This is a genomic window from Rhabdaerophilum sp. SD176, from assembly GCF_030143245.1.
GTDB lineage: Bacteria > Pseudomonadota > Alphaproteobacteria > Rhizobiales > Beijerinckiaceae > Rhabdaerophilum.
This window is the reverse complement of the sequence record NZ_JARJNS010000005.1, coordinates 223,192-452,325: the sequence shown is the minus strand read 5'-3', so window position 1 is coordinate 452,325 and position 229,134 is coordinate 223,192. Positions and strand designations below refer to the sequence as shown.

The window sequence follows — 229,134 nt, the reverse complement described above, 5'->3', positions numbered from 1 at the left end:
GAGGGCAATCTCGATCAGCTCGCACCGATGGTCGAGACCGGCGCAGTGGCATTCAAGCTCTATCTCGGCAGCGACAACCCGCTCGTGCCCTGCCCGAATGACGGCGCTGTCCTCGATGCGCTGGCCATCCTCGCCGAACGCGGCGTCCGTTGCACCGTTCATGCGGAAAACACACCGATTCTCGCCTGGCGTGGCGCCAAGCTGAAAGCGGCGGGGCGCCAAGACCTCGCCGCCCATCTCGAGCAGCATGCCGATATCGCGACGGTGGAGGCCGTATCACGGATCGCGCTGTTTTCTGAATGGACCGGTTGCCCGATTCATATCGCGCATGAAAATTGCCGGCATTCCCTGCCGCTGATCGCTGCGGCCAAGAAGCGAGGCGTGGACATCACCGCCGAGACCTGCCCGCATTACCTCTATCTCAGCATGGACGATGCCCCGCGTACCGGCGATCTCGCGCTGAGGGTCAAGCCGCCGGTGCGCGAGGCCGGGCATGCCGGCCCGCTCTGGGATGCGCTGGCGAGCGGGGTAATCGACATGATCTCGACCGACCATGCACCCCATGCCCCGGCGGAGAAGAGGCGAGCCTCGATCTGGGAGGTGGCGCCGGGCTTTCCAGGGGTCGAGACCTCGATGCGGCTGATGCTGACAGCGGTGAATGACGGCCGGATCACCCTGCCCGACTATGTGCGGATGGCTTGTGAGGCGCCGGCGCGCGCCTTCGGATTGGACCCGCAGAAGGGGGCGCTCCTGCCGGGAGCCGATGCCGATCTTGTCGTGATCGACATGAACCGGGACAGCGTGATCCGCGGCGAGGACCTGCACTCGCTCGGGAATGTGACGCCGTTCGAGGGGTTCCGGACACGCGGCCTGCCGGTCATGACCTTCCTGCGCGGGCAGCTCGTGGCAAAGGAAGGGCGGATCGTCGCACCACCGGGTATCGGACGACCGGTCAGGGCAAGGCGCCTCAGGGGCGGGTGAGCCCCGGGCAAGGTTCAAGATGAACGGGCCCTGCCGCGTTCTCGCCGAGAATCCGGCATTGGCCGGCCGAGCAGAGCCGCCAGCCCGATCCGGTCGCGCCAGAGGCGGCCAGTGCAACGCGGCTTTCGCTCCGCCCCGGCTGCCAGACATACCAGCCGTCCAGCAACCGCGCCTCCGGTGGCGGCTCCATGCCGGCGCCCGAGCCCTTCACGCGGGCCTGTTCGAGCACAAGGGTTGCGCCGGCAATACGCCAGGTTTCCTCCCATTCGACCTTCTCGACCGAATGGGTCCAACCCAGGGTGAAGAGCGGCGCCGCAAGGGCGAGGGCCTTCCCCGCAACGAGCAGGCAGGCCCCCATTCGCGTCAGGCCAGACGGGCACGATCTTGCCGCGCCCGCCAGAGATGATGGCCAATGACGAGGGCAGCCAGCCCGACGCCGAGTTCATCGGTAATCGGCAGCGCAACCACCAGCAAAGCGGCCGCGATCACGGCGAGGACGCGTTCCCAGGCCGCCATTTCGCGCTGGAGATAGCCGGTAAAGGCCGCCCCCCAGAGCATGATGGCCAATGTGGCCTTGAAGACAATCCATGCAACCGCAAAGAGATAGGCTGAACCGGCCAGCCCCTTGACCGGCTGGAGCATCAGGGCTGGATCATAGACTGCCATATAGGGGATGACGAACCCGGCAATGGCGATCTTGACCGCCTCGACCCCGATCCGCATCCCGCTTTCCCGGGCGATCGGCGCCGCGGCGAAGGCGGCAAGCGCCACGGGCGGGGTGAGATCGGCCATGATGCCGAAATAGAACACGAACATATGGCTGACGATCAGCGGGACACCGAGTTCGAGCAGGATCGGCGCAGCGATCGACGAGGTGATGATGTAGTTCGGGATGGTGGGAATGCCCATGCCGAGAATGAGGCTGACGATCATGGTCAGGACCAGCGCGGCGAAGAGGCTCTTCTGGCCGACGGAAACCACCGCCGTACCGAGGATGGTGCCCACGCCGGTCAGCGTCATCGTGCCGATCACGATGCCGACAACCGCACAGGCGACGCCGACCGGAATGGCCTGGCGGGCACCGTCGGCAAGGGAATCACGGCAGATCGCCAGCGCCTCGCGGCCACCATGGCTGACCAGGTTCCACAGGATCAACCCAACCACGAGGCCGACGATCACCATGATGCCGTACCAGAAGAAGGTGGCGCAGAGCAGGCCGAGGCCGACCCAGAACAGGATCCGCACCGTCGGCTGCGTGATGCCGAGCGTTGCGGAAGCGCCGAGGATCAGCAGCACGGTCAGGGCCAGGCCGATCGAGCCGGAGAAGAGCGGCGTGAAGCCGGCAAAGAGAAGATAGACCAGCACGACCAGCGGCAGGATGAGATACCATTTCGCCTTCAGGGCCTTTGCCGGGCTCGGCAATTCATCCCGCGCCATGCCGACGAGGCCGCGCTTGCCGGCTTCGAGATGAACGGCGAGGAAGGCCGCGAAATAGTAGAGCAAGGCCGGGACGATGGCGGCCTTGACGATCTCGGCATAGGGAACATCGATGGTTTCCGCCATGATGAACGCCACCGCGCCCATGACCGGTGGCATGATCTGCCCGCCCATCGAAGCCGTGGCCTCGACGCCGCCGGCAAAGGCCGCGCGGTAGCCGAAGCGTTTCATCAGCGGGATGGTGAACTGGCCGGTCGAGACCACATTGGCGACGCCCGAGCCGGAAATGGTGCCCATCAGCGCCGAGGAAAACACCGCAACCTTGGCCGGGCCGCCGCGCGCGGCGCCGAACAGGCCCATCGCGACATCGGTGAAGAGCTGGATCATGCCGGCGCGCTCGAGAAAGGCGCCGAACAGGATGAAGAGGAAGATGAACGTGGCCGAGACGCCGGTCGGCGTCGCATAGATGCCTTCCGTGCCATAGGCCATCTGGTCGATGACCTGTTCAAGGCTGTAGCCGCGGTGGTCAAGCGGTGCAGGCAGGTAACTGCCAAACAGGGCATAGGCGAGGAACAGGCCAGAGACGATCGGCAGCGCCGGACCCATGAACCGCCAGGCGAGCGCGAAGAGGGCGACCAGCACGATGATGCCCAAGGCGACATCGAGCCCGTTCAAGGCGCCGGTGCGCAGCAGCAGATCGGCATAGAAGAACCATTGATACAGCGCGACAACCGCACCGACCAGGATAATGCCGAGGCTGACCGCCTTCTGCACCGGCGTCACCGACCGATGAACGAGAAGCAGCCCTCCGGCGACGACCATCAGGAAGCCGACATGCAGCGCCCGCAGCACCTGGTTGGGAACGGAACCATCAAACCGCGCCAGCAATTCGATGACAATGGCGAGCGGCAGCCAGGCCAGCAGACCCTGCAAGGCCGCCTTCCCCCGCATCTTCCCGACAAGGATCCAGGCCAGCCAGCCCAGTATCAGGCCGCGAAGCAGCACGATATAGGAAAGGACCCCGCCAATCTTCCGGTCAAGAGGCAGGTTGAAAGCCGTGGCCAGCTGGAACACCGAGAAAGCAAAAGCCGTCCAGAACAGGAGATGGCCGATCCTGCCGGGGCCGAACCCGGCCGGGAGCCCGTGTTCAGGATCGACAACCGGCGCGGGAGCCGGCGGCGGGGCATCGGCAGCCTCGTGATTCTGGGGAAGAGCAGTCGACATGAACACACCTATCGAGCCGGTGAGGTTGTCCGGAACGACATGACCGGCCGGGAGCGGGCCCGGCCGGTCATGCAATACAAGTCAGGCAATGGCCTCAATTGGTGGCCGGCAGCTTGATCCCCTTTTCGGTGAAGTACTTGGCGGCACCGGGATGCAGCGGGATCGCCATGCCGTTCACGGCATTCTCGAGCCGGATGGCCCGGCCGGCGGCATGGGCAGCGGCCAGCGAAGGCAGGTTCTCGAAGATCGACTTGGTCATCTCGTAGACCAGCTTTTCCGAAACACCCTCATGCGTGACGAGATAGTTCATCACGGCCGCCGTGCTGACCGGGCTGGTCTGGCCGGTATAGGTATTCGGCGGAATGGCGCCCTGGACGAACGGCAGGCCAGCCTTGTCAACGATGGAGGGCGGGACTTCCACCATCACGATTGCGACCGAGGTCGAGAGGTCGCGGATCGAGGCCACGCCGAGGCCAGCCGATTGCAGCGTCGCATCGAGCTGGCGGTTCTTCATCAGCTCGACAGATTCGGCGAAGGGCAGGTATTCGACCTTGCCGAGATCCTTGTAGGCGAGGCCCGCCGCGGCCAGAATGGCGCGGGCGTTCAGTTCGGTGCCGGATTTCGGCGCGCCGACCGAGAGGCGCTTGCCCTTCAGGTCCGCCAGCGTCTTGATGCCGGATTCCTTGGAGGCAACGATCTGGATGTAGTTCGGATAGATCGCGGCGATGCCACGGAGCTTCTTCAGCGGTGCCGGGAAGCCGGCCTCGGCCTCGCCCTTCCAGGCGGAGATGACCGAATCACCCAGGGTGAACGCGATCTCGCCCTTGCCCTGCTGGAGCAGGTTGAGGTTCTCGACCGACGCCTTCGTCGCCTGAACGCTCGGGCGCGAGCCGGCGATCTTCTCGCCGAACAGCTTCGACATGCCCACGCCCATCGGGTAATAGACGCCGGACGTGCCCCCGGTCAGAACATTGATGAAGTCCGCCCGGGCGATACCCGGTGCCATCATGGCGGCTGCGGCCATGGCCGCGAGGATCGTCTTGCGCATCGGAAATGTCATGCCGTTTCTCCACCCATCGTTCTTGCGCCATTCTCATGCGGTAGCGCGTCTTTCCTGAATGCCACAGGCGGAACGCGGTTGCAATGGGGGGTTCTCCGGAGTTTTGTTGCAAACAATTGTTTTCGTTGGTTATTTTATAGGCTGAATGCTCCGGAACACCGCATGGACACCACTCGACGCCCCCTTCTCGGCCTGATGACCACGGGTTTTTTCGTGCCCCGGGTCCTTGCGCAGGAAAGGCTGCCGGCCTTGCGGAATGCGCGCGGGCAGGTGGTACGCTTCGCCGATCCGGCCCCGGTCGGCCGGCAGGTCCTGACCGGGCTCGACGGCCGGACCACGTTGCTCGAACGTTACCAGGGCGTTGTTCTGATTGTGAATTTCTTTGCAACCTGGTGCCCGCCCTGCCGGCAGGAACTGCCGGCACTCGATGCGTTGCTGCAGCGCGACCCGGGCTTGCGTGCGGTGGCGATCTCGGTCGATCGGGAGGGGGCACGCGTCGTCCGGCCCTATCTCGCCGGCCTCGGCCTGAAGCGACTGCCGGCGTTCATCGATCCTGAATTCCGGGTCGCGCGCCGCGCCGACGAGGCGACGCCGCAGGACCCGTTCCGGCTCTTCGGCCTGCCGCTGAGCTATGTGCTGACACCGGGCGGGCGGAATTTCGGCTATGTCGCCGGTGCGATGGACTGGTCGGGCCCGACGGCGCGGGCCCTTCTGGCGGAAGCCGCGGCGGCAGGATGAACAGGTGGCAAGGCCATTTATCGGGGGCCTAACCTTCTGTTCTTTCAGTGGATATGGCTGCCGCCATTGATATCGATCTCCGAGCCGGTGACATAGCTGGAGAGCGAGGAGGCGAGGAAAAGGCCGCAACCGGCCACCTCGTCGGCCGTGCCGATCCGGCCCATCGGGATCGATTTCTTGATCTCCTCGCGCCGTTCATCCGTCAGCATGCCGCCGGTGATATCGGTGTCGATCATCGAGGGGCAGATGGCGTTGACGCGGATATTGTCCGGGCCGAGTTCCCGTGCGCAAGCCTTTGTATATCCAAGGATTGCGCCCTTGGCAGCGGAGTAGTGCGAGCCGCCGAAGACGCCGCCGCCGCGCTGCGCGGAGACCGAGGACATGTTCACAATCGATCCTGAACGCTGTGCGCGCATCTGCGGCACGACGGCCTGCGTCATATGGAGGGTGCCGCGCATATTGATGTCGAAGATGCGGTCATACGTGGCATCATCAACCTGCATGACGCGCTGCGGTGAGGTGATGCCGGCGTAATTCAGCAGGATATCCAGACGGTTATACCGCCGGATCACGCGCTCGACCGCCCGTTCGCATGCCGCGCGCTTCGTCACATCGCAGCGGATCGCCAGGTGGCCGCGGCCCTTCAGGGTGGCAATGGCCTCCTTCGCGGCGTCCAGATCGAGGTCGAGAATGGCCACGCGGGCGCCGTGCTCGGCAAAAAGCCGCGCCGTCGCAAGGCCAAGCCCACGCTTCGACGCCCCGCCGGTAATAACCGCGACCTGCCCCTTGAGCAGCATGAAAACCTCCCCGAATGCCCTGTCTGTCCACTAATTTGCGCAGGATTTTGGACAAAGAAAATCAAATAATATATGTCGATTGACAAAATTTTTTTGACGGTCTTGCCCTCGCTTTCATCAGGAGCTACGCATGTCCGACCTGCCTCCCCTCCGGTCGCTCGAGGCCTTCCGCGCCGTCATGCGGCAAGGCAGTTTTACCCAGGCGGCTGAGTCGCTCGGGCTGACCACGGCAGCCGTCTCGCACCGGATCCGGGAACTGGAGCGGGTGCTCGGCGCGCCGCTTTTCGAACGCCGCAACCGGAGCGTGTTCGCGACCGACGCGGCGCATCGCTACCATGAGGCGTTGCAGGAGGGCTTCCAGCGGCTCGAGGCAGCGACGCGGATCGTCTCGCAACCGGCCAATGCGCAGATCCTGGCGCTGCATTGCTCGCCGAGTTTTGCGGCGCAATGGCTGATGCCGCGGCTGAAGCGGTTCATCGCCACGCATCCCGACATCGTGGTCCGGCTGTCCTCGACGCCGGATGCCGGGCCCTTCCGCGACGATGTCTATGATCTCGACCTGCAATATGCCCGGCCGGTGCCGGAGGGCTGCGATTCCCTGCTCGTCGCCGAGGAGAGCATCGTGCCGCTCTGCGCGCCGGATTACCTCAGGCCCGGCCCGTGGACCCCGCGGACGACCTCGTTCGAGACGATGACCCTGCTTCATTCGGTGCGCAATGTCGTGCAGTGGCAGAACTGGCTCGACGTGCATGCGCCGGGCAAGGCGGTGCCGGCGCGGCACATGCATTTCGACCGCTCGTTCATGGCGATCGCCGCCGCGACGGACGGGCTGGGCCTCTGCCTCGAATCAACGCTGATCGCCGAGGCCGAACTCGCATCCGGGCGGCTGGTCATGCCGTTCGGCCCGCGCGACATCAAGGCGAGCGGGCATCGCCTCGTCTGGCGGAAACGGGCGGTGATGCCGAAAAAGATCGCGGCTTTCCGCGACTGGCTGGTGGCCGAACTCGCGCGCGGCGTGGATCTCGCCCCAAGCTCGCCCGCGCAGGAAAAAGCCGGTTCCGGCCGGGCCCAACCCACCGAGCCAACCCCGCGTCAGGGCAAAGGGCCGCGAATTAGTATTATTAATTGAGGCAGCGCCTCACGTTGCCTGCGGAATTGGTCAGGCCAATTCGGTTGGATTGGCGGCCAGACCCCGCAGGGCAGCCAAAGTGGCGCGCAGCGCGTCGGCGACAAGAATCCGCGTGAGGGTTGCCGCGCCATCGGCATCGCGGCGCTCCAGCGCCTCGTAGAGCCGCCGGTGATCGGCGAGAGGCTGGTCGAAATCCTCGGGCTTGCGCGCGCTCTGGGTACGGAGCGACCAATGCAGCGTCGTCGAGACCACACCAACCAGCGCCTTGAGCGCCTCGTTGCCGGATGCGTGGAAAATCGCCTCGTGGAAGGCAAGGTCAAAGGCAAAATTCGCATCGGTATAGGGCGTCACGCGCTCCATGCCCTCGAGGGCGAGGCGGATCGCGGCGAGCTGTTCGGGGCGATGGCGCATCGCCGCCTGCCGCGCCGCGCCAGGCTCGATCATGAAGCGGAGCTCGAACAGATCGCGGATGAAGGCCTCGTCAGGCTTCACTGCCAGCGACCAGCGCAGCACGTCCGGATCGAGCATATGCCAGGATTCGCGCGGGGCGACCCGGGTGCCGGCGCGCTGTCGCGCCTCGATCAGCCCCTTGCCGGCAAGGAAGCGCATCGCCTCGCGATAGGCCGTGCGCGAGGCCGCGCCCTCGCCATCCGGGCCCTCCTCGTTCGGCACCAGTGCCCCGACGGGAAGCGCGCCGGAGAGGATCGCCACGGCGAGCCGCTCGGTCATCTGGGTGAAGGGACCTTCCATGCCCGGCCGCGCCACTACCCTGCCCGCAACCCGCTTCAGCATGACCGTCTCCTCCCCGGTTGGCCCGCTCCCTTGCGGCCCTTCTCCTCATGACACCGCAACTCTTCGTTCCGATTGGCCAGAGACCCGCTTGACAGCACGGAAAAACTAGTATGACTTTTTAGAACCGGCCGCAAGAGCCGGACAAGGCGCGACAGCATGCCAGGCACGCCGCGCTCAATCGAAGGCGCTCCGGAACGGGGCGATAGCGGGAGGAGTTGATGGCGTCTGTAACGATCCGCGACGTGCGGAAGGCGTTTGGCAACGTTCAGATCATCCACGGGGTCGATATCGACATCGCCGATGGCGAGTTTGTCGTGCTCGTCGGGCCTTCGGGCTGCGGCAAGTCGACCCTGCTCAGGATGCTGGCGGGGCTGGAGAACATTTCCGCGGGCGAGATCCTGATCGGGGACCGGGTGGTCAACCACGTGCCGCCGAAGGAACGCGACATCGCGATGGTGTTCCAGAACTATGCGCTCTACCCGCATATGACGGTGGCCGACAACATGGCCTTCTCGATGAGCCTGCGGAATGCCCCGAAGGCCGAGATCAAGGAGCGCGTCGACAAGGCCGCCAAGATCCTCGGCCTCGAGAAGCTGCTCGAGCGCTATCCCAAGCAGCTTTCCGGCGGCCAGCGCCAGCGCGTCGCCATGGGCCGCGCCATTGTGCGCGATCCGCAGGTCTTCCTGTTCGACGAGCCGCTCTCGAACCTCGATGCCAAGCTGCGCGTGCAGATGCGCACCGAGATCAAGGAGCTGCACCAGCGCCTGCGCACGACGACCGTCTATGTGACGCATGACCAGATCGAGGCCATGACCATGGCCGACAAGATCGTGGTGATGCATGACGGCATCGTCGAGCAGATGGGCGCGCCGCTGGAACTGTATGACCGGCCGGAAAACCTGTTCGTTGCGGGCTTTATCGGCTCGCCGGCGATGAATTTCATCCGCGGCAAGCTGGGTCCGGGTGGCTTCATGGCCGATGGCGGCTTCCACCTGCCTGTCGGCGCGGCGCCGGCCGGCTCGGATGGCAAGCCGGTGGTCTATGGCCTCCGGCCGGAACATATCCGCATCGATTCGGCCGGCGTGCCGGCGGAAGTGGTGGTGCTCGAACCGACCGGTTCGGAAACGCAGGTGGTGCTGCGGGCCGGCGGGCAGGACATCATCGCCGTGTTCCGCGAACGCCTCACGGCCAAGCCGGGCGAGATGATCCCGATCTCGCCCAGCCTGCCCATCGCGCATCTCTTCGACGCCGAGACCGGCAAAAGGCTCGTCGCCTGACGCTCTCCCCGCCGGCGGAGGCCGGCGGTCTGACTTTTCCTCGCTGGCGGGAGGCCGGTGGAGGACCGACCGGCCCGGATGGGCGCATCAAACGGACCCGGCGATCAACATCCGGGCCATACGGAGGAAACCGCATGACGATCAAGACCCCCTCACTCGACCGCCGCAGCTTCCTGTCCGGCACCGCCACGCTCGGCGCCGGCGCGATGCTGGCCGGCAGCGGCCTGACGGATTTCGCCCGCGCCTGGGCGCAGTCGGCCCCGTTCAAGCCGGAAGCCAATGCCTCGATCCAGATCCTGCGCTGGAAGCGCTTCATCCAGTCGGAAGAAGATGGCTTCATGGCCCTCGTCTCGGCCTTCACCAAGGCCACCGGCGTGAAGGTCAACGTCATCAACGAATCGCTCGATGACGTGCAGCCGAAGGCATCGGTCGCGGCCAACACGAACCAGGGCCCGGACATGTTCTGGGGTCTCTATTCCCTGCCACATCTCTTCCCGGCCAAGTGCACCGACGTGTCGGATGTCTGCAACTATCTCGGCAAGAAGTACGGCGGCTGGGCCCCGACCGCGGAAACCTATGGCAAGAGCCAGGGCAAGTGGATCGCGCTGCCGGTCGCCTATAATGCCAACGTCATCAATTACCGCCAGTCGATGATCGAGAAGGCCGGCTTCAAGTCGATCCCGAAGGACACGGCCGGCTTCCTCGAACTGATGAAGGCGCTCAAGGCCAAGTCGGTTCCGGGCGGTTTCGCGCTGGGCCGCGCCTCGGGCGATGGCAATGCCTGGGTGCATTGGGCGCTGTGGAGCCATGGTGGCAACACGGTCGACAAGAACGACAAGGTCATTCTGAATTCGCCGGAAACCGCCAAGGCTCTGGAATATGCCAAGGCGCTGTCGGATGTCTTCGTGCCGGGCTGTGCCTCCTGGAACGACGCGTTCAACAACAAGGCGTTCCTGGCCAGCGAAATCTCGCTGAGCAATAACGGCGTCTCGATCTATGCCGCGGCCAAGGCCGGTGCAGGCAAGGATCCGAAGATGAAGGAAATCATGGACGACATGAACCACTCGACGTGGCCTGTCGGCCCGGTCGGCAAGCCGACCGAATTCCACATCGCGTATCCGATGCTGATCATGAAGTATTCGAAGGTTCCGAATGCCTGCAAGGCCTTCATGGCGTTCATGATGGAAGCCGAGAACTACAACAAGTGGCTCGAAAGCGCCGTGGCCTATCTCTCGCATCCGCTCAAGGCCTATGATGCGAACCCGGTCTGGACCTCGGATCCGAAGCTCGGCGTCGCCAAGACAGCGGGCTGGGATACGCTGACCGCCGGCGGCCAGGGCTCGGTGGGCGAGCGTGCCGCCTCGGCCCTCGCCGACTTCGTGGTGCTCGACATGTTCGCCTCGGTCTGCACCGGGCGCGAAACCGTGCCGGGCGCGATCGCGGTCGCCGAGCGCCAGCTGAAGCGCATCTATCGCTGACGACAAGGTCGGTCCTCCCCGGTTCGCCGGGGAGGACTCCCTGCCTGTGACGCGCCCCGGCCAGCCCGGGCGTGCGAACCGGAATTTCCGCCGGAGGAACTGTGATGACCGACGCCGCCCTGCCTCTGCCCCGCCGCGCCCCGATTCGCGAGGCGACCGCCTGGGACCGCCTGAAGACCAACCGCAACTGGCTCGGCTTCTGGTTCATGGTGCCGGCCGCGGCCTTCCTGATCCTGTTCCTGGCCTATCCCCTCGGTCTCGGCGTCTGGCTGTCCTTCACGGATACGCGGATCGGCCGGCCGGGCGAGTTCATCGGCATCGAGAATTACGAATGGGTGCTCGGTGACAGCAAATTCCAGGACGCGGTGTTCAACACGCTGTTCTACACGACGATCGCCAGTATCGCGAAATTCGCGATCGGGCTGTATCTCGCCATCCTGCTGAACCACCACCTGCCGTTCAAGGCGATGATCCGCGCCATCGTGCTGATCCCCTTCATCGTGCCGACGGTGCTTTCCGCCATCGCCTTCTGGTGGATCTTCGACCCGACCTTCTCGATCGTCTCCTGGACGCTGAAGGAAATGGGCTGGCGCACGACCAACATCAACTTCCTCGGTGATACCTGGAATGCCCGCTGGAGCGTGATCTTCGCCAATGTCTGGCGCGGCGTGCCCTTCATCGCCATCACCCTGCTTGCCGGCCTGCAGACCGTACCGCCTTCCCTTTACGAAGCCGCGACTCTGGACGGTGCCACGCGCTGGCAGATGTTCCGCTACATCACCTATCCGCTGCTGACGCCGATCATCGCCGTGGTCATGACCTTCTCGGTGCTGTTCACCTTCACGGATTTCCAGCTCATCAAGGTGCTGACCAATGGCGGCCCGGCCGGGGCGACCGAACTCATGGCCACCATGAGCTACAACACGGCCATTCTCGGCGGGAAGATCGGCGAGGGCGCAGCAGTCTCCACCGCGATGATCCCCTTCCTGCTGGGGGCGATCATGATCTCGTGGTTCGGCCTCCAGCGCCGCAAGTGGCAGCAGGGAGAGGATTGATGGCGAACCACGATTTTTCCTTGCCGCGAATGGGGCAAGCCCCAAGCGCGGAGGTGTTCGGCCTCCAGCGCCGCAAGTGGCAGCAGGGAGAGGATTGATGGACTTTCTCTCTCATTCCAGCTCGACGCCCGCCCCCGCCTTTAACCTCCGGAGCCCGTCATGAGTGCCGCCGAAACCCGAGCCGACATCACCGACAACCGCGAGGGCATGTCCTATCTCGACACGCTGCCGCGGCGGGTCGTGACGGTCTATATCCCGCTCTTCCTGATCGTGTTCGTCCTGCTCTTCCCCTTCTACTGGATGGGGCTGACGGCCATCAAACCGAAGGAAGAGCTGGTCGATTTCGAGCGCGCCAACCCGTTCTGGACCTGGGCGCCGACGCTGGAGCACATCAAGGATCTCATCTTCAAGACCGAGTATCCGCGCTGGCTCTGGAACACGATGTTCATCTCGGTCGTCTCGACCGTGCTGGCGCTGATCGCATCCGTCTTCGCGGCCTATGCCATCGTGCGCATCCGCTACAAGGGCGCGAGCACGGTCGGCGGCCTGATCTTCCTGTCCTATCTGGTGCCGCCCTCGATCCTCTTCATCCCGCTCTCGACGGTGGTCTATCAGTACGGGCTTTTCGATACGCCCTTCGCGCTGATCCTGACCTACCCGACCATCCTCATTCCGTTCTCGACCTGGCTGCTGATGGGCTATTTCAAGACGATCCCGTTCGAGCTGGAGGAATGCGCGCTGATCGACGGCGCCAGCCGGTTCCAGATCCTGATGAAGATCGTGCTGCCGCTGGCGGTGCCAGGGCTGATCTCGGCCGGGATCTTCTGCCTGACCCTGTGCTGGAACGAGTTCATCTATGCGCTGACCTTCATCAACACGCATGCGAACAAGACCGTGCCGGTGGCGATCGTGACGGCCTTCACCGATGGCGACCAATATCGCTGGGGTTCGCTGATGGCGGGCGCGCTGGTCGGCTCGCTGCCGCTGGTGATCCTCTACTCGTTCTTCGTCGAGTATTACGTCTCGGCCATGACCGGCGCGGTGAAGGAATAACGCCGTGCCGGCTCCGCGCGATATCGCCTTTATCGGCCTCGGTGCCATGGGCCTGCCCATGGCCAGGCGGCTCGTGGAAAAGCAGTTCCGCGTCTGCGGCTTCGACCTGAACCCCGCCGCTTTGGCCGCGCATGAAAAGAATGGCGGCGTCGCCGCGGCTTCCGCGCGCGAAGCCGCACAGGGGGCAGGCGCGCTCGTCCTGATGGTGGTCAATGCCGCACAGGCCCGGGCGGCTTTGGTGGAAAGCGGCGGGCTCGATGCGCTGGCACCGGGCGCTGTGGTCATCCTGATGGCGACCTGCGCCCCCGGCGACGCGGTGGCCATCGGCCAGATGGCGGAAGCCGCGGGCAAGGCTTTCCTGGATTGTCCGGTTTCCGGCGGCGTGGTCGGGGCCGAGGCGGGCACCCTGACGCTGATGGCCAGCGGGCCGGATGCCGTGCTGGATCAGGCCCGGCCTGTCCTCGAGCCCATGGGCGACAAGCTCTACCATGTTGGCCAGAAGGCTGGTGACGGCGCGATGGTGAAGACCATCAACCAGCTGCTTTGCGGGGTGCATATCGCGGTCATCGCGGAAGCGTTTGCCATGGCCGAGAAGGCCGGGCTCGATACCGGGATGCTGCTGAAGATCCTCGGCCAGTCGGCGGCGAGCAGCTGGATGCTCAACAATCGCGGGCCGCGCATGGTGCAGGCCGAGCCCGACGTGACCAGCGCGGTCGATATCTTCGTCAAGGACCTCTCGCTGGTGCTCGATGCCGGCCGTGCGGGCAAGGTGGCCCTGCCACTGGCCGCGCAGGCCCACCAGATGTTCCTTGCCGCTTCCGGTGCCGGCCATGGCCGCGCGGATGACAGCCAGGTGATCCGCGCCTACCGGGCGCTCAACGGAACGATGCAGGAGTGACGGGAATGGGACAGGAACGGGTCGGGTTTATCGGCGTGGGGTTCATGGGCCATGGCATGGCCAAGAACATCGTCACCAAGGGCTATCCGCTGACCATTGTCGGCAACCGCAACCGGGCGCCGGTGGAAAGCCTCGTCGCCAAGGGCGCCGTCGAGGTCAAGACCGCCGCCGAGGTGGCGCGCAATTCCGACATCCTCCATCTCTGCCTCAGCGACTCGCCGTTGATCGAGAAGATCATGCGTGCGCCGGATGGCATCATGGCCGGCGCGCATAAGGGCCTCGTCATTGTCGATACGTCGACCGCGAACCCGGTCTCGACCGAGGCGCTGGCGGCCGAACTCAAGACAATGGGCGTCGATTTCGTCGATGCGCCGCTGGGCGGTACGCCGGTCCAGGCGGAAGCCGGCCAGCTCGTGGCGATGTGCGGCGGCGAAGAGGCCGTGTTCAACCGCGTGAAGCCGGTGATCGAGACCTGGGCAGCGAAGATCATCCATCTCGGCCCGGTCGGCGCCGGCCACAAGATGAAGCTGCTGAACAATTTCGTCTCGATGGGCTATGCCGCGATCTATGCCGAGGCGCTGGCGCTTGGCCAGAAGGTGGGCATCTCGATCGCCACGTTCGACAGCGTCATCCGCGGGGGGCGCATGTCCTGCGGCTTCTACGAGACCTTCATGGGCTATGCGCTGGAAGGGAACCCGGAATCGCACAAGTTCACGCTGGCCAATGCCTTCAAGGACCTGCGCTATGTTGATGCCATGGCGAATGCGGCGCAGGTGCCGAACCCGATCGGCAGCGCGGCGAAAAACCTGCTCGGCCAGGCGATCGGCGCCGGAATGGGCCAGAAATTCGTGCCCATGCTGGCCGATTTCGTCGCCGAGCAGAACGGCATCAAGAAGGGTTGAGGGGCCGGTTTCCGGCGGATCGCGAGCTCTGCCTCACTTGATGAGGCGGACTTCCTTCGCACCGACCGGGCCAAGGCCCGGCGGTACCGGCACGCGAGACCGGGCATAATTCGAGTTCAGGACCAGGTTTGGCCCCCGCGCCAGTTCGAGTCGGTTGATGACCAGCAGCGTGTAATCGCTGCGGTCAGCCACAACGACCGGGGCATCGATCCGCAGCTGGCCGGCCGGGAGGTAGATCGTTCCGGTCAGACGCCGGGCGCGGGCCGACGAGATGCGATGGTAATTCGCGCCCTCTGGCTCAAGGGCGCTATTGGAAAGATCGCTGACGGCGCCGTTGACGCCCTCCCAGATCAGGATGCCGGCCATGGCGCCTTTCTCCGGCGCGGTGAGATCGACAAGCGCATTGCCCGTGAAGCGGAAATAGGATGGGCGGAGATGGCCATCAATGCCGCCGTAGAAGTAGAGCGCGATGCCATCGCCCACGACTTCCGAATCCCCGCCGGCCAGGAACTTGCCCTGGATGGCATATTCCCCGGCATTCAGGCGGACCTTGGCAGTGCCGCCGATGACGATATCGCCGCAATAGCGCCCGGGCTGGAGCGTGTGGGTCCCCTCGCGGAATTCCCAGACCCGGTATTCCGCAAGGCCGCATTTCCGTTTGATCGATGTGGGATTGCGGGTCTCGAGGGGGTTGGGCAAACGCGGGCAGTCCGTGACGAGCTCTGCATCAAGGGACCCGCCGAGATTGCGGATCCCGCCAGCCGCGCAGAGCAGGTCCGCCGTGACTTTCGCCTGCGCCTCGATGATGAAGGCGTCACGTGTCTTGAAATTGGTATGAAGCGTGCAACCCGGTGCCGTGATGCGCGCGCCCTCGCCGAGATGCAGGCCGTTGGCATCCTTCGACAGGAACATTTTCGCACCGGCCCAGCGCGCGTCGGCCCGGGCCTCGTCGATTGAAAGCAGGCAGAGCTTGCTGGAACCGCCGGCCTTGGCGGTCGAGCTTGCAGAAACGCTGTCCACGCCCCCTATGCTGGCCAGAAAGCCGAACCCCTGGTTCAGGCGGAAGCTCGCCTGCACACGGACTGTTCCTGCTTCCGGCCCCGGCGCCGGCTGCAACGCGACCGGCCCATGCTGAGCCTCGAAAGGTCCTGCAAAGCCCCGCGCGATGGCCTGCATTTCGGCGAGCGAGGGATTGGCGACCGTCATCTGGCGGGCAATGGCGATCGCGGCAGAATCTGTCAGCCCCTGGAGGGCGACCTGCTTCTGCGTGGCCATCATGAATTCGGCCGTCCCGGCGCCAACAGCCAGCAGGGCCGGAAGCGAAAGCGCAAACATGGCCGCAGAGGTTCCCCCCCTGTGGCCTCCGAAAACCCTGATCCTGTTCAAGACGCCGCGCATCGACAAACCCGTCCGAAGGAATACGTCCGGAAAGCGTGGCCCAACTCGGTTAATTGTTACTGGATATATCCATTAGAGCCTGCGGGACTTGGCGTTGTCGTTAGCAAGGTCTTGCCTGCGGGGTGCGGCTTTTGCAATATTCCGGTGAGAAATCAGGGCTCTGAACCCTGATTTCGCCCGGGTGATACCCCGTTGAGGAGCCCGCCAGAGCCCGGCCTTCACCCCGCGAAGGTGTAGGCGGTCTTCACCGTGGTGTAGAATTCGCGCGCATAGGCGCCCTGCTCGCGCGGGCCGTAGGACGAGCCTTTCCGGCCGCCGAACGGGACGTGATAATCCACCCCCGCCGTCGGCAGGTTGACCATCACCATCCCCGCCTCGCTGTTGCGGCGGAAATGCGTCGAGTATTTCAGGCTTGACGTGCAGATGCCGGCGGAAAGGCCGAAATCGGTATCGTTCGCCACGGCCAGAGCCTCCTCGTAATCCTTCACGCGGATCACGCTGGCGACGGGGCCGAAAATCTCCTCGCGGGAAATGCGCATCTGGTTGGTGCATTCGGTGAAAAGCGCGGGCTGGAGATAAAAGCCGGGATTTTCGCGGTTCAGCCGCTCGCCGCCCCAATGGAGCTTCGCGCCTTCCGTGCGGCCGATGGCGATGTAGTTCTCGTCGGTCTCGAGCTGCTTCGCATCGACCACCGGGCCGATATGCGTACCGGCTTTCAGCGCGTCGTCGACGACAAGGCCCTGCAGGCGCTCGGTCAAGGCCGCGACGAACCGGTCATGGATGCCCTCGGTCACGATCAGGCGCGAGGAGGCTGTACAGCGCTGGCCGGTCGAGAAATAGGCGCCGTTGGCCGCGCATTCGACGGCGGTCTTCAGGTCGGCATCGTCGAGCACGACCAGCGGGTTCTTGCCGCCCATCTCGAGCTGGACCTTCTTCATCGGCGTCGCCGCCACGCAGGCCGCCGCAATGGCGCGGCCGGTGCCGACCGAGCCGGTGAAGGAGATTGCCGCGACATCCCGGTGCTCGATGATCGCCTGGCCCACCACGGAGCCGCGCCCCATGACGAGGTTGAGCACACCCTTGGGCAGGCCGGCACGCTGGAGGATATCCACCAGCGCCCAGGCCGAATGCGGGACGAGATCGGCCGGCTTGATCACCACCGTGTTGCCATAGGCCAGAGCGGGCGCGAGCTTCCAGGCGGGGATGGCGATCGGGAAATTCCACGGCGTGATCATGCCGATGACGCCTACCGGCTCGCGGGTGACCTCGATGCCGACACCGGGCCGGATGGAAGGAACCGCCTCGCCGTTCAGGCGGAGCGCTTCGCCGGCAAAGAAGGCGAGGATCTGCCCGGCGCGGGTGGCTTCGCCGATGCCTTCCGGCAGGGTCTTGCCTTCCTCGCGGCTGAGGATGCGGCCGAGTTCGTCCTTGCGGGCGAGGACTTCATCCGAGGCCTTCTTCAGCACCTCGTAGCGCTCCTGCGGGGTGGAGCGGCTCCAGGCCGGGAAGGCGGCCTTCGCCGCGGCCACGGCCTGATCGACATCGGCTTTCGTGCCGGCCGCGAATTCACCGATCACATCGCCGGTATTCGAGGGGTTGAGATTGGCCGAATAGGTCGAGGCCGACACGGCTTCGCCGCCGATCAGGTTCTTGAACTGCATGGTCATGGGAGATCCACCCTGGAGATAAGCGAAGGGCCGCACAGGGGCGGCCCCTCTGGTTCTGGCCGTGACGAGCGGCGTCAGGCAGCTTTCCGGGCCTTGGGCGCCCAATCGGCATACCAGCTCTTGAAGAGCCGGTGCTGGGCTTCGACATAATGCCGCTGGCTGTCGGAAAGGCTGTCGCTCTCGTTGAAGTGGAGAGCATATTCGGGATGCCCTTCGAGGACCATCAAATACTTGTAGTAGAGTACAAGATCGACGCCCTCGTCGAAGGAGGAGAGGACGGCGAGCGCCTGCTCGAGTTCCTGCGCCTCGCGCCGCGCGCCGGCATCGCCGCGCGCCGCCGCCTGGCAGAGCGAGACAAGATGCAGCACCTCGCGCGGGAGGGCATTGCCGATGCCGGTGATCGCGCCGGCGGCGCCGCAATTCACAAAGCCATGGAAGACCTGGGTATCGACGCCGACCATCAGAGTGAGGGCCGCATCGCGGCTGGTGATGTGCTCGGCCGCGTAACGCAGGGAAGCGCCGCCACCGAATTCCTTGAAGCCGACGAGATGGGGGTAGCGGGCCCGCAGGGCGAAGAAGAGATCCGCCTTGGTCTCGTAGCCATAATAGGGGCTGTTATAGATCACCGAGGGCAGGTCCACGGCCGCTTCGAGAATGCCGGCGAAATGCGCCTGCTGCGCCGCGACCGACGAGCCGCGCGAGAGCACGCGCGGGATGATCATCAGGCCATGCGCGCCGACGCGCTTGGCATGGGCCGCGAGCGCAGCGGCGCGGGCCGGGCTCTGCGCGCCGGTGCCGACAATCACCGGCACGCCGGCGGCGACGAGGCGCTCGACGCCTTCCATGCGCTGCTCGTCCGTCAACAGGGGCCAATCGCCCATCGAGCCGCAATAGACCACAGCCGACATACCGGCGGCGATCAGGCTCTTGCCGGTGCGCACGAGGGCGTCGAAATCAGGCTGGCGATCCGGGGTGCAGGGCGTCATCAGCGCCGGAATGGTTCCCTGGAAAATGTTGGTCGCGTGAACGTTATCGGTAGGCATGGGCCCGGCTCCTCTTTCAGGCAGGTCTCGCCGAGGAGACCGATCCACCTAACATTGTAGATTGTATAAAATTTTGGTCAAGTCTCCCTCTTGTCCTTGCTGCAGAGGCACGCGCCTGTTCGCTGCCATCCGGCCTGCAAGACACGCTCAGGCCAGGCTGCGCCACTCGCTGGGGCTGGGCGGCGAGAGCGGCGTATAGGCGCAGCGATCGGGCTTGAGGTCGATCAGCGGTGTGCCATCGAGGCAGTCGAGGCCGCGCACCCGGAGGCGGGCCCCGTCAATGCCCAGCAGGGTGACGAGGGAGGTGGCGATCGGGTTCGGCCGCACGGGTGACCGCAGGGCAAAGGTGCCGCGGGTTTCCCCGTCGGATTTCGGCGACTGGAGGAGAAGGTCCCGCCGGGCCTGATGCATCCAGTAGAGCACCTCGATCCGCTCGAACGCCTCCAGCCCCTTGAGGGCCGGCGCCCAGTGCGGATCCAGCTCGATCGTGCAGACGGGCCCATCCGCCTGGCCCTGCCTCGGGCATTGGTCGCGGCTGGCAAAGGGCGTGCGGATCACGCCAATGAAGTAGAGCCCGGCATCCGGGGCGGCCGGGAGTGTCGTCTCGATCTCACCCTTGCGGGTCGCGTCATGCGTCATGCCTTGCCCCCCGGACAGAGCGTCCGACCAAAGACTACCGCGATTCCAACCTCTTGCCACCCTGTTTCGCTGCACTGCAGATAGCGGCCCGATGCGGAATGGCCTACCCTTCCCGCAAGGAGATCGCCATGCCCGATGCCATCCCGCTGATCGCCCTGGAGGCTGTGGTTCTCGACACGGAAACGACCGGCCTCGACCCCGGCACGGTGCGGATCCTGCAGGTCGGGGCGGTGCATCTTGCGCGGGGGCGGATCAGCGAGAGTTTCGAGCGGAAGGTCAATCCGGGCGTGGCCATTCCGTCGGAAACGACGAAGGTGCACGGGCTGACGGCGGAGATGCTGGCGGATGCGCCCGCCTTCGGCGATGTCCATGCCGATCTCGCCGCCTTTGCCGGGGAGCGCGTGATGATCGGGCACAATATCGGCTTCGATCTCGCGGTTCTCGAACGGGAATGCGCCATGGCCGGCAAGCCGACTTTCTGGACGCATATCCTCGACACACGGCTCCTCGGCGAATTGTGTTTCCCGCGCCTCGGCGGCTTCACGCTCGACAAGTTTGCCAGCCATCTCGGGCTGGCCATCACCGACCGGCATGATGCGCTCGGCGATGCTAGGCTGACCGCGGCGATCTTCCTCGCGCTCGTGCCGATTCTGAAACAGCGCAACATCCGGACGCTCGGCGAGGCGGAAGCGGCCTGCCGGCGGCTGACCGACGCGCTGGACAGCTATCACCGCGCCGGCTGGGCAGAACCCGTCCGGCCCAAGGCCGCGCCGGACAGCGTGCTTTCGCGCATCGATGCCTTCCCCTTCCGCCATCGTGTCCGCGACATTGCCAGCCAGCCCCCGATCTGGGTCGGGCCGGAGGTGACGCTGGCCGATGCCATCCGGCTCATGGCGGAGAAGGGCATCTCCTCCGTCTTCGTCTCGACGGAAGCGGCGCGCCTCGCTGAACCCATCGGCATCCTGACCGAGCGTGACGTGATCCGGCTTGTCGGGCTTGACGGGCCGTCCTCGCTCGGGCGAACGGCGGGAACCCTGGCGAACCGGCCGCTGGAAACCGTGCCGGCGGAGGCGTTCATCTATCGCGCGATCGGGCGGATGGAACTCAAGAATATCCGGCATCTCGGTGTTGTGGACGAGGATGGCGCGATGATCGGCGCGATCTCCGCGCGCGACCTCCTGCGCCTGCGGTCCTCGGATGCGCTGGCCCTCGGCGATGCGATCGACCAGTCACAGAGCGTGGGCGACCTCGCCGCCGCCTGGGGGCGGCTGCCGCTGGTCGCGCGGCGGTTGAGCAGCGAGGGGGTGAATGCGCGCGAGATCGCCGCGATCATCAGCCGCGAGATCGGGGCGCTGACCCGCCGCGCCGCACGCGAGGCGGAGCGGGGTATGGTCGAGGCCGGGCTGGGCAAGGCGCCGGCGCCCTATGCCGTGCTGGTTCTGGGCTCGGGCGGGCGCGGCGAATCGCTGCTCATTCCCGATCAGGACAATGCTGTCGTCCATGCCGGTAGCGAGGCGGATACTGCGTGGTTCCTCGACCATGGCACCCGGATGAACACGATCCTCGATGATATCGGGATCCCGCTCTGCAAGGGTGGCGTGATGGCGGGCCGCCCGGACTGGAACGGCACGCTGGATGCGTGGCGGCAGCGCATCCGCGGCTGGACGGAGACGGTTGACCCGCAGGACCTGCTGGCCGTGGACATCTTCTTCGATTTCCGCTTCGTGGAAGGGGATGCGGGCCTGGCCGCGACGCTCCGGCGGGAAGCGCTGGCTGCCGCGCACGAGGCCCGGCCAATGATCAAGCTGCTGGCCAACCAGATCGGAAGCTGGTCGCCGCCGGTCGGGTTCCTCGGGCGGATCCAGGCCGAGGACGGACGCGTCGATCTCAAGCGCGGCGGGCTGTTCCCCGTTGTGGCGCTGGCGCGGTGCCTTGCACTCAGCCACGGGATCGCCCATCGCAACACGGCAGACCGGCTCCGGGCGCTTCGGGACATGAAGATCGGCGCCGATCACGACCTCGCCAAGCTGGAGGAGGCGCAGGCGGCTCTCGCCGGCTTCATCCTCCGCCAGCAGCTGACGGACATTGCCGAAGGGCTGCCGCCGAGCACCTCGGTGGAGTTGCGGCGTCTTTCCAAGGCGGAACAGGGTGAGTTGCGCGATCTGCTGGCCGGGCTGAAAATCGCCCCGGCCCTCGCGCATGACCTGCTCTTCTCCTGATCGCCGGCCTCAGAGGCCGAAACCGGGCCCGAGCACGGAAAAGGCCGTACCGGCGGGCGCAGGCCCGGCCGGGTTCTTGCCGACAACGCGGCAGGAAGGGCTGACGAGATGGCGAAACAACGTCTCGAACACCGCCCGGTGCCAGGGATCGCCCGGGGCCACGGCCAGCGGATTGGCCATCACCGCGAGATCGAGCCGCCCGTCCAGCCGGTAACGGAAGGCCCCCGTGCCGCAGAAGGTCCAGGCATGGCGGGCAATGGCCCGGACGAGAAGCCGCGCGGCAAGGCGGGCCGGCAGGCGGGGCAGCAACCAGCGCGCGAAGGCCGGGATGCGATAGGCGAGAATATAGGCACCTGTCCGGTAGCCGGCCTCTTCAAGCAGGCTAGCCGCCTGGCGGGCCGGCAGGGCGCGGACCACGGCGGCATGGACATCCCGCACGGCCGCTTCCGGCACCATGGCCGAAGGTGGCTCGTCCCACCATCCGGCCTGGCCGGCGGCCTCGAACAGCGCCCGGCCGCGCGCGGCTCCGATCGCCTCCGCGAGCACATCGCGGAGCTGGATCACGGCATTGGGGCCGATCCGGCCGGGATCAATGGTGCGGGCCATGGGGTGCCGATTCCTCCATCTGGCGCGTGCCGCCGCCACAGGCCAGAACCGGCTCGCGCTCGGCATCGAGCTGGGCCCTGACGGCCTTCTTGCGTTCCTGCGCGCGCTGGCGGCGATCCTGGACGGCGACCCAGTCTTCCATCTGTGCCGGCGCGATCTGCCGGCTGTCATCGAAGTGGAAATCCACCGTCTTCTTCGTCTGCGGCCCCCAATAGCCCACCTTGCCGAGATCATAGAAGGTGCGCTGCACGCCGGCGCGCAGGAAAGCCTTCAGGCAGCCGAGCAGGTATTTCCGCCGGAAGCCCGTGCCGCGCCAAGGGTAATGGAACAGGGCCTTCTTCATGTAGAAGCGGCGGTAATTCTTCATCACGCCGTCGAGCAATTCGCCGCGCTCCATCGCATCCGGCTTCATGATCGGCGTGACGAAATTGTATTTCGAGAAGTCGAAGACCTCGACCTTGTCGCCCAGTTCCTGGAAAAGCGGCGTGAAGGGCCAGGGCGTGTACATCGACCAGTTGGCTAGGTCGGGCTGCCAGTCCCAGGCCATCTGGTAGGTCTCTTCCAGCGTGTCCGCCGTCTCGTTGTCGAGCCCGACGATGAACTGCGCCTCGGTGAAGATATCGGCCTCGCGCAGGAGGCGGATCGCCTCCTTGTTCTGGTTGACCTTGGTTTCCTTGTTGAACCGGTCCAGCTTGAGCTGCGCCGCCGCCTCGGTGCCGAGGCTGACATGGACGAGACCCGCCTTGCGCCAGAGCGGCAGCAGATCCTTGTCGCGCATGATATCGGTGACGCGGGTATTGATGCCCCATTTCACCCGGTCGGGCAGGCCGCGCGCGATCAGCTCCTCGCAGAATTCGGTGAACTTCTTCTTGTTGATGGTGGGTTCCTCGTCGGCGAGGATGAAGAAGCCGACCTGATGGTCATTCACCAGCCGCTCGATCTCGTCGACCACGGCTTTCGGCTCCCGGATGCGGTAGTCGCGCCAGAATTTCCATTGCGAGCAGAAGGAACAGGTGAAGGGGCAGCCGCGCGCCATATTCGGGATCGCGACGCGGACGCCCAGCGGGACATAGATGTATTTCTCCCATTCCAGCAGCGACCAGTCCGGATTGATGCCCTCCAGATCCTTCACCGTCGGTGCGGCCGGGGTGGCGACAATGCTTTCTCCATCGTTGAAGGCGAGGCCGGCGATCTGCGCCCGGCTTTCCAGCCAGCGCCCCTCGGCCACGGCCTGCACGAGATTGCGGAAGATCTCCTCGCCCTCGCCCCGGACGATCACGTCGACCCAGGGTGCTTCCGACAGGACCTGCTTGTACATGAAAGTCGCATGGACACCGCCGAGCACGCGCAGCGCATCCGGGCAGACATCCCGGGCGATTTCCAGCACGCGTTCGGCCATGTAGATCGACGGGGTGATCGAGGTAACGCCGATCACATCGGGCCGGAACTCGCGCATCCGCGTCGCGAGGGTCTCGTCATCCAGATGATTGGTCATGGCATCGACGAACACGATGTCCTGAAAGCCTGCCGCTCGCAGGGAGCCGGCCAGATAGGCGACCCAGGCCGGCGGCCAGTTTCCGGCAATTTCCGCACCGCCGGAATGATAATTCGGATGGATGAGCATCACCCGCATGTGTCCAGCCTCCCTGACATTTAACGCTCAGGCTAGGAAGGTGAGTGTCAGGCGTCTTTGACACACATCAACCCGGTCAGGGCTGGATGCGGCCGATGATGCGGATCTCCCCGTTCTCGATGCGGAGGACAACGCCCTCGCCGGACCGGGGCACGATACCGGTCAGGGCCGTGATGTTGACCTGATGCGTCGCCACGACGAGCGCGCCCGGCCCCTGCCAGCGCTCGAGGATCCGGCGGGCGGCCGCCGTGGCGGCATCGCGGCGTTCGCGCGCCTCGAAGAACGAGTCGAAGGCCGGCTCGCCTTCCACCCGGCCGGGAAAGGCGAGCGCAGCCGTATCCTGCGCCCGGCACCAGCGGGAGGCAAGGACGCGGCCCACGGCAATGCCGCGGCTCCGGAAGGCTTCGCCGATCCGCCTCGCCTGCTCACGGCCAGCGTCATCGAGGTTGCGCTGGGTAGCACAATCGCCGAGTCGGAAGTCTCGCGGATCCCCCGTTCCCGGCGCATTGGAATGGCGGAAGAGCACGATGGCCCCGCCGGCCAGAGCCTGCCAGGCCGGGCTTTCCGCGGCGGGCGCAGGATGATGGCCAGCCAGGGCACCAGCAAAGATCAGAAGGAAAGCGAAGAGCCCCGCCCTAGCCGCCATAGGCGCACCGGAAGCCGATATAGAGCACGGTGAAGCTGGCCGCCTTCCATTGCGTGCCCTCGGCGCGGGATTGTTCCGGGCCATACCACCAGGAACCGCCGGCGGTGAGCGCCTCGTCGCCGCGTCTATCCGCCAGCCATTCCCAGACATTGGCGCCCATATCGTGAAGGCCATTGACGCCGCGCTTCGTGGTACCGACCACCACATGATGGCGGCGATTGTTGTTCATGCCCTCGGGAGAATCGCCCACGGCATAGCGATAGGTTCGGCCGGTCTCGAACCCGTCGGTCGGGGTGGACCGCGTTTCGGTGAAGGCGGCGCGGCGCCATTCGGCAAGCGTTGGCAGGCGGCCCCCGCGATCGGCGCAGAAGGCGCGGGCTTCGTCCCACGACACATGGGTGACAGGCTCGGCATCGGCGGCCGGCCGGCCTTGCGGATGCGACCAGATCCAGCCCGGGCGCTGCACCCAGCCCCCGGCATATTCGAAGCTGCCGCCTTCGCGTTCTGCCGCAGTCGGGACGCCTCGCCGCGCGAGATAAGCCCGGAACGCGCCGACCGTCACTTCCGTGCGGTCAATCTCGAATGCATCGATGCGGTTGCGCGTGGGTTCTTCGGCGGCAGCCGCGAGCGTGCCGAGCAGGATCAGCGCGGAGGCCAGAGCCGAACGGATCATGGCATCACGCCGCCATGCACGGCCCCGGCCAGCATGGCAAGGGCAGCGAGGAGGGAGAGGCGGAGCCGCAGGGCGCCGTACCATCCCGGCGCCCGCCCCTCGGCCACGAGGCGCCGGTCGATCCAGAGCACGCCGACAAGACCGGCCGCGACAGCGAGATGGCCCACGCGCCCCCCGGCAAGCAAAGCTCCCCAGCCAAGCAATTGGGGCAAGACGCCGAGGATGAAGAGGGGGGCATTGCGGCCGAGATCGGCCTCGTTGCGTGTATCGGCGATGGCGAAACCCCAGACGATGCCGCCGAGGAAGGAGAGGATCGTGGCGCCATAGGCCAGCAAGGCCAGTAGCGCAGGCGCCTGGCTCGCAGCCGGACCGAACCATGCGAGGGCCGCCAGCCCGAAAAAGGGGAGAAGTCCTGCAAGGCCCAGCCTTTCGGCCCAAAGCGGGGTGCGCATGCCCTGCGGATCCGCCGCGAAGAATGTCCTTTCCATCTCGATGGTTCTCCCCCGTTTTCCTGGCGGCCCTGTTTCCTGACCGCGACGTTCCGACCCGGCGAATGATCCTGATTCTGGGGCGCGCGCGCCGCTTGGCCAGAGGGCGTGACATCGTGGCGGGGGAGTCGACCGGAACCAGCCGCAGACATTGCGTTCTCCCGTTCCGGACATCCGCGAAGGTGGTCTTCTCTCCAGCGATCAGCCGGCGCGGGAATCTGTCTTTTTTGTCCGCGAGGGCTGACAAGGCGCGGCCATTCCGGGTATTGGCTGGCGTACGGATTTGATCCAGGTCGAAGTCAGGCGAGGCGGCCGATGCTAGATCCAGCCGTCATTTGCCAGTTCAAGGGCCCGAGACACCGATGAGTGCCTTCAACACCGAAACCGTGACCCATGTCCATCACTGGACCGACCGGCTCTTTTCCTTCCGCACCACGCGCAACCCGGCCTTCCGCTACGAGAACGGCCAGTTCGTGATGATCGGCCTGCCGGTGGACGGCAAGCCGCTGCTCCGGGCCTACAGCGTCGTCAGCCCGAATTACGAGGAAGAACTGGAATTCCTGTCAATCAAGGTGCCGGACGGCCCGCTGACCTCGCGGCTCCAGCATATCAAGGTCGGCGAGGAGATCATTGTCGGCCGGAAGGCGACGGGCACGCTGCTCGCCAACAACCTCCTTCCGGGGCGCAACCTCTACCTGATCGGCACCGGCACCGGGCTTGCCCCGTTCATGAGCCTGATCCGCGACCCGGATGTCTACGAGCGTTTCGCAAAGGTCGTGCTTGTCCATGGCGTGCGCGAAGTGGCCGAACTCGCCTATGCCGAGCAGATCGAACGCGAGATGCCGAACCACGAATTGCTGGGCGAGCAGATTGCCGGCCAGCTGATCTATTACCCCACCGTCACGCGGGAGCCCTTCCGCAACCGTGGCCGCATCACCGATCTGGTGGAAACCGGCCGAATCTTTTCCGATATCGGGCTGCCCGCCTGGGATCCGGCGCAGGACCGCGTGATGCTGTGCGGCAGCCCGCAGATGCTGGCTGACATGGTGGCCTTGCTCGAAAAAGGCGGCTTCAGCGAGGGCAACAGCTCGAAGCCCGGCTCCTACGTGATCGAAAAGGCCTTCGTCGAGAAATAGGCGCATCCCCCCCCCGCCGATCCGGTCGGGTTGGCCATGCGTAAACCCGGTATGGCTTCGTCTTCCGACATTACCCCGCAAGGGCCTGACCTGACCGTCTGGTATGATGGCGCCTGCCCGCTCTGCCGGCGCGAAATTGCGGCCATGCGCCGGCTGGACCGGCGGCAGGCCATCCACTTCGTCGATCTTGCCGATCCGGAGAGCGCATGCCCGCTCGACCGAGCGGTGCTGCTGGCGCGCTTCCACGCGCAGGAACGCGGGCGCGAACCGGTTTCCGGAGCGGCAGCCTTCGCGGCGATGTGGCGCAGCATCCCGCTTTTGCGGCCCCTCGGGCTACTGGCCCGGATTCCCGCCTTTCTCTGGCTGCTGGAAAAGGCCTATCTCGGCTTCCTCGGCTTCCGACCGCGCCTCCAGGCGTGGCTGCGCTGACGGGTTCTCGCCCAAGCCCGTCATTTCCCGAACATGGTGAACGCTTCGTAAAGAATCGTCTGGCAAGGTCGAACGCGGATTCGCGCTGTGACCAGCTGCGCGACCGGTGCCAAGTCGTGTCTCGAGGATCGGGTGGATGTTGCGGAAACTGGGAGCTGACGCGCGGAGGCCGAACGCCGCTCCAGCCCAGCCGGCGGGCGTTCCGGCCCGGCCAGCCCGCAGCGTGCGCCCGGGCTGGCTGAGCCGGCCTGCGGCCGCGCCGGCCCGGGCCGAAACAGGCGAGATCCCTGTCGGTATCGCGGAATTCGGCGCGATCCTGCGCCGCCGCTGGATGACAATTGCCGCTTCGACGGCGCTGATGACCGGCCTGGGTTTCGCCTATCTCATGGTGACGAAGCCGCAATTCACCGCCTCGACGATGATCTTCGTCGACCCCCGGAACCGGGCCAGCTTCCAGATCGAGGGCACGGGTGTCGGCGGGTCCTTCGACCCCAACCTCGTCGACAGCCAGATCGTCCTGATCGAATCCGATACGGTGCTGCAGCGTGTGATCAGCGCCGAGAAACTCAATGAGGATCCCGACTTTTCCCGCGGGCCTGGTGACGTGCAGTTCAACACCCTGCGCAACCTGAAAGAAGCGGTGAAGGTCAAACGGCCGGACCGCACCTATGTGGTGGAGGTTCAGGTCCGGGCCGGAAGCGGCGAGAAGGCGGCGCGGATCGCGAATGCCATTGCCAAAGCCTATGTGAATGATGGCCGGGATTCGAAGAACGAGACCGCGCAGCGCGAGGAGAGCTGGCTCGATACCCATCTCCTTGAGCTGCAGGGCCGGCTGAAGGAAGCCGAAGCCCGGGTCGAGGCCTACAAGGTCGAGAACCGGATCCTCGGCGTCGAGGGCCGCCTCGTGGGGGAACAGCAGCTCAGCGAGCTCAATCGCGGCATTGTCGATGCGCAGCGCAAGGCGGCGGAAGCCAAGGCCAGTCTCGACCAGGTGGAGGCGATCCGCCGCTCGGGCCGCCTGCCCGACACAACGAATGACGCGCTGCGTTCCGGTGTGATCGAGCGGCTGCGGGGCCAGCTCTCCGAGATCCTGCGGCTGGAAGCGAATGCCCGCTCGACCCTCGGGCCGCGGCACCCCGCCTTTGCGGAAATCCGCGAGCAGGTGGTCGAGACACGCCGGCAGATCAACGAGGAACTCGGGCGAATCGCCGATGGCGCGCGCTCGGCCTATACGGTGGCGCAGTCGAATGTGACTGCTCTCCAGCGCCAGCTCGATTCGTTGAAGAGCGATGCGACCAACACCAACAAGACGCTGCTGCGCCTTCGTGAACTCGAACGTGCGGTGGATGCCCAAAAGGCCGTCTACGAGAAATTCCTGCGCGACAAGGAACAGATCGCCCGGCTCTCGGTGGATACGCCGGCGGGCCGCATCATCGCGCCCGCTCTGGCCCCGCAACGTCCGTCGGCACCGAACAAGGCGCTGATTCTCGCCTTGGCCATGGTCGCCGGGCTCTTTGCCGGCATCGGCCTCGCGCTGGTGCTGGAAACCCTCTCCCAGGGCGGCCAGAGGCGGCGGTCTCCGTCAGTAGCGCCCGGATCGCGGGCCCAGGCAGCCAATCCCGTGCCGGACGACCCCGACGCGCCCTTGATGGCGATGCTGCCTCCGCGTGAGCCTACAGGCCAAGGCGGACGCAGCCTGCGGCACCCCGGCCGGGGGCAGGGCCAGTCGCCGATCGCCGCACCCGGATCGGCCTATGCCGAGGAAATGGGGCTCCTCGCCGAGGATATTCTGGCGCGCCTCGACCGGCAGCCTGTCACGACGCTCATGGTCTCCGGGATCGGGCGCGGCAACGCCTCGCCGGTCCTGGCCATCAACCTTGCAATTGCCCTCGCCGAGCGCGGGGAAGCGGTTCTGCTCGTCGACGGGCGGGGGAGCGCCGACGGGCTTGCCGTCCGGCTTCCCCTCGCGCGGCGAGGTGTACCAGCCCGGCTGCATGGGCAGATGCGCACCGCCTTCCCGATTGCCGGGCTGGACAATCTCCCCGTCCATGTCCTGCCTTTCGGCGAGTCCGGCGCCGCGCCGCCTTCGAAAAACGCTGTCGATGCGCATGGCATCGTCGTCATCGACGGACCGCCGGCAGGCTCGCGAGCGCTGTCGCAGATCGATCTCGCCCGCCATGTCGACGGCGTGATCGCGGTCCTGCCGGCCGGCCAGCAGCCGGATGCCGGCACGGCGGCAACCTGTGACCGGGCCTTCGGGCCGTCGCTGATCGGCGTGGTCGGGCAGGCGGCGTGATGCGCGCCTGGCCAGCCTCGCCGACGCCCCGGACCGACCGGCTGATCCATGGCCTGGGGATCGGGATCATCACGCTGCTGCTGATGCTCTCGCCGATGGCGCTGAACGGCCTTGGCTGGAACTATGACGGGCTCGGCGGCGCGGGGCCAACCCGGTTCCACCCGTCCATGTATCTGACGCTGATCACCTTCATCGTGATCGCGCTGCGCGACGGGAACCCGCTGGCCAGCGTGATCTCGGCCTTCGCGCACGATGCCCGGATCACCCTGTTCCTGCTGATCTGGCTCGTCGTCTTCTGGCATGGCGTCGCCAATCAGGGGCTACCCGCGGCAGGCCTGATCGACACCTATCTGATGCCGATGCTGCTCCTGCTGATCTTCCGCCGCCTGGAAATTGCCACCAAGGCCTGGATGGTGATGGTGATCCACGGCGTTTTCGCCGCCAATGCCGTTCTGGGTATCGGTGAAGTGGTGACGGGCCTCCGGCTGGCGCCTTTCGTTGCCGGCGGCATCGCCATCACCGATGACTGGCGCGCCACCGCCCTGCTCGGTCACCCGCTCAAGAATGCGCTGATGACCAGCTGCTATGTCATGTTCCTGGTGATGGGCGGCGGGCAGGAGGTGCAAGGGCGATGGCGGAAGGCGACCCTCGCCCTGCAATGCGCTGCAATGGTGGCCTTCGGCGGGCGTGTCTCGCTTGTCCTCCTGATTCTGTTCCTCCTTGCCGCGATGGGGCTGAGAATTGTGCGGTTTCTCGCCGGCGCCCGCGTCGATCTGCGCTTTCTGACGCTGCTGGCCGTCCTGCTGCCGGTCGGGATTGCTGCGCTGGGCATGGCTTTCGACATGGGTGTTTTCGACCGCCTGATCCTGCGATTTGTCGATGACAATGACAGCGCGAATGCCCGCGTGAAAATGTTCGAGCTGTTCCACGGCTTCACGCTGGAGGAGATCCTGTTCGGGCCGCAGCAGGACCAACTCGGATATCTCGTGCGGGTCTACCGGCTGGAATTCGGGATCGAGAGCGTCTGGGTCGCCTTTACGCTCTATTATGGGTTCCTGCCCATGGTGCTGTTCTTCTCCGGCTTCTTCCTGTTCATGACGTCGGTGATGAGCCATTGCCAGAAGCGGGGCTGGGTCGTGGTGGGGTATTTCTTCATTGTCAACACGACCTTCCTCGGCATTGCCGGCAAGTCGCTCGGGGTCTCGATCCTGTCCCTGATGCTGATGCTGCTGGTTCCGCGGCAGGGATCCTACGCGGAACGTCTCCCGAGGCAGGCCGCCTCCTACCCCCGCGAGGCACGCCCGGCATGCTGATCCGCCAGACCCTGGCCTATTTTCCCGCGCAGATCCTCAGCCCGCTGACGCAATTCGCGACGGCGATCATCCTGACGCATTACCTCGCGGCGGCCGATTACGGCCTGACGATGCTGATCTTTGCCAGCCAGGAACTGATCTTCCAGATCTGCCTGTCGTGGTGGACAACCTATTTCCTGCGTTATGCCGGCCAGTTCGGTGCCGACGGTGACCGGCGGGATCTTGCCGGTACGGAATCGGCGATCATCCTCGCCACGGCCGGCTTGCAGGTTGTCGCCACGCTGATCCTCGTGGCGGTGAGCGCAACGAAACCCTCGCCGGCCTTCATTGTTGGCGCCTGCCTCTATGTGGTCAGCCGGAGCTATCTCACCTTCCTCAGCGAGAAGACGCGCCGCGAGGCACGAATTCTCGACTATTCGCTGCTCCAGATCGGCGCCCCCCTGGCCAGCCTTCTGCTGACCCTGCTGCTGATGGGATGGCTCGGTGCCAATCCGGCCCGGGTGCTCCTCGATTTCGCGCTGATGCACGGCGTCATCGCGTTCCTCGTCGCCCTGAGGATGGGGGCGCTCGCACGGCCGGGGCGGATCGACCACGGCATTCTGAAGGCCGCCCTTTCCTTCGGCGTGCCGGTCGTCGTGTCGAACCTGTTCGGCTGGTTCGCGGCGCATGGGATCCGGTTCGTCGTGCAGTACGGGGCCGGATCAACCGCGCTTGGCCTGCTCTCGGTCGGATGGGGGCTGGCCATCCGGCTTGCGGCCATGGCGGCCATGGTTGTCACGGCCGCCGCCTATCCTCTTGCGGTCCGCGAGATGGATCGGGGCGACCCCGATGCAGCCCGCCGCCAGTTATCAACGAATTCCGCGCTGCTGCTCGGGCTCATCGCCCCCTCTACCGCCGGCGTCATCGCGATTGCCGATCCGTTCGTGACGCTCCTTGTTGCAACTGATTACCGGGCCGCAACGATCGACCTGCTCCCCTGGGCGCTGATCTGCGCAGCCATCCGCAACCTGCGCATGCATGGCTGGGACCAGATGTATCTTCTGTTCGAGGCCCCGCGGCCGATGGTGGTCCTTGAGGGCATCGAGGCGGTGCTGACCATCCTCGGTTCAGCCATCGGGCTGTTTTTCGGCGGTCTGACGGGCGCGGTCATCGGCGCCGCTCTCGCAGCCCTCGTTATCGCCCTGGCCGATTATGCCTATCTCAACCGGCGTTTTGGCCTGCATGCGCCGCTGGCCTTCTATGCGAAGATCGCCCTCGCCACGGCCATCATGTGGCTTGCGCTCAAGGCACTGCCGGGCGTCGGCCTGACAATGGCGGCGGATTGGTGGTCTATCCTCGCCGCCGTGGCCTTCGGCATGGCGGTCTACGGAGTGGCCATCCTCATCCTGTTCGGCGGGGATCTCGTCAGGGCCGTGCGTGCCTGGCGGCTGAGCCGAGCCTGAAGCTGCCCGCGTGCCGGGCAGGCTTCATTCCGCCGCAGCGGCCCAGAATGATCCTTCGCCCCGGGCATTGACCAGCGGGGCCTGGAACGTGCCGGCAGGCCGGATCACCTCGGACCTGCCGTTCTCGACCAGCACTTCCGCCGGCATCGGATGCGAGAGGAACCCGACCGGACTGGCGGAGAGGCCATAGGCGCCCGACTGGAGGACCGCCACGAGATCGCCCGCCGCAAGTTCCGGCAGGGCCGTCTGCCGGCCGAGCGTGTCCAGTGGCGTGCAGAGCGGCCCGACCAGTTGCGTGTCAGCCAGCAACGGCGCCGTCAGCCGGTCCGGCGCGACGATCGGATAATCCCGCTTGATCACCTGGCCGAGATTGCCGGATGCCGCGAGATGGTGATGCATGCCCCCATCGCTGATCAGGAAGCGCTGCCCGCGGGATTGTTTGACGGCCCGGAGGGCGCCGACATAGAGCCCTGCCGGACCGGCCAGCCATCGGCCGGGCTCCACCAGCAGCCGGGCTTCCCGAAGGCGCGGATCGGCCTCCAGAGCGGCGCGCAAAGCCGGCAGGCCGGACCGGATCGCGGCGAGATCCAGCGTGGCATCGCCCGCATGATAAGGAATGCCGAGGCCGCCGCCGAGGTCGATCGAGGTCAAGGCATGGCCGGCCAGCCCGGCGAGGCGCGCAGCCAGTTCAAGCCCGTAGCGCCACTGATCCAGCAGAACGCCGGCATCGAGGATCTGCGTTCCGGCGAAGAGATGGATGCCGGTGAGTTTCAGCGCTGGTTGTTGCTTCAGCGCGGCGACTGCCTCGGCCATCTGCTCCTCGTCAATCCCGAAGGCGGAGGGCTTGCCGCCCATGCGCATCGCCCCGCCCTGCGCCTGCGCGCCGGGATTGATGCGGAGCGAAACAGGCTGGATGCGCCCGAGCGCGGCGGCCCGAGTGCCGACAAGGGCAATATCGTCGAAGCCTTCGAGATGCACCTCGCCGATGCCGGCGGCGAGGACGAGATCGATCTCCTCGCGCCCCTTGCCCGGTCCGGCGAAGAGGACATGCTCCGGAGCGCAGCCGGCCTGACGCGCGAGAATGAACTCTGCGCCGGAGGCGATTTCAAGGCCAGCCCCTTCCTCGACAAGAACGCGGGCAATGCCGGGATTGGGGTTGGCCTTGATCGAGAAATAGACCGAGGCAAATCCTTCAAGCGTGGCGGCCAGCGCCCGGTAGCGGCGGCGGAGAATCGCCGCGTCATAGAGATAGAGGGGCGAGCCATAGCGCGAGACGAGGCTGCGGACCGGCAGCCCCCCGATCTCGAGCCCGTCGGTTCCCGCCCTGAAATTCTCGGCAATGAGAGCCGCCGCAAGAGGCGGAACCGTGAGAGAGAGATCGTTCATGCCGCCCGCTCCGCAACCAGCCGCTTGTAATCCACCTTGCCATTCGGCGTGACCGGCAATTCGGGGACAAGCTCGATCCTCGCCGGAACCATGTGCGGGGGCAGCCGTTCGGCGACCTGCTTCAGGACAGCGTCGGTATCGACCCCATCCTGCTGGCCGACGGCAACCGCATGGAGGCGCTGGCCGAGCCATTCATCCGGCACGCCGATCGCGGCGACCTGCCGGAACGCGCCCGAGAGCATCAGCGCATCCTCGACCTCGGTCGGGCTGATCCGGTAGCCGGCTGATTTGATCATCGCGTCCTGCCGGCCCACGAAATAGAGAAACCCGTCCTCGTCCTCATAAACAAGGTCGCCGGACCAGCAGACAATCTCGCCGCCTTCGACGGGCTCACGCAGCGGGTTCGGGCGGAGGACGCGCGCGGTCTCATCCGGGCGGCGCCAATAGCCGAGCGAGACGGTGGGACCGCGATGGACAAGGATTCCCGGTTCGCCGGGCCGGGCGCGACGGCCATCCGCCGTCAGCGGGAAAACCTCGCATTCAGGGATGGCCCGTCCGATCGAGGTCGGCCGGCGATCCACCTCGGAGGGCGGAAGAAAAGTCGAGCGGAAGGCCTCTGTCAGCCCGTACATCAGGAAGATGCGCGTTTCCGGGAGAATCTCCCGCAGCCGTCGCACCGTCGCTTCCGGAACGGCACCGCCGGAATTCGTGATGTAGCGCAGATGCGGCAGGCTGGTCCGGGCGAGGCTCGGCGCCGCCTTGGTCAGGATGGCCCAGATCGTGGGCACGCCCGCCAGGCCGGTAATCTCGTGCCGGGCCAGCTCCCGGACGATCTGGTCACCCATCTGGAAGGTGAACAGCACGATCGTGGCGCCCTGCTCCACCACCGTCAGCAGCTGGTTCAGGCCATAATCGAAGCTGAAGGGCAGGATCGAGAGGATCCGGTCCTCCCCGGTGATCGACAGGTACGTCCGGACGATCCGGGTGCCGGCGATCAGGTTGGAATGACTCAGCATGACGCCCTTGGGCGCGCCGGTCGAACCGGACGTGTAGAGAATGGCCGCGAGATCCTGACCGATATTGCGGGCGGCCGGCAGCGGCGCCTGCGCGGGCGCTTCGGCGGCGGGATCGAGAACGGCGAGATCCGGGATGTTCTCGAAGGCCTCGGCCAGCGTCTCGCGCTGCTTCGGCCCGGCGATCAGCACCCGTGCGCCGCTATCAACCAGGATATGCCGGATCTGCTGTGGCTTGAGCACGGGGTTGATCGGGACGAACACCGTATCGGCCCGGCTTGCGGCAAAGATGGCCGCGCATTCCTCCAGGCATTTGGGCAGCAGGATCGCAACGCGATCGCCACGTCCGGCGCCCGCGGCGCGGATCGCCGCGGCCAGCCGTTCGACCTCGGCGGCAAACTGCCGGAACGACCAGTGCCGATCGCCATCGATGATAGCCGGGCGTCCGGCATCGGGCTTCGGCAGATCCAGAAGCTGGTGCAGGAGGACTGCGCTCATGGCGGATCAGCCCTTTCGCCGGCGGATGAACGCCATGAGCGCGCCGACCGTCTCGAAATTGTCGAGGGTGAAATCGTCATCCGCGATCTCGATGCCCAGTTCCTCGCCGAGGAAGGACATCAGCTGCAGGATTCCGAGGGAATCGAGGATCCCCGAGGAAAGAAGGGGCGTGTCATCCTTCAGGTCCAGCGCCTTGGCGGCCGGAGACAATTGCCGGAGGAAGCCGCCCAGCAGGGCGCGATCGGCGTCGATGGACTCGGCCGGAACAACCGGTGTGTCAATCTGGGAAGCTGCAAGCATAAAATTGTCTCCCTAGAGATCAAGAAGGCACAATTCGGACCCGAGATGATCGGTCCGGTCGTCGAAGGTCTCTCCCTTGGCAAACCAGAGGCCACGCCGGCGGAGCGCAAGGGGATGAGGCACGCCTGCCCGGACATCGCACTGGACAACGAGAATCCCCCGGGCGAGCAGATGGCGGGCGAGGGCCGGCCAGGCGGCCGGCAGGGCAGCATGGCTGCCGATGAAGATCGAGAACGCTGCGGGCAGGGACCGGTAGCGGAACGGCCGGAAAACACAGAGATGGCGGGCCGCACCCTGTTCAATCACCAGGGAAATGAAGCCGCGATCCCGGTTGCGGGCGATGAGTTCCGGCGGCGGCACGGCCCCTTCGAGGCGGTCATCCGGCTGCCAGGCGCGCACCCGCACATCCCCGCCGGGCCGAAGGGCGAGCAGGGGCGTCAGCTGAAGGCCGATTCCCGGATTGACCGGGCGGAAGCCGAAGGCCGGAAGCATGGCCTGGACCTCCGGCGTCGGTGTCAGGTCCGTAAAGACCGGACCGGGATCACGGAACACGGCGCGCAACATGAGCGGCGCCTTCCAGCGGAAATCCGGGCGGAGATACCAGCTCGATACATTGACAACAATCCGTCCCTCCGGACCGCCGCGCGGCGAGGCCGGCGTGAGGAGGATGCCAACGGGCTGTTCCTTCTCGAGCCAGAAAAAGCCCGGCGGATAGCCGGCAAGCGCATTGCCCGGCCAATCGAGGATCTGCTGCAGGCTGCGCTGCCAGAAGGCCTGGCCCCGTTCGGGAAAGCCTTCATCGAGCAGGGAAACGGCTTCGGCGGCACGCGCGGGCGTGATCGGCGTCAGCATGACGCCTCCCCTCTGGCCGGCCGGCTGCCGATGGAGCTCCCCCCACCTGACCGTCGATCGGTCACCCTGCCCATCCCTCACCTCTCCTGCCGGCGGACGTTCCGCCATGCGACGATCTAGAGCGGGCAAGGAAAAGAAATCGTGGACAAGACCGCATATGCGGAAAATTGTCCGCATCAGCGTTGAAAATCCGTTTCCCCGATAACGGGAAATTTCGGCTTTCTACACCGCCAGCGAGTGGCCGCCGGGCCGCTGCGCGAGATAGGCATCGAATTCCGCGGCGAGCAGGCGGGTGAAGGGGCGTCCCTCCTCCGTGATCGCGAAGCCATCAGCCGTCGCCTCGACGAAGCCGTCGCGATCCTCCCGGACAATCCGGTCCGCCACGGCAATCAGCGCCTCGGCCTCCTGCGCGCCATCGCCGAGGCAATGCGCGGCCGAGAAGCGCAGGTCGCACATCAGCCTTTCGATGACGCGGGCGCGGCGCCGATCCTCGTCGGTGAGCGCGCGGCCGCGTATGGCGGCGAGATGCCCGGTTTCGACCTCGCGCTGGTAACGCGCCATGGCCGGTTCGTTCTGGACATAGCCCTGCGGCAGGGCCGAGATGGCCGAGGCGCCAAGCCCGATCAGCACATCGGCCGGATCATCCGTGTAGCCCTGGAAATTCCGGCGGAGACGGCCGGCACGCTGCGCCACGGCAAGGGAATCGCCCGGCAGGGCGAAATGGTCGATGCCGATCGCCTGGTAGCCTGCAGCCTGGATGCGCTGGCCGGCCGCGAGGGCATGGGCATGACGGTCAACCACGCCGGGCAGGTCGGATTCGAGGATCATCGCCTGATGGCGCTTGACCCAGGGCACATGGGCATAGCCGAACAGGGCCAGCCGGTCCGGGCGGAAATCCATCACCGAATCGAGCGTGGATTCGAGCTGGGCGAGACCCTGCTTCGGCAGGCCATAGACGGCATCGATATTGAGCGAACGGATGCCCCCGGCGCGGAAGCGGTCGATCACCGCCCGGGTTTCGTCGACAGACTGGAACCGGTTGATCGCTGCCTGCACGGCAGGATCAAAATCCTGCACGCCGATGCTGACCCGGCTGAGACCCCGTTCCAGCAGGGCCTTGATGCGCCCGTCATCCATGCCACGGGGGTCGACCTCGACCGCGAAATCACAATCCGCAGCCAGCGAGAACCGATCGGCTACATGGTCGGCCAGCCGGCGGATATCATCCGGTGCGAGGATGGTCGGCGAGCCGCCGCCCCAGTGGATATGCGTAACCCGCGTGCTGGCCGGCAGGATCTGGGTGACGAGATCGATCTCGCGGCGAAGCGCGACGAGATAGGTCTCGATCGGGGCATATTGCCGGGTGATCTTGGTGTGGCAGCCGCAGAACCAGCAGAGCGTGTCGCAATAGGGAATATGCAGGTAGAGCGAGAGCGTTGCGTTCTCCGGCACGTCCAGCAGCCAGCGCTGGTAGGTCCGCCCCGTCACATCAGGCGTGAAATGCGGCGCGGTGGGGTAGCTGGTGTAGCGTGGCACCGCCCGGGAGGCATGACGCATCACGGTATCGGGGGAGAGGGTCATCGGCCATCCTCCGAACGCGGGCGGGGTGTGGTGTCGTCATCCATCAGCGCGCGCCAGGCGGCACCGTCGAGATCTTCGTATTGGCGGTTCGAGAGCGACCAGAGAAAGGCCGCGAGGCCAAGGCCCCCGAGTGCCAGGGCCAGGGGAATGAGGATCAGCAGGATGTTCATGGGCGTTCTCCCGGGCCGTCTCCGGAGATGCGCCCGGCGCGGAGCGCGTTCAGCGTGACGATGATCGACGAACCCGACATGGCCAAGGCGGCCACCAGCGGCGTGGCGTAGCCAAGAATGGCCACTGGCACCGCGATGAGGTTGTAGAGCACCGAGATCCATAGATTTTCGAGCATCAGCCAGCGCGCCTTGCGGGCGATGCGGATGGCCGGGACAATCGCGCCGAGACGCTGCCCGACCAGCAGGAAATCCGCCTGGGTCTGGGCAAGCTGGCTCGCGGAGGCCGGCGCGATCGAGGCATGGCCTGCCGCCAATGCAGGCGCATCATTGAGCCCGTCGCCGACCATGAGCGGCCGGGCGCCGAAGCGCTTCATCTGCTCGAGCCAGGTGACCTTGTCGCCCGGGAGGGCACCGCCGCGCCAATTGGCGATGCCGAGATCGCGCGCTGCCTCGGCAACGGCGCGGGGCCGGTCACCGGAGATGATCTCCGCCGGCAGCTTCATGGCACCGAGGGCGGCGACGGTGGTCTCGGCATCCTCGCGGTAGGGCTGGCGGATGGCAAAGAGCGCAAGGCGTTCGCCATGGCGGAAGGCGACAATGGAAGCGCCGGGGAACCTGGCGGCCAGTGCCTCGGCTTCCGGCATGGCCTCGCAGAAGGCCGGGCTGCCAAGCCGGACGACCTGGCCAGCATGGCAGGCCTTGACGCCTTCGCCCGGGACTTCCCGCGCGGTGGAGAGCGGCTTCGCACTCGGGTCCTGCACGGCAATGGCCGCGGCCAGCGGGTGGCGGCTCGTCAGCGCGAGCCTCGCGGCCAGCATGACATCCTCGGCGGGGATTTCCGCCCGGTTCGCGATATCCGCAGCCGGAAGGGTGAGCGTGCCGGTCTTGTCGAATACGACACGGTCGATTTCGGCCAGCCGTTCGATTGCATCGCCGGACTGGATGAGAATGCCGTTGCGGAACATCGCGCCCGCCGCGACAACCTGCACAGCCGGGACGGCAAGGCCGAGCGCGCAGGGGCAGGTGATGATCAGCACGGTGATGGCGATCATCAGCGCATCATGCCAGCCGATCCCCATCATCATCCAGCCGAGGAAGGTGAGCAGGGCCACCGAATGGACGAGGGGCGGGTAGAGACGGGCCGCGCGATCGGCAAGCCGGATATAGGCGCCCTTGGTCTGGGCGGCCTGCGCGAGGAGCCGCTCGACGCCGGCCAGCAACGTGCCTTCCTGCGACTTGAGCACGCGGACAACGAGGGCACCGCCGAGATTCTGCGTCCCGGCATAGACTTCATCGCCGGGCTGGACGGCCCGGTGCGCGGTCTCGCCCGTCACGAGGCTCTGGTCGATATCGGAGCGGCCATCCTCGATCCGGCCATCGGCCGCCACGCGGTCACCAATCCGGACAAGGATGACGTCACCCGGTTCGATCATATCGATCGGGACATCACGCCAGGTGCCGTCCGGCAGGCGCTTGGTGGCATGCTCGGCCCGGAGCGCCGCAAGATTGGCCGCCACAAGCTGCGTGCGGCGCTGCATGACCTGATCCAGTGTCCGGCCGATCAGCAGGAAGAAAAGCAGCATGACCACGCCGTCGAAATAGGCATGCTCGCCATGACGCAGCACCTCGAAGACCGACATGGCCAGAGCAAGGCAGATCCCGAGCGTGATCGGCACGTCCATGTTGACGCGGCGGCGCTTGAGCGCGCCGATGGCGCTCTCGTAGAAGGGGCGGCCGGAATAGGCGGCGGTCGGCAGGGCGATCAGCGCCGAGAGCCAGTGGAACAGATCGCGCGTGGTCGGATCGAGCCCGGTCTCGTGGCCCGACCAGACAGCCACCGAAAGCAGCATCACATTCATCGAGGCGAAGGCTGCCACCCCAAGGCAGCGGAGCAGGCGGCGCATTTCCTGCGCCTTGCTGTCTTCCGAATGCCGGGGCGAGAAGGGATAGGCCTTGAAGCCCAGTTCGTCGAGCCGACGCAGGATCCGGGCGGGATCAGCCTCGCGCCGCTCGAATGTCACATGGAGGCGCTTGGCGCCGAGATTGACGCGTGCGCCGACAACGCCGGGCTCGCGGGAGATGGCTCGCTCGATCGTCGCCATGCAGGCCGCACACTTGATCCCCTCGACGGCGAGATCGAGACTGGCGAAGGCCTCATCCGGCGAGAGACGGAGAAACTGGCGCAGGTCGGCGGCAGGCGTGGCGAGATCGGTGGCCATGTCAGGAGCCCAGCTCGACACGGTTGCGCGAAGTGTAGAGCGGGAGATTGTCGGCCGGGTCCTCGATGGTCAGGATCAGCGACCATTGGCCCGCAGCGATGCCGGGCAGCGCGCCGGAATAGCGGCCACGGCCGGTCTCGCTGAGCGTCGTTTCGCGATCGAGCTGGCGGCTGGCCGGATGGGCGAAGCGCACCTTGACGCGCTGGCCGGAAACGGGTCGGAGGTCGCGGTCGATGAGCGAGAGAGCGAGTTCGAGGGCATTGCCCTTGCGGTCGAGCCGGATCTCGGTCTTCCAGCCGCGGCGATCCTGCTCGGCGGCCGCAGCCAGCTCGGCATTGTAGCGCTGGCTGACATCATAGCCGTTGCGGGCATCCAGACCCGGCATGGTCTGCAGCGCCTGCCGCATCATGTAGCCGTTGACGCCAGCCACAATGCCGAAAAAGGCGATGAAAATCACCAGAACATGACGACCCGTCAGCCGGAAGGGCTCACGGGCCGGAACTAGAGCGGGATCGGGCAGTTCAACGGGCATCGCCATACAACCGCAGCAGCACATGCGGCCTCCCTGTCATGGAGCGAAGAAGTTGTCCTTCACACTTGCACTCTCCCCGAAAGAGAGATCCGCCGCCTTGATCTGGATCATCTGCGAGGGCCCCTTGGCCTGTGGCTGCGGCATGGTGACGAACAGCCTGACATCGAGGGTCGAATCCGGCGGGATGACGACGATCGGGCGCCAGTCTGCCGTCTGCTGCGCGCCAACGACCTCCCAGGTCGTGCCCATCGGCGCGTCGAGGGTGATGGCAATCGGCCGTTCCTCCGAGCGCTTGTTGGCAATGCGGAGCGTATAGGCGTTGCGGATCGAGCCGTCCTTGAGGGTCGTGAAGAGCGGCGTGCGCTCATGCACCACCGACATGCCAAGAAAGGCGCGCGTGGCGAGCTGATACAGCATGGCACCGCCAACAAAGGCGATGATCGCCGCATAGAGCATCGTGCGCGGGCGGATGAGGCGAAGCGCGGGCGGAGTGGTGCCGCAGGCGCGGGCCTCGACGGCCTTGAGCGTGTCATAGCCGATCAGGCCGGTCGGCCGGCCGAGCTTGCCCATGACATCGTCGCAGGCATCGATGCAGAGGCCGCACTGGATGCAGCCAAGCTGCGTGCCCTCGCGGATATCGATCCCCGTCGGGCAGACGGCAATGCATTGCTTGCACTCGACGCAATCGCCCGCCGGCTGCCCGGCCGCCTTGAGCTGGGCGGCCTGCTTCACCGAGGCACGCGGTTCGCCGCGATCGAACTTGTAGGTGACATTCAGCGCGTCGGAATCGGTCAGGGCGGCCTGGATGCGCGGCCACGGGCACATGTAGAGGCAGACCTGCTCACGCATGTGACCGGCAAAGACATAGGTGGTTGCGGTCAGGATGCCGATCCAGAGATAGGCCGAGAAGGGTGCCTCGAAGGTCGCGAGGTCCTTCACGAGCGTCGGCGCATCGGAGAAATACAGCACCCAGGCGCCCCCGGTCCACCAGGCGATCATCAGCCAGATGAAATGCTTGGCGGCCTTGAGCCCGACCTTCGACGCGCTCCAGCTTTCGCCATCGAGCTTGATCCGGTCACGGCGATCACCCTCGATCAGGCGCTCGACCGCGAGGAAGAGATCGGTCCAGACCGTCTGCGGGCAGAGATAGCCGCACCAGATCCGTCCGGCGATCGCGTTCATCAGGAAGAGCACGATCGCCGCGAGGATGAGCAGGCCGGTGAGGTAATAAACCTCCTGCGGCCAGAGCTCGATGAAGAAGAAATAGAAGCGGCGCCGCTCGAAATCGACCAGAACGGCCTGATCCGGCAGCGCCGGGCCACGATCCCAGCGCACGAAGGGCAGGAAGTAGTAGACGCCCAGGCAGAAGGCGAGAAGGGCCCATTTGATCCGGCGGAACCGGCCCTTCACGCTCTGAGGATAGACCTTCTTCGCCGCAGCGTAGAGGGGGCCATCCTCATCGGGGATCGTGACATGCGAAGTCATTGGCCACCACCGAGCGAGTGGACATAGACCGTGAGCGCCTTGATCGTGACGGGATCGAGGCGGCTCGACCAGGCCGGCATGATGCCGGCACGGCCGTTATGGACCGACTCGATCATCGCTTCCCGGCTGGAACCGTAGAGCCAGATGGCATCCGTCAGATCGGGGGCGCCAACCTCGCGGTTGCCCTTGCCCGCCTCGCCATGGCAGGCGGCGCAGTTCGCGTCATAGACGGCCTTGCCGGCGGCCAGATCGGCGCCCTTGGCCGGCTCGAGCTTGGCCAGCGAGCGGACGAAATCCACGACCTGCTCGATCTCGTCCTTCTTCAGCATGCCCTGCCGGCCGAAGGCGAGCATCTCGCCCACGCGGGTATCGGCATTCTGCGTCCAGCGGATTCCATGCTGGATCGTGGTCTGGATATCCTTGAGCGCGCCGCCCCAGACCCAGTCATCGTCGGTCAGGTTCGGATAGCTCGGCGCGCCGGTTCCGCCCTGGCCATGGCACCCCACGCAATTCTCGGCGAAGGAAGCCTTGCCGCGGGCCAAGGCCACGCGGAGCAGGTCCGGGCTGGCCTTGATCTCTTCCAGGCTGGCGGTCTTGAGGCCGGCGGCCTGCTGGTCTCGGCGCTGCTCGAGCGCCTGAACTTCCACGGTGACGGCCGCGCGGCTGGAATAGCCGAAGAACCCTGTGGTGTGGCTGGAGATCAGCGGCCAGGCCGGATAGACCAGCCAGTAGCCGATCGACCAGAGGATCGTGACGTAGAACGTCCAGAGCCACCAGCGCGGCAGGGGGGTGTTGAGCTCGCGGATACCATCCCAGCTGTGGCCGGTCGTTGACTGGCCGGTCACGGCATCGAAATCGGGCTCGTGGGAAATGGGGGTCGGGTTGGTCATGGCTCACTCGTCTTTCAGAGGAATGGAAGCCGCGCGATCGAAGGTCTCGCGGTTGCGGGGCCACAGGGCGTAGGCGACAACCGCCAGAAACATCCCCATGAAATACAGGACCCCTACGGATTGGGCGATCGAGGCGAGGAGATGATACATCTGGGCCATATCATCCTCCTCAGCGCAGGTTGGCTTTGTTGTCGTACTGCTTGAAGTCGACGAGCGTGCCGAGCATCTGCAGGTAGGCAATCATCGCGTCCGCCTCGGTGATCCGCTGCGGATTGCCGTCAAAATCGCGGCTGGCCGCCTTCGGATAGCGCTTCTGGAAAGCATCGGCCTGGGGATGATCCGGGTCGACCTGCGCGCGGAGATCGGTCACCGCATTGGCGATCATCTCGTCCGAGTAGGGCACGCCGCTCATGCGGTTGACCCGCATCTCCTGGGCAATCCGGTTCACGTCGAGTTCCGTGGTCGCGAGGAACGGATAGCCCGGCATGATCGATTGCGGCACGAGGCTGCGGGGCGCGTTCAGGTGCTGGAGCTGCCAGGCATCGGAATACTTGCCGCCGACGCGGGCAAGGTCCGGCCCGGTGCGCTTGGAACCCCACTGGAACGGCTTGTCGTACATGCTCTCGGCCGCCAGCGAGAAATGGCCGTAGCGCTCGATCTCGTCCCGCAGCGGGCGGATCATCTGGCTATGGCAATTGTAGCAGCCCTCGCGGACATAGATGGCGCGCCCGGCGAGCTCGAGCGGGGTGTAGGGCCGCATGCCCTCCACCTTCTCGATCGTCGAACGCAGGTAGAAGAGCGGGGCGATCTCGACGAGTCCGCCGATCGAGACCACGATCAGGATGCCCAGGATGAGCAGGATCGAGTTGGTCTCGAAGATCTTGTGGCGTGCCCAGAGCGAGGGCTTGCCGGTGTGAGCTTGGGGAGATGTCGTCATGATTCACTCCGCAGGAACATGCTGGAGATTGGTCGGAGCGGCTTCCGCCCGGGGGGCGACTGCGCGGACCGTCATCCAGAGATTGTAGGCCATGAGCAGGGCACCGAGCAGGAACAGCCCGCCACCGAAGGCCCGGATCACGTAGTAGGGATGCATCGCGGCGACGGTCTCGACGAAGGAATATTCAAGGAAGCCGAGGCTCGTATAGGCGCGCCACATCAGGCCCTGCATGATGCCGGAAACCCACATCGCGCTGATGTAGAAGACGATGCCGATGGTGGAGATCCAGAAGTGCCATTCGACCAGCCGGTTCGAATAGAGCCGCTCGCGCTTCCAGAGCCACGGCACAAGGCAGTAGATGGCACCGAAAGACACATAGCCGACCCAGCCCAGCGCACCGGAATGCACATGGCCGATGGTCCAGTCGGTGTAGTGGCTGAGCGAGTTGACCGCCTTGATCGACATGAGCGGGCCTTCGAAGGTGCTCATCCCGTAGAAGGCCACCGAGACGACCATCATGCGCAGGACAGGGTCGGTGCGGAGTTTGTCCCATGCACCGGACAGGGTCATGAGGCCGTTGATCATGCCGCCCCAGGAGGGCATCCAGAGCATGATCGAGAAGGTCATGCCAAGGGTCTGGGCCCAATCCGGCAGCGCCGTATAGTGCAGGTGATGCGGGCCGGCCCAGATATAGAGGAAGATCAGCGCCCAGAAATGGATGATGGAGAGCCGGTAGGAATAGACCGGCCGCTCGGCGCGCTTCGGGATGAAGTAGTACATGATGGCGAGGAAGCCGGCGGTCAGGAAGAAACCGACCGCGTTATGGCCGTACCACCACTGGAACATGGCATCCTGGATGCCGGACCAGAGGATGTAGCTCTTCGGGCTGGTCAGCGAGACCGGGATCGTCGCGTTGTTGCCGAGATGGAGCACGGCGATGGTCACGATGAAGCCGAGATAGAACCAGTTCGCCACATAGATATGCGGCTCCTTCCGACGCCAGATCGTGGCGAGGAACACGAGCAGATAGACCACCCACACCACGGTCAGGAAGAGGTCGGCATACCATTCGGGCTCGGCATATTCCTTGCCCTGGGTGATCCCCAGCAGGTAGCCCGTCCCAGCGACAACGATGAAGAGATTGTAGCCGAGCACAACAAACCAGGGCGAGAGCACCCCGGCGAGCCGGGCATGGCAGGTGCGCTGGACGACATAGAAGGACGTGCCGAGCAGGACGTTGCCGCCGAAGGCGAAGATCACCGCGGAGGTATGGAGTGGCCGCAGACGCCCGAAATTCGTCCAGGGCAGGTCGAAATTCAGCGCCGGGAAGGCCAGCTGCAGGGCGATGACCAGCCCCACCGTGAAGCCGGCAATCCCCCAGAACATGGCGGCGATGGTCGCGAAGCGGACGGGACCGTCGTTGTAGTTCGGCCGGCCGTTGATCTCGAGCGGCTCATGCCGGGTTTCCCCTCGCGCGGCCCAGTTGACGATAGCGTAGAAGCCCAGCCCGCAGGCCAGGGCCATCACCACCATATGAAAGGCATAGCCTGAATGGTCGGTCAGACCGGCGATGATGAGGAACAGGACCCCGAAGGCGGCGCAGAGGCCGGCCCCGATCGTCTCGTTCCCCCGCATCGAGAAATGCTGTGCGGCTGCCATGACGGATTACCCCCAGTAACGACAATAAGGGTCCGGATGCCATGCCTGTCCGGCGCCCGCATTGATCTTTGTCAAGCCGGGGCAGAAAGGGATGTCGGGGTCCTGGAGGAGGATTCGAAGAAATCCCGGACAGCATCAAGGATCCGGGCCGGATCGGCGAGAAGAGCCGGGGGGCGCAGCACGAAGGCCATACCCGCGGCGGAATGCCGCACGACGGCGATGGCGCAATTGGCGCGGTTATAGACCGCCACCAACCGCGCACCGGCTTCCTTGTCGAGCACCGTCCGCACCGACTTTCGCCATTCCGCGAGGGAAAGACCGGGATTATGCATAAGCGCAAGCGAATATGTGTCGCGCAGTTCACGGGTGCCGAGGCGACGACAGGAATAGGCGGGAAGGTGAGTCATGGTACCCTTCCCGCGTTAATGGTTTCATACGCAACGAATGGCTGAGCACCTGCACATTGACGATGCAGGTCCCAGTGAATAGACAGGATGAGGTGCGGAAACTGACCGGTTCGAGGAGCGTGATGGAAGCCCATCTGCCCACAAATCCCGGGCCCATTGCCAGCCTGACGCCGTGTGGCGGTGGTCAATGTGCCTCGGTCTGCGCGGAATGCCGGGTCAGGCTCTATGCCGTCTGTGCTGCGCTTGACCGTGACGAGATCAACGAACTCGAGCGCATTACCCAGCACATCGCGCTGCCGGCCAAGACCGCCCTGTTCCATGCGGGCGATGCCGCGACGTCGGTCTACACGGTTACGTCCGGTACGCTGCGCCTGCAGCGCGACCTCGCCGATGGCCGGCGCCAGGTGATCGGCTTTGCCATTCCCGGTGACTTTATCGGCCTTGCGATGGACGATCATTTCGGCTTCTCGGCCGATAGCCTGACCCAGGTAAATCTGTGCCGGTTCGACCGGCAGGCCTTCGCGCGGCTGGCGCATGAGAAGCATGGCCTGATGGGCCGCCTGCATGATTTCGCCTCGCATGAACTCGGCCTCGCGCAGGAACACATGGTGGTGCTCGGCCGCCGCCGCGCCGAGGAGCGCGTTGCGGCGTTCCTGCTGCGCTGGCGGGAGCGCATGGCGCGCCTGACGGGCGCCTCGGCCACGCTGGCGCTGCCGATGGGGCGGCAGGATATTGCGGACCATCTCGGCCTGACCATCGAGACGGTCAGCCGCACGCTGGCACGCTGGATGCGCGAGAAGGTCATCCTCGACGTGCCGGACGGGATCCGCATCCTCGATCAGGCCCGGCTTGAGGAAACGCTGGCCGGCTGAAGGCCGGCTTTCCGGGGGAAACTCCGCCGCGTCCGGCGTCTGTGGTCTGAACCGATCCATACCGACGCCTCCCTGCTTTGGGTCCACGAGCGCCTTTACCCTGCTTGCCGCGGCCCGATCTCACCATGATCTGGATCAAAGGGCCAACCGCCCGGGAAATCCCCGGGCTTCGCCGTGCCCGACATTGCCGGCGGCGGCCAGCACGTGACATCATCGCTGCCGGCAGGTCGGGAGGGCAGGATGAGCCAGGATGTTTCGCTTTTCGGGCAGGTTGACGGCCGGGCGGTGCAGCAAATCACGCTGAGGAACGGCGCCGGTGCCGAAGCGAAAATCCTGAGCTGGGGCGCTGTCGTCCGCGATCTCGTCGTGCCGCATGCCGGCAAGAGGCAGCGCGTGGTGCTGGGGCTGAACTCGCTCGAGGATTACATCGCCCATTCACCCCATTTCGGCGCGATTGCCGGGCGCTATGCCAACCGCATCGCGCGCGGACAGTTCACGCTGGATGGGGTCACCTACCAGTTGCCGCTCAACCAGGAGGGGAAGCATTCGCTCCATGGCGGCGGGCAGGGCTTCGGAAAGCAGCCCTGGACCCTGCTCCATGCCGATGCGGCGAGCTGCACGCTGGGCCTTGTCTCACCCGATGGTGAGGCCGGCTATCCCGGCACGGTGCAGGTTTCCTGCCGCTACACGCTCACCGAGGGCAACGCCCTGCGGGTGGAGCTCTCGGCCTTCACCGACAGCCCGACCATCCTCAATCTCTGCCATCACAGCTATTTCAACCTTGATGGCGGGGCGGATATCCTCGATCACAGCCTCGCCGTTCGGGCCAATGTGATGACCCCGGTCGATGAGGACCTGATCCCCGATGGCTCGCTGGCGCCGGTTTCCGGCACGCCGTTCGATTTCCGGACACCGCGACCGATCCGCTTCGCGGGGGCCGATGGCGCCCGGTTCTGGTACGACCACAATTTCGTGCTGAGGCGGGAACGGCGCATGAAGGATGCCTCCGGCCTCGAGATCGCCCATGCCGCGACGCTGGCCAGCGCAACATCCGGCCTTTCCATGGAGGTCTGGACCTCGGAGCCCTGCCTGCAGGTCTATGACGGGTTCAAGGTGAATGTGCCGGTTCCGGGGCTCGATGGCGCGCGCTATGGCGCCAGTGCCGGGATCTGCCTCGAGCCACAGCACGCGCCAGACAGCCCCAACCTGCCGCATCTGCCCGGCACGGTGCTCAGGCCCGGGGAGCTTTACCGGCAGGTGACGGAGTATCGGTTCGGGAGTGGGAGATGAGCGGTAACCCTTGGCTCAACATCGACAGAGACGCGCAAACGCTGGGGTCGAAGACGGGACCACTGACGGATGGCCAGTATTTTGGAGCGACTTGGCCGAATTGGTTTTCCATCAAGGAGGCCAGCGCTGCCGGGTTACTCGCCCTCATGCAAGGAATCAGCGAAGAATTTTATTGTGCCGGCTGGGATGCATCGACGGAGTTCGAACTGTGGAATGCCCAGACGGGCCATAGGTTTGGCAGGGGCCAGCTCTCGGAACGCGAAGCTCTTCTGCTTCGAGAACTCTCTCTTGCTTGCGATGGCTGGTGGATGTGGGATGATGAGGAGCGCTTTGTTTTCGTGAAGCGAGCCAAATTTCAGAAACTTTACGATGCGTGGAAGGCTGGACGGACGCGGTAACTGGAGAGTGGACTGGATCGTTTTGTCGGCGTACCAGCCGCCTCTCCATAATGGAACCTACCCCTTCACGCCGCCGCTCGTCAGCCCGCTGACCACGCGCTCCTGGAAGATCGCGATGACGATGCAGATCGGCACGATGGCGACGATCAGCGCCGCCGAGATGATCGGCCAGGGGAACGAGAATTCGCCCTGATAGAGCGTGATGCCGACCGGCAGGGTGCGGCTCGCCACGCGGGGCGAGAGCGTCAGCGCGAGCAGGAATTCGTCCCAGGAATTGACGAAGGCGAGGATGCCGGCGGTGAAGACGCCGGGCGCGGTGAGCGGGATCACAACATGCCAGAGTGCGCCGAGCCGCGTGCAGCCATCGATCATCGCCGCGTTTTCGAGATCGCGCGGGATATCCTGGAAGAACGAGATCAGCACCAGCGTGCAGACCGGCATGGAGAGCACAGCATGCGGGAAGATCAGCGCCCACCAGGTGTTGAGAAGGCCGAGATCGCGCATCACCTGGAAGAGCGGCACCATCATCGAGATGAGCGGGAACATCGCGATTGCGAGCAGCACCGAGAGGATGACGCCCGCGCCCGGCAGGCGCAGCCGGACAAGCGCATAGGCCGCGAGGGCCGAGCAGGTCACGCAAAGCAGGGTCGAGAGCACCGCCACGACCACCGAGTTGAACAGGAAGCGCAGGATCGGCTGGTCGACGAAGACGCGGATATAGTTCTCGATGGTCGGCGCCTGCGGAATGATGGTGATCGGCACGCGCATCAGCTCCACCTCGGTCTTGAACGAGGTAAAGAGGATCCAGAGCGCGGGAAAGAAGCCGTTCGCCGCCACGATCAGGCCGGCAAGGATGATCATCGCCCGACGGTTCTTGAGGACTTGCAAGTTAGTGCCTCCCCGGATCGCATGGCCGGACGCAAAACCGGAAACCACTTTTGCTGGCCATGCTCAGTGCCTCCCCGGATCGCATGGCCGGACGCAAAACCGGAACCCACTTTTGCTGGCCATGCTCAGTGCCTCCCCGGATCGCGGCGGGTATGCCGGAGATAGACCGAGGTGATCACAGCCGAGACGATGAACATCAGCACGGCCAAAGCGGAGCCATAGCCGAGATCGAGGAAATCGACGGTGGTCTTGTGGATATACATGGCCAGCGTCTCGGTGGAATTGCCCGGCCCGCCATTGGTCATCGCATAGGGGATATCGAAGGTCTGGATGGCCGTGATGGTGCGGAAGATCAGCGCCACGAAAATCGCTGGGCGCAGCATGGGCAGGGTTATCTCGCGGAATTGCTGCCATTTCGTCGCGCCGTCGACTTCCGCCGCTTCGTAGAAGCTCTTCGGGATGGTCTGCAGCCCCGCGAGCAGCACGAGCGCGACGAAGCTCGAGGATTTCCAGATGATCGCGAGGCAGATCGCAAAGAAGGCAAGGCCTGGCGAGGTCAGCCAATTCAGCGGCTCGAGGCCGAGACCGCGCAGCATCGCATTGGCGATGCCCTGATTGTACTCGAAGAACCAGCGGAAGATCAGGCCGGCAAAGACCAGCGGCAGCGCCCAGGGCAGGAGCAAGCCGAGGCGCACCGGCCATTTCACGCTGAAGGGCTGGTTGGCCAGCAGGGCGAGGCCCAGCCCGATCACAACAGCGCCGGGCACGGTGACGAGAACGTAAAGCACGGTGTGGAGCACCGCCTCGTGGAAACGGTCATCGCCGAGGGCCTTCACGTAGTTCTCGAACCCCACGAAGGGCGTGCCCATCCAGGGCTGGGCGAGATGGTTGAAATGGAACGAGTTCCGGATGAGCTCGACGATCGGGTAGAGCACCACTGCCGCCAGCAGCAGGAAAGCGGGGGCCAGCATGGCAAAGCCAAGCCGGCGCTCCGATTTTTCCAGCGGCGTCAGGCGGTGGCGGATCGTGTCGCTCATCTGCACCTTACCGGAAGATCGCGCCGAGGCGATTCGTCATGTCGCCCAGCGCCTGATCGGCGGTCTTGGTGCCAGCCAGGAAGGCATTCATGTTGGTCCGCATGATTTCGGAGACTTCTGTGTAACGCGGCGTCACCGGGCGCGAGCGGGCCGACTGGACCACCGGCAGGGCCTGCTCGAACCAGGGATTGGCCTTCAGTACGTCGGCATCGGTATAGACGCCCGGGAAGACCGGGAGATGCGAGGCAAGGATGGCCTGCTGCTTCGCCACTTCCGGCGAGGACAGATAGCGCGCGAGCTTCGCCGCCTCGGCCTTGTTCTTCGAAAAGGCCGAGACCGCGACCTGCCAGCCGCCGATGCAGGTGGCCTGCCTGTCGGCCGTGAAGCCGGGCAGCGGCACGACACCGATCTTGCCCTTCACGGTCGAGTCCGCGTCGTTCTGCAGGCGGTTCCAGACGTAGCCCCAGCTCATGCCGAAGATCAGGTTGCCGGCCTGCATGTTCTGGCGGATGCGGTCTGTCGGGATTTCCGCGAGGTTGGGCGGCGTGACGTTCGCCGCCTTGAGATCGGCCCAGAGCTCGAAGGGCTTCTTCGCGGCGGCCCCGGCGAGATTGAGCTTGCCACCCTTCAGCATGTCTTCGCCCGAACCCCAGAGCGGAACGAGATAGGTGCAGACGGTGCCCTCGATCGGGGCGCCGGCCGTCTCGAAGCCGCGGAGATTGGCATTGCCCTCGGCCGCCATGATCTTCCGGGCGGCAGCCTTCAGCTCATCCCAGGTTTTCGGCGGCTGGAGGCCATGCTTTTCCAGCAGGTCCTTGCGGTAATAGAGGAACTGGGCATCGGCGAAATAGGGCAGCGCGATGACCTTGCCATTGACGATATTCGCCGCCCGGTAAGCCGGGAGATAGCGCGCCATGATCGCGTCCTTCTCGGCACCGAGATAGGCATCGAGCGGTTCGGCCCATTGCGCGGCCGCCCATTGCGCCGGGCGGATGACATCGATGAGGATCAGGTCGAGCGCGGAATCCTTCGAGGCCAGCACGGTATTGAGATATTGCTGCTGCTGTTCGGAGGTGGCACCGCCGACCTCGACCTCGACCTTCACGTTCGGATTGGCCTTCATGTAGCCGTCAACGATCTGGCGCATCACATCGGGGCGCTGCTGGCCGCCGGTGAAGATGCGCAGCGTCGTCTGGGCCTGGGCATAGGCGGCGCCGGCCAAAGCGAGGCCGGCAGCCAGGCCCAGCCGTGCGGCCATGCGGCGGGTGAAGCGTGATGTCATGGTTTCCTCCCGTTTGTTGTTGTCAGACGATCGCCAGTCCGGTTTCCGGATCGAAGAGATGTGCCTGGTCGAGATCGAGCCCGAGTGCCACCTCGCCACCGGCCCGGAGGGGCGCGGAAGGCGGGAAACGTCCGGTCATTTCCACGGCCCCGACCTGCATCAGCGCAAGGGTATCGGAGCCGAGCGGCTCGACGATGACAGTCCGGGCCGGCACGCCTTCCGCCCCGGCAAGGCGCAGATGTTCGGCCCGCAGACCGAGCAGCACGTCGCGGCCGCGCGCCCGGGCGAAAGAGGCTGGCGCTGCAACGGACGCTCCGCCTGCCAGCGTGATCGTGGTGGCATCCGGGACGATCTTCGCCGGCACGATATTCATCGCCGGCGACCCGATGAAGCGCGCAACGAAGGTCGATCGTGGCTGGCGGTAGACCTCGTCCGGCGTGGCGAATTGCTCGACATGGCCAGCCTTGAGAATGGCGATCCGGTCTGCAAGCGTCATTGCCTCGACCTGGTCATGCGTGACGTAGATGATCGTCGTGCCGAAACGCTGGTGCAGTTTCTTGATCTCGACCCGCATCTCGGCCCGGAGCTGGGCATCGAGATTGGACAGGGGCTCGTCGAACAGGAAGACCTTGGGATCGCGCACGATCGCCCGGCCCATCGCCACGCGCTGGCGCTGGCCGCCGGAGAGCTGGCCGGGCTTGCGATCGAGCAGATGGGTGATCTGCAGGATCTCGGCCGCTTCGTTGACCTTCCTCGCGATAGTCGCGGCATCGACGCCGCGCATGCGAAGGCCGAATCCAACATTCTCCGCCACTGTGCGATGCGGATAGAGCGCGTAATCCTGGAAAACCATGGCAATGTCACGGTCGCGCGGGGGCAGGTCATTCACCACCCTGTCGCCGATGCGGATCGTGCCGCCGGTCACGCTTTCGAGACCGGCAATCATGCGAAGAAGCGTGGATTTGCCACAGCCCGACGGGCCAACCAGCACGACGAACTCGCCATCGCGGACCGAGAGGTCAATGCCATGGATGACCGGCACCGATCCATAGGCCTTCACAACCTGGGCGATCTCGATCCCGGCCACGGCGTGTCCCCTCCCGCTTCCTTGAGCGTGTGGGTGAACCCGGAGGCCAATCGCGGGCAGTCCCAACCGCCTGGGTGGAAGCTCTCTCTTGTCTTATAACTTATATAAGACTAATCGTTCTTGGCAATCCAGCTTTCGCGTCGCCAGCCCGAAAGGCGGGCCTGAAGGCGCGAAACCCCGATCTGTCCGGAGGAATCGGCCTGATGAAAGCGCTCAGTGCAGGGAAATTGCGCGGTCTTCGCCGCATGGCGGATGCCACCGGCCGGTTCAAGATGACCGCCGTCGACCAGCGCCCGCCGATCGTCAATCCGATCGCTACAGCGCATGGCGGAACCGCGCCTTGGGAGGCAGTGGCGCGGTTCAAGACGCTGCTGGTCGAGCGCCTGCAGATCGAATCGACCGCGATGCTGCTCGACCCGAACTATGCCTATCCGATGGCCGAGACGGTGCTCGATCCGCGGAAGGGCCTGATCATGACGCTGGAGGATTCCGCCTTCCGCGAGACGGCGGAGGGGCGGCTCTCGTCAGAGATCAACGGCTGGTCTGTCACCAAGATCCGCCGGATGGGCGCGGATGCCGTCAAGGTGCTGGCCTGGTACCGGCCCGACGCGCCGGCGGCGGTCAATGACCATCAGAAGGCCTTTACACGCCGCGTCGGCGAGGCCTGCAAGCAGCACGATATTCCCTTCCTGTTCGAACTTCTGGTCTATCCGCTGCCGGGCGAGAAGAACCAGACCACGCAATATATCGAGATGGCCGACAAGAAGAGCGCGCTGGTTCTCGAAAGCGTGGCGGAATTCGCCAAGCCCGAATACGGCGTCGATGTCTTCAAGCTCGAAAGCCCGGTGCCGGCACGCGATTGCGACGGTTCCGCATCGGTCCAGGCCCTGTTCGACGAGATGGGCCGGCTGTGCGGCCGCCCCTGGGTGATGCTCTCCGCCGGGGCCGGGATGACCGAGTTCACAGCCGTTCTGGACCATGCCTATCGTGCCGGCGCATCCGGCTATCTTGCCGGCAGGGCCATCTGGTCGGAGGCCTTCAAGGCCTATCCGGACTGGGCGGCGATCGAGGCGGGTCTTGCAGGGCGCGCGGTGGACTATATGCGCGAGATCAACGCGTTGACCGATGCCCGGGCCGCGCCATGGTGGACCGGCTGGGGCGGAGCCTGTCTTGCCGATGCCACCGAGAATTTCCGCCACGCCTATCCGGAATCCTGACCCGATGAAGCCCGTTCTGGTTCTTCCGCTTGCACGACCGACCTTCGACGTTCCCTTCGCCGAAAGCTACGCCGCCGCTGCTTTCGCCAGGCTTGATGCCGCCGGCTTCCCGACTTGCGGGCCCCGCTCGCTGCTGTTCGATGCGGCGGCCGCGCGCGCGGCGATGGCCGGCATCGACCCGGCCGCTCTGGGCGGCATCCTGCTGCTGCAGATCACCTTCACCGATGCCTCGATGACGGTGGAAATCGCGCGGGCCTTCCCGGGGCTCCCCCTCGCCCTCTGGGCCTTCCCGGAACCGCGGGCGGGCGGGCGGCTGCGGCTCAATTCCTATTGCGGCCTGAACCTTGCCGCCCATGCTCTGGGACGGGCGGAGATCCCGCATGGCTGGCTGTTCGCCGCACCGGAAGCCCCCGATCTCGCGGAAACAATCCGGGTCGCGCTGACTGCAACCGCCCTCCCGGCCTTGCCCCTGCGGCCGGCGCACGCCGATGCTGCCCCGGATGCCGCTGTCGTGGCGATCGACGCTGCCCTCCGCAACCGGCGGATCGGGCTGGTCGGCGAACATCCCGCCGGGTTCGATACCTGCCGCTACGATGCGGACCGTGTGGCGGGCCTGCTGGTCGGTGGCGGCGTGACGCCGCTTCCGCTGGGCGACCTGTTCGAACGGGCCCGCGCCGCCGATGCCGATACAACGGCGCATGATCTTGCCGAGGCCCGGCAGGCCTATGCCGGCACCGAGTCGGTGGATCAGGGCCAGCTCGAGAAATCGCTGCGCCTGCTCGAGGGCCTGCGGGGGCTGAAGGCGGAGCACACTCTCGATGCCTTAGCCGTCCGCTGCTGGCCGGAGACCTTCACCGAATATGGCTGCGCCATTTGCGGGCCGATGGGTATCCTGACCGAGGCCGGGACGCCCTGCGCCTGCGAAGCCGACGTGATGGGCGCGGTGACAACGCTGCTGGTCAATGCCGCGTCAGGGCAGACCGGCTGGCTGGTCGATATCGTGGATATGGACGAAGCCAGCGATACCGGCGTGTTCTGGCATTGTGGCTCGGCGCCGCTTTCCATGCGTGATCCGGAATGCCCGGCCCGGGCGCAGATCCATTCCAACCGGAAGATGCCGCTGCTGGCGGAATTCACGCTTAAGCCGGGCCGGATCACGATGGCGCGGCTCACCCAGGCGCGAAACGGGCTGGCTCTGGCGCTCGGCACCGGCGAGGTGATCCGGGCGCCGATGAGTTTCACCGGCACGAGCGCGGTGGTGCGCTTCGATGGCGGGGCGAAGCAGGCCGGCTCGCGCCTGATCGGCGCTATGCTGGAGCACCATGTCGCTTTCGCCTATGGCGATTTTCGCGGGGCGCTCGAAGCCTGGGCGGCGACACGCGGCCTTCCCGTGATCGACCTCACCCCCGAGAGGGCAGCGCCATGAGCGCGCAGCCTCTGCGCTATGGCCTGATCGGCGCGGGCATGATGGGCCGGGAGCATATCCGAAATCTCGGCCTGATCCCCGGATCCGAGCTTGTCGCCATCGCCGATCCGAGCGCCGAACAGGTCGCGCTGTCGATTGCAGAGGCCGGGCGGCATCTGGGGCAGAGCCCGCGCGGCCATGCCACACCTGAAGCGATGCTTGCGGCTGATCCCCTCGATTGCGTGGTCATTGCAAGCCCGAACGATACCCATATCGCCGTGCTGGAAACGGTTCTGCGGCACCGCCCGGGGCTGGGCATCCTTGTCGAGAAACCGGTCGTGACGCGGCTGGCGGATTGCGGACGGCTTGAGGCGATGGCGACAGGCCATCCGCGCCCGATCTGGGTGGCGATGGAATATCGCTACATGCCGCCGGTTGCGGAATTGCGCCGTGCCGTCTCGGCCGGCGAGATCGGCACCTTGCGGATGTTCGCCATCCGCGAGCATCGTTTTCCCTTCCTCGAGAAGGTCGGCGACTGGAACCGCTTTTCCGAACGGACCGGCGGGACCCTGGTCGAGAAATGCTGCCATTTCTTCGACCTGATGCGGCTGGTGGTCGGGTCGGAGCCGGTGCGGGTCTATGCTTCCGGGGCCGCCGATGTGAACCATCGCGACGAACGCTATGACGGCCGGGTGCCCGACATTCTCGACAATGCCTTCGTCATCGTCGATTTCGCCAATGGCTGCCGGGCGAGCCTCGATCTCTGCATGTTTGCGGAGGGCAGCTGGTTCCAGGAAGAAATCGCCGCCACCGGCGACGCCGCGAAGATCGAGGTGTTCATTCCCGGGCCGGCGCGGTTCTGGCCCGGCGGAGCCGAGCGGGACAGCGAGGTAGTGGTCTCGCCACGGGTGCCGAAGGGCCCTGTCCGGCGGAAGGTGCACGTGGACGAGGCGATCCTGAAGGCGGGTGACCATCACGGCTCGACCTATTTCCAGCATCTCGGCTTCCGAGCGGCGATGCTGGAAAACGGCCCGGTCGACGTGACCCTCGCCGACGGGCTGCAGGCGGTGCGGATCGGGCTTGCGGCCGAGGAAAGCGCCCGGACAGGCCAGAGCATCCGGCTCGACGCGTTCGGTTGAGCTCTCAGGTCGCGAGGCAGTCGAGCACAACCTTGGGCGCGCGCACCGTGCCCTCGTCAATGCCCCGGAAGGCGGCGGCGCCCTCGGCCAGCGGGCGCAGCTCGAACCAGTGCAAGGCGCCCAGCTGCCCGGAGGCCAGTGCTGCAACGGTCTGCACGAAATCGACAGGCGTGTAGCAATAGGTGCCGGTCAGGGTGACTTCCTGCAGCGTGATCTTGCGGATATCCAGCCCCTCGGTGCCGGGCAGCAGCCCGGCATGGACGATCACCCCGCCCGGGCGGATCATGGCGCTGGCGGCCTGCCGTGTGGCCACCGCGCCGACGGCATCGATGACAAGATCGACCGAATCCGCCGCCGGAGCCCCGGCGCTGCCGGGCGCATGGACCGTGAAGCCTTCCTCGTCGCGGATCAGGCCAGCCCGCAAGGGGTTTGACTCGGCGATCCGGATGTCCTTCGCGCCGAAATGCCGCGCGACAATCGCCGAGGCCAGACCGATGGCGCCGCCACCCAGGACGACGACCCGACAGGATGCCAGAGGCTGGTGGAGCTTCTCCATGCCGAGCCGTACGGCATGCCAGGCGACGGCAACCGGCTCCGCCAGGGCGGCATGGGCAATGGGCATCGAGTCCGGGATCGCCACGACATTGCGCTCGGGGATGCGGACGAATTCGGCAAAGGCGCCCGGGCGCGGCGGCATCGAGATGATCTGACGCGTTGGCGAGAGATGCCAGCGCCCCTCGATTGCATAGGGGCAGGCGGGATCGACGACGAGCGGGTTGATGGTCACGCGTTCGCCATCCCTTGGGCCGCCGGTGATCCGGCCCGCTGCCTCATGCCCGAGGATGAGCGGCGGCGGCCGTCGGCTGTCATGGCCGTGATAGGCATGCATGTCCGAACCGCAAATGCCGACGGCCTCGACCCGGACCAGCACCTCGCCCGGCAGCGGCACCGGATCGGGCTCGTCGCGGTAGGTGACGCTGTTCGGGCCGAGATAGACAAGCGCTTTCATCACCCTGTCCTATTTTGCGGTGAACCCGCCATCCACGGCAAGCGTCTGGCCCGTCACATAGGCGGAGGCGTCCGAGGCGAGGAAGACGGTCACGCCGTGCAGATCTTCCAGCTGGCCGTTGCGGCCGATGGCTGTCTGCGCAGCGTTGCGGGCCGAACGCTCGGGATCGGCAAAGACCGGAGCCGTCAGGGGCGTCGGGAAGAAGCCGGGTGCAATGGCATTGCAGGTCACGCCATGGCGCGACCATTCCTCCGCGATGGCGCGGGTGAGCTGGACCACGCCGCCTTTCCCGGCGCCATAGGGCGCGGAATTCGGGAAGGCGCGGTAGCTCTGCAGCGAGGCAATGTTGAGGATCCTCCCCCAGCCTTTCGCCGCCATGGCCGGAGCGAGGGCCTGCGTCAGCAGGAAGGGCGCGCGCAGATGCAGCGCCATGTGGAGGTCGAAGGCTTCCGCCGTCACCTCCGGAAAGGGCTGCCGCAGATTCACGCCGGCTGCATTGACGAGAATGTCAGGCTCGCAATCGAAGAGCTTCAGCTGATCGAGGACGATGGACGCACAGTCGGGCGCGGCAAGATCGACCAGAATGCCCCGGGCGAAAATGCCCTCCCGGGTCAGATCCGCAATCGCGCTGGCAGTTTCCTCCTGCCGGCGCGCGGCCAGCACGATTTCGGCCCCGGCCAGGCCGAGCGCGCGCGCCATGGCGAGGCCGATGCCGCTGTTGCCACCCGTAACCAGCGCCGTCCGGCCGGTCAGATCGAACAGGGCGCCAAGGCGAAACGCCATTCAGGCCTCCACCGGCCGGCCGAGATCGGCATTGTTGCCGGGCGCATATTTCGCCATCCGGACATCGCTCGTCCGGGCATGGGCCTCCATGCCCTCCAGTCGCGAGATCCGGGCCGAGACCGGGGCCAGGGCCTGGCAGGCTTCCCGGTTCATCCGTTGCCAGGTCAGCGGCTTGAGGAATTTATGGACCGACAGGCCGGCGGAATACCGCGCGGCAAATTTGGTCGGTAGAATGTGGTTCGGGCCGGAAACCTTGTCCCCGAAGGCGACATTGGTTTCCTCGCCGAGGAACAGCGAGCCGTAATTGGTCAGGCTGGCATGCCACCAGTCGAGATCGGTGCAATGCACTTCCAGATGCTCGCAGGCATAGGCATCCGAGATGGCGACCATCTCCTCCCGCGTATCGCAGAGGACCACCTCGCCGTAATCGCGCCAGGCCGCGCCGGCGGCATCGCGCGCGGTGGGCGGCAGGGCCTCGATCAGCTCCGGCATCAGCGCCATGACCGCATCCGCCACGCGGCGGGAACTGGTGATCAGCCAGGCCGGGCTTTCGTGGCCATGCTCGGCCTGGCCGACGAGATCGGTCGCGACGATCAGCGGATCGGCGCTGTCATCGGCGATCACCGCCACTTCCGAGGGGCCGGCGAAGACATCGATCCCGACCTTGCCGAAGAGCATGCGCTTGGCTTCGGCCACGAACTTGTTGCCAGGGCCGACGATGATATCCGCCGGTTTGCCGGTGAAGAGGCCGAAGGTCATGGCCGCGATGGCCTGCACGCCGCCGAGGCACATGATCACGTCGGCACCGGCCACCGTCATCGCATAGAGGACATAGGGGTGGATGCCCGTGCCCTTGTAGGGTGCGGAACAGGCAACCACCGTCTTCACACCCGCCGCCTTCGCCGTGGCGACCGACATGTAGGCCGAGGCGATATGCGCGTAGCGCCCGGTCGGCACATAGCAGCCGGCCGTATTTACCGGCACGAGCTTCTGTCCGAGTGTAAGGCCGGGTGACAGCTCGACCGAGAAATCGCGGCAGGAATCCCGCTGGGCTTCGGCGAAGCGCCGGACCTGCCCGGCAGCGAGGCGGATATCCTCCTTCACGCCATCCGGGACATCGCGGATGCGCTCGGCGATCATCGCCTGGTCCATGACGACGGGGCCGTCCCATTTGTCGAGCGAGAGCGCATAGTCGCGCACGGCCTGCTCGCCGCCCGCCTGGATGCGGGCCAGCATCTCGGTAACGACCGTGCGAGCGGAATCCGTCTCGGTCTCGGGGGTCTTGGTGGCCTTCTTCAGGTAGGTGATCGCCATGGGGGTCGGATCTCTCGCGCGAGGGAGACGAGGCGCGAGCCGTAAAGGCCCGCGCCCGGTTCGGATTATTTCTTGTCGAATTCGGTCGCGAAGGCGCGGAGCTTCGGATCCGCCGCAACGCGCTTCATGAAGTCATCGGTGATGTAGCCCTTCGGTTCCGGATTGGCCGGAATCGTGCCGACATCGGTGATGAACTTGCCGATCTCACCGAACCAGCCATCGACCGTCGAGGCGCCGGCACCCCGGGCAAGGATCTTGAGCTGCTCGTCGAGGCCGAAAACAGGACGCAGGGCAAATTCCTGGTCCATCGCGCGCGGGGTCACTTCAAGCCCGCCCTGCTTGTAGAAGTCGAGCGCGAGAGCGCGGGCCTCGGCCGGGTTCGCCTTGGCCCAGGACCAGCCGCGCAGGAAGACCGCGAGGAACTTTGCGACATCATCCGGACGTTCCTTGGCGAAATCCGCCCGGACGATCAGCGCACCCGGGACGATCGCGCCGGCATCGGCACCCGAGCAGAGATATTTCGCATTGGCGCGGTCTTCGAGCGTGTAGGTGTTGGGCGCCCAGACGCCGGCAAAATCGCCGTTGTTGGACGTCAGCGCCGTGATGATCTGGGCCTGGCCGAGATTGACGAACTGCATGTCATTCGCAGCCAGCCCCATCTTCACGAGGCATTTGCGGGCGGCGTAATCCACCGTCGAGTTGGTGGTCAGCAGCAGGCGCTGGCCCTTCAGCGAGGCTGGGTTGGCTTTCACAGCATCGAACTTGTCGCCGCGGACCATCATCGCATTGGTCTTGGATTCGTCGTTGGTGATGCCGATGGTCAGGATGTTGAAACGCACGGCGCCAAGAACCGCCGGCACCGAACCGGTGCCGCCGACATCCCAGGATTTCGACGGTGCAGCCGCGATCTGCGGGGCGCCGGCCGGGAAAGTGGTGAAGTTCGGGGTGAGACCGACATCTTTCCACCAACCCTTCACATTGGCGTAGTGGAAGGGCAGCGCCCAGTAGAGCGAGGGCTGGTAGCTGACGCCGATCGGCGTCTGCGCCGATACAGAAAGCGGGGTGGTCGCCGAAAGGGCCGTGGCGAGGGCGAGGCTGGCCAGAATGCGTTTCATATCGTTTCTCCCTTGTGGACTCTTTGGTGTCAGGCCGGCTGGCGCGGCTTCGCGCCAGACGTTGGTGTTGCCCCGTCCCGGGCGACGGTTTCGATCGATTCCCGGACGATGGCGGCAATCAGGTCACATTCGTCATCGGTCAGACTCAGCGGCGTGCGAATGTCGCAGAGCCCTGCGAGGACATCATGGGTGCGCGAGAGGGCGCCCTGGTCTCCGGCATAGCGCCAATGACGCGGCGCGCTGGTGAAGCCGACCTGGCTCCCGGCGCCGAACCATTTGACGGGAACGCCGCGGGCCTTGGCGAGGGAGAGGAAGGTCTCGACGCGTTCCGGCGGCAGGCCGAGGACGGAGAATTGTACCGAGGTGGCCGAGAAATCCTGCGGCCCGCCCCGCTCCGGCACCTTGAGATGCTGGCTGCGGCGCAAGCCTGCAGCAATGCGGTCATGGATGGCGTTCCAGCGGGCAGCGCGTGCGGGAAGCTCCGCCAGTTGCGGACGCAGCATGGCCGCGGCCAGCGCGCTCATCCGCAGGCTGAAATTCGGGATATCCTCGGCAACAGCCTCGAGCGCGGCTGGTCCGGGCGAACTGAGATGCTGGCCATGCAGCATGTAACTGCCGGAATGGAGGATCGCCTTTGCCGCCATATCCTCGTCGTCGAGCACGAGGAAACCGCCCTCGCCGGCATTAAGATGCTTGTAGGTCTGGGCACTGAAGGCCGCCGCCGCGCCAAAGGTGCCGATGGTCCGGCCCTTCCAGCGGGCACAGAGCGAATGGGCACAATCCTCGACGACCTGCAGGCCACATTCCGCGGCCGCCGCCATGACAGCGTCCATATCCGCGAGATGGCCGCGCATATGCGAGAGCAGCAGAACCCGCGCGCCGGACGAAGCGGCCTTCCGGCGGAGATCCTCGGGATCGATCACGTAATCGGGCCCGATCTCGACGATGACCGGCCGCGCCGCGGCATGGAGGATCGCGCCCGGCACCGGGGCCAAAGTGAAGCCGTTGACGAGAACCGGGTCGCCCGGCTGGACGCCCAGCACCTTGAGGGCGAGAAACAGCGCCCCGCCACCGGAATTCACCGCCACGCAGAAGCGGCGGCCCAGGAACGCGGCAAATTCGCGTTCGAGCAGCGAGACATCGAGCTGGTCGGCGCCCATCTCGCCATAGCGGAAGAGCCGGCCGGAGCGCATGAGTTCCACTGCACGGGCAATGCCGGCCTCGGGGATCGGCGTCGGCTCGGTCAGGTCTCGCGTGAGGCGGGCAGGCTCAGACATCCTTGAACCCCTTTTCCTCGCGCAGCGATTTCCAGATATGCGTGCGCAGATGGACGAAGGATTCGAGATCCATCACATCCTCGATCCGGGCATGGCTGTCCCAGTTCTCGCGCTCGCGGACGGCCTTTATGTCGAGCACTTCCTTGATGCGGCCCGGTCGGCGCGTCATGATCGCCACACGGTCCGCCAGATAGACGGCCTCCTCGACGGCATGGGTGATGAAGAGCACCGTGCGTGGATTGTGCCGGGCCAGCCGGACGAGTTCCTCCTGCATCACCACCCGCGTCTGGGCATCGAGCGCACCGAAGGGCTCGTCCATCAGCAGCACTTCCGGATCCAGCACATAGGCACGGGCAATCGCCACGCGCTGTTGCATCCCTCCGGAGAGCTGATGCGGGAAGGCCTCGACATGGGTCTCGAGGTTCATCAGCTTCAGCGCACTGGCGACGAGATCGTTGCGCTCGCCGACGGGCAGGTTCTTGTTGCGGAGGCCGAGCTCGATGTTCTCGCGCACGGTCTTCCAGGGAAACAGCGCGAATTGCTGGAACACCACCGCACGGTCCGGCCCGGGCGCAGTAACCGGCCGGCCATTGACCAGCACCGAACCGGCGCTGGCCGCCTCGAACCCGGCGACCATGCGCAGGCAGGTCGTCTTGCCGCAGCCGGACGGGCCGACAATGGCGACGAATTCCTTGTCGGCAATGTCAAGATTGATGTCGTCAAGCGCCTTCACCCCGCCCGTGCCCTGGCCGAAGACCTTGTCGACATTCCGGAAGCTGATCGAGCCCATGGCCGTTCCCTTACGATTCCAGTCCGCGCCTGCGGCGCAGCCAGCCTTCGCCCTGACGCAGCAGGACATCGATCAGCATGCCGACCAACCCGATGGCGATCATCCCGGCCATGACCGTGGGCGTCTGGACCGAGCCCTGCGCCTGAACCATCATGAAGCCCACGCCAGCGGCGGCGACGATGAGTTCGGCGCCGACCAGGCTCTGCCATCCGAGGCCCGCCGAGACACGGAGGCCGGCAATGATTGACGGAACGGCTGCCGGCAGCAGGACTTCGAGGATCATCCGCGTGGAGGGTGTCCCGAGCATGCGTGCCGCCTCGATCAGGCGGGGCTCGACGAAGCGCGCGCCGCGATAGGCATTGATCAGGCAGGGCGGGAAGGCGCCGGCGAAGATGATCATGATCGGCCCGCCGATCCCCGTGCCGAACCAGAGCGCCGCGAACGGCACCCAGGCAATCGGCGCGATGAAGCGAAGCCCGTCGAAGAGCGGAGTCACAATGTCATCCAGCAGGCGGAAGAAGCCCATCAGCAGGCCGAGCGGCACCCCGATCGCCGCCGCAAGCAGCACGCCATAGGCATAACGCTGGAAACTCGAGGCGAGATGGGCCGGCAGGGTCGCTCCGGCGAAGGGCGCGGTCAGCAGGTCGAAGAACCGCGACGCGACATCGAGCGGGCCGGGCAGGAACTGCGCGGGAACGATGCCGGAGACCGAGAGGAAACTCCAGAGGCCGATGAAGCTGGCAAGGCCTGCAAGGCCCAGCAGCATGGTTTCGCGAAAGCCGAGAGAGGGGGATGTCATGGTCAATCCCTCGCTGCCACGTTCCAGGCAAGGGCCCGCCGCTCGACCCGCGCGAGGAGCAGCGTCGTCACCCAACCGAGAATGCCGACTGTGACCATCCCAACGAGGATCATGCCGGGATAGATGTCCTGCTGCGCCATGTTCAGCACGAAGCCGACGCCGACCAGTGCGCCGACGAGTTCCGCCGCCACCAGCGTGGTCCAGCTCGCCTGAAGCGAAAGGCGCAGACCGGTGAAGATCATCGGCAGGGAGGCCGGGAGGATCACCTCGCGCACCATGCGCCAGCGCGGCGTGCCGAGCATGCGGGCGGCCTCGAGGATCGGCTTGTCGATATTGCGCACCCCGGTGAAGGCATTGATCACCGAGGGCACGAAGGCGGAGAACCAGATCACGAGGATCTTCGCCGCATCGCCGAGGCCAAGCCACAGGATGGCGAGCGGGATCCAGGCCAGCGGCGGGATCGGCCGGATAATCAGGAAGACCGGATTGACGAAAGCCTCGACGCGGCGACTCCAGCCCATCCAGAGGCCGAGCGGCACGCCCGTCAGCACCGCGACGGCGAAGCCCATCAGCACGAGTTTCAGGCTGTGGAATGCGTGGCTAACGAGGGTCGAGCCGGCATAGCCACGCCCGTTGATCTGCTTGAGCGAGAGCCAGAATTCAGCCGGAGAGGGAAAGCGCGCGCTGGTGACAAGCCCGGTCAAGGTGGTCAGCCCGAACCACAGCATCACAAGACCGATCACGGTCATGCCGCCGATAAGTGTCTTGCGACTGGCCACGGGTGCCATGCAGCGCGACCTCCCCGATTGTTCTGCGCTCTTCTTTTGAAAGCGCTTTCATCCAGAGTGATCGGACCGGCATTGCGAGTCAACGGGTGTTGAGGATGAAAGTTTTTTCAGCCGCCATTGCCTCGACTGGCGCGACGGGATATCGCACGCCTGCTGAAAGTTCTTTCATGGGGTGCGATGGCCAGGAACCGGATCCGACTGAGCGAGGTCGCGCGCGAAGCTGGTGTTTCGCCGGCCACGGTCTCGCGTGCGATCAGCCAGCCGGACCTCCTCTCGCCGGAGACACTGGCGCGCGTGCGTCGGGCGGCCGATCATCTCGGCTATCGCCCCGATGCCGCCGCGCGGGCTCTGGCTTCCGGGCGCTCGATGACGATCGGCGCGGTGATGCCGACCCTGGACAATGCCATCTTCTCCAAGGCCCTGCAGGCCATGCAGGCCCAGCTGGCCGAGGATGGCTACCAGTTGCTGGTCGCCTCGCATGATTACAGCAAGGCCGCCGAGGCCGAATGCATCCGTACGCTTCTGGCGCGCGGTGTCGACGGGCTGATCCTGGTCGGCGCGGAGCGGATTGCCGAAGCCGCACAGCTGCTTGCGCAATCCGGCCTTCCGGTGGTGATGACCTGGTGCGCGCCGGACGGGGCGCCTTCGGTGCTGGTCGACAACGAATATGCCGGCCTGCTGGCGACCCGCCATCTGATCGCGCTCGGCCATCGCCGGATCGGCGTGATCACCGGCGCCACGCGCTTCAATGACCGCCAGCGCGGGCGCTATCGCGGCGTCCGCCGCGCGCTGGAGGAAGCCGGCCTGACCCTGCCGCCGGCGCTGGCCTGCGAGCAGGCGACCACATTGGCCGGCGGGCGGATGGGCTGCGCCCAACTGCTCGACCTCGCCGAGCCCCCGACGGCGATTGTCGGCGGGATCGATCTCATCGCCATCGGCTGCATGGTCGAGGCGCAGGCCCGGGGCCTTGCGATTCCGGCGGATCTATCGGTGGCCGGCATCGACGATCTCGACATGTCCGCGCATGTCTCGCCCTCGCTGACGACCGTGCATGTCCCGACAGCGCGGATCGGCACCGAAGCAGCACGGATGATGGTCGCCATCCTGCGGGACGAGCCCGGCCCGACCACGCTGACCCTGCCGGTCGACCTGATCGTCCGGCGTTCCACGGGGCCTGCGCTGACCCGGGGATAAGGGCGCGAGTGAAAGGGCCGCAAGCAGCCTCTGATGATCACTCGTACGAAAGAATGAAATGGCGCACCCGGCAGGATTCGAACCTGCGACCTTTGGATTCGGAATCCAACACTCTATCCAGCTGAGCTACGGGTGCGTGCAGACCCCGTTTAGCGGATGATTCCGGGCTCTGCAACGGAGCTTTCCGCACCGAGGCGATTTTCCCTGCCATGCGCATCGCCGCTGCCGGAGAAGGCCTCCGGAAGCGGCGGCAGACGGAGCTTACAGCCCTTCAAAGAGCAGGCTGGAAATGTAGCGCTCGGCGAAAGACGGCACGATGAAGACGATGTTCTTGCCGGCATTTTCCGGCCGGCGGGCGAGTTCAAGCGCTGCAGCCGTGGCTGCGCCGGAGGAAATGCCGCCGGGAATCGCCTCGATCCGCGCGAGCTGGCGGGCAGTGGCGATGGCGGTGGCACTGTCGATACGGACGATTTCGTCGATCACCGCGCGGTCGAGGATCTCGGGGACGAAGCCAGCCCCGATGCCCTGGATCTTGTGCGATCCGGGTTCGCCGCCCGACAGGACCGGGCTCTCGACCGGCTCGACCGCCACCACCCTGAGGCCGGGGCGGCGCGGCTTGAGAACCTGGCCAACGCCGGTGATCGTGCCGCCGGTGCCGACACCGGCAACGAAGAAATCGATCTCGCCGCCCATGTCGTTCCAGATTTCCTCGGCCGTGGTGTTGCGATGGACGAGCGGGTTGGCGGGGTTGCGGAATTGCTGCGGGATGACCGCGTTCGGCGTTTCCGCGACGATTTCCTCGGCCTTGGCTATCGCGCCCTTCATGCCCTTGCCTGGCTCGGTCACCACGAGTTCGGCGCCGAGATAGGCGAGCATCTTGCGGCGCTCGATCGACATGGATTCCGGCATCGTCAGGATCAGGCGGTAGCCCTTGGCGGCTGCGACGAAAGCGAGCGCGATGCCGGTATTGCCGGAGGTCGGCTCGACCAGGACGGTCTTGCCGGGGGCGATGCGGCCTTCCGCCTCGGCGACCTCGATCATCGAGAGGCCGATCCTGTCCTTGACCGAGGCGAGCGGATTGAAGAATTCGAGCTTGGCGAAGAGATTGGCCTTCACGCCTTCCGCGCGGGCGAGACGATCAAGCCGGACGACGGGTGTATCGCCGATCGTCTCGGTAATCGACGAATAGACGCGGCCGCGACCCGGCTTGCGGGCCTTGCCGGTTTCGGGTTTCGACTGGACACTCATGGAGGCGCCTTCAGGGTTGGTGCGTTTCACCTGAAGCTAGGCCCTGCCTGAGGGGGAAACAAGTTCTTCCGCCTTGCCATTTCAAGGGCGAATAAAGAAAATTCATCTCTTTTGCTCAGAATTTCAGGAGGAAATTCCGGTCGAGCCAAAACCGCCGTGCCCTCGCGCGGTCGCCTCCACCTCGCCCGTCGTCGCGAGGCGGGCCTGCAGGACCGGCGCGACCACGCATTGGGCAACGCGCTCGCCTCGCGTGAAGGACCAGGGCTCCTGACCGAGATTGATGAGCAGCACCTTCACTTCGCCGCGGTAATCGGAATCAATCGTGCCCGGCGCATTCGCCACGGTCACACCGTGCTTGAAAGCGAGGCCGGAGCGCGGGCGGATCTGGGCCTCGAACCCCTCCGGCAGGGCGAAGATGAGCCCGGTGGGCACGAGCAGGCGCTGACCCGGCGCGAGCCGCCAGACCTCGTTCTCGGGAATGGCCGCCGCAAGGTCGAAGCCGGCCGCCCCGGCCGTCTGGTAGGCCGGAACCGGCAGACCTTCGGCATGCGGAAGGCGCTGGATCGGAAGGGTGACGCTCATGTTTCGCCCCCCAAAAGGGCTGCGAAGCGCTGCATCAGCACGGCTGCGACTTCGGCCTTCGCCATCTCGGGCAATGTGGTAACGCCGGCAGCGTCGATGATGTGGACGATGTTGCGATCGCCACCCATGACGCCGCTGGCCGGCGAGACATCATTGGCGACGATAATATCGCAGCCTTTCCGGAGGCGCTTGGCCGTGGCATGGCCGATGACATTCTCGGTTTCCGCGGCAAAACCGATCACCAGCCCGGGGCGCCGGGTCAAATGGCGGGCGATCCGGGCGAGGATATCGGGGTTTTCCATCAGGCGGAGCGGCGGAATGGCGTTGCCGTCCTTCTTGAGCTTCTGCCCGGCCTCGTCCTCGACACGCCAATCGGCGACGGCAGCGGCGAAAATAGCGAGATCAGCAGGCAGGGCCTGCTCGACGGCGCGGTCCATTTCGCGCGCGGTCTCGACGCGGATGACGGTGATGCCGGGCGGATCAGGCAGCGTCACGGGCCCGGAGACGAGCGTCACCCGGGCGCCAAGGGCCCGCGCGGCCTCGGCCAGCGCATAACCCTGCTTGCCAGAGGAACGGTTGGCGATGTAGCGCACCGGGTCGATCGGCTCATGCGTCGGCCCGGCGGTAACCAGCACATGGCGCCCCGAAAGCGGCCCGGAGGCGGGCGCCGGGGCCTGCCATTCCGGCATGGGAATCACGGTCGGCCCGGCAAGCGCCGCCACGATGGCCTCGAGGATCGCAGCCGGTTCGGCCATCCTTCCCGGGCCGAACTCGCCGCAGGCCATCTCGCCGGCATCCGGGCCGACAAGGCGCACGCCATCCTGCTTCAGGGCGGCAAGGTTGCGCTGCGTTGCCGGATGCAGCCACATCCGGACATTCATGGCGGGCGCCATCAGGATCCGTTTGTCTGTTGCGAGCAGGGCCGTCGAGGCAAGGTCATTGGCAAGGCCATTGGCAGCCTTGGCCATCAGATCCGCCGTTGCCGGGGCCACCACGACGAGATCGGCCGAGCGGGACAGCTCGATGTGTCCCATCTCGACCTCGTCGGTCAGGGAGAAGAGATCTTCCTGAACCTTGTTGCCCGTCAGGCTCGCCAGTGTGAGCGGCGTGACGAACTGGCTGCCCGCCCGGGTGAGGATGACCCGGACATCGCCGCCAGCCTTCCGGATCAGCCGGACAAGCTCCGCACTCTTGTAGGCGGCGATGCCCCCCCCGATCACCAGCAGGATCGAACGTCCTTGAAGCACGGGTTGAGCCATGGTTCGCCCCCTCAGGTCTTCACTGCCAGGATGGCCAGCGCGAGGGCGATGGCCCAGAGCGCCAAGGTGATTGCGGAAAGACTACCAGCCCGCTGGCCGGCCGGCGCGACTTCCGGTCGATGGCCTTTCTCGAAGGCCGCAAGCGCGGCATCCGTCCGGGTGACCAGATCAGGAAGGCGACCGGCCGCCCGCACGAGATCCCTCGCATCCCGACCGATATCCTCGATCCTGCCGATTGGCCCGAGATTGCGCTCGATCCATTCCCGGATTACCGGCTCGGCAACCTTCCACATATCGAATTGCGGGTCGAGATTGCGCGCGACCCCCTCGACCACCACCATGGTCTTCTGGAGCAGGACAAGTTCCGTCCGGGTCGCCATGTCGAACAGGGCGGTAATCTCGAAAAGCAGGCCGAGAAGCTGGGCCATCGAGATCTCGGCGGCGTTGCGGCCATGGATCTTCTCGCCGACCGCGCGCAGGGCCTGGGCGAAATCCTCGACGGAATGGCGCTTGGGCACATAGCCGGCCTCGAAATGCACCTCGGCGATCCGGCGATAGTCGCGGGTGATGAAGCCGAACAGGATCTCGGCGAGAAAGCGCCGTTCGGGCGGGCCGAGGCGACTCATGATGCCGAGATCGACCGCCACGAGCTGGCCGGACGGCATGACGAAGAGGTTGCCGGGATGCATGTCCGCATGGAAGAAGCCATCGCGCAGGGCATGGCGGAGGAAGCTTTGCAGGGCCGTGCGGGCCAGGGCCACCCGGTCGATCCCGGCCGCTTCGATGCTGGCAAGATCGTTGAGCTTGATGCCCTCGATCCATTCCATCGTCAGGCATTCGCGGGCGGTGCGTTCCCAATCGACCACAGGCACGCGGAAATCCGGATCCATGGCGACATTCTCGCCCATTTCCGACAGGGCCGCGGCCTCGAAACGGAGATCCATTTCCAGCAGGACCGTGCGTTCAAGGGTCTCCACCACTTCGACCGGTTTGAGGCGGCGCGCGGAGACCACGAAATACTCGATCAGTCCGGCCACGAATTTCTGCGCAGCGATATCGCGGTTGAAGACCCTGTCGATGCCCGGCCGGCGCACCTTGACCGCGAAAGGCCGGCGCGCGCCATCCATCTCGACAATGGCCTTGTGGACCTGCGCGATCGAAGCGGCCGCGACAACCGGCCCGAATTCAACGAACTGGCTATCAAGAGGCTTGCCGAGGGCCATTGCGACGCGGCGTTCAGCCACATCCTGCGGGAAAGCGGGCATCCGGTCCTGCAAGGCCTCGAGATCCCGCGCCAGCGCAAAACCGACAAGGTCCGGCCTGGTCGCCAGGAACTGGCCGAGCTTCACATAGGACGGGCCGAGCCGCGTCAGCGCGGCGACAATGCGGGTGCCGCGATCGCCGGCATCCCGCCGGGCCAGTGCCCCGAGAAGCCAGAGCAGGGGATGGAGGACCGCCGGCACCTGCCGCTTGGGCACAAGCGCGAAGACGCCTTCGCGCATCAGCACATAGCCGACATGGATCAGGTGCAGGGAATGGCGCAGGGCGGCGAACAAGGGCGCCTCAGATCTTCCAGCCGGAATGAATATTGGCGATGCCGCCAGTCAGCGTCCGGCAGGTCACGCGGGAAAAGCCCGCCTCACGGATCATTTCGGAGAAGAGATCCGGCGGCGGGAACTTGCGGATCGATTCCACAAGGTAACGGTAGGGCTCGCCATCGCCGGTGACCATCTTGCCGAGCGGCGGAATGACGTTGAACGAATAGGCGTCATAGATGCGATCGAGAACGGGCGTTTCCACCGGCGCGAATTCCAGCACGAGGAAGCGGCCGCCGCGCTTGAGCACGCGGAAGGCTTCGGACAGGGCCAGCGGAATCCGCGGCACATTCCGGATGCCGAAGGCGATCGTGTAGCCATCATAGGTCCGGTCCTCGAAAGCGAGGGCCTCGGCGTTGCACTCGATGAACCTCACCTGCCCGTCGAGCCCCCGGGCGCGGGCCCGGTCCTCGCCCACGCCGAGCATGGACGCATTGATATCGACCACATCGACCCGCGTCTGCGGGCTGCCGGCCTCGACGATGCGGAAGGCGACATCACCGGTCCCGCCCGCAACATCGATATGGCGGAACGGCCCCTGCCGGGGCGGGCGCAGCATGGTGACGAGAATGTCCTTCCAGAGCCGGTGCAGGCCCATGCTCATCAGGTCGTTCATCAGGTCATAGCGCGAGGCGACCTTGTGAAAGACATCATCCACCCGGGCCTGCTTTTCCGCGAGCGGAACATCCTCGAACCCGAAATGTGTTGTCTCGGCCATTACCATCCTGCCCCGAACAAGGCGGGCCGGGATGCCCGCGTCATTTCCATAGCGAAGCTTTCCGCGTCGCGCTATGGCGAGACCGTCGCAATTCGTCCTGGCCATCGTCGAGGTCCGCCGTGCCCGAGCTTCCCGAGGTCGAAACCGTCCGGCGCGGGCTGGCCCCGCATCTCGACGGGGCCCTGATCGAAACCCTGGTCCTGAACCGCGCCGACCTGCGCTTTCCCTTCCCGTCCGATCTCGTGCAACGGGTCAGCGGGCGCCGTGTGCTGACCTTGGGGCGGCGCGCCAAATACCTGCTGATCCCGCTCAATTCCGGCGAGACTCTGATCCTCCATCTTGGGATGAGCGGGCGGATGATCGTGGAGCGTGGCGGCGAAGCCGATGCGACGGCAGAATTCCATCATGATGTGCCCCGCCTGAAGCAACATGACCATGTGATCTTCCGGCTGGAAGGCGGGACACAGGTTGTCTTCAACGATCCGCGGCGCTTCGGCAGCCTCGATCTCCAGCCCAACGACCGGTTGGAGGAAACGCCTTCGCTGGCGGCGCTCGGGCTCGAGCCGCTCGGCAATGCGCTCAACCGCGATGCGCTTGCTGGCCTTCTCGCGGGGCGGCGCACACCGATGAAGGCCGCCCTGCTCGACCAGCGGCTGATTGCAGGGCTGGGCAATATCTATGTGTGCGAGGCGCTTCACCGGTCACGGATCGCACCGACCCGCCCGGCCGGAAGCCTGGCGGGCCGCGAAGTCGATGCGCTTGTGATCGCGATCCGCGACGTTCTCGCGGAGGCGATCGAAGCCGGCGGCTCCACCTTGCGGGATTTCCGCCACGAGGACGGCTCGCTCGGCTATTTCCAGCATGCGTTCCGCGTCTATGACCGCGAGGGCGAACCCTGCCCGACACCGGGCTGCCGGGGCCTTGTGCGGCGGTTGGTGCAATCCGGCCGGTCCACTTTCCATTGCCTCGAATGCCAACGATAACGGAACCAGGGCGGCAGAAAGTTGCGGCCGGGGCTGGACCCTCGCGTCGCCCATGTGACAGACAAGGCTGGGCTGCGCCGTCACGGTGCCGGCCTCCAGGATATCAGACCTCCCGCATGTGAGGGGAAGACCCATGACCGAACTTCCGACCTATGAAACCCTTCTCGTCGAACGCCATGGCCGCGTGGGCCTCATCCGGTTCAACCGTCCGCAGGCGCTGAACGCCCTGAACCGGCAGGTCATGATGGACCTGCTCGATATCCTGGCGCGCTTCGATGCGGATGCCGGAATTGGCTGCATGGTACTGACCGGCTCGGAAAAGGCCTTCGCCGCCGGCGCCGATATCAAGGAGATGGCGGATCTCACCTATCCCGACAGCTACCTGCAGGATTTCGGCAGCGGCTGGGATGCGATCACGCGGATCCGCAAGCCGATCATCGCGGCGGTTTCCGGCTTCGCCCTGGGCGGAGGCTGCGAGATCGCGATGCTCTGTGACATGATCATCGCGGCCGAGAATGCCAAATTCGGCCAGCCCGAGATCAAGCTCGGCGTCATGCCGGGCTGGGGCGGGAGCCAGCGCCTGACACGCGCCGTCGGCAAGGCCAAGGCCATGGACCTGTGCCTGACCGGCCGCATGATGGACGTGCACGAGGCGGAGCGTTCCGGCATGATCGCGCGGATCGTGCCTGTCGACAAACTTGTCGAGGAGGCCCTCGCGGCAGCCACCACCATCGCCGATTTTGCCCCCGAGGTGACCATGATCACCAAGGAATCGATCAACCGCGCCTTCGAGACCACGCTGAGCGAGGGCGTCCGCTTCGAACGCAGGACCTTCCAGGCCCTGTTTGCCACCAAGGCCCAGAAGGAAGGCATGGCGGCCTTCATCGAGAAGCGGAAGCCGAATTTTCACGGCTGAGGCAGGCGCAGCGGGATGCCAGGCACGTTCATGGGGTTTGATCTCGGCGTCTCGGCCCTTGCGGCACTTGGCCTTGTGCTCGCTGCCTTCGTCGCCGGCTTCGTCGATGCGATCGCCGGCGGCGGCGGGCTGATTACGGTCCCGGCGCTGCTTCTGGCCGGCGTGCCACCGGTGGGTGCTATTGCCACGAACAAGCTCCAGGGCACATTCGGCGTCGCCTCCTCTGCCCTGTCCTTCTACCGGGCCGGGCGGATCGACCGGGCGCTTGTCCTGCCGCTGTTTGGCGCAGCCTTCGGCGGGGGCATTGTCGGGGCGTTGATCGCCCATCTGGCGCCGACCGGCTTCCTGCGGCTCGTCATCCCCTTCCTGCTGGTCGCAATCGCCCTCTATGTGGCGATGTCGCCGAAGCTCGGGGATGCCGAGGCGCGGCCCCGGCTGAGCCTCGCCACCTTCACCGGCACGGTCGGGGTGGGGATCGGCATCTATGACGGGGTGTTCGGCCCGGGTGCGGGGACTTTCTACCTGATCGGCCTGATCCTCCTCTGTGGCTTCGGCATGATGCGGGCTGTTGCCCATACCAAGATGATGAACCTCGCCTCCAATCTCGGCGCGCTTATCTTCTTCCTGCTGGCCGGCCATATCCTGATCGCGGTCGGACTGATGATGGGCGCCGCCTCGGCGACGGGCGCATGGCTTGGCGTGCGGGCCAGCCTGCGCTTCGGGCCGCGTCTTGTCCGCCCGCTGGTGGTGATTGTCGCCTTGGCCATGGCGCTGCGGCTGATGCTCGACACCAGCCACCCGGTCGGCGCGTGGCTTCGGGGTCTTGGCAGCTAGGACGCGTCCTCATCAGCCTGAGCGTCAGGGAATCGTTTTTTCGTTGACCCCGCGCGCGGAAGATGGCATGGAGCCGCTCTCGCGCCGAGTTTCCGGCGCGCTTTCATTTCAACATGCCGGCCGGCTGACGGAATGTCGTCATCCTTCCGGTATGAAACAGGATCGGGTGGTCCGGCACATACAGATGTGTCCAGGCCAGCCTGGAACGGGTCAACGGGTCGGAGTCCTTTAAGTCGATGGCGAATACCAAATCAGCCAAGAAGGCCGCGCGGCAAACCCTGCGCCGGACGGAAGTCAACAAGGCGCGCCGCAGCCGCATGCGGACCTCGATCCGCTATGTCGAGGAAGCGATTGCGAAGGGCGACGTGACCGCCGCGCTCGCCGCCATGAAAAAGGCCGAGCCCGAGCTCGCCAAGGCCGCCCAGAACGGGATCGTTCACAAGAACATGGCGGCCCGCAAGGTGTCGCGCCTGGTCCGCCAGATCCGGTCGCTGCCGGCCTGACGCCAACCCCTTTCGAGAGCTTCTGGACGCGCCGGATTCCGGCGCGTTTTTTTATGCCCCGAACGGACGTCCCGTTCCGATAAATGTTCCCGGAATGCCACAAAGGGGCTTGACTCCTGATTTATCAAGGATGCGTGGAGCGCGCATCTGGGCACTCAGGGGCGCGCAGAATTTCATTATAATTTTCATAAACTTAACTCATAAGACCCCGATTTGGTGGTTTTTATCACGCTGGCTATGGGCCCGTGAAAACACCATCTGTGAAACATTCCACGGGCGTAACGTTTTTATCTGGAAATCATCCACAACTCGATTCAAACGCCCGAATCAACGACTTACTTTTGGCCACCCGAGAGCGCCCTTCCCCGATGCGAATCGACCGGCCACCCCCCTGCCGGCAGCGCCCGGAAATGCGCTATTGCACGGCGCCCGGAAGGCAGATTAAGACTTTGTTTACCGACTGACGGGGCGGGCAATAAAGGGGCTGCCTTTTCGGGGCAATCACGGCGCAAAGGGGGGCAAAGTGATTTCCAATTATGTTGTAATCGAAAACGTTACTCGCCATGCGTGTTTAATGGGTTTCACCTGACCCATCCGGATTTGTTCTGAATCCGTCAGACATACGACATTCAAACACTACGAATGACTTTGCTGAAACATACCGTTTCGGCAGGGCGTCTTCGTATTCCAAGTACAGACTTTGAGAGCGATCATGCTGAAGACACCTGAAACCCAGGCCACCGAGAACCGACTCGATCATGAGATCACGGGCTTGGCTGCGGCAGACATGGCCGGAGCCGCCCTTGTCTGGGACCGTGTACAGCGCCGGCTGCGGGCGGAGCTCGGAGAGGATGTGTATACGAGCTGGTTCAAGTGCCTCGAGCTTGTCCAGGTCCAGAACGACACCGTTATCCTGTCGGTTCCGACGAAGTTCCTCAGGAACTGGATCCAGCAGCATTTCATCGAGAAGATCATGGCGCATTTCCAGAAGGAGGATGCGCGGCTTTCCAGGGTCTCGATCGTGATGCGGTCGGCCAGCCTGCGCACCGCGCCGAGGCCGGAAGCGCCCAAGGCGGCGGAGCAGGCCCGCAAGTTCTCGTCCCAGGAGGCTCCGGCTGCCCTGCGCCCGATGGGCGAAGGTGCGATCAAGCCGATCGAGACAAGGGTTCAGGAAGGCCATGAGGGCGATCTCCAGGTCGGATCGCCGCTCGACAAGCGGCTTGTGCTGGGCGCGTTCCAGGTCGGGCGTTCGAATGTGATGGCCCATGCCGCTGCCATGCAGATCGTGCAGGCCAAGACAGGCGAGATGCCGGTCTTCAACCCGCTCTACGTCCATGCCAGCGTGGGCCTCGGCAAGACGCACCTGCTCCAGGGTGCCGCCCAGGCCATCGAAAGCTCCGGCCGGCGCGTGCTGTATCTGACGGCCGAGCGCTTCATGTACGGTTTCGTGGCCTCGCTGAAGGCGCAGACGGCCATTGCCTTCAAGGACACCTTGCGTGGAATTGACGTGCTTATCATCGACGATGCCCAGTTCCTGCAGGGCCCCAAGAGCCAGCAGGAATTCTGCCACACGCTCAATGCACTGATCGATGCCGGGAAGCAGGTCGTCGTGGCGGCAGACCGGGCGCCCTCCGACCTCGAAGGTATCGAGGAGCGCGTGCAATCGCGTCTCGCCGGCGGGCTCGTGGTCGAGATCGGCGCGCTGGACGACGCCTTGCGGGTGAAAATCCTCGAAAGCCGGATCCAGATCGCCAAGGCGCATCTGCCAGGCTTCGACGTGCCGCCGGATGTCATCCAGCATGTGGCGCGGGCGATCACGACCAATGGCCGTGACCTTGAAGGAGCCGTGAACCGCCTGCTCGCCCATTCGACACTCACCGGGGGTTCCCTCGACATCGCCGCCGCCGACGAGGCGATCCGGGATCTCGTGCGGCACCGGGAGCCGCGGCGCGTCAAGATCGAAGACATCCAGCGGCTGGTGGCGAACCATTACAATGTCAGCCGGGCCGACATTCTCTCGTCGCGCCGCACAGCCACGGTGGTCCGGCCACGGCAGATCGCAATGTATCTCGCCAAGTCGCTGACATTGCGTTCGCTGCCGGAAATCGGCCGGCGCTTCGGCGGCCGGGATCACACCACCGTGCTCCATGCTGTCCGCAAGATCGAGGGTATGGTGACGACCGACCAGGAACTGGCCGGCGAGATCGATCATCTCAAGCGCATGCTGCAGGAATGACGCTCGGCCCTCCACGGCGCTGAAAATCCTGTCGATCATCCCGCGGCCATTGCGCAAAATCACGCGGGCACCCTTGCGCTTTGGCGGGTGACGCGCCATCGTTTCCGGAACCTGTCTTGGAAGGATGCGCGTCAACCGTCTCGTTCCGAGGCGGTTTTTAGTCGGTAACGGGACGGAAGCGATACGATGAAGGTCACGGTGGAACAGGCCGCGCTGCTCAAGGCCCTCGGCCATGTGCATCGCGTTGTCGAGCGGCGGAATACCATTCCGATCCTCGCCAACGTTCTTTTGCGGGCCGAACAGCGGGAACTGCACCTCAAGGCGACCGATCTCGACATCGATATTGTCGAGACCATCCCGGCCGACGTGGAGCGCGCGGGAACGACAAGCGTTCCGGCGCATGTGCTCTATGATATCGTGCGCAAGCTTTCGGACGGGTCGCAGGTTTCGCTCGAGCAGGACGGGCAGTCGGGCCAGGTCGCGCTGCGCTCCGGCCGGTCGCGCTTCTCGCTGCAGACCTTGCCGGAAACCGATTTCCCGGATCTTGCGGCGGGCGAGATGAGCCACCGCTTCGACATGGCAGCGGGCGAGCTGCGCAAGCTGATCGAGAAGACGCAATTCGCGATCTCGACCGAGGAAACCCGCTATTATCTCAACGGGATCTATCTGCATGCCACGGAGGTGGGCGGGCAATCGATCCTGCGCGCTGTGGCCACGGATGGGCATCGCCTCGCCCTCTGCGATACGGCCGCGCCTGCGGGCTCACAGGGCATGCCGGGCGTGATCGTTCCGCGCAAGACCGTTAGCGAGCTGCAGAAGCTGCTCAGCGATGGCGAGGCGCAGATCGGGTTCGAGCTGTCGAGCGTGAAGATGCGCGTCACGGTCGGGCCGATCGTGCTGACCTCGAAGCTGATCGACGGCACCTTTCCGGATTATGCCCGCGTCATCCCGCAGCGGAACGATAAGTTCCTGACGGTCGAGCGCGATGAATTCGCCCGTTCGGTCGACCGTGTCTCGACCATCTCGTCCGAACGCGGGCGGGCGGTGAAGTTCTCGCTGGGCGACAGCAAACTCACGCTGTCGGTACACAACCCCGATGCCGGGCAGGCGATCGAGGAACTTTCCGTCGACTACGAGGCCTCGCCGCTCGAGATCGGGTTCAATGCCCGATACCTGCTGGATATTGTCGGCCAGCTCGAAGGCGATACGGCGCTGCTCAAACTGGCCGATCCAGGCTCGCCGACGCTGATCCAGGATCGTGAAGGCGCGGCCAGCCTCTATGTGCTGATGCCGATGCGCGTCTGACCATGGCGCCGTCCCTGCCGGAGCCGCGGATCCAGCGGCTGCGGCTGCAGGATTTCCGGTCCTATACCCGTCTCGATCTGCCGCTCGGCGCCTCCCTGACGGCTTTCTGCGGACCGAACGGGGCTGGCAAGACCAACCTGCTCGAGGCCATTTCGCTGCTTTCGCCCGGTCGCGGCCTTCGTCGCGCCACGCTGACCGCCCTCGCCCGGCGGAACGGTCCGGGCACCTTTTCCATTCTCGCCGATCTTGAAACCGGGACCGGTCCTCTCACGCTGGCGACCGGGCTCCTGCCCGGCGAGGCCGGACGCGAATGCCGGATCGACCGCGAGCCGGTCAGCTCAGCCATGCGCTTTCTCGACCATCTCAGCCTGCTCTGGCTCACCCCGGATCAGGACGGGTTGTTCCGCGGCCCGGCGGGGGATCGCCGTCGCTTTCTCGACAGGCTGGTCCTTGCGGTCGATTCTGCTCATGGCAGCCGCGTTTCCGCCTTCGAGAATGCCCTGCGCCACCGCAACCGGCTGCTCGAGGAGAGCGGCGGGCCGCGATGGCTGGACGCGATCGAACAGGAGATCGTCGAACTCGGTACCGCCGTTGCCGCGGCCCGCGCCGAGACGGTGGCCCGGCTCGGTGGGCTGGCCGAGCGCGATGCAGCGCTGATGGCGCCCTTTCCCTTCGCCCGCCTCTCGCTTGAGGGCGAACTGGAGCAACGCCTCGGGACCATGCCGGCCGGCACCGTCGAGGATTGGTATCGCGCGGCGCTCCGGGACGGGCGCGCCCGGGATCGTGCGGCCGGGCGAACGCTGATCGGCCCGCAGGCTTCCGATCTCGGCGTCCTGCACGGGCCCAAGGGCGAGCCGGCAGCAACCTGTTCGACGGGCGAACAGAAGGCGCTGCTGCTGGGGCTGGTTCTCGCACAGGCCCGCCTCATCGGACAGATGCGCGGGCACCCGCCGATGCTGCTCGTCGACGAGGTTGCCGCCCATCTCGATGCGGAGCGTCGCGCCGCCTTGTACCGGATCCTGCAGATGCTTGGCGGACAGGTTTTCCTGACCGGGACAGACCCTTTGCTGTTCGAGGCGCTTGGCGAAGGTGCAAGCCTGATGATGGTCGGAGACGGGCAGGTTGACATTGGCTGAAAGCGGGGAAGCTGCCCGAACGCGGATCGAACGGCGCCTTTCCGGCTGGGCGCACCGGCATTTGCCGGCGCCGGCCTATGAATTCCTGGCTTTCGGGCTGAAAATGGCCTGGGCGAGCCTCTATGCGGCGATCATGCTGGTGCTGATCCTCGCGACGAAGCTCCTCTGGCAGCCCGGCTGGAGCCTCGCCCGCTACGATTTCCTGACGCTGGCGGCTGTGACCACCCAGATGCTGCTTCTCGCCTTCCGGCTGGAAACGCCGCGCGAGGCGCTGGTGATCCTGATCTATCACCTTGTCGGGACAATCATGGAGATCTTCAAGCTGAAGATGGGCTCCTGGGCCTACCCGGAGCCGGGCGTGCTGAAACTGGGCGGGGTCCCGCTCTTCACCGGCTTCATGTATGCCTGCGTCGGCAGCTTCATGGTTCGGGCGATCCGCCTGTTCGACATGCGGTTCGAGCCGTATCCGCCCTTCTGGATGCCGGCGTTGCTGGCTGGCGCGATCTACGCGAATTTCTTCACGCATCACTATGTCGCCGATCTGCGTTACCTCCTGATGGCGGCGACGCTGGTCTTGTTCTGGCGGACGCGGATCCTTTACCGCCCCGGCCATATGGTGCTCTGGATGCCGTTGCCGCTGGCGGCCTTCCTGACCTCGCTGTTCCTCTGGGTCGCGGAGAATGTCGGCACGCTGACCGGCACCTGGCTCTATCCCGGCCAGAAAGGCTTCCAGCTCGTCAGCCTCGGCAAGCTGGGCTCGTGGTATCTTTTGCTGTATCTCAGCTTCGTGCTGGTGACGCTGGTCCACAGACCGCGCCCGCGTGACCCCATGCCGGAGCCCACCCCATGACCTTGTCCGCCTTCCTGCTCTTTGTCCCCGTCTATGCCCTTGCCGTGGCATCACCGGGCCCGGCGGTGGCCGCGATCGTGGCGCGGACGCTGGCCATGGGCTCTCGCGGGGCGCTGGCCTTCACGATGGGCCTTGTGGCAGGGGATCTCACCTGGTTCGCCGCCGCCACATTGGGCCTCGGGCTGCTGGCCCAGACCTACCAGCCTCTCTTCACTGCCGTGAAATATGCCGGCGCGCTCTATCTGATCTATGTGGCGATCAGCATCTGGCGGATGCCGGCGAAGCCGATGACCGATGCAGAACCGGCCGCAACCGGGAACAGCGGGTTCCGGGCCTTTCTCGGGGCCTTCCTGCTGACCCTCGGCAATCCGAAGACGATGGTATTCTTCCTCTCGATCATGCCGCTGGTCGTCTCGCCGGAGCAGATCACGCTGGTTACGGCGCTCGAGATCGCAGCAATCATTTTCGTGGTGCTGACAGCAATCTTCATGGGCTATGTGATCCTGGCGGCACGGGCACGGCGCCTGTTGCGCTCGACCGAGGCAATCCGCCGGATCAACCGGACGACCGCAGGCATCATGGCGGGAACGGCTATGGTGGTTGCCGCCCGCTGAGGTTCAGTTATGCACCTTATTCCGCCCTCATTTGCCGTCTATTTCGGCTTCTGCGCGTGTGCGCGCGCGTAGGACACGCTACATTCCGCCATTGATTCGACCACAATCTGGGATTTCCATGGACGATACGCCGAACGAGCAAAATGCCGGTGCCGAATACGGCGCGGATTCGATCAAGGTGCTCAAGGGCCTTGATGCCGTGCGCAAGCGGCCGGGCATGTATATCGGCGACACGGATGACGGCTCCGGCCTGCACCACATGGTGTACGAGGTGGTCGATAACGCGATCGACGAGGCTTTGGCTGGGCATGCCGATCTCGTGACCGTCACGCTGAATGCCGATGGCTCCTGCACCGTGCGCGACAATGGCCGCGGCATCCCCACGGATATCCACAAGGAGGAAGGCGTTTCGGCCGCCGAGGTCATCATGACCCAGCTCCATGCCGGCGGGAAATTCGACCAGAATTCCTACAAGGTCTCCGGCGGCCTGCACGGCGTCGGCGTCTCCGTCGTCAACGCGCTGTCGAAATGGCTGAGGCTGCGCGTCCACCGCGATGGCAAGATTCACGAGATGAGCTTCACCCATGGCGATGCCGATGCGCCGCTTGCGGTTGTGGGCAGCTACACGCCGGACCGGCAGCCCGGTCGCTTTGAAGGCCGCTCGGGGTCGGAAATCACATTCCTGCCTTCGACCGGGACCTTCACGATGGTCGAGTTCGACTATGCGACGCTCGAACACCGGTTGCGCGAACTCGCCTTCCTGAATTCGGGTGTGCGCATCATCTTCTCGGACAATCGCCATGCCGAGCCGAAAACGGTCGAGCTCTATTACGAGGGCGGCCTCGAGGCCTTCGCGCGGTATCTCGACAGGGCGAAAGCGCCGCTGCTCGCCCGCCCGATCCTCGTGAAGAAGGAACAGGATGGCATCACGGTGGAAGTGGCGCTGTGGTGGAACGACAGTTACCACGAAACAGTGCTCTGCTTCACGAACAACATCCCGCAGCGTGATGGCGGCACCCATCTCGCGGGTTTCCGGGGCGCGCTGACGCGCCAGATCACCAGCTATGCCGAATCCAGCGGGATCTCGAAGAAGGAAAAGGTGAGCCTGACCGGCGATGATTGCCGCGAAGGGCTGACCTGCGTCCTCTCGGTCAAGGTGCCCGATCCGAAATTCTCGTCGCAGACCAAGGACAAGCTGGTCTCCTCCGAGGTGCGGCCGGTGGTCGAGGGCGTGCTGAACCAGGCGCTGCAGCAATGGCTGGAGGAGAACCCCTCCGAAGCAAAGACCGTTGTTGGCAAGGTGGTCGAGGCGGCGGCGGCTCGCGAGGCGGCCCGAAAGGCGCGCGAATTGACCCGGCGCAAAGGCGCGCTCGACATTGCCTCGCTCCCCGGCAAGCTGGCGGATTGCCAGGAGCGGGACCCCTCGAAATGCGAATTGCTGCTGGTCGAGGGTGATTCGGCGGGCGGATCAGCGAAACAGGGGCGTGACCGGCTGTTCCAGGCGGTGCTGCCGCTGCGCGGCAAGATCCTGAACGTCGAGCGCGCGCGCTTCGACAAGATGCTCTCGAGCCAGGAAATCGGCACGCTGATCACTGCACTCGGTACCGGTATCGGGCGCGAGGAATTCAACGCAGACAAGCTGCGTTACCACAAGATCATCATCATGACCGACGCGGACGTGGACGGCTCCCATATCCGCACATTGCTGCTGACCTTCTTCTTCCGGCAGATGCCGGAACTGATCGAACGCGGCTATGTTTATATCGCGCAGCCACCGCTCTACAAGGCGACCCGGCAGAAGAGCGAGACCTACCTGAAGGACGAGCGCGCGCTCGAGGATTATCTGATCGGGGTCGGGCTGGACGGTTCGGTGCTGAAGCTCGGCAGCGGTGCCGAGATTGCCGGCGAGGATCTCCGCCGTGTGATCGACGAAGCCCGCCTCGTGCGGCAGGTCATGGGGGCGCTGCATTCGCGCTATGACCGCAAGGTGGTGGAACAGGCAGCGATTGCCGGTGCGTTGAACAGTGCCATCCTCGCCAATGCCGAGGCGGCGGAAACGGCTGCGGCCTATGTGGCCCGGCGGCTTGACGCGATTTCGGACGAGCTGGAACGCGGCTGGTCGGGCGCGGTAGAGAATGGCGGCTTCGTCTTCCGCCGGACCCTGCGCGGCGTGACCGAGGCGGCCGTGCTTGACGGTGGCCTGCTGGCTTCCGCCGAGGCGCGCAAGCTCGACGAGCGGGCCGCCTCGCTGCAGGAACATTATTCGAAACCGGCACGCTTTGTCCGCCGCAATGACGAGATGGCCGTCAGTGGCCCGCTGGCCCTGTTCGATGCCGTGGCGGGCCTTGCCCGGAAGGGGCTGTCGCTGCAGCGCTACAAGGGCCTTGGCGAGATGACGGCGCAGCAGCTCTGGGAAACGACGCTCGACCGGAATGTCCGCTCGCTCCTGCAGGTGAAGCTGAGGGACCTCGCGGAAGCCGAGGATATTTTCGTCCGCCTGATGGGCGATGTGGTGGAACCGCGCCGCGCCTTCATCCAGGACAACGCACTCAGCGTCACCAATCTCGACATTTGAGCCCGTTCCGGCGGGTCGGCCTCAATCCGGATTGACCCGCCCGCGCCCGGCCTTGATCTGGCTGCGGCCGGTTTTCGCGGCAAGGCGCCGCTCCTTCGAGGCGCGGGTCGGTTTGGTGGCGATCCGGTCACGCGGGGCCAGAACCGTACTCTCGACCAGTTCGGCGAGGCGCTTGAGCGCGTCGGTCCGGTTCATATCCTGCGTACGGAACCGCTCCGCCCGGAGAATCAGGATGCCCTCCTGCGTCATCCGGTCGCCCGCTTTCTGGCTCAGCCTGGCCTTGTGGTTGGCATGCAGGGCGCTGGCGGCAAGGTCGAAACGCAGCTCGACGGCTGTCGATACCTTGTTGACGTTCTGCCCGCCGGGACCGCCCGACCGGATGAAGCGCAGCTCGACGAGGCGTTCCGGAATGCGCCAGCCCGTTCCGTGCAGCAGGAATGGCCCGCCATCGGCTGTCATCCACGCCTCCATTAACCGAATTGCGACGTCCTCGCGCTAGAGAGGAGGAGGTGTGTATAGGCGAAGTCGTGGTCGGGGCGAAACCCCATGGCCCCGATCAGGAGTATGGCGTATGTCGATGGACCTGTTGGTGCTGCTGTTTCCGGCCGTGATGGCCTTCGCAGCCTTCAGTGACCTTTTCACCATGACCATCCCCAACCGGGTCTCGCTGCTGCTCATAGCGGCCTTTGTGGCTCTCGCCATCCTGACGGGCATGCCCCTCAAGACCTTCGGCCTTCATCTGGCGGCGGGCCTTGTCGTCCTGGCAATCACCTTCACCATGTTCGCCTTCGGCTGGATCGGCGGCGGCGACGCCAAGCTGGCCGCCGCGACCGGCATCTGGTGCGGGTTCGGCGTGCTGCTCGAATACCTTCTGATCGCCTCTGTTCTCGGCGGATTGTTGACGCTCGCCATCCTGTACTGGCGCGCCTATCACCTGCCGGGCTTCGCGCTCAGGGTGCACTGGATCTTCCGGCTGCATCACCACAAGACCGGCATTCCCTACGGCATCGCCCTCGCGGTGGCGGGGCTCATCGTCTATCCGCAAATGGCGATCTGGCAGCGGATTGCGGGCATCTGAGCCGCGTTAACGGACCGGAAAGCACGATTTTCAAGGTGCGATTAACCATACCTTGATGTTTCCCTGATGGAATGAGTCCCGAGGCGCGTGCTGCGCCGTGTGTAATGGGGACTCGAGTCATGAAACCCGCCCGCCTGATGATTGCCGGGGTTGCCGGTGTCGCCGGCCTCCTGGCGTTGCTGCTGTCCGGCCGCCAGCCGGCCACTGTCGACGTGACGGTGCCGACGGCACCGCCCGAGGAAAAGGCATTCACCGAGGTTCTCGTGGCCAAGCAGGACCTCCCGATGGGCACGGCACTCTCCGAGGAGCAGCTTGCCTGGGTGAAATGGCCGCAGGATCTGGCGGCGTCTGCCATGATCCAGCGTTCGGCCCGCCCGAAGGCGATGGAAGAGTTCAAGGGCGCGATCACGCGGGCTGCCTTCTTCTCCAACGAGCCGATCCGCGAGGAAAAAGTCATCAAGGGTAACGGCTCGGGCTTCCTCTCGGCCATCCTGCCCTCCGGCAAGCGCGCCGTGGCCATCTCGATCGACAGCCGGGGTGCCTCGAGCGCCGGCGGCTTCATCCTGCCCAATGACTTTGTCGACGTGATCGTCACCCGACGTGACCTTGACGCCTCGACCCGCGCCGGCACGGACATCTACCAGAGCGTGACCGTGCTTGGCGGGATCCGCGTCCTCGCGATCGGCCAGAATATCCAGGAAAAGAACGGCGAGCGCGTGGTGGTCGGCGAGACGGCAACGCTGGAACTCGAGCCGTCACAGGCCGAGCAGATCCAGCTGCACCAGCGCTCCGGCACACTGGCTCTGGCCCTGCGCAGCCTCGCCGATGCCAACAAGGAAGACGGTCCGCGCGCCAAGGGGCCGAGCAACTCGGTCACTGTCGTGCGCTTCGGCATTCCGCAGGAGGTATCCAACCGATGAACCGCCCCGCTTCCGAACCCGTCCGCCCTCCTACCGGTGCCTCGCCCATGATTTCCCGTCTGCGTTCCCTCCTGCTCGGTGCCTGCGCCGCGATGGCCGCCACCACGGCATTCGCCTCCCCGCCACCCAAGCATTTCGGCGGTGTGCCGTTTGAATCCATCCCGGTGCCGAGGATCCAGCCGAACGATCATGATCAGGTCATGGCGCGCCGGATCGACCTCTCGGTCGGCAAGTCGATCGTGATCGACCTGCCGCGCGATGCCGCGGAGGTCTTTGTGTCCGAGCCGAAAGTTGCCAATGCTGTTGTCCGGACGGCGCGGAAGGTCTTCATCATCGGGACCGGCCAGGGCACAACGAGTGTGTTCGTGACCGACAAGAACGGGGCGCAGATCGCCGCGCTCGATATCGGCGTGGCCAAGGAACTGGCCCGCGAATTGGCGATCCTGCGCGAAGTCATCAAGAAGGCGCTGCCGAAGGCCGATATCAAGGTCACCAGTGTCGGTGACAATTTTGTCCTTTCGGGCACGGTGGATTCCGCGCTCGAGGTGCAGAGCGCCATCGACATTGCCAACAACCTTGTCGGCCAGTCCGGCGGCTTCCTCGGCATTGGCGCGACCAGCGGCAAGGTCGTCAATGCGCTGCAGGTCCGCGGACGCGACCAGGTCATGCTCAAGGTGACGATTGCCGAAGTGCAGCGCTCGGTACTCAAGCAGCTGGGTATCAATCTTGATGGACAATGGAGTGTTGCCGACTCGTCCCTCAGGTTACTGACCGACAATCCGTTCAATATCCAGCGCGAGGGTCTGTTATCCGACACCGCTATCCAGGGCAACCTGAGTGGAAAAACCGGGACGCTGCGTGCTCTTGAACGCCAAGGCGTCCTTAGAACACTTGCAGAGCCAACGCTGACCGCCATTTCCGGGGAGTCAGCTAAGTTTCTTGCGGGAGGCGAGATGCCGGTGCCGCAAGCGGAAACCTGCACGGATGCCGATGTGCTTGGCCGTCGCTCCTGCACAATCACTCTTGTTTACAAGCCTGTAGGTGTAACGCTGAACTTTACCCCCGTCGTGATGAGCGAGAACCGGATATCGGTCCGGCTTGCCACGGAAGTGACGGAGGTTGACCCTGATAACTCCTACAAGCTGTCCAACTCTACGGTTCCGGGGTTCCGGACCCGCAAGGCTGAAACCACTGTTGAACTTCCCTCAGGTGGGGTTCTCGGCACTGCTGGGCTCATCCAGCAGGTCTCGCGGCAAGCAATCAACGGCCTGCCCGGACTGATGAACTTGCCGATCCTTGGCACGATGTTCCGCAGCCGCGACTACCAGCGCTTCGAGACCGAATTGCTGATCCTCGTGCAGCCGTTCATCGCCAAACCCAGCACGCCGGGGCAGATCGCCCGACCGGATGATGGCTTCGCCGAGGCGACGGACCCGTCGACTATCTTCATGGGCCGTCTGAACCGCACCTATGGCGCCACGGCCAAGACCCCGGCCGTCATCAGCAAATCCGGCCGCGTGGGCTTCATCCATGACTGAGCCCGCCCTGCCCCCGTCTGTTCCAGGAGTTCCCCCCATGCGCAGCCCCCGCCAAGCCCTCAATCTTGCGGTCCTCGGCGCCGCCGGACTGGTCCTCGCCGGTTGCTCGACCCTGCGCCCGACGCAGAAGGCTTTCGCGCCGGACGAGTATTCCGTGCGGCACCCGATCAAGATCGCGACCAGCCAGACCCATCTCGATGTCTTTGATACCGGCCGCCAGCTTGACCGGCGCCAGATCCAGGACCTGCAGGAATTCGGCCGCGATTATGCCCGGCATGGCCGGGGCCCGATCATCGCCGCCATTCCGAGCGGCGCAGGCGGGCATGCCATGATGGGAGCGATCCGTTCGGCGCTGTCGAGCGCCGGCGCGCATGCTCCGCTCCAGGTCACACCCTACCAGGCCGATGGCCGGCTTGGCGCCGCGCCGATCCGGCTGAGCTTCGCCAAGCTCCAGGCGCAGGTGGCGAGCCAGTGTGGCATGTGGCCGGACGACCTAGCCGGCGGCCGCGACCTCGATACCTGGCAGAACCGCCCCTATTACAATCTCGGCTGCTCCTATCAGTCGATGCTTGCCGCGCAGGTGTCGGATCCGATCGATCTCGTCCGGCCGCGGGCGGAGGGGCAGGTCGATACCGTCAAACGCACCAAGGACATCGAGGCCCTGCGCAAGGATCAGGACCCTTCCACGAACTGGCGGAAGGACGATGCCAAGGTCAAGGAAGCGCAGCAGTAAGCCGCGAAGCGAGTATGGAGACGTGACAATGGCCGACATCACCGTAGCGCCGCTGCCCCATATCGCCATCCAGGTCTTCTCGGAGACCGGGCAGGTGGCGGCTGTGGTGGAAGAATCGCGGCATGACCGCCGCATGGCGAAGGCGCAGGTGCGCATCCAGGCGGGCGGCGTTGCCGCCGCCGCGGAAGCCTATCGCGACGCGCCGACCCCGAATGTGATCGTGATCGAGACCGTGACGGACAGCAACACGCTGCTCGACAGCCTCGACGAGCTCGCCGGCTATTGCGACGAAGGCACCCGCGTAATGGTGATCGGCCACGTCAACGACGTGCCGCTCTACCGCGAGTTGATGCGACGCGGGGTCAGCGAATATCTGGTCGCGCCGATCAATGTGCTGGGCTTCGTCACCGCCCTGTCCGAGATCTTCACGACGCCCGGCGCCAAGCCGATCGGGCGGACCATCGCCATCGTCGGGGCCAAGGGCGGCATCGGTGCCTCCACCATCGCCCATAACCTCGCCTACACGATCGCCACCGATCTCGAGGTCGAATCGGTGATTGTCGACCTCGACCTGCCCTTCGGGACTGCCGGCCTCGACTTCAACCAGGACCCGCCGCAGGGCGTGATGGAAGCGGCGTTCGACCCGAGCCGCGTCGATCCGAACATGATCGAGCGCCTGCTCTCCCGCGTGGTGCCCAATCTCAGCCTGATGGCGGCGCCCTCCAATCTCGAACGGATTTATGATTTCGGCCCGGATACGTTCGATCCGCTGGCGGATGCCCTGCGCCAGACGGTTCCGGCCATCGTGTTCGACGTGCCGCATGTCTGGACGGGCTGGAGCCGGACGGTGCTTGCGCGGGCAGACGAGATCGTCGTCGTTGCGGCACCGGACCTTGCCAACCTGCGCAACGCCAAGAACCTGATCGACACACTGACGCTGGCGCGCCCGCAGGATCCCAAGCCGAAGCTGGTGCTCAACCAGGTCGGCATGCCGAAAAAGCCCGAAATCGCCGCGGCGGAATTCGCCAAAGCGCTGGACTGCCCACCCTTGGCAATGATCGGGTTCGATACCGCCCTGTTCGGCTTGGCCAACAATAACGGCCAGATGATCGCCGAGCTGCAGCCGAAATCGAAGGCGCGCGATGCCTTGCTGGACATGGCCAAGGCCTTGATGGGCCGTCAGGAAGCGGTGCGGAACAAGAAGTCGCTCCTTTCCGGCCTGCGCGAAAGGCTCAACGGCCTTTCGGGCAAGACGAAAGCGGCCTGACGGGCAGCAAGCGAGGTCGGAATGTTCGGAAAACGGACAAATATCACGCCAGGAACGCCGGCTGCGGCTCCAAAGCCGGCAGCGAGCATTGCAGCACCTGCGCCGGAAATCCGACGCGAGGAACCGCGGCCGACCGCTTCGGCCGCGCCGCTCGCTGCCATCCGCAAGCCCACCCCTCCGCCGGTCCAGGCCGCGCCGCAGCGCTCCGATCAGTATTACCAGACCAAGAGCATGATCTTCGGCGCAATGATCGAATCGATCGATCTGTCGCAGCTGGCCAAGCTCGATTCGGCCAGCGCCCGGGACGAGCTGCGGGACGTCATCACCGAGATCCTGGCGCTGAAGAACGTCGCGATGTCCATCGCCGAGCAGGAGGATATGCTCGATGACATCTGCAACGACGTGCTCGGCTTCGGCCCGCTTGAACCGTTGCTCGCCCGGGACGATATCGCCGATATCATGGTCAACGGGGCCGACCGCACCTTCATTGAAGTCAGCGGCAAGATCCAGCTGACGAATATCCGCTTCCGCGACAATGCCCAGCTGATGAATATCTGCCAGCGCATCGTCAGCCAGGTCGGCCGCCGTGTCGATGAATCCTCGCCGATCTGCGACGCGCGCCTGCTCGACGGTTCCCGCGTCAACGTAATCGCCCCGCCGCTGGCGATCGACGGCGCTGCGCTGACCATCCGCAAGTTCAAGAAGGACAAGCTGACGCTCGAGCAGCTGACGAAATTCGGCTCGATCTCGCCCGAAGGCGCCGAGGTGCTGAAAATCATCGGCCGGGTCCGCTGCAACACCGTGATTTCCGGCGGCACCGGCTCCGGCAAGACGACCCTTCTGAACTGCCTGACCCGCTATATCGACGAGGACGAGCGCATCATCACCTGCGAGGACGCGGCAGAACTCCAGCTCCAGCAGCCGCATGTCGTGCGCCTTGAGACGCGCCCGCCCAACCTCGAGGGCCAGGGCGCTGTCACGATGCGCGACCTCGTCAAGAACTGCCTCCGCATGCGGCCGGAACGGATCATCGTCGGCGAAGTGCGCGGGCCGGAAGTGTTCGACCTGCTTCAGGCCATGAATACCGGCCATGACGGTTCGATGGGCACGATCCACGCCAACAGCCCGCGCGAATGCCTCGCCCGCATGGAAGCGATGATCGCGATGGGCGGCTATTCCCTGCCGCCGAAAACTGTCCGCGAGATGATCACCTCGTCGGTGGACATCATTGTGCAGGCGCAGCGCCTGCGCGACGGCTCGCGCCGCATCACGCACATTACCGAGGTGATGGGGATGGAAGGCGACGTGATTGTCACGCAGGATCTGTTCATCTTCGACATCGAAGGCGAAGATGCGAATGGCCGGGTGCTCGGCAAGCACAAATCGACCGGGATCGGCCGGCCGCGCATGTGGGAACGCGCGCGGTATTACGGCGATGACAAGCGCCTCGCCGCGGCACTGGATGCTGCCGAGGTCAAGGACGAGCGGGTGGCCTGAGCATGGATATCAACCAGCTCCTCGTGGCCATTCTCGCCTTCGTTGCTGTCGGCGGGCTGGGCGTTGCCTTCCTCGAACCCCTGCTCTCGGGCGCGAACCGCGCCGAGAAGCGGCAGGCAGCGCTTGTTGATCCGCGGGCTCGGCGCAAGGCCGTGGAGGAAGCCGGCAACCGCCGCAAGCAGATCGCCGATACGCTGAAGGAACTCGAACAGCGCCAAAAGGCCCAGAAGCTGACCTTCGAACAGCGCTGCGAGCAGGCCGGAGTCGAGTGGACCAAGAAAACCTTCATCCTGATCTCGATCGGCTGCGCCATCGGGCTCGGGCTGGTTGTGCTTCTGATCACCAAGCAGCCGATCCTTGCCGCGGGGGCCATGTTCGTCGGCGGATTCGGTCTGCCGCGCTGGATGCTGACGCGCATGGCGAAGAAGCGGCAGAAGCTCTTCATGGAGGAGTTTCCGAATGCCATCGACGCGATCGTTCGCGGGATCCGGTCAGGCCTGCCGCTGAATGATTGCCTTCGCCTGATCGCACTCGAGGCGAAGGAACCTCTCAAGGGCGAGTTCCGCGGCGTCGTCGAGGCGCAGGCCATGGGCGTTTCCATCGCCGACGGGATCATGAAGATCTTCGAGCGGATTCCGCTGGCCGAAGTCAATTTCTTCGGCATCGTCATCCAGATCCAGGCCAAGTCGGGCGGCAATCTTGGCGAGATCCTGTCCAACCTGTCCCGCGTCATCCGGGACCGGAAGAAGCTGCGCGAAAAGGTCGATGCGATGAGCACGGAGGCCAAGGCCTCGGCCTCGATCATCGGCGCGCTGCCGTTCCTCGTCGGGTTCCTCGTCTATATGGGCAACCCCGCCTATATCGAACTTCTCTGGACCACCAAGGCCGGGCAGATCGGCCTGGGCGCCTGCTTCGTCATCATGGGCTTCGGGATCATGGTGATGAAAAAAATGATCAATTTCGACATCTAGGGATCAGGTGACATGCTCGACACGCTCACCAACCCGTCCTTCATCGCCTCGGTCCTGACGGCCATTGCCGTCTCGGCGACCGTGATCACCCTCGGCCTGCCGCTTCTCGAGCGCAACGAGATGCGGGACAAGATGAATGCCGTCGCCCTCGAGCGCGACCGGATTCGCGCGCGCGAGCGCGAGCGCCTCAACCAGCAGCAGAAGGCGGGTCCGAAGCCGACGCTCCGGTCGAGCCCCGGGGCCCGCGCCAAGCAGATCGTTGACAAGTTCAACCTCCAGAAATGGCTGAGTTCGGAAACCGCCAGCGAGAAGCTGCTCCGCGCAGGCCTGCGCGGCCCCAAGGCGGAGACGACCTTCCTTGTGGCCCGGCTCTTCGCCCCGATCGGGCTGATCCTGTTCGCGATCTTCTATCTCCTGATCAACAAGGGCTTCGGGCTGCCCGTCGGCGGGCAGATCGGTGCTGTCATTGCGGCGGCCTATCTCGGGATCAAGGCGCCGGAAATCTACCTGTCGAACCTCACCTCGAAACGGCAGGCCTCGATGCGGCGGGCCTTTCCGGATGCGCTCGACCTTCTGCTGATCTGCGTGGAATCCGGCATGTCGATTGAACATGCGTTCCGGAAGGTCTCGACCGAAATCGGCACGGCCTCGGTGCCGATGGCCGAGGAACTGGCGCTGACCACGGCCGAGCTGTCCTACCTGCCTGAGCGCCGGCAGGCCTACGAGAACCTTGCCAAGCGGACAGGGCTCGACAATGTGAAATCGGTCACGACGGTGCTGATCCAGGCCGAACGCTACGGCACGCCGCTCGGGCAGGCGCTACGCGTCCTGGCACAGGAAAGCCGCGACCAGCGCATGACCGCAGCCGAGAAGAAGGCGGCAGCGTTGCCGCCGAAACTGACCGTGCCGATGATCGTGTTCTTCATGCCCGCGCTGTTCATCGTCATCCTCACGCCGGCGCTCATCCAGATCTTCAAGTGGAAGTAAGGCACCCGATCGAAGCGGCAGCGCGGCGTTCCATACAAAAGGCCCGGATTGAAGATCCGGGCCTTTTTGTTTCGGGTGCACCAGTGAACCGGTTCCGCGGCCCCGGTTTGAAAACCTAGCTGCGCGGTTCGTTCTCGGCGGCAGCCGGATCCTGCCCGCGGATCTTGCCACTCAGGCCGAACAGGCCGCCTGCCTTCGGGCGGATCGCTCCCTGGGCGGGCGGTGCCGTCAGCGCAGGATTGATGGCCGGAACATTCTGCGCGACCGGCGGAGCCGGCCGGGCCGGCGCTGCATTGGCTTGCGGAGCCGGATTGGTGAGAGCGACCGGCATGGCGGCTGCCGGAGCGGCGGCTTGCGGCTGACCCGCTTTCGGGCGGGCAGGCGCCGGCGCGGCGGGCCGTGCAGCAGCCGGCGTGCCGGTGCGCAATTGCTGCGCCAGCGCCAGATTCGCCTGGATGCGCGGATCCGGATTGGGCCGGTTGACAGCGCGGCGGAGAACCTCTTCCGCCTGGTCCAGCTCGCGCGTGAGCACATAGGACAGGCCGAGATTGTTGAGGATGGACGGTTCGTCCGGTGCGATCTTCAGCGCGCGCTGGTAGAAGTCACGGGCCCGCTGATGCTGGCCCTGCTGGTCGGCGATTGACCCCATGGTGGAGAGCACGCGCCAGTTCGGGCGGTCCTCGGTATGCGCCTGCGCGAGAACCCCGCTGGCCTCGTCCAGCCGCCCGATATCGGCCAAAGCCTTCCCATAGGCCGCCGCAACCTCCTGGTCGCCGACATTGGTGACGGATGCCCGCTGCAACACCGCAACCGCCTGCTGATGCTGGCCGTTGGCGCGCAGGGCGCCGGCATATTCAAGCGATGTCTTCTTGTCGCCGGGCCGGGAATCATAGCGGCGGGCCAGGCTGGCCAGCGCCGAGGGAGAAAGTGCAGCGTTCGCCCCCGCTGGCGAACCGGTATCGTTCAGGGAGCCGGTGAAGGAATCAAGGCGCGCGGAACATCCGCCAAGCAGCAGGGCGGCCAGCACGAAAGGCGCGAGGCGGGTGCCCGCACGCGGATCCGGCACCGCAGGGAAGGGCAACGGGAGCTTCATCATCGGCAATCCTGACCTCGCATCTGCGGCCGGTTTCGGACACGGGCCGTTCTCCGGATCCGGCAATCGGCGGCCCTTGTTGTGAAAAAGGAATAACTCGTTAACCCTAATCAGATGTTAACTTCGCCCCGTCTCGTCTGATTCAAGGGTCCGCCATGCCTGCCAAAGCCTCGAAAGCCACCCCGATCCTGCTTGTTGCCGAGGAGGCGTGGAAAGAGATCGCCGCCGGGCTATCCGCGCCCGCGCGGCGCTTCGCCGAGACCCACGGCTTCGAGGGCAGGAGCGGAAAGGTGCTTCCCGTGCCCGATGCCGAAGGGCGGATCGAGGCGGTGCTTTTCGGAACCGGCAAGGATTCCGGCCTTTCCGAGAACCCCTTCCTGGCCGGCAAGTTGCCGGCCGAGCTGCCAGGCGGCCGGTATCGCCTCGAAGGCGTGCTCGCCCGCCCCGATCTCGTGGCGCTCGCCTTCCGGCTCGGTGGCTACCGGTTCGACCGCTTCAAGGAAATCGAACGCCCTGCGGCAAGCCTCGAGCTGCCGAAAGGAGTCGAGGCGGGGATGCTGGATGCTCTCGCGGACGGGGTGATCCTCGGCCGGGACCTGATCAACCGGCCGGCCAACGATCTCGGCACCGGCGAGTTGGCAGAAGCCGCGAAAGCCCTGGCGGCACGGCACGGGGCCAAGCTGCGCGAGATTACCGGCGATGCGCTCCTGAAAAAGGGCTTCCCGCTGATTCACGCCGTCGGGCGTGCCGCCGCCAACCCGCCACGCCTCGTCGATATCCGCTGGGGCGATCCTGCGGATCCGGCCGTGACGCTGGTGGGCAAGGGTGTGATCTTCGATACCGGGGGGCTCAACCTCAAGCCCGACAATTCCATGCTTCTGATGAAGAAGGATATGGGCGGCGCGGCCACGGCACTCGCGGCGGCCTCGATCCTGATGGCATTGAAGGCGAAGATCCGGCTGCGCGTGCTGCTGCCCATGGTCGAGAACGCAGTGGCCGGCAATGCTTTCCGCCCGGGCGACATCCTGCGGTCGCGCAAGGGACTGACGGTCGAAATCGGCAATACCGATGCCGAGGGGCGCTTGATCCTCGCCGATGCCCTGGCGCTGGCCGACGAGGACAAGCCAGACCTGCTGATCGACTATGCGACGCTGACCGGCGCGGCCCGGGTCGCGCTGGGGCCAGACCTGCCACCCTTCTATACCGATGACGAAGCCCTCGCCGGGCAGATCGCCGCAGCCGGCACACGCTCGAGTGACCCTGTCTGGCGGCTGCCGCTCTGGAAGCCTTATTCCTCGATGATCGAGTCGAAATCGGCCGATATCAACAATGCCGGGGTCGGCGGCTTCGCCGGCTCCGTGACGGCCGCGCTGTTCCTCAAGCGCTTCGTCACCGAGACGAAATCCTACGCCCATTTCGACATCTATGGCTGGGTCCCCAGTGCGAAGCCCGGACGCCCCGAAGGCGGTGAACCGCAGGCCGCACGGCTGACTGCAGACCTGGTCCTGTCCCGGTTCGGGCGCCGCTGAGGAGCAGGACTCAACTTTGCCCAGGAAAGATGATACGGATGTGAAACGATCGGGAATGGCGGAGCAGATCCGTCTTGCGCAGGGGAACGGCCGGGATGAGCGTCAGGTTGCGGCCGATCCAGGCGCTTCGCCTCTGGCAGGAGGTCGGGCTCAGCATGGTCCGGCGCAATGCCGTCGACCTGACCCAGCGCCAGATGGTCATCCTGCTGACAATCTATCTCGAGCCGCCGCCCCATACCGTGCGCGGACTGGCCGCCAAGCTGGGTGTGACCAAGCCAGTGATCACGCGGGCGCTGGATGCGATGGGCGAACTCGATCTTGTCTCCCGCCGGCGCGACCCGGCCGACCGCCGGAATGTGATCATCCAGCGCACGGTCCGCGGTTCGCTGTTCCTCGACGAATTCAGCGATCGGGTGGTCGAAGCCGCCGTCGCGCTTGCCCCGTGATGCCGTGATGACCCTGCCAAGCCCCCCCGTTCCATTCGATCCGCGCATGACACCGCTCCGCGATGGCGTCGCTGCCCTGCACCTCGAAGGGCAGGTGGAGGCCGGGCGCTTTGTGGCATCCGAGCCCTGCCGGATCCGGGCCTTCACGGTGCCGCTGCGCCGGATGCCTGACCCATCCGGGCCTTATGACACCGAATTGCTGCATGGCGAGGCATTCGACCTTTACGGGCAGACCGGCGAATGGGGCTGGGGCCAGGCGCGGCGTGACGGATATGTCGGCTACCTGCCCCTTGCGGCGATTGCCCCGGCCGGGCCAGAACCGACGCATCGCGTCCGGGATCTCCGGGCCTTCGTCTATCCCGGGCCGAGCATCAAGGCCACGCCTTCGGGGCATCTGCCCCTCGGCGCGGAATGTACCGTGCTGGATTTGGATGGACGCTTCGCCCGGATCGAGACCGGCTATATCTTCGCGGACCATCTCGGTCCGCTCGATGCCCTCGAAACGGATCCCGTCAGCGTTGCCGAGCGCCTGATCGGCATCCCCTATCTCTGGGGCGGCAAGTCAAGCCTCGGGCTGGACTGCTCCGCCCTTGTGCAGACGGCCTGCCAGGCCTGTGGCATTCCGGCCCTGCGCGACAGCGACATGCAGGAACAAAGCCTTGGCCAGGCGATCAACATCCCGGATGAGCCGGGTCTTTACGAACGCGGCGACCTGCTGTTCTGGCCCGGCCACGTCGCCTTTGCGCAGGGCGAAGGGCGGCTGTTGCATGCGACCGGCGCGTTCATGAAAGTCGTCAGCGAGCCGCTCGACACAGCCCTCGCGCGCATCGCCGGGCAGGGCCATCTGCTCCGGACGGTTCGCCGACTCTCCAAACCGTGATCGGACAACACCAACGCGCTCTTTACCCCGGCCGGATTCGTGCCCACACTGTGTTCCTACAGGATGGAGGTGCGCATGCGGGCTGGTTTCGCGTCGTGGATCCCGGCACTCGGCTGGCCGGGGAAACTCCTTCCGGTGCTTCTGTTGCTCGGCTGGACCAGCCTCTCCAGCGCCCAGAGCCAGGACCGGATCGAATGGCCGGTCACCGGCACCGAGGTGGATGTCGCCCTCGTCCTCGCGGTTGATATTTCCTACTCGATGGATCTCGAGGAGCTGGCTTTGCAGCGTGAAGGCTATATCGCCGCGCTGACCTCGCCCGTCGTCCTCGAGGCGATCCGGAAGGGGATGATCGGGCGAATCGGCGTGACCTATATCGAATGGGCAGGTCTCGCGACCCGCAACGTCATTGTCGACTGGAAGATCATCGATTCCGAAGTCAGCGCACGGGTCGTTGCGGCGGAGATCGCCGCAGCGCCGGTTCGTCGGGCGCGGCGGACCTCGATCACCGGGGCGATCGATTTCTCGATGGACCGGCTGCAGGAAGCCCCTTTGCGCCCGCTGCGCCGGGTCATCGATATTTCGGGCGATGGACCGAATAACGAAGGTGGCCTCGTATCCCGCTCACGGGACCGGGCGGTGGCGAATGGCGTGGTCATCAACGGGCTGCCGATCCAGATCAAGCGGGCCAGCAACTCGAATTTCGACATCGAGGGCCTCGACGTATACTACGCGGATTGTGTGATCGGCGGCCCGGGCTCCTTCCTCGTGACCATCGAGGACAAGGACCAGTTCCGCGATGCGATCCGGACCAAGATCCTGCGCGAAGTGGCGCAGAGCACCCTGTCCGATGCCGGCCCGGCCCGGCCGGGCCGGGCGGATTGCACCGTGGGCGAGCGGCAATGGCGCCAGTACTGGGAGCGGAACTGAGCCTTCAGGTCCCGCGCGGTTTGGCGCGGGTGGTCGGCGCAGCGCTGGCCGGATCCTCTGGCCAGACATGGCGCGGATAGCGCCCGCGCATCTCGGTGCGGACATCGGCCCATGAGCCTTTCCAGAAGCCCGGCAGGTCACGCGTGATCTGGATCGGCCGATGGGCCGGCGAGAGCAATTCCAAGGTCAGAGGCAGCTTGCCATTGGCGATGGAGGGATGCGCGGCAAGGCCGAACAGCTCCTGCACCCGGATGGAGAGACTCGGGGCGAGGTCGCCATCATACCGGATCGGATGGGCCTGCCCGGTCGGCGCCACGAAATGCGTGGGCGCCGAAGCATCCAGAGCCTGCCGGCGGCCATAGGGCAGCAGGGCGTCGAGCGCCTCGCCCAGAAGGGCGGCATCAATATCGCCAAGGCTGCGGGCACGGCCGAGGAAGGGTTCAAGCCATTCCGCAATCGTGGCTCCGAGACCGGCATCGGAGAGATCAGGCCAGAGATCCGGTTCGGCCTGCCGAAGAAAGCCGACCCGGTCGCGCAGCTGGTCCTGCGCCTTGCTCCAGCCCAGCCGGTCGATGCCCCGCCGGGCGGCCGCTGCCGCCAGAGCCGCTGCCGCTTCGGGGCCCGGCTCGACAGGGAGCACACGCGATTCGAGCGCGAGGCCGAACAGGCGTGTTACCGCCCGGCGGCGCAGCGCCCCGCTCGCCTCATCCAGCGTGACCTGATCGACCGTCTCGATCCTTGCGCCAAAAAGGGTTCCGATCTTCGCCCGCGTGATCGCGGCTGCCGCCGTGATCCGCGCCTGTGCCGCACGCCCAGTGAGATCGGCCACCACGAGATAGTCGGCGCGGGCCATCGGATCGGCCGGATCGACGCTCGCCTGCCGGCCATTGGCGAGGCCGAACAGGCCGTTGCCACGGGCCTTGGCGATACGGTCCGGGAAGGCCAGAGCGAGCAGCATGCCCGGCGTGAGGGGCAATTCGCCCCCGATTGGCGCTGCATTTTCGGGCAGGTGGCGAAGCCAGCGCTCGGCCATCTCCATCACGGCGCGGGCGCGGGGAGATCGATCCGCTGGCAGGCGGCGCAGCCGCTCGGCGAGGTCAATGCCGGCACCCCCGACGCCACGCTCGCCGAGCAGGGCGGCCATCCGCGCCGCTTCCTGCCCTGCGCCACGGGCGGCACCCTCGATCACCAGGCTGGCCAGCCGGGGCGAGAGAGGCAGCTGCCGCAGCAAGCGCCCCTGCGGCGTAATCGCGCCCGAACCATCCAACGCGCCAAGGGCCTGCAATTGCCGCTCGGCCTCGGTCCGCGCGCCTTTGGGCGGTGGATCGAGCCAGCGCAGGGAATCCGGTTCAGCGCCCCAATCGGCCACGGCCAGCCGCAGACCGGAGAGATCGGCGTCGAGAATCTCCGGCCGGTCAAAGGGCAGCAGGCCTTGGTCCTGCGCGGCATCCCAGAGCCGGATGGCGATGCCCGGCTCGGTTCGCCCCGCGCGGCCCCGGCGCTGATCGGCGGCGGCGCGGCTGATGCGGATCGTCTCCAGGCGCGCGATGCCAAGATCGGGCTCGTAGCGCGGGGCCCGGCGGAGCCCGCTATCGACCACCACGCGCACGCCCTCGATGGTGATCGAGGTTTCGGCAATCGAGGTGGCGAGCACCACCTTGCGACGCCCGGCAGCGGCCGGCTTGATGGCGGCATCCTGCTGCGCCGGCTCCAGCGTGCCATGCAACGGGCAGAGATCGACATCTGCCGGCAGGGCCGCCTCGGCGAGGCGCTGGCGAACGCCCTCGATCTCGCCCTGCCCCGGAAGGAAGGCGAGTATCGAGCCCCGCTCGGTGGCGAGCGCCACCCGGATCGCTGCGGCTACCTGGTCTTCGATGCGCCGGTCCGCCTCGCGGCCGCGATAGATTGTCTCGACCGGATAGGCCCGGCCGTCGGAGCTGATGACCGGCGCGCCGTCAAGGAAAAGCCGGATGCGCTGGTCATCCAGCGTGGCGGACATGACGAGCAGGCGCAGATCCGGGCGCAAGGCGGCCTGGGCATCGAGTGCGAAAGCGAGGCCAAGGTCGGAATCGAGCGAGCGCTCGTGGAACTCGTCGAAAAGGACAGCGGCAATACCCTCCAGAGAGGGATCGTCGAGGATCATCCGCGTGAAAACGCCCTCGGTCACCACGAGAATGCGCGTCTCGCGGGAGGACCGGCTTTCCAGCCTTGTGCGCAGGCCGACCCGCTTGCCCAGCGGCTCGCCCAGTTGCTGAGCCATGCGGGTGGCAGCACCACGGGCGGCGATCCGACGAGGTTCGAGGACGAGGATGGTGCCGCCGGCGGTCCAGGCCTCGTCCATCAGGGCGAGCGGGACGCGCGTCGTCTTGCCGGCGCCCGGCGGGGCAACGAGGATCGCGCAGGATGCCCCGGAAAGGGCAGCCCGGATCTCCGGCAGCACCTCGTCAATGGGAAGTGCGTGGTCAACCGGCAGGGCCGATCCGGGCTGGCTCACCCGCGGCCCACCGAGACATAGTCGAAGCCCTTGGCCCGCATCTCGTCCGGCCGGTAGATGTTGCGCAGGTCGACGATCAGCGGTGCCTTCATCGCAGCGCGGATGCGGCCGAGATCGAGCGCGCGGAACTGGTCCCACTCGGTCACGATCACGAGGATGTCGGCCCCCTCGGCGCAGTCATAGGCATTCTCGGCATAGTCGATGCCGGCCAGGACCTGACGGGCCTGTTCCATGCTCTCGGGATCATAGGCGCGGATCGCAGCACCGGCCGCCTGCAGCTTGCCGACGATCTCGATCGACGGCGCGTCGCGCATGTCGTCGGTGTTGGGCTTGAAGGCGAGGCCCAGCATCGCCACGCGCTTGCCCTTCACATCGCCGCCCGCCGCCGCGATGACCTTGTCGGCCATGGCGCGCTTGCGCTCGTCATTGACGCGGGCCACCGTCTCGACGATCCGGGTCGGCGCGCCAGCCTCCTGCGCGGTGCGGATCAGCGCCAGCGTGTCCTTCGGGAAGCAGGAGCCGCCATAGCCCGGGCCGGCATGCAGGAATTTCGAGCCGATGCGGTTATCGAGCCCGATGCCGCGCGCGACTTCCTGCACATTCGCCCCGACCTTCTCGCAGAGATCCGCCATCTCGTTGATGAAGGTGATCTTGGTGGCGAGGAAGGCATTGGCGGCGTATTTGATCAGCTCGGAGGTGCGCCTGCCGGTGAAGAGGATCGGCGACTGGTTGAGATAGAGCGGGCGGTAGACCTCGTTCATCACCGCCTTGGCGCGCTCGTCCTCCAGCCCGATCACGATGCGGTCAGGACGCTTGAAATCGCCGATCGCCGCGCCTTCGCGCAGGAATTCCGGGTTCGAGACCACCGTGATATCGGCATCGGGCCGGCGCTCGCGGATGATGCGCTCGACCTCGTCGCCCGTCCCGACCGGCACGGTCGACTTGGTGACGATCACGGTGAAGCCGGCCAGCGCATCCGCGATCTCGCGGGCGGCATCGAAGACATAGGTCAGGTCGGCATGGCCATCCCCGCGCCGCGAGGGCGTGCCCACCGCGATGAACACCGCCTCGGCCTCCTGGACCGCTCGGGTCAGGTCAGTCGCGAAGAAGAGATGCCCGTCACGGACATTCTTCGCCACGAGCTGCTCCAGCCCGGGCTCGAAGATCGGCATGATGCCGTCCTTCAAGGCCGCGATCTTGCCGGCATCCTTGTCGATGCAGGTCACGACATGGCCGAAATCCGCGAGGCATGCGCCCGAGACAAGCCCGACATAGCCCGAGCCGATCATGGCAATCTTCATGGGAGAGGTCCCCGTGCGCCGAAAGAGTGCCTTTCCCTAGAGCATGGCACGCCCGGTTGGAAACCGGTTTTTGGCCGGCCCCGCAAAAACCCACATGTCCTGCGTGGCCGGGGGGCTAGCCCCCGACGCCGAATGCCGCCAGCGTCGCCATATTGACGAGATCGGAATCCTTGGCGTTGATCGGTACGATCTGCACCGCCCGGTCGAACCCGACCAGAAGTGGGCCGATCACGGTCGATCCGCCGAGTTCCTGCAGCATCTTCGTGGCGATGGCCGCCGAGTGGAAAGCCGGCATGACCAGCACATTGGCCGGACCCGACAGGCGGCAGAACGGATAGGCCGACATGATCTCGGGATTGAGCGCGACATCGGCCCCCATCTCGCCGTCATATTCGAAATCGACCCGCTGTTTGTCGAGGAGCTTCACCGCCTCGCGCACCCGTTCCGACCGCTCGGCGCCGGGATTGCCGAAGGTCGAGAAGGCGAGCAGGGCAACGCGCGGCTGGTAGCCGAGGCGCCGGGCGGCGCCGGCCGCCTCGATGGCGATGCCAGCCAGTTCCTCTGCCGTCGGCATCTCATGGACAGCCGTATCCGCCACGACAACCGTGCGGCCGCGCGCAAGGACCAGGCTCATCCCGATGGCGGTATGGCCAGGCTTGACGTCGATCACCTTGCGGATATCCGCGAGGGCGGCGGAATAGTTCCGGGTCACGCCGGTGATCATCGCGTCGGCATCGCCGAGCGCGACCATCGAAGCCGCAAAATGGTTGCGGTCATTGTTGATCAGGCGCTGGCAATCCCGGAAGAGATAGCCTTCGCGCTGCAGGCGTTCGTAGAGGAACTGCGCGTAGCTCGAATTGCGCGTCGAAACGCGGGCATTGTGGATCTCGATGCCGGGCTTCAACTCGATGCCGGCGCTTTCCGCCGCCGCCTTCACGCGCTCCTCGCGCCCAACGAGGACGGCCGTACCCAGCCCCTGCGTGACGAAGCTGACCGCCGCGCGGATGACCGGCTCCTCTTCACCTTCGGCAAAGACCACGCGCTTCTGGCGTCGCCGAACCTGTTCGAACACACGCGAGAGGACGCCGGCAACGGGGTCTCGCCGGGCGGACAGGGAGAGCTCGTAGGCTTCGAGGCTCTTGAGCGGCTTGCGCGCCACGCCGGTTTCCATTGCGGCCTGAGCGACGGCACCGGAGACGCGGGCCATCAGCCGGGGATCGAATGGGACGGGAATGATGTATTCGCGCCCGAAACGAGGCCGGGAGCCGGCATAGGCAGCGGCCACCTCGTCCGGCACGTCCTCGCGCGCGAGAACCGCGAGGGCGCGGGCGGCGGCGATCTTCATTTCCATGTTGATCGTGGTGGCCTGAACATCGAGCGCGCCCCGGAAGAGATAGGGGAAGCCCAGCACGTTGTTGACCTGGTTCGGATAATCCGAACGGCCTGTCGCCATGATCGCGTCATCGCGGATCTCGGCCACTTCCTCCGGCGTGATTTCCGGATCGGGATTGGCCATGGCGAAGATGATCGGGTTCGGGGCCATCGAGGCCACCATGTCTCGCGTCAATGCGCCCTTCTGCGACAGGCCGAAAAAGGCATCCGCGCCGGCCAACGCATCGGCCAGGCTCCGCCGGTCCGTCTTGACGGCATGGGCGGATTTCCACTGGTTCATGCCTTCCTTGCGGCCCTGGTAGATCACGCCCTTGGTATCGCAGAGCATGACATTGTCCGGCCTGAACCCCATGGCCTTCAGCAACTCGACGCAGGCAATGCCGGCCGCGCCCGCTCCATTGACCACGAGCCGCGTGGAATGGATGTCCCGCTCCGTCAGTTCCAGCGCATTGAGCAGGCCGGCCGCGGCGATGATCGCGGTGCCATGCTGGTCATCGTGAAAGACGGGAATGTCCATCAGTTCCTTGAGCCGTTGCTCGATGATGAAGCATTCGGGCGCCTTGATATCCTCGAGATTGATGCCCCCGAAGGACGGGCCGAGATAGCGCACGGCATTGATGAAGGCGTCCGGATCCTCGGTATCGACCTCGAGATCGATCGAATCGATATCGGCGAAGCGCTTGAAGAGGACGGCCTTGCCTTCCATAACCGGCTTGGAGGCCAGCGCACCAAGATTGCCGAGGCCGAGAATCGCCGTGCCGTTCGAGATCACGGCGACCATGTTGCCGCGCGCGGTATAATCGAAGGCCGTGGCCGGGTTCTCCGCGATCGCCTTGACCGGAACCGCCACGCCCGGGGAATAGGCCAGCGAAAGATCACGCTGGGTTGCCATCGGCTTGGTGGGGACAACCTCCAGTTTTCCCGGCTTGCCGCGGGAATGGAAGTCCAACGCTTCCTGGTCGGTAAAGGTGGGACGCGAACGGCTTTTCTTGTCTTTTTGGGTCGGCATCGGAACAATCTTGCAAATTTTGCGGCGCGGTGAGACGAAAATTGCTCCATCGAGCAAGGCGCAGACGACCCTAGGTGTGTTGTCCCCAATGCTCAACCCGCATTCTGACCAAAAGCGAGCGTCAACCGTCGAAATCTGCCGGACCCCGTGCTAGGTCACATGGCCCCTCGCCGTGAGTGCCGTGACCCGTCATGCGTGATCCCGCCTTCGACCCTCCCCAGGAGCCATTCCGGGGCCCGACGCCCGATGAGCTGGCGCGGGCGACGCCCTCCATGGCGCAATATCTCGAGATCAAGGCGCAGCACCCGGATTGCCTGCTCTTCTACCGGATGGGCGATTTCTACGAGCTGTTCTTCCAGGATGCCGAACAGGCCTCGCGCACGCTCGGCATCGTGCTGACCAAGCGTGGCAAGCATGGCGGCATGGATATTCCCATGTGCGGCGTGCCGGTGGTGCGGTCGGACGAATATCTCCAGCGCCTGATCGCCGCCGGGCACCGCGTCGCGGTCTGCGAACAGATGGAAGATCCGGCCGAGGCGCGGAAGCGTGGCTCCAAGGCAGTGGTGCATCGCGATGTTGTACGGATCGTCACGCCGGGCACCATTACCGAGGATGGCCTTCTGGACGCCCGGCGGGCCAACATTCTTGCGGCACTATCACGGCAGAAGCGGTCGACGGGCGGGCATGATTATGCAATCGCAGCGGTCGACATCTCCACCGGCGAATGCCACATCGCCCCGGTTCCGCTGGCCGACCTTGCGGGCGAACTTGCGCGGCTTGACCCCTCCGAATTGCTGGTTCCCGATGCGATCCGCGATGACGAGGCCTGCGCGCCGCTGTTCCAGTCGATCCGGGCGGCCGTGACGCGGCTTGCGCGGGAAGGGTTCGACCCGGCCTCGGCTGAAAAGCGGATCGAGAGCCATTTCGGCGTGGCGACGCTTGATGCGTTCGGGGATTTCTCGCCGGCGGAACTGTCAGCCTTTGCGGCGATCCTTGCCTATCTCGACCGGACGCAGCGCGGCCAGACGGTTCCGCTACAGCCGCCACGCCGCAGCCTTGCCGGGCAATCGATGCTGATCGATGCCGCCACCCGCGCCAATCTCGAGTTGATGCGCACCCTGGGCGGCCGGCGAGAGGGCAGCCTGCTGGCCACGATCGACCGAACCGTCTCGGCCGGCGGCGGGCGGCTGCTGGCGCAATGGCTGGCCGCGCCGCTGACCGAACTCGAGACGATCCGCCAGCGCCATGCTGCCGTGGGCGACCTTGTGGAGCGCTCGGCCTTGCGGGACAGCCTGCGGGACAGGCTGCGTGGCCTGCCGGATATGCCGCGCGCCCTGACGCGCCTCGCACTGGACCGGGCCGGCCCGCGTGATCTCGCCGCCATGGCACAGGGCATACGCCTTGCCGGGGAGATCGGCACCCTGCTCCTGACCGATCTCGACGGGGCTGGCCTGATCGGCCAGTGCCGGAACCAGCTGCTGGCGACGCCGGTCGAGGTGGGCGACCATCTCGCTTTCGCGCTGAAGGACGAGCTGCCGCTGCAGAAGCGCGATGGCGGTTTCATTCGCCCTGGCTACGATGCCGTGCTCGACGAATTCCATGCCCTCAGGGACAATTCGCGCGAGGTGGTTGCCGGCTTGCAGGGCCGCTACATCGAGGAGACCGGCTGTCGGCAGCTCAAGATCAAGCATAACTCGATGCTGGGCTATTTCGTCGAGGTGCCGCAGGCCGCGGGCGAACGGATGCTTCAGGCGCCGTTCAACGCGGTCTTCGTCCATCGCCAGACCATGGCGGGCGCGATGCGTTTTGCCACGGCCGAACTCTCGACGCTGGAGCACCGGATCGGCGAAGCCTCCGGCAAGGCGCTGCAGCGCGAACTCGATCATTTCGCGAATTTCGCCGAGGAACTGGGCGGCGTGGCCGTGCGGATCCTCGCAGCGGCGGAGGCGCTGGCCCGGCTCGACGTGCTGGCGGGCCTCGCCGAACTTGCCAGCGGCGAGGGCTGGACCCGCCCGCAGATGAGCGAGGATTGCGCCTTCGAGATCGTCGGCGGGCGCCATCCCGTGGTCGAGCAGGCCGTCCGGCAGGAAGGCGGCACTTTCATCGCCAATCATTGCCGACTCAGCCCGGATCCGGGCAGCTCTTCCGGGCGGATCCTGCTGGTGACCGGTGCGAACATGGCCGGCAAGTCGACCTATCTCCGCCAGAATGCGTTGATCGCCGTGCTGGCGCAGGCCGGCAGCTTCGTGCCGGCGGACGAGGCCCGGATCGGGATTGTCGACCGGCTCTTCAGCCGGGTGGGTGCGGCGGATGACCTGGCGCGCGGGCGCTCGACCTTCATGGTCGAGATGGTCGAGACCGCTGCCATCCTCAACCAGGCCGGGCCGCGCGCGCTCGTCATCCTCGACGAGATCGGACGGGGCACGGCGACCTATGACGGGCTCTCCATCGCCTGGGCGGCGATCGAGCACCTGCACGACCAGAATCGCTGCCGGGCCCTGTTCGCGACGCATTTCCACGAATTGACCGGCCTTGGCAGCAAGTTGCCGCGCCTGCACCCCGTCACGATGAAGGTGGCCGCCTATCGCGGCGACGTGGTGTTCCTGCATGAGGTGATCCCCGGCGCGGCCGACCGCTCCTATGGCATCCAGGTGGCCAAGCTGGCCGGGCTGCCGGCGCCGGTGGTGCGCCGCGCCGCCGCCCTGCTGGCGGAGCTGGAACGCGCCGACCGGGCGAGCCCGATGGCGAAGCTGATCGATGACCTGCCGCTATTCCAGCGCCCCTCAGCGGAGGCCGAGCCGGAGGAGGATGCCGTCCGCACACTGCTGGCGGAAATCCGCCCGGACGAGCTGAGCCCGCGCGAGGCGCTGGACTGGATTTACCGGCTGATCGAGGCCAGCCGCAAACCGGACTGACGGAAGGCTTGCGGCTACCGGGCGCGCAGGACCAGCGCTCCGTTCCAGGCAAGGCAGGCGGCGAGCCCGATTACCAGTGCGGGGAAGGAGCCGAGCGGCGCGACAAGCCACCCTGCAAGGGCCAGTGCGAGGGCGAAGCCCATCAGGCCCGGCAGGCCGCTGGCGATGACCGCCACAGTCTGCGCGCCGCCGATGCGCGGCTGCAGGATGGCGACGAGGCTCGACAGGACAATCGGGAAGACGGTGAGCAGACCGGAAAGCGAGGGGCCGAGGGTCCAGGACAGGCCGGTGACTGCGGCGACAAGACTGCCCACGGCCAGAGCCCGGAGCGGAATGGCGAACCAGGGCCGCGGCGGCGCGGCGATCCGCTCATTCGAGAGAAAGGGCCGGACGAGGCGGATCAAGACCGGGTAGACGACAAGGCTGGCAGCAAGTGCGGTGGCGAAGGCCCAGGGCACGCGCTGGAGAACCAGCGCGACCAGCGCCCATCCCGCGAGGCTGAGCAGAAGGCTGGGCAGGGTGGAAAAACGCTGCGCGGCATGAGCGTAGATGACACAGTAGATGCCGGTGGCAATATTGGTCACCAGCGCGCTCAGCAGCGCCTTCTCCATGAAGGCCGGCGGATGCTCGGCGGCGAGGAAGGCCAGAGCCGGGCCCGCCGAGATGGGCAGGGTGGCCAGCATGGCCGCGAGGAAAGGCCGCGAACGCTCCGCGAGCACTGACGTCGACACGACGATCAGGGCTGCTGTGCCCATCTTGGCAGCCAACAGAAGGAAGGAAGGGAGAATCATCGGAACTGCCTGGTTGACCCTTCCTAGGACGGATCCCTCCGGACAGGAAGGCGAGGCGGAAGCCCCTCCTGCGAAAAGATCGCGCTCTCTTCCCGGGCCTGATAGCACGTGCTTGCGTCCTCGGCGCTTGCATACCCTGCACGAAGCATTATTTTAGAATCATTCCAAACAAGGATGTTCCCATGCTCGCCTTCGGCAAGAAACCGCTGTCCGACCTCACCGAGCGGGAGGTTCTCGCCCTCGCCATCGCGAACGAGGAGGAAGACAGCCGGATCTACCAGGAATTCGCCGATGTCGCGGCTGAAGGCTTCCCGGCCTCGGCCGAGATGTTCCGGGCGATGGCCGAGGAAGAACGCGAGCATCGCGCCCGGCTGTTCGAGCTGTTCCGCTCGCGCTTCGGGGAGAACCTGCCGCCGATCCGGCGCGAGGATGTGCGCGGCTTCATGAGCCGCCGCCCGGTCTGGCTGACGCGCAATCTCAGCCCCGAGGCGATGCGCGAGGAAGCGGCGCTGATGGAGATCCAGGCCGCCAATTTCTACGACAAGGCGGCAAGCCAGGCGCTCGATACACGCGTCCGGGAATTATTCCTCCACCTCGCGGAGGTCGAGCGCGGGCATCGGAAAAAGGCCGATGCGCTCGAGGGCGAGCATCTGACGCCCGAGCATCTCGCCGACGAAGCCGCGACGCGCCATCGGCAATTCGTGCTGACCTATGTTCAGCCGGGCCTTGCCGGGCTGATCGACGGCTCCGTCTCGACGCTGGCACCGCTCTTTGCGGCCGCCTTCGCCACGCAGAGCAACTGGGAGACGTTCCTGGTCGGGCTCGCGGCATCGGTCGGGGCTGGCATCTCGATGGGCATTACCGAGGCCATGTCGGATGACGGGATCATTTCGGGCCGCGGCCCGCCCGTGGTGCGCGGCATCGTCTGCGGGCTGATGACCTGCCTCGGCGGGCTCGGCCATACCCTGCCCTATCTCGTTCCCTCGAGCTGGCCGAACGGCTTCTGGATCGCGACCACGCTTGCGGGGATCATCGTGGCGATCGAGCTGGTCGCCATTTCGTGGATCCGCACGAAATACATGGATACGCCGTTCCTCCGCTCGGTGTTCCAGGTGGTGGTGGGCGGCGTGCTGGTGCTGCTCGCCGGCATCGTGATCGGTGGTTCATAGGAATAATAGCCTTTTCACGGACGATAATCCGGTCTATCCCTGCCGTTTTCAGGCAGGGAGAACAGGATGGTTTCCCGCGTGGCGACCGTGGCCTTCGAGGGAATCGAGGCCCGCCCCGTCGATGTGCAGGTGCAGGTGGCGTCCGGTACCGTGAAGCTCAACCTTGTCGGCCTGCCGGACAAGGCCGTGGCCGAAAGCCGCGAGCGCATCCGCGCCGCCCTCACCGCCTCCGGGCTGGCCCTGCCGGCGAAACGCATCATCATCAACCTCGCCCCCGCCGATCTGCCCAAGGAGGGCAGCCATTATGACCTGCCAATCGCGCTCGGCATCATGGCAGCCATAGGCGCCATCCCGGGCGATGCGCTGGACGGCTATACCGTGCTCGGCGAGCTGGCGCTGGATGGCTCGATCTCGCCGGTGGCCGGCGTGCTGCCGGCGGCGATCGGCGCGAACCAGCGCGGGCACGGGCTGATCTGCCCGGCCCGGTGCGGGCCCGAGGCGGCCTGGGCCGGCAGCGAGATCGACGTGCTGGCACCCCAATCGCTGATCCAGCTGGCCAACCATTTCCGTGGCAGCCAGGTTCTGCGCCGGCCGGAACCGGCGATCCGAGTCGACACGAGCCCCCTGCCGGACCTGCGCGATATCCGCGGGCAGGAAAGCGCGAAACGGGCGCTCGAAATCGCAGCGGCCGGCGGGCATCACCTCCTCCTCAACGGGCCGCCGGGCGCCGGCAAGTCGATGCTGGCAGCGCGGCTGCCTTCGATCCTGCCGCCGCTGAGCCCGGCCGAATTGCTCGACGTCTCGATGATCCATTCGGTAGCCGGCCTGCTGACCGATGGCGCCCTGACCGACCGCCGGCCCTTCCGGTCGCCGCATCATTCCGCCAGCATGGCGGCGCTGACGGGTGGCGGCATCCATGCCCGGCCGGGCGAGATCTCGCTCGCGCATGGCGGCGTGCTGTTCCTCGACGAGTTGCCAGAATTCTCCTCGCAGGCGCTCGATGCGCTGCGCCAGCCGATCGAAACGGGGCTGGTCTCGGTTTCGCGCGCCAATCACCGCGCCACCTATCCCGCCCGGTTCCAGCTGGTTGCGGCCATGAATCCCTGCCGGTGCGGGCAGGCTTTCGATCCCGGCTTCACCTGCCGGCGGGCGCCGAACGAAAAATGCGTAGCCGCCTATGCCGGCCGGCTGTCCGGCCCGCTGATCGACCGCTTCGACCTTGTGATCGATGTGCCTGCTGTCGCGCTGGGCGATCTCTTCGTGCCGCCGCCGAAAGAAGGGTCGGCCCAAGTGCTCGAACGGGTTGTCGAAGCCCGGGCGCGGCAGGCCCGGCGCTATGGCGCCCTCGGCCTCGAGGGCATCCGGCTGAATGCTCAGGCTCCGGCCGGCGTGCTGGAGACGGTGGCGCCCCTCGACGGGGAAAGCGAAGCCCTGCTGCGCAAGGCCGCGGAACATCTCCGCCTCACCGCGCGCAGCTTCCATCGTGTGGTCAAGGTCGCCCGCACCCTGGCCGATCTCGACGGCACCGAGGCGGTGTCCCGCCCGCATTTTGCCGAGGCGCTCTCGCTCCGAAGCCGCTCGCTGGCGGGGCTCTGAGAGCAGCCGGCTTCAAGCATCCCTTAACGACATCCGCGAATCGGCGGGTGCGGGAAATGCCTTTGTAAACCTCGCGCCGCGATGATGCCGGAAACAACAAGACGGGCGTCACGGTGGATATCTCGCTGCTGGGGTTGCACCCCATCACCTATATGGCCACGGCTGCAGCGCTGGCTTTCGCGCTGGTGGCCATGGCCCTGCTGCGTGACCTGCACCGGCTGCGCGAGCAGCACGGACGGGCTGAGGCCGACCGCGCCCGGCTTGACAGCGAGCTCGACCGTCTCGGCCGGACCAGTGCACGGGTCGAGGCGAGCAACGAGGCCAAGTCCCGCTTTCTTGCCACGGTCAGCCACGAGATCCGCACCCCGCTCAATGGTGTGCTCGGCATGGCCGACCTGATGATGGATACGCCGCTGACGCCGGAACAGGCGAGCTATGCCCGAGCGATCAAGACTTCCGGCGAAGCTTTGCTCTCGCTGATCGAGGAGATCCTCGATTTCTCCCGCATCGAGGCCGGGAAGCTCGAGGTCCAGGATCAGCCGGTCAATCTCGCCAGCGTGGTCGAGGGTGTGGTCGAGTTGCTGGCCCCGCGTGCACAGGGGAAAAATCTCGAGATCGCGGCCATGCTCGATCCGGACCTGCCCGAAGCGATCCTCACCGATGGCGCACGGTTGCGCCAGATCCTGACCAATCTCGCCGGCAATGCGGTGAAATTCACTGAAACAGGTGGTGTCGGCGTCCGCGTCGACCGGTTCGATGACATGCTGCGCTTCACCGTGTCAGATACCGGGCCGGGCATTCCGGAAAACCGGCTCGATACGATCTTCGAGGAGTTCGAGCAGGTCGAGATGCAGGCCAGCAAGCATGGCGGCACCGGGCTTGGCCTTGCCATTTCCCGCCGGCTTGCGCGCCTGATGGGGGGCGACATCCACGCACGGTCAACGCTGGGCCACGGCGCGGAATTCGTCCTGCTTATGCCGCTCCGCCAGGCCGGCACGCCACGTGAGCGCGCTGCAGCGCTTCAGGCGGAGGGGCTCGAGGTTCTCATCCTCGCCGCAGGGCCTTTCGAAGGCGCATTCCTGGCCGGGCAGATCCGGCAGGCCGGCGGCCGATGCCGGATAGTCCGGCAGCCGGAAGATGCGCTCGCCGCCCTCGATGCGATGCCGGTCGATCTGCTGATGGTCGATGCGGCCTTCGGCGTCGAAGCTGCGCGGCAGGTCGTCCGTGCCAGCCTTGCGGCGGGCTGCAAACGCCATATCGTGCTGCTCTCCCCGTATGAACGGCGCAGCTTCGGCCCGCCATCGGCGGCGGGGTTCGACCGCTACCTCGTCAAGCCGGTCCGCAACCGATCGCTCGCCGCCCAGCTGGGTGACTGGGACGGGCCGGAAGCGGCGATTGTGGCGGAAGCGCAAGCAGCCAGCCTCGGCGAACCTTTGGCCAGGCGGCGGATTTTGATCGTCGAGGATAATGACATCAATGCCTTGCTGGCCGGAAGGCTGATCGAACGGCTGGGGGGGCGGCCGGTCCGTGCCTCGACCGGGCGCGAGGCGTTGACCTGGCTTGAAGCCTCGATCCTGCCGGGCGGCCAGCCTTTCGATGCCATGCTCTGCGATGTCCGAATGCCCGATCTCGACGGTCTCGCCGTCATCCGGGCCTGGCGGCGCCTCGAGGCGAGCCATGCACTCCGGCCGTTGCCGGCGCTGGCTTTGACGGCCAATGCCTTCGCCGAGGATCGCGAGGCCTGCCTCAATGCGGGCTTCGATGACTTCCTGCCCAAGCCGCTCGATCGCGACCGGTTCGTCTCGATCCTCGCGCGGCTGATGCCGCAGGCCAGACAGGTCGCCTGAGGCGCAGCCTTTCCATGGCTTTGAATTTGTCATTGAATTGTCATAAGCAAGGGGCAGAAGCATCCGGCAATCTGGGTTTAACCGGATATGCCAAGGGAGAATGCCCATGCTCCGGCCGAATGTGCCTGGTGCCCAACCGAGCCCCGCCAAGCGGCTCCGATCCCCCTTCCTCGATCCTCGCGCGCTCGTCGGCAGGCTGAACCCCACCAACCGGATCGTCCGGGATGGCGGCGGACTGCCCGATTCGCTCGGCCGGATTGGCTCGCTCGAAGTCCGGCTCGCACGGACAACGAAGGATATTCGCCGCGCCCAGCGGTTGCGCTACAATGTCTTCTTCGAGGAGATGAGCGCGACGCCGAATGCGCGCAACCTCATTTCCCGACGCGATGTCGACCCGTTCGACCGGATCTGCGACCACCTGCTTGTCATTGACCACGAGGGCAAGACGAGCCGTTTCGGCAAACCCAAACCGAAGGTGATCGGGACCTACCGTCTGCTGCGCTCCGAAGTGGCCGCTGCACAGGGCACCGATTTCTATACCGCCGGCGAATATGATCTCGGCCCGCTCCTTGCGGCGAATCGCGGGGCGCGAATGCTCGAGCTCGGCCGTTCCTGCGTTCTGAAGCCGTGGCGCACCAAGCGGACGGTTGAGCTGCTCTGGCATGGCATCTGGCGCTATGTTCTCCACCACAAAATCGAGCTCATGTTCGGCTGCGCCAGCCTTGAAGGCACCGATCCGGATGCGCTGGCGCTGCCGCTGGCCTTCCTGCATCACCATGCCCGGGCGCCCGAAGGCCTCTCGGCGCGCGCCCTGCCATGGCGCCACACGCCGATGGACCGGATGGAGAAGGATGCCATCGATCTCAAGGCCGCGATGAAGACGCTGCCGCCGCTGATCAAGGGCTATCTCCGCCTCGGCGCGCTGTTCGGCGAAGGCGCGGTGATCGACCGCCAGTTCGGCACCACCGATGTGTTCGTGGTCGTCAAGGTCAGTGCGATCGATCCGCGCTACATCGCCTATTACGGCGCGGATGCGAGCCGTCACACAGCCTGACCGGCAGCCTCGAGGCAGGCGCGCAGCCCTTCGCGATAGGTCGGGAATCGGAAGGCATAGCCCAGCCGCGCCTTGATGCGCGCATTCGAGACACGCTTGTTCTCGCCATAGAAACTTCGCGCCATCGGCGAGAGTTCGGCTGTCTCGAAGGGCTGCTCCGGCGGCGGCTCGATTCCGAGCAGGCCGGCCGCGTGAGCCACGACATCCTGCGGCGGGCAAGGTTCGTCATCTGTCAGGTTGAGGATGCCGAGCGGCCCGCTGCCGAGCAGGCCTACCGTGACAGCGCCGGCAATATCGCCGACATGGATGCGGTTGAAAACCTGGCCCGGCTTGACCAGCCGCCGCGCCGTACCGGCACGAAGGTTCTCGATCGCCGAGCGCCCGGGGCCATAGATCCCGGAGAGGCGGAAAATCCCTAGTTCCGCGTTCTGGCAGGCCGCAAAATCCTGCCAGGCCTGCTCGGCGTCAAGGCGCTGCAGGGAACGCGGCGAAACCGGTCTCGGGGGCGTGTCCTCATTCACCCAGCCGCCCTGATAATCGCCATAGACCCCGACCGTGGAGAGATAGGCGATCCGGGCGAGCGCCGGCATGGCAAGACGGGAAAGACCGGCCCGCAGCAGCGGATCGCCGCCCTCGTCCGGCGGGGCGGAAACGAGCAGATGGGTCGTATCGGAAAGCGCGGCCGCAAGCCGGGGCGGAATGACGCTCCCGTCAAAAACCTGTGCATCCCAGCCCGCTGCGCGCAAGGCGACCGCCTTCGCCTCGCTCCGGACCGTGACGATGATCCCTCCGGCCTGCGGCCGGATTTCGCGTGCAATCGCAGCGGCGGAATAGCCAAACCCGATGATCGCCAGTTGCATCATGCCTGCTCCATGACCGCGAGGGCGGCCTCCCATTCGTCCCGAACCTCCGGATCCGGCTCGCGCGGCAGGCGGTGCTGCGCGGCTTGCCTCACCTGCTCCGGCGGGGCGAGGCGAGCCAGCGCCCAGATGGCCATGCCGCGGACCAGAGTCGACTCGTCATCCAGCCGGGCCTCGACCATCGGCACGAAACGCGACAGGCCGGAATTGCCGATCGCGATCAGGACGTTGCGGACGAAGCGGTCGCGCCCCGTTCGCTTGATCGGCGTGCCGGCATAGAGCGCGCGGAAGGCGGCATCGTCGAGCCGGACGAGATCGGCCAGATCGGCGCCGGCCAGATCGCCCCGCAGGGCGAGCTTCTGGTCGCGGCTGGCGGCGGCGAACTTGTTCCATGGGCAGACGGCAAGGCAATCATCACAGCCGAAAACCCGGTTGCCGAAGGCGGGGCGGAGTTCGCGCGGGATGACCCCTTTGTGTTCGATCGTGAGATAGGCGATGCAACGCCGCGAATCGAGCTGGTAGGGTCCGGGAAAGGCGTCGGTCGGGCACGAATCGAGGCAGCGGCGGCAGCGGCCGCAATGATCCTCGCCCGACGGTTCCGGCGCGATATCCAGTGTGGTGTACACCGCACCGAGAAAGAGCCAGTTGCCGAAATCACGGCTCACCAGAACCGTGTGCTTGCCCTGCCAGCCGAGGCCCGCCTGCATGGCCAGCGGCTTTTCCATGACCGGGGCGGTATCGACGAAAACCTTCACCTCGCCGCCATGATGATCGACCAGTTCGCGCGCGAAGGCCTTGAGCCTCGCCTTGATCACGTCATGGTAATCACGCCTGAGCGCATAGAGCGCGAGGGAGGCCTTGTCCGGATGGGCGAGGCCGGCCAGGACATCGCCCTCGACACCGTAATTCGTGCCGAGCACCAGCACGGAACGGACGTCGGGCCAGAGCTGCCTCGGCGAAGCCCGACGCTCGGGTTCGCGGGCCATCCACCCCATCTCGCCTTCGAAACCGTTCGCCAGCCAATCGGACAGGCCGGCTGCGCGCGCGGCATCATTCTCGGGCGCCGCAACACCGAGGGCATCGAAACCATGCTTCTCCGCTAGCGGGCGGAGATTGGCGGCGCTCAGAAGTCCAGATCGGTGTAATGGCCCGCCGGCAACAGGCCGCGGATCCGGTCGCCCAGCAGGGTCCGGAAGGCCGGACGCGATTTCAGCTTCGCGTACCAGAGCTTCGCGGTCTCGTCGGCTGACCAATCCACTTCCCCCAGATAATCGATGGCCGAAAGCTGTGCGGCCGCCGCGAGATCGGCATAGGTCAGCCGGTCGCCCGCGATCCAGTTATGCTGATGCAGGATATGGCCGAGATAGTGAAGGTGGTAGCGCAAATTGCTCCGGGCCGCGCGGAGGATGCCGGGGTCCGGCGCGGTCGCGGCGCCGTTGGTCGCATGGCGCTTGAACAGCTTCTCGTTGAGCAGCGGCTCGCCGACCTCCATGTAGAACTTGACATGGAACCAGTTGAGCAGGCGACGGACCTCGACGCGGCCGGACGGATCCTCCGGCAGCAGGCGCCTGTCCGCGAGGGCAAGGCCGCGGGTCTCGTCCAGATATTCGGCAATGACATTGGCCCCGGGCACGACCTGCCCGTCCAGCTCAACAAGGACAGGGATCGTGCCGGCCGGGTTGAGCGCCAGGAATTCGCGTCGGCGCTCGAAGACATTCTCCTCGACGAGCTCGCCTTCCATCTGCAATTCGCCCATGATCAGGCGGACGAAACGGGAATGCGGATCGAGCGGGTGATGGTAAAGGGTGGCCATAAACTCTTGAGGGTTGTGCCGGAACCGCCGCGTGAAGCGAAGGCGGTAAGGTGGCTTTCATCAAGTTCCCGCTATAGAGGACAGCCACCGGGGCCTCAACCATGTTGACGGGATCCGGTGCCACGGCCCCCGACATGGTTATCGAAGAATGAATACCGCGCTTGCGCTCAAGGCCGCCCTCCTGGGCTTCATCGAGGGGCTCACCGAGTTCCTGCCGGTCTCCTCGACCGGCCACCTGATCCTGTTCGGGCATTACCTGAATTTCCATTCGCCCGGCCATAGTTTCGAGGTGCTGATCCAGCTCGGCGCGATCCTTGCCATCCTCTCGGTCTATTCGATGAAGCTGCTGGCTCTCGCGAAGGGCGCCTTCACGGACCGCCGGTCGCAGATGTTCATCCTGGCCATCCTCGTTGCGTTCCTTCCGGCCATGGTGATCGGCTATTTCGCGCGTGATTTCATCAAGGGCGTGCTGTTCAACCCGTTTATCGTCTGCATCAGCCTGATCTCCGGCGGGCTCATCCTGCTCGTGGTCGATGAAACCCGGTTCGAGCGCAAGGTCGAGGATGTGATGGACATCCCGCTGCCCATGGCGTTGAAGATCGGCGCCTTCCAGTGCCTCGCCATGATTCCCGGCGTCTCGCGCTCCGGTGCGACGATTGTCGGTGCGATGCTGATGGGCGCGGAGAAACGCGTGGCAGCGGAATTCTCGTTCTTCCTCGCCATGCCGACCATGGCCGGCGCCTTCGCCTTCGACCTGCTCAAGAGCTACAAGACGCTCGCCTTCGATGATGTGATGGCGGTGGTGATCGGGTTCGTCTTCGCGTTCATCACCGGGCTCATTGTGGTGCGCGGCTTCCTCGGCTTCGTTTCCAAGCACGGCTTCACGCCCTTCGCCTGGTGGCGGATCATTGTCGGCTGCTTCGGCCTCGCGGCCTGGTTCGTCTATCGCTGATTGTCAGGCTGCCTGGCTCCTGGATACTGGCGTTTTGGGCGCTGGTGTTTTGGGCTCGTGACGGCAGAGATCGGCAAGCGGGCAGCGCCAGCATTCGGGCTTGCGCGCCTTGCACAGGTAGCGCCCGTGCAGGATCAGCCAGTGATGGGCGTGCAGGCGGTAGGGCTCGGGGATGAGGCGGTCCAGCCCGGCTTCCACGGCTTCCGGCGTTTTGCCCGGAGCGATGGGCAGCAGGTTCGAGACCCTGAAGACATGGGTATCCACCGCGAAGGTCGCCTCGCCGAACGCCATGTTGAGCACGACATTCGCCGTCTTCCTTCCCACGCCTGGTAACGTGACCAGCGCATCGCGGTCGGCCGGCACCTCGCCGCCGAACCGCTCGATCAGTGCCTGGCTCAGCAGGATGACGTTCTTCGCCTTGTTCCGGAACAGGCCGATCGTCTTGATCAGGTCGCGCACACGATCCTCGCCAAGCGCAAGCATTTTTTGCGGCGTATCTGCTTCTGCAAAGAGTTTGCGCGTGGCCTTGTTGACGCCGGCATCGGTTGCCTGGGCCGAGAGCACCACCGCAACCAGCAGGGTGAAGGCATTGGAATGCTCGAGTTCGCCCTTCGGTTCCGGCTCGATCGCATGGAGCCGGCGGAACATCTCGGCGATTTCGGCGACGGGCCGACCCGTCGGGCGGGCCGGCTTGCGCTTCCCGGGGGCTGCGGATGCGGGCTTTTGTCTCACGGCGCTCATGACGGGTTGATTTTCCTCGGGAATGACCTGCTTTTCTAGAGCAGGCCCGGGAGGAAACCTAGCGTGTCCACGCCTCCGAACGACCCGATTTCACCGCTGGAGACGCCGCTCTTCGAGGCGACGCTGCATCCGCATCGTTCGCTGTCGCGGAACGGGCTCGCCTGGGTGATGGGCTTTGTCGGGTTGGTCGGCCTCGCGGTGTCGATTCCGTTCCTCATTCTCGGCGCATGGCCCATCGCCGGCTTCATGGGGCTCGATGTCGCGCTGATCTATGCGGCCTTCCGCTACCATAACGCCACGGCGCGGGCCTACGAGCAGATCGTCCTGTCACAGATCGAATTGCTGTTCCGTTCAGTAAGCTGGCGCGGCGTGGTCCGCGAGGTGCGGTTCAACCCGCTCTGGACGCGGCTCGAGAAGCAGGAGCATCCGGAATTCGGGATCGAGCGGCTGTCGCTTGTCCAGGGCCGCTCACGGGTGGAGATCGCCAGCATGCTCGGCCCAGACGAGCGGGCGGAATTCGCGGCCGATTTCCAGGAAGCCCTCGCCCGGTCGCGTCGCTGGTCGGCATGAAATCGGGTGGTGGCGGGAAGGTTCCGCGCCTAGATTGACGAGCATGGAGGTTTGCCATGCTCGATCGTCTTGCCGGACTGCCCGGCTCCCAGGCCGCGACGGATTACGCTCTCGTGCAGCGGGCGCTGCGTTTCATCACCGAGACCAGCCGGCACCAGCCCGGCATCGAGGAAATTGCCGCGTCAATCGGCCTTTCCCCGGGTGATCTGACCGCCCTGTTCCGGCGCTGGTGCGGGCTCACGCCCAAGGCCTTCCTGCAGGCGGTGACACTCGACAACGCCAAGCGCCTTCTCGATGACGGCATGCCGCTGCTCGACTGCGCCCTTGAGGTCGGCATGTCCGGCCCGTCTCGGCTGCATGATCTTTTCGTCACGCATGAAGCCATGTCTCCGGGCGAGTACAAGAATGGCGGCGCGGGCCTGCGGATCACCTACGATTTCGTGCCCTCGCCCTTCGGCATTGCACTGCCGATGATCAATGACCGCGGCCTGTGCGGCCTTGCCTTCTGCGACGAGGGCGGCGAGGCAGCGGCCTTCGAGGACATGCGCCGGCGCTGGCCGAATGCCGCCTACGAGCGGGATACCGCGAGGATCGCGCCCTTTGCTCGCCGGATTTTCGCCGAGGAAGCCTGGCAGCCGGACCAGCCGCTCAACGTATTCCTGATCGGCACGGATTTCGAAATCCGGGTCTGGCAGACGTTGCTGCGCATTCCGATGGGCCGGGCGACGACCTATTCCTCGATCGCGGCGGAACTGGACAATCCGAAGGCGGCGCGGGCTGTCGGCGCGGCGGTGGGCCGCAACCCGATCTCCTTCGTCGTGCCGTGCCACCGCGTTGTCGGCAAATCGGGTGCGCTAACCGGCTATCACTGGGGCCTGACGCGCAAGCGGGCGATGCTCGGCTGGGAAGCGGCGCAGGCGATCCGGCAGGGCGGCTGAACCCTGCGGGGCATTTGTCAGACCCGCTCCGGCATGCCAAAAGGCAGGATGATCCTCGACATCCTGACCCTGATCGGCTGGATCGGCGTCGTCGTCTTTGCGATTTCAGGCGCGCTCGTCGCCTCGCGCAAGGAGATGGACATCGTCGCCTTCATCTTCTTCGGCACTGTCACCGGGATCGGCGGCGGCACGGTCCGGGATCTCGTGCTCGGGGCGGTGCCGGTTTTCTGGGTGAAGGAACCGGCCTATCTGCTCGTCTGCGCGATCGCTTCGGCGGCGACGTTCTTTCTCGCCCATCTTCCCGAATCCCGTCTTCGGCTCCTGCTCTGGCTCGATGCAGCGGGCATGGCCGTGTTCTGCGTGCTCGGGGCCGAGGCAGCGCTGGGGCATGGTTTCCTCGTCGCCGTGACCTGCGGCGTAATGACCGCTGTGGTCGGCGGCTTCATCCGCGACATGATGGGCGCGGAAAGCCCGGTCATCATGCGCGGGGAGATCTACGCGACGGCGGCTTTCCTCGGCGCGGCGGGCTATCTTCTCGGGCTGGAATTCCTGCCGCGGGATCATGCCATCCTTTTCGGCGTGGCTCTGGCCTTCGTGCTGCGGGGCCTCGCCATCCGGTTCCGCTGGCGGCTTCCCGTGTACCGGAGGCGGCCGGGGCGGAGCCCGGAGGAAATCGGATTGTGACATTTTGGCGTCACCCACCCTTGTGGGGGCAAAAGGCGGTTCCTATATCGCTGCATGAGGCCGCGAGCGGGCAGGGAAAACCGCTCCCAGTCACGAAACGTTAACCGCAATTGGCAAGGTTCGCGCATCGCTCCGGGATGCGATGAACCGAACGCTCGCTCGAGAGGGGCTCGTCATGGGTAAAGTTATTGGGATCGATCTGGGCACGACCAATTCGTGCGTCGCGGTGATGGAAGGCTCCACGCCGAAGGTTATCGAGAATGCCGAGGGCGCGCGGACCACGCCGTCCATCGTCGCGTTCACGCCGGATGGCGAGCGCCTTGTCGGCCAGCCTGCCAAGCGGCAGGCCGTCACCAACCCCGAAAAGACCTTCTTCGCGATCAAGCGCCTGATCGGCCGTACCTATGCCGATCCGCTGACGCAGAAGGACAAGGGCCTCGTGCCCTATTCGATCGTCAAGGCCGATAATGGCGATGCCTGGGTCGAATCCGACGGCAAGAAGTATTCGCCCTCGCAAATCTCCGCCTTCACGCTGATGAAGATGAAGGAAACCGCCGAAGCCTATCTCGGCCAGCCGGTCGATCAGGCGGTCATCACGGTCCCGGCCTATTTCAATGACGCCCAGCGCCAGGCGACCAAGGATGCCGGCAAGATCGCCGGCCTCGAGGTTTTGCGCATCATCAACGAGCCGACAGCAGCGGCGCTTGCCTATGGCCTCGACAAGAAGTCAACCGGCACGATCGCGGTGTATGACCTTGGCGGCGGCACGTTCGACATCTCGATCCTCGAGATCGGCGATGGCGTGTTCGAAGTGAAATCGACCAATGGCGACACCTTCCTCGGCGGCGAGGATTTCGACATGCGCCTCGTCGAGTATCTCGCGGACGAGTTCAAGAAGGAGCAGGGCATTGACCTCAAGAAGGACAAGCTCGCGCTGCAGCGCCTGAAGGAAGCGGCGGAAAAGGCCAAGATCGAGCTGTCCTCGACGGCCCAGACCGAAATCAACCTGCCCTATATCACCGCCGACGCGACCGGTCCGAAGCATCTCACGCTCAAGCTCACCCGGGCCAAGTTCGAGGCGCTGGTCGATGATCTCGTCCAGCGGACGATCGAGCCGTGCAAGAAGGCCCTCAAGGATGCCGGCATCCAGGCAGGCCAGATCGACGAGGTTGTGCTTGTCGGCGGCATGACCCGCATGCCGCGGATCCAGGAAGTCGTGAAGCAGTTCTTCGGCAAGGAGCCGCACAAGGGCGTCAACCCGGATGAAGTCGTCGCCATCGGCGCCGCCGTCCAGGCGGGCGTGCTTCAGGGCGACGTCAAGGACGTGCTGCTGCTGGACGTCACGCCGCTCAGCCTCGGCATCGAGACGCTCGGCGGCGTGTTCACCCGCCTGATCGACCGCAACACCACGATCCCGACCAAGAAGAGCCAGGTTTTCTCGACCGCCGAGGACAACCAGAACGCGGTGACGATCCGGGTCTTCCAGGGCGAGCGCGAAATGGCAGCGGATAACAAGATCCTCGGCCAGTTCGACCTTGTCGGGATTCCTCCGGCTCCGCGCGGCATGCCGCAGATCGAGGTCACTTTCGATATCGACGCCAACGGCATCGTCAATGTGACGGCCAAGGACAAGGCCACCGGCAAGGAACACCAGATCCGCATCCAGGCTTCGGGTGGCCTCTCGGATGCCGACATCCAGAAGATGGTGAAGGAAGCCGAGGAGAACGCCGCCGAGGACAAGAAGCGGCGCGAGCTGGTCGAGGCGCGGAACGGCGCCGAGAAGCTGATCTTCGACACCGAGAAGTCGGTGAAGGAGCATGAGGCCAAGCTGGGCGCTGCCGAGAAGGACGCGGTGGAGAAAGCCGTGGCTGCCCTGCGCGATGTGCTCCAGGCTGAGGATGCCGAGGTGATCACCACCCGGACGAATGAACTCGTCCAGGCGGCCATGAAGATCGGCGAGACGATCTACAAGGCCGAGCAGGAAGCTGCCGCCAAGGCGGATGCCGAGAAGGATGGCGTGAAGACGGATGACGTGATCGACGCCGAGTTCAAGGATGTCTCGGGCGACGACAAGGGCAAGAAGTCGGCCTGATGTCGAGGAGGGGCTGCCCCTGCGGCCGCCCTGCCTTCCGGATCGCCCGGCGTGCCGCCGGGCTCCTTCCCGCCTGATCTGGAGCCATGCGCATGGCCAAGCGTGACTATTACGAGGTTCTGGGCGTTCCGAAGAATGCGGATGAAGCCGCGCTGAAAAGCGCCTTCCGCAAGCTGGCGATGCAGTTCCACCCGGACAAGAACCCGGGCGATGCGGAAGCCGAACGCAAGTTCAAGGAACTCAACGAGGCCTATCAGGTTCTCTCGGACCCGCAAAAGCGCGGCGCCTATGACCGGTTCGGCCATCAGGCCTTCGAAGGCGGTGGCGGCCCGGGCGGGCCCGGCGGGTTCGGGCCGGATTTCGCTTCGTCGATGAGCGACATCTTCGAGGATATTTTCGGCGATGTGTTCGGCGGTGGCGGACGGCGCAGTGGCGGGCGTGGCCGCGAACGCGGTGCCGACCTGCGCTACAATCTCGAGATCACGCTGGAAGAGGCCTACAAGGGCAAGAACGCGACGGTGAAGGTGCCGACCGCGATCACCTGCGAGGCCTGCTCCGGCACCGGCGCCAAACCGGGCTCCAAACCGAAGACCTGCGGCACCTGTGGCGGTGCAGGGCGCGTCCGGGCGACGCAGGGTTTCTTCTCGATCGAGCGGACCTGCCCGACCTGTGGCGGCCGCGGCGAGGTGATCGAGGATCCCTGCCGCAGCTGCGGCGGTGCGGGCCGCGTCACACGGGAGCGGACGCTCTCGGTCAATGTGCCGGCCGGCGTGGAAGACGGCACGCGGATCCGCCTGGCCGGCGAGGGCGAGGCCGGCATGCGCGGTGCGCCATCGGGGGATCTTTATATTTTCCTGTCGGTGAAGCCGCATGGTTTTTACAGCCGCGACGGCGCCGACCTTTTCTGCCGGGTGCCGATTTCCATGGTGGCGGCAGCCCTGGGCACAGAAGTGGCCGTGCCGACACTGGATGGCAGCGAGGCGAGGATCCGCGTTCCGGAGGGCACGCAGTCCGGCAAGCAGTTCCGCCTTCGAAACAAGGGGATGCCGATCCTGCGTTCGAAGGAAATGGGCGATCTCTATGTCCAGGCTGTCGTGGAAACCCCGCAGAACCTCACGAAGCGGCAGCGTGAATTGCTGGCCGAGTTCGAGAGCGCTTCGTCGAAGGAGACGAGCCCCGAATCCGCCGGGTTCTTCGCCCGCGTGAAGGATTTCTTCGGCGGCGCTCCGAACTGAATGACCAGGCCGGGCCGGCCTTAAGCCGGTTAGACTTGAAACCGACATGAATGGTGCTCATATAGCCGACCACCTTTTTGATCGCTCATCGCACAGGAAAAGACATTGTCGGGACACAACAGCCCCCTGGCCCCCTTCGGCGGGTTTCGTCGTCCAAGCCAGAAGACGGCAAAGCGGATCGCCCTCGACGTTCAACTCCAGGATGAGGCGAGGTTTCTGAAATCATGGCTTGACCGCCCTCTCATCACCGGCGCGGTTTCCCCTTCTGGCAAGCAGCTGGCCCGAACCATGGCGCGCTATGTCGACGTGACGGTCCCCGGTCCGGTGATCGAGCTCGGTCCGGGCACGGGCCCTGTGACGGAAGCGCTGATCCGCCATGGCGTGGCGGAAGAGCGACTGATCCTCATCGAGTTCAACCCGGATTTCTGCAGGCTGCTGCAGAAGCGCTTCCCGAAAGCGACCGTCATCGAGGGCGATGCCTACCGCCTGCAGGCGGCCCTTGGCCCGATGGTCGAGCGTGCGGCCGCGCTGGTTTCATCCCTGCCGCTCTTCACACGGCCGGAAAGCCAGCGTCTCGCCTTGCTGCATGGCAGCTTTGACCTGATGCATCCGGGAGCACCCTTCATCCAGTTCACCTATGCGACGGTCTCGCCGATCCCGCTGCGCAACCGGGACTTCGATGCCGAGGTCAGCCCGCGCGTCTGGCTGAACCTGCCGCCAGCCCGGGTCTGGGTCTATCGCAAGGGCGAGAACGCCTGAGCCTCGGCGGTCAGGGCGTTTCGAGCGGCGCCGTGATGCTCACTCCACGCTCCAGCCAACCCGGCACCGGCAGGTTCTTGCTGCGCAGGAAGTCCGGGTTGAAGAGTCGCGACGCATAGCGCGTTCCGTAATCGCAGAGAATCGTCACGATCGTGTGGCCGGGGCCCATCTCCCGCGCCAAGCGGATCGCGCCGGCAACGTTGATGCCGGAGGACGAGCCAAGCACGAGGCCTTCCTCCTCGATCAGCTGGTAGACGATACGCAGCGCTTCCTCATCCGGCACGCGGCAGGCGAAATCCGGCGTGAACCCCTCGAGGTTCTTCGTGATCCGCCCCTGCCCGATCCCTTCCGAGATCGAGGATCCCTCGGCCTTGAGCACACCCTCGCTGTAGTAGCTGTAAAGCGCGGCGCCGTGGGGATCGACAAGGCCGATCCGGACATCCGGGCGCGCGGCGCGCAGGGCCATCGCGGTGCCGACCAGAGTGCCGCCGGAACCGACCGCGCAGATGAAGCCGTCGATCTTGCCGTCAAGGTCACGCAGGATTTCGGGCCCGGTCGTCTCGATATGGGCCTGCCGGTTGGCGACATTGTCGAACTGGTTGGCCCAGACCGCGCCGTTCGGCTCGGTCTTCGCCAGCTGCTCGGCCAGCCGGCCCGAGACACGGACGAAATTGTTCGGGTTCGAATAGGGCGCTGGCGGCACCTCGATCAGGGTGGCACCGCCGGCCTTGAGCGCGAGTTTCTTCTCCTCGCTCTGGCTGTCGGGGATGACGATCACCGTGCGCAGGCCGAGCGTGTTGCCGACCAGCGTCAGCCCGATCCCGGTATTGCCGGCCGTGCCTTCCACCACCACGCCGCCGCGGCGGACGAGGCCTTTGGCAAGGGCATCCTTCAGGATGAAGAGCGCGGCCCTGTCCTTCACTGACTGGCCGGGATTGAGGAATTCCGCCTTGCCGAGGATCGTACAGCCGGTCTCCTCCGAGGCACGCTTCAGCCGAATCAGCGGCGTGTTGCCGATCGCAGGAACCAATCCATCAAAAATCATTCGACGTCTCCGGGCGGGGCTTGCAAGTCCTGCCCCTTCCTCTAAAGCCAGCAGCGTGCGGCAACAAGGCTGAGGTCAGGCATGACATCCATTCTCGTCTTTTCCGGCTCCACACGTCCGGCGTCGCTGAACCAGCGACTGGCCGATGTCGCCGCGCAGAAGCTGGAAGGGCTCGGCGTTACAGTGACGGCGCTGTCGCTTGCCGATCACGCGCTGCCTTTCGCCGATGATGACGGCCGGGCCGATCCCCCCTTCGCCGCGCGGGCATTGACGACGCAGGTGCTGGAGCATGACGGGCTCTTCATCGCCTGCCCCGAATACAATTCCGGCTATCCGGCCCTGCTCAAGAATGCGCTCGACTGGGTCAGCATGGTGCGCAAGGACGGGCCGGGCCTTGCCGGCAAGGTGGTGGCGCTCGGTGCGGCCTCGCCCGGCGCGCGCGGCGGCTATCGCGCGCTGACGCAGTTCCGCACGATGCTCGAACTGGGCTTCGGCGCCTTGGTCATTCCGGACATGGCCTCGGTGCCCTTTGCCAACAAGGTCCTGCCGGCCGAAGGCGGGCTGACCGATGAGGGCGCCAGCAAGTTCCTCGACGCCACGCTGAAGCGGCTGGTGCTGGAATGCCGCCGCAGCGCCGCCGTTCCGCGGCTGGAGAGCCCGTGATGCATCCCGGCGAACGCGTGATCATCGCCCTCGACCTGCCCGATACGCGGGCGGCCTCGGCCATGGTCGAAACGCTCGGCGATGCCGGCCGCTTCTACAAGATCGGCTACGAGCTGGCCTTTGTCGGCGGGATCGAGCTGGCCAAGACCCTGATCGCGGCAGGCAAGCATGTCTTTCTCGATCTCAAGCTGCATGACATTCCCAACACGATCGAAAAGGGCGTGAGCCAGATTGCCGGCCTCGGCGCGCGGTTCCTGACGGTCCATGCCTATCCGCAGACCATGCGGGCCGCCGCCAGGGGTGCTGCCGGCAGCTCGCTTTCGGTGCTGGGCGTCTCGGTGCTCACCTCGATGGATGATGCCGATCTCGTCGAAGCCGGCTATGCCCGTCCCGTCGCGGAGATGGTGCCGCTCCGGGCACGGCAGGTGATGGAGGCCGGGATCGGCGGGCTGGTCTGCTCCGCCACCGATATCGGCGTTGTCCGCGCCGCGGTCGGGCCCGACCTGCTGCTCGTCACGCCGGGGATCCGCCCCGCCGGCGATGCGGTGGGCGACCAGAAGCGCATCATGACGCCGCAGGATGCTGTCCGCGCCGGCGCCGACCATCTGGTCATCGGGCGGCCGATCACGGCCGCCCCGGACCCAGCCCTTGCGCTGGCCCGCATCCTCGACGACCTCGCCAAGACAGCCTGAAAGGAAACGCCATGCCCAAAGCCTATATTGTCGGCCGTGTCTCCGTGCATGACCCCGAGGCCTACAAGGCCTATGCCGCCAAGGCGAGCGAGGCGATCAAGAAATACGGCGGCACATTCCTGGCGCGTGGCGGCCGGTTCGAGATTGTCGAGGGCGAGGGCCGGACGCGCAATGTCGTGATCGAGTTCGAGAGTTTCGACGCCGCGAAGGCCTATTTCTTCTCGCCCGAATATACCGAGGCCCGCCGCCTCCGCTGGCCGGTCAGCGTCGGTGATTTCGTCATCGTCGAAGGCGTGTAAGGGAGGCCGGGATGAGCACCGCAACCAAGGCCTATTGGGTCGCCCGGGTGGATGTCAGCAATGATGACGCCTACCAGAAGTACCGCTCGCTGAACGTGATCGCCTTCGAGAAATACGGTGGCCGGTTCATCGTCCGCGGGCCGGCGGGCCTTGTCGCCAAGGGGCAGCCGCGCAAGCACAATGTGGTGGTCGAATTCCCGGATTACGACACGGCGGTCGCCTGCTACCACTCGCCCGAATACCAGGCGGCGAAGGTCCATCTCGACCAGGTCGGCGAAATCGATCTCGTGATCTGCCCGGGCTATGCGGGCTGAGCCGATGACGGATCCGATGCGCCTTGTGGTGGTGGGAGCGGGCGGCCGGATGGGCCGGGCTCTCGTGCGGGCCGTGACCGAAAACCCGGATACCGTGCTGCATGCGGCGGTCGAGCATGAGGCTTCGCCGCTGCTGGGGCAGGATTCCGGCGGGCTGGCCGGACTGACGCCGAATGGCATCCCGGTGACAAGCGATGCACTCGCGGCTTTCGTACGCGCGCATGGCGTGCTTGACTTCACCGCGCCGGCCGCGACATCCGGCTTTGCCGAACTGAGCGCGCAGGCCCGGCTGGTGCATGTCGTGGGCACGACGGGCCTCGGCGATGCCGATCTCGACCGGCTTGATGCCGCCGCGCGGCATGCCGTGATCATCCGCTCGGGGAATTTCAGCCTCGGCGTCAACATGCTGGCCGCGCTCGTCCGCCGCGCTGCGGCCTCGCTGGCGGCTGATTGGGATATCGAGATCGTGGAAATGCATCACCGGATGAAGGTGGATGCGCCATCCGGCACGGCCCTGCTGCTCGGCGAGGCAGCAGCGGCGGGCCGGCAAGTCGATCTTCGCAGCCAGTCTGTCCGGGCGCGGGACGGGCATACCGGGATGCGGGAGCCGGGAACGATCGGGTTCCAGGCCCTGCGCGGCGGCACTGTGGTGGGTGACCATACGGTCATCTTCGCCGGCAATGGCGAGCGGCTCGAACTCCGCCATATCGCCGAGGACCGCGGCCTGTTCGCACAGGGTGCCGTGAAGGCGGCCCTGTGGGGAAGAGGCCGGAAACCCGGCCATTTTTCGATGGACGATGTGCTCGGCCTGACCGGCTGAGCCCGGCGCCCGCCGGAAGCAGGGGTTGAAAGCCGGCCGCTTTCGCGCCAAGAGCTTTTGCCCCAAGAACCGGGCGCCCGCCTGCTTGCGGCTCCTGCACCGGAACATGGAATCACCGGGACTTTCTTGCCGAAGGATTTGTCGATGTCTGACCGCCTGCTCGTGCTCTGCCGCCATGGCCAGAGCGAATGGAACCTGAAGAACCTCTTCACCGGCTGGAAGGACCCTGCCCTGACGGCGCAGGGTGTCGAGGAAGCCAAGGCCGCCGCGGTACGGCTCAAGGGCGAGGGAATCGGCTTCGATATCGCCTTCACCTCCGATCTCAGCCGTGCGCAGCATACTTGCCGCCTGATCCTCGAAGGGCTGGGCCAGCCGGGGCTCGAGACGATCCGCGATGTGGCACTGAACGAACGGGATTACGGCGATCTGGCCGGCCTCAACAAGGACGATGCCCGTGCGAAATGGGGCGAGGAGCAGGTGCATATCTGGCGCCGCTCCTACGACATCCCGCCGCCCGGTGGCGAGAGCCTGAAGGACACTGCGGCGCGCGTGCTGCCCTATTACATCCACCGCATCCTGCCGCAGGTGCTCGGCGGCAAGCGCGTGCTGGTCGCGGCGCATGGCAATTCGCTGCGGGCCCTGATCATGGCGATGGAAGGCCTGTCAGGCGAGGCGATCATCGCCCGTGAACTCGCCACTGGCGTTCCGATTGTTTATCGGCTCAATCCGGATTCGACGATCGCCTCGTGCAAGGAACTTGCCTGAAGGGCCCGCTGAGCGGCGGGCCTCCTCATTCAGGCCCGTTTGTCGAAGCGCGGCTTGGCCGGATCACCCTGCGGGCGCGGCGCCTCGGCGGCGGGAGAAGACGCCGGTTCGGCCGAAGCTTCTGCCTCGACCGGCGGGCGGGCCGGGCCGCCCTTTGACACACCGACCATCGCGGGGCGCAGGGTGCGCTCGCCGATCGTGTAGCCGGGCTGGACGACCTGCATCACGGTGCCGTTCGGCTGGGTCTCGTCCGGGATTTCGAACATGGCCTGATCGCGATGCGGATCGAACCGCTCGCCCACCGGCACACGCTTCTTCACGCCATGGCGCTCGAGCGCCTTGATCAATTCGCGCTCGGTCAACTCGACTCCATCGATCAACGCCTGGACTGCCGGCTCGCGTTCGACCGTCTCGCCTTCCTCGGGCTTGGGCAGCGCATCGAGCGCGCGGCGGAGATTGTCCGCCGTGCTGATCATGTCACCGGCGAATTTGGTGATCGCATAGGCGCGCTGGTCCTGCAATTCACGCTCGGTCCGGCGGCGGAGATTCTCCATTTCGGCCAGGGCGCGCAACAGCCGGTCCTTCAGGTCAGCATTTTCCCGCTCCAATGTCGCCAGACGTTCGGCATCCGGCACCGTCGACGGGGCATCGGCCGCGTTGGCCGCGGGCTTGTTGTCCTGATCGCTGCTCATCGATCATCCTTCCACATCTTGCAAGGGATTGAGAATCTGAACCCGATATCAGGATTCCCTGCCGCAAAATCAAGCGGCGTTCGGGGAATTCGCCGGCTGGGCCGGATCGGGCTGGGAGAGGACGTCCAGCAGGGCCTTGCGCAGGCGTTGCTGGCGGGCTGCCTGCGAAATCTTTCCCCCGGTCAGATCGGTCACGTAGAAGACGTCCACCGCCTTCTCGCCATAGGTGACGATGCGCGCGGAATTGATGTTGAGGTTCTGCTTGCCGAACTCGGTCGTCAGCTCATAGAGCAAGCCGGGCCGGTCGAGGCCGGTCACCTCGACCACGGTCGATTTCGAGGAGAGCTCGTTGTCGATCGTGACATCCGGCGCAACGCGGAAGGCCTGCGAAACCGTGGTCTGGGCGCGGCGCGACGCCACGATTTCCGGCAGGCGGACCTCGCCTTTCAGTGTCGCGACGATGTGCCTCGCCACCCGCTCGGCCCGGCGCATCTCGTCGGCATCCTGATTGAAGGCCCGCGAAATGGTGATCGTATCGAGGGCGAACCCGTCCTGCGTTGTTGAGATCTGGGCTTCCACGATATTCGCGCCGGCGGCGGCGCAGGCGCCGGTGAGGATCGAGAGCAACCTCGGATGGTCGATGGCGAGCACCGCCAGTTCCGTCACGCCGCGGAAGGCATCCGTTGCAGTCTCGACCTGGAATCTGTCTCCGAGTTTCTCGGCCTTCTCGACCAGCCGGGCATGCTGGATCTGGTGGGCGAGATCGACCTTCATCCAGTAGGCCGGGTTATGGCGCTGGGCAAAGGCGCGGAAGCGCTCGTCGCTCCAGTCCGGCAGTTTCTCGCGCAGGGCGCGCTGCGCAAGCTGGATGCGTTCGCCCCGTTCGGCGCCGCCGTAATCGCCGGAGAGCATCATCTCGGTCTCGCGATAGAGCGAGCGCAAAAGCTGGCCCTTCCAGCCGTTCCAGACGCCGGGCCCGACGCCGCGGATATCGCAGACTGTCAGCACGAGCAGCAGGCGCAGCCGCTCCATCGTATGGATGTTCTCGGTGAAGGTCGCGATGGTGCGAGGGTCGGAAATATCGCGGCTCTGCGCGGACTGCGACATGATCAGGTGGTTCTCGACCAGCCAGACGACCGTGTCTGTTTCCTGCGGCGTCAGGCCAAGACGCGGGCAGAGCTGGCGGGCGATGCGCGCGCCAACCGCCTCGTGCGATTCCCTGCGGCCCTTGCCAATATCGTGCAGGAACAGCGCGACATGGAGCAGCCGGCGGTTCTGGATCAGAGGAAGGATGTGGTTGGAAAGCGGCAGCTCCTCGCGCAATTCGCCGCGTTCCAGCTGCGCCAGAACGCCGAGGCACCGGAGGGTGTGCTCATCCACCGTGTAATGATGATACATCGAGAATTGCATCATCGCGGAAATGCGGGCGAAATCCGGGATGAAGCGGCCGAGGACACCGGATTCGTGCATCAGGCGCAGCACCGTATCCGGCTGCCGGCGTGAGGTCAGGATCTCGAGGAAAAGACGGTTGGCCTCCACATCCTGCCGGAGCGATTCGTCGATCAGCCGCAGCGACAGCGTCACCAGCCGGGTGGCATGCGGGTGGATGGGCAACTGGTCGCGATCAGCATACCAGTAGAGGCGGATCAGGTTGACCGGATCCTCGCGGAACACATCCGGCCCCGATGTCGAGATGCGGTTGTTCTGGAGCACGAAACTGCGCGTGCCGGAAAGCGGCTTCGCGCGGCCGCGCAGACGCCCGACGACGCGGGAAAGCAGCGCCCTGGGCTTTTCGTCGCGTGCTTCCAGCGCAGCGGAGACGATGGCCGAGAGATCGCCGACTTCCTTGGCGATCAGGAAGTAGTGCTTCATGAACCGCTCGACCGCGCTGGTCGGGCCACGATCCCGGTAGCCCATGCGTTCTGCAATCAGGCGCTGCACATCGAAGGTCAGCCGCTCCTCGGCCCGACCGGTCGCGAAATGCATATGGCAGCGGACGCGCCAGAGGAATTCCTCGCAGCGGCGGAACAGGCCAAGTTCGCGCGCGGTAAAGACGCCGACGCGGACAAGCTCGCGCGGATCCTTGATGCGATAGGCGTATTTCACGATCCAGTAGAGGGTCTGCAGGTCGCGGAAGCCGCCCTTGCCTTCCTTTACATTCGGCTCGACAAGATAGCGCGACTGGCCGGCCCTGAGGATCCGCTCGTCGCGCTCGGCCAGTTTCGCCTGAACGAATTCCGTGGTGCGCCCCTGGACGACCTGCCGGTCGAAACGCTGCTGGAAATCCTCGAAAACCGTGCCGTCCCCCACAACCAGCCGCGATTCGAGCAGGGCGGTGCGGACCGTGAGATCCTCGCGGCCGACGCGGATGCATTCCTCGATGGTGCGGGTCGCATGCCCGACCTTCAGCCCGATATCCCACAGGGCATAGAGCATGGCCTCGGCGATGCTCTCGCCCCACGGCGTGGAGACCGGCAGCAGGAAGAGGATGTCGGTATCCGAGCCGGGCGCCAGCGTACCGCGGCCGTAGCCGCCGACGGCAACCACGGCGATCTTCTCGCCCGACGTGGGATTGTGCGCCCGGTAAAGCCGCTCGCGGGCAAGGTCGAACAGCGCCTCGATCACCATGTCCTGCGCCGTGGAAAGGATTCGCGCGCAGGCGAATCCGCCCTCGCGGCCCAGAACAGCCTCGGCTTCGATCCGCGCCTTGGCGAGGAAAGTCTTGGCGCGCTGGACGAAGACGCCGCGCGCCTGTTCTCCGGGCAGGTCGACCGGCATCGGCTCGGTCAGGCTCCCGGCCGCATGGCGCAGGAATTCCTCGCCCGCCCTCACCCGAGCCGCCTCTCGATCGCATCCCAGACCGGCACCGCCAGATCCGGGCCACCGAGCCGCTTGATCGCGCGGATGCCGGTCGGCGAGGTGACGTTGATCTCGGTCAGATTGCCGTCGATCACATCGATTCCGACGAAGATCAGCCCGCGCTCGCGCAAGAGCGGGCCAATGCGCTCGCAGATCTCGCGTTCCCTCGGGGTGAAGTCGGTCGATTCGGCAGCACCGCCGCGGACGAGGTTCGACCGGATGTCGCCCGCCGCCGGGACCCGGTTGACGCCGCCCATGGCGACGCCATCGACGAGGATGATGCGCTTGTCGCCGGCATGGACGGCCGGCAGGAAGCGCTGGATCATCCAGGGTTCGCGGGCAATGCCGGCGAAATGATCCATGAAGCCGTTGAAATTGAGGTCGTCGCGGGCGACCTTGAACACGCCCGCACCGCCATTTCCGTAGAGCGGCTTCATGACGAGATCGCCATGTTCGGCGCGGAAGGCCTCGATCTCGGCGCGATCGCGCGAGATCAGCGTCGGCGGCATCAGATCCGGGAATTCGGTGACGAGGATCTTTTCCGGCGCATTGCGCACATGGGCCGGGTCATTCACCACCAGCGTCCGGGGATGAACGCGTTCGAGCAGGTGGCTGGCCGTGATATAGGCGAGGTCAAAAGGCGGGTCCTGCCGCATCAGCACGACATCGAAGGCCGAAACGTCGAAGCGCTCGGACCCGCCGAGGGTGACGTGGTCGCCCACGACATCGCGGACATGGGCCGAGCGCATCCTGGCGGTCAGGTGGTTGTCGCACAGGGTCAGGTCTTCCGCGCCGTAGACATGGAGCGAATGGCCGCGCGCCTGCGCTTCCAGCATCAGCGCGAAGGTTGAATCCCCGGCAATCTTGATCTTCTCGATCGGGTCCATCTGGACGGCGATTTTGAGCGCCATAGTGCCTCCGGCTGCAGGTACCATCCCGATGGAGCCCTCTCCATCCGTCAGGCACGGTATTCCTGATTCCCCGCTTTTCCCAAAGGCGAACCGAGCCGGAAGCGCGGGAAAACACGGCTAGTCGAGCGGCAGGTCGCCGACCGCCTCGATATGGCGCGGCCAGCGGCCGGGCGCAACCAGGATCGCATCGCAGCGGATCACCTTCGGTTGTACCAGCCGACTGGCGAGGAAGGCGCGGGCTGGCCGGGCCATGCGGGCAAGCTTGGCTTCGGAAACCGCAGCGAGCGCCTCCTCGAGGCTCGGCCGGGCCTTCACCTCGACGAAGGCGAGTGTTCCGAAACGCTGGGCGATCAGGTCGATCTCGCCGCCGGCCCGGAGATAGCGGCGGGCGAGGATGCGGTAGCCCTTGGCCCGCAACAGCAGGCCGGCCCAGAACTCGGCATCGTGGCCGAGCAGGAAGGCCTGCCGGCGATCAACCTTCGTCATCCGGCGCCCCCTCGCCGAGCCGGAGCGCGCGCGCATAGACGCGCTTGCGCGGCAGGCCCAGTTCGGCGGCCACGAGATGGACGGCATCCCGCTGCGTATGGCCTTCCAGCGCCGCGCGGAGGGCGGAATCGATGGCTTCGTCGGTGAGGCCGGCCCCGGCTCCTGGCGGGCCGACCATCAGCACGACTTCCCCCCGGGGCGGGCCTTCCGTCGCGAAGGCAGCAGCGAGATCCGGCAGGAGGCCGCGACGGACGGTCTCGAATTTCTTGGTCAGCTCACGCGCGAGGGCCGCCGGCCTTTCGCCGAGGATATCGGCCATGTCGGCAAGCGATTCGGGCGTGCGGTGTGGCGCTTCGAAGAAGACAAGGGTGGCGGGAATGGCGGCCAGCTCGCCAAGCCGCCGTCGCCTTTCGGTGCTGCGCGAGGGCAGGAAACCCTCGAAGAAAAAGCGGTCACTCGGCAGGCCGGAGAGGACAAGGCCCGTCAGGACGGCGGAGGCACCCGGCAGGGCGGTCACGGGATGGCCGGCAGCAACAGCCGCCTCGACCAGCTTGTAGCCGGGATCGGAGACGAGGGGGGTGCCGGCATCGGAGACCAGCGCGAGGGCCTGCCCGGCGGCAAGCCGCTCCAGCACGACAGGACGCATCTCGCCGGCATTGTGCTCATGATAGGCCAGGATCGGGGTCGTGATGCCGTAATGGGCGAGAAGGACCTTCGTCACCCGCTTGTCCTCGGCGAGGATGGCATCGGCAGCGGCCAAAGTGGACAGGGCACGCAGGGTGATGTCGCCGAGATTGCCGATCGGGGTGGCCACGATATGCAGGCCCGGCTGAAGCCGATCGGCCTCGGCCGCCAGCCCCAGAACCGTGAATTGTGACGCCATGATGCGATCCAGCCTGTGCGACAAGCCCGCCAAGGCACGATTCGGGGCGGGATTCTCGCCTTGCTGCCACAGCGGAAGGCGGTTTGCAAAACAGCGATCCCGCATGAAGTGCCGTGGCACAGACAACATGGTTTGCAAATATCGTTAACGCTCTTTTCAAGTGATCCTTGAACTTGCCCCAATTTCTGGCTTTCGTGACTCTGGAAATGTGCCGGATTCCGCCTCGGGAAACCCGCACATGCGAGGGTGGAGTATCGCGATGACGGGTCGCAAGACTGTGGGCAACACATGGGAGCCGGCTCATCCGAAGCTGATCGGGGTGTCTTCCCCGTCGCGGCGGCGGCTCCTGGCAACGATCGGTCTGGCCAGTCTCATGGCTGGGTGCGCCGGGGGTCTTGATGGTCTGGTCGGCCCCGGGAGCGACGCGCCACCGCCCAATACGCCAACCGGCGATGTGATTGGCAACGGATCGGTCAAGGTCGGACTCATCCTGCCGCTCTCCTCGGCCAACGGCCAGGCGGCGGCACTCAGCCTGCGGAATGCCGCACAGATGGCGATCAGCGACTTCTCCGGCGGGCAATCGAGCATCCAGCTGCTGGTCCGGGACGACAAGGGCACGCCCGATGGTGCACGCCAGGCTGCGCAGGAACTGCTCGGCGAAGGCGTCGAACTGATCATCGGCCCGCTTTTCGCGCCTTCCGTGCAGGCCGTCGCTGCCGTGGCCCGGCCAGCCGGGAAGCCGGTCATCGCGTTCTCGTCGGATGCAGGCGCAGCGCAACGCGGGGTCTATCTGCTCAGCTTCCTGCCGCAATCGGATGTCCAGCGCGTCGTCACCTTTGCCGGCAGCCGTGGCAAGCGGTCCTTCTCGGCGCTCATTCCGCAGACGCCGTATGGCAATGTCGTCGAGGCCGAATTCCAGCAGGTCGCCAACCAGGGTGGCCGCCGCGTCGCGACCGTGGCCCGTTACCAGCCGGGCAACAAGGCGTCGATCGATGCAGCTGTCGCGCAAGTCAAGCAGGCGCAATCCTCGGCCGATACCCTGTTCATCGGCGAGGGCGCCGACGGAATCGGCGCCGTGACCCAGAGCATGGCCGCCGCCGGGCTGACGGGCCGCGACCTGCAGATCATCTCGACCGGGATCTGGAACGATCCGCGCGTGCATGGCATGGGCACGCTGGACGGCGCATGGTTCGCCGCGCCGGACAATGCCCGGTTCAACGCGCTGGCCGGGCGTTACCAGAGCCAGTTCGGCTCGGCCCCGACCCGCATCGCCACGCTTGGCTATGATGCGGTGACCCTCGCCAGCGCCCTGACGCAGAATTTCGGCACCCAGCGCTTCAGCGAGGCCACGCTGACCAATGGCAATGGCTTTTCCGGGCAGGACGGCGTCTTCCGGTTCCGGCAGAACGGCCTGAATGATCGCGGGCTCGTGGTCTACGAGATCCGTTCGGGCTCGGCCCGGGCCATCGCGCAGGCGCCGGGCAGCTTTGTCGGGGTGAACTGAAGCTCAGGCCGCGAGATCGGCCACGATCGCGTCGAGGACCGGAAACCCCTCGCGCGAAACACGAAGCCTGCCGTCGTTGCAAGGCTCGATCAAACCCTCCTCGGAGAGAGCGGCAATACGCCTCGCGTCGAACGCCTTGCCCTTGAGCAGGGCGAAGCGCTTCGGATCGATCCCTTCGCGCAGACGCAGGCCCATCAGCAGAAACTCATCGGCCTCGTTTTCATTGGAGAGCGTCTCGTCACCGACGATGCCGTGACCATCGCGCTCGACATAATCGAGCCAGGCTTCGGGCGAGCGCTCGGTCACCAGGGCGCGGCGCCCGCGCTCGGTGAAGAGGCGGCCATGGGCCCCGGGGCCAATGCCGGCATATTCGCCGTAGCGCCAGTAGAGCAGGTTGTGGCGGCATTCGTCGCCCGGTCGGGCATGGTTCGAGACCTCGTAGGCCGGCATGCCGTATTTGTCGCAGATCTCCTGCGTGGCCTCATAGAGGTCGCGGGCGAGATCATGATCGGGGATGACCAGCTTCCCCGCCTCGTGCAGCGCCTTGAACGGCGTGTCGGGCTCGATGGTCAGCTGGTACAGCGAGAGATGGGTGGGCGCGTGGGCCAACGCCTCGATCAATTCCTCGCGCCAGTCTGCCACCGTCTGCCCGGGCCGGGCATAGATCAGGTCGAACGAGAAACGCTGGAAGTGCTTGGCGGCGATGGACACCGCAACCAGCGCCTCGCCGACACTGTGCAGACGGCCGAGGGCCTTGAGGTCCGGCTCGACGAGCGATTGCACGCCGAGCGAGACGCGGTTGATCCCGGCGGCGCGATACCCGGCGAAACGACCGGCCTCGACGCTGGTCGGGTTGGCTTCCAGCGTGATCTCGCAATCGGGCGTCACCGACCAGTGGGCGCCGATAGCCTCGAGAATGGCGCCGACGGTTTCCGGCTTCATCAGCGACGGCGTGCCACCCCCGAAGAAGATCGAGCTGACCTGCCGTGCCGGTGCAAGGCTGGCCATATGGTCGATCTCACGGGCGAAAGCGGCGACGAAGCGCGCCTCGTCGATGCCGCCGCGCCGGACATGCGAGTTGAAATCGCAATAGGGGCATTTGGCCTGACAGAAGGGCCAATGAACGTAGACGCCGAATCCGGCGTCGAAAGGCGGTTGTGCGGGCTTCATCAGCGCTTTTCCGTCAATCCGGCTTTCGCCACCAGGCGAATGAAGGCCCGCGCGCGATGCGACAAGCCTTCAAGGCGGCCATCGATCTTGCGGATACCATGTTTTTCCTCGGCGGACATCTCGCCAAACGTCCTGTCATGGCCATCAGGCCGGAAGATCGGATCGTACCCGAAACCGGCGCTGCCCCTTGGCGGGAAGGTGAGCGCGCCGAATACGCGCCCCTCGGCGAGGAGTGTCTCCCCGTCAGGCCAGGCGACCATGAGCGCGGAGACGAAATGCGCGCGTGCGCCTTCCGGCTCGACCTCCCGCAGGCGCAATTCGTCAGCGACGCGGGCCATGGCCCGGCCGAAATCGCGCGGCTTGCCGGCCCAGTCCGCCGTGAAGAGACCGGGTGCGCCGTCGAGCGCATCGACCGCAAGGCCGGAATCATCCGCAAGCGCCGGCAGATTGGCCGCCCGCGCCGCCGCCAGCGCCTTGATGGCGGCGTTTTCGGCATACATCATCCCGTCTTCCTCGGGCTCGGGCAGGCCGAGTTCGCCCGCTGAAACGGTGGCGATGCCATAGGGGGCGAGAAGCTCGGTCATCTCGACAAGCTTGCCGGCATTATGCGTGGCGATGACGAGTCGCCCGGTGATCGGACGGGCCATGATTACCCCGCTATCGCGGTCTTCTGCAGCGCGACGAGTTCCTGGATGCCCTTGCGCGCAAGACCCAGCAGGGCGAGGAGGTTTTCCTCGGAGAAGGGCGCACCCTCGGCCGTGCCCTGCACCTCGACAATGCCGCCGCGGCCGGTCATCACGAAATTCGCATCCGTCTCGGCGTTGGAATCCTCGACATAATCAAGGTCGAGCACCGGATTGTTGCGGTAGATGCCGCAGGAAATCGCCGCGACATGATCCCGCAAAGGCATGGTGGTGACCATGTTGCGGGACTGCATCCACGCGAAGCAATCATGCAGCGCCACCCAGGCGCCGGTAATCGCCGCGGTGCGCGTTCCGCCATCGGCCTGCAGCACATCGCAATCGATGGTGATCTGCTTCTCGCCGAGGGCAGGAAGATCGACAACGGCCCGCAGCGCGCGGCCGATCAGCCGCTGGATCTCCTGCGTACGGCCGGAGGGCTTGCCCGCGGTAACCTCGCGGCGCGTCCGCTCCAGCGTGGCGCGGGGCAGCATCGAATATTCCGCCGTGACCCAGCCCTTGCCGGTGCCACGCAGCCAGGACGGTCCGCGCTCTTCGAGCGAGGCGGTGCAGAGCACATGCGTCTCGCCGAATTTCACGAGGCAGGAGCCTTCGGCATAGCGCGCGACATTCCGCGTGAGCGAGACCGCCCGCATTTCGTCGAGCGCGCGTTTCGAGGGACGCATGATGGCTTCTCCTGCGGCCCCGGGGAGCGGGAGCCGGCCGCGGCTTCTACGCGTGATTGCGCTGGCATTCAAGCCATACGAATGACAAGAGTGGTATTCCCCTTGCGAATGCCCTTGCGCATAGTGGCGGGGTGGGTCGACTTTCGGAGTGACCAGGAAAGGCCATGAAAAAAGACGGTGACATGACGCCACCGCCCGCGCTGGCCGAACTTGACCAGCGTTCGCGGGATATTTTCCGCCGGGTTGTGGAAGGCTATCTCGAAGCCGGCGAGCCGATGGGCTCGCGCAATATCTCGAAGTCCCTGCCGGTTTCCCTCTCGGCTGCCACCGTGCGCAACGTGATGCAGGATCTCGAGGATCTCGGCCTGATCTATGCGCCGCATATCTCGGCCGGCCGGCTGCCGACAGAGAAGGGCCTGCGGCTCTTCGTCGATTCCATCCTCGAGATCGGCGATGTCTCGGCCGAGGACCGTGACCGGATCGAAGCGCAGATCCGCGCCGGCGGGGCCGGGCGCAGCTTCGACGATGCCCTCGCCGAGGCGACGACCTTGCTTTCGGGCGTCAGCCGCGGGGCGGGCGTCGTCGTGACCTCGAAGTCGAACAAGCGGCTCAAGCATCTCGAATTCGTCCGGCTCGACCCGGAACAGGCGCTGGTCGTGCTCGTTTCCGATGACGGGTCGATCGAGAACCGCCTCGTGAACCTGCCGGCCGGCCTGCCGGCCTCGGCGCTGGTCGAGGCGTCAAACTACCTCAACCATCGACTGCGCGGGCGGACGCTCGGCGAGGTCAAGGCTGACATTGCCCGCAACCGGGCGGCCATGGAGGCGGAGATCAGCGAGCTTTCGGCCCGGCTGGTCGATAGCGGCCTGGCCAGCACCACCAGCGATGCCGGCGATATGCGCCTCATCGTGCGCGGGCAGGCCAACCTGCTCGAGGACCTGACGGCGATGACCGATCTCGAGCGGATGCGGCGGCTTTTCGCCGATCTCGAGCGCGAGAAGGATGTGATCGACCTGCTCAACCGGGCAGAGGAAGGCGATGGGGTGCGCATCTTCATCGGCTCGGAGAACAAGCTGTTCTCGCTCTCCGGCTCGTCGATGATCGCGGCGCCGTTCCGCGACAGCGAGCAGAAGATCGTCGGGATTGTCGGCGTGATCGGCCCGACGAGGCTCAATTATGCGCGCATCGTGCCGATGGTGGATTACACCGCGCGGGTGATGGGGAAGCTGCTCGAGCGGGGGTGAGCGAAACGCTCCTACGCCGCGATCAGGGCGGATTCGACCCGGTTGCGGCCGCCTTCCTTGGCGCGATAGAGCGCCTGGTCCGCCAGGCGCAGCAGGTCGGGCAGGTTGGCGCTGTCATGCGTGTCGATGGCCAGGCCGATACTGATCGTCACCGGGATCGTCCTGCCATCAAACAGCACCGGCGCGCCGGAGGTCACCGCCCGGATCGACTCGGCGAAGGCGGCAAGCTCGCGCTGGGTCAACCCGCTGACGAAAATGGCAAATTCCTCTCCGCCCTGTCGGCCCACCACGGAATGGGCCTGCATGCCCGCCGCAGCGGCGAGATGGCCCGCCACCTGGCGAATGGCCTCATCGCCCGCGTCATGGCCAAGGGTGTCGTTGATGCGCTTGAAATGATCGATGTCACAGATCAGCGCGCCGACCGGACGAACGGACAGCCGAGCCTCGGCCAGCAGGGCCTTCGCGGCCGCATCGAAGCCGCGCCGGTTCAGCAGGCCGGTCAGGGCATCGGTGCGGGCCATCCGGTCCAGTTCGGCCCGGGCGAGGTTGAGATCCCGCACGGTGATCAGCGCACGATGGACGACCAGCGGACAGATGATGGCCGGCAGGAGCGTCGAGACGACCAGCGTGTCGCGCAAGACCTTGCTTGCCGGCAGCGAGGTGGAAAGGTCAAAGCCGATATTGGCCAGCACCACCAGAGCGCTCACCAGAACCGAGATGACCACGGAGATGCAGGTCAGGACGAGGATCGCCCGCCGGATATCGGCATCGGTCAGGATCAGTCTCTTGGTCAAGCGCATCCGATCAGCCCCCCGCCGGGGTAACAATCGGGCTCGCAACCCTAAGGAAGCGTTGAATTCGGCAATCTCCGCCGCTCGATGCGTCGATCGAACGACGGGATGGTTAGGAAAGCAAAAAGCCGCCGGACGTGCGACCGGAAACCCGGTGCCTTCGCTTGCGGCCTGCCCGGAAAGACGGCGAGCGGTGGTTACGCCGCCATCTGGTTCTTCGGGGCGGCGCTCTTCACATCCTGGTCGACATGCGCCTCGAAGCGCTTGAAGTTTTCCTGGAACATCGCGACGAGCTTCTTCGCGGTCTCGGCGAAGGCTGCCTTGTCCTGCCAGGTCTTGACCGGATAGAGAATGTGCGGCTCGACGCCCGGCACCGAAGCCGGGACGGCGAAGCCGAAATACGGGTCGCGGCGGAAATCAGCCTTGGCGAGCGAACCGTCCAGAGCGGCCGAGAGCAGCCGGCGCGTCACGCGGATCGGCATGCGGCGGCCGACGCCGTGCTTGCCGCCGGTCCAGCCGGTATTGACCAGCCAGCAATCGACATGGTGCTTGGCGATGAGATCGCGCAGGAGATTGCCGTACACCGCCGGGTGGCGCGGCATGAACGGGGCGCCGAAGCAGGTCGAGAACACGGCTTCCGGCTCGGTCACGCCCTTTTCGGTGCCGGCCACCTTGGCGGTGTAGCCCGAGAGGAAGTGATACATGGCTTCCGCCGGCGTGAGCTTGGCGATGGGCGGCAGCACGCCGAACGCATCGCAGGTGAGCATCACGATGTTCTTCGGGTGGCCGGCGCGGCCGGTTTCCGAGGCGTTCGGGATGAAATGCAGCGGATAGGCACAGCGGGTATTCTCGGTTTTCGACCCGTCATCGAAATCCGGGATGCGGGTTTCGGGGTCGATCACCACATTTTCGAGCACCGTGCCGAAGCGCTGGGTGGTGGCGTAGATTTCCGGCTCGGCCTCGGCCGAGAGGCGGATCGTCTTGGCGTAGCAGCCGCCCTCGAAATTGAAGATGCCGCTTTTCGACCAGCCATGCTCGTCATCGCCGATCAGCGTGCGCGACGGATCGGCCGAAAGCGTGGTCTTGCCGGTGCCCGAAAGGCCGAAGAAGACGGCGGAATCACCCGCCGGGCCGACATTGGCCGAGCAATGCATCGGCATCACACCGGCTTCCGGCAGGGCGTAGTTGAGATAGGTGAAGACGCTCTTCTTCATCTCGCCGGCATAGGAGGTGCCGCCGATCAGCACGGTCTTCGAGGCGAAATCGACCGCGATCACGGTGCCGGTCCGGCAGCCATGGCGGGCGGGATCGGCCTTGAAGGACGGCAGGTCGACGATCGTCATTTCCGGCGTGAAGGCGGCGAGTTCGTGCAGTTCCGGCCGGATCAGCAGGTTGCGGATGAAGAGCGAGTGCCAGGCATATTCGGTGAAGACGCGCACCTTGACCCGGTTGGCGCCATCGGCACCGCCATAGAGATCCTGCGCGAACAGCTCCTTGCCCTTCGCATGGGCGCGGAAATCGGCGAGCAACGTCGCGAAATGCGCCGGGCTCATCGCGTTGTTGTTGTCCCACCAGACCGCATTCTCGGTACCGGCATCGCGGACAACGAACTTGTCCTTCGGCGAACGGCCGGTATGGATGCCGGTTTCCGCAAGCAGCGCCCCGCCAGCGGTGATCATCGCCTCGTTGCGGCGGATGGATTCCTCGTAGAGCGCGGGCGCCTCGAGGTTGAGAAGGAACCGGGCCGGAGCCTCGAAGCCGAACGTGTTCGGTCCCAAGGCCTTGTTGAAGACGCCTCTGGTTTCCATAGGTGCGGTCCTTCCCTGGTGCAGCCCGAAAGGGGGCAAAGGTGATGGCGGGCCCGAAGGCACCGCCATCGGCTGTCGCTTCGGGTCTCCCCTCCCGCGCGACAGCGATTGGCGGAGGCGAATAGCAGGAATCTGCCCTCAGGCAATGGGCTATTCGGCTAAATGTTCCAAAGATTTCCGGAAAAGGTTTACGGGGATTGCTACCATACCAGTGTCGGCCAGAATTGGCTGGCACAGTCAGCCGGATTGCCCCGCCGCGCGCGCCTTTTCGGCCAGTTCCCGGAGCACCCTGCGCAAGGATGCGCCGTCTGTGACGGGACTGTCGAAAGGCAGCCGGGCAAGCCGATCGCCCGCCATCATGTCGAGCCCGTCCGGGTCGAGCCCGACCGCCTGCCAGGGGCCCTCCGGCATGCCGCAGAGCCGGGTAGCATAAAGCCGGACGGCATCGGCATGATCCTCGTTCATGTGGGCGACGGCCGAATGCTCCAGTGCCTCGAAATCCGCCCAGTCCGATGCCGACGCGAGGATCGGGGCGGCATCGCCGGAATAGGCCCGGGCGAAGCCGCCATTCAGATGCATCGCCTGGGGAACCAGCCGGAAGAACAGAAAATCCGGAAAGTCGACATAGACCCGCGCCTTGGGGTTTCGGGCCAGGAACCGGCTGCGCACGCGCGGCTCCCCGGCCGGTTCGGCGACCACCCGCAGGCTGAGCCGCGGATGCGCCAGCGGATCACCCTTGCCGGGCCGGGACAGCAGAAGCGAGCCCCGCGGATCGGCGAGCAGGTTCTGCGTGTGGTGCGACAGGCGGGAGGTGAGAATCAGCGGGCTGCCGTCGTAGTCCGTCGCCACACTGGCCAGCGTCACCATCGGAAAGCCGCTTGCTGCCTCGACCGTGCCGAGCGAGCCCGTCCGCGCTGCCCGCAACAGGTCTCGCGCGAGCGCCAGGGGCTCGAAATCGGCGGGCTGGCGCGGATCGCGTTCAGGCTCCGCGGCGCGGCCGGCCCCGGCGGCTTCGAGAGTTTTTGGCGTTTCCGACATGACGACCTCCTGATCCGACCTTCGCCGCGCTCCGCGAGATGTCTCCTCCCCGGCACCGGAATTCAAGCGTCTGGCGCAATCGCGGGCGGCCAATTTGCATCGTCCCGGCTTCGATGCCACAATTCGGCCTGTCTTTGTTCTAGAGATGCGGCCCATGATGCCGGGAAACGGGGCGCCTGACCCCGCGATGACAAGGAATTTCCATGCCCACGATCGCGCTGGTCGATGATGACCGCAACATTCTGACCTCCGTCTCGATCGCGCTCGAGAACGAGGGCTTCCGCATCCAGAGCTACACGGACGGTGCCTCGGCTCTGGACGGGCTGCGACAGAATCCGCCGGATCTCGCGATCTTCGACATCAAGATGCCGCGCATGGACGGCATGGAATTGCTGCGCCGCCTGCGCCAGAAGTCCGACATGCCCGTGATCTTCCTCACTTCGAAAGACGAGGAGATCGACGAATTGTTCGGGCTGAAGATGGGCGCCGATGATTTCATCCGGAAACCGTTCTCGCAACGCCTTCTGGTGGAGCGGGTGAAGGCCATCCTGCGCCGGGCCGGCGCGAAGGACCTGCCGGCCAGCAAGGAAGCGGATGCCAAGGTTCTGGAGCGTGGCAACCTCAAGATGGATCCGGAACGCCATACCTGCACCTGGAAGGGCGAGCAGGTCGTGCTGACAGTGACCGAATTCCTCATCCTGCAATCGCTGGCGCAAAGGCCCGGCGTGGTCCGCAGCCGGAATGCGCTGATGGATGCCGCCTATGATGACCAGGTCTATGTGGATGACCGCACGATCGACAGCCACATCAAGCGCCTGCGCAAGAAATTCAAGCAGGTCGACGATGATTTCGAAATGATCGAAACCCTGTATGGTGTGGGCTATCGCTTCAAGGAAGGCTGAGGGCGCATCGCGCGCCCACAAGTCCCCGGGAGGATTGCGTGCTCGACCGAAACCCAGCCAGCCGGATTGCCGGGCCGGATCCGGCTGAACCGGCGGCGCCAGTGCGCCGCGGGCTCCGCTCGAGCTTGCTTCGGTTCACCGCGCGGTTTCGCATGGGTTTGGTGCGGCGGCTCTCCTCAAGCCTGACGCGGCGGATTGCCTTCCTCAACATTGCCGGTCTGCTGGCGCTGTTTCTCGGGTTCCTGTGGCTGAACCAGACGCGGGTAGGCGTGATCGATGCCCGGTCGCAATCGCTCTCGCTCCAGGCAGAGATCATCTCGGCGGCGATCGCGAGCGCGGCCTCCACCAGCGACAACACGATCCAGCTCGATCCGGAAAAGCTGCTGCAACAGCAATTGAGCGAAACACCTCAACGCGAGGAGCAGGCGCTCGACTGGTTCGAATTCTCCATCAATCCCGCCCGCGTCGCGCCGATCCTCAAGCGACTGGTGACGCCGACACGGACGCGGGCCCGCATCTTCGACCAGGACGGCTTGCTGCTTCTCGACACGAAGGCCTTCTACACACCCGGCGCCTTCTCCGATCCGCGGCCGCCGACCCATGATGAATCGGACTGGACGCTGTTCACGCGAAGCTGGAACGCGGTGAAGCAGCGGTTCGGGCGGGTGGACCTGTCGCAGCAGGATTCACCGACGACGCAGCGCCTGCCGGAGGTCCAGCGGGCGCTCAAGGGCACATCGGGCAATGTCGTCCGGGTAGCGGCCGACGGGCAGACGATCGTCTATGCCGCTAGTCCGATCCAGCGGAGCAGCCGGATCAAGGGCGCGTTGCTGCTCTCGACGCAGGAAGGCGACGTCGACCGGATCATCGCCGAGGAACGCTGGGGTTTCGTACTGGTCTTCCTGATCGCCTCCGGGGTGATGCTCGTGCTCTCGGTGCTGCTGGCAGGCACGATCGCCGAACCGGTGCGGCGCCTTTCCGAAGCGGCCGACCGCGTGCGGCGCGGCACCCGGGCCCGCGAGGAGATCCCCGATTTTTCGGATCGATCCGACGAGATCGGCCAGCTTTCCGTGTCCCTGCGCGACATGACCGGCTCGCTCTACAGCCGGATCGAGGCCATCGAGCGCTTCGCCGCCGATGTCGCGCATGAGTTGAAGAACCCGCTGACCTCGCTGCGCAGTGCCGTGGAGACATTGCCGCTCGCCCGCAATCCGGACAGCAGGGACCGGCTGCTGGCCGTGATCGTGCATGACGTGAAGCGGCTGGACCGGCTGATCACCGATATTTCCGATGCCTCCCGGCTCGATGCCGAATTGCAGCGCGCGCAGGCGAATGTGTTCGATCTTGGCGCGCTGCTGGGCACGGTGGCCGGCATGAAGAACGATGTGCTGAAGCCCGGCGAGGCGCGCGTCGAGGTCATCCTGCCCGCTTCCGGCCCGAAAATCCGCCCGATGCTGATCCGCGGCCATGACAGCCGGATCGTGCAGGTGTTCAATAACCTGATCGACAATGCGCAATCCTTCTCGCCCGAAGGCGGGACTGTCCGGGTCACGGCGGCCTCGGCCGGGCCGCGTGTCGAGATCCGGATCGAAGATGACGGGCCGGGTATCCCCGACCACGCGCTGGAGCGGATCTTCGAGCGATTTTACACCGACCGGCCGGATCATGGCTTCGGGCAGAATTCCGGCCTCGGTCTGGCCATTTCCAAACAGATCGTCGAGGCGCATGGCGGCACGATCCGGGCGGAGAACATTCTCTCGGCGGACGGGCAGAGGGCCGGCGCACGCTTTGTCGTGTCGCTCCCGCTGGCAGGGGCGAGCGGATGACCCCCTTGCGGGAGGCCCTGCATGCTACTCTCGTGGTCCTCGGCGAGAGCGGCGTGCTGATCCGGGGACGGTCCGGTGCAGGAAAATCGGCGCTCGCCCTCGCCCTGCTGGCCCGCGCGGGTGCTGCAGGATGGCATGCGCGCCTTGTCGGTGATGACCGGGTGCTGGTCGAGGTCGCCGGCGGGCGGCTGGTCGGTCGTGGCCATCCGGCCGTGCACGGGCAGATCGAGGCACGCGGCACCGGCATTCTCACGCGGGAGGCCGTCGAGGATGTTGTCATCTCTGCCGTCGTGACGCTGGAGGCGAGCCCCGATCGCCTGCCAGCCGATAGCGCGGGCTCCACCGAGATCCTCGGGCTTGCCCAGAGGCAGTTGATCCTGCCCGATGACCGCGATCTTGCAGCCAAGGCGGATCTTGTTTTTGCCTGGCTGGAGCCCTAATCTCGCATTTGCGAAAAACTCAAGGCAAAATGCTGGTTTCGCTTGCCAAAGGCGCGCGGCTGGACAAAATGCGCGACCTGCCCTTCCGGGCGGAAAGAGGACCGTATCTCTTCATGATTGGCCTGGTACTCGTCAGCCACGGGCAGCTCGCGACAGAATTCCGATCCGCCATGGAGCATGTTGTCGGCCGCCAGCAGCAGCTTGCCGTGGTCTGCATCGGACCCGAGGACGACATGGATGCCCGCCGTGGCGAGATTGTGGCGGCCATCCATGATGTCGACAGCGGCGACGGCGTTGTCGTCCTGACGGACATGTTCGGCGGCACGCCCTCCAACCTTGCCATCTCGGCCATGAACGGCACGCATGTCGAGGTCATCGCGGGGATCAACCTGCCGATGCTGGTGAAGCTGGCGAAGGTCCGAGAGAGCAGCCCGCTGGCCGAGGCCGTGGTTCAGGCGCAGGATGCCGGGCGGAAATATATCAATGTGGCCAGCCACATTCTGGCCGGCCGGTGAGACGCGATGATGGAACAGCCCTGCCCTCCGCCCCCGGTTCTTGAAGGCGCGCTGGTGCGGGAATTCCCGATCATCAACCGCAAGGGCCTGCATGCCCGCGCCTCCGCCAAATTCGTGCAATGCTGCGAGGCTTTCGATGCCGAAGTGCAGGTGACCCGCTGCGGCGAGACGGTCGGCGGTACGTCGATCATGGGCCTGCTGACACTGGCTGCCGCGCAGGGCACCACAGTGTCTGTCGCGGCGCGCGGAAGCCAGGCCTGCGAGGCGCTGGATGCGCTTCAGGCCTTGCTTGCCAACCGCTTCGGCGAAGACGAGTGATCAGGGACGCCGATTGAAATCTTCCCGTGCGCGCTCGATGGCGGGCCGGTTGGTTTTCGCCCATTCTGCCAAGCGCTGCAGATGCGCGATCAGGGAACACCCCAGTTCGGTCAACCCATAGGTTACGGTCGCCGGCACCGTCGGCAGGACATCCCGCCAGACCAGCCCATCCCGCTCGAGTTTGCGCAGTGTTGCCGTCAGCATACGCTGCGAGACATCGGGCACGAGACGCTTCAGCCCGGAAAATCGCTGGTTGCCATGGGAGAGATGCAGCAAGAGCAGCACACTCCATTTGTCACCGATGCCGTCGATCACCCCGCGGACCGGGCAGTCTTCGATCTTTCCCATACCATCCATGGTGCATGTTCCCGGGCATAAGTTACAAAAAAGTGCCTACTTCCTTAAAGAGAGTGACCATGCCTATCTCCTGTTGCCAGGGTCGGCAAGGCCCTGCCACAAGGAGAACCCAAGATGATTTCACGCCGTATTGCTGCACTTTCTACCCTCGTTGCCGGCCTCATGCTGTCACAGCCCGTCTCTGCAAATGACCGGGCCATCGTCGAAGCCTTCTACACACGGTTGCTCTCCGCCCAGGGCGCCAAGGACAAGCCGGCAGAAGCAACCCGGCTGCTTGCGCCAGGCTTCCAGAGCATCGGCGATTATTCCGGCAAGACCAAATCGCGCGAAGAGCTCGGCAAGCAGCTCACCGGTTTCACGCAACTGATCCCGGATCTGGAATGGAAGATTGAGGAGATCATCGAGGCGGGCAATCGCTTCGTCGTGCGCGGCCGCGCCAGCGGGACGCCGAAAGGGCCCTTCTTTGGCGTGGATGGCAAAGGCAAGTCCTTCACCATCATGTCGATCGATATCCATGAGGTCAGCAACGGACAGATTGTGAAGTCCTATCATGTCGAGGATTGGTCGACCGCCCTCCGCCAGCTCTCGGCTCCCTGATGGTTACCGCGTGGCCGGTATTCCGGCCACGCCATTCGACATAAAGAAATCTTTATATCTTTATTGCGGCTCGTTGCGGCTTCTGCTATAGCGCCGTCATGCCTGCCGAGCGGTTCGCTTCCGGGCAAGACATTGTCCGCGCTGCAGGGACAGCGCGACCATCATCGAGGGTTCCATGGATTACATCGTGAAGGATATCGGCCTTGCCGCCTGGGGTCGCAAGGAAATCGACATGGCCGAGACCGAAATGCCGGGCCTCATGGCTGTCCGGGATGAATACCGGGGTCAGCAGCCGCTGAAAGGCGCCCGCGTTGCCGGCTGCCTCCACATGACGATCCAGACGGCCGTGCTGATCGAGACGCTGAAGCATCTCGGCGCCGATGTGCGCTGGTCGTCCTGCAACATCTATTCGACGCAGGACCATGCCGCGGCGGCCATCGCTGCCGGCGGCACGCCGGTCTTCGCGATCAAGGGCGAGACGCTCGAGGAATACTGGGACTATGTCTACCTCACCGCCCAGTGGGGTGATGGCGGCACGCCGAACATGATCCTCGACGATGGCGGCGACCTGACCATGCTGATCATCCTCGGCGCCGAGGCGGAAGCGGGCAAGACCGCCTTCCTCGACAAGCCGGGCAATGAGGAAGAAACGATCTTCTTCGCGCTGATCAAGCGGATCCTGAAGGAAAATCCAGGCTGGTTCACGCGCGTCCGCGATGCGATCAAGGGCGTCTCGGAAGAGACCACCACGGGCGTGCATCGCCTCTATGAGCTGGCCAAGGCCGGCCGCCTGCCCTTCCCGGCGATCAACGTCAATGACTCGGTGACCAAGTCGAAATTCGACAACCTCTATGGTTGCCGGGAGAGCCTTGTCGACGCGCTGCGCCGCGGCACGGACGTGATGATGGCCGGCAAGGTGGCGATGGTCGCCGGCTATGGCGACGTGGGCAAGGGTTCGGCCGCCTCGCTGCGCCAGGCCGGCTGCCGCGTGCTGGTGTCGGAAATCGATCCGATCTGCGCCTTGCAGGCCGCCATGGAAGGCTATGAAGTGACCACGATGGAAGATGCCGCGCCCCGCGCCGACATCTTCGTGACCGCGACCGGCAATGTCGATGTCATCACCGTCGACCATATGCGGTCGATGAAGCATCGCGCCATCGTCTGCAACATCGGCCATTTCGACTCGGAAATCCAGGTTTCCGCGCTGAAGAACTTCAAGTGGGACAATGTGAAGCCGCAGGTGGACGAGATCGAGTTCCCCGATGGCAAGCGCATCATCCTGCTCTCGGAAGGTCGCCTCGTGAATCTCGGCAACGCCACCGGCCATCCGAGCTTCGTGATGTCCTGCTCGTTCTCGAACCAGACGCTGGCCCAGATCGAACTCTGGAACCATCACAAGAAGTACGAGAACAAGGTCTACACGCTGCCGAAGCATCTCGACGAGAAGGTTGCGGCGCTGCATCTCGACAAGGTCGGCGCCAAGCTGACCAAGCTGTCGGACAAGCAGGCCAGCTATATCGGCGTGCCGGAAGCCGGCCCGTTCAAGCCGGAAACCTACCGCTACTGAGCGCAGGTTGCGGCGCCCGTGCCGCATTCGCGTTTCGTTCCGAACACCCAAGATGCGCCCGGGAAACCGGGCGCATCAATTGTTTGCTAACCACTTCCTGACGGAGTCTCGGGCTGGTTAAAGTGCGCGCGATGGCGATTCAGAAGTGATTCGCGGTGCGTGGTGGCAACGGCGATCGTGCTTCCTCGGCGGGGAGCGCGCGGAGGCCAGGGGATGGGGTTCGAGGCATCGGGCGAGAAGACAGTGAGGCGCGGCCCTGCCCGGGCGCGGCGTTGGCTGCGGCTGGCCGCCGGGTTGAGAGCCTCGACCTTTCTCGGCGCCCTCCTGCCCGTCCAGGCTTTCGCGCAGGACAATGCCGAGGCCTTCCAGCTCCGCCTGCCCGGCATGGGCCAGCAGGCCTACGGGCTGATGCACAGCGCGCTTCCGTTCGGCATCGCGCTGCTGGTCGTGACGGTCTATGCGACGGCGATCTCGATGCTCCATGTGCGGGCCCGGCGGCTCTGGAACGAGCATTTCGAGGAGCAGAACCGCACGATCCGCGATGCACAGGCGCGGATGGAGCGCTCCGCCCTGTTTCTCACCACAGACAAGAGGCTGCTCGTGGCCTGGAACGGCCCGAAAGGCGAGCCGGAATTCGAGGGTGATCCCGGCATCGTGGTCGAAACCACCAATCCCCACCGGGTGCTGGCCTTTTCCGAATGGCTGCCCGAGGCCGAGGCGCGGCAACTGGACACTCACCTCCTGCAACTGCGCTCGGAGGGGACGTCCTTCAGCATGAATGCCCGGTCAATCCGCGGCGATTTCCTCGAGATCGAAGGGCGTCCGATTGCCGGCCGGGCCGTGATGGCGCTCAAGGTCGCGACCGGGGAGCGGCTGGCCCTCGCCCGGATGATGGACGAGAAATCGGCACTGGAGGCCGCACAGGGGCAACTCCGGACAGTGCTGGAGGCCATTCCGCAGCCGGTCTGGCTGCGGGACCGGGCCGGGAAGCTGGGCTGGGTGAATTCGGCCTATGCGCAAGCCGTTGATCTCCCGGGCGCGGATGCCGTGCTCTCGCGGCAGACGGAAATCCTCGACAGCGACGACCGCGCCGCCATCCGCCAGACGCAGGTCCGGCAGGGGCGCTACCATGGCTCAGTTACGGCGATCCTGTCCGGGCAGCGGCGGAAAGTCGATGTCGTCGAGGTGAGCGGGCCGGAGGGCGGTGGTGGTTTCGCGCTCGATATCAGTGAACTCGAGGCCACGAGGCTCGCCCTCGAACGGCAGATGGAGGCGCATGTCCGGACGCTGGACGAGCTGCCGACCGCCGTGGCGATCTTCAACCAGCAGCAGGTGCTGACCTATTTCAACCGGGCCTTCGTCGATCTCTTCGCGCTGGACCGGAATTTCCTGCAGGGGCAGCCGACCAACGGCGCCGTGCTCGACCAGCTCCGCGCCCGGGGTCGCCTGCCCGAAGCCAGCGACTTCCGTGAATGGAAGGCCTCGCTCCTCGCGCAATATGCCTCCGCCGAGACAACCGAACATGGCTGGCGGCTGCCGAATGGCCGTTCGCTCCGCGTGGTTATCTCTCCCAACCCGCAGGGCGGACTGACCTATCTGTTCGAGGACGAGACCGAGCGATTCACGCTCGCCACCTCCTACGAGGAGCTCAAGAACACCCAATGGGAAACGCTGATGGCGCTTTCCGAAGGTGTCGGCGTGTTCGGCTCCGACGGCTGCCTGCAACTGTCAAACCCGGCCTTTGCCCAGATCTGGGGGCTGGAGCCCGAGGCCCTGCAGGGCCGCCCGCATGTCGAGAGCATCGGCGCTTCCGTCAGGAAGCTGCCGCCCGGCGGCTGGCGGCGTATCTCCGAGATCGTGTGCAGCCTGATGGAGGCGCGCGATGACGAGCAGTTCAACCTCGCCACCCTCGATGGCCGGACGCTGACCGTTGCGATCGCGCCGCTGCCGGACCGCGCGACGCTCGTCACCGTGACCGACGTGACCGACACAGTGCAGGCCGAAAACCGCCTCCGCGAGCATAACGAGGCCCTTCGCCAGGCCGCGCGCCTGCGGACCGATTTCATCAAGTCGGTCTCGTTCGAGCTGCGCTCGCCGCTGACCAGCGTGGTCGGGCTGGCCCAGGCGCTTGCGGGCGGGGTTGCGGGTGAACTGACACCAAAGCAGCTGGCCTATGCGCAGGACCTTTCGCGCGCGGCCGATGCGGTTCTCGCCCTGACCTCGGACATTCTCGACCTTGCGGGCGTGGAATCCGGCGGGGTGGAGATCGTCAAGGCACCGGTCGATCTCGGTACCGCCATCGCCGAGGCGACGGAAGGGCTGAAGGACCGGCTGGGCGATGCCAAAATTCGGCTGTCGCTCAACCTCCAGGCCGGGCTGCCGCCTGTCATGGCCGATCCGAAACGGTTCCGGCATATCGTGTTCAACCTCCTTGCCAATGCCGTCGCGTTCGCCCAGCCGGGCGAGACCGTGCGGCTGGCGGTGCGCAAGGCCGAGGGCGGAATCATTCTCGAGGTCACCGACAGCGGCAACCATCCGGGCGTCAGCGCGGTGCCCGGCAAATCGTCGATTCTGCCGGGGATCGAGCGTGAACAAGGGCTGCGCTTCTCGCTGGCCAAGGCCTTGGTGCTGCTGCATGGCGGGCGCATCGACATCCATGACAATCCCTCCGGCGGACACCAGACCGTCGTGTTCCTCCCCGAGGCGTGATGAAGAGCCCCGGCCCGGCCTGGCAATGGCACCATTTCCTGCCCGACGAGGCCGCCACCTTGCGGCTGGCACAGAAACTCGCGGCGGAATTCCGCCCCGGCGATCTGGTGACACTCAGCGGCGATCTCGGCGCCGGGAAGACCACCTTCGCCCGGGCGCTGATCCGCGCGCTGACGCGCCAGCCCGCGCTTGAGGTGCCGAGCCCGACCTACACCCTGATCCAGACCTATGACGGCGACGGTTTCCGGATCGTCCATGCCGATCTCTACCGTGTCGCGGACATCTCGGAACTGGTCGAGCTGGGCTGGGAAGATGCGGCGGAGAACGCCGTCGTGCTGTGCGAATGGGCCGAGAAGGCTGGCGAGGTCCTGGCGGCGGACAGGCTCGACATTGCCTTTGCCATTCCGCCCGACGGGCGGGGCCGGCATGTGACCCTGACTGCACAGGGCCGGTTTGCGGGCCGGCTGGACCGGTGGCGGGCCATCGAAGCCCTGTTCGCCAAAGCCGGCTTTGTCGATCCGGCGCGAGACTACATGCTCGGGGATGCCTCGGTCCGCGCCTATGAGCGGATCTCCGATCCTGCCAGCGGGCGGAAGGCCATCCTGATGATCGCGCCGCGCCGCCCGGACGGGCCGGCGATCCGGCTGGGCAAGAGCTACTCGACGCTGGTGCATCTGGCCGAGAGCGTCCATGCCTTCGTCGCCATGGCACGCGGCCTGCGCGACCAGGGCTTTTCGGCGCCGGAAATCTTCGCCAGCGATCTCGAGGCGGGGTTGCTGCTGATCGAGGATCTTGGCCCCGAGGGCGTGATCGGGCCGGACGGGCCGATCCCGGAGCGCTACCAGCTGGCGGTCGATGTGCTGGCGGAACTGCATGCGCGAACCTTGCCGCAGGAATTGCCCGTCGAGGGCATCCTCACGCACAAGCTGCACCGCTATGATCTCGAGGCGCTGACGATCGAGACCGAGCTGCTTCTGGACTGGTTCTTCGCCTATCGCACGATGCGGACGCCGAACGCCGCGATGCGCCTCGCCTATGTCGACCAATGGGTGTCCGTCCTCGAACCGGTGACCTCCGGCGAGAAGACCTGGACCCTGCGCGATTATCATTCGCCCAACCTCATCTGGATGCCGCAACGCGACGGCCTGAAACGGATGGGGCTGATCGACTTCCAGGATTGCGTGATCGGGCATCCGGCCTATGACGTCGTCTCGCTGCTGCAGGACGCGCGCGTCACCGTGCCCGAGGAGCTGGAATTGCAGCTTCTCGCCCGCTATGCCCGGATGCGGCGGGCGCGGGATCCGGATTTCGACATGCAGGCCTTCGCCCAGGCCTATGCCATCCTGGGTGCGCAGCGGGCTTCGAAGATTCTCGGCATCTTCGTGCGCCTCGACCGGCGCGACGGAAAGCCGGCCTATCTCAAGCATATCCCGCGGATCGAGGCCTATCTCAGGCGTTGCCTTGCCCATCCGGCCTTGGCAAAGCTGAAGACGTGGTACGCGACTCACCTGCCGGGATTCGCCGAACCAAGGGAACTGGGCGTTGAGCACGGAGGCCAGAAGGGTGCAGCGGATCAGCAAGGCGATGGTTCTGGCCGCGGGGCTGGGAACGCGGATGCGGCCGCTGACGGAAGCCCGTCCCAAGCCGCTGATTGAAGCCGGCCGGAAGACGCTGCTCGACCATAATCTCGATCAGCTCGCGGAATCGGGGATCACCGAGGCGGTGATCAATGTGCATTACCTGCCCGACCAGATCATCCGGCACGTGGCCAGCCGTCGCCTTCCGGCCGTGACGATCTCCGACGAACGCGACCGCCTCCTCGATTCCGGTGGCGGAATCCGTAAGGTGCTGCCCTTCTTCGGCGATGCGCCGTTCTTCACGCTCAATGCCGATACGATCTGGCTCGACGGACCACGCCGGAACCTCGTGCGGATGCAGGAGACGTTCGACCCCGCCACGATGGACGTCCTGCTTCTGGTCGCCCCTGTTGTGACCACGATCGGCTGGGGCAGCCGTGGTGATTTCCTGATGGACGGGGCCGGCCGCCTGCGGCGCCCGGACCGGCACGACGTGGCGCCCTTCGCCTATACCGGTGTCGGGATCCTCAAGCCGGAAAGCTTCGCGGGCAAGCCGGAGATCTTTTCCCTGAACCGCATTTTCGACGAAGCCGCAGAAAATGGCCGATTGCTCGGGCTCCGGCTCGACGGCGTCTTCATGCATGTCGGGACGCCGCAAGCGCTGGCCGAAGCCGAGCACGCGCTCGACCTCTACGACCGGTAGCGGGATGGTGCGCGCGGTCCCGCAGGTCCTCACGATCGGCCCGGGCACGGATTTCGTGACCTGTCTCGTCGACGCCCTGCTGGGCGGGCGGCTCCTGCCGGTGCACTATGGATCCCAGCCGGATGCCCTGGCCGATCTGACGATCTTCGTGCCGACCCAGCGCGTGCGGGCTGCGCTTCGTGACCGGCTTCTGGCCGCGACGGCACCGAGGCCTGTCCTTCTGCCGCAGATCCGCGCGCTGGGCGAGCCGTGGGACCCGCTGGAGGAGACCCTCGACAGTATCGCGGATCCTGATGAAGCCGGGCCCCTCCGGCCGCTGGATACGTTGCGCCGGCGATTCCTTCTCCTGCCGCTGGTCTCGGCCTGGCATCAGGCGTTGACGCGGCTGGGTGACCGCGAGATTCATGCGGCGCAAGGGCCGCATGCCATGCGCGAGCGGCTGGCGCTCGCCGATGCCTTGGGCAGCCTGATCGACGAGACCATCATCGCCGATCTGCCGCTCGACCTGCTCGCCCGGGCCGCTCCGCCGGGCTACGACGCCTCTCGACATGATGTCTACTGGGAGCAGACGCGGCGCTTCCTGCAGATCGCCGCCGAAGCCTGGCCGGGCCTGCTTGGCGAGCAGGGCTTCGCGGATTCCAAGGGCCTCCGCAGGGCGGCACTGGATGCCGAGGCGCGGCGGATCCAAGAGGGAGCGCCCGGGGCGTTCCTGCTTGCCGGATCGACCGGTTCGGTGCCGGCGACCGCCCGCCTCATGCGCGCCATCGCGCGGCACGACGCGGGCGCGGTGATCCTGCCGGGACTGGACCTCGATCTTGTGCCGGAGAACTGGAACCTGATCGGGCATGAGCAGGCCTCGCTGGCGACCCGTTTCGCGCATGCCCAGTCGCATCTCAAGGCCACGCTGGCGACAATCGGCCTCCCCCGTGAGGCCGTGACATCCCTCGACCGGCCTTCGCCGGCCCTCCGGGCGAGGAACCGGCTGATTTCCGAAGCACTCGGCCCGGCGGAGACCGTCCATCTCTGGCGCGAGAAGCGCGACACGCGCGATCTTGCAGCCGCCACCGAGGGGATGATCGTGCTGGAAGCGCCTGATCCCCGGCGGGAAGCGCTGGCCATTGCCGTCCTGATCCGCGAGACACTCGAGACGCCTGGCCGCAACGTGGCGCTGGTCACTGCCGACCGGGCTCTGGCCTTGCGTGTCCAGTCGGAACTGAAGCGCTGGGGGCTGGCGATCGAGGATTCCGCCGGGCTGCGGCTGCGCGACCTGCAGGCCGGCCAGCTGGCCATCCTGCTGCTTCGCGCTGTGGAAGAGCCGAGCGGCGCCCATCTGCTGGCGCTGTTACGCCATCCCGATCTCCGGCTCGGCTTGCCCGAGCCTGAACTGACCCGGACGGTCACAGCGCTGGAACTGGCGGTCTTCCGCCAGCGCCGGGCGGGGGAACGAACGACCCTGCAAAGGCAGGTCGAGCAGGCCTTCGAGCAGGCGGAGGTGGCCGGGCACGCTGCCAGCCTGCCCGAGCGGGCGGAACTGATGGCCCTTGCCGGGCAGCTGGAGGGCATCCTGGCCCCGCTGCGGCAGGAGGAGCGGGGATCCTTGCCCGCCTTGCTGGAGCGGTTCGTGGAAGCGCTGGACGCCCTGACCCGCCCTATGGAGGGCGCACCGCTCTGGCGGAACCATCCCAGCGGCGTCCAGCTGACAGGGGTGCTGGATTCCCTGCTCGAGGCAGCGGCCGAGCAGGCCGGCTCGGGCGCCGAACTGCGCGAGATTCTCCGGTCGACGCTGGCCGAGGCGGTCCTGCCGGCCACGGGGGGCCATCGCCGGGCAGCGATCCTCGGCCCGCTGGAAGCCCGCCTGGTCTCGACCGACCGGCTGATCCTCGGCGGGCTGAACGAAGGCCAGTTCCCGCCGGCAGCGCGGGAGGACCCGTTCCTCACCCGGACGATGCGGCTGCACCTCGGCCTGACGCCACCGGAGCGGCGGATCGGCCAGAGCGCACATGATTTCCAGATGCTCGCCGGACATATCGATCTCGTCCTGTCCCGCGCACGCCATGGCGGCGAGGGGCCGGCCCAGCCTTCGCGTTTCTGGCGCCGGCTCGAGGCTTTGTGCGGTGCGGAGGCCTGGAAGGGCCTGAAGGCGCGGGGAGATGCCGTTCTTGACCTGTCCGGGCGGCTTGATGAAACCGGTGTCATGCCACAGCCGGCGAGCCGGCCTGCCCCGATCCCCGCTGCGCCGCGTGTGCCCGCCCGGCTGGCAATCACCGATATCGAGCCATTGCGGCGCGATCCGTTCGTTCTCTATGCGCGCCTGATCCTCGGGCTGAAGGCACTCAATCCGGTCGACCCGCCGATCGATGCGCGGGACCGTGGCACGTTGGTGCATCGATGCCTCGAACTCTATGCCGCCGAGGAGCCGCCGCAGGAGCCGGACGCGGCGCAGGCCCGCCTCCGGGCGATCGGCGAGGAGATTTTCGGCGGGATCCGCTCGGATCCGGCCCGGCACGCCTTCTGGTGGCGTCCGTTTGAACGGCTCATCCCGGCCTTTGTTGCCTTTGACCGGGAGCGGCGGGACAAGGGCTACACGGTGCTGCCGGAGCAGCGGGCCCGGTTTCCGCTGGTCCTGCCCACGGGCGACAGCGTGCTGTTGGTCGGCAAGGCGGATCGCCTCGAATACTCGCCGGCGGGCGACATCGCGATCTTCGACTACAAGACCGGCGGGTCGATGCCGCGTAAAGCCGACCTTGCGAAGGGACTCGCCCCGCAATTGCCGATGACCGGGGCTCTTGCCCTGCGCGGCGCCTTCCCGAAACTGCCGCCCGCCCGGACTGTGTCCGAGCTGGCCTATTTCGCCCTGGGTGACCGTGCGAAAGGCCAGGCCGAGCCGATCCTTTCCGGTGAGGAGACCGGAGAGAGCGAGGCGATCTGGCAATTCGTGGTCGACGAACTCAGCGCACTGGCATCGGGCGAGAAAGGTTATGCGTCCCGGGTCAACCCGGTGCGTCGGCAGGGACCTGGCGATTTCGACCATCTCGCCCGGGTCCGCGAATGGGATGCGCTGGGCGGCGCCGAGGCGGACGATGAAGGAGATGGCGATGGCGAGAACGCCTGATCTCCTGCCGCTCGCCGAAAAGCAGCAACGGCTGCGCGCCACCGATCCGGCCTTGCATGCCTGGGTGGCCGCGAATGCCGGCTCGGGCAAGACCAGCATTCTGCGGAACCGCGTGATCCGGCTGCTGCTTTCGGGCGCCGCGCCCGACCGGATCCTCTGCCTGACCTACACGAAGGCCGCCGCCGCCGAGATGCAGAACCGCATCTTCGAGGAGCTGGCGCGCTGGGTCGGCCTCGATGATGCGGCGCTGGACGAGGCGATCGGCGCGATGCTCAGGCCGGAACCCGGCCCGGCCGGCTTCACGCCGCCACAGCTCGAACAGGCGCGGACGCTCTTTGCCCGGGCGATCGAAACGCCGGGCGGGCTAAAGATCCAGACCATCCATGCCTTTGCCGAGCGCATCCTGCGGCTGTTCCCGCTCGAATCAGGCGTTCCGCTGAATTTCGAGATCCTGGACGAGGCCAGCGCGCAAGGCCTGCTGGAAGAAGCCCGGCAAGCCATTCTCGCGCGGTCGATCCGCGACAGCGGCAGCCCGCTTGGCCAGGCGTTCCAGGTCCTGCTGGACAGTTCCGGGCTCGGCGCCTTCGAAAAGACGCTCACGGCAGCAACGGGACTGCTCGCCGGCCTCGCGATCCGGGGCGAGACCCTGCCGCCCCCGGAAGGCCGGGAGGCCAGCCTGCGCCGGGTGCTGGGGCTGCTGCCGGGCGAAGGGCCCGACGAGGCCGTACAACGTGCCTGGGATACTCTGCCTTCGGACCAGGTTCTGGCGGATTGGCAAGCCATGGCGCGGGGTCTCAACCAGACCAAGGGCCGGGACAGCATCATCGCTGCCATCGACGAGATCCTCGCCGGAGGGGCGCCGGAGCCCGAACGCCGTTTCGAAACCCTGCTGGACACGATCAGGACAGATAAAGACCTCCTCAGCAAGCAGACGCTGAGCGATGCGCAGCGCCGGAAGGCCCCGGCGCTGGCAGCAGGCCTCGAGGCGCTGATCGGAACGTTCCGGACCGCACGCCAGTTGAACGATGCCTTCCCGGCCATCGAGCGCTCGCTCGCGCTGATGACCTTCGCCGAAAGCGTGCATGGCCGCTACGAAGCTCTCAAGCAGGCGCGGAATGCGCTCGACTTCAACGATCTGATCGGCTCGCTCCGGCGGCTGGTCCGGTCCGGCCATGCCGGCTGGATCATGATGAAGCTCGATGCCTCGATCGACCATATCCTTGTCGACGAGGCGCAGGATACGACCCCGGACATGTGGGAGATCCTCAAGGCGCTGACCGAGGAATTCTTCGCCGGCGAGGGGGGTGTCACGCGGCCGCGGAGCCTGTTTGTCGTCGGGGACGAGAAACAGTCGATCTTCTCGTTCCAGGGGGCCAACCCGGCCGAGTTCGAAGCGGCGCGGCAGCATTTCGGAGATCTCGCCCGCGCGAAGGACCCGATCCGCAGCCCCGTCCCGCTGAATTACTCGTTCCGGACCAGCCCGGACCTGCTCGAGCTGGTTGACCGGATCTTCGCCCATCCGGAATTCCGATCCGGCGTCGCGCTTTCGGGCGAGGCGGTGGCGCATCAGGCCGCCTGGCCGGACTTCCCCGGCGAGGCCGAGATCTGGCCGATTATCCGGCCGCCCATCCCCGATCTTGCGCCGGCGGGGCCCCGGCAGCCGCCGGAGCAAATGCTGGCGGAGAAGGTCGCGGGGACGATCCGCGGCTGGATCGACAGCGGCCAGTGCCACCAGCGTGACGGCAAGCCCATCGAGCCGGGCGATGTGCTGATCCTCGTTCGCGAGCGCGGCCCCTTCTTCGAAGCGATGCTGCGCGCCCTGAAACGGCGCGGACTTCCGGTCGCCGGGGCCGACCGGTTGACATTGCAGGACCATATTGCGGTGCAGGACCTGCTGGTCGTGGCCGAGGCGGTTCTGAGCCCGGGCCATGACCTTGCGCTGGCGACGGCGCTGCGCAGCCCGCTTTTCGGGGTCGACGAGCCGGTGCTGGAAGCCGTCGCCCGGGGCCGGCCCGGCCTGCTCTGGGATGCCGTTCAGGCCCATCCAGCGCTCGGCGAGGTAGCCGGCATGCTCGGGCGCCTTGCGCGGCAGGCGCGGCGGATCGGGCCTTATGCCTTCCTTGCCGGGTTGCTCGGCGGGGCGGTACCGGACGGATCGGGGCGAACGGGGCGCCAGGCGCTTGAAGCGCGGCTGGGTTCGGACATGCACGAGCCGGTCGATGCGCTGCTGCAGGAGGCACAGGCCTTCGAGAGCCGCGAGACTGCCTCGCTGATGCTGTTCCTGCTCGACCAGCGGAAACGCAGCACCCAGATCAAGCGCGACATGGATTCGCGTAGCGATCTGATCCGCGTGATGACGGTCCATGGCTCGAAGGGCCTTGAAGGGCGGGTCGTCTTTCTGTGTGACACGATGCGGCCTCCGAAAACCGCGCGGAAGAGCGAGCCGATCCTCCTGCGGGACGCCACCGGGCCGCTGCTCGGCTGGCTGGGCTCCGATCTCGAGAAACAGCCCGGTTTCGATATCGTGACGAAGGAGATCGACCGGAAGCAGAGAGAAGAGGCCCGGCGGCTGTTCTATGTGGCGATGACGCGGGCTTCCGACCGGCTCATCCTCGGCGGGTTCAACAGAAGGCCCCCGCCTGCCCGGGAAATCAAGGCCGGGCAGGAACACCCGATGGACGATGCCGACCGTGCGACATGGTACCAGATGGCGCGGGAGGGGTTCACCCGGCATCCACGCGTGGTTGTCACGCCCGATCCGGACGCCAAGGCGATGGGCCTGGACGGGCTGGGCCGCAGCGTGATGCGGATCCCGCCTGCGCACCTGCCCTCCGGAGGGGAAATGGTGCGCCCGGCTTCACGGGGCCCCGGTATCGCCGCCCCGGCAACGTTGCCCGGTTGGCTGCTCGTCGCGCCACCTGCCGAGGAACCACCGCCGGGACGGCTGGTTCCGTCCGGGCTGGCCGGGCCCGAACAAGCCGGGCCGGAACGCGAGGCCGGCCCGCTTTCGCCGCGGGAGCGCGGCATCCTGCTCCATCGTCTTTTCGAGATGCTGGCAACGATGCCGGAGCCGCAGCGGGCAGATGCCGGCCGACGCTGGGTCGAGCGGGCAATGCCGCAGCTGGACGCAGCGGCTGTGGAACCGCTTCTCAACCCGGTCCTCGCCATGCTGGCGCAACCGGACATGGCTTTCTGGTTCGCCCCCGGCTCACGGGCGGAAGCGGCAATTGCCGGACTCGTCCGGCTTGCCGATGGTGAAACCTATCCGGTCGAGGCGCGGCTCGACCGGCTGAGAGTGACAGAGGGGCAGGTCGCCTTCCTCGACATCAAGAGCGGCTGGCGCGGCGAGCGGATTGGTGCAGGCATTCTCCGGCAGATGGCCGTCTATGCCAACCTGCTGGAACAGCTCTATCCGCAAAAGGCGGTGACGGGCGCAATCCTCTGGATGCGGACCATGACGCTCGAACCGCTCGATCCCGCCCTTTTGCGGAAGGCGCTTGCGGAGATCCCGCCCCCGACGCAACGGGATGACAACCTGCCTTGATTCAGCCCCGGGCAATGCCTACCTTTCCCTGAATGCATCGCCTGCCGAAAGGAAATTCCCATGGGCGCGAATACCCACACCGTGACCGACAAAAGCTTTGCGGCGGACGTGCTGCAATCGGCAGAGCCGGTCGTTGTCGATTTCTGGGCGCCCTGGTGCGGCCCGTGCCGGATGATCGCTCCGGCGCTTGAGGAAATTGCCACCGAGATGGCCGGCAAGGTCAAGATCGCCAAGGTCAATGTGGACGAGAACCAGGAAATCGCCGCCCAGTACGGCATCCGGTCGATCCCGACGCTGATGATCTTCAAGGATGGCAAGCTGGCCGCGACCAAGGTCGGCGCCGGCTCGAAATCCGATCTCTCGAAATGGATCCAGACCTCGGCCTGACCGGTTAATTCCCGCGTCGCCCGTGTCTCTGAAACCCGGCTTCGCGCCGGGTTTCCTTTTGCCAGCAGGTTCAGGCCGGAAGTGACCCGTCGGCCTGCAGGACCTCGCCTGCAAGATAGAGCGAACCGATGATCAGGATGCGCGGCGCCACCGGCCAGGCGCGGGCGGCAAGGTAACGCAGCCCGTCGCGCACCGAGGCAGTCGAGACCGCGGGAAGCCCGGTCTCGCGCGCGATCGCCGCCAGTTCCTCGGGCGGACGGGCGAGCGAATGCACGACCGGCACAGCGAGCAATTCCTGCGCGAGACCGACAAAAGGCTTGAGGATGGCGCGGGCATCCTTGCGTGCCATTGTGCCCATCAGCAGGACAACCGGGCGCGGCTGGCGCTCCTCGAGGCTCACAAGCGTCTCCGCCAGAACCCGTGCGCCATCCTCGTTATGCCCGCCATCGAGCCAGAGTTCGGCGCCTGCCGGCGCGAGGCGGGAGAGATGGCCCTGCAGGCGCTGGAAACGGGCCGGCCATTCGACCTGGAGCAGCCCCTGCTCGATCGCGGCGGGCGTTGTCCATTGCGGCACGGCCCGTGAAAGCGCGGCAATGGCCGTGGCGGCATTGCCGATCTGGTGCCGGCCAAGCAGGCGGGGCAGCGGCAGATCCAGCAGCCGGTCCTCGGCCTGGTAGACCATCCGGCCACGTTCCTCATGGGCGTGGAAATCCTGCCCGCCGATCATCGCCTCGGAGCCGCGGCGCGCGGCCTGTTCGAGACAGACCGCCATAGCCTCCGGGTCCTGATCGGCGACAATCACGGGCGAACCGGCCTTAATGATACCGGCCTTCTCGAAAGCGATCTTGCCGATCGTGTCGCCGAGATGCTCGCGATGATCCATCGAGATCGGCGTGATCACGCTCGCCGCAGGGCCATGGACGACATTTGTTGAATCAAACCTGCCGCCGAGGCCCACCTCCATCAGCACCACATCGGCGGGGTGGCGGTGGAACAGATCGAACGCCATGGCGGTCGTGATCTCGAAGAAGGTGATCGGATCGCCGGCATTGATCGCCTCGATCCGGGCGCAGGCCTCGGCAAGCTGCTCGTCGGTGATCAGCCGGCCGCCGCCAGGCTGGCCGAGGCGGATCCGCTCATGGAAGCGCACGAGATGCGGCGAGGTGAAGACATGGACGCGGGCGCCGGCCGCCTCGAGCATCGCGCGCATGAAGGCGATGGTCGAACCCTTGCCGTTCGTGCCGGCGACATGGATCAGCGGCGGCAGCTTGCGTTCGGGATTGCCGAGCTTCGCCAGCAGACGTTCGGTGCGCCCGAGCGTTAGATCGATCTTCTTCGGATGAAGCGATTCAAACCGCGCCAGGAAGGCATCTGCATGCTGCATGGCGCGACCCCGTCAGGCCGCCGCTTCGCGCTTGCTCAGGAGCCGGCAGAGCCGGGACACAGTGGGCCGGATTTCCTTGCGGTGGAGGACCATGTCGACCATGCCGTGATCACGCAGGTATTCCGCCCGCTGGAAACCCTCGGGCAGCTTCTCGCGGATGGTCTGCTCGATGACGCGCGGACCGGCAAAGCCGATCATCGCGCCCGGCTCGGCGATATGGATGTCGCCCAGCATGGCATAGGAGGCGGTGACGCCGCCGGTGGTCGGGTTGGTCAGCACCGCGATATAGGGCAGGCCGGCCCGGCGCAGGCGCTGGATCGCCACCGTGGTGCGCGGCAATTGCATCAGCGAGAGGATGCCTTCCTGCATGCGCGCGCCGCCGGAGGCGATGAAGAGCACGAGCGGTGACCTTCGTTCGAAGGCCGTATTGGCCGCGACGATGATGGACTCACCTGCCGCCATGCCCAGCGAACCGCCCATGAAGGCAAAATCCTGCACGGCCATCGTCACCGGCAGCGCATCGAGCGTGCCGAAGCCGATCAGGACGGAATCATTCAGCCCGGTCTTGGCGCGGGCATCCTTGAGGCGGTCAGTGTAGCGCTTCTCGTCCTTGAATTTCAGCGGATCGACCGGGACATCCGGCACCTTGATCGTCTCGTACTGGCCGCCATCGAACATATGCGCCAGCCGGGCCTTCGCCCCCATGCGCAGGTGATGTTCGGAGCCGGGGATGACCCAGAGATTGTCCTCGACTTCCTTCTGGAACACCATCTGCCCGGTATCCGGGCATTTGATCCAGAGGTTCTCGGGCGTCTCGCGCTTGAGCAGCGACCGGATCTTCGGCCGGACGAGATTGGTGATCCAGTTCATCGTGCTTTCGGTGGACATTCTGCTTTCAATCCCTCGCATAAGCTCGGCGTCGCTTCGCTCCTCGCCCGGGCATGTCCGGTCCGGATTGTGTTCCGGCGAGGCCGAGGCTGTTACTTCTTCACGCCGCGCACAGCAGCCGCGAGCGACGAGACCAGATCGGTGACAGCGGAAACGGTCTTTTCCGTGGCCTTGCCCTCGCCATCGAGCGAGGTGCGGATCAACTCGACCAAAGCCGACCCGACCACCACGCCATCGGCGCCCCGGGCGATCGCCGCCGCATGGTCCGGCGCCTTGACGCCGAAACCGACCGCCACAGGCAAGCCGGTATGGCGCTTGATCCGGGCAACCGCGTCGGCAACTTTCGAGAAATCCGGCGTCGCTGTGCCGGTGATCCCGGTGATCGAGACGTAGTAGACAAAGCCCGATGTATTCGCCAGCACCGCCGGCAGGCGCTTGTCATCCGTGGTGGGCGTCGCGAGCCGGATGAAGTTGAGGCCAGCCTGCATGGCGGGCACGCAGAGCTCCGAATCCTCTTCCGGCGGCAGATCCACCACGATCAGGCCATCGACGCCCGCCGCGCCGGCATCGGCGAGGAACCGCTCGACGCCATAGACATAGATCGGGTTGTAATAGCCCATCAGGACGATGGGCGTGTCCTGGTTGCTGGCCCGGAACTGCTGCACGAGGTCGAGCGTGCCCTTCAGGCTCATCCCTGCCTTCAGCGCGCGCATCGAGGACCATTGGATCGCCGGTCCATCGGCCATCGGATCCGAGAAGGGCATGCCGAGTTCGATCACGTCGGCGCCGGCACCGGGCAACGCCTTGACCAGAGCGAGGCTGGTGACGGGGTCCGGATCGCCGGCCGTCACGAAGGTGACCAGGCTGGCGCGGCCAGCGGCAGCATTGTCAGCGAAGCAGGTGGCAATACGCGTCGACATTCGTCACATTCCCCCGAGATGCTCGGCCACGGTGAAGATGTCCTTGTCGCCGCGCCCGCAGAGATTCATGACCATCAGGTGGTCCTTGGGCAGTTTCGGCGCGAGTTCGATCACCTTGGCGAGGGCGTGGGCCGGTTCGAGCGCCGGGATGATGCCCTCGAGCTTCGAGCAGAGCTGGAAGGCGGCGAGCGCCTCGTCATCTGTGGCGGAGAGATAGGTCACGCGCCCAGTATCGTGCAGATAGGCATGTTCCGGGCCGATGCCGGGGTAATCGAGGCCGGCGGAGATCGAATGGGCATCCTTGATCTGCCCGTCCTCGTCCATCAGCAGGTAGGTACGGTTGCCGTGCAGCACGCCGGGGCGGCCGCCCGTCAACGAAGCGGCGTGGAGGCCCGAGGAGAGGCCATGGCCGGCCGCCTCGACACCGAAGATCTGGACCGACGTGTCGTCGAGGAAGGGATGGAAGAGGCCGATGGCATTGGAGCCACCGCCGATCGCCGCGATCAGGCTGTCCGGCAGGCGGCCTTCCGCCGCCATCATCTGCTCACGCGTCTCGTTGCCGATGACGCACTGGAAGTCACGCACCATGGCCGGATAAGGGTGAGGGCCGGCCACCGTGCCGATGCAATAGAAGGTATCGGCGACATTGGTGACCCAATCGCGGAGGGCCTCGTTCATCGCATCCTTCAGCGTCTTCGAGCCGGAGGTGACGGGGATGACCTCCGCACCGAGCATCTTCATCCGGAAGACATTGGGCTTCTGCCGCTCGACATCGACCGCGCCCATATAGACCACGCATTGCAGGCCATAGCGGGCGCAGAGGGTGGCCGTGGCCACGCCGTGCTGGCCGGCACCGGTCTCGGCGATGATCCGCTTCTTGCCCATGCGGCGGGCGAGCAAGATCTGGCCGAGCACGTTGTTGACCTTGTGCGCGCCGGTATGATTCAGCTCGTCGCGCTTGAAATAGATCTTGGCTCCCCCGAGATGCTCGGTCATGCGCTCGGCGAAATAAAGCGGCGAGGGCCGGCCGACATAATGGGTGAGCATGTTGCTCATCTCGGCATGGAAGGCAGGATCCGCCTTGGCGGCCTCGTAGGCCTTCTGCAGCTCGAGGATGAGCGGCATCAGCGTTTCCGCGACGAAGCGGCCGCCGAACAGGCCGAAGCGGCCATTGTCATCCGGGCCCGTCCGGAAGGAATTCGGGCGTTCCTGCACCACCATCACCGTGCTCCCTCGGCCTCGCGCGCAGCGGCGACGAAGGCCCTGATCCTGTCGGGATCCTTGATGCCGGGGGCTGATTCGACCCCGGACGAGACATCCACGCCCAGCAGATTGACGCCGAAGCCCCGGACGAGGCGGATTGCCTCGCCGACATTCTCCGGCGTGAGGCCGCCGGATAGCATGAACGGGCGATGCGGGGGAAGCGCCGAAAGGACGCGCCAGTCGAAGGGCTGGCCATGCCCGCCCGGATAGGCGGCATCTTTCGGCGGCTTCGCATCCAGCAACAGCCTGTCCGCGACCGGCGCGAAACTGGCCAGGGCGGCAAGATCCGCCGGGCCCGAAACGCCGATCGCCTTCATGACCGGCAGACCCCAGACCGCACGGACATCGCGCACGCGTTCGGGCGTTTCCTGCCCGTGAAACTGCCAGGAATCAGGTTCAACCGCCGATCGGATCGCGCTCAGGGCATCATCGCCGGCATTGACGACCAGCGCGACCGTCTCCACCCGCCCGCGGGCATGGGCTGCCAGCGCCGCCGCCCGATCGAGCTCGACATAGCGTGGGCTGCGCGGATGGAAATTGAAGGCGATCAGATCTGCCCCGGCCTCGATGGCAGTATCGATCGATTCCGGCGTGGACAGCCCGCAGATCTTGATCAGCAGGGTCATCAGGCGACCAGGCCCGTCGCCCGGGCGATCTGCATCGCCGTGGCGAGATCGAACATCGCGCCGCCGGTCGACTTGTAGAGCGTAATGTCGCCCGGCTGACGTGGATTGATCACGGCCCCGCGCGCCAGTTCCGGCAGATCGGCCTCGACCTGATCGACGGAGACCAGCCCCGCTGCGATGGGCTGGACGAGATCGCCGCCCTCCTTGAGCGCACCGCCGCGCGTATCGGCGAAAAGCCGCGACCGCAACACGCAATCATCGTCGGTTTCGCGCATCGCCGGGGTAAAGGCCCCCACAAGGTCGAGATGCGCGCCCGGCTTCAGCCAGGCGCCATGAACCAGCGGTTCCCGCGAGAGCGTGATGGTCGACACGATATCCGCTTCCCGCACGGCGCTTTCGAGATCATCGGCGACCTCGACCGCGAACCCTTCGGCTGCGAGGCTGGCCGCCAGCTTCTCGGCATTGGCGCGTGTCTTGTTCCAGAGGATCGACCGGGTGATCGGGCGCGTGACCCGATGCGCACGGAGGAAGAACGGCGCGAGCGCGCCGGCCCCGACCACGAGATGGGTTGCCGCATCCGGCCGGGCGAGATAGCGCGCGGCGAGCGCGGAGGTTGCAGCCGTCCGCCACAAGGTGAGCCGCGTCCCGTCGATCAGCGCCATCGGGGCGCCGGTATCGCCGTTCATGAGCACATAGGCGCCGAGCACGCTGGGCAGGCCGCGAACGGCATTGCCGGGAAAGACATTGACGATCTTCACGCCGAGATAGCCGCCCGCTCCGGCATGCCAGGCCGGCATGATGAGATGCATGGCCTCGCCATCCTCGCGGGCAATCGGATGATGATGCCGGACCGGCACCACGACATCCGCCCGGAGGAGGGAGTCAATGGCCTCGATCAGGGCAGGAATAGTCAATGCCGCGTCGATCGCGGCCTGTTCCAGAACACGCATGGCAGCGTTACCTTGTTGCAGGAAGCAGGTTCGTGGCCTGGCCCGACTGCGCTTTCAGCCGGGTGCATTCATCCTGCAGGCGGTCACGCTCGCGGCGGAACTGGCGCTCGGCCTTGCGATGCCGGCCCTGCGCGAGCCAGGTCACCATCGAGCCGATCACGGCGCCAACGGCAAGTGTGCCGAAGAAGAACAGGAACAACGGCACCGAGACGCGCAAAGCCTCGGCCGGGGGCGAAAGCGGGTCGATGACAAGGCTGACGATCTGCCGGTTTGCCACGCCGAACAGGACGAGAAGGATCGCCACCGGCAGCAGCAGCAGAAATTTCAGCAGGCGCAACACGGCGTTTCTCCTTGTCCAGCAGCGCGCGTGTCAGGCGCGCTTGGCAGCGCCGGCCTTCGGGTTGAGCCGCTCGCGCATTTCCTTGCCGCTCTTGAAATAGGGAACGACCTTGCCCGTCACGCTGACCTTCTCGCCGGTGCGTGGATTACGCCCCTGGCGTGGATCCCGTTCCTTGATCGAGAAGGTGCCGAAGCCACGCAGTTCGACCCGGTCGCCACGCTTGAGTGCATCGGTGATCTCGTCGAGGATGGCATTGACCAGAATCTCGACATCCCGCTGGTAGAGATGCGGGTTCAGCTCGGCCAGTTTGAGCACCAGTTCGGACTTGATCATGGAATACCTCTGTCCTGGAAACCGGGCCCGCCCTCGGCATGGCGAAACCCGTTAGATAATTGATTTCGAATAATTATTGGCCCGAAGGTTGCCAGATCGACACCAAGCCGTCAAGCGCTCCGGGGCCGAGGAGATCGCGCGCGGTGTCGCCCAGTCCCGGCCAGTCGAGCCCGAGGAAGGCCGCAATCCCCGGCAGGGTGCCCGAAGCCTGACGTGGCCGGTAATCCGTCACCGGAAGATCGGCGCCAATTTTCTTCTCCGCCTCCAGCCAGGCAATGGCCTCGCGCTCTCCGCCCAAAGCATCGATCAGCTTGAGTTCAACCGCCTGCCGGCCGGTGAAGACGCGGCCATCCGTGACCCTGTCGAGCGCCTCGCCCTCGAGCTTCCGGCGTTCGCCGACCAGCGCCCGGAACCAGCGATAGGTGTCGAGTACCGTCTCCTCCAGCGCCTTGCGCGCTTCGGGCGATGTCGGTTCGACGCCACTCGGCATAGCCTTGAGCGGCGAGGACCGCACCGACTCGACCTTGACCCCCAGCGTATCGAGCAGCTTCGAGAGATTGGGCACCTGAGCAATCACGCCGATCGAACCGACAATGCCGCTGCCATTTGCGATGATCCGCTCGGCGCCGAGCGCAGCCATGTAAGCCCCGGAGGCACCGACGCCGTCGACAACCGCAACCACGGGCTTCTTGCCGGCGAGGCGCTGCACCTCGTTGTAGAGGGCCTCTGAACCAGCCGTGGTTCCGCCGCCGGAATTGATCCGGAGGATGACGGCCCGGACATTGGCGTTATCCGCGCGCTTGAGCACATCGAGCGTCGCCTGCCGGCCGGTGATCATGCCCTCGATGGTGATGCGGGCGATATGCGGGCGGGAAAATCCGAGGCTGCCGCGCCAGGCAAGCCCGGCCACAACAAGTGCCGCGAGCGCGGCGAGAATCGCGATAACGCGCCAGAATGTCAGCTTCCTGCGCAGCTGCCGCCTGTCGACCATCATGTCTGCCGTCAGAGCCATTCTCTCATCCCTGGCCGAAAGTGCCGCACCCTATGGACAAAGCCGTTGCCACGATCGGGGCCGGATCACAACCCCTTGGGTTGACCGGCCACGACCACGAGCGGCTCCCGGCCGGCAAAAAGGCGCTGCGCCACCGCCTGCATTTGCGGCAGGGTGACGGCTGCCACCTCGTCATTCCGGCGGTCAATATGGTCGATTCCGAGCTTCTCGATGGCGATTTCGAGCAGCTGGTTGGCGATTTTCCGTGAAGTATCGAACCGGAGGGCATAGGACCCGATCAGGAAAGCCTTGGTCTTGGCCATTTCCTCTTCGGTCGGGCCGGATTCCGCCATCCGCGCGATCTCGGTCAGCATGATCGAGAGCGATTCGGCGACGCGCTCGTTGCTGGTCGCCGTGCCGGCAATGAACGTTTCGGCATGGTGGCGGTTGGAGAGACTCGACCAGACCGAATAGGCAAGGCCGCGCTTTTCGCGCACTTCCATCCAGAGGCGCGAGGTGAAGCTGCCGCCGCCGAGGATGTGATTGACCAGCAGGGCGGCCATGAAATCCGGGTCCTTCCGCGCGATGCCAGGCATGGCGAGGTAGAGGGTGGATTGGGGGATATCGAGCGGCACGATCTCGCGATGGCCGGCATGGCCGACGCCGATATCGGGAATGGTGGCAAGGCGGGCCTTGGCCGGCAGCCCTCCGAATGCCTTTTCGACAAGGGCCGTCAGTTGCTCCGGCGAGATGGCGCCGACCACGGCGATATGCAGCACATCCCGCCCGAACAGCGCCTGATGCTGGGCAACGACATCCTTGCGGGTGATCGCCTGCAATTCCGGGATGCGGCCATCTGCCGGACGGGCATAACTGTGGCCCTCGAAGGCGAGGGCATTCAGCCGGTCTCGCGCGCGGGCGCCGGGATCGGATTCCTCTCGCCGGAGGCCGGAAATGATCTGGCTCCGGACGCGATCTATCGCGGACTGGTCGAAGCGCGGCTGGTTGACTGCCAGCGCCAGCAGGTCGAACGCGGTCTCGACATGTTCGGAAAGCGTACGGAGGGAGCCGTCGACCCGATCCCGGCCGGCGTCGAAAGACAGCTCGATCGCCTTTTCCTCCAGCCGCTCCTGGAAGGCCGAGGCATCATGCGGGCCGGCGCCTTCGTCCAGCGTGCCGGCCATCAGGTTGGCGAGGCCGGCCATGCCCGCCGGATCCTGCGCGGCACCGCCGACAAAGGCGAATTCCATCGAGACAAGCGGAACGGTGTAATCCTCGACATGCCAGATCTCGATCCCGGAAGGCGAGACCAGGGCGCGGGCCCGGCTGGTGGTTCGGGCATGGGACAAGGGTGCGTTCATGGGTTCCGTCCGGGGCTCAGGCCGCAGCCTTCAGGAGATGTCCGACCACGAAGCGGCCGGGCTGGAGATAGCGCTTGGCAACATCGAGGATCTCGGCCGCCGTGACGGCGCGGATCTGCTCGGGCCAATCGGTCACATCGCGCACGGTGCCGCCGGTCGTCAGCGTGGCGCCGTAAATGCGGGCAAGATGGGCCTGATTGTCCTGCGCATAGATCATGTCGGCGATCAGCCGCGTCTTGGCGCGTTCGAGTTCGGTGGCGCTGACCTCCGCCTCACGCAGGGTGGCAATAACGGCATCGATGGCACCATCGACAGCGTCGAGTGAAACATCTTCCGCCGGCACGGCATAAACGCCGAACTGGCCGATATCGAGCGCGTCATTCCAGTACCACGAGCCGGCATTGACCGCTGTGCTGCCATCGAGCACGAGGGCGCGATAGAGGCGGCTGGTCTGGGACCCGCCAAGGATCTGCGCAAGCAATTCGAGCGCGAAGGCCTCGTTACCCTCGGCCGTGGCATGGGCGGGAACCAGATAGGCGCGTTGGGTGATGGGCTGCTCGACCTTCGCATCGCTCAGGCGCACCTGCCGCGTTGCACGGATTTCGGGCTCCTTCACCCGCCGACGCGCCGGGGCGGGCCCTTCCGGCCGCGGAACACGGCCGTAGGTTCCCTCGGCGAGGCGCCGGACCTCGCCGGATTCAACATCGCCGGCAACGATCAGGATCGCATTGTCCGGCCGGTAGAACCGCCGGTAATAGGCCAAAGCATCCTCGCGCTGGAGATCCTCGATCTCGTGGCCCCAGCCGATGACCGGCGTGCCATAGGGATGGTGGACATAGAGCGTGGCCAGCAGGCTTTCCTGCAACTGGGCGGAGGGATCGCTGTCGGTGCGCATCTTGCGCTCCTCGATCACCACATCGCGCTCGGACAGGACTTCCGGCCCTTCAAGGACGAGGCCGGTCATGCGGTCGGATTCGAGCGCCATCATCGCGCCGAGATGTTCCTTCGCGACGCGCTGGAAATAGGCGGTGTAATCATAGGAGGTAAACGCATTTTCCTGACCGCCGAGGCTGGCCACCGTCTCGGAGAATGTGCCCTTGGGGTTCCTTTCGGTTCCCTTGAACATCAAGTGCTCGAGAAAATGCGCGATACCGGACTTGCCGGCGGGATCATCCGCGGCGCCGTTCCGGAAATAGACCATATGCGTCACGACAGGGGCGCGCCGGTCCGGGATCACCACCACTTCAAGCCCATTATCGAGATGGAAATGATCGACGGCAGCATCGGTGCGCATGGATTCCCTCGCAGGCTGGGCCCGGCCGGGCCCGATGAAACAAAAGGCCGGAATGGATCATTCCGGCCCTTCAGACATGGCGTCAGGACGGCGCCCCTGCAAGGGGGCGGCACGCCGCATCAGTCGATACGACCCCAGACATTCGACGGTCTGAAATCATCCACAATGGGACCATCCGCCGTCCTTCTGCCCGATGGGACAGCAGCAGACGGAACGCGCAGACCAGCAGGAGGATCGGTCAGATATCGACGCGGCGGCTCCGTGCCGGGAGGATAGGTGGGTACTGCAAGCCGCGCATCGGCCGCCTTCATCTCGTGGATGCTGAGTCGGACGCCGGCCTTGTCGTTGAGCGGGACTCCGGATTCTCCGATCTGGGCACCGCGCGTTGAGCGACCTCGCGCGAGTTCGTCGACGGAAAGGCGCCCCCCTTCCGAAGGATCCGCCGCAATCACCGAGACGAGTGGTAGTTTCCGGCGCTGGCGTTCCCGTTCGCGCTCAAGCACGTCCGGGTCGCGCGGCCACTGACCGGCGGCCTGGCGACGGGCGGCATCCTCGGGCTCGGGCTCGCGGAGCTTGTTGAGATCCTTCGGCACCACAAGGCCGGGGCGCTCGCGGTATTCGATCGGCTCCTTCTCATCGGGCAGAAGGCCGATCCGGCCCAGCATGTTGCGCATCAGGAGTCCATCCTGTGCAACCGCAGGGAGCGGGACCAGCGCGGAAAAGCCAACAAGGCCGCCGAGAAAAGCGGCGCGCAGGAGCGTGAAAGAAGAAGAGACCATCGGGGAACTCCGTAACCAGCTGGATCCCATATCATTCCCCCACTCAAAACACCAGATCAGGGCAATTCCGGGGCACGGGATGGTAAAAGCTGCCCGAGGACCATGAAGATGACCCCGAAAACGATGGCGGCATCGGCGATATTGAACACATACCAGCTGAAAGTACCGATATGGAAATGCACAAAGTCGAAGACCGCACCATGCACGATGCGGTCGATCGCATTGCCGATCGCCCCACCGATGATCAGCCCGATCCCGATGGTCTCCGGCCGGTTTGCGGATTTCCGGAGCCAGAAGGTCAGGAAGATCGCAGCGGCGATCTTGAAAGCCGCAAGGAACCAGCGCCCGGTATCCGAATCCTGCTGGAACAGGCCGTAGGAAATCCCCCGGTTCCAGACAACCGTGAAATCGACGAATGGCAGGACCGGCCAGGGATAGGTGAGCCGCAGCGTGGTGCCATAGATCAGCCAGAGCTTGCTCGCCTGGTCAGCCAGAAGGCAGACCAGCGCAATACCGAGCCCGATCCGGAGGGCCGCCGGATCGCCGGACGGCCGGGCCTCGCCCGTCATGCCGACCTCACGCTGCCTGCGGGTTGGCGGCCTGCCATTCCCGCATGGCCTGCGCATCCCTGGGGGTAATGTCGGGGAAGGCCGGATCCGCCGTGGCGGGATCGAAATAACGCCAGGAACGGGCGCATTTTACGCCCTCCGCCCGGGCCGGCTCAACCGCCACCCCCTTGACGTCCGGCAGGCGGAAGGCCGCTCCCGGCCCCTCGCCGGCCGCGAGGCGGATCGCCGAAGTGATGCAGATCTCGGCAAAGTCAATGCCCTCGAGCGCGGCAAGATCAGCGGAATCGGCGAGATGGACGACCGGCGCGGCTTCCAGCGAGGACCCGATCCGCTTGTCTGCCCGCTCGAGTTCCAGCGCGCCGGTCACGACGCGGCGGATCTCGCGCAGGCGATCCCATTTTGCGGCGAGAGCCGGGTCATGCCAGCCGGCGGGGATGTCGCGGAAGCCCAGCTCATGGATCGAGCCGGGCGAACCCGGATTGCGGGCGAGCCAGGCCTCGTCCGCCGTGAAGACGAGAATCGGCGCGAGCCAGCGCAGGATCGTATCGCAAAGCATGTCGATCACGGTCAGCGCGGCGCGGCGGGCCAGGCTGGAGGCGGGATCGCAATAGAGCGTGTCCTTGCGGATATCGAAATAGAAGGCCGAGAGCTCGGTATTCATGAAGGCCGAAAGCTCCATAACGACCTTGCGGTAATCATAATCCGCATAGGCCTTCCGGATCACGGGATCGAGCTCAGCCAGCCGGTGGAGCATCAGCCGTTCCAGCTCGGGCATGGCGGTGGCGTCGACAGGCTGGCCATCATGGTGCCTCAGCGCGCCCAGCATCCAGCGGATCGTGTTGCGCAGCTTGCGGTAGGTCTCGACGAAGGTCTTCAGGATTTCCTTGCCGATGCGAAGATCGTCCGAATAATCGGCCGAGGCCACCCAGAGCCGGAGGATATCGGCGCCGGAATCCTTGATGACATCCTGCGGGGCGGTCACGTTGCCGAGGGATTTCGACATTTTCTGACCCTTTTCGTCGAGGACGAAGCCATGGGTCAGCACCACGTCGAAGGGCGCGCGGCCGCGCGTGCCACAGCTTTCCAGCAACGAGGACTGGAACCAGCCGCGATGCTGGTCGGAGCCCTCGAGATACATCACCCGGTCCACCCCGCCATCGACCTTGCGCTTCACGCCGGCGAGGCCGGGGAAATGCTTCGGATCTTCCAGCGTGTAGGTATGGGTCGAGCCGGAATCGAACCAGACATCGAGCACGTCGGTGACCTGCTCGTAGGCGGCGGCATCGTGGCCGAAGGGCTTGAGGAACCGCTCGGCCGCGCCTTCCGCGAACCAGGCATCCGCCCCTTCCTGATCGAAGGCGGCCGCGATGGCCTCATCCACGCGCTTGTCCAGCAGGAGTTCCTTCGTGTCGCGATGCACGAAAACGGTGATCGGCACGCCCCAGGCACGCTGGCGGCTCATCACCCAGTCCGGCTTGTTCTCGACCATGCCGCGGATGCGGTTCTCGCCCGAACCCGGCACCCATTCGGTGTTCGAAATCGCCTCGAAGGCGGTGTCGCGGAGGGTCGCGCCGTTGGTGGCTTGCGCCGGATCCACCGCAAAGGGCTTGTCCATCGCGATGAACCATTGCGGCGTGTTCCGGAAGATCACCGGCTTTTTCGAGCGCCAGCTATGCGGATACTGGTGCTTCAGACGCCCGCGCGCGACGAGGGCATCCGCCTCGATCAAGGCCTTGATGACGGCCTCGTTGGCATCGCCCTTCTCGCCCTTTTCGGTGATCACGCGCTTGCCCGTGAAGCCGGGGGCTTCGTCGGTGTAGATGCTGTCATCATCGATCGTGAAGGGGATCTTCGTCTCGATACCGCGGGCGCGCAGGTCCTGCTGGATATCGGCGCGGGTCCAGATTTCGAAGTCCTCGCGGCCATGGCTCGGCGCGGTATGGACGAAGCCCGTGCCCGCATCGTCGGTGACATGGTCGCCATCGAGGAGAGGAACGTCGAAAGTATAGCCGAGGGAGGCGAGCGGGTGGGCGCAGGTCCAATATTCAAGCGAGTCCGGAGGTACGTCCACCAACCGCAAAAACGACACTTTCCCTGCACCTGCAACTGCTTCAGCCAGCTTGTCGGCGATGATGTAGCGCTCGCCCGGCTTCGGGCCGAAATCACGCTCGTTCGCCGTAACTTCAAACAGACCATAGGCGATCTTTGAGGAGAAGGAGATTGCGCGGTTGCCCGGCAGTGTCCAGGGCGTTGTCGTCCAGATAAGGATGCTGGCAGTACTGAACAAATCCACAAGCTGCTGGTAACTTTGGGCGATTTGTTCTGGAGTTCGGCCTGCAGTCCATTGAAAAGTGGGGCCGGACGCCATCTTCACCGGAAACTTCACCCAGACCATGTCGCTCTGGTGGTCGTGATATTCGATTTCCGCCTCGGCCAGCGCGGTCTTCTCGACCACGGACCACATGACCGGCTTCGAGCCGCGATAGAGCAGCCCGTTATCCTTGAACTTCATGATCTCGCGGGCGATCTGCGCCTCGGCATGGAAGGCCATGGTCGAATAGGGGTGGTCCCAGTCGCCCGTCACGCCCAGCCGCTTGAATTCCTCGCGCTGGATCGAGAGCCATTTCTCGGCATAGGCGCGGCATTCGGCGCGGAACGCGTTGATGGCCGTGCCGGAATTGAGCTCCGGCTTGGACTGGCCGCGCGCCCGGTATTCCTCCTCGATCCGCCATTCGATCGGCAGGCCGTGGCAATCCCAACCCGGCACGTAATTCGAATCAAACCCCAGCATCGACTGGCTGCGGGTCACGAGGTCCTTCAGGATCTTGTTGAGCGCATGGCCGATATGGATGTTGCCGTTGGCGTAAGGGGGGCCATCATGCAGCACGAATTTCGGCTTGCCCTTCGACGCCTCGCGGATCCGGCGATAGAGATCGATCTTCTGCCAGCGTTCAAGGATTTCCGGCTCCTTCTGCGGAAGGCCGGCGCGCATGGGAAACTCGGTTTCGGGCAGGAACAGGGTCTTCGAATAATCGAAAGCGGCGGATTGTTCGGACATCGAGGGCTCTTCTCGAAAAACGGCAGATCAGGGCGACAGCAACAACCGGCCCCTGGCGATCAACGCGCCGGAGCCGGGGTGATAATTCGCGCCAGAAAGATGCGGGTACCGACCATGGTGCCGCTCTATCAGGCTTTGCCGCGTTGGGGAAGAACCCCGGTGCTCGAGTCAAGGATCGCCCGCGCGGCCTTACAATCGCGCGCCATCTGCGCCAGCAGCGCCTCCAGCGAATCAAACTTGGCCTCGCCGCGCAGCCGGGCATGGAAAGCGACTGCCAGCCGGCTTCCGTAGATGTCGCGGCTGAAATCGAAGAGATGCACCTCAAGCAAGGGCGGGCCATTGTCGAAATGCGGGCGCCGGCCATAGCTCGCAACGCCGCGGAGCGGTTCCCCATCGAGTGCGGCGGTCACGGCATAGATGCCATAAGCCAGAGCGTTGCCCGGATCGAGTGCAATGTTCGCCGTGCGATAACCGATCTCCCGGCCGCGTTTGGCACCGTGGATCACCTCACCGGCCACGGCATAGGGCCGGCCGAGCATCGCATTGGCGCGGGGGATATCACCGGCAGCCAAGGCCTCGCGGATGGCGGTGGAGGAGATGGTCGTCCCGTCAGCATGGCGGACGGGCCTGACAAGACGCACCGCGAAACCGAGCCGCTCGCCCTCGGTCACCAGCAAAGCCGGCGTGCCCTTGCGGCCCTGACCGAAATGGAAATCTTCGCCCACCACCACGGCATCGGCCCGGAGTGCGCCGAGAAGGATGTCGGCGATGAAAGCCTCGGCCGAGAGGCTGGCAAAGGCCCTGTCGAACGCGATGATCGCTGCGGCATCAAAGCCGATACCAAGTAAAGCGGCCGCGCGGTCTTCCGGAGCCGTCAGCCTGAAGAGGAGCTGGCCAGGCTGGAAAAGCGCGCGCGGATGGGGATCGAAGGTCAGAGCCACGCATTCGACCGGGCGGCCAGGCGCCTTCTCACCGGCCAGGGTCCGACCCGCCTCCACGAGGGCGGCATGGCCGAGATGGGCGCCATCGAAATTCCCGATGGCCACAACACGAAAACGATCACCCGGGGCCGGAATTCCCGTTTTCGCTGCCGATTGCGCGTCGGCGGACAGCATCCAGACAGGAAAATTTTTGGAAACTTGTTTGTTCATTATCAACCACGTCTGCACTTTGGAGCGGGCTAACCTCCCGCGATCCCTGCAAATTCGATCCTGCCATGCCACCGCATTAACGCATTCGCAATCGAGACGCAGGTAGTTTCGGCGGTGAAGAGCACACATCTAGAGGGTGAACGTGTGACTTTCGCGAAAAAGCTGCCGGGCCGAAGTCGGGCGGGTTTTGGTGAAGGGGCGTTATTGGAGCGGGTCATGAATTTCGACAGTTCAATGCCGATTCTCGTCGTGGACGATTATCAGACCATGGTGCGGATCATCCGTAACCTCTTGAAGCAGCTTGGCTTCGAGGATGTGGATGAAGCCTCGGATGGTTCGGAAGCGCTGAACAAGATGCGCGAACGCCGCTATGGGCTGATCATTTCCGACTGGAACATGGCACCGATGACGGGCTACGAATTGCTGAAGCAGGTTCGTGCCGACCGCGATCTGCATGCCACGCCCTTCATCATGGTGACGGCCGAATCGAAGACGGAAAACGTCATCGCGGCCAAGCGCGCCGGTGTGAACAACTACATCGTCAAGCCGTTCAACGCCCAGACGCTGAAGGCGAAGATCGACGCGGTCAGCCAGTCGATGCATCAGTAAGGTCTGCCGCCCCGGACCTACCAGACCAGGCTGGTCGCCACAGCGACCGGCCTTTTTTCATGCGTCGCAATCAAGGCTTCCAGCAGGTCGCGGTTGAACCGACCCTGTTCCAGGTTGATCTCGTGCCCGTGAATGCCGGCCAAGGTCATCAGGCAATCATGCCCGGCTGCCACCGCGCCCGCCACATCGGTCCGAAGGGCATCGCCGATGCAGAGGATGCGCGCAGGATCGACCTTCCGGCCCAGAGCCTGCTCGATCGCCTCGCTTGCATAGCGATAGACAAGGGGATGCGGCTTGCCGACCCAGATCGTCTCGCCACCCAGTTTCTCGTAGAGATCCGCAATCGCGCCGGCACAGGGCAGCAGGTCATGGCCGCGCTCGACCACGAGGTCGGGATTGGCGCAGATCAGCCGGAGGTTGCGGTGACGTGCCTCTTCCAGCATGGGCCGGTAATCTTCGGCCTGCTCGGTTTCATCGTCGAACAAACCGGAACAGAGGATGAGACGGGCCTCTTCCAGCGGAACCGGGCGGACGTGCAGCCCTTCATAGATCGACCGGTCCCGTGCGGGGCCGAGATGGTAGAAAGGCGCATCGCCTTCCCGGGCCAGCAGATCCCGCGTGACACCGCCCGAGGAGACGATCGCGTCGCTGATGCCGTCGATCACGCCGAAGCCGGTGAGTTGCCTCCGGATCGAATCCGGCGGGCGGGGCGCGTTGGTCAGCAGGACGACAGCCTTGCCGGCCTGGCGGGCCGCCTTCAGCGCCTCGCCGGCGCCGGGCGTGGCGGAAACCCCGTTATGGAGCACACCCCAGACATCGCTGATGATCGCGTCATAGCGATCCATCATGCCCGAGAGGCCAGAGATCAGAGGCGTCAGGGAAGTCATGCGCGGCCCTCGGCGACGCGGCGATCATGCCGCGTGGCAGCGGGTAGCCCGTTCACGCGCGCCGTGCAAGGTCGCGCAGGCTGCGGCGCTCCGCAGGCGGCTCTGTCGGCCTGGGCGGCTCCGGCGAGGGCGTGCCGGCCTCGAGCACATCGGCCCGGACGGCCTGCGGCGGCGAGAAGGCAAGGCCCTGCGCAAATTCGATGTTGAGATCGATGAGATCGGCAATGGTCGGCTCGTCGCTGACGGCATCGACCATGAAGGAGAGCTTGCGGCGGGCCAGGAGCGGCACGAAATCCGCCGTTGCGACATCGAACAGGGTATCGCGCTCGTGGGTCTCGGCCAGCAGAGACTCGGCCGGCATGCGCAGCCAGCGCACGCCCATTTGCGAGAGCTTCACGGGGTCGAAATCGAGATCCTCGATATCGCGCATCATGAAGCTGAAGCCCATCTTCGACAGATTCCGCAACGCCTCGTGCTCGAAGGCCACGGCCTTGCGGAAGAAACGCTGCGGCAGGCACAGGACGATACGCTCCGGCGCCTGCGGCACGTCGGCAATCAGCGCCTCGAGATCATCGAAGGCCGCTTCGCTCATCAGGAACCGCTGGGAAATGTCGACAAAGAGCAACACGTCCCGCTCGCGCTGGGAAAAGACCCGGGCCAGCCGGACGGCCTGGATCATCAGCTTGCGGTCGAAGGCCAGCTGGTGGCCCACCGCCTCGACAGCAAGCCGGATCTCGGCATTCGGGATTGCCAGATCGCTGCCATCCGGGCGCAGGGTGACATCGTAGCCCTTGAGGCGCCGCTGCGGCAGGCCCACCACGCGCTGGAGGAAGAGATCGAACCGGTCGGCGGCGATGGCAGCGGCCACAAGCTGGCGGACGGCGCGCGGCGGCTCCTGGCCGTTTCCGCCCTGGCGCGGCGCCATCGGCGCCTCACGGATCACCCGCTCCTCCGGCATCATCGCGGAAGCGCGGGCAGGCTCCGGCGCGACCGGCTTCTGCGGTGCAAGCCATCCGGGCGCAGGCCGGGCCTCGGCGGCGCGGCTGACGGATGTCGCGGCCGGGCGGCGGGAATAGGCCAGCTCCTGCTCGGTGGCCTCGGTGCGGCGATCGAGTTCGGCCACGCCATCCGCAATATCACGCACCAAGGCACTCAGTGTGGCGAATTCGCTGGCATGAACAGCGCCCTCGGCCGGGCCATTGACGAAGGCCTCGCGCAATTCTCGGGTGTGCCGGGCGAGGAGGGCCGCATGCTGGCGAGTGCTTTCGAGATGATCGCGAAGGACCTCGATCTCGCGGAAGAGACTGGAACCCCGCACATGCAGAAGCGCCCCGCCACCGGCAAAAGCCGCGGACAGGCCGACCACCGCCAGCCAGAGCTGGTCGTACCGATGCGCGAGAACCGAGAGGCCCGCTGCGGTAACGGCCACAAGGCTGACTGAGAGAAGATGTTGAACACGCATGCGAGGCGGCGCCATGTGTCGGGAGAGACAACGAATCACTTCAGTCAAAGCTACTTTGTCCAGAATGCAATAGCGAGACTCCTTCCCCGCAACGGCCTGTGGAAATCAACGTTGTGCAAGCCCCTGTGGCCCCGCTAGTCTTGGGCACGGCAAGGTTGCTAGGAATGAGGGCGGAAGCCTTATGCCGCCGGAAGGAAAGCATGCCCCGGATCATCAACCCGCGCTCGATCGCCCCTCCCGCTTCGCATTACGCGCATGGCATCGTGCATTCGGGCCGGTCTCGCCGGTTGCTGGTTTCCGGGCAGGTCGGGATCACGCTCGACGGGACGCCAGCGCCCGACCTCGCCGGCCAGATGGAGCTCGCCTGGGACAACCTCGAGGCCGTCCTGCGCGAGGCTGGCATGGCGGTGCAGGATCTCGTCAAGATCGTGGTCTATGCCACCGTGCCGGGCTCCGTCGGTCTGTACAGGACCATCCGGGATCGACGACTTGGCGGCCATCTTGTTGCCGCGACCTATGTCGAGGTTGCGGCCCTCGCCTCGCCGGCCTATCTCGTGGAGATTGAAGGGGAAGCGGTCTGCGAGGATGCCGAGCTGGCTTTCCTCGACATGCCGCGCGAAGCCGAAATCGGCGCGACGGGCGGCGGCGGAAGCCACAGGGCCGGGCCGATCGGGCAGGAATGAACGCAGGAGAGGGATGATGGCGGAGCAGGATCTCACACTCGGCGTCGGCGGCATGGCCTGCGAAGGCTGCGCCCAATCCGTGACCCGTGCGATCACCCGGATCGACCCCGGCGCGAAAGTGGCGGTCGACCTTCCGGGCAAGTCCGTCCGGATCAGCGCCGCGACGAAGGACCGGGCCGCCTTCGAGCAGGCGATCCATGCCGCCGGATACGACATCCTCCCTCCCGCGGCGCAATAGATTTTTCCACTAATCCCGCGCCGCTTTCAGGGGTTGTTTCCTTCCCCGAGGGGCGTATCCTCGCGGTTATTTCCGGGCGCTGGCAGCGCTCGCAACAAACTTGCGCGGAGATTCCCATGGCCAAGTCCGGCGCCCAGCCGATCACCACCCTTTCGCAGCCGAATGACCTCGAGGCATTCTGGATGCCCTTCACGGCCGAGCGCGCCTTCAAGAAAGCGCCGCGCATCGTCTCGCGCTCGAAGGATATGCATTATTACACCAATGACGGCCGCGAGATCATGGACACGACCGCCGGCCTGTGGTGCTGCAATGCCGGCCATAACCGCGATCCGATCGTCGAGGCGATCAAGGCCCAGGCCGAGACGCTGGATTACTCGCCGCCGTTCCAGTTCGCGCATCCCCTCGGGTTCCAGCTGGCCTCGCGCATCGCGTCGATGGCGCCGGGCGATCTCGACCACGTCTTCTTCGTGAATTCGGGCTCGGAAGCCGTCGATACCGCGCTGAAAATGGCGATCGGCTATTTCCACGCGAAGGGCGAAGGCAATCGCTGCCGGCTGATCGGCCGCGAGCGTGGCTATCACGGCATCGGTTTCGGCGGCATCTCGGTCGGCGGCATGCTGGCCAACCGGAAGGCCTTCGCCACCCAGCTCCTGCCGCATGTCGACCATCTGCCGCACACGTATAACCGGGCCGAGCAGGCCTTCACCAAAGGCGAGCCGGAATGGGGTGCGCATCTGGCCGATGATCTCGAGCGGATCGTCGCCCTGCATGATGCCTCGACGATCGCTGCCGTCATCGTCGAGCCGATGGCCGGTTCCACCGGCGTGCTGCCGACGCCGAAGGGCTATCTCAAGCGCCTTCGCGAGATTTGCGACAAGTATGGCATCCTGCTGATCTTCGACGAGGTGATCTGCGGCTTCGGCCGGCTCGGCACCTCCTTTGCGGCGGAGCGCTATGGCGTGGTGCCGGACATGATCACCTTCGCCAAGGGCGTCACCTCGGGCACGGTGCCGATGGGCGGCGTCATTGCGCGGAAGCATATCCACGAGGCCTTCATGAAGGGCCCCGAGCATATGGTGGAGTTCTTCCACGGCTACACCTATTCGGCCCATCCGCTGGCCTGCGCCGCCGCCATGGCCACGCTCGATGTCTATCGCGACGAGGACCTGTTCGAGCGTGCCCGCAAGCTCGAGCCGATCTGGGCCGATGCCATCCACTCGCTCAAGGGCTCGCCCAATGTGCTCGACATCCGCACGGTCGGCCTGACGGCGGCGATCGACCTCGCCTCGATCCCCGACGCGTTCGGCAAGCGCGCCTATACGGCGATGCATCGCGGCTTCGAAGATTACGGCTTCATGGTGCGCAATACCGGCGAGACGCTGGCACTGACCCCGCCACTGATCATCTCCGAAGCCCAGATCGACGAGACCGTGGACAAGCTCGGCAAGCTGATCCGCGCGGTTGCCTGACCGCCATGGGATAGGCAGGCCGGCAGCGTCATGATAGCCTATATCTGCTTGGATTCGTTGTGCGGAACCGGGAGATGGCGATCATGACGGATGCCGACCTGCTCAAGGCCCTGTTCGCCCGCTTCGGCGTGGCGCTGAGCGCGGAAGAAGCCGGTCGCCACGCCGATCTGGCGCCGAGGGAGGCGATCCTGCTCCTGCTGGCGAATCGCGAGATCTCGGCCCGGTTTGATGCAGCCCATGGGCGGCCGCCGGAAGAGAACGACATCGACGCCCTGCATGATCTCTACGCCACGCTCGAAGCCCGGCACGCGTGAGGCCTTGATGCTTGAGGCGTGACAAGCAGCGCCGGTGGCGATAAAGCCCCGGCATGAGCACCGACAGCGCCCCCCGTTCCGACAAGACCGAAGCCCGACGCCCGCGCGGCCTGCCCGATCGCGGGCCCGCCGATATCATGGCCACCGAAGCCATGATGGCGACAATCCGCGAGGTCTACCAGCGGTACGGCTTCGACCCGGTCGAGACGCCCTTCCTCGAATATACCGATGCGCTCGGCAAGTTCCTGCCGGACCAGGACCGCCCGAATGCCGGCGTCTTCAGCCTGCGGGATGATGACGAGCAATGGATGAGCCTGCGCTACGATCTTACCGCACCGCTCGCCCGCTATTGCGCCGAGAACTGGCAGAGCCTGCCCAAGCCCTATCGCAGCTATCGCGCCGGCTGGGTGTTCCGCAACGAGAAGCCGGGGCCCGGCCGCTTCCGGCAATTCATGCAATTCGATGCCGATACGGTGGGCGCAGCCAGCGTGGCCGCCGATGCCGAGATCTGCATGATGGCCGCGGATACGATGGAAGCGCTCGGCATTCCGCGCGGCTCCTATGTGATCAAGGTCAATAACCGCAAGATCCTCGACGGCGTGATGGAGGCAATCGGCCTTGGCGGCGAGGAGAACGCCGCGCGCCGGCTGATCGTGCTGCGGGCGATCGACAAGCTGGACAAGTTTGACTGGACGGAAGTCACCAAATTACTTGGCGACGGTCGCCTTGATGAAAGTGGCGACTTCACAAGGGGGGCTGGCCTGACACTAGATCAGGTCGCCCAGCTTCGCGCAGGTCTGAAGCCGCTGTCGGAGCAGCCGGAAGCTGTTACCGAAATGGGTCGGGCCGGCCAAGACGAGTTGCAGCAGATCGAGGCCCTCGTCACCGCCGCCGGCTACGGCCCGGACCGCATCCGCATCGACCCGAGCGTCGTCCGTGGCCTCGAATATTACACAGGCCCTGTCTTCGAGGCTGAATTGCTGTTCGAGGTGAAGGATGAGGACGGACGGCCGGTCCGGTTCGGCTCGGTGGGTGGCGGCGGGCGCTATGATGGCCTCGTCTCGCGCTTCCTCAACGAGCCCGTACCGGCCACCGGCTTCTCCATCGGCGTGTCGCGGCTGCTGGCGGCGTTGCAGGCGCTCGGCAAGGTCTCGACCCGGCCGCTCGATGGCCCCGTGCTGGTTCTGGCGATGGACCGCGATGTCGCGGCGATGGCGAGCTACCAGCAGATGGTCGCGGCCCTGCGCGCCGAAGGCATCCGCGCCGAGATCTATCTCGGCAGCGCCGGCATGAAGGCGCAGATGAAATATGCCGATCGCCGCGCTTCGCCCATCGCCATCATCCAGGGCTCGAACGAGCGCGAGAAAGGCACGGCGCAGGTGAAGGACCTGATCCTCGGCGCGACGCTCTCGGCAACGAAGGATCGCGAGGAATATCTTGCCCTGCAGGCGAAGGCACAGTTCGAAGTGCCGGTTTCCAGCCTGGTGCAGGCCATCCGCGAGGTGCTGGCCCGGCAACGGGGCTGAGGAGCACGGCCTTAACGCAAAGGATTAAGCGCATTCGCGGTTTCCGCTCGCCTGCGCGCGGGCGGGCTGGTATGGGCAGGTCGATCATGGGCACGGTCGACCTGGGCTAGCCAGAACGCGCCGGCCTTCTGCAGGAGCGCCCCAGCGGCGAGACCCGATGACCGAACGACCCGAAACTGCGGCCCGCCTCGCGCGGCCCCAACCGCAAGCCGACGATCTCAGCCGCCTGATGGCGCGGCTGCATCGGGCCGGCTACCATGCGGCCGAGGTTCCGGTGCTCCAGCCTGCCGATCCGTTTCTCGAGCTTTCGGGCGAGGATATCCGCGGCCGCCTGTTCCTGACGACGAACGAAGAGGGCGAGGAATGGTGCCTCCGGCCGGAATTCACGATTCCCGCCGCTCTGGCCTATCTGAAATCCGGCATTGTCGGCCGGCGGCTCGACCAGGTCTTTGTCGGCCCGGTCTTCCGGCACCGGCCCGGCGAAAGCGGCGAGTTCACGCAGGTCAGCCTTGAATCCATCGGGCGGAATGACCGCGAGGCCGCCGATGCCGATGTGCTCGCTGAAATCCATGGCGCCGTCACCGATGTGGCTGGCGAAAGCGGACTTGGCATCACCATCGGCGATCTCGGCCTGTTTTCCAGCCTGCTCGATGCGCTGGCGCTCGACGGCGTCACCAGCCGGCGACTGGCACTGGCACTTGGCGAAGGGCGGCTCGGCTCGCTGCTCGATGCACAGCATCTTGCGGAACGGAAGCACGAGCCGCGCGGCCTGACGCGCTATTCCGGCGTGCTGGACGCGCTCAAGGGCGCCGATCCTGAAGAGGCACGCGCCTTCGTGAAAGACCTGCTCTCCATGGCCGGCATCACCGCCATTGGTGGCCGGACGGCGGAGGATATTGCCGGTCGTTTCCTCCAGCGCGCGCGGGACGATGCCCAGCAGCTCGGCCCGGAACAGGCGGAAATCCTGCGCCGCTTCCTCGCCATCGATGGCGATCCCGACCGGGTAGCACAGGCGCTGCGCCACCTTGCCGGAGAGGCCCGGCTCGACCTTTCGGCCGCGATCGACCGATTCGAGATGCGCATCGGCTTTATCGAAGCGCGCGGCCTGCCGCTGGCAAAGATCCGCGCCGCGGCCGGGTTCTCGCGCAGCCTCGATTACTATTCCGGCTTCGTCTTCGACCTCCGGCTTGAGGGCGCGCCGCACCCCCTCGCCGCCGGCGGCCGCTATGACCGGCTGTTCGAGCGCATGGGCCGCGCGGTGCCGGGCATCGGCGCGGCGATCTGGATGGACCGGCTGGTCCGGGAGATGGCGGTATGACGGATGCTCCGCTGACCATTGGCATCCCCTCCAAGGGGCGCCTGCAGGAAAACACCTTCGCTTTCTTCGCCCGCGCCGGGATGCCGATCATCCAGCCGCGCGGCGCCCGCGACTATCGCGGGGCGGTGAAGGGGCTCGATGGGATCGAGATCGCGTTCCTTTCAGCATCGGAGATCGCCGGGGAGCTGGCACGCGGTGCCGTGCATTTCGGCGTAACCGGCGCGGATCTGCTGCACGAGCAACTGGCCGAGCCGGCAGCCAAGGTCGAGATGCTGGCGCCCCTCGGCTTTGGGCACGCCAATGTCGTTGTCGCCGTGCCTGAGGCGTGGATCGACGTGCATGACATGGCCGATATCGAGGAAGTCGCGGCGGATTTCCGGCACCGGAAGCAGCGCCGCCTGCGGGTTGCGACCAAATACGTCAACCTGACGCGGCGTTTCTTCAAGAAGCACGGCATTGCCGATTACCGGATCGTCGAGAGCCTCGGCGCTACCGAAGGCGCGCCGGCCGCCGGCACGGCCGAGATCATCGTCGACATCACGACCACCGGCGCCACGCTCGCGGCCAATGCGCTGAAGGTGCTGGATGACGGCACGATGCTGAAATCCGAAGCCAATCTTGTCGCCTCGCTGCAGGCCGACTGGAGCCCGGATATGCTGGAACGCGCCCGCTCGGTTCTGGCGCGAATCCATGCCGAGGAAGAGGCCCGCAGCCATCGCCGGGTTGCAGCCTATTTCGGCGGCCCTGTTTCCGAAGCCGCCCGGGTGGCAGCACAGAATGGCCGGATCCTCGCCGAGGGCCCGCAGGAAGTGACGCTGTTTCTTCCGAAGGACCGGGTGGCCGAGACGGCCGATACCCTGCTGCGCCATGGCGCAGAACGCGTTCTCGTTTCGGAGGTGGATTATGCCTTCAGCATCGAGAACCCGCTTTTCGACAAGCTGAACCAGGCTCTCGATGGCCGGCGGATTGCCGATCTCCGCGCGATCGCCTGATCGCCGCGAGGAGCGAGCAGCGAGCCACCCTGCTGCGAAAACGGAAAGAGGCCGCTCGCGGGGGGCGGGCGACCTCTTGAAGCGCACGAGGCGAGCGGGGGGCAAACCATCGGCGCGTCTTGATTATTTTACGCCCGCTTTCTGCGGATGGATCACCAAAAACGCCACGTATGATTACGCAGGCTGTCGGGACTCCTCGATGCTGTAGAGCGAATCGGGGCCCATGCGCATCTCGACCCGGCGATCATGGTTGTCGATCAGGCTCGACCGGTGGCCGATCGAGATGACCGAGGTTTCGGGCAGGAGGCGCGCAATCGCGGCATAGATCGCATCCTCAAGCGGCTCGTCAAGCGCGGAGGTGGATTCGTCGAGCAGCAGCCAATCCGGCCTGGCGAGGAGCGCGCGTGCCACGGCAAGACGCTGCTGCTCGCCGCCGGAGAGGACCTGTGACCAGTTCGCCTCCTCATCGAGCCGGGTGACAAGGGCCGGCAGGCGGACGGCCTCGAGCGCAGTAACGATCGACGCATCATCATGCACGCCCTCGACCGAGGGATAGGACACCGCGCCGCGCAAGGTGCCCATCGGGATATAGGGCCGCTGCGGCAGCAACATCACGCTGGCCCCGGCAGGGATGTCGACCGTGCCCGATCCGAAGGGCCAGATCCCGGAAATGGCGCGGAACAACGTCGACTTGCCTGAACCGGACGGCCCGACCAGCAAGGTGCGCTGGCCCTTGCGGAAGGCGAGGTCGCGGATGCGGGCAATGGTCCGGCCATCGGGCAAGGCCAGTTCGAGCTGCGGGATCACGAGGTCAGGGCTGGACGCCCGGGCGGGGCGGATGGCCGTAGCTTTCTGCGTTTCCCGCGCGGAATCAATCGATTGCTCGAAACCGGTGAGGCGATCCACCACGGCCTTGTAATCCGCGATGGTCGAGTAGCGGTCGATGAAGAACGAGAGCGCGGCATCCACGCGCCCGAAGGCGCTGGCCGTCTGGAACATGATGCCGAGCGTGATCTTGTCGAGGAAATAGAACGGCGCGAGGATCACGATCGGGATGACGCTGTTGGCCATGCCATAGAAGCTTGTGAAGGCATTGAGCCATTTCGCGACGCCGATGATTTCCATGTAGTTCGACGCGACCCGCCGGAACCGGCCGCCAAGGCGCTGCTTCTCGGTCGGCTCGCCCCGAAGCAGGGCGATGGGCTCGTTGAACTCCCGCAGACGCGCAAGGAGATAACGGAAATCCGCCTCGTATTTCTCCTGCTCGAAATTGAGCCGGATCAGGCGGCGGCCGATGAAATGCGCGAGGATCGTGCCGATGCCGGCATAGACAAGGGCAATCCAGAACAGCATGCCCGGAAGCTTGGTTTCGGTGCCCGGAATCGGCAGGTTGGCCGAGAGGTTCCAGAGAATGACCGAGAAGGAGACCAGCGAGGAGATCTGCGCGATCATCTGGATCGTCAGGGTATACGTGGTCTCGGTATATTTCCGGACATCCTCCTGGATGCGCTGGTCCGGGTTGTCGATGGCGTGGCCGAACTGCAACGTGTAATGCGTGCTGTTGTCTAGCCAGCGGCCGGACAGGCGGTTGGTCATCCATTCGCGCCAGCGGATCTTGAAAACCGAGACCAGCACCAGCTCGATGATGTTGGACAGGATGAAGACCGCAACGATCGGCATCCAGACTTCCAGAAGCTGGCGCCAGAATTCCGGCTGGTTCTTGTTCTGGATGGCATCATAAAATTCGCGGTTCCACTGGTTTAGCCGCACCGTGATGCCGACCTGCGCAAGGTTGATCACGATGATCACGCCGAGCAGGACGAAGGCGATCCAGCGTTCCGGTGCATTGACCTTCGGGATCGGCCAGAGGCTGAGCGTGCCCCGATCCGCGGTTTCGAAATAGGGATCGGCGATGGCAAAGACGCGCTTGGTGATCGGCAGCCGCGCCAGCAGGATGGCGAGAAGGCCGAAAGCGGCCGCCGTGAAGGCCGTGAGCGGCGGGACAAGCTTGAGCCAGCTTAAGCCCGTCAGGCCGCCGAGGATCACGATGGCCATCAGCAGGAGATAGCCGAAACCGTAGAAGACGATGAAGAAGCGCAGATAGGCGCCGATCCCGGGCGTGGCCAGCATGCCCCCGGCGAGGAAGAGTCCGGCAGCGGAGACATAGAGCGGAACCTGTCCGACAAGGCCGACAAGATTCAGGGCGATCGCCAGGACGGACATGGCCGCAACGGCAAAGGCCAGAAGGCGCTGGAGAGGGTGCATCGTCATCAGAAATCCCTGAGGCGCGTGGATGCGCGAGACTATCCCGTCAATCTAGACAGAATCACGGTGAAGGACAGGCTCGGGCATCGCGCGCGGGCGGCAAAACCGCAAGGCTCCACAGCGGCATCCATCACGCTCGCGTGAAACTCACGCCCGGGGCGGCGGCATCGGCAGGATGCGGCTGTCCTTCAGGCAGGTCAGCCCGATGGAGGAGCGCACATGCGCCACGCTCTCATGCGGCAGGAAGACTTCGTTGAGGATGCGGGCAAGGGCCGGCAGGTCCGGCACCACAAGGCGGATCAGGTAATCGGCCTCGCCGGTCACGGCAAAGGCCTCGAGAACCTCGTCGAGGCCCTCGACCAGCCGCTGGAAGCGGCGGGCGTTGTCCGGCGAATGCGTGGCCAGGGTCACCTGCACGAAGGCATGGACATGCAAGCCGATCGCAGCCGGCTCGAGCGCGGCGTGATAGGCGCGGATCGTCCCTTCCGCCTCGAGATGCTGGCGACGGCGGGAGCATTGTGAAGCGGAGAGGCCGACCTTCTCCGCCAGTTCGTTGTTGGTGAGCCGCCCGTCCTGCTGCAAGGCGGCGAGAATGCGCATGTCGAACGGATCCATGCACAGATCATGCACAATTCAGAGAGATTCCGCAATTGATCGCCGTGTTCATGCATAAGGTCTCTTCCGAATGCGCGCCTCGTGCATGCGAAGCGCGTTATCCTTTGGTCCAAGGAGGCATGTCCTCCGTCACATCACGGGAGAGAGCCTTGGGTCCGTTTCCGCATAACGCACCGCCCGCCATGATCAGCCCGGATAATCCGGCCGGGACAGATGGGTTCGAGTTTGTCGAATTCGCCCATCCGCAGCCGGAAAAACTGGCCATCCTGTTCCAGCAGATGGGCTACAAGCCTGTGGCCCGGCACAAGAAGAAGGCGATCACGATCTATCGCCAGGGCGACATCAACTATGTGCTCAACGCCGAGCCGACCTCCTTCGCCGCGCGTTTCGTCGCCGAGCACGGCCCCTGCGCGCCCTCGATGGGCTGGCGCGTGGTCGATGCCGAGCACGCTTTCGCCCATGCGGTGAGCCTTGGCGCCGAGCCCTATGAGGGCGAGGACAAGACCTTCGACGTGCCGGCCATCAAGGGCATCGGCGGCTCGATTCTCTATTTCGTCGATACCTATGGCGCGAAAGGCTCGCTCTATTCGCACCCGGATTTCACCTGGCTCGGCCCGGTCGATCCGAAGCCGGAAGGGCATGGCTTCTATTATCTCGACCACCTCACCCATAACGTGTTCCGCGGGAACATGGACAAGTGGTCGAATTTCTACATCACCCTGTTCAATTTCCGGCAGATCCGCTTCTTCGACATCGAAGGCAAGCTGACCGGCCTGTTCTCGCGGGCGCTGACCTCGCCCTGCGGCCGGATCCGCATCCCGATCAACGAAAGCGCCGACGAGCATTCGCAGATCGAGGAATATCTCAAGAAATACAAGGGCGAAGGCATCCAGCATATCGCGGTCGCGACCGAGAATATCTACCGCTCGACCGATCTTCTGGCTGAAAACGGCATCCGCTTCATGCCGGGCCCGCCGGATACCTATTACGAGAAGAGCCAGGCCCGCGTTGTGGGCCATCAGGAGCCGATCGAGGCGATGCGCAAGCATGGCATCCTGATCGACGGCGAGGGCGTGGTCGATGGCGGCGTGACGCGCATCCTGCTGCAGATCTTCTCGAAAACGGTGATCGGGCCGATCTTCTTCGAGTTCATCCAGCGCAAGGGCGATGACGGCTTTGGCGAGGGCAATTTCCGCGCCCTGTTCGAATCGATCGAGGAAGACCAGATCCGCCGCGGCGTGCTGAAGGTCCAGGCGGCGGAGTAAGGCGCCGGTCCCGGGGGACGGCGCCGGTCCGCCCCCCGAGCCTGCTTGATTTTGCGGCCCGGAAGGCGGCACCCTGCCGGCAGACAGGACAGGGATCGCCATGGCACTGACGCTCTACACCTATTACCGCTCCTCCGCCGCCTATCGCGTGCGGATCGCGCTTGGCCTGAAGGGCTTGGCAGCCGAGCCACGCTTCATCCACCTCGTGCGGAACGGGGGCGAGCAGAAGAGCGAGGCCTTCCGCCGCATCAACCCGAATGCCACGGTACCGGCCCTTGTTACCGAGGAGGGCACGGCCATCGTCCAGAGCCTCGCCATCATCGAATATCTCGAGGAGATCCGGCCCGAGCCGCCGCTTCTGCCGGGCAATGCGCTTGCGAGGGCGCAGATCCGCGCGGCGGCGCAGGTCATCGCCTGCGACATCCACCCGGTAAACAATTCCCGCGTCGGGGCCTATCTCAAGTCGGAATTCGGGCACAGCCAGGAGGATGTCATCACCTGGATGCATCACTGGATGCGGAACGGCCTGCTGGCCTATCAGGCGCTTCTTCCGGAGGGAACGCGGTTCTCGTTCGGCGACAATCCGACCCTCGCCGATTGCTGCCTGGTGCCGCAGCTCTACAATCTCCGCCGCTGGAACGCACCGGCAGACGGGCTGGACCGGCTGCTGGCCATCGAGGCGGCATGCCTCGCCCTGCCGGCCTTCGAGGCCGCGCGGCCGGAAAACCAGCCCGATTTCGAATAGGCCGTGAAGGCCGGGCTCAGAGCCGGGTTGCCGCGAGGCCTTTCATCAGGATCGGCCCCGTGGGCTTGCCCGTGGGGGAGCCGCCTTGCGGCTCGAGGGTGATCTCGAACAGATGGCCGACCTGTGCGGGCGAAAGCCCCCTGAGTTCCAGCTTGATCGTGCGGGCGCGGTCCATCCGCGCCAGCGAGACGGGGCCCTGCTCGCGGGTCTGCAGCGTCCAGACCTCGAGAACCCGGCCATCGGGAACGGGAATCGTATCGAGCGGAATGAGCTGGACGGTCCCGTTGGCATAGGCATGGACCACGGCGGCAGCCCGGCCATCCGGCACCGAGAGCACCGCGACAAGTTGCGGCGCTTCCGGGCCGGCAGCAACCCGGATCAGCAGGGCGATGCCGAGGATGAGTGAGGCCAGGGTGCCGGCCAGCCCGAGCGGGCGCCAGAGACGGAGCGAGTCCCAGAGCCCGGCCAGCCCGACACGCTCGCGCGGTGCCGCACGTTCCGCCCTGAAGGCCAGGCGGCTGGCCTCGATGCGGGACCAGAGTTCGGGAGAGGGCGTAAGTTCCGGTGCACTAGCATCCAACCCGGCGAAATGCCGCTGCCATTCCGCCACCGCCTCGGCAAAGGCCGGATCCCGCTGGATGCGCCGCTCGAGTGCCGCCCGCTCGCCCCTGTCCAGCACGCCGAGAACGAATTCTCCCGCAAGAGCCATGTCATCCCGCGAGAGACTCATCCAAGGCACTCCTTCAGCGCAAGCAGTGACCGCCGGATCCGGCTCTTGATGGTGCCGAGCGGGATCCGCAACCGTTCTGCGATCTCGCCATGGCTCAGCCCCTCGACATAGGCGAGCACCACGGCGTGGCGCGGCGCCGTCTCGAGGCGATCGAGGCAATGCCTGAGCGCCTCGGCATCGGACAGGCGCCCGACCGCCTCCTCGGGATTCTCGTCCCCGGAGGCGATCTCAAGCGGTTCCAGCGAATCGGTCAGCTCCGTCCGGGCCTCGCCACGCAGGATGTTCAGCGCGCGGTTCCGGACGATCGTGTGGATCCAGCCACGCGGGCTGCCGAGCCGGGCATCATAGCTGGCCGCGCGGTTCCAGATGCTGACAAAGGCATCATGGACCGCCTCCTCCGCGAGGGACCGGCGTTTCAGGATTCGCAGCGCGATGCCCAGCATCCGGCCAGCCTCCGCCTCGTACAGGCGCCGGAACGCATCGGCCCGGCCTTGCGCGATGTCGCGCAGGCAGGTTGCCAGTTCGGTTCCGACAGGGTCGTTCGTCATTTCGTCCTCGGCTTGGGCCGACAGGGGGAATACACCCCGGAAGGCCCGGCGGATGCAGGCATAAGACGCGTTTGCGCAAGCAAAGGGAAGAACGTCCCGGGAAAATTTCGGTTGATCCCCCCGCGATCCGTGCCACCATATCGCACTGCACAATCTGAGAGGCCCCCTCGCGCGTGATCCCGGCTGCCCAGCTTTCCGTCCTGATCATCGACGAGAACCGGGTACGCGCCGCCATCATCGAGGCGGGGCTGCGGGAAGCCGGGCATGAGAGAGTGACCGTTCTATCGGATATGCAGGGGTTGATGCGCCAGATTGTCGAGCTGTCACCGGATGTGATCGTGATCGATCTCGAGAACCCGAACCGCGACCGGCTGGAGTATCTGCTCCAGATGAGCCGGGTCGTGGACAAGCCGATCGCGATGTTCGTCGACCAGTCCGACAGCAGCATGATGGAGGCGGCGATCGATGCGGGCGTTTCGGCCTATGTGGTCGATGGCCTGCGGCAGGACCGGGTGAAGGCGATCATGGATATGGCCATTGCCCGGTTCAATGCCTATTCCCGGCTGCGGTCGGAACTGGAGGGCACGCGCCAGGCGCTGGAAGACCGCAAGGCCGTGGACCGGGCAAAGGCAATCCTGATGAAAACACGCGGCATGACGGAAGACGAAGCGCATCACCTGCTCCGGCGCACCGCCATGCGCGAAAACCGCCGCATGGGTGATGTCGCCCGCGCGCTGATCGCCAGCGCATCCCTGATCCTGGGAGATCGCGAATGAAGGCCCCCATCCGCCTCGGCTTCATCCCGCTGATTGATGCCTCGATCCCCATCGTGGTGGCGGACAAGGGCTTTGCCGCCGCCGAGGGGCTCGAGATCGAACTCGTCCGCGAGACCTCCTGGGCCAATATCCGCGACCGGCTGGCCATCGGCCATTTCGATGCCGCGCATATGCTGGCGCCGATGCCGGTGGCGGCGGCGCTCGGGCTGACGCCGCTCGACGTGCCCGTGGTTGCGGCCATGACGCTCGGCGTCGGCGGCAATGCGACCACGGTGTCGGAAGCCCTCTGGCAGGCCATGCTGCGCGTGGCGCCGGATGTCGTCGCCAATGATGCGAAGTCGGTCGGCCGCGCCCTGCGCCTCGCCCTGCGCACCTGGCCAGGCGGCAAACCGACGCTCGCCGTGGTCCATCCGCATTCCTCCCACAATTATGAGCTGCGCTACTGGCTGGCTGCCTCCGGCATCCAGCCCGGGCGGGATATCGAGCTGGCGATCCTTGCGCCACCACTCATGCCCGATGCGCTGGCCAGCGGGAGCCTCGACGGGTTCAGCGCCGGCGAGCCGTGGAGCAGCCATGCCGCACGGCGCTTCGGCGGCCGCATCGTCCTCACCAAGTCGGCGATCTGGCGTGACGGGCCGGAAAAGATCCTCGGATTGCGCGCACCCTGGGCGAAAGCGAATCCTGACGCGGTGCAGGCGCTGCTGCGCGCCTGCCGCCGTGCAGCGACCTGGTGTGCGGACAAGTCAAATGCCGACGAGCTGATCGACATTCTCGCAGCGCCGGGCCGGCTGCACCTGCCGAAGGAGGATATTGCCGCGCCGCTGACCGGGAAAATGCTGCTGGCTGATGGAAGGCGGCACCAGTTGCAGGATTTCCTCGTCTTCGGCGGCGGGGAAGCGAATGCGCCCCGCCGGGAAACGGCGATCTGGTTCCTGACGCAGATGGCCCGTTGGGGCCAGACGACCCTTTCGGACGAGGCACGCCGCCGGGCGGAAGCCTCGTACGCGCCGGAACTCTTCGCCGCATCCGGCGGCCGGGAGGAGCCCTATCGCATGGCACCGGTATCCGGGCTGTTTGACGGCGAGGTATTCGAACCCGCCGATGCGGAAGCCTATCTCGCCCGCCAGATCCTGCGGGACCAGCGGCAGGACCCTGCCTGATTTTTCGGCATGATGCACTGCAGCATGGCGGCCGGGCTGAAAAGAATTCCGGTGCCGGCCGAAAGGACCGTGCTGCATCTGGAATTCTAACAACTTGAATCCATTCCAGAATCTGTGAGGTCTCGGGCGCAACGCCGGACTTGGCACGAAAGGTGCTGTCCTTGTCTCAAGCCAATGACGGCTTGAATTCAGTTTTCACCCGAACGGGTATTCGGCAATGCCGCCGGCCAGCCCTCCTCTTCCCGAGGAGATCGCTGCCGGCGGTTTTTCATTTCAACGGCCCCGTGCCGCAAAGGAGAGCAAGGATGACGTCAAAGGTTCTGACCGCCAGGGACCCCGTGGCCACCCGCCGTGATATCCTGAAACTGGGCGCTGCTGCGGGTGCAACCGCCGCCGCTGCCCGGCTCGCTTTCCCGGGTGGCGCCTTCGCGCAGGGCACCGGACCGGAGGTGAAGGGCACGAAGCTGGGCTATATCGCGCTGACCGATGCGGCGCCGCTGATCATCGCCAAGGAGAAGGGCCTTTTCGCCAAGCATGGCGTGCCGGATATGGAAATCCTGAAACAGGCCTCCTGGGGTGCCACGCGCGATAACATGGCCCTCGGCACCAAGGCGAACGGCATCGATGGCGGGCATATCCTGTCGCCCAAGCCCTACCTCTACGGGACAGGCAAGGTGATGCAGAACAGCCAGCCCCTGCCGATGTATACCCTGCTGCGCCTGAACGAGGATTGCCAGGGTCTCTCCGTCTCCAACGAATACAAGGACCTTCCGGTCGGCACCGATGCCACGGCGCTGAAGGAAGCCTTTGCGAAGAAGAAGGCCGCCGGGAAGGAAGTGAAATGCGCGATGACCTTCCCCGGCGGCACGCATGATCTCTGGATCCGCTACTGGCTGGCGGCGGCCGGCATCGACCCGGACAAGGATGTCTCGACCATCGTGGTCCCACCGCCGCAGATGGTGGCGAACATGAAGGTCGGCAACATGGACGCTTTCTGCGTGGGCGAGCCGTGGAACGAGCAGCTCGTCAACCAGAATATCGGCTTCACCGCCTGCACGACCGGCGAGGTCTGGTTCAAGCATCCGGAGAAGGTCCTCGGCATGCGTGCGGACTGGGTGGATGCCAATCCGAAGGCCACGCAGGCCATCCTCCGCGCGACCATCGAAGCCCAGATCTGGTGCGAGAAGATGGAGAACAAGCAGGAGATGGCCGAGATCGTCGGCCGCCGGCAATGGTTCAACGTGCCGGTGCCGGACATTATCGGCCGCATCAAGGGCGACATCAATTACGGCCGGGGAAAGGTCGCCAAGGGCACCAACCTCTTGATGAAGTTCTGGGGCCAGTCGGGCGAGGTTTCCTATCCCTGGAAGAGCCTCGATGCCTGGTTTGTCACCGAGAATATCCGCTGGGGCAAGTTCGAGCCGACGCTCGACATCAAGGCGCTGGTCGACAAGACCAACCGCTCGGATCTCTGGATCGAGGCGGCCAAGGGCCTCGGCCTGACCGGCTATCCGACCGGCGACAGCCGCGGCGTGGAAAAGTTCTTCGACGGCAAGGTTTTCGATCCGGCCGACCCGATGGGCTACCTCAAGTCCCTTTCCGTCAAGCGCATCGCCTGATCAACGCGGGCCGCCCGACGGCGGCCCCCTTCCCCGTTCCTGGAGAGCGCCATGGCCGTCCCCGTGCAGAAAACCGACAACGTGACATCCCTCCCCGGCCCGAAGGCGAGCGCCAAGGCCGCCGAGATCGTCGCCCTTCCCACCCGCAAGAGCGACGGGAAAGGAAAAAAGATCCTGGATCAGCTGAAAGGCATCGCCGCGACCACTGTGCCACCGCTGCTGGTGCTGGGCGTGCTGCTGCTGGTCTGGCAGATCGGCTTTGCCCAGCCGGGCGCGAGCCTGCCGGCCCCGAGCGTGATCTGGGCCGAAGCGAAGGATCTGATCCTCGATCCGTTCTTCGTCATGGGGCCGCAGGATATCGGGCTCGGTCTGCGCGTGCTGACCTCACTCGAACGCGTGGCGATCGGCTTCGGCCTCGCGGCCGTGGTCGGCGTGCTGCTCGGCGCCCTAGTCGGCCAGTCGGTCTGGGCGACGCGCGGACTTGACCCGATCTTCCAGGTGCTGCGCACGGTGCCGCCGCTGGCCTGGCTGCCGATCAGCCTTGCTGCCTTCCGCGATGCCAATCCCAGCGCGATCTTCGTGATCTTCATCACCGCGATCTGGCCGATCATCATCAACACGGCCGTCGGCATCCGCAATATTCCGCAGGATTACCGCAACGTCGCGCAGGTTCTGCGGCTGAACACGTTCGAATTCTTCTTCAAGATCATGGTGCCCTCGGCAGCACCCTACATCTTCACCGGCCTGCGCATCGGCATCGGCCTGTCCTGGCTCGCCATCGTGGCAGCGGAAATGCTGACCGGCGGGGTGGGGATCGGCTTCTTCATCTGGGACGCCTGGAACTCCTCGAAGCTCTCCGACATCATCGTCGCGCTTCTCTATATCGGCGTCGTCGGCTTCGCCCTGGACCGTCTGGTCGCGGCGATCGGCAATCTCGTCACCCGCGGCACCTCGGCCAGCTGAGAAGGAGATCTCCCATGCCTGCCTATCTCAAGCTCGATCATCTCGACAAAAGCTTCATCCGCGGTGGCCAGACCACCGAAGTCCTCAAGGATATCAGCCTGACGATCGACCAGGGCGAGTTCGTCTCGATCATCGGCCATTCCGGCTGCGGCAAGTCGACCCTGCTCAACCTGATTGCCGGGCTGACGCAGGTGACAGCCGGCGCCGTCCTGCTGGAGAATCGCGAGGTCAATGCGCCGGGGCCGGAACGGGCCGTGGTGTTCCAGAACCATTCGCTGCTGCCCTGGCTGACGGTCTACGAGAATGTGAAGCTCGCGGTGGAAAAGGTGTTTTCCGGCAAGAAGAGCCGGGCGGAGCGGCATGACTGGATCATGGCCAATCTCGATCTCGTGCAGATGGGCCATGCCCGCGACAAGCGCCCCTCGGAGATCTCCGGCGGCATGAAACAAAGGGTCGGCATTGCCCGGGCTCTGGCCATGGAGCCGAAGATCCTGCTGCTCGACGAGCCCTTCGGCGCACTCGACGCGCTGACCCGCGCGCATCTGCAGGACAGCGTCATGGATATCCATGCCCGGCTGAAGAACACGATGATCATGATCACGCATGATGTCGACGAGGCCGTGCTGCTCTCGGACCGGATCGTCATGATGACGAATGGCCCGGCCGCGCGGATCGGCGAAGTGCTGACCGTCGACCTGCCGCGCCCGCGCAAGCGGCTCGATCTGGTTTCGGACAGCCGCTACATCGCCGCGCGCGAAGCCGTGCTGCGGTTCCTGTACGAGCGCCACCGGCTCGTCGAAGCGGCCTGAGGAGCGGATCATGGCCAAGCAGAAACTTGTGGTCATCGGCAATGGCATGGCGCCGGGCCGTGCGCTCGAGAAGCTGTTCGAGCTGGCGCCGGATGCCTATGAGGTAACGATCTTCAACGCCGAACCGCGCGTGAACTATGACCGGATCATGCTTTCGCCGGTCCTTTCCGGCGAGAAGACCTTCGAGCAGATCGTGATCCACGGCGATGGCTGGTACATCGATCACGGGATCACGCTGTACAAAGGGCACAAGGTTACCGAAATAAACCGGGACGCCCGGACGGTGACCTCCGAGCATGGCGAGACGGTTCCCTATGACAAGCTGATCATTGCCACCGGGTCGAACCCGGTGATCATTCCGGTGCCGGGGCACCAGTTGCCGGGCGTGCTGACCTACCGCGATCTCGACGATGTCCACGCCATGATGCTGGCGGCGAAATCAGGCGGGAAGGCCGTGGTGATCGGCGGCGGGCTGCTCGGCCTTGAGGCCGCAGCCGGCCTGCAGGCCCAGGGCATGGAGGTGGTCGTGCTCCATCTCATGCCGACGCTGATGGAACGCCAGCTCGATCCGGCGGCGGGCTACCTGCTGCAGAAGGCAGTCGAATCGCGCGGCATCAAGGTTCATTGCAAGGCCAACACGCACGAGATCACCGGCACGGACCGGGTGACGGGCGTGCGCCTTGATGACGGGACGATTTATCCGGCCGATCTCGTTGTCATGGCGGTGGGCATCCGCCCGAATGCCGGGCTGGCCAAGATGGCCGGGCTGGAGGTCAACCGGGGCATTGTCGTCAGCCCGGATATGCGCAGTTCCGACCCTGACATCTTCGCCCTTGGCGAATGCGCGGAAGCCTCGGGGCAGGTCTTCGGTCTTGTTGCGCCGCTCTATGACATGGCCGGCGTGGTCGCCAGGCAGCTGACGGGCGATGCCACGGCGGCCTTCAGCCCGCAGGCCACGGCCACGAAGCTCAAGGTGACGGGAATCGACCTCTATTCCGCCGGCGATTTCGCCGATGCGAAGGACCGCGAGGAAATCGTCCTGCGCGACCCCATGCGCGGCGTCTACAAGCGCCTCATCCTGAAGGACAACATCCTGATCGGCGCCGTGCTCTACGGCGATACCGGCGACGGGCCATGGTTCTTCGACATGATCAGGCGCGGCACCGATATCTCGGAGATGCGCGAAACACTGATCTTCGGTCAGGGCTACCAGGGAGGTGGCCTCGCGGACCCTATGGCAGCCGTTGCAGCCTTGCCGGATGAGGCAGAGATCTGTGGCTGCAACGGCGTCTGCAAGGGCAAGATCACAACGAAGATCGCCGAACTGGGCCTGACGAGCCTCGATGCGGTGCGGGCCCATACCAAGGCCTCGGCCTCCTGCGGCTCCTGTACCGGCCTTGTCGAGCAGGTCATCAGGCTGAGCCTCGGCGACAGCTACAACCCGGCCGCCGTCCAGCCGATGTGCGGCTGCACGGATCTCGGCCATGACGATGTCCGCCGGCTGATCAAGGCCAAGGAGCTGAAATCCATTCCCGCAATCATGCAGGAACTCGGCTGGAAGACCTCCTGCGGCTGCGCGAAATGCCGCCCGGCGCTGAATTACTACCTGATTTGCGACTGGCCGGGCGAATATGCGGATGACAGCCAGTCGCGCTACATCAACGAGCGCGTCCACGCCAACATCCAGAAGGACGGCACCTATTCGGTGGTGCCGCGGATGTGGGGCGGGCTGACAAGCGCGAAGGAACTCCGCGCGATCGCCGATGTGGTCGACAAGTTCGCCATCCCCACGGTGAAGGTCACCGGCGGGCAGCGGATCGACCTGCTCGGCGTGAAGAAGGAGGATCTTCCCGCCGTCTGGTCCGATCTCAACCAGGCCGGGATGATCTCCGGTGCGGCCTATGCCAAGGGGCTGCGCACGGTGAAGACCTGCGTCGGCACCGACTGGTGCCGGTTCGGCACCCAGGATTCCACGGGTCTCGGCGTGAAGATCGAGAAATTCATGTGGGGCTCCTGGACACCGGCCAAGGTGAAGATGGCGGTATCCGGTTGCCCGCGGAACTGCGCCGAGGCGACCTGCAAGGATGTCGGCGTGATCTGCGTCGATTCCGGCTACGAGATCCATTTCGCCGGGGCCGCCGGGCTCGACATCCATGGCACGCAGGTCCTGGGCCATGCCCGGACCGAGGACGAGACGATCGAGATCATCGCGGCGCTGACCCAGCTCTACCGCGAGCAGGGCCGCTATCTCGAGCGCATCTACAAATGGGCCAAGCGGGTCGGGAGCGACTCGATCAAGAAGGCGGTCATCGAGGATACCGCGCGGCGGCGTGTTCTGTTCGACCGGTTCGTGCTGAGCCAGCGCTACGCGCAGATCGATCCCTGGGCCGAACGCGTGGCCGGCAAGGATGCGCATGAATTCGCCCCGATCGGCACGCTCGGGCTGCCCCAGGCGGCGGAATAGGAGGGGGCCATGAATGCGATGACGCCAGAATGGATCGATGTCGGTGCCGAATCCGATATTCCTCTGCGCGGGGCCCGCGTCGTGCGCAGTGCCGCCGGCGATATCGCGGTCTTCCGAGCCGCGGATGGCTCGGTCTTCGCCCTGCGGGACCGTTGCCCCCACAAGGGCGGGCCACTCAGCCAGGGCATTGTGCATGGTCATGGCGTGACCTGCCCGCTGCATAACTGGGTGATCAGCCTCGAAACCGGTGAGGCGCAGGGCGCCGATCACGGCTGCACGCCGAAAATTCCGGTCCAGCGCCTCGACGGGCGCATCCTGCTGGATGCGCAGGCGATCGCCCGGCTCGCTGTGCCCCATGGCTGAAGGAGCGGCCGGCCCGACCACGCGCACAACCTGCCCCTATTGCGGGGTCGGCTGCGGGGTTCTGGCCACGCCGCTTGCGGATGGCAGTATCGCCATTGCCGGCGATCCGGACCACCCGGCCAATTTCGGGAAGCTCTGTTCGAAGGGTACGGCGCTTGGCGCCACGTTAGGGATGGAGGGGCGGCTCACCCATCCCTCGATCCATGGGCAGCGGGCCAGCTGGGATGATGCGCTCGACCTTGTGGCGCGGAGGTTTTCCGAGACGATCGCCGAGCATGGGCCGGATTCGGTGGCGTTCTATGTCTCGGGCCAGCTACTGACCGAGGATTACTACGTCGCCAACAAGCTGATGAAAGGCTTCATCGGCTCGGCCAATATCGACACCAATTCCCGGCTCTGCATGGCCTCCTCGGTGGCCGCCCATCGCCGGGCCTTCGGCAGCGACACGGTGCCGGCGCTCTACGACGATCTCGACGAGGCCGATCTCGTGGTGCTCGTCGGGTCGAATTTCGCCTGGTGCCATCCGGTCCTGTTCCAGCGGCTGCTGGCTACCCGCGAGAGCCGGGGGACGCGGATCATCGTCATCGATCCGCGCCGAACCATGACCGCCGAGGCGGCCGACCTGCATCTCGCACTCGAGCCGGACAGCGATGCCGCGCTCTTCCTCGGGCTGCTTCGGCATCTTGAAGCGGAGGAGCTGGGCGACACAGCCTATCTCGAGGCCCATGTCTCGGGCGTGGATGCCGCGCTCGCCGAGGCCCGCGCCCTGCCTGTTCCCCGCGTTGCCGACCTGACCGGACTTCCCGCCGAGCAGATCCGCGCCTTCTACGAGACCTTCGCCCGGACGCCCCGCACGCTGACGATCTTCAGCCAGGGCGTAAACCAGTCGGTCCGGGGCACCGACAAGGCCAATGCCATCATCAACTGCCATCTCTATACCGGGCGTATCGGCAAGCCCGGCGCCTCGCCCTTCTCGATCACCGGGCAACCCAACGCGATGGGCGGGCGGGAAGTCGGCGGCCTCGCCAACATGCTGGCCGCCCATATGAATATCGAGGACGAGGCTGCGCGCGACCGGGTGCAACGCTTCTGGCATTCTCCCAAAATGGCGCCACGACCGGGGCTGAAAGCGGTCGATCTCTTCGATGCCGTGCTCGACGGGCGGATCAAGGCGCTCTGGATCATGGCGACCAACCCGGCCGATTCGCTGCCAGAAGCCGGGCGCATCGACGCCGCCCTCGCGGCCTGCCCCTTCGTGGTGGTTTCCGACATCCTGACCGAGACCGACACGACCCGCCATGCCCATGTGCTGCTCCCCGCACTCGGCTGGGGCGAGAAGGACGGGACGGTGACGAATTCCGAGCGACGGATCTCGCGCCAGCGCGGCTTCCTGCTGCCGCCAGGCGAGGCCCGTGCCGATTGGTGGGCTATGGCCGAAGTGGCGCGGCGGATGGGCTTTGCCGGGTTCGACTATCCGGATGCCGCCGCGATCTTCCGCGAGCATGCCGCCCTCTCGGCTTTCGAGAATGGCGGCACGCGCGATTTCGATCTGGGCGGCGTGGCCGGGATCGGGGATGCCGCTTTCGATGCGATGGCCCCGTTCCTCTGGCCGAAACCCACCGATGGAGCGGATGGCGGACGGTTCTTTGCGAAAGGCGGGTTTTTCACGCCGGACCGCAAGGCGCGGATGATCGCCATCGCCCTGCCGCCGGAGACGAAGCCGAGGGATGCGGAACACACGCTCTGGCTCAATACCGGCCGCATCCGCGATCAATGGCACACGATGACGCGGACCGGCCGGGCGCCGGCCCTGCTCGGCCAGTTCGGCGAACCCTTTGCCGAGATCCACCCGGATGACGCTGCGGCGGCAGGTATCGCGCCGGCCGATCTTGTCCGGGTTCGCTCCCGCCACGGGGAAGCCGTGGTCCGCGCCATGGTGACCCCGCGCCAGCGCCGGGGCTCGGTCTTCGTGCCGATCCACTGGACGGATCGCTTCGCCAGCGATGGCCGCGTCGACAAGCTGGTCGACCGGATGACCGACCCTGTTTCCGGCCAGCCCGGCCTGAAGCGCACGCCGGCCCGGATCGAGCGCTATGCCGCTCAATGGTTCGGCTTCGCAGTGACCGCGCGTCGTCCTGACCCGCCGCCCGATACCTATTGGGCCATCGCGCCAGTCGAGGGCGGTTACCGCATCGAGATGGCGGGGGAGACCCCGCTCGCCGATCCGCAGGCCATGGCCGCGCGGCTGTTCGGCCTGCCCGAAGACGACGCCGAGTGGGTGGCGCTGCATGATCGCGAGGCCGGGCGGGCCCGCCTTGCCGCGTTCCGCAGCGAGGCGCTGGCCGGGGCGCTTTTCCTCGCGCCGGAGCCGGTGCGGCTTTCGCGGTCCTTCCTGTCGGATGCCATCGGCAGCGCCCATTCGGCGGCGGAACGGTTCCGGATCCTCGCCGGGCGCGGCGGGGCGGACCGGCCGGATCGCGGCGCGATCGTCTGCGCCTGTTTCCAGGTCGGCGTGAACGAGATCCTGGCGGCCATCCGCGAGGGCAAGGCTTCGGTGGAGGTCATCGGCGATGCGCTGAAGGCCGGCACCAATTGCGGCTCCTGCCGCCATGACATCCGGAGGATGCTCGATGAAAATCGCCTCGAGAAAGCCGGCTGAGGCCATGCCGCCCCGGATGGGCGCGCTGGCGAAGCTTCCCGTCTTCTTCGATCTCGCCGGCAAGCGTGCCGTGCTGGCCGGGAACAGCGCCGGCGCGGCGTGGAAAGCCGAGCTTCTGGCCGCTGCGGGGGCCGATGTCGCGATCTATGCGTCCGAACCCAGCGAGGAGATGCTCGCCATCGTGGCGCGGGGCGCCGAGGCGGGCAGCCTGACCTTGCTCGAACGGCCCTGGTCCCTCGACATCTTCACCCATGCGGCTTTGGCCGTCGGCGATTTCGAGGACGAGGCCGAAGCCAAGGCCTTCCGCTGCGCCGCACGCGCTTCGGGCGTGATCGTCAACACGGTCGACAAGCCCGAGACCTGCGACTTCCTGTTCGGCTCGATCGTCAACCGCTCGCCCGTGGTGATCGGCATCTCGACCGATGGAGCGGCGCCAATTCTCGGGCAGGGCATCCGCCGCCGGATCGAGATGCTGCTGCCCCCGAGCCTCGCCGATTGGGCCGGCCGCGCGCAGGCCATCCGCCAGCGCGTGATGGGCAGGCTGAAGCCGGGGCCGGAACGGCGCCGGTTCTGGGAGGCCTTTACCGATCTTGCCTTTCGCGACAAGGCACGGGCGGATGATGCCGCCATCGATGCGATGATCGGCGAGAGCTGCCTTGCCGGTGGCGCGACCGGCGGCCGCGTGACTTTGGTCGGGGCCGGGCCGGGCGATGCCGACCTGCTGACCATCAAGGCCGTGCGGGCGCTGCAATCGGCGGATGTCATCCTCTTCGACGACCTTGTCTCGGATGCCGTGCTGGAACTGGCGCGGCGCGAGGCCAAGCGGATGATGGTGGGCAAGCGGGGGGCGCGGGAAAGCTGCGCACAGGGCGACATCAACACCCTGATGATGGGGCTCGCTCGGCAGGGCAAGCATGTCGTCCGGCTGAAATCGGGCGATCCGATGGTGTTCGGCAGGGCCGGCGAGGAAATCGAGGCGCTGGAAAAGGCGGGAATCCCGGTCAGCGTGGTGCCGGGGATCACCTCGGCGCAGGCGCTGGCGATGAGCCTCAACCGGTCGCTCACGCATCGCGACCACGCCCAGAGCCTCATGCTGGTGACCGGCCATTCGCGGCAGGGGGAATTGCCTGACACAATCGACTGGGCGCTGGCAGCCAGCGGGCGCGCCACCCTCGTCATCTATATGGGTGCACGGCAGGCCGGCGCCATCGTCGCAGCTTTGCGGCAGCATGGCATGGGCGGGGCGACGCCGGCGATTGCCATGGCCTCGCTTTCGCGCCCTGAAGAGGCCCGCTGGGAGGGCTGCCTCGACGCGTTGCCGCAGGGCGTGACAACCCTGCCTGCCGGCGCGCCGATCCTGATCGGGATCGGGTCTGTTTTCGCATCCCGAAACGAAGCGATAGCCGCCGAAGCGTTCCGCCAGGCCGTTTGAGTTCCGGGAGACCTTGTGCGATCACAGGGCATTCCCTCAGGAGACTCACTCGAATGTTCACGCTCTATGGTGTCTATCGCTCGCGCGCGTCGCGGATCGTCTGGCTCGCGCTGGAACTTGGGCTGCCGTTCAAGCAGATCCCGGTGATCCAGGCCAACCGCTTCAAGGGCGAGATCCCGCCGGGCACGGTGCATACCCGCTCGCCGGAATTCCTGAAGGTCAATCCGAACGGGCATATCCCCTCGATCGAGGATGATGGCCTCGTCCTGCACGAATCGCTCGCCATCACGCTGTATCTCGCCCGCAAGCATGGCGGCCCGCTGGCGCCGGCCAATGTGGCGGAAGAAGGCCAGGCAATGATGTGGACATTGTGGGCGGCCACGGAGGTCGAGCCGCATTCGATCCAGGTGCTGTACAACATGGCGGCAAAGCCGCCGGAAGAGCGGGACGCCAAGGCCGCCGCCGCTGCGGTGGAGGCGCTTGCGGCGCCGTTCCGCGTGCTGAACGAGCATCTCGCGCGCCAGCCCTTCATTCTCGGTGACCGCTTCACTGTCGCCGACATCAATGTGGCGGAAGTGATGCGCTACGCCCTGCCGGCCAAGACGCTCTGGGAAGCCGCACCGGCGGTGAGCGCCTGGCTGCGGACCTGCCATGCCCGGCCAGCCTATCAGGACATGATGGCCCGCCGGGATGCCGAACCCGCGTAAGGCGGGGCCACAAGCAACAAGGCCTTGTCAGGCGCCGAAGGCCTCGATCTCCACGGCCTTCGGCATCGAGGCGCCCGCACCGTCCCGCGTGACGCTGATGGCTGCCGCGCGGTTGGCGCGTGACAGCGCGGCCTCCAGATCCAGCCCGAGGGCCAGCGAGGCGGCGAGCACGCCGACGAAGCAATCGCCAGCGCCGGTTGTATCCCGCGCAGCGACGCGATGACCCGGCACGGCACGGATGCTGCCTTGATCGCGGACGAGGGCGCCATCCGGGCCACGCGTGAGGACAAGAACCGGAATATCCGGCAGCGCCACGGCCAAAGCCGCCGCGAGAGCCGGCCCTTCCGGCACGTCGGCAACGCCCGTCAGCAGCGCGAATTCGGTTTCGTTGAGAACGAGGAGATCCGTCAGGCCGATCAAAGCGGGATCATGCGCGCGCATCGGCGCCGGGTTCAGCAGCGTGCGGGCACCGGCCTTGCGCGCCCTGCGGAACCCTTCAATCAGGAACTGATCCGGCACCTCGAAGGGGGCAATAACCAGATCGCCGGGCCGGAAGTCGAGCGCGGCGGTATCCTTTGCGCCAAGCGCGGCATTGGCCCCGGGAACGACAAGGATGCTGTTCTGCCCGGTCGCGTCAACGGCGATTACCGCCAGCCCGGTCGGATGGTCAGGCAAGACGGTGAGCGCGGTAAGGTCGATCCCCTCGCCGGACAGGAATTCCTGCATCGCGGCACCGAACCCGTCGGTGCCGATCGCCCCGGCGAGGCTTGTCGGTGCGCCGGCGCGGGCTGATGCGACCGCCTGGTTCGCGCCCTTCCCGCCGGGATACTCCGCAAGGGCAGTCGCGGTCAGCGTCTCGCCCGGTCGGGGGTGACGGGGCACCGACAGGACCAGATCGCGGTTGACGCTGCCGAGAACAACGACGCGGCCCGTCATCGGGATGTCCGGTCAGCGACGCTTCGGCGGCTGGCCTTTCTGGGGCGGGCGGGCGCCGCCCGGCGTGAAGCCCGAACGCTCGTCCTTGTGGCGGAAAACGAGGCGACCCTTCTCCAGATCATACGGCGACATCTCGACCGTCACCCGATCTCCGGCGAGGGTCTTGATGCGGTTCTTCTTCATCTTGCCGGCCGTGTAGGCGATGATCTCGTGTCCGCTATCGAGCTGGACCCGGAAACGCGCATCGGGCAACAATTCCAGCACCAAGCCTTCGAACTGGATCACTTCTTCTTTCGCCATCCGGCAAACCTTCCTCTGTGGCGCGCATCCACGCGCAAAAACAGGACAAAGCCGCTCCGAAACCCGGAACGGCTCCGCCCTACCCGATCACGACCCGCAAACCGGGCCGCGGACTTCCGTCAGATCGCCTGCAGGTTCACCGCGGCCATCTTGCCGGTGCGGCGATCGGCCTGCAGTTCATAGGTGACTTTCTGACCATCGCGCAGGCCCTGCAGGCCCGAGCGCTGCACGGCACTGATATGCACGAACACATCCTTGCCGCCATCATCCGGCTGAATGAATCCGTAGCCCTTCTGTTCATTGAACCACTTCACGGTTCCGGTGCTCATGGGTCTATCCTTTGGACTATCAGGTCTCAACAGGTTGCCGATCACTCGGCAATCGTTACACGTTTGGAGTTTGGAAGTTCCGCGCCCCGATGGTCGATCTTTGGAGAAGCAGTCTGAACGTGCGCCCGGTAGTCCCAAAGCGGCCCAGTCGTCCGGCCAAATCGATGGACTGTTTTATAGCGCGAAAACGGGCATTCCACAAGTTCCGGCCCCTGTCACACTGCAAGCAGGCCAGCCGCAACGAAGAGATCGGCGGTGCGGCGGCTGAGCGCAATCGGCACGTCATAAACGACAGCCAGCCGGAGCAGGGCCTTGATGTCGACGTCATGCGGCATGGGTGAGAGCGGGTCGATGAAGAAGACCACCGCATCGATGCGGCCTTCAACGATCAGCGCCCCGATCTGCTGATCACCCCCGTGCGGGCCGGAAGCAAGCCGGGTGATCGAGAGCCCGGGGCAGCGTTTCTGCAAAACAGCCCCGGTTGTCCCCGTGCAGAAGAGACGATGGGCGGCCAAGGCGGCGGAGTTCGCGTCGGCCCAATCCGCCAGAGCTTCCTTCATCCGGTCATGCGCCACGAGAGCGAGGGTCTTGGCGGCTGCTTCCATGGTTCACCATTCCAGCCGGAAGGTGGCTACGAGATCGGCAATCTCGGCCTCCGAAAGGAGACGGAGCGGATGGATGCCCGGCATCAGGAAGAGCCGGGCCGTCTCCTCGAATTCCTCCGCGGCTGAAATGGCCTCGGTGAGGCTGCGCCCGGCTGTGACCGGCCCGTGATTGGCCAGAAGGACGGCCCGGTAGCGGCCCCCGAGAGCCCGGATCATCTCGCCGATCCGGTCGGAGCCCGGCCGGGCATAGGGCAGGACCGCAACCCGGCCGACGCGCATGATGAAATAGGGCGAGAAGGGCGGGATCGGATCCTGCTCGGGCAGGTCGGCGCGGAAGGACAGCGCGGCAGCATGAGTCGAGTGGAGATGCACCACGGCCTCGCAGTCCGAACGCGTCTCGTAAAAGGCGCGGTGGAGCGAGACCTCCTTGGTCGGGGGATCGCCGGAGACCGGCATGAAGCCCGCGTCAAGCTTGCTGAGCCGGGCCGGATCCAGCCGGCCGAGCGCCGCATTGGTGGGCGTGACGAGATAGCCGTCGGGAATGCGGATCGAGAGATTGCCCGCACTGCCGATCGCCATGCCCATGGCCGCGAAATGGCGACCGGCCTCGACCAGAGCCTGCCGGGCCTGGGCTTCGGGCATCATCAGCCTGGCTCCCCGGCCATGCCGTCCATCACAGCCAGCGCCTTGGCGAAGAAATCAGGCGCGCCGAAATTGCCGCTCTTCAAGGCAAGGACCAGCGACGGCTCGCCCTCATGGACGAGCGCCGGAACGCCGGGATCGATCTCTGGGCCGATTGCCAAGGCTTTCAGTTGCAATCCGCTGACGATCGCGCTCGAGGTCTCGCCACCGGCGGTAATCAGGCGGCGGTAACCCGAGGCCACCAGCATTTGGGCCAGCCCGGTGAAGAAGCCTTCGACCGCATGGGCGGCCTTCTCTGTGCCGAACCGGGCCTGAAGGGCAGAAACCTCTTCCGGCGCAGCGCTGGAATAGACCAGCGGCAGCGCCGCGGTGCCGGCTTCGCCGCCGAGCCAGGCCAGGACGTCGGCCGGGGCAAAGCGCGATTCGACGATGGCGGCGGCATCCAGCGCCAGAGCCGGCGCCTCCGCCCGGTGCCGGGCGACCTGCGCCAGCGTGGCACGCGAGCAGGAGCCGGACAGGGCGATCGCCTTGCCAAGCGGCGCGCGCGGGGCGGGCGCGGCAGCGGCAGCGCTTCGGCCAAAATTGGCGGGCAACCCCAGCGCGATCCCGGATCCACCGGTGATGAGGGCCATGCCCTTGGCTGCTTCGCCCAGCCGGACGAGATCATCATCGGTGATGGCATCGCAGACGACCAGCTTCTCCTTGCGGCGAGCCGCCTCCTCCAAAGCCGCGCGGATGGCGTCCGGCCCCTTGCGCACGGTTTCAAGCGTGATCAGGCCAATGCGGTTCTGCGACTGGTAGGACAGCCAGCGCTGGAGATTGGCATCGGTCATCGGGGTGAGCGGATGCTTCTCCATGCCGCTCTCGTTGAGCAGCCTGTCGCCGACGAAGAGATGGCCGCGATAGATCGTGCGGAGATTGGTGGGGAAGGCCGGGCAGACGATGGCCACGGGCGCGGACAGCGCCTCGATCATTGCATCGGCTACCGGGCCGATATTGCCATCGCGGGTCGAATCGAAGGTGGAGCAGTATTTGAAGAGGATCTGCCCCGCCCCCGCCGCGCGGAGGGCCTGAAGCGCGGCGAGGCTCTGCGCCACCGCCTCCGCAGCAGGAATCGATCGCGACTTCAGCGCGATGACGCCCGCCTCGCATTCGGGACGAACGGCATCAGGGATGCCAACGAACAGGGTCGTCCGCATCCCGCCCCGGGCGAGCGTGTTGGCGAGATCGCTCGCGCCGGTGAAGTCATCTGCAACCGAACCGAGCAGCATGCCGCCAGATCCCGGCTCAGGCCGCCGTGCGGGCCCGGGCGAGTTCCGCCCAGTACTGGATGCCGACCGGGATCACCTCGTCGTTGAAGTCATAGGCGGGGTGATGCAGGCCAGCGGTGTCGCCGTTGCCGATGAAAATGAAGGCGCCGGGCCGCTCCAGCAGCATGTAGGAAAAATCCTCGCCGCCCATGGTCGGCACGGCATCGTCATCCACCTGCGCGGCCCCGGCGATCTTGCGGGCGATGTCGGAAGCGAAGCGCGTCTCACGCGGATGATTGACCGTCGCCGGATAGCCGCGGCGGTAATCGAGGGTTACCTCCGCACCGAGCATCCGCGCCGTGCCTTCGACGATGGCCTTGAAGCGCTCCTCGGCAAGATCCCGCACATCGTTGTCCAATGTGCGTACAGTGCCGCGCAGGATCGCCCGCTGCGGGATGACATTCTGCGCCTCGCCAGCCTGGAAGACCGTGTTGGAGACAACGATCGACTTCAGCGGGTCGATCGTCCGGGAGGCGATCGATTGCAGCGCCGTGATGATATGCGCGCCGACAAGAACGGGGTCGATCCCCTCATGCGGCTTGGCGGCATGGGCTCCGCGGCCCTCGATGGTAATCGTGTAATAGGCCGTGGCGGCCATGAGCGGGCCGGGCCGCAGCGAGAAATGCCCGGGCGGCAGGCCCGGCATGTTGTGCATGCCGTAGACCTCGTCGATCTTCCAGCGGGTCATCAGGCCGTCATCGACCATGGCCTTGCCGCCGGCGCCGCCTTCTTCGGCGGGCTGGAAGATCAGGACGACCGTCCCCTCGAAATCGCGGGCCGAAGCCAGGTGCTTGGCAGCACCGAGCAGCATCGAGGTGTGACCGTCATGTCCGCAGGCATGCATCTTGCCCGGAATGGTCGAGCGATGCGGCAGGTTGGTTTCCTCCGAGATGGGGAGGGCGTCCATGTCGGCGCGCAGCCCGACGACCCGGCCGCCTGGCCCGTTCCGGCCATGGACCACCCCGACCACACCCGTCTTGCCGATGCCCTCGACAACCTCGTCGCAGCCGAATTCCCGCAGCTTCTGCGCAACAATCCCCGCCGTCCGGTGCACGTCATAGAGCGTTTCGGGATGGGCGTGGAAATCACGGCGCCATGCGGTGACTTCATCCTTCAGGGCAAGGATCCGGGGGTCGATCGTCATTGTCAGGGTCCAATCTCGGGAAAAATCGGTGATCGCATCACCGTGTCAACGGCCATTCTAGCGTATCGGGCGCCCTTGGCCATGCCGGTCTTCACGGAATCGGTTCAGCAGGATGCATAGGATCATGCCTGTCGCGCATGGAGGGCTCCCGCCGGGTACGGGTATTCTCGATCGCAGCGCGGGGGCGGACGGTGCGATAGCGGCCGCGTTCAACCGACATCAGCACGATGGCGAAAACGGTCATGCCATTGAGCCACCACGTCTGCGTGGCGCCCCGTTCGAGGAAGGTGAAGGCAAAGGCCGAAGCGAGACCGGCCAGCGCGAACGGGGCCACTTCCAGTCCGAAACGCCCCGCCGCACGGAAGGCGAGAAACACGAGGAAAGCCGTCGCCAGCGCACCCAGAAGGCCAAGATCGAACCAGAGGTCGGAAATCAGCGTACTCGGGACTGTTGCTGGAACCAGGCCGTCCTGTCGTGCCTTGCCGATGGCCTCAATCCCGCGGCCGGTGAGCAAGGAAAGGGGATCCTGCAGGATCAGGTCCCACCAGAGCGCGCGGGTCGCCAGCGCGTCACCGAGCGTGACACCGGGAATGAGAGACGCGAGCTTGGCAAGAAGCGGCAGGACAGGCGCGATCGCGACCAGCAGGGCGAAGAAGGCTGCAAGGATGCGGCCGGCGCGCTCCGGAACAGCCCAGGCCAGCGCGAAGACCAGGAAGCCGATCCCGGTCGGCAGGATTGCCTCGCTGGTCGGGCCCGAGAGCGCTGCGGCAAAGACGAGCACCAGCAGGATCGCCGCCAGAAGCCGCCGGTTCTTGATCATCAGCCACGCCGCCGCCGCCCAGCCGAGGCAGGCGATCAGGACGGTGGCGCGGCCGGGCGTGGCCGCCGGAAACTGGATCGAGGCGAAGCCGGCCAGTTCAAAGCCCCGGCCTGCCAGAAGCAGGACGGCGCCGAGCGCGACGCCGATCGTCACCAGATGCAGGTTGGTGGCGCGCATCTTTTTCGGCAGGGCCTGCACCGCCATGAAGCCGAGCAGGACCACGCCGATTGTCTTGAAAAAGCGCGCGGCTGCTTCGCCCGGCGCCGGGGTCCAGAGCAGGGAAAACAGCGCCCAGCTGACCAGCAGCATCGCCGTCACGCCCGGCCAGGAGAGCAGGGCATCCCGGCAGGCATCGACCAGGCGGGCAGGGTCACGCCGGAGAAGCACTGCAAGGATGATCAGCACGGCGGCGATGGGCACGAGAACCACGATGACCCAGCGCGAAAGCAAGGTGGCGCTCGGCGTGACGATGGCGAGAATCGCGAAACCGAACCGCAGCAACATGCCGGCGGCGGCCTTGGCGGGGTCATCAGGCCCCGTGGCATTGTGCGATTCGAAGGCCATGGCCATTCCTCTCCCGGAGCAACCCTAGAAGAGCTGGCCGGGGGCTGGCTGTATGGCGCAAGCCACACTCGTGACAAAATCAGCACGAATTTGCCCTGACTGGTCGCAGGATCCGGCACCGGATGCCCCTTGCCGGCGGAGGGCGGGCAGCTTAACTCCCCCCCAACCATGACCGAAGGACATGCCATGCCCCCCTCCACGCATCCCGTGATCGACGCCCTTTTTGCCCGCCGCTCGGCCAATGCCCGCATGTTGACCGGCCCTGCCCCCGACGATGCGCAGCTTCGACTGATTGTCGAGGCAGCCTCCCGGGCGCCGGATCATGGGCGGATCGTGCCGTTCCGCTTCCTGGCCCTGGCCGATGCGGCCCGTGGCCGGCTGGCTGACCTTCTCGGCGCCGCGACCCGCGAAATGATGCCGGACGCACCGGAAGAGGAAATCCAGCGGGCCCGAGAAAAGGCCCATCAGGGGCCGTGCCTGGTGGGGGTTCTCGCCCGAATCGATGCCGGCCATCCGAAGATCCCGGCCTCCGACCAATGGCTCGCCGTGGGCTGTGCCCTCGAGAACCTTGTCCTGGCTGTTCAGGCGCTTGGCTTTGCCGCCGCGATCCGTTCAGGCCGCTTCCTCGAGACGAAAGCCTTCCGCGAAGGCTTCGGACTCGGACCGAATGAACATTTCGTCTCGATCGTTGCGATCGGGACCACGAAAGACTGGCCGCCGGCGAAGCCGAAGCCGGCACTCGATACGGTGTTCGGGACCTGGAACGGCTGAGACTCAGACCGCGGCGCGCTCGCGCCAGGCCTGCCGCAGTGACGCGGCCTGCCCGGCGGGATCATCGAGGATCTGGCATCCCGCCCGGACAGGCGGCGCTAGCGGAGCCGGCAGCGACCTGCCCTCGGTCGCAATGAAGGCCAGCGTGACAGGCGGCGCGCCTTTCAGCACAAGGCGATGGAGGACGGCCCCGTCCTCGACCACCTTGTCATGGGCAAGGATGGCATGGCCCCTTTCGGGATATGGCCAGCCGGACAGGCTTTCCCTGCCGGAGAAGACACCCGGACTTTCGGACAGGAAGATCAGGACCACCGCAGAATCCGGGCGGGCGGTGCCGGACGCAAACTCTCCCGCCAGCAGCAGGCCGCGGATATCCGGCCGGTGGCGGGCGAAGGTGCGGCTGTCCTCCACAAGGGTCCGGATGGCCGCCTGATCGAGACCGGCCTCGCGGACCGGGGCCTCGCGCCGGAACATGCCCGCCAGCCCGGAACGGCTGCGGCCGGGCATCACAAGAAACCGGGCCGCGAACCAGAATCCGATAACAGCCAGCAGCAGATAGGCGGCATTGTCTGCAAGAAACGACGGCATCGTGAATTCCTGGCGCTTCCGAATCGTCAATCAAGCCCGTGAAGGCTCGGCCGATTCCGGCCGGATTACAAGACGACGATGCCCTGATGCTTGGCCTTGTTCTCCGGCTCGACATGAATGGTGATCAAGGCCGACCCGACCGCCTCTTTCAGCGCGGCCTCGATCCGGTCGCAGATGTCATGGGCGCGGTCAACGCGCATGTCGCCCGGCACCACGAGATGGAACTCGATGAAAGTGAGACGGCCGGAATGGCGCGTGCGCAGGTCGTGTGCCTCGATTGCGCCCTCGGCATGGAGCGCGATGAGCGCGCGGATGCGGTCCAGTTCCTCCGGGGCGGCGGCCTCGTCGAGCAGGCCGGAGAAGGATTGCTGCATCAGCTTCCAGCCGGAAACGAGGATGTTGACGGCCACAAGGCAGGCCAGCAGCGGATCCAGCCAGGAAAGGCCGGTCGCGACGGCAATGACCAGGGCGGCCAGAACGCCGATCGAGGAGATGACATCGGTCATCAGATGCTGTCCATCGGCCCGCAAGGCTGGCGAACGCAGCGTCCGGGCGCGGGCGAGCAGCAGGGCGGCCCAACCGCCATTGATGAGCCCGGCGGCCACGTTCAGACCGACACCGAGGGCATCGATCGTCACCGGCTTCGGGTTCCGCCAGGATTCCCACGCGGCATGGAAGACAATAACGGCGGCTAGCAGGATCAGTGCGCCCTCGAAAACGGCGGCGATATACTCGATTTTCTGATGGCCATACGGGTGTTTTGCATCGGCCGGCTTGGCGCTGACGCGCAGGGCCCCGAACGTAACCAACGCCGCGACCACGTTGACACAGCTTTCGAGGGCATCGGAATAAAGCGCGACAGAACCCGTCAGCCAATAGGCCCCGAATTTCAGGCCGAGCACAGCCAGCCCGATCGCGATGGTGCCGAGCGCGAGGAAGGATGCACGATCCTGCATGTCGCGCCTCCGGTGCTGCGTTGCGGGAAACTGGGCTTTCCGTGGCCGAGGCCCGGGCTCCGGTCAAGCCCTGCGACCGGGATTTCCCGGGCCGGTGCCCTGCCGGCGTTACCCGGGCGACGATTGTTGGCAGCCGGCGAAACATGCTGCTAACAAATTGGAATTTCTATGCTTTTTTACATCCCTGCGACCGTTTGTCAACTTCTGCGCAAGGAGTTCCGCAGTGAAATAATGACGCTCTTTCGAGAAAGGAGGACGTCATGGTTGATCTGCAGTTCCGCCGCCAGCTTGAAGGATATGGGCTGACGACGGCGAATATCCTCTACCGCCTTCCGGATCATCCGGCCCTGCTCCAGGAATTCATCTGGCAGGATTACGATGTCTATCCGAACTTCCCGGTGCTGCATCGGTTCATCGATTTCTGGCGCCGCGAGATCGAGGGCGCCCTGCATTCGATCAAGGTGGCCCATAACCGGCTGATCACCCCGGCGGAAATCCGGAAGGTTGGCGTCGAGTTCCGGTTGAACTGAGTCTCAAAGGACCGACCAGCCGGCATTCTGGACGAAAAGTTCGAGCGCGATCGTGCCGACAAGGGAATTGCCGACGCGATCCAGTTCGGGCGACCAGACGGCCACCGCGCCCCGCCCCGGCGCAACGGCGACGATCCCGCCGCCGACACCGCTCTTGGCCGGCAGGCCGACGCGATAGGCGAAACTGCCCGTGGATTCGTACATGCCGCAGGTCATCATCACTGCATTGACGCGGCGGGCGAGGCGTGCCGGCATGATCGTCTCGCGCGAGAAGGGCGAAAAGCCGGAAGCGGCCAGTGGCAAGGCGGCGCGGGCCAGGTCGCGCACCGAGAATTCCAGGGCGCATTGCCGGCAATAGGCGTCGACCACGGCATCCGGGGCATGGTCGATCGTACCATGGACCTTGAGGATATGCGCGATGGCACGGTTCTGATGGGCCGTCGCCTGTTCGGACAGGGCAACTGCCTCGTTCACCTGCCCGCCGGAAATCCCGCCGCTGACGCGAACCAGGCCAGCCATGAGCCCGGCGACATCCGCGCTGCGCCCCATCAGGTAATCCGTCACTGCCAGCGCTCCGGCATTGACGAAGGGGTTGCGCGGCGCGCCCTGCTCGGCCTCGAGAATGGCCAGATGGTTGAAGGCCGTGCCCGAGGGCTCCTTGCCGACGCGCGTCCAGATCTCGTCGCCGCCCCGGTTCAGCGCAAGGATCAGCGCGAACAGCTTGGTGATGCTCTGCAGCGAGAACGGCTCGTCGCAATCGCCGGTGCCGACTTCCTCGCCATCGAGGGTCACCACCGCCATCCCGAATTTCCGCGGATCGACCCGCGCGAGTTCGGGGATGTAATCCGCCACGCGGCCGCGCCCGAAAGCCGGCCGGACATGATCCCGGATGTCGTCCAGCAGGTGGGATAACGAGAATTCGGAGCCTGATTGCGGATTGCGCATGGCCGGATGGCCCTTCTTGCTTGCGGGGGCGGGCTAATGGCATGCAGCCGGGCCCGAGGCAAGCAACAATCGGCGGAACGCCTGTTTCAGGGTGTCTGAAACAGAAAAAGCCGGGTCCGAAGACCCGGCCTCGCCTGCTCCGGCGATTCCTCCAATATTATTTTGCCGCCGCTGTCTTATGCAGCCTCATTCTGGCGGTTCGGATTGGGCGCGTTTGCCACGATGGAATAGCGCGTGGTGGCCGAGGACCGGCTGGCGAGCGAGCGCTCGCGCCAGATCCGGTTGGCTTCCTCATAGGAGGAGAACGGCCCGAATACGCGTGCTGTCCCCGGAATGACCTCGTGGAATTCCACGCATTGATATTCGCCGCCAATCACCCAGAATTGTCTTGGCATCGTGGTTCTCCTTTCTGTCCCCGAGCGGAACGCGTTCTTTCTAAGGTTGGAGAGAAATGCCGGATCGCGGGACAATCCGCGATCCGGCCAGTCTAAGGCCGGGGGGATGAGCACCGGCCCCAAAGGTTTACTCGGCCGCGATCGCCTTGGCCGGCGCATCGCCGTGGAACTGCTCGGTTTCGGTCGAGCCGGCCATCGCGGTCGTCGAGGACTTGCCCTGCGAGATTGCCATGGCGACGGCATCGAAATAGCCGGTGCCGACTTCGCGCTGGTGACGGACGGCGGTGAAGCCGATGTCCTGGGCCGCGAATTCGCGCTGCTGCATTTCCGAATAGGCACCCATGCCGCGCTGCGAATAGCCCTTGGCCAGCTCGAACATCGAGAGGTTGAGCGAGTGGAAGCCGGCCAGCGTTACGAACTGGTACTTGTAGCCCATCGCGCCGATCTCTTCCTGATACTTCGCAGCCTCGGCATCGCTCATCTTCTTCTTCCAGTTGAAGGAGGGCGAGCAATTGTAGGCGAGCAGCTTGTTCGGGTACTTCTTCTTGAACTCGGTGGCGAATTCGCGGGCCTCGCCCAGATCCGGCTCCGAGGTTTCCCACCAGACGAGGTCAGCGTAATCGCCATAAGCCAGGCCACGGGCGATCGCATGCTCGACCGAGTGCTTGTTGCCCTGCTTCAGGCGGAAGAAGCCTTCCTCTGTGCGGCTGTCGCGATCGATCCACGGATGATCGTAATCATCCACATCCGAGGTGATCAGGTTGGCGGCATGGGCGTCGGTGCGGGCGAGCAGCACGGTCGGCACACCACAGACATCCGCCGCGAGACGCGCCGCGTTCAGAGTGCGGATGAAGGTCTTGGTCGGGACCAGCACCTTGCCGCCGAGATGGCCGCACTTCTTTTCCGAGGCCAGCTGGTCCTCGAAATGCACGCCGGCAGCGCCCGATTCGATCATGCCCTTCATCAGTTCGAAGGCATTGAGCGGGCCCCCGAAGCCGGCTTCGGCATCGGCGATGATCGGCGCCATGTAATGGATGGAGGTGTCCCCTTCCATATGGGCGATCTGGTCGGCGCGGCGCAGCGTGTTGTTGATGCGGCGCACCACGTCCGGCACGGACGAGGCCGGATAGAGCGACTGGTCCGGATACATCTGGCCGGCATTGTTGGCATCGGCGGCGACCTGCCAGCCCGAGAGATAGATGGCTTCGAGGCCGGCCTTCACCTGCTGCATCGCCTGGTTGCCGGTGAGGGCGCCGAGGGTGCGGACGAACGGGCGGTTGGCGAGCAGCATGCGGAGACGCTCGGCGCCCATACGGGCGAGCGTGTATTCCATCTTGAACGAACCGGCGAGCTTCGCGACATCCGCGGGGGTATAGTCGCGCTTGTTCTGCGGGTTGTAAGATGTGGTGGGGGCGGACATGGTCTTTCCTTTCAAGTCAGAAGATCGTCGAGGATGCGCGGCTCATCCCTGATGCCGGAGCAAGCAAACATCATTTACAAGCCTTCACACGCATTCTCCTCTCACGCGCCATTCGCAGATGCAATAAGCCGTTGGAATTAGTCGAGAAACACGGAAAATGATTGACATACTCACAAATGTAATGTTGTGAAGTGTAAATATATTTACAGGAGGTTGCATGAAATCTCTCCGGATCGGCGGCAAGATCCGCCGCCTTCGCCAGGAGCGCCGGCTCAGCCAGGCGCAGATGGCCGCCGAACTCGCGATCTCGCCGAGCTATCTCAACCTGATCGAGAGCAACCAGCGCCCGGTCACGGTGCCGGTGCTGCTGCGCCTTGCCGAGAAATTCCAGGTCGACCTTGCCAGCCTTGGCGGCGAGGGCGACGAACAGCTCCAGACCGACCTGATGGAAGCCCTGTCGGACCCCGTCTTCGAGGCGGCTGACGTGAAGGCCAGTGATGTGAAGGAACTGGTCGCGCAACTGCCAGCCATGGGGCGCGCTTTCCTCGGCCTTTACCAGGCCTATCGGCGCGGCGGGGCCGGCGACAGCCGTTTCGGCGACGAGGCCGATGGCGAAGGCGGCATCCATGCCCTGCCCTCCGAGGAAGTGACCGAATTCCTGCAACGGCGCCGCAACCATTTCGCCGAACTGGAAGAAGCAGCCGAGCAGCTCTGGCAGGAGAACGGCCTCGCGCTGCTGACGCTCCAGCAGGATCTGGTGAAGGTGCTGAACATGCGCTTCGCCGTCGATGTCGAGATTGCGTCGGTCGATGCGATGCAGGGCCTGCTGCGGCACTACAACCCGCTGACCCGACGGCTGATGCTCTCGGAACTGCTGCCCCTGCCAAGCCGGACCTTCCAGCTGGCGCACCAGATTGCCTTTCTCGGCTACCGGAAGGAAATCGACCAGGCGGTTTCGGGCGGCAAGTCCTCCAGCCTGGAGGCGGATGCGCTGGCCGCCTCGGCGCTCGCGAATTATTTCGCAGCGGCGGTGATGGCGCCCTATGACCGGTTCCTCGAGGCGGCGCGGAGCACGCGCTATGCGATCGACATCCTCCAGCACCGGTTCGGCCTGTCCTTCGAGCAGGTCTGCCACCGGCTGACCACCCTGCAGCGTCCGGGCAATGAAGGCATCCCGTTCCACCTGATCCGGGTCGACATTGCCGGCAACATCTCGAAGCGATTCTCGCTGTCCGGGATCCAGATTGCCCGGTTCGGCGCCGCTTGCCCGCGCTGGAATGTCTATGATGCCTTCGCCACGCCCGGAATGCTGCGCGTGCAGGTATCCAAAATGCCGGATGGCAGCCAGTTCTTCTGCATCGCCCGCACGCTCACGCCGGCAGGCCGGGCCTTCATCCGGGGCGGTATGCCGCAGCGCGCCGGCACCCTGGCCATCGGGCTCGGCACCGCGATCTCCCATGCCCGCGAGATCGTTTATGCCGATGGCCTCAATCTCGACGATCCGCAGGTGGTCACACCGATCGGCGTCTCGTGCCGGACCTGCCCGCGCACGGATTGCGCCGACCGTGCCATGCCCGCGCTTGCGCAGCGGCTGTCCATCGACGAAAACAAGCGCGGCCTGTCGACCTATTCGATGGGCGGCTGACGAAGGAACCGCGCCGGAATGCCCAGCAAGCTCGAACAACTGAAAGCCATGACCGTCGTTGTCGCCGATACCGGCGACATGGCCGCGATCGAGGCGTTCAAGCCCACGGATTGCACGACCAACCCGACACTGATCCTCAAGGCCGCGGAAATGCCGGCCTATCGCCCTTTGGTGGAGGAAGCCGTGCATTGGGCGCAGGCGCAGAACCTCCCGGCGGCGCAGCGCGTCGAGGCCGCCTGTGACCGGCTCGCCGTGACCTTCGGCAGCGAACTGACGCGCCGGGTGCCGGGCCGCGTTTCGACAGAGGTCGATGCCGATCTCTCGTTCGATACGGCCAGGAGTGTGGCCAAGGCCCGACGGATCATCGCTGATTACGAGAGCCGGGGGATCGGCCGCGATCGGGTCCTGATCAAGATCGCCTCGACCTGGGAAGGCATCCGCGCGGCGGAGATCCTCCAGAAGGACGGAATCGACTGCAACCTGACGCTGCTATTCAGTCTGGCCCAGGCGGTGGCTGCGGCGGAAGCCGGCGCCTTCCTGATCTCGCCCTTCGTCGGGCGGATCCTCGACTGGTACAAGAAGGCGACCGGGCAGGACTACATGGCCGAAACCGATCCCGGCGTTGTCTCCGTCCGTTCGATCTATGCGTATTACAAGGCGCATGGCCACGGAACCGTGGTGATGGGCGCCTCGTTCCGCAATCTCGGCGAGATCGAAGCGCTGGCCGGCTGTGACCGCCTGACCATCGCTCCGGCCCTGCTCGACCAACTGGCGCAGGATCACGGGCCGCTTGCGCGGGTCCTGTCCCCCGACAGCCGCGGTGCAACCGCTCCGGCGCGGATCGCTGTTGACGAGGCCTCCTTCCGCTGGGCGATGAACGAGAATGCCATGGCCACCGAAAAACTGGCCGAAGGGATCCGCCTGTTCGCGGCCGATCTCGGCAAGCTCAAGGCCATGCTGGCGCCGATGGTGGAGGCTGCCTGAAGGCGGGGAAAACCAAGTCGACCTCTTGACACATTCATATGTATGAATGTAAAGGACGGGATCATCACTCCCGTCCTCCCGGAGGTCCCATGCTCGGTATCACCAAGCGCGCCTGGTCGCCCTATACGGCCGGCATCGTTGTCGGGCTGCTGCAGATTCCCGCCTTCCTGCTGATCGGCACGGCGCTCGGCACGTCCTCGTCCTATGTCACCATTTCCGCCAACATCGCCCAGTTCGTCGATCCCTCGATCGCCGAGATCAAATATGCCGCCAATCACCTGAGCGGCGCGAAGAACTGGTGGCAGGTGGCGCTGATTGCCGGGATCGTGCTCGGCGCCTTCCTGTCGTCGCGCCTGTCCGGCACGCCGCGCTGGGGCCATTCCCCGTTCTGGGCCAAGGCAATGGGCGCCCATACGCCGGCCCGTCGCTATGCGATGGCCACCCTCGGCGGGTTCATCATGGTGTTCGGTGCGCGGATCGCCGATGGCTGCACCTCCGGCCATGGTGTCTCGGGCATCGCCCAGCTCGCCATCGGCTCCTTCATCGCCGTCACGGCCATGTTCGCCGCTGGCATGATCACGGCCAATCTCATCTACAAGCGCGTCTGAGGAGACAGTCATGAGCGTTTTTGCTGCCATTCTCATCGGGCTCGCCATGGGCGCCATCTTCGGCATGGCGCTGGAAAAGGGCCGTGTCTGCGAAGGCGGAGTCATCGTCTGCCAGATGCAGATGTCCCGCCATGCCATGCTGAAGATGTTCCTCAGTGCCGTGGCCACCGGGCTGATCGTGCTGTCGATCCTGGTCGGCTTCGGCTTTGCCAAGCTCTCGCCCAAGGCGACGCTGTTCGCGGCGGACATTGTCGGCGGGGCCATTCTCGGCGTCGGGATCGTGATTGCCGGCGCCTGCCCTGGCACGGTCCTGGCGCAGATCGGCACCGGCTACAAGGATGCGATCTTCACCTTCATCGGCGGCCTCTTCGGTGCCCTCGCCTTCACCTACATGGAGCCGAACATCCTGAAGCCTGTCCTGACGGCCGGCTCCTACGGGAAGCTGACCCTCGACCAGCTGCTGGGCGTGCCTTTCCCGGCCGTCGCGCTGGGCTTTGCTGCCGTGATCATCGGGTTCCTCATCTGGCTGGAGAAGGTTTCTCCCTGGGAAAAGGAAATCGGCCCGAATGCCGATGGCGTGCCGGAAGATCCGGTGCCGCTGCCGGCGGCGGCGGCAGGCGCCGCCTCGCGCTGAACAGCAGCATTCCTCTCCCTGACTCTGGCAGCCCGCTCCCCCGGGCTGCCCGTTTTGTTTTGTCGCAGGTATCCGTCAGAGCGCGATTTCCTTGGACATTTGCGCCAGCTTCGCTATCTCCCGCGCCATGAGCACGGAACCGATCACCAATATTCGCAACTTCTCCATCGTGGCGCATATCGACCACGGCAAGTCGACCCTCGCCGACCGCCTGATCCAGAAAACCGGGGGTCTGCAGGAGCGCGAGATGGTCGAGCAGGTGCTCGACAGCATGGAGATCGAGCGCGAGCGCGGCATCACCATCAAGGCGCAGACCGTCCGGCTGAATTACCGGGCCAATGACGGCAAGGACTACATCCTCAACCTGATGGACACGCCGGGCCATGTCGACTTCGCCTACGAGGTCTCGCGCAGCCTCGCAGCCTGCGAGGGTTCGCTGCTGGTGGTGGATGCGAGCCAGGGCGTCGAGGCGCAGACGCTGGCCAATGTCTATCACGCGCTCGATGCCAATCACGAGATTGTCCCCGTCCTCAACAAGGTGGATCTGCCTGCGGCCGAGCCGGACCGGGTGAAGGAGCAGATCGAGGAAGTGATCGGGCTCGACGCGTCGGAAGCCGTGCCGATCTCGGCCAAGACCGGGCTCAATATCGAGGGTGTGCTCGAGGCCATCGTGACCCGCCTGCCGCCGCCGAAGGGCGATGTCTCGGCGCCGCTGAAGGCCCTGCTGGTCGACAGCTGGTACGATGTCTATCTCGGCGTGGTCGTGCTGGTGCGGATCATCGACGGCAAGCTCCGGAAAGGCATGCGCGTCAAGATGATGGGCACGGATGCTGTCTATGATATCGACCGGGTCGGCGTGTTCACGCCCAAGATGATCGACCTGGCGGAACTCACCCCGGGCGAGGTGGGCTTCATCACCGCCTCGATCAAGGAAGTGGCGGATACCCGCGTCGGCGACACGATCACCGAGGAGAAGAAGCCGACCGCGCAGGCGCTGCCGGGCTTCAAGCCGGTGCAGCCGGTGGTGTTCTGCGGGCTGTTTCCTGTGGACGCGGCGGAGTTCGACGAATTGCGGGCCGCGATGGGCAAGCTGCGGCTCAACGATGCCAGCTTCACCTACGAGATGGAATCCTCCGCCGCGCTTGGCTTCGGTTTCCGCTGCGGTTTCCTCGGCCTGCTGCATCTGGAAATCATCCAGGAGCGGCTGACGCGCGAATTCAACCTCGACCTGATCGCCACGGCACCGAGCGTCGTCTACCAGATCGCCCTGCGCGACGGCTCAGAGATCGACCTGCACAACCCGGCCGACCTGCCGGATGTGATGAAGATCGCGGAGATCCGCGAACCCTGGATCCGCGCCACGATCCTCACACCGGATGATTACCTCGGTGCGATCCTCAAGCTCTGCCAGGAGCGCCGCGGTAACCAGATCGACCTGACCTATGTCGGCAAGCGCGCCATGGTGGTCTATGACCTGCCGCTCAACGAGGTGGTGTTCGACTTCTATGACCGGCTGAAATCGATCTCGAAGGGCTATGCCTCGTTCGACTACACGATCACCGATTACCGCGAGGGCGACCTCGTGAAACTGTCGGTGCTGGTCAATTCCGAGCCGGTGGATGCGCTCTCCATGCTAGTTCACCGCAACCGCGCCGAAGGCCGCGGCCGGGTGATGTGCGAGAAGCTGAAAGACCTGATCCCGCCGCATCTCTTCCAGATCCCGATCCAGGCGGCGATCGGCGGCAAGATCATCGCCCGCGAGACGGTGCGTGCCCTGCGCAAGGACGTGACGGCCAAGTGCTATGGCGGCGATATCAGCCGCAAGCGCAAGCTTCTGGACAAGCAGAAGGAAGGCAAGAAGAAGATGCGGCAGTTCGGCAAGGTCGAGATTCCGCAGGAAGCCTTCATCGCTGCCCTGAAGATGGACAGCTGAGCACGATCAGCTTGCTGGGGCCGGATCCAGCCCGGCCGGCAGGTCGAGACCGGTGGGTTTTGGCTCATCAAGCAGCAGGTGGGTGGCTCCGGCACCGAGCCACATGCCCAGCAGGGCCAGCCAGGCCGTGACGGAGAAGATCGCCCCGCCGGAAATGCCGGCGCCGACGGCACAGCCCCCTGCCATGATCGAGCCAAACCCCATCAGCACTGCGCCCACCATGTAGCGCATCATGCCGGACCGGGTGTCGAACACGGTCAGCCGCCATTCGCCGGCAAGCAGGGCCCCCAGTGCTGAACCAACGAAAACACCGGGCACGAGCAAGGTATCGAAACCCGGCGGACGATTGTTCGGCGCAAGGACGCGCATCAGCAGTTCCGCCGAGGGCCCGGAGAAGGTGATGCCCCGCGCAGTCCCGGTTTCCATCGCTGCCATGCCGATCTGCGCGCTGAGCAGATAGGCGAGAGCCACGGAAAGACCGGCGCCCATTCCGCCGATCCAGCCCCAGAGGCCGACCTTGCCCCGCCAGGCGAAGACAAGCGCGGCAGAGAACCAGAGTCCCGCGAAGCCGAGGCGGCCGGCGGATCCGCCGCCGAGCTGGGCCATCCAGTCCCGCGAGGGGCCACCCTCGATGGTCCAGAGTTCGGACAGCGCGATCCGCAGGGGTTCCAGCGCGCCCTGCCAGGCGGCCTGTGCCGTCACGACGAAGACCAGCCCGGTGACGAGCGCCCGCATGTTGCCTGTTGCCGAAAGGACGAGGAGCCGGCTGGCGCAGCCGCGGGCGAGGACCATGCCGATGCCGAACATCAGCCCTCCCAAGGCCGCGCCCGAGAGCGACCCCCGGCTCTCGAGTGCGCGGATTCCGGCGAGATCGACCTGACCGGCTGCGACAAGTCCCTGCAGCACGAGAATCGTACTGCCGAAGGCAAGCAACCAGATCGCGAGCTTGCGGCCATAGGCCCGCGACACGAATTCGACAACGGCCGCGCGCAGGCAGAACTGGCTGCGTTGCGCCATGAACCCGAAGAACAGCCCGGCCAGCAGACCGGCCACGGCCAGGGCGGGGCCGATTCCCCAATCCGAGACAAGTGCTTCAAGGTCCACCATGGACCGGATCCCCCGTTGATACGACCTGAATTCTGGCCTTTGGCCCAGGCCTGTCCTTGACCATGATCAACGGGCACCACCGTCATGCCTGACGGCGAGGCTATTCGGCGCCGGCGATTTCCAGCTTCTTCGGCGCGACAATGAACCCACCGGACTGGCGGGCCCAGAGATCGGCATAGAGACCGCCGGCCGCAAGCAATTCGGCATGCGTGCCCTGCTCGAGGATCCGGCCCTGATCCAGCACAACGAGGCGGTCCATGATCTGCAGCGTCGACAGGCGATGCGCGATCGCGATCACGGTCTTGCCGGCCATGAGCGTGCCGAGATTCTCCTGAATCACGGTCTCGACCTCGCTGTCGAGCGCACTTGTGGCCTCGTCGAGCACGAGGATCGGAGCGTCACGCAGGATCACGCGGGCAAGCGCGATCCGCTGGCGCTGACCGCCGGAGAGCTTGACACCCCTTTCGCCAACATGGGCGTCCAGCCCGCGGCGGCCGAGCCAGTCCTGCAGGTTTCCGACAAAATCGGTCGCCTGCGCCCGGGCGAGCGCCGCATGCAACTCGGCCTCGGACGCATCCGGGCGGCCATAGAGCACATTGTCGCGGATCGAGCGGTGCAGCAGCGCGGTATCCTGAGTCACCATTGCGATGACCCCGCGCAACGATTCCTGCTTCAGGCCGGCAATATCCTGCCCGTCGACAAGGATACGGCCCTCCATGACGGTGTTGAAGCGCAGCAGGAGGTTGACAAGGGTGGACTTGCCGGCGCCGGAGCGCCCGACAAGGCCGATCTTCTCGCCGGGGCGGATCACGAGGTCGATGTCGCGGAGGATGGGCAACCGGTCATCGTAGGAAAAGGAGACCTTGCGGAAGGCGATCTCGCCGCGTTCGAAGCGCAGGGGCACGGCATCCGGGCGGTCCTGCATCGTGACCGGGGCGGTCAGGCTTTCCATGCCCTCCTGCACGATGCCGATATTCTCCATGATGCCGGAGATTTCCCACGCGATCCAGCCGGAGGCGCGCACCAGCGAGAGGACAAGCGTCATCGCCATGGTGAAGCCGCCGACCTCGATGGCGCCGCGGCTCCAGAGCCAGAGGCCAATCGCGCAGGTGGTGCAGACCGTGGTGGCGCTGAGAAAGGAGAGGAAGCCGGAAAAGCCGATCTGCAGCCTTTGCTGGGCCTGGAACAGGTGGTTGGCCTCGCGCACGGCCGCCGCCATATAGGCATCATCCCTGGCCTTCTCGCCGAAGAGCTTCAGCGTCTGGATGTTGCCGAAGGCATCAACGACCTTGCCCATCAGCATCGAGCGGCCCTCGGAAGCCGCCTGTGCCCGCTGGCGCTGCTGGGGCAGGAAGAGCCGCAGGATCAGGAGATACGCGCAGAACCAGAGTGCGACAGGGAGTGCCATCCGCCAGTCCTGCGCAGCGATCAGCCCGACCGAGCCGAGCCCGTAACAGGCGATATAGATGATGGCCTGGATGAAGGAGATGGTCGCCTGGCGGACTGCTGCCCCGCTCTGCATGACCCGGTTGGCCAGGCGCCCGGCAAAGTCGTTGTGAAAGAAGCGCAGGCTCTGGCCGATGAGCCGGCCATAGAATTGCCAGCGCATCCGGCTCTGCCAGCCCGGCTCGATACCAAGCCGCCCCAGCGAGAAGGCGGAGAGAAAAACCAGCGGGCGCAGGATGAGCACGACCGCGAGCATGGCCAGCAGCGTCGGCATGGCTTCGGCGAAGAAGCGCTCGCGCGGAGTCGTTGCCAGCAGCCCGACAAGGTGCCCGATGAAGAACGGCACCACCGTGTCGAGCAGCGCGTCAATCATGGTCAGGGTCGTCAGGACCGCCAGAGGTCCACGGACCTGCCGGATCTGCTGCCCGAGGAACGGGAAAAGCGAAGTCGGTTCGCCCGGCGGAGCGGGCATGACCGGAGGGATCAATCCCTCCAGCCAGGCAAGGAAACGGTGCATGTGGGGCTCAGCAGGCGTGAAGCGGGCGTGCCCGCCTCCGGCCTCAAGCAACGAAGGCGGCGGGCCTGTCCCGGCAATGGCGATCAGTTGGTCGCCAATGAACCGGATTCGGTGGCCCGCATCAAGCCTCAGCCCGCCTTGACACCGATCTCCTTGATCAGCGCGCCCCATTTGTCGCTTTCCGACTTGAGGAAGGCCGCCAGTTCCTGCTGGCTCGACCCGACGATCTCGCCGCCGAGCTTGCCGAGCTTGCTCGCGACTTCAGCCTCGGCCAGCACAGCCTTCACATCGGCATTCATGCGGGCCACAATGGCCGGCGGCGTTTTGGCCGGAACGAACAAGGCGAACCACGACGAGACATCGAAGCCGGGCACGGTATCATTGATCGGCGCGAGGTCGGGTGCCAGTTTCGACCGCCTGGCGGTGGTGATGCCAAGGGCCCTGATCGTGCCAGCCTGAGCTTGCGGCAGAGCGGCGGTGATGTTGTCGAAGATGCAGTCCAGCCGGCCGGCAATGAGATCGTTCTTGGCCTCGGCCGTGCCCTTGTAGGGCACATGGATCATCTTCGTGCCGGTCAGCTTCTGGAACAGCTCGCCCGAGAGATGGACCGAGGTGCCGATACCCGAGGAGCCGAACGACATGGTGCCCGGCTTGGCTTTCGCCAGGGCGATGAATTCCGCGACCGATTTCGCCGGGTGGTTGGGTGGCACGACCATGATGTTCGGGACCATCGCCATCAGGCTGACGGGTTCGAAATCCTTCACCGGGTCATAGGGCAGCGACTTGTAGAGATAGGGGTTGGTGGCCATGCCGACCGAAACGACGAGCATGGTATTGCCATCCGGCGCGGCCTTGGCGGCCTGATCGGTACCGATATTGCCGCCGGCGCCGCCCTTGTTCTCGACAACGATCTGGTTGCCCCAGATGGCGCCCAGCCGCTCGGCAACAATGCGACCGATCACATCGGTTGCGCCGGCCGGCGGAAAGGGAATGACCATCCGGATTGTTCCCGCTTTCGGCCAGGCGCCCTGCCCGCGCGCAGCGGTTGCAAGAAGCGGCGTTGCGGCAAGGCCGGCCAGCACGGCACGGCGCGGGATCGTCCTGTTCGGGTCGCTCATCATTCCTCCTCGTATCCCTCAGGTCACACGGCCGCATGGGGCGGCGCGTCCGGGATTTGCGGCCAGCCTATCCAAGACCGGCAGATTGAAAAGCGAAAAAATCGGGCTTTCAGACCGGCCAGGTCACCGGAGGCCTTTCGCTCAGGGCGAAGCTGGCCTGGGTCTGCACCAGGATGCCGAGAAAGATCACCAGAAGCGGCAGGAGCCGGCGGGCAGAGGATCTGGACATGGGCGATTCCCCTTCATTTTCACCACCCCATCCTGCTCTCTCGACACGCCGAAATCCTGAATCCTTTCCCTCGAAATGTTCTGGTCCGGCTGGTCTGGTTAACCCTTTGCTGCCATGCTCTGCCCACCATCACGAGGGTCGAATCGATGCCGGACGAGGCCTTGACGACACATGCACGGCGGCAAAGGACGGGGGGCAGACCGGGGCTTGCCGCCCTTGTCCTCGCATTCGTGGCCGTGACGGGTCCGGCCCTCGGCCAGCAGACCCAGACCGAGGAAATGGAGCGGCGGGCAAAGGTCCTGTCGCTGCTTCCCAACAATGCGGCCAAACGCATTTTCGGCACGACACCGGGCCCGGCCAATCTGGAGCCGCGCGCCATCGGATCATTCGCCCGCGGTTGCCTTGCCGGCGCGAAGGCCCTTCCTGTCGATGGCGAGACCTGGCAGGTGATGCGCCTCTCGCGCAACCGCAACTGGGGCCATCCCGATCTCATCGCCCTGATCGAGGGCCTTGCGCGCAGGGCCCCGCGCGAGGCCAAGTGGAACGGCCTTCTGGTCGGCGATATTTCCCAGCCGCGGGGCGGGCCGATGCTGACCGGCCATGCCTCGCACCAGATCGGCCTCGACGCGGATATCTGGCTGACCCCGATGCCGGAAAGGACGCTGAGCCGGGCGGAGCGGGAAACCATGAGCGCGACCAATGTCGTCCGGTCCGACTGGATGGATGTCGACCCCT

Annotated in this window: 210 protein-coding genes and 1 tRNA gene (2 of these 211 cut by a window edge); 105 read left to right on the top strand and 106 right to left on the bottom strand. The window is 65.5% G+C overall.

The genetic code is table 11. The annotated features are described in order from the left end of the window. A protein-coding gene (locus P0652_RS14385; RefSeq protein ID WP_284179513.1) for a dihydroorotase crosses the window boundary here: on the top strand, positions 1-981 show its 3' portion. 393 nt of this gene lie to the left of the window's left edge; the window shows 981 of its 1,374 coding nt (coding positions 394-1,374); its start codon lies beyond the left edge, outside the window; it ends in the stop codon at positions 979-981. On the opposite strand, the gene P0652_RS14380 is transcribed toward P0652_RS14385, so the two are convergent. The 3 genes from P0652_RS14380 to P0652_RS14370 form a co-directional block, all read right to left on the bottom strand. Beyond that, on the bottom strand, positions 968-1,339 hold the full coding sequence (locus P0652_RS14380; RefSeq protein WP_284179512.1) for a DUF1850 domain-containing protein: 372 nt from the start codon (positions 1,337-1,339) through the stop codon (positions 968-970). The genes P0652_RS14385 and P0652_RS14380 overlap by 14 nt on opposite strands. Positions 1,340-1,344: 5 nt before the next feature. Next, a complete protein-coding gene (locus tag P0652_RS14375; RefSeq protein WP_284179511.1) occupies positions 1,345-3,642 on the bottom strand; it encodes a TRAP transporter permease in 2,298 nt (765 codons plus the stop codon). Positions 3,643-3,736: 94 nt separating this feature from the next. Continuing rightward, positions 3,737-4,690 carry a TAXI family TRAP transporter solute-binding subunit gene (locus tag P0652_RS14370; protein ID WP_284179565.1) on the bottom strand — a complete coding sequence of 318 codons (954 nt, stop codon included), beginning with the start codon at positions 4,688-4,690 and terminating at the stop codon, positions 3,737-3,739. Positions 4,691-4,864: 174 nt separating this feature from the next. On the opposite strand from P0652_RS14370, the gene P0652_RS14365 reads away from it, so the two are divergent. Next, positions 4,865-5,440: a TlpA family protein disulfide reductase gene (locus tag P0652_RS14365; protein ID WP_284179510.1), complete on the top strand. Its 576-nt coding sequence runs from the start codon at positions 4,865-4,867 to the stop codon at positions 5,438-5,440. A gap of 44 nt (positions 5,441-5,484) precedes the next feature. Here P0652_RS14365 and P0652_RS14360 read toward each other — a convergent pair whose 3' ends face one another. Next, positions 5,485-6,237 carry an SDR family NAD(P)-dependent oxidoreductase gene (locus P0652_RS14360; RefSeq protein WP_284179509.1) on the bottom strand — a complete coding sequence of 251 codons (753 nt, stop codon included), beginning with the start codon at positions 6,235-6,237 and terminating at the stop codon, positions 5,485-5,487. Between the two features lie 130 nt (positions 6,238-6,367). On the opposite strand from P0652_RS14360, the gene P0652_RS14355 reads away from it, so the two are divergent. Further along, positions 6,368-7,366: a LysR substrate-binding domain-containing protein gene (locus P0652_RS14355; protein ID WP_284179508.1), complete on the top strand. Its 999-nt coding sequence runs from the start codon at positions 6,368-6,370 to the stop codon at positions 7,364-7,366. Positions 7,367-7,396: 30 nt separating this feature from the next. On the opposite strand, the gene P0652_RS14350 is transcribed toward P0652_RS14355, so the two are convergent. Next, complete coding sequence (locus tag P0652_RS14350; protein ID WP_284179507.1) at positions 7,397-8,158, bottom strand: FadR/GntR family transcriptional regulator; 762 nt, start codon at positions 8,156-8,158, stop codon at positions 7,397-7,399. Positions 8,159-8,376: 218 nt separating this feature from the next. Here P0652_RS14350 and P0652_RS14345 point away from each other — a divergent pair, with 218 nt between their 5' ends. The 6 genes from P0652_RS14345 (at position 8,377) to P0652_RS14320 (ending at position 14,821) form a co-directional block, all read left to right on the top strand. Then, entirely contained in the window at positions 8,377-9,435 is a 1,059-nt protein-coding gene (locus P0652_RS14345; protein WP_284179506.1) for an ABC transporter ATP-binding protein, read from the top strand. A 134-nt stretch (positions 9,436-9,569) separates the two neighbouring features. Next, positions 9,570-10,913, top strand: a complete 1,344-nt coding sequence (locus P0652_RS14340) for an ABC transporter substrate-binding protein (RefSeq protein ID WP_284179505.1) — start codon at positions 9,570-9,572, stop codon at positions 10,911-10,913. A gap of 104 nt (positions 10,914-11,017) precedes the next feature. Beyond that, positions 11,018-11,968, top strand: coding sequence for a carbohydrate ABC transporter permease (locus tag P0652_RS14335; RefSeq protein ID WP_284179504.1), 951 nt, complete (start codon positions 11,018-11,020; stop codon positions 11,966-11,968). Positions 11,969-12,127: 159 nt separating this feature from the next. Further along, positions 12,128-13,021, top strand: coding sequence for a carbohydrate ABC transporter permease (locus tag P0652_RS14330; protein WP_284179503.1), 894 nt, complete (start codon positions 12,128-12,130; stop codon positions 13,019-13,021). A gap of 4 nt (positions 13,022-13,025) precedes the next feature. After that, positions 13,026-13,919, top strand: coding sequence for an NAD(P)-dependent oxidoreductase (locus tag P0652_RS14325; protein ID WP_284179502.1), 894 nt, complete (start codon positions 13,026-13,028; stop codon positions 13,917-13,919). 5 nt (positions 13,920-13,924) lie between these two features. Continuing rightward, on the top strand, positions 13,925-14,821 hold the full coding sequence (locus tag P0652_RS14320) for an NAD(P)-dependent oxidoreductase (RefSeq protein WP_284179501.1): 897 nt from the start codon (positions 13,925-13,927) through the stop codon (positions 14,819-14,821). A 33-nt stretch (positions 14,822-14,854) separates the two neighbouring features. Here P0652_RS14320 and P0652_RS14315 read toward each other — a convergent pair whose 3' ends face one another. From P0652_RS14315 to tsaA, 4 genes are all read right to left on the bottom strand, one after another. Continuing rightward, positions 14,855-16,156 (bottom strand): TadE/TadG family type IV pilus assembly protein, encoded by a 1,302-nt coding sequence (locus P0652_RS14315; RefSeq protein ID WP_284179500.1) that lies wholly within the window; start codon positions 16,154-16,156, stop codon positions 14,855-14,857. Between the two features lie 281 nt (positions 16,157-16,437). After that, a complete protein-coding gene (locus tag P0652_RS14310) occupies positions 16,438-17,886 on the bottom strand; it encodes an aldehyde dehydrogenase family protein (RefSeq protein WP_284179499.1) in 1,449 nt (482 codons plus the stop codon). 74 nt (positions 17,887-17,960) lie between these two features. After that, positions 17,961-18,929 (bottom strand): dihydrodipicolinate synthase family protein, encoded by a 969-nt coding sequence (locus P0652_RS14305; protein ID WP_284179498.1) that lies wholly within the window; start codon positions 18,927-18,929, stop codon positions 17,961-17,963. A 147-nt stretch (positions 18,930-19,076) separates the two neighbouring features. Then, entirely contained in the window at positions 19,077-19,568 is a 492-nt protein-coding gene (gene tsaA / locus P0652_RS14300) for a tRNA (N6-threonylcarbamoyladenosine(37)-N6)-methyltransferase TrmO (protein ID WP_284179497.1), read from the bottom strand. 128 nt (positions 19,569-19,696) lie between these two features. On the opposite strand from tsaA, the gene P0652_RS14295 reads away from it, so the two are divergent. Then, positions 19,697-21,787 carry a DUF294 nucleotidyltransferase-like domain-containing protein gene (locus P0652_RS14295; RefSeq protein ID WP_284179496.1) on the top strand — a complete coding sequence of 697 codons (2,091 nt, stop codon included), beginning with the start codon at positions 19,697-19,699 and terminating at the stop codon, positions 21,785-21,787. 9 nt (positions 21,788-21,796) lie between these two features. On the opposite strand, the gene bchJ is transcribed toward P0652_RS14295, so the two are convergent. The 5 genes from bchJ to P0652_RS14270 all read right to left on the bottom strand — a co-directional run bounded on the left by bchJ (position 21,797) and on the right by P0652_RS14270 (position 25,833). Then, positions 21,797-22,393 (bottom strand): bacteriochlorophyll 4-vinyl reductase, encoded by a 597-nt coding sequence (gene bchJ / locus P0652_RS14290; protein ID WP_284179495.1) that lies wholly within the window; start codon positions 22,391-22,393, stop codon positions 21,797-21,799. Next, positions 22,377-24,026 carry a magnesium-protoporphyrin IX monomethyl ester anaerobic oxidative cyclase gene (gene bchE, locus P0652_RS14285; protein ID WP_284179494.1) on the bottom strand — a complete coding sequence of 550 codons (1,650 nt, stop codon included), beginning with the start codon at positions 24,024-24,026 and terminating at the stop codon, positions 22,377-22,379. Before bchE ends, bchJ begins: the two co-directional genes overlap by 17 nt. 76 nt (positions 24,027-24,102) lie before the next feature. Beyond that, positions 24,103-24,672 (bottom strand): histidine phosphatase family protein, encoded by a 570-nt coding sequence (locus P0652_RS14280; protein WP_284179493.1) that lies wholly within the window; start codon positions 24,670-24,672, stop codon positions 24,103-24,105. Continuing rightward, positions 24,662-25,345, bottom strand: a complete 684-nt coding sequence (locus P0652_RS14275) for a formylglycine-generating enzyme family protein (protein ID WP_284179492.1) — start codon at positions 25,343-25,345, stop codon at positions 24,662-24,664. The genes P0652_RS14280 and P0652_RS14275 overlap by 11 nt, the downstream gene beginning before the upstream one ends. Next, positions 25,342-25,833, bottom strand: coding sequence for a DUF3429 domain-containing protein (locus P0652_RS14270; RefSeq protein ID WP_284179491.1), 492 nt, complete (start codon positions 25,831-25,833; stop codon positions 25,342-25,344). Before P0652_RS14270 ends, P0652_RS14275 begins: the two co-directional genes overlap by 4 nt. A 362-nt stretch (positions 25,834-26,195) precedes the next feature. Here P0652_RS14270 and P0652_RS14265 point away from each other — a divergent pair, with 362 nt between their 5' ends. The 5 genes from P0652_RS14265 (at position 26,196) to P0652_RS14245 (ending at position 32,449) form a co-directional block, all read left to right on the top strand. Continuing rightward, a complete protein-coding gene (locus P0652_RS14265) occupies positions 26,196-26,969 on the top strand; it encodes a ferredoxin--NADP reductase (protein ID WP_284179490.1) in 774 nt (257 codons plus the stop codon). Between the two features lie 36 nt (positions 26,970-27,005). Next, positions 27,006-27,398, top strand: coding sequence for a thiol-disulfide oxidoreductase DCC family protein (locus tag P0652_RS14260; protein ID WP_284179489.1), 393 nt, complete (start codon positions 27,006-27,008; stop codon positions 27,396-27,398). Positions 27,399-27,534: 136 nt separating this feature from the next. Continuing rightward, the gene (locus tag P0652_RS14255; protein WP_284179488.1) at positions 27,535-29,694 is read left to right on the top strand and encodes a GumC family protein; all 2,160 of its coding nucleotides are present in this window, start codon (positions 27,535-27,537) and stop codon (positions 29,692-29,694) included. Continuing rightward, positions 29,694-31,007 carry a VpsF family polysaccharide biosynthesis protein gene (locus P0652_RS14250; protein WP_284179487.1) on the top strand — a complete coding sequence of 438 codons (1,314 nt, stop codon included), beginning with the start codon at positions 29,694-29,696 and terminating at the stop codon, positions 31,005-31,007. The genes P0652_RS14255 and P0652_RS14250 overlap by 1 nt, the downstream gene beginning before the upstream one ends. Next, positions 31,001-32,449, top strand: coding sequence for an oligosaccharide flippase family protein (locus P0652_RS14245; protein WP_284179486.1), 1,449 nt, complete (start codon positions 31,001-31,003; stop codon positions 32,447-32,449). Before P0652_RS14250 ends, P0652_RS14245 begins: the two co-directional genes overlap by 7 nt. Positions 32,450-32,473: 24 nt before the next feature. Here P0652_RS14245 and P0652_RS14240 read toward each other — a convergent pair whose 3' ends face one another. The 14 genes from P0652_RS14240 to P0652_RS14175 form a co-directional block, all read right to left on the bottom strand. Further along, positions 32,474-33,835 carry a type III PLP-dependent enzyme gene (locus P0652_RS14240; RefSeq protein ID WP_284179485.1) on the bottom strand — a complete coding sequence of 454 codons (1,362 nt, stop codon included), beginning with the start codon at positions 33,833-33,835 and terminating at the stop codon, positions 32,474-32,476. Then, positions 33,832-35,346 carry an AMP-binding protein gene (locus P0652_RS14235; protein WP_284179484.1) on the bottom strand — a complete coding sequence of 505 codons (1,515 nt, stop codon included), beginning with the start codon at positions 35,344-35,346 and terminating at the stop codon, positions 33,832-33,834. The genes P0652_RS14240 and P0652_RS14235 overlap by 4 nt, the downstream gene beginning before the upstream one ends. Positions 35,347-35,352: 6 nt before the next feature. Then, entirely contained in the window at positions 35,353-35,646 is a 294-nt protein-coding gene (locus P0652_RS14230) for an acyl carrier protein (RefSeq protein WP_284179483.1), read from the bottom strand. A gap of 12 nt (positions 35,647-35,658) precedes the next feature. Then, positions 35,659-36,498 carry a hypothetical protein gene (locus tag P0652_RS14225; RefSeq protein WP_284179482.1) on the bottom strand — a complete coding sequence of 280 codons (840 nt, stop codon included), beginning with the start codon at positions 36,496-36,498 and terminating at the stop codon, positions 35,659-35,661. Positions 36,499-36,720: 222 nt separating this feature from the next. Next, positions 36,721-38,079 carry an oxygen-independent coproporphyrinogen III oxidase gene (hemN, locus tag P0652_RS14220; protein ID WP_284179481.1) on the bottom strand — a complete coding sequence of 453 codons (1,359 nt, stop codon included), beginning with the start codon at positions 38,077-38,079 and terminating at the stop codon, positions 36,721-36,723. After that, on the bottom strand, positions 38,076-38,249 hold the full coding sequence (gene ccoS / locus P0652_RS14215; RefSeq protein WP_284179480.1) for a cbb3-type cytochrome oxidase assembly protein CcoS: 174 nt from the start codon (positions 38,247-38,249) through the stop codon (positions 38,076-38,078). The genes hemN and ccoS overlap by 4 nt, the downstream gene beginning before the upstream one ends. Continuing rightward, a complete protein-coding gene (locus P0652_RS14210; protein ID WP_284179479.1) occupies positions 38,246-40,468 on the bottom strand; it encodes a heavy metal translocating P-type ATPase in 2,223 nt (740 codons plus the stop codon). Before P0652_RS14210 ends, ccoS begins: the two co-directional genes overlap by 4 nt. A gap of 1 nt (position 40,469) precedes the next feature. After that, positions 40,470-41,000, bottom strand: a complete 531-nt coding sequence (locus P0652_RS14205) for a FixH family protein (protein ID WP_284179478.1) — start codon at positions 40,998-41,000, stop codon at positions 40,470-40,472. Positions 41,001-41,036: 36 nt separating this feature from the next. After that, entirely contained in the window at positions 41,037-42,485 is a 1,449-nt protein-coding gene (gene ccoG / locus P0652_RS14200) for a cytochrome c oxidase accessory protein CcoG (RefSeq protein ID WP_284179477.1), read from the bottom strand. Beyond that, positions 42,482-43,357 (bottom strand): cytochrome-c oxidase, cbb3-type subunit III, encoded by an 876-nt coding sequence (gene ccoP / locus P0652_RS14195; protein WP_284179564.1) that lies wholly within the window; start codon positions 43,355-43,357, stop codon positions 42,482-42,484. Before ccoP ends, ccoG begins: the two co-directional genes overlap by 4 nt. Positions 43,358-43,378: 21 nt before the next feature. Then, positions 43,379-43,534, bottom strand: coding sequence for a cbb3-type cytochrome c oxidase subunit 3 (locus P0652_RS14190; protein ID WP_284179476.1), 156 nt, complete (start codon positions 43,532-43,534; stop codon positions 43,379-43,381). A 10-nt stretch (positions 43,535-43,544) separates the two neighbouring features. Next, complete coding sequence (gene ccoO, locus P0652_RS14185; RefSeq protein ID WP_284179475.1) at positions 43,545-44,312, bottom strand: cytochrome-c oxidase, cbb3-type subunit II; 768 nt, start codon at positions 44,310-44,312, stop codon at positions 43,545-43,547. 3 nt (positions 44,313-44,315) lie between these two features. Beyond that, positions 44,316-45,971: a cytochrome-c oxidase, cbb3-type subunit I gene (gene ccoN / locus P0652_RS14180; RefSeq protein WP_284179474.1), complete on the bottom strand. Its 1,656-nt coding sequence runs from the start codon at positions 45,969-45,971 to the stop codon at positions 44,316-44,318. Positions 45,972-46,042: 71 nt separating this feature from the next. Further along, the gene (locus P0652_RS14175; RefSeq protein WP_284179473.1) at positions 46,043-46,378 is read right to left on the bottom strand and encodes a hypothetical protein; all 336 of its coding nucleotides are present in this window, start codon (positions 46,376-46,378) and stop codon (positions 46,043-46,045) included. Positions 46,379-46,500: 122 nt separating this feature from the next. Between P0652_RS14175 and P0652_RS14170 the strand changes: the two genes are divergently transcribed. The 3 genes from P0652_RS14170 to P0652_RS14160 all read left to right on the top strand — a co-directional run bounded on the left by P0652_RS14170 (position 46,501) and on the right by P0652_RS14160 (position 48,938). After that, the gene (locus P0652_RS14170) at positions 46,501-47,250 is read left to right on the top strand and encodes a Crp/Fnr family transcriptional regulator (RefSeq protein ID WP_502947534.1); all 750 of its coding nucleotides are present in this window, start codon (positions 46,501-46,503) and stop codon (positions 47,248-47,250) included. Between the two features lie 240 nt (positions 47,251-47,490). Then, complete coding sequence (locus tag P0652_RS14165) at positions 47,491-48,540, top strand: aldose epimerase family protein (protein ID WP_284179471.1); 1,050 nt, start codon at positions 47,491-47,493, stop codon at positions 48,538-48,540. After that, entirely contained in the window at positions 48,537-48,938 is a 402-nt protein-coding gene (locus P0652_RS14160) for a hypothetical protein (protein ID WP_284179470.1), read from the top strand. Before P0652_RS14165 ends, P0652_RS14160 begins: the two co-directional genes overlap by 4 nt. Positions 48,939-48,995: 57 nt before the next feature. Here the strand turns inward: P0652_RS14160 and P0652_RS14155 are convergent, their stop codons facing one another. From P0652_RS14155 to P0652_RS14140, 4 genes are all read right to left on the bottom strand, one after another. Then, positions 48,996-49,799 carry a carbohydrate ABC transporter permease gene (locus P0652_RS14155; protein WP_284179562.1) on the bottom strand — a complete coding sequence of 268 codons (804 nt, stop codon included), beginning with the start codon at positions 49,797-49,799 and terminating at the stop codon, positions 48,996-48,998. 152 nt (positions 49,800-49,951) lie between these two features. Next, positions 49,952-50,863 carry a carbohydrate ABC transporter permease gene (locus tag P0652_RS14150; RefSeq protein WP_284179469.1) on the bottom strand — a complete coding sequence of 304 codons (912 nt, stop codon included), beginning with the start codon at positions 50,861-50,863 and terminating at the stop codon, positions 49,952-49,954. A gap of 7 nt (positions 50,864-50,870) precedes the next feature. Continuing rightward, on the bottom strand, positions 50,871-52,145 hold the full coding sequence (locus tag P0652_RS14145) for an ABC transporter substrate-binding protein (protein ID WP_284179468.1): 1,275 nt from the start codon (positions 52,143-52,145) through the stop codon (positions 50,871-50,873). 22 nt (positions 52,146-52,167) lie between these two features. After that, positions 52,168-53,232, bottom strand: coding sequence for an ABC transporter ATP-binding protein (locus P0652_RS14140; RefSeq protein ID WP_284179467.1), 1,065 nt, complete (start codon positions 53,230-53,232; stop codon positions 52,168-52,170). Positions 53,233-53,435: 203 nt separating this feature from the next. Between P0652_RS14140 and P0652_RS14135 the strand changes: the two genes are divergently transcribed. Genes P0652_RS14135 through P0652_RS14125 form a run of 3 tightly spaced genes read left to right on the top strand, consistent with a single transcriptional unit; the run spans position 53,436 to position 56,993 of the window. After that, on the top strand, positions 53,436-54,449 hold the full coding sequence (locus P0652_RS14135; RefSeq protein WP_284179466.1) for a tagatose 1,6-diphosphate aldolase: 1,014 nt from the start codon (positions 53,436-53,438) through the stop codon (positions 54,447-54,449). Positions 54,450-54,453: 4 nt separating this feature from the next. After that, on the top strand, positions 54,454-55,875 hold the full coding sequence (locus P0652_RS14130; protein ID WP_284179465.1) for a hypothetical protein: 1,422 nt from the start codon (positions 54,454-54,456) through the stop codon (positions 55,873-55,875). Continuing rightward, complete coding sequence (locus P0652_RS14125) at positions 55,872-56,993, top strand: Gfo/Idh/MocA family protein (protein WP_284179464.1); 1,122 nt, start codon at positions 55,872-55,874, stop codon at positions 56,991-56,993. The genes P0652_RS14130 and P0652_RS14125 overlap by 4 nt, the downstream gene beginning before the upstream one ends. Positions 56,994-56,997: 4 nt before the next feature. Here P0652_RS14125 and P0652_RS14120 read toward each other — a convergent pair whose 3' ends face one another. The 8 genes from P0652_RS14120 to P0652_RS14085 all read right to left on the bottom strand — a co-directional run bounded on the left by P0652_RS14120 (position 56,998) and on the right by P0652_RS14085 (position 64,868). Continuing rightward, on the bottom strand, positions 56,998-58,002 hold the full coding sequence (locus tag P0652_RS14120; protein WP_284179463.1) for a zinc-dependent alcohol dehydrogenase: 1,005 nt from the start codon (positions 58,000-58,002) through the stop codon (positions 56,998-57,000). 9 nt (positions 58,003-58,011) lie between these two features. Then, entirely contained in the window at positions 58,012-58,785 is a 774-nt protein-coding gene (locus tag P0652_RS14115; RefSeq protein WP_284179462.1) for an SDR family NAD(P)-dependent oxidoreductase, read from the bottom strand. Continuing rightward, on the bottom strand, positions 58,786-60,099 hold the full coding sequence (hpsN, locus tag P0652_RS14110) for a sulfopropanediol 3-dehydrogenase (RefSeq protein WP_284179461.1): 1,314 nt from the start codon (positions 60,097-60,099) through the stop codon (positions 58,786-58,788). It lies immediately after the preceding gene. A 65-nt stretch (positions 60,100-60,164) separates the two neighbouring features. Continuing rightward, positions 60,165-61,214, bottom strand: coding sequence for an ABC transporter substrate-binding protein (locus tag P0652_RS14105; RefSeq protein WP_284179460.1), 1,050 nt, complete (start codon positions 61,212-61,214; stop codon positions 60,165-60,167). Positions 61,215-61,243: 29 nt separating this feature from the next. Further along, positions 61,244-62,491, bottom strand: coding sequence for a DegT/DnrJ/EryC1/StrS family aminotransferase (locus tag P0652_RS14100; RefSeq protein ID WP_284179459.1), 1,248 nt, complete (start codon positions 62,489-62,491; stop codon positions 61,244-61,246). After that, positions 62,484-63,281, bottom strand: coding sequence for an ABC transporter ATP-binding protein (locus tag P0652_RS14095; protein WP_284179458.1), 798 nt, complete (start codon positions 63,279-63,281; stop codon positions 62,484-62,486). The genes P0652_RS14100 and P0652_RS14095 overlap by 8 nt, the downstream gene beginning before the upstream one ends. 10 nt (positions 63,282-63,291) lie before the next feature. After that, complete coding sequence (locus P0652_RS14090) at positions 63,292-64,080, bottom strand: ABC transporter permease (protein WP_284179457.1); 789 nt, start codon at positions 64,078-64,080, stop codon at positions 63,292-63,294. 2 nt (positions 64,081-64,082) lie between these two features. Continuing rightward, positions 64,083-64,868, bottom strand: a complete 786-nt coding sequence (locus tag P0652_RS14085) for an ABC transporter permease (protein ID WP_284179456.1) — start codon at positions 64,866-64,868, stop codon at positions 64,083-64,085. Between the two features lie 177 nt (positions 64,869-65,045). Between P0652_RS14085 and P0652_RS14080 the strand changes: the two genes are divergently transcribed. After that, on the top strand, positions 65,046-66,062 hold the full coding sequence (locus P0652_RS14080) for a LacI family DNA-binding transcriptional regulator (RefSeq protein WP_284179455.1): 1,017 nt from the start codon (positions 65,046-65,048) through the stop codon (positions 66,060-66,062). 59 nt (positions 66,063-66,121) lie between these two features. Here P0652_RS14080 and P0652_RS14075 read toward each other — a convergent pair. From P0652_RS14075 to ubiE, 6 genes are all read right to left on the bottom strand, one after another. Beyond that, positions 66,122-66,198: transfer RNA gene (locus P0652_RS14075), tRNA-Arg, on the bottom strand. Between the two features lie 125 nt (positions 66,199-66,323). Then, positions 66,324-67,310 carry a cysteine synthase A gene (gene cysK, locus P0652_RS14070; RefSeq protein WP_284179454.1) on the bottom strand — a complete coding sequence of 329 codons (987 nt, stop codon included), beginning with the start codon at positions 67,308-67,310 and terminating at the stop codon, positions 66,324-66,326. Between the two features lie 123 nt (positions 67,311-67,433). Further along, positions 67,434-67,892 (bottom strand): dUTP diphosphatase, encoded by a 459-nt coding sequence (gene dut / locus P0652_RS14065; protein WP_284179453.1) that lies wholly within the window; start codon positions 67,890-67,892, stop codon positions 67,434-67,436. Then, on the bottom strand, positions 67,889-69,151 hold the full coding sequence (coaBC, locus tag P0652_RS14060; RefSeq protein ID WP_284179452.1) for a bifunctional phosphopantothenoylcysteine decarboxylase/phosphopantothenate--cysteine ligase CoaBC: 1,263 nt from the start codon (positions 69,149-69,151) through the stop codon (positions 67,889-67,891). The genes dut and coaBC overlap by 4 nt, the downstream gene beginning before the upstream one ends. Positions 69,152-69,162: 11 nt before the next feature. Beyond that, positions 69,163-70,707, bottom strand: a complete 1,545-nt coding sequence (ubiB, locus tag P0652_RS14055) for a 2-polyprenylphenol 6-hydroxylase (RefSeq protein ID WP_284179451.1) — start codon at positions 70,705-70,707, stop codon at positions 69,163-69,165. Positions 70,708-70,714: 7 nt separating this feature from the next. Next, the gene (gene ubiE / locus P0652_RS14050; RefSeq protein ID WP_284179561.1) at positions 70,715-71,470 is read right to left on the bottom strand and encodes a bifunctional demethylmenaquinone methyltransferase/2-methoxy-6-polyprenyl-1,4-benzoquinol methylase UbiE; all 756 of its coding nucleotides are present in this window, start codon (positions 71,468-71,470) and stop codon (positions 70,715-70,717) included. A gap of 113 nt (positions 71,471-71,583) precedes the next feature. On the opposite strand from ubiE, the gene mutM reads away from it, so the two are divergent. The 10 genes from mutM to gyrB all read left to right on the top strand — a co-directional run bounded on the left by mutM (position 71,584) and on the right by gyrB (position 83,416). Continuing rightward, entirely contained in the window at positions 71,584-72,447 is an 864-nt protein-coding gene (mutM, locus tag P0652_RS14045; protein ID WP_284179450.1) for a bifunctional DNA-formamidopyrimidine glycosylase/DNA-(apurinic or apyrimidinic site) lyase, read from the top strand. 133 nt (positions 72,448-72,580) lie between these two features. Continuing rightward, positions 72,581-73,363, top strand: a complete 783-nt coding sequence (locus P0652_RS14040; RefSeq protein WP_284179449.1) for an enoyl-CoA hydratase — start codon at positions 72,581-72,583, stop codon at positions 73,361-73,363. A gap of 15 nt (positions 73,364-73,378) precedes the next feature. After that, positions 73,379-74,197: a TSUP family transporter gene (locus P0652_RS14035; protein ID WP_284179448.1), complete on the top strand. Its 819-nt coding sequence runs from the start codon at positions 73,379-73,381 to the stop codon at positions 74,195-74,197. A gap of 236 nt (positions 74,198-74,433) precedes the next feature. Next, positions 74,434-74,700: a 30S ribosomal protein S20 gene (gene rpsT, locus P0652_RS14030; protein WP_284179447.1), complete on the top strand. Its 267-nt coding sequence runs from the start codon at positions 74,434-74,436 to the stop codon at positions 74,698-74,700. Positions 74,701-75,487: 787 nt separating this feature from the next. Continuing rightward, positions 75,488-76,936 (top strand): chromosomal replication initiator protein DnaA, encoded by a 1,449-nt coding sequence (gene dnaA / locus P0652_RS14025; RefSeq protein ID WP_284179560.1) that lies wholly within the window; start codon positions 75,488-75,490, stop codon positions 76,934-76,936. A 186-nt stretch (positions 76,937-77,122) separates the two neighbouring features. Beyond that, positions 77,123-78,241, top strand: coding sequence for a DNA polymerase III subunit beta (gene dnaN / locus P0652_RS14020; protein WP_284179446.1), 1,119 nt, complete (start codon positions 77,123-77,125; stop codon positions 78,239-78,241). Positions 78,242-78,243: 2 nt separating this feature from the next. Continuing rightward, entirely contained in the window at positions 78,244-79,377 is a 1,134-nt protein-coding gene (recF, locus tag P0652_RS14015; RefSeq protein WP_284179445.1) for a DNA replication/repair protein RecF, read from the top strand. Next, on the top strand, positions 79,364-80,227 hold the full coding sequence (locus P0652_RS14010) for a DUF817 domain-containing protein (RefSeq protein WP_284179444.1): 864 nt from the start codon (positions 79,364-79,366) through the stop codon (positions 80,225-80,227). Before recF ends, P0652_RS14010 begins: the two co-directional genes overlap by 14 nt. Further along, positions 80,224-80,841: a LysE family translocator gene (locus P0652_RS14005; protein WP_284179443.1), complete on the top strand. Its 618-nt coding sequence runs from the start codon at positions 80,224-80,226 to the stop codon at positions 80,839-80,841. The genes P0652_RS14010 and P0652_RS14005 overlap by 4 nt, the downstream gene beginning before the upstream one ends. A 118-nt stretch (positions 80,842-80,959) precedes the next feature. Continuing rightward, positions 80,960-83,416 carry a DNA topoisomerase (ATP-hydrolyzing) subunit B gene (gene gyrB / locus P0652_RS14000; protein WP_284179442.1) on the top strand — a complete coding sequence of 819 codons (2,457 nt, stop codon included), beginning with the start codon at positions 80,960-80,962 and terminating at the stop codon, positions 83,414-83,416. Between the two features lie 21 nt (positions 83,417-83,437). On the opposite strand, the gene arfB is transcribed toward gyrB, so the two are convergent. Next, positions 83,438-83,875, bottom strand: coding sequence for an alternative ribosome rescue aminoacyl-tRNA hydrolase ArfB (arfB, locus tag P0652_RS13995; protein WP_284179441.1), 438 nt, complete (start codon positions 83,873-83,875; stop codon positions 83,438-83,440). 112 nt (positions 83,876-83,987) lie between these two features. Here arfB and P0652_RS13990 point away from each other — a divergent pair, with 112 nt between their 5' ends. The 8 genes from P0652_RS13990 (at position 83,988) to P0652_RS13955 (ending at position 92,407) form a co-directional block, all read left to right on the top strand. Beyond that, a complete protein-coding gene (locus P0652_RS13990; RefSeq protein ID WP_284179440.1) occupies positions 83,988-84,494 on the top strand; it encodes an A24 family peptidase in 507 nt (168 codons plus the stop codon). A 119-nt stretch (positions 84,495-84,613) separates the two neighbouring features. Beyond that, on the top strand, positions 84,614-85,414 hold the full coding sequence (gene cpaB, locus P0652_RS13985) for a Flp pilus assembly protein CpaB (protein WP_284179439.1): 801 nt from the start codon (positions 84,614-84,616) through the stop codon (positions 85,412-85,414). Further along, entirely contained in the window at positions 85,411-86,952 is a 1,542-nt protein-coding gene (locus P0652_RS13980; RefSeq protein WP_284179438.1) for a type II and III secretion system protein family protein, read from the top strand. The genes cpaB and P0652_RS13980 overlap by 4 nt, the downstream gene beginning before the upstream one ends. Positions 86,953-86,989: 37 nt before the next feature. Then, a complete protein-coding gene (locus P0652_RS13975) occupies positions 86,990-87,685 on the top strand; it encodes a CpaD family pilus assembly protein (RefSeq protein ID WP_284179437.1) in 696 nt (231 codons plus the stop codon). A gap of 28 nt (positions 87,686-87,713) precedes the next feature. Further along, positions 87,714-88,952, top strand: coding sequence for a CpaE/TadZ family protein (locus P0652_RS13970; protein ID WP_284179436.1), 1,239 nt, complete (start codon positions 87,714-87,716; stop codon positions 88,950-88,952). Positions 88,953-88,973: 21 nt separating this feature from the next. Beyond that, positions 88,974-90,449 carry a TadA family conjugal transfer-associated ATPase gene (locus P0652_RS13965; RefSeq protein WP_284179435.1) on the top strand — a complete coding sequence of 492 codons (1,476 nt, stop codon included), beginning with the start codon at positions 88,974-88,976 and terminating at the stop codon, positions 90,447-90,449. Between the two features lie 2 nt (positions 90,450-90,451). Continuing rightward, positions 90,452-91,420 carry a type II secretion system F family protein gene (locus P0652_RS13960; protein ID WP_284179434.1) on the top strand — a complete coding sequence of 323 codons (969 nt, stop codon included), beginning with the start codon at positions 90,452-90,454 and terminating at the stop codon, positions 91,418-91,420. 12 nt (positions 91,421-91,432) lie between these two features. Beyond that, positions 91,433-92,407 carry a type II secretion system F family protein gene (locus P0652_RS13955; protein ID WP_284179433.1) on the top strand — a complete coding sequence of 325 codons (975 nt, stop codon included), beginning with the start codon at positions 91,433-91,435 and terminating at the stop codon, positions 92,405-92,407. A 115-nt stretch (positions 92,408-92,522) separates the two neighbouring features. Here P0652_RS13955 and P0652_RS13950 read toward each other — a convergent pair whose 3' ends face one another. Then, complete coding sequence (locus P0652_RS13950; RefSeq protein WP_284179432.1) at positions 92,523-93,503, bottom strand: tetratricopeptide repeat protein; 981 nt, start codon at positions 93,501-93,503, stop codon at positions 92,523-92,525. Between the two features lie 152 nt (positions 93,504-93,655). On the opposite strand from P0652_RS13950, the gene P0652_RS13945 reads away from it, so the two are divergent. From P0652_RS13945 to P0652_RS13930, 4 genes are all read left to right on the top strand, one after another. Beyond that, a complete protein-coding gene (locus P0652_RS13945) occupies positions 93,656-95,029 on the top strand; it encodes a leucyl aminopeptidase family protein (RefSeq protein WP_284179431.1) in 1,374 nt (457 codons plus the stop codon). A 95-nt stretch (positions 95,030-95,124) separates the two neighbouring features. Beyond that, the gene (locus P0652_RS13940) at positions 95,125-95,475 is read left to right on the top strand and encodes a MarR family transcriptional regulator (RefSeq protein ID WP_284179430.1); all 351 of its coding nucleotides are present in this window, start codon (positions 95,125-95,127) and stop codon (positions 95,473-95,475) included. A gap of 46 nt (positions 95,476-95,521) precedes the next feature. Beyond that, positions 95,522-96,355: a C40 family peptidase gene (locus tag P0652_RS13935; RefSeq protein WP_284179429.1), complete on the top strand. Its 834-nt coding sequence runs from the start codon at positions 95,522-95,524 to the stop codon at positions 96,353-96,355. A 75-nt stretch (positions 96,356-96,430) separates the two neighbouring features. Continuing rightward, complete coding sequence (locus P0652_RS13930) at positions 96,431-97,282, top strand: DUF1194 domain-containing protein (RefSeq protein ID WP_284179428.1); 852 nt, start codon at positions 96,431-96,433, stop codon at positions 97,280-97,282. A 4-nt stretch (positions 97,283-97,286) separates the two neighbouring features. Here P0652_RS13930 and hrpB read toward each other — a convergent pair whose 3' ends face one another. The 3 genes from hrpB to P0652_RS13915 form a co-directional block, all read right to left on the bottom strand. Then, positions 97,287-99,776 (bottom strand): ATP-dependent helicase HrpB, encoded by a 2,490-nt coding sequence (hrpB, locus tag P0652_RS13925; protein WP_284179427.1) that lies wholly within the window; start codon positions 99,774-99,776, stop codon positions 97,287-97,289. Beyond that, a complete protein-coding gene (locus P0652_RS13920; protein WP_284179426.1) occupies positions 99,773-101,077 on the bottom strand; it encodes a UDP-glucose dehydrogenase family protein in 1,305 nt (434 codons plus the stop codon). The genes hrpB and P0652_RS13920 overlap by 4 nt, the downstream gene beginning before the upstream one ends. Positions 101,078-101,192: 115 nt before the next feature. Further along, a complete protein-coding gene (locus P0652_RS13915; RefSeq protein ID WP_284179425.1) occupies positions 101,193-103,478 on the bottom strand; it encodes an NADP-dependent malic enzyme in 2,286 nt (761 codons plus the stop codon). A gap of 191 nt (positions 103,479-103,669) precedes the next feature. On the opposite strand from P0652_RS13915, the gene mutS reads away from it, so the two are divergent. Further along, the gene (gene mutS / locus P0652_RS13910) at positions 103,670-106,393 is read left to right on the top strand and encodes a DNA mismatch repair protein MutS (protein WP_284179424.1); all 2,724 of its coding nucleotides are present in this window, start codon (positions 103,670-103,672) and stop codon (positions 106,391-106,393) included. Positions 106,394-106,407: 14 nt separating this feature from the next. On the opposite strand, the gene P0652_RS13905 is transcribed toward mutS, so the two are convergent. Continuing rightward, positions 106,408-107,184 (bottom strand): hypothetical protein, encoded by a 777-nt coding sequence (locus tag P0652_RS13905; RefSeq protein WP_284179423.1) that lies wholly within the window; start codon positions 107,182-107,184, stop codon positions 106,408-106,410. 182 nt (positions 107,185-107,366) lie between these two features. Here P0652_RS13905 and mbfA point away from each other — a divergent pair, with 182 nt between their 5' ends. The 4 genes from mbfA to olsB all read left to right on the top strand — a co-directional run bounded on the left by mbfA (position 107,367) and on the right by olsB (position 112,850). Further along, positions 107,367-108,353 (top strand): iron exporter MbfA, encoded by a 987-nt coding sequence (mbfA, locus tag P0652_RS13900; RefSeq protein WP_284179422.1) that lies wholly within the window; start codon positions 107,367-107,369, stop codon positions 108,351-108,353. 66 nt (positions 108,354-108,419) lie between these two features. Then, positions 108,420-109,949 (top strand): YifB family Mg chelatase-like AAA ATPase, encoded by a 1,530-nt coding sequence (locus P0652_RS13895; protein ID WP_284179421.1) that lies wholly within the window; start codon positions 108,420-108,422, stop codon positions 109,947-109,949. Positions 109,950-110,062: 113 nt separating this feature from the next. Continuing rightward, on the top strand, positions 110,063-111,796 hold the full coding sequence (locus P0652_RS13890; protein ID WP_284179420.1) for an ATP-binding protein: 1,734 nt from the start codon (positions 110,063-110,065) through the stop codon (positions 111,794-111,796). A gap of 106 nt (positions 111,797-111,902) precedes the next feature. Further along, entirely contained in the window at positions 111,903-112,850 is a 948-nt protein-coding gene (gene olsB, locus P0652_RS13885) for a l-ornithine N(alpha)-acyltransferase (RefSeq protein WP_284179419.1), read from the top strand. Here the strand turns inward: olsB and P0652_RS13880 are convergent. The 3 genes from P0652_RS13880 to P0652_RS13870 are packed head-to-tail and all read right to left on the bottom strand — an operon-like array spanning position 112,838 to position 115,523. Next, the gene (locus tag P0652_RS13880) at positions 112,838-113,710 is read right to left on the bottom strand and encodes an SDR family oxidoreductase (RefSeq protein WP_284179559.1); all 873 of its coding nucleotides are present in this window, start codon (positions 113,708-113,710) and stop codon (positions 112,838-112,840) included. The two genes, olsB and P0652_RS13880, sit on opposite strands and share 13 nt — an antisense overlap. Then, positions 113,710-114,837: a tRNA epoxyqueuosine(34) reductase QueG gene (gene queG / locus P0652_RS13875; protein ID WP_284179558.1), complete on the bottom strand. Its 1,128-nt coding sequence runs from the start codon at positions 114,835-114,837 to the stop codon at positions 113,710-113,712. Before queG ends, P0652_RS13880 begins: the two co-directional genes overlap by 1 nt. Continuing rightward, entirely contained in the window at positions 114,834-115,523 is a 690-nt protein-coding gene (locus tag P0652_RS13870) for a glutathione S-transferase family protein (RefSeq protein WP_284179418.1), read from the bottom strand. Before P0652_RS13870 ends, queG begins: the two co-directional genes overlap by 4 nt. Positions 115,524-115,671: 148 nt before the next feature. Between P0652_RS13870 and P0652_RS13865 the strand changes: the two genes are divergently transcribed. Further along, entirely contained in the window at positions 115,672-116,475 is an 804-nt protein-coding gene (locus P0652_RS13865; RefSeq protein ID WP_284179417.1) for an undecaprenyl-diphosphate phosphatase, read from the top strand. A 3-nt stretch (positions 116,476-116,478) separates the two neighbouring features. Here the strand turns inward: P0652_RS13865 and nth are convergent, their stop codons facing one another. Then, positions 116,479-117,216: an endonuclease III gene (nth, locus tag P0652_RS13860; RefSeq protein ID WP_284179416.1), complete on the bottom strand. Its 738-nt coding sequence runs from the start codon at positions 117,214-117,216 to the stop codon at positions 116,479-116,481. A gap of 63 nt (positions 117,217-117,279) precedes the next feature. Between nth and P0652_RS13855 the strand changes: the two genes are divergently transcribed. From P0652_RS13855 to P0652_RS13830, 6 genes are all read left to right on the top strand, one after another. Further along, positions 117,280-117,786: a DUF2244 domain-containing protein gene (locus P0652_RS13855; RefSeq protein ID WP_284179415.1), complete on the top strand. Its 507-nt coding sequence runs from the start codon at positions 117,280-117,282 to the stop codon at positions 117,784-117,786. A 56-nt stretch (positions 117,787-117,842) separates the two neighbouring features. Beyond that, the gene (locus tag P0652_RS13850; RefSeq protein WP_284179414.1) at positions 117,843-118,724 is read left to right on the top strand and encodes a methylated-DNA--[protein]-cysteine S-methyltransferase; all 882 of its coding nucleotides are present in this window, start codon (positions 117,843-117,845) and stop codon (positions 118,722-118,724) included. Positions 118,725-118,772: 48 nt separating this feature from the next. Next, positions 118,773-119,408, top strand: coding sequence for a trimeric intracellular cation channel family protein (locus P0652_RS13845; RefSeq protein ID WP_284179413.1), 636 nt, complete (start codon positions 118,773-118,775; stop codon positions 119,406-119,408). 175 nt (positions 119,409-119,583) lie between these two features. After that, entirely contained in the window at positions 119,584-121,500 is a 1,917-nt protein-coding gene (gene dnaK / locus P0652_RS13840; RefSeq protein ID WP_284179412.1) for a molecular chaperone DnaK, read from the top strand. 92 nt (positions 121,501-121,592) lie between these two features. Next, entirely contained in the window at positions 121,593-122,735 is a 1,143-nt protein-coding gene (gene dnaJ / locus P0652_RS13835; protein WP_284179411.1) for a molecular chaperone DnaJ, read from the top strand. A 288-nt stretch (positions 122,736-123,023) separates the two neighbouring features. After that, positions 123,024-123,494, top strand: coding sequence for a class I SAM-dependent methyltransferase (locus P0652_RS13830; RefSeq protein ID WP_502947528.1), 471 nt, complete (start codon positions 123,024-123,026; stop codon positions 123,492-123,494). A 10-nt stretch (positions 123,495-123,504) separates the two neighbouring features. Here P0652_RS13830 and P0652_RS13825 read toward each other — a convergent pair whose 3' ends face one another. Beyond that, positions 123,505-124,539, bottom strand: a complete 1,035-nt coding sequence (locus P0652_RS13825) for a cysteine synthase A (protein WP_284179410.1) — start codon at positions 124,537-124,539, stop codon at positions 123,505-123,507. A gap of 81 nt (positions 124,540-124,620) precedes the next feature. On the opposite strand from P0652_RS13825, the gene P0652_RS13820 reads away from it, so the two are divergent. The 6 genes from P0652_RS13820 (at position 124,621) to P0652_RS13795 (ending at position 128,092) form a co-directional block, all read left to right on the top strand. Next, positions 124,621-125,202 (top strand): NADPH-dependent FMN reductase, encoded by a 582-nt coding sequence (locus P0652_RS13820; RefSeq protein WP_284179409.1) that lies wholly within the window; start codon positions 124,621-124,623, stop codon positions 125,200-125,202. Then, positions 125,202-125,894, top strand: coding sequence for an orotidine-5'-phosphate decarboxylase (pyrF, locus tag P0652_RS13815; RefSeq protein WP_284179556.1), 693 nt, complete (start codon positions 125,202-125,204; stop codon positions 125,892-125,894). The genes P0652_RS13820 and pyrF overlap by 1 nt, the downstream gene beginning before the upstream one ends. Before the next feature lie 11 nt (positions 125,895-125,905). Continuing rightward, complete coding sequence (locus P0652_RS13810; protein WP_284179408.1) at positions 125,906-126,193, top strand: DUF1330 domain-containing protein; 288 nt, start codon at positions 125,906-125,908, stop codon at positions 126,191-126,193. Between the two features lie 11 nt (positions 126,194-126,204). Continuing rightward, complete coding sequence (locus P0652_RS13805; RefSeq protein WP_284179407.1) at positions 126,205-126,507, top strand: DUF1330 domain-containing protein; 303 nt, start codon at positions 126,205-126,207, stop codon at positions 126,505-126,507. A gap of 16 nt (positions 126,508-126,523) precedes the next feature. Further along, complete coding sequence (gene dapB, locus P0652_RS13800) at positions 126,524-127,327, top strand: 4-hydroxy-tetrahydrodipicolinate reductase (RefSeq protein WP_284179555.1); 804 nt, start codon at positions 126,524-126,526, stop codon at positions 127,325-127,327. A gap of 144 nt (positions 127,328-127,471) precedes the next feature. Continuing rightward, entirely contained in the window at positions 127,472-128,092 is a 621-nt protein-coding gene (locus P0652_RS13795; RefSeq protein WP_284179406.1) for a 2,3-bisphosphoglycerate-dependent phosphoglycerate mutase, read from the top strand. Positions 128,093-128,121: 29 nt separating this feature from the next. Here the strand turns inward: P0652_RS13795 and grpE are convergent, their stop codons facing one another. The 5 genes from grpE to rsmI all read right to left on the bottom strand — a co-directional run bounded on the left by grpE (position 128,122) and on the right by rsmI (position 133,923). Continuing rightward, positions 128,122-128,784 carry a nucleotide exchange factor GrpE gene (gene grpE, locus P0652_RS13790; RefSeq protein WP_284179405.1) on the bottom strand — a complete coding sequence of 221 codons (663 nt, stop codon included), beginning with the start codon at positions 128,782-128,784 and terminating at the stop codon, positions 128,122-128,124. Positions 128,785-128,853: 69 nt separating this feature from the next. Continuing rightward, entirely contained in the window at positions 128,854-131,562 is a 2,709-nt protein-coding gene (locus tag P0652_RS13785; RefSeq protein ID WP_502947533.1) for a [protein-PII] uridylyltransferase, read from the bottom strand. Positions 131,563-131,612: 50 nt separating this feature from the next. After that, positions 131,613-132,554, bottom strand: coding sequence for a glutathione synthase (gene gshB, locus P0652_RS13780; RefSeq protein WP_284179403.1), 942 nt, complete (start codon positions 132,552-132,554; stop codon positions 131,613-131,615). 117 nt (positions 132,555-132,671) lie between these two features. Next, the gene (locus P0652_RS13775) at positions 132,672-133,040 is read right to left on the bottom strand and encodes a YraN family protein (RefSeq protein WP_284179402.1); all 369 of its coding nucleotides are present in this window, start codon (positions 133,038-133,040) and stop codon (positions 132,672-132,674) included. Then, a complete protein-coding gene (gene rsmI / locus P0652_RS13770; protein WP_284179401.1) occupies positions 133,027-133,923 on the bottom strand; it encodes a 16S rRNA (cytidine(1402)-2'-O)-methyltransferase in 897 nt (298 codons plus the stop codon). Before rsmI ends, P0652_RS13775 begins: the two co-directional genes overlap by 14 nt. 259 nt (positions 133,924-134,182) lie before the next feature. Between rsmI and P0652_RS13765 the strand changes: the two genes are divergently transcribed. Then, on the top strand, positions 134,183-135,427 hold the full coding sequence (locus P0652_RS13765; protein WP_284179400.1) for a penicillin-binding protein activator: 1,245 nt from the start codon (positions 134,183-134,185) through the stop codon (positions 135,425-135,427). Between the two features lie 3 nt (positions 135,428-135,430). On the opposite strand, the gene hemW is transcribed toward P0652_RS13765, so the two are convergent. The 3 genes from hemW to rph are packed head-to-tail and all read right to left on the bottom strand — an operon-like array spanning position 135,431 to position 137,963. After that, on the bottom strand, positions 135,431-136,597 hold the full coding sequence (gene hemW, locus P0652_RS13760; RefSeq protein WP_284179399.1) for a radical SAM family heme chaperone HemW: 1,167 nt from the start codon (positions 136,595-136,597) through the stop codon (positions 135,431-135,433). Next, the gene (locus P0652_RS13755) at positions 136,597-137,244 is read right to left on the bottom strand and encodes a non-canonical purine NTP pyrophosphatase (RefSeq protein WP_284179398.1); all 648 of its coding nucleotides are present in this window, start codon (positions 137,242-137,244) and stop codon (positions 136,597-136,599) included. The genes hemW and P0652_RS13755 overlap by 1 nt, the downstream gene beginning before the upstream one ends. 2 nt (positions 137,245-137,246) lie before the next feature. Continuing rightward, on the bottom strand, positions 137,247-137,963 hold the full coding sequence (rph, locus tag P0652_RS13750; protein ID WP_284179397.1) for a ribonuclease PH: 717 nt from the start codon (positions 137,961-137,963) through the stop codon (positions 137,247-137,249). 164 nt (positions 137,964-138,127) lie between these two features. On the opposite strand from rph, the gene hrcA reads away from it, so the two are divergent. Then, positions 138,128-139,207, top strand: coding sequence for a heat-inducible transcriptional repressor HrcA (hrcA, locus tag P0652_RS13745; RefSeq protein ID WP_284179396.1), 1,080 nt, complete (start codon positions 138,128-138,130; stop codon positions 139,205-139,207). Between the two features lie 11 nt (positions 139,208-139,218). On the opposite strand, the gene P0652_RS13740 is transcribed toward hrcA, so the two are convergent. The 3 genes from P0652_RS13740 to P0652_RS13730 all read right to left on the bottom strand — a co-directional run bounded on the left by P0652_RS13740 (position 139,219) and on the right by P0652_RS13730 (position 142,844). Beyond that, a complete protein-coding gene (locus tag P0652_RS13740) occupies positions 139,219-140,007 on the bottom strand; it encodes a GGDEF domain-containing protein (RefSeq protein ID WP_284179395.1) in 789 nt (262 codons plus the stop codon). 188 nt (positions 140,008-140,195) lie between these two features. Continuing rightward, the gene (locus tag P0652_RS13735) at positions 140,196-141,806 is read right to left on the bottom strand and encodes a phosphoenolpyruvate carboxykinase (protein WP_284179394.1); all 1,611 of its coding nucleotides are present in this window, start codon (positions 141,804-141,806) and stop codon (positions 140,196-140,198) included. 237 nt (positions 141,807-142,043) lie between these two features. Further along, the gene (locus P0652_RS13730) at positions 142,044-142,844 is read right to left on the bottom strand and encodes a HugZ family pyridoxamine 5'-phosphate oxidase (RefSeq protein WP_284179393.1); all 801 of its coding nucleotides are present in this window, start codon (positions 142,842-142,844) and stop codon (positions 142,044-142,046) included. A gap of 203 nt (positions 142,845-143,047) precedes the next feature. Here P0652_RS13730 and P0652_RS13725 point away from each other — a divergent pair, with 203 nt between their 5' ends. The 5 genes from P0652_RS13725 to P0652_RS13705 all read left to right on the top strand — a co-directional run bounded on the left by P0652_RS13725 (position 143,048) and on the right by P0652_RS13705 (position 146,845). Further along, entirely contained in the window at positions 143,048-143,746 is a 699-nt protein-coding gene (locus P0652_RS13725) for a response regulator transcription factor (protein WP_284179392.1), read from the top strand. A 38-nt stretch (positions 143,747-143,784) separates the two neighbouring features. After that, positions 143,785-145,572, top strand: coding sequence for a sensor histidine kinase (locus P0652_RS13720; RefSeq protein ID WP_284179391.1), 1,788 nt, complete (start codon positions 143,785-143,787; stop codon positions 145,570-145,572). After that, entirely contained in the window at positions 145,569-146,012 is a 444-nt protein-coding gene (locus P0652_RS13715) for an HPr kinase/phosphorylase (RefSeq protein ID WP_284179390.1), read from the top strand. The genes P0652_RS13720 and P0652_RS13715 overlap by 4 nt, the downstream gene beginning before the upstream one ends. A 113-nt stretch (positions 146,013-146,125) precedes the next feature. Next, complete coding sequence (locus tag P0652_RS13710; RefSeq protein ID WP_284179554.1) at positions 146,126-146,527, top strand: PTS sugar transporter subunit IIA; 402 nt, start codon at positions 146,126-146,128, stop codon at positions 146,525-146,527. A gap of 6 nt (positions 146,528-146,533) precedes the next feature. Continuing rightward, positions 146,534-146,845 carry an HPr family phosphocarrier protein gene (locus tag P0652_RS13705; RefSeq protein WP_284179389.1) on the top strand — a complete coding sequence of 104 codons (312 nt, stop codon included), beginning with the start codon at positions 146,534-146,536 and terminating at the stop codon, positions 146,843-146,845. On the opposite strand, the gene P0652_RS13700 is transcribed toward P0652_RS13705, so the two are convergent. Further along, complete coding sequence (locus tag P0652_RS13700; protein ID WP_284179388.1) at positions 146,846-147,202, bottom strand: winged helix-turn-helix transcriptional regulator; 357 nt, start codon at positions 147,200-147,202, stop codon at positions 146,846-146,848. A gap of 114 nt (positions 147,203-147,316) precedes the next feature. On the opposite strand from P0652_RS13700, the gene P0652_RS13695 reads away from it, so the two are divergent. From P0652_RS13695 to trxA, 8 genes are all read left to right on the top strand, one after another. Then, a complete protein-coding gene (locus tag P0652_RS13695; protein ID WP_284179387.1) occupies positions 147,317-147,799 on the top strand; it encodes an ester cyclase in 483 nt (160 codons plus the stop codon). Positions 147,800-147,974: 175 nt separating this feature from the next. Further along, a complete protein-coding gene (ahcY, locus tag P0652_RS13690) occupies positions 147,975-149,366 on the top strand; it encodes an adenosylhomocysteinase (protein WP_502947527.1) in 1,392 nt (463 codons plus the stop codon). A 213-nt stretch (positions 149,367-149,579) separates the two neighbouring features. Further along, entirely contained in the window at positions 149,580-152,075 is a 2,496-nt protein-coding gene (locus P0652_RS13685; RefSeq protein ID WP_284179386.1) for a sensor histidine kinase, read from the top strand. Further along, a complete protein-coding gene (tsaE, locus tag P0652_RS13680) occupies positions 152,075-153,730 on the top strand; it encodes a tRNA (adenosine(37)-N6)-threonylcarbamoyltransferase complex ATPase subunit type 1 TsaE (RefSeq protein WP_284179385.1) in 1,656 nt (551 codons plus the stop codon). The genes P0652_RS13685 and tsaE overlap by 1 nt, the downstream gene beginning before the upstream one ends. After that, positions 153,690-154,355 carry a nucleotidyltransferase family protein gene (locus tag P0652_RS13675; RefSeq protein ID WP_284179384.1) on the top strand — a complete coding sequence of 222 codons (666 nt, stop codon included), beginning with the start codon at positions 153,690-153,692 and terminating at the stop codon, positions 154,353-154,355. Before tsaE ends, P0652_RS13675 begins: the two co-directional genes overlap by 41 nt. After that, positions 154,294-157,467 (top strand): double-strand break repair protein AddB, encoded by a 3,174-nt coding sequence (gene addB, locus P0652_RS13670; protein WP_284179383.1) that lies wholly within the window; start codon positions 154,294-154,296, stop codon positions 157,465-157,467. The genes P0652_RS13675 and addB overlap by 62 nt, the downstream gene beginning before the upstream one ends. Beyond that, on the top strand, positions 157,451-161,011 hold the full coding sequence (addA, locus tag P0652_RS13665) for a double-strand break repair helicase AddA (protein ID WP_284179382.1): 3,561 nt from the start codon (positions 157,451-157,453) through the stop codon (positions 161,009-161,011). Before addB ends, addA begins: the two co-directional genes overlap by 17 nt. A 60-nt stretch (positions 161,012-161,071) precedes the next feature. Further along, positions 161,072-161,398: a thioredoxin gene (trxA, locus tag P0652_RS13660; RefSeq protein WP_284179381.1), complete on the top strand. Its 327-nt coding sequence runs from the start codon at positions 161,072-161,074 to the stop codon at positions 161,396-161,398. 70 nt (positions 161,399-161,468) lie between these two features. Here trxA and P0652_RS13655 read toward each other — a convergent pair whose 3' ends face one another. From P0652_RS13655 to P0652_RS13585, 15 genes are all read right to left on the bottom strand, one after another. Then, positions 161,469-162,782: a bifunctional folylpolyglutamate synthase/dihydrofolate synthase gene (locus P0652_RS13655; protein WP_284179380.1), complete on the bottom strand. Its 1,314-nt coding sequence runs from the start codon at positions 162,780-162,782 to the stop codon at positions 161,469-161,471. A 12-nt stretch (positions 162,783-162,794) separates the two neighbouring features. After that, positions 162,795-163,670: an acetyl-CoA carboxylase, carboxyltransferase subunit beta gene (gene accD / locus P0652_RS13650; RefSeq protein WP_284179379.1), complete on the bottom strand. Its 876-nt coding sequence runs from the start codon at positions 163,668-163,670 to the stop codon at positions 162,795-162,797. Positions 163,671-163,762: 92 nt separating this feature from the next. Further along, on the bottom strand, positions 163,763-164,590 hold the full coding sequence (gene trpA, locus P0652_RS13645; RefSeq protein ID WP_284179378.1) for a tryptophan synthase subunit alpha: 828 nt from the start codon (positions 164,588-164,590) through the stop codon (positions 163,763-163,765). A 3-nt stretch (positions 164,591-164,593) separates the two neighbouring features. Next, positions 164,594-165,811, bottom strand: a complete 1,218-nt coding sequence (trpB, locus tag P0652_RS13640; protein WP_284179377.1) for a tryptophan synthase subunit beta — start codon at positions 165,809-165,811, stop codon at positions 164,594-164,596. Continuing rightward, positions 165,811-166,479: a phosphoribosylanthranilate isomerase gene (locus P0652_RS13635; RefSeq protein WP_284179376.1), complete on the bottom strand. Its 669-nt coding sequence runs from the start codon at positions 166,477-166,479 to the stop codon at positions 165,811-165,813. The genes trpB and P0652_RS13635 overlap by 1 nt, the downstream gene beginning before the upstream one ends. Next, a complete protein-coding gene (gene lhpI / locus P0652_RS13630) occupies positions 166,479-167,429 on the bottom strand; it encodes a bifunctional Delta(1)-pyrroline-2-carboxylate/Delta(1)-piperideine-2-carboxylate reductase (protein WP_284179375.1) in 951 nt (316 codons plus the stop codon). The genes P0652_RS13635 and lhpI overlap by 1 nt, the downstream gene beginning before the upstream one ends. A gap of 7 nt (positions 167,430-167,436) precedes the next feature. Next, positions 167,437-167,769 carry a LapA family protein gene (locus P0652_RS13625; RefSeq protein ID WP_284179374.1) on the bottom strand — a complete coding sequence of 111 codons (333 nt, stop codon included), beginning with the start codon at positions 167,767-167,769 and terminating at the stop codon, positions 167,437-167,439. 30 nt (positions 167,770-167,799) lie between these two features. Beyond that, entirely contained in the window at positions 167,800-168,102 is a 303-nt protein-coding gene (locus tag P0652_RS13620; protein ID WP_284179373.1) for an integration host factor subunit beta, read from the bottom strand. A gap of 73 nt (positions 168,103-168,175) precedes the next feature. Further along, complete coding sequence (gene sppA / locus P0652_RS13615; protein ID WP_284179372.1) at positions 168,176-169,114, bottom strand: signal peptide peptidase SppA; 939 nt, start codon at positions 169,112-169,114, stop codon at positions 168,176-168,178. Positions 169,115-169,179: 65 nt separating this feature from the next. After that, entirely contained in the window at positions 169,180-170,454 is a 1,275-nt protein-coding gene (locus P0652_RS13610) for a M16 family metallopeptidase (protein ID WP_284179371.1), read from the bottom strand. Positions 170,455-170,470: 16 nt separating this feature from the next. Beyond that, positions 170,471-171,748 carry a M16 family metallopeptidase gene (locus P0652_RS13605; protein ID WP_284179370.1) on the bottom strand — a complete coding sequence of 426 codons (1,278 nt, stop codon included), beginning with the start codon at positions 171,746-171,748 and terminating at the stop codon, positions 170,471-170,473. 119 nt (positions 171,749-171,867) lie between these two features. Next, positions 171,868-172,527, bottom strand: a complete 660-nt coding sequence (locus P0652_RS13600) for a hypothetical protein (protein ID WP_284179369.1) — start codon at positions 172,525-172,527, stop codon at positions 171,868-171,870. A 56-nt stretch (positions 172,528-172,583) separates the two neighbouring features. Next, the gene (lspA, locus tag P0652_RS13595) at positions 172,584-173,096 is read right to left on the bottom strand and encodes a signal peptidase II (protein ID WP_284179368.1); all 513 of its coding nucleotides are present in this window, start codon (positions 173,094-173,096) and stop codon (positions 172,584-172,586) included. A 7-nt stretch (positions 173,097-173,103) separates the two neighbouring features. Next, positions 173,104-176,154, bottom strand: a complete 3,051-nt coding sequence (gene ileS, locus P0652_RS13590) for an isoleucine--tRNA ligase (protein ID WP_284179367.1) — start codon at positions 176,152-176,154, stop codon at positions 173,104-173,106. Between the two features lie 128 nt (positions 176,155-176,282). Beyond that, complete coding sequence (locus tag P0652_RS13585) at positions 176,283-177,269, bottom strand: bifunctional riboflavin kinase/FAD synthetase (RefSeq protein ID WP_284179366.1); 987 nt, start codon at positions 177,267-177,269, stop codon at positions 176,283-176,285. Positions 177,270-177,521: 252 nt separating this feature from the next. Between P0652_RS13585 and P0652_RS13580 the strand changes: the two genes are divergently transcribed. After that, on the top strand, positions 177,522-177,914 hold the full coding sequence (locus P0652_RS13580; protein WP_284179365.1) for a response regulator: 393 nt from the start codon (positions 177,522-177,524) through the stop codon (positions 177,912-177,914). A gap of 17 nt (positions 177,915-177,931) precedes the next feature. Here P0652_RS13580 and P0652_RS13575 read toward each other — a convergent pair whose 3' ends face one another. Both P0652_RS13575 and P0652_RS13570 read right to left on the bottom strand, forming a co-directional pair. Beyond that, positions 177,932-178,801 carry a TIGR01459 family HAD-type hydrolase gene (locus P0652_RS13575; protein ID WP_284179364.1) on the bottom strand — a complete coding sequence of 290 codons (870 nt, stop codon included), beginning with the start codon at positions 178,799-178,801 and terminating at the stop codon, positions 177,932-177,934. A 52-nt stretch (positions 178,802-178,853) separates the two neighbouring features. Then, entirely contained in the window at positions 178,854-180,263 is a 1,410-nt protein-coding gene (locus P0652_RS13570) for an EAL domain-containing protein (RefSeq protein ID WP_284179363.1), read from the bottom strand. Positions 180,264-180,463: 200 nt separating this feature from the next. Between P0652_RS13570 and P0652_RS13565 the strand changes: the two genes are divergently transcribed. The 7 genes from P0652_RS13565 (at position 180,464) to hisG (ending at position 186,803) form a co-directional block, all read left to right on the top strand. Next, the gene (locus P0652_RS13565) at positions 180,464-180,946 is read left to right on the top strand and encodes a RidA family protein (protein ID WP_284179362.1); all 483 of its coding nucleotides are present in this window, start codon (positions 180,464-180,466) and stop codon (positions 180,944-180,946) included. Between the two features lie 16 nt (positions 180,947-180,962). Further along, positions 180,963-181,184 (top strand): heavy-metal-associated domain-containing protein, encoded by a 222-nt coding sequence (locus tag P0652_RS13560; protein WP_284179361.1) that lies wholly within the window; start codon positions 180,963-180,965, stop codon positions 181,182-181,184. A 116-nt stretch (positions 181,185-181,300) separates the two neighbouring features. Then, positions 181,301-182,653: an omega-aminotransferase AptA gene (aptA, locus tag P0652_RS13555; RefSeq protein ID WP_284179360.1), complete on the top strand. Its 1,353-nt coding sequence runs from the start codon at positions 181,301-181,303 to the stop codon at positions 182,651-182,653. Positions 182,654-182,727: 74 nt separating this feature from the next. Next, on the top strand, positions 182,728-182,967 hold the full coding sequence (locus P0652_RS13550) for a hypothetical protein (RefSeq protein WP_284179359.1): 240 nt from the start codon (positions 182,728-182,730) through the stop codon (positions 182,965-182,967). A gap of 53 nt (positions 182,968-183,020) precedes the next feature. Further along, on the top strand, positions 183,021-184,493 hold the full coding sequence (gene hisS / locus P0652_RS13545) for a histidine--tRNA ligase (RefSeq protein WP_284179358.1): 1,473 nt from the start codon (positions 183,021-183,023) through the stop codon (positions 184,491-184,493). A gap of 157 nt (positions 184,494-184,650) precedes the next feature. Then, positions 184,651-185,811, top strand: coding sequence for an ATP phosphoribosyltransferase regulatory subunit (locus P0652_RS13540; RefSeq protein WP_284179357.1), 1,161 nt, complete (start codon positions 184,651-184,653; stop codon positions 185,809-185,811). Next, on the top strand, positions 185,808-186,803 hold the full coding sequence (gene hisG, locus P0652_RS13535; RefSeq protein WP_284179356.1) for an ATP phosphoribosyltransferase: 996 nt from the start codon (positions 185,808-185,810) through the stop codon (positions 186,801-186,803). The genes P0652_RS13540 and hisG overlap by 4 nt, the downstream gene beginning before the upstream one ends. Positions 186,804-186,977: 174 nt before the next feature. On the opposite strand, the gene P0652_RS13530 is transcribed toward hisG, so the two are convergent. Both P0652_RS13530 and P0652_RS13525 read right to left on the bottom strand, forming a co-directional pair. After that, positions 186,978-189,074 (bottom strand): ABC transporter ATP-binding protein/permease, encoded by a 2,097-nt coding sequence (locus P0652_RS13530; RefSeq protein ID WP_284179355.1) that lies wholly within the window; start codon positions 189,072-189,074, stop codon positions 186,978-186,980. Between the two features lie 141 nt (positions 189,075-189,215). Next, on the bottom strand, positions 189,216-189,683 hold the full coding sequence (locus P0652_RS13525; protein WP_284179354.1) for an Lrp/AsnC family transcriptional regulator: 468 nt from the start codon (positions 189,681-189,683) through the stop codon (positions 189,216-189,218). Positions 189,684-189,832: 149 nt separating this feature from the next. Here P0652_RS13525 and hppD point away from each other — a divergent pair, with 149 nt between their 5' ends. After that, positions 189,833-190,948 carry a 4-hydroxyphenylpyruvate dioxygenase gene (gene hppD / locus P0652_RS13520; protein WP_284179353.1) on the top strand — a complete coding sequence of 372 codons (1,116 nt, stop codon included), beginning with the start codon at positions 189,833-189,835 and terminating at the stop codon, positions 190,946-190,948. Positions 190,949-191,048: 100 nt separating this feature from the next. Beyond that, on the top strand, positions 191,049-191,693 hold the full coding sequence (maiA, locus tag P0652_RS13515) for a maleylacetoacetate isomerase (protein WP_284179352.1): 645 nt from the start codon (positions 191,049-191,051) through the stop codon (positions 191,691-191,693). Positions 191,694-191,709: 16 nt separating this feature from the next. Here the strand turns inward: maiA and P0652_RS13510 are convergent, their stop codons facing one another. Then, a complete protein-coding gene (locus P0652_RS13510) occupies positions 191,710-192,423 on the bottom strand; it encodes an anti-sigma factor (protein ID WP_284179351.1) in 714 nt (237 codons plus the stop codon). Beyond that, a complete protein-coding gene (locus tag P0652_RS13505) occupies positions 192,420-192,971 on the bottom strand; it encodes a sigma-70 family RNA polymerase sigma factor (RefSeq protein ID WP_284179350.1) in 552 nt (183 codons plus the stop codon). Before P0652_RS13505 ends, P0652_RS13510 begins: the two co-directional genes overlap by 4 nt. Positions 192,972-193,147: 176 nt before the next feature. On the opposite strand from P0652_RS13505, the gene P0652_RS13500 reads away from it, so the two are divergent. From P0652_RS13500 to P0652_RS13455, 10 genes are all read left to right on the top strand, one after another. Then, the gene (locus P0652_RS13500; RefSeq protein WP_284179552.1) at positions 193,148-193,747 is read left to right on the top strand and encodes an ANTAR domain-containing response regulator; all 600 of its coding nucleotides are present in this window, start codon (positions 193,148-193,150) and stop codon (positions 193,745-193,747) included. Further along, the gene (locus P0652_RS13495; protein ID WP_284179349.1) at positions 193,744-194,907 is read left to right on the top strand and encodes a CmpA/NrtA family ABC transporter substrate-binding protein; all 1,164 of its coding nucleotides are present in this window, start codon (positions 193,744-193,746) and stop codon (positions 194,905-194,907) included. Before P0652_RS13500 ends, P0652_RS13495 begins: the two co-directional genes overlap by 4 nt. A gap of 305 nt (positions 194,908-195,212) precedes the next feature. Continuing rightward, on the top strand, positions 195,213-196,526 hold the full coding sequence (locus P0652_RS13490) for a CmpA/NrtA family ABC transporter substrate-binding protein (protein WP_284179348.1): 1,314 nt from the start codon (positions 195,213-195,215) through the stop codon (positions 196,524-196,526). 51 nt (positions 196,527-196,577) lie between these two features. Beyond that, positions 196,578-197,489, top strand: a complete 912-nt coding sequence (gene ntrB / locus P0652_RS13485; RefSeq protein WP_284179347.1) for a nitrate ABC transporter permease — start codon at positions 196,578-196,580, stop codon at positions 197,487-197,489. A gap of 14 nt (positions 197,490-197,503) precedes the next feature. Further along, complete coding sequence (locus P0652_RS13480; protein ID WP_284179346.1) at positions 197,504-198,298, top strand: ABC transporter ATP-binding protein; 795 nt, start codon at positions 197,504-197,506, stop codon at positions 198,296-198,298. A 10-nt stretch (positions 198,299-198,308) separates the two neighbouring features. Next, positions 198,309-200,762, top strand: coding sequence for a nitrite reductase large subunit NirB (gene nirB / locus P0652_RS13475; RefSeq protein WP_284179345.1), 2,454 nt, complete (start codon positions 198,309-198,311; stop codon positions 200,760-200,762). An 18-nt stretch (positions 200,763-200,780) separates the two neighbouring features. Then, on the top strand, positions 200,781-201,125 hold the full coding sequence (gene nirD / locus P0652_RS13470) for a nitrite reductase small subunit NirD (RefSeq protein WP_284179551.1): 345 nt from the start codon (positions 200,781-200,783) through the stop codon (positions 201,123-201,125). Then, positions 201,118-203,784: a nitrate reductase gene (locus tag P0652_RS13465; RefSeq protein ID WP_284179344.1), complete on the top strand. Its 2,667-nt coding sequence runs from the start codon at positions 201,118-201,120 to the stop codon at positions 203,782-203,784. Before nirD ends, P0652_RS13465 begins: the two co-directional genes overlap by 8 nt. Next, positions 203,762-205,216 carry a siroheme synthase CysG gene (gene cysG / locus P0652_RS13460; RefSeq protein WP_502947532.1) on the top strand — a complete coding sequence of 485 codons (1,455 nt, stop codon included), beginning with the start codon at positions 203,762-203,764 and terminating at the stop codon, positions 205,214-205,216. The genes P0652_RS13465 and cysG overlap by 23 nt, the downstream gene beginning before the upstream one ends. Before the next feature lie 53 nt (positions 205,217-205,269). After that, positions 205,270-205,923: a glutathione S-transferase family protein gene (locus P0652_RS13455; RefSeq protein WP_284179342.1), complete on the top strand. Its 654-nt coding sequence runs from the start codon at positions 205,270-205,272 to the stop codon at positions 205,921-205,923. 27 nt (positions 205,924-205,950) lie between these two features. Here the strand turns inward: P0652_RS13455 and P0652_RS13450 are convergent, their stop codons facing one another. The 8 genes from P0652_RS13450 to P0652_RS13415 all read right to left on the bottom strand — a co-directional run bounded on the left by P0652_RS13450 (position 205,951) and on the right by P0652_RS13415 (position 212,573). Further along, complete coding sequence (locus tag P0652_RS13450; protein WP_284179341.1) at positions 205,951-206,859, bottom strand: ribokinase; 909 nt, start codon at positions 206,857-206,859, stop codon at positions 205,951-205,953. 12 nt (positions 206,860-206,871) lie between these two features. Beyond that, positions 206,872-207,159: a translation initiation factor IF-1 gene (infA, locus tag P0652_RS13445; protein ID WP_284179340.1), complete on the bottom strand. Its 288-nt coding sequence runs from the start codon at positions 207,157-207,159 to the stop codon at positions 206,872-206,874. A gap of 119 nt (positions 207,160-207,278) precedes the next feature. Continuing rightward, a complete protein-coding gene (locus P0652_RS13440; protein ID WP_284179339.1) occupies positions 207,279-207,488 on the bottom strand; it encodes a cold-shock protein in 210 nt (69 codons plus the stop codon). 215 nt (positions 207,489-207,703) lie between these two features. Continuing rightward, positions 207,704-208,093 carry a methylglyoxal synthase gene (locus P0652_RS13435; protein WP_284179338.1) on the bottom strand — a complete coding sequence of 130 codons (390 nt, stop codon included), beginning with the start codon at positions 208,091-208,093 and terminating at the stop codon, positions 207,704-207,706. 3 nt (positions 208,094-208,096) lie between these two features. Continuing rightward, positions 208,097-208,735: a 3-oxo-tetronate 4-phosphate decarboxylase gene (gene otnC / locus P0652_RS13430; RefSeq protein ID WP_284179550.1), complete on the bottom strand. Its 639-nt coding sequence runs from the start codon at positions 208,733-208,735 to the stop codon at positions 208,097-208,099. Positions 208,736-208,737: 2 nt separating this feature from the next. Next, positions 208,738-210,006: a 3-oxo-tetronate kinase gene (gene otnK / locus P0652_RS13425; RefSeq protein WP_284179337.1), complete on the bottom strand. Its 1,269-nt coding sequence runs from the start codon at positions 210,004-210,006 to the stop codon at positions 208,738-208,740. 16 nt (positions 210,007-210,022) lie between these two features. Next, positions 210,023-211,189, bottom strand: a complete 1,167-nt coding sequence (locus P0652_RS13420) for a M20 aminoacylase family protein (protein ID WP_284179336.1) — start codon at positions 211,187-211,189, stop codon at positions 210,023-210,025. Positions 211,190-211,280: 91 nt separating this feature from the next. Continuing rightward, positions 211,281-212,573: a hypothetical protein gene (locus tag P0652_RS13415; protein ID WP_284179335.1), complete on the bottom strand. Its 1,293-nt coding sequence runs from the start codon at positions 212,571-212,573 to the stop codon at positions 211,281-211,283. A gap of 186 nt (positions 212,574-212,759) precedes the next feature. Here P0652_RS13415 and P0652_RS13410 point away from each other — a divergent pair, with 186 nt between their 5' ends. Beyond that, positions 212,760-213,344, top strand: coding sequence for a nitroreductase family protein (locus P0652_RS13410; protein WP_284179334.1), 585 nt, complete (start codon positions 212,760-212,762; stop codon positions 213,342-213,344). A 3-nt stretch (positions 213,345-213,347) separates the two neighbouring features. On the opposite strand, the gene P0652_RS13405 is transcribed toward P0652_RS13410, so the two are convergent. Both P0652_RS13405 and P0652_RS13400 read right to left on the bottom strand, forming a co-directional pair. Beyond that, entirely contained in the window at positions 213,348-213,932 is a 585-nt protein-coding gene (locus P0652_RS13405) for a hypothetical protein (RefSeq protein WP_284179333.1), read from the bottom strand. A gap of 65 nt (positions 213,933-213,997) precedes the next feature. After that, positions 213,998-214,888, bottom strand: coding sequence for a cation diffusion facilitator family transporter (locus P0652_RS13400; RefSeq protein ID WP_284179332.1), 891 nt, complete (start codon positions 214,886-214,888; stop codon positions 213,998-214,000). 260 nt (positions 214,889-215,148) lie between these two features. Here P0652_RS13400 and P0652_RS13395 point away from each other — a divergent pair, with 260 nt between their 5' ends. After that, positions 215,149-215,418: an usg protein gene (locus P0652_RS13395; RefSeq protein ID WP_284179331.1), complete on the top strand. Its 270-nt coding sequence runs from the start codon at positions 215,149-215,151 to the stop codon at positions 215,416-215,418. Between the two features lie 3 nt (positions 215,419-215,421). On the opposite strand, the gene P0652_RS13390 is transcribed toward P0652_RS13395, so the two are convergent. The 3 genes from P0652_RS13390 to aceA all read right to left on the bottom strand — a co-directional run bounded on the left by P0652_RS13390 (position 215,422) and on the right by aceA (position 218,178). Next, positions 215,422-216,363, bottom strand: a complete 942-nt coding sequence (locus tag P0652_RS13390; RefSeq protein WP_284179330.1) for a glutaminase — start codon at positions 216,361-216,363, stop codon at positions 215,422-215,424. A 176-nt stretch (positions 216,364-216,539) separates the two neighbouring features. After that, a complete protein-coding gene (locus P0652_RS13385; RefSeq protein WP_284179329.1) occupies positions 216,540-216,758 on the bottom strand; it encodes a DUF4170 domain-containing protein in 219 nt (72 codons plus the stop codon). Between the two features lie 127 nt (positions 216,759-216,885). Next, positions 216,886-218,178: an isocitrate lyase gene (gene aceA / locus P0652_RS13380; protein WP_284179328.1), complete on the bottom strand. Its 1,293-nt coding sequence runs from the start codon at positions 218,176-218,178 to the stop codon at positions 216,886-216,888. Positions 218,179-218,395: 217 nt separating this feature from the next. On the opposite strand from aceA, the gene P0652_RS13375 reads away from it, so the two are divergent. The 5 genes from P0652_RS13375 to lepA all read left to right on the top strand — a co-directional run bounded on the left by P0652_RS13375 (position 218,396) and on the right by lepA (position 223,982). Continuing rightward, positions 218,396-219,823, top strand: coding sequence for a helix-turn-helix domain-containing protein (locus P0652_RS13375; protein WP_284179327.1), 1,428 nt, complete (start codon positions 218,396-218,398; stop codon positions 219,821-219,823). Positions 219,824-219,841: 18 nt separating this feature from the next. Beyond that, positions 219,842-220,807 carry a transaldolase gene (tal, locus tag P0652_RS13370; protein ID WP_284179326.1) on the top strand — a complete coding sequence of 322 codons (966 nt, stop codon included), beginning with the start codon at positions 219,842-219,844 and terminating at the stop codon, positions 220,805-220,807. A gap of 89 nt (positions 220,808-220,896) precedes the next feature. After that, on the top strand, positions 220,897-221,415 hold the full coding sequence (locus P0652_RS13365) for a YeeE/YedE thiosulfate transporter family protein (protein WP_284179325.1): 519 nt from the start codon (positions 220,897-220,899) through the stop codon (positions 221,413-221,415). Between the two features lie 10 nt (positions 221,416-221,425). Further along, complete coding sequence (locus tag P0652_RS13360; RefSeq protein ID WP_284179324.1) at positions 221,426-222,049, top strand: YeeE/YedE thiosulfate transporter family protein; 624 nt, start codon at positions 221,426-221,428, stop codon at positions 222,047-222,049. 127 nt (positions 222,050-222,176) lie between these two features. Beyond that, a complete protein-coding gene (gene lepA / locus P0652_RS13355) occupies positions 222,177-223,982 on the top strand; it encodes a translation elongation factor 4 (RefSeq protein WP_284179323.1) in 1,806 nt (601 codons plus the stop codon). Between the two features lie 6 nt (positions 223,983-223,988). Here the strand turns inward: lepA and P0652_RS13350 are convergent, their stop codons facing one another. The 3 genes from P0652_RS13350 to P0652_RS13340 form a co-directional block, all read right to left on the bottom strand. Continuing rightward, positions 223,989-225,089 carry a YeeE/YedE family protein gene (locus P0652_RS13350; RefSeq protein ID WP_284179322.1) on the bottom strand — a complete coding sequence of 367 codons (1,101 nt, stop codon included), beginning with the start codon at positions 225,087-225,089 and terminating at the stop codon, positions 223,989-223,991. A 100-nt stretch (positions 225,090-225,189) separates the two neighbouring features. Then, a complete protein-coding gene (locus P0652_RS13345) occupies positions 225,190-227,052 on the bottom strand; it encodes an ABC transporter ATP-binding protein (protein ID WP_284179321.1) in 1,863 nt (620 codons plus the stop codon). Between the two features lie 128 nt (positions 227,053-227,180). Further along, positions 227,181-228,170 (bottom strand): tripartite tricarboxylate transporter substrate binding protein, encoded by a 990-nt coding sequence (locus tag P0652_RS13340; RefSeq protein WP_284179320.1) that lies wholly within the window; start codon positions 228,168-228,170, stop codon positions 227,181-227,183. 390 nt (positions 228,171-228,560) lie between these two features. On the opposite strand from P0652_RS13340, the gene mepA reads away from it, so the two are divergent. Further along, positions 228,561-229,134, top strand: partial view of a penicillin-insensitive murein endopeptidase gene (gene mepA / locus P0652_RS13335; RefSeq protein ID WP_284179319.1) — the 5' portion only. The gene runs 401 nt beyond the window's last position; only the first 574 of its 975 coding nucleotides appear in the window; it begins with the start codon at positions 228,561-228,563; its stop codon lies beyond the right edge, outside the window.

Coding starts and splice junctions, on each gene's coding strand:
- P0652_RS14305 (WP_284179498.1), bottom strand. CDS start 18,929: ATGCCTACCGATAACGTTCACGCGACCAACATTTTCCAGGGAACCATT.
- coaBC (WP_284179452.1), bottom strand. CDS start 69,151: ATGGCTCAACCCGTGCTTCAAGGACGTTCGATCCTGCTGGTGATCGGG.
- P0652_RS14155 (WP_284179562.1), bottom strand. CDS start 49,799: ATGATCATCCTTGCCGGCCTGATCGTGGCGGCGAACGGCTTCTTTCCC.
- P0652_RS13775 (WP_284179402.1), bottom strand. CDS start 133,040: ATGACGAAGGTTGATCGCCGGCAGGCCTTCCTGCTCGGCCACGATGCC.
- P0652_RS14115 (WP_284179462.1), bottom strand. CDS start 58,785: ATGGCGTTTCGCCTTGGCGCCCTGTTCGATCTGACCGGCCGGACGGCG.
- dapB (WP_284179555.1), top strand. CDS start 126,524: ATGCGCCTTGTGGTGGTGGGAGCGGGCGGCCGGATGGGCCGGGCTCTC.
- otnK (WP_284179337.1), bottom strand. CDS start 210,006: ATGCTGCTCGGTTCGGTTGCAGATGACTTCACCGGCGCGAGCGATCTC.
- hemN (WP_284179481.1), bottom strand. CDS start 38,079: ATGACCCTCTCCCCCGATACCGTGATGCGTCATGCCTCCCGGGCGGTG.
- P0652_RS14340 (WP_284179505.1), top strand. CDS start 9,570: ATGACGATCAAGACCCCCTCACTCGACCGCCGCAGCTTCCTGTCCGGC.
- P0652_RS14360 (WP_284179509.1), bottom strand. CDS start 6,237: ATGCTGCTCAAGGGGCAGGTCGCGGTTATTACCGGCGGGGCGTCGAAG.
- bchJ (WP_284179495.1), bottom strand. CDS start 22,393: ATGGCCCGCACCATTGATCCCGGCCGGATCGGCCCCAATGCCGTGATC.
- P0652_RS13725 (WP_284179392.1), top strand. CDS start 143,048: ATGCCCACGATCGCGCTGGTCGATGATGACCGCAACATTCTGACCTCC.
- P0652_RS13895 (WP_284179421.1), top strand. CDS start 108,420: ATGGTTTCCCGCGTGGCGACCGTGGCCTTCGAGGGAATCGAGGCCCGC.
- P0652_RS14210 (WP_284179479.1), bottom strand. CDS start 40,468: ATGGCCACCGATCTCGCCACGCCTGCCGCCGACCTGCGCCAGTTTCTC.
- P0652_RS13560 (WP_284179361.1), top strand. CDS start 180,963: ATGGCGGAGCAGGATCTCACACTCGGCGTCGGCGGCATGGCCTGCGAA.
- P0652_RS13850 (WP_284179414.1), top strand. CDS start 117,843: ATGCTCGATCGTCTTGCCGGACTGCCCGGCTCCCAGGCCGCGACGGAT.
- cpaB (WP_284179439.1), top strand. CDS start 84,614: ATGAAACCCGCCCGCCTGATGATTGCCGGGGTTGCCGGTGTCGCCGGC.
- P0652_RS14270 (WP_284179491.1), bottom strand. CDS start 25,833: ATGGAAAGGACATTCTTCGCGGCGGATCCGCAGGGCATGCGCACCCCG.
- sppA (WP_284179372.1), bottom strand. CDS start 169,114: ATGGCTCTGACGGCAGACATGATGGTCGACAGGCGGCAGCTGCGCAGG.
- P0652_RS14130 (WP_284179465.1), top strand. CDS start 54,454: ATGAAGCCCGTTCTGGTTCTTCCGCTTGCACGACCGACCTTCGACGTT.
- P0652_RS13385 (WP_284179329.1), bottom strand. CDS start 216,758: ATGCCAAGACAATTCTGGGTGATTGGCGGCGAATATCAATGCGTGGAA.
- P0652_RS13465 (WP_284179344.1), top strand. CDS start 201,118: ATGGCTGAAGGAGCGGCCGGCCCGACCACGCGCACAACCTGCCCCTAT.
- P0652_RS13825 (WP_284179410.1), bottom strand. CDS start 124,539: ATGATTTTTGATGGATTGGTTCCTGCGATCGGCAACACGCCGCTGATT.
- P0652_RS14355 (WP_284179508.1), top strand. CDS start 6,368: ATGTCCGACCTGCCTCCCCTCCGGTCGCTCGAGGCCTTCCGCGCCGTC.
- addA (WP_284179382.1), top strand. CDS start 157,451: ATGGCGAGAACGCCTGATCTCCTGCCGCTCGCCGAAAAGCAGCAACGG.
- nirB (WP_284179345.1), top strand. CDS start 198,309: ATGGCCAAGCAGAAACTTGTGGTCATCGGCAATGGCATGGCGCCGGGC.
- grpE (WP_284179405.1), bottom strand. CDS start 128,784: ATGAGCAGCGATCAGGACAACAAGCCCGCGGCCAACGCGGCCGATGCC.
- P0652_RS14310 (WP_284179499.1), bottom strand. CDS start 17,886: ATGACCATGCAGTTCAAGAACCTGATCGGCGGCGAAGCCGTGTCGGCC.
- P0652_RS14190 (WP_284179476.1), bottom strand. CDS start 43,534: ATGGCCCAGATGTATCATCTCCTCGCCTCGATCGCCCAATCCGTAGGG.
- P0652_RS13990 (WP_284179440.1), top strand. CDS start 83,988: ATGTCGATGGACCTGTTGGTGCTGCTGTTTCCGGCCGTGATGGCCTTC.
- P0652_RS14320 (WP_284179501.1), top strand. CDS start 13,925: ATGGGACAGGAACGGGTCGGGTTTATCGGCGTGGGGTTCATGGGCCAT.
- lspA (WP_284179368.1), bottom strand. CDS start 173,096: ATGACGGGCGAGGCCCGGCCGTCCGGCGATCCGGCGGCCCTCCGGATC.
- accD (WP_284179379.1), bottom strand. CDS start 163,670: ATGTCCACCGAAAGCACGATGAACTGGATCACCAATCTCGTCCGGCCG.
- P0652_RS14275 (WP_284179492.1), bottom strand. CDS start 25,345: ATGATCCGTTCGGCTCTGGCCTCCGCGCTGATCCTGCTCGGCACGCTC.
- P0652_RS13570 (WP_284179363.1), bottom strand. CDS start 180,263: ATGCGTGTTCAACATCTTCTCTCAGTCAGCCTTGTGGCCGTTACCGCA.
- P0652_RS14100 (WP_284179459.1), bottom strand. CDS start 62,491: ATGTCTGAGCCTGCCCGCCTCACGCGAGACCTGACCGAGCCGACGCCG.
- P0652_RS13980 (WP_284179438.1), top strand. CDS start 85,411: ATGAACCGCCCCGCTTCCGAACCCGTCCGCCCTCCTACCGGTGCCTCG.
- P0652_RS13565 (WP_284179362.1), top strand. CDS start 180,464: ATGCCCCGGATCATCAACCCGCGCTCGATCGCCCCTCCCGCTTCGCAT.
- P0652_RS13830 (WP_502947528.1), top strand. CDS start 123,024: ATGGCGCGCTATGTCGACGTGACGGTCCCCGGTCCGGTGATCGAGCTC.
- P0652_RS14240 (WP_284179485.1), bottom strand. CDS start 33,835: ATGAACGATCTCTCTCTCACGGTTCCGCCTCTTGCGGCGGCTCTCATT.
- P0652_RS13415 (WP_284179335.1), bottom strand. CDS start 212,573: ATGGCCTTCGAATCGCACAATGCCACGGGGCCTGATGACCCCGCCAAG.
- dnaN (WP_284179446.1), top strand. CDS start 77,123: ATGAAGGTCACGGTGGAACAGGCCGCGCTGCTCAAGGCCCTCGGCCAT.
- P0652_RS14380 (WP_284179512.1), bottom strand. CDS start 1,339: ATGGGGGCCTGCCTGCTCGTTGCGGGGAAGGCCCTCGCCCTTGCGGCG.
- P0652_RS14345 (WP_284179506.1), top strand. CDS start 8,377: ATGGCGTCTGTAACGATCCGCGACGTGCGGAAGGCGTTTGGCAACGTT.
- mbfA (WP_284179422.1), top strand. CDS start 107,367: ATGCTCGCCTTCGGCAAGAAACCGCTGTCCGACCTCACCGAGCGGGAG.
- rph (WP_284179397.1), bottom strand. CDS start 137,963: ATGCGTCCCTCGAAACGCGCGCTCGACGAAATGCGGGCGGTCTCGCTC.
- trpB (WP_284179377.1), bottom strand. CDS start 165,811: ATGGTGGTGCAGGAACGCCCGAATTCCTTCCGGACGGGCCCGGATGAC.
- P0652_RS14175 (WP_284179473.1), bottom strand. CDS start 46,378: ATGACTCACCTTCCCGCCTATTCCTGTCGTCGCCTCGGCACCCGTGAA.
- P0652_RS14315 (WP_284179500.1), bottom strand. CDS start 16,156: ATGTTTGCGCTTTCGCTTCCGGCCCTGCTGGCTGTTGGCGCCGGGACG.
- P0652_RS14265 (WP_284179490.1), top strand. CDS start 26,196: ATGAGTGCCTTCAACACCGAAACCGTGACCCATGTCCATCACTGGACC.
- dnaK (WP_284179412.1), top strand. CDS start 119,584: ATGGGTAAAGTTATTGGGATCGATCTGGGCACGACCAATTCGTGCGTC.
- P0652_RS13905 (WP_284179423.1), bottom strand. CDS start 107,184: ATGATTCTCCCTTCCTTCCTTCTGTTGGCTGCCAAGATGGGCACAGCA.
- P0652_RS14205 (WP_284179478.1), bottom strand. CDS start 41,000: ATGCCCGTTGAACTGCCCGATCCCGCTCTAGTTCCGGCCCGTGAGCCC.
- P0652_RS13405 (WP_284179333.1), bottom strand. CDS start 213,932: ATGCCGTCGTTTCTTGCAGACAATGCCGCCTATCTGCTGCTGGCTGTT.
- P0652_RS13360 (WP_284179324.1), top strand. CDS start 221,426: ATGAGCGTTTTTGCTGCCATTCTCATCGGGCTCGCCATGGGCGCCATC.
- P0652_RS13400 (WP_284179332.1), bottom strand. CDS start 214,888: ATGCAGGATCGTGCATCCTTCCTCGCGCTCGGCACCATCGCGATCGGG.
- ccoS (WP_284179480.1), bottom strand. CDS start 38,249: ATGAACATCCTGCTGATCCTCATTCCCCTGGCCCTGGCACTCGGGGGC.
- gyrB (WP_284179442.1), top strand. CDS start 80,960: ATGGACGATACGCCGAACGAGCAAAATGCCGGTGCCGAATACGGCGCG.
- dut (WP_284179453.1), bottom strand. CDS start 67,892: ATGAGCGTCACCCTTCCGATCCAGCGCCTTCCGCATGCCGAAGGTCTG.
- P0652_RS13550 (WP_284179359.1), top strand. CDS start 182,728: ATGGCGATCATGACGGATGCCGACCTGCTCAAGGCCCTGTTCGCCCGC.
- P0652_RS13450 (WP_284179341.1), bottom strand. CDS start 206,859: ATGACGGGCCGCGTCGTTGTTCTCGGCAGCGTCAACCGCGATCTGGTC.
- P0652_RS13740 (WP_284179395.1), bottom strand. CDS start 140,007: ATGCGCTTGACCAAGAGACTGATCCTGACCGATGCCGATATCCGGCGG.
- P0652_RS14170 (WP_502947534.1), top strand. CDS start 46,501: ATGGAAGCCCATCTGCCCACAAATCCCGGGCCCATTGCCAGCCTGACG.
- maiA (WP_284179352.1), top strand. CDS start 191,049: ATGGCACTGACGCTCTACACCTATTACCGCTCCTCCGCCGCCTATCGC.
- P0652_RS14370 (WP_284179565.1), bottom strand. CDS start 4,690: ATGCGCAAGACGATCCTCGCGGCCATGGCCGCAGCCGCCATGATGGCA.
- P0652_RS14135 (WP_284179466.1), top strand. CDS start 53,436: ATGAAAGCGCTCAGTGCAGGGAAATTGCGCGGTCTTCGCCGCATGGCG.
- hpsN (WP_284179461.1), bottom strand. CDS start 60,099: ATGGCGATCACCTACCTGAAGAAGGCCACCAAGACCCCCGAGACCGAG.
- arfB (WP_284179441.1), bottom strand. CDS start 83,875: ATGACAGCCGATGGCGGGCCATTCCTGCTGCACGGAACGGGCTGGCGC.
- P0652_RS13375 (WP_284179327.1), top strand. CDS start 218,396: ATGAAATCTCTCCGGATCGGCGGCAAGATCCGCCGCCTTCGCCAGGAG.
- ileS (WP_284179367.1), bottom strand. CDS start 176,154: ATGTCCGAACAATCCGCCGCTTTCGATTATTCGAAGACCCTGTTCCTG.
- P0652_RS13345 (WP_284179321.1), bottom strand. CDS start 227,052: ATGCACCGTTTCCTTGCCTGGCTGGAGGGATTGATCCCTCCGGTCATG.
- P0652_RS13530 (WP_284179355.1), bottom strand. CDS start 189,074: ATGACGATGCACCCTCTCCAGCGCCTTCTGGCCTTTGCCGTTGCGGCC.
- P0652_RS14375 (WP_284179511.1), bottom strand. CDS start 3,642: ATGTCGACTGCTCTTCCCCAGAATCACGAGGCTGCCGATGCCCCGCCG.
- dnaA (WP_284179560.1), top strand. CDS start 75,488: ATGGCCGGAGCCGCCCTTGTCTGGGACCGTGTACAGCGCCGGCTGCGG.
- P0652_RS14160 (WP_284179470.1), top strand. CDS start 48,537: ATGAGCGGTAACCCTTGGCTCAACATCGACAGAGACGCGCAAACGCTG.
- bchE (WP_284179494.1), bottom strand. CDS start 24,026: ATGCGGGTGATGCTCATCCATCCGAATTATCATTCCGGCGGTGCGGAA.
- P0652_RS14120 (WP_284179463.1), bottom strand. CDS start 58,002: ATGAAAGCGCTTGTCTATCTCGGCCCGAACAGCGTCACCTACCGCGAC.
- hisG (WP_284179356.1), top strand. CDS start 185,808: ATGACGGATGCTCCGCTGACCATTGGCATCCCCTCCAAGGGGCGCCTG.
- P0652_RS14105 (WP_284179460.1), bottom strand. CDS start 61,214: ATGAAACGCATTCTGGCCAGCCTCGCCCTCGCCACGGCCCTTTCGGCG.
- ntrB (WP_284179347.1), top strand. CDS start 196,578: ATGGCCGTCCCCGTGCAGAAAACCGACAACGTGACATCCCTCCCCGGC.
- P0652_RS13870 (WP_284179418.1), bottom strand. CDS start 115,523: ATGGCCACCCTTTACCATCACCCGCTCGATCCGCATTCCCGTTTCGTC.
- rsmI (WP_284179401.1), bottom strand. CDS start 133,923: ATGGCGTCACAATTCACGGTTCTGGGGCTGGCGGCCGAGGCCGATCGG.
- P0652_RS13440 (WP_284179339.1), bottom strand. CDS start 207,488: ATGAGCACCGGAACCGTGAAGTGGTTCAATGAACAGAAGGGCTACGGA.
- ubiE (WP_284179561.1), bottom strand. CDS start 71,470: ATGGTAATGGCCGAGACAACACATTTCGGGTTCGAGGATGTTCCGCTC.
- P0652_RS14230 (WP_284179483.1), bottom strand. CDS start 35,646: ATGCTTGCAGCTTCCCAGATTGACACACCGGTTGTTCCGGCCGAGTCC.
- P0652_RS13930 (WP_284179428.1), top strand. CDS start 96,431: ATGCGGGCTGGTTTCGCGTCGTGGATCCCGGCACTCGGCTGGCCGGGG.
- P0652_RS14350 (WP_284179507.1), bottom strand. CDS start 8,158: ATGCTGAAGCGGGTTGCGGGCAGGGTAGTGGCGCGGCCGGGCATGGAA.
- P0652_RS13340 (WP_284179320.1), bottom strand. CDS start 228,170: ATGAGCGACCCGAACAGGACGATCCCGCGCCGTGCCGTGCTGGCCGGC.
- P0652_RS13880 (WP_284179559.1), bottom strand. CDS start 113,710: ATGCAACTGGCGATCATCGGGTTTGGCTATTCCGCCGCTGCGATTGCA.
- tsaE (WP_284179385.1), top strand. CDS start 152,075: ATGAAGAGCCCCGGCCCGGCCTGGCAATGGCACCATTTCCTGCCCGAC.
- P0652_RS13965 (WP_284179435.1), top strand. CDS start 88,974: ATGTTCGGAAAACGGACAAATATCACGCCAGGAACGCCGGCTGCGGCT.
- P0652_RS13610 (WP_284179371.1), bottom strand. CDS start 170,454: ATGAACGCACCCTTGTCCCATGCCCGAACCACCAGCCGGGCCCGCGCC.
- P0652_RS13920 (WP_284179426.1), bottom strand. CDS start 101,077: ATGAAGATTGCCATGATCGGCTCGGGCTATGTCGGGCTTGTCTCGGGC.
- P0652_RS13675 (WP_284179384.1), top strand. CDS start 153,690: ATGCGGCCGCTGACGGAAGCCCGTCCCAAGCCGCTGATTGAAGCCGGC.
- P0652_RS13765 (WP_284179400.1), top strand. CDS start 134,183: ATGACGGGTCGCAAGACTGTGGGCAACACATGGGAGCCGGCTCATCCG.
- P0652_RS13510 (WP_284179351.1), bottom strand. CDS start 192,423: ATGAGTCTCTCGCGGGATGACATGGCTCTTGCGGGAGAATTCGTTCTC.
- dnaJ (WP_284179411.1), top strand. CDS start 121,593: ATGGCCAAGCGTGACTATTACGAGGTTCTGGGCGTTCCGAAGAATGCG.
- aptA (WP_284179360.1), top strand. CDS start 181,301: ATGGCCAAGTCCGGCGCCCAGCCGATCACCACCCTTTCGCAGCCGAAT.
- P0652_RS14365 (WP_284179510.1), top strand. CDS start 4,865: ATGGACACCACTCGACGCCCCCTTCTCGGCCTGATGACCACGGGTTTT.
- P0652_RS13635 (WP_284179376.1), bottom strand. CDS start 166,479: ATGACCCTGCTGATCAAGATCTGCGGGCTGTCCACGCCGGAATCGATC.
- P0652_RS14250 (WP_284179487.1), top strand. CDS start 29,694: ATGCGCGCCTGGCCAGCCTCGCCGACGCCCCGGACCGACCGGCTGATC.
- ccoG (WP_284179477.1), bottom strand. CDS start 42,485: ATGACTTCGCATGTCACGATCCCCGATGAGGATGGCCCCCTCTACGCT.
- hemW (WP_284179399.1), bottom strand. CDS start 136,597: ATGAAGCCCGCACAACCGCCTTTCGACGCCGGATTCGGCGTCTACGTT.
- P0652_RS14035 (WP_284179448.1), top strand. CDS start 73,379: ATGCCAGGCACGTTCATGGGGTTTGATCTCGGCGTCTCGGCCCTTGCG.
- P0652_RS13525 (WP_284179354.1), bottom strand. CDS start 189,683: ATGGATCCGTTCGACATGCGCATTCTCGCCGCCTTGCAGCAGGACGGG.
- P0652_RS13605 (WP_284179370.1), bottom strand. CDS start 171,748: ATGCGCACCGATGCTGCCGTCGATCATTTCCATCTCGATAATGGGCTT.
- tsaA (WP_284179497.1), bottom strand. CDS start 19,568: ATGACGCATGACGCGACCCGCAAGGGTGAGATCGAGACGACACTCCCG.
- P0652_RS13480 (WP_284179346.1), top strand. CDS start 197,504: ATGCCTGCCTATCTCAAGCTCGATCATCTCGACAAAAGCTTCATCCGC.
- P0652_RS13540 (WP_284179357.1), top strand. CDS start 184,651: ATGACCGAACGACCCGAAACTGCGGCCCGCCTCGCGCGGCCCCAACCG.
- ccoN (WP_284179474.1), bottom strand. CDS start 45,971: ATGGCAGCCGCACAGCATTTCTCGATGCGGGGGAACGAGACGATCGGG.
- mutS (WP_284179424.1), top strand. CDS start 103,670: ATGCGTGATCCCGCCTTCGACCCTCCCCAGGAGCCATTCCGGGGCCCG.
- P0652_RS13705 (WP_284179389.1), top strand. CDS start 146,534: ATGATGGAACAGCCCTGCCCTCCGCCCCCGGTTCTTGAAGGCGCGCTG.
- P0652_RS14280 (WP_284179493.1), bottom strand. CDS start 24,672: ATGGCGGCTAGGGCGGGGCTCTTCGCTTTCCTTCTGATCTTTGCTGGT.
- P0652_RS13730 (WP_284179393.1), bottom strand. CDS start 142,844: ATGTCGGAAACGCCAAAAACTCTCGAAGCCGCCGGGGCCGGCCGCGCC.
- tal (WP_284179326.1), top strand. CDS start 219,842: ATGCCCAGCAAGCTCGAACAACTGAAAGCCATGACCGTCGTTGTCGCC.
- P0652_RS14245 (WP_284179486.1), top strand. CDS start 31,001: ATGCTGATCCGCCAGACCCTGGCCTATTTTCCCGCGCAGATCCTCAGC.
- P0652_RS13735 (WP_284179394.1), bottom strand. CDS start 141,806: ATGGAAACCAGAGGCGTCTTCAACAAGGCCTTGGGACCGAACACGTTC.
- infA (WP_284179340.1), bottom strand. CDS start 207,159: ATGGCGAAAGAAGAAGTGATCCAGTTCGAAGGCTTGGTGCTGGAATTG.
- P0652_RS13955 (WP_284179433.1), top strand. CDS start 91,433: ATGCTCGACACGCTCACCAACCCGTCCTTCATCGCCTCGGTCCTGACG.
- P0652_RS13755 (WP_284179398.1), bottom strand. CDS start 137,244: ATGGCCCGTCCGATCACCGGGCGACTCGTCATCGCCACGCATAATGCC.
- P0652_RS14235 (WP_284179484.1), bottom strand. CDS start 35,346: ATGAGCGCAGTCCTCCTGCACCAGCTTCTGGATCTGCCGAAGCCCGAT.
- P0652_RS13960 (WP_284179434.1), top strand. CDS start 90,452: ATGGATATCAACCAGCTCCTCGTGGCCATTCTCGCCTTCGTTGCTGTC.
- P0652_RS13600 (WP_284179369.1), bottom strand. CDS start 172,527: ATGGTCTCTTCTTCTTTCACGCTCCTGCGCGCCGCTTTTCTCGGCGGC.
- P0652_RS13915 (WP_284179425.1), bottom strand. CDS start 103,478: ATGCCGACCCAAAAAGACAAGAAAAGCCGTTCGCGTCCCACCTTTACC.
- P0652_RS14040 (WP_284179449.1), top strand. CDS start 72,581: ATGACCGAACTTCCGACCTATGAAACCCTTCTCGTCGAACGCCATGGC.
- P0652_RS13350 (WP_284179322.1), bottom strand. CDS start 225,089: ATGGTGGACCTTGAAGCACTTGTCTCGGATTGGGGAATCGGCCCCGCC.
- P0652_RS13580 (WP_284179365.1), top strand. CDS start 177,522: ATGAATTTCGACAGTTCAATGCCGATTCTCGTCGTGGACGATTATCAG.
- P0652_RS13455 (WP_284179342.1), top strand. CDS start 205,270: ATGTTCACGCTCTATGGTGTCTATCGCTCGCGCGCGTCGCGGATCGTC.
- P0652_RS13820 (WP_284179409.1), top strand. CDS start 124,621: ATGACATCCATTCTCGTCTTTTCCGGCTCCACACGTCCGGCGTCGCTG.
- P0652_RS14145 (WP_284179468.1), bottom strand. CDS start 52,145: ATGACATCACGCTTCACCCGCCGCATGGCCGCACGGCTGGGCCTGGCT.
- olsB (WP_284179419.1), top strand. CDS start 111,903: ATGCTCCGGCCGAATGTGCCTGGTGCCCAACCGAGCCCCGCCAAGCGG.
- lhpI (WP_284179375.1), bottom strand. CDS start 167,429: ATGCGTGTTCTGGAACAGGCCGCGATCGACGCGGCATTGACTATTCCT.
- P0652_RS13970 (WP_284179436.1), top strand. CDS start 87,714: ATGGCCGACATCACCGTAGCGCCGCTGCCCCATATCGCCATCCAGGTC.
- cysK (WP_284179454.1), bottom strand. CDS start 67,310: ATGAGTGTCCAGTCGAAACCCGAAACCGGCAAGGCCCGCAAGCCGGGT.
- P0652_RS13420 (WP_284179336.1), bottom strand. CDS start 211,189: ATGACGATCGACCCCCGGATCCTTGCCCTGAAGGATGAAGTCACCGCA.
- P0652_RS14080 (WP_284179455.1), top strand. CDS start 65,046: ATGGCCAGGAACCGGATCCGACTGAGCGAGGTCGCGCGCGAAGCTGGT.
- P0652_RS13695 (WP_284179387.1), top strand. CDS start 147,317: ATGATTTCACGCCGTATTGCTGCACTTTCTACCCTCGTTGCCGGCCTC.
- P0652_RS13715 (WP_284179390.1), top strand. CDS start 145,569: ATGACCCCCTTGCGGGAGGCCCTGCATGCTACTCTCGTGGTCCTCGGC.
- P0652_RS14095 (WP_284179458.1), bottom strand. CDS start 63,281: ATGGGCTCGATCAGCTTCCGGAATGTCGACAAGGTCTTCGGCCAGGGC.
- P0652_RS13945 (WP_284179431.1), top strand. CDS start 93,656: ATGCCTGCCAAAGCCTCGAAAGCCACCCCGATCCTGCTTGTTGCCGAG.
- ccoO (WP_284179475.1), bottom strand. CDS start 44,312: ATGACGACATCTCCCCAAGCTCACACCGGCAAGCCCTCGCTCTGGGCA.
- P0652_RS13785 (WP_502947533.1), bottom strand. CDS start 131,562: ATGCCGGTCGACCTGCCCGGAGAACAGGCGCGCGGCGTCTTCGTCCAG.
- P0652_RS13805 (WP_284179407.1), top strand. CDS start 126,205: ATGAGCACCGCAACCAAGGCCTATTGGGTCGCCCGGGTGGATGTCAGC.
- nth (WP_284179416.1), bottom strand. CDS start 117,216: ATGAGCGCCGTGAGACAAAAGCCCGCATCCGCAGCCCCCGGGAAGCGC.
- P0652_RS13710 (WP_284179554.1), top strand. CDS start 146,126: ATGATTGGCCTGGTACTCGTCAGCCACGGGCAGCTCGCGACAGAATTC.
- nirD (WP_284179551.1), top strand. CDS start 200,781: ATGACGCCAGAATGGATCGATGTCGGTGCCGAATCCGATATTCCTCTG.
- otnC (WP_284179550.1), bottom strand. CDS start 208,735: ATGCCCGAAGCCCAGGCCCGGCAGGCTCTGGTCGAGGCCGGTCGCCAT.
- P0652_RS14125 (WP_284179464.1), top strand. CDS start 55,872: ATGAGCGCGCAGCCTCTGCGCTATGGCCTGATCGGCGCGGGCATGATG.
- hisS (WP_284179358.1), top strand. CDS start 183,021: ATGAGCACCGACAGCGCCCCCCGTTCCGACAAGACCGAAGCCCGACGC.
- P0652_RS13865 (WP_284179417.1), top strand. CDS start 115,672: ATGAATACCGCGCTTGCGCTCAAGGCCGCCCTCCTGGGCTTCATCGAG.
- P0652_RS13495 (WP_284179349.1), top strand. CDS start 193,744: ATGAAGGCCCCCATCCGCCTCGGCTTCATCCCGCTGATTGATGCCTCG.
- P0652_RS13685 (WP_284179386.1), top strand. CDS start 149,580: ATGGGGTTCGAGGCATCGGGCGAGAAGACAGTGAGGCGCGGCCCTGCC.
- P0652_RS13935 (WP_284179429.1), top strand. CDS start 95,522: ATGACACCGCTCCGCGATGGCGTCGCTGCCCTGCACCTCGAAGGGCAG.
- P0652_RS13390 (WP_284179330.1), bottom strand. CDS start 216,363: ATGCGCAATCCGCAATCAGGCTCCGAATTCTCGTTATCCCACCTGCTG.
- P0652_RS13505 (WP_284179350.1), bottom strand. CDS start 192,971: ATGACGAACGACCCTGTCGGAACCGAACTGGCAACCTGCCTGCGCGAC.
- P0652_RS13435 (WP_284179338.1), bottom strand. CDS start 208,093: ATGGAAGCAGCCGCCAAGACCCTCGCTCTCGTGGCGCATGACCGGATG.
- P0652_RS13585 (WP_284179366.1), bottom strand. CDS start 177,269: ATGCTGTCCGCCGACGCGCAATCGGCAGCGAAAACGGGAATTCCGGCC.
- trpA (WP_284179378.1), bottom strand. CDS start 164,590: ATGTCGACGCGTATTGCCACCTGCTTCGCTGACAATGCTGCCGCTGGC.
- P0652_RS13810 (WP_284179408.1), top strand. CDS start 125,906: ATGCCCAAAGCCTATATTGTCGGCCGTGTCTCCGTGCATGACCCCGAG.
- P0652_RS14255 (WP_284179488.1), top strand. CDS start 27,535: ATGTTGCGGAAACTGGGAGCTGACGCGCGGAGGCCGAACGCCGCTCCA.
- gshB (WP_284179403.1), bottom strand. CDS start 132,554: ATGGCGCTCAAAATCGCCGTCCAGATGGACCCGATCGAGAAGATCAAG.
- P0652_RS14165 (WP_284179471.1), top strand. CDS start 47,491: ATGAGCCAGGATGTTTCGCTTTTCGGGCAGGTTGACGGCCGGGCGGTG.
- rpsT (WP_284179447.1), top strand. CDS start 74,434: ATGGCGAATACCAAATCAGCCAAGAAGGCCGCGCGGCAAACCCTGCGC.
- P0652_RS13700 (WP_284179388.1), bottom strand. CDS start 147,202: ATGGATGGTATGGGAAAGATCGAAGACTGCCCGGTCCGCGGGGTGATC.
- P0652_RS14005 (WP_284179443.1), top strand. CDS start 80,224: ATGACCTTGTCCGCCTTCCTGCTCTTTGTCCCCGTCTATGCCCTTGCC.
- P0652_RS13845 (WP_284179413.1), top strand. CDS start 118,773: ATGATCCTCGACATCCTGACCCTGATCGGCTGGATCGGCGTCGTCGTC.
- recF (WP_284179445.1), top strand. CDS start 78,244: ATGGCGCCGTCCCTGCCGGAGCCGCGGATCCAGCGGCTGCGGCTGCAG.
- P0652_RS13795 (WP_284179406.1), top strand. CDS start 127,472: ATGTCTGACCGCCTGCTCGTGCTCTGCCGCCATGGCCAGAGCGAATGG.
- hrcA (WP_284179396.1), top strand. CDS start 138,128: ATGAAAAAAGACGGTGACATGACGCCACCGCCCGCGCTGGCCGAACTT.
- P0652_RS14150 (WP_284179469.1), bottom strand. CDS start 50,863: ATGAGCGACACGATCCGCCACCGCCTGACGCCGCTGGAAAAATCGGAG.
- P0652_RS13490 (WP_284179348.1), top strand. CDS start 195,213: ATGACGTCAAAGGTTCTGACCGCCAGGGACCCCGTGGCCACCCGCCGT.
- pyrF (WP_284179556.1), top strand. CDS start 125,202: ATGCATCCCGGCGAACGCGTGATCATCGCCCTCGACCTGCCCGATACG.
- P0652_RS14295 (WP_284179496.1), top strand. CDS start 19,697: ATGCCCGATGCCATCCCGCTGATCGCCCTGGAGGCTGTGGTTCTCGAC.
- P0652_RS13975 (WP_284179437.1), top strand. CDS start 86,990: ATGCGCAGCCCCCGCCAAGCCCTCAATCTTGCGGTCCTCGGCGCCGCC.
- P0652_RS14225 (WP_284179482.1), bottom strand. CDS start 36,498: ATGCTGACGCCGATCACGCCCGCGCGTGCCGCCGAAGCCGTTTCCCTG.
- lepA (WP_284179323.1), top strand. CDS start 222,177: ATGAGCACGGAACCGATCACCAATATTCGCAACTTCTCCATCGTGGCG.
- P0652_RS14335 (WP_284179504.1), top strand. CDS start 11,018: ATGACCGACGCCGCCCTGCCTCTGCCCCGCCGCGCCCCGATTCGCGAG.
- P0652_RS13410 (WP_284179334.1), top strand. CDS start 212,760: ATGCCCCCCTCCACGCATCCCGTGATCGACGCCCTTTTTGCCCGCCGC.
- P0652_RS13940 (WP_284179430.1), top strand. CDS start 95,125: ATGAGCGTCAGGTTGCGGCCGATCCAGGCGCTTCGCCTCTGGCAGGAG.
- P0652_RS13395 (WP_284179331.1), top strand. CDS start 215,149: ATGGTTGATCTGCAGTTCCGCCGCCAGCTTGAAGGATATGGGCTGACG.
- P0652_RS14090 (WP_284179457.1), bottom strand. CDS start 64,080: ATGACATCCCCCTCTCTCGGCTTTCGCGAAACCATGCTGCTGGGCCTT.
- P0652_RS13575 (WP_284179364.1), bottom strand. CDS start 178,801: ATGACTTCCCTGACGCCTCTGATCTCTGGCCTCTCGGGCATGATGGAT.
- P0652_RS13655 (WP_284179380.1), bottom strand. CDS start 162,782: ATGCAGCATGCAGATGCCTTCCTGGCGCGGTTTGAATCGCTTCATCCG.
- aceA (WP_284179328.1), bottom strand. CDS start 218,178: ATGTCCGCCCCCACCACATCTTACAACCCGCAGAACAAGCGCGACTAT.
- P0652_RS14260 (WP_284179489.1), top strand. CDS start 27,006: ATGCGTAAACCCGGTATGGCTTCGTCTTCCGACATTACCCCGCAAGGG.
- ahcY (WP_502947527.1), top strand. CDS start 147,975: ATGGATTACATCGTGAAGGATATCGGCCTTGCCGCCTGGGGTCGCAAG.
- P0652_RS14085 (WP_284179456.1), bottom strand. CDS start 64,868: ATGGCACCCGTGGCCAGTCGCAAGACACTTATCGGCGGCATGACCGTG.
- trxA (WP_284179381.1), top strand. CDS start 161,072: ATGGGCGCGAATACCCACACCGTGACCGACAAAAGCTTTGCGGCGGAC.
- P0652_RS13950 (WP_284179432.1), bottom strand. CDS start 93,503: ATGATGAAGCTCCCGTTGCCCTTCCCTGCGGTGCCGGATCCGCGTGCG.
- P0652_RS13620 (WP_284179373.1), bottom strand. CDS start 168,102: ATGATCAAGTCCGAACTGGTGCTCAAACTGGCCGAGCTGAACCCGCAT.
- P0652_RS13365 (WP_284179325.1), top strand. CDS start 220,897: ATGCTCGGTATCACCAAGCGCGCCTGGTCGCCCTATACGGCCGGCATC.
- addB (WP_284179383.1), top strand. CDS start 154,294: ATGTCGGGACGCCGCAAGCGCTGGCCGAAGCCGAGCACGCGCTCGACC.
- P0652_RS14330 (WP_284179503.1), top strand. CDS start 12,128: ATGAGTGCCGCCGAAACCCGAGCCGACATCACCGACAACCGCGAGGGC.